200 protein-coding genes, 2 tRNA genes and 1 pseudogene (2 of these 203 only partly in view) are annotated in these 224,930 nt (G+C 68.0%); 93 read left to right on the top strand and 110 right to left on the bottom strand.

Annotated elements, in window-relative coordinates; genetic code table 11:
* Both AC07OZ_RS06630 and AC07OZ_RS06625 read left to right on the top strand, forming a co-directional pair.
* Window positions 1-1,185, top strand: the 3' portion of a protein-coding gene (locus AC07OZ_RS06630; RefSeq protein WP_495466356.1) for a DUF3667 domain-containing protein. 15 nt of this gene lie to the left of the window's left edge; the window shows 1,185 of its 1,200 coding nt (coding positions 16-1,200); its start codon lies beyond the left edge, outside the window; it ends in the stop codon at window positions 1,183-1,185.
* A 74-nt stretch (window positions 1,186-1,259) separates the two neighbouring features.
* The gene (locus tag AC07OZ_RS06625) at window positions 1,260-1,910 is read left to right on the top strand and encodes a lysozyme inhibitor LprI family protein (RefSeq protein ID WP_495466355.1); all 651 of its coding nucleotides are present in this window, start codon (window positions 1,260-1,262) and stop codon (window positions 1,908-1,910) included.
* Between the two features lie 141 nt (window positions 1,911-2,051).
* On the opposite strand, the gene AC07OZ_RS06620 is transcribed toward AC07OZ_RS06625, so the two are convergent.
* Window positions 2,052-4,313, bottom strand: coding sequence for a hypothetical protein (locus AC07OZ_RS06620; protein ID WP_495466354.1), 2,262 nt, complete (start codon window positions 4,311-4,313; stop codon window positions 2,052-2,054).
* A 286-nt stretch (window positions 4,314-4,599) separates the two neighbouring features.
* Here AC07OZ_RS06620 and AC07OZ_RS06615 point away from each other — a divergent pair, with 286 nt between their 5' ends.
* The 7 genes from AC07OZ_RS06615 (at window position 4,600) to AC07OZ_RS06585 (ending at window position 9,064) form a co-directional block, all read left to right on the top strand.
* Entirely contained in the window at window positions 4,600-5,238 is a 639-nt protein-coding gene (locus AC07OZ_RS06615) for a hypothetical protein (RefSeq protein WP_495466353.1), read from the top strand.
* 149 nt (window positions 5,239-5,387) lie between these two features.
* A complete protein-coding gene (locus AC07OZ_RS06610) occupies window positions 5,388-5,897 on the top strand; it encodes a hypothetical protein (RefSeq protein ID WP_495466352.1) in 510 nt (169 codons plus the stop codon).
* 206 nt (window positions 5,898-6,103) lie between these two features.
* Window positions 6,104-6,430: a hypothetical protein gene (locus AC07OZ_RS06605; protein ID WP_495466351.1), complete on the top strand. Its 327-nt coding sequence runs from the start codon at window positions 6,104-6,106 to the stop codon at window positions 6,428-6,430.
* Window positions 6,431-6,748: a hypothetical protein gene (locus AC07OZ_RS06600; protein WP_495466350.1), complete on the top strand. Its 318-nt coding sequence runs from the start codon at window positions 6,431-6,433 to the stop codon at window positions 6,746-6,748.
* Between the two features lie 263 nt (window positions 6,749-7,011).
* Window positions 7,012-7,572: a hypothetical protein gene (locus tag AC07OZ_RS06595; RefSeq protein ID WP_495466349.1), complete on the top strand. Its 561-nt coding sequence runs from the start codon at window positions 7,012-7,014 to the stop codon at window positions 7,570-7,572.
* Window positions 7,569-8,315 carry a hypothetical protein gene (locus AC07OZ_RS06590; protein ID WP_495466348.1) on the top strand — a complete coding sequence of 249 codons (747 nt, stop codon included), beginning with the start codon at window positions 7,569-7,571 and terminating at the stop codon, window positions 8,313-8,315. Before AC07OZ_RS06595 ends, AC07OZ_RS06590 begins: the two co-directional genes overlap by 4 nt.
* Window positions 8,312-9,064: a hypothetical protein gene (locus AC07OZ_RS06585; protein ID WP_495466347.1), complete on the top strand. Its 753-nt coding sequence runs from the start codon at window positions 8,312-8,314 to the stop codon at window positions 9,062-9,064. Before AC07OZ_RS06590 ends, AC07OZ_RS06585 begins: the two co-directional genes overlap by 4 nt.
* Before the next feature lie 90 nt (window positions 9,065-9,154).
* Here AC07OZ_RS06585 and AC07OZ_RS06580 read toward each other — a convergent pair whose 3' ends face one another.
* On the bottom strand, window positions 9,155-10,399 hold the full coding sequence (locus AC07OZ_RS06580; protein WP_495466346.1) for a hypothetical protein: 1,245 nt from the start codon (window positions 10,397-10,399) through the stop codon (window positions 9,155-9,157).
* Window positions 10,400-11,171: 772 nt separating this feature from the next.
* Here AC07OZ_RS06580 and AC07OZ_RS06575 point away from each other — a divergent pair.
* Both AC07OZ_RS06575 and AC07OZ_RS06570 read left to right on the top strand, forming a co-directional pair.
* Entirely contained in the window at window positions 11,172-11,555 is a 384-nt protein-coding gene (locus AC07OZ_RS06575) for a hypothetical protein (protein WP_495466345.1), read from the top strand.
* Between the two features lie 255 nt (window positions 11,556-11,810).
* A complete protein-coding gene (locus AC07OZ_RS06570; protein WP_495466344.1) occupies window positions 11,811-12,557 on the top strand; it encodes an SDR family oxidoreductase in 747 nt (248 codons plus the stop codon).
* A gap of 3 nt (window positions 12,558-12,560) precedes the next feature.
* Here AC07OZ_RS06570 and AC07OZ_RS06565 read toward each other — a convergent pair whose 3' ends face one another.
* On the bottom strand, window positions 12,561-13,640 hold the full coding sequence (locus AC07OZ_RS06565; RefSeq protein WP_495466343.1) for a LysR family transcriptional regulator: 1,080 nt from the start codon (window positions 13,638-13,640) through the stop codon (window positions 12,561-12,563).
* A gap of 63 nt (window positions 13,641-13,703) precedes the next feature.
* Between AC07OZ_RS06565 and AC07OZ_RS06560 the strand changes: the two genes are divergently transcribed.
* Window positions 13,704-14,906, top strand: a complete 1,203-nt coding sequence (locus AC07OZ_RS06560) for a M23 family metallopeptidase (protein WP_495466342.1) — start codon at window positions 13,704-13,706, stop codon at window positions 14,904-14,906.
* 366 nt (window positions 14,907-15,272) lie between these two features.
* Window positions 15,273-20,096, top strand: a complete 4,824-nt coding sequence (locus AC07OZ_RS06555) for an NAD-glutamate dehydrogenase (RefSeq protein ID WP_495466341.1) — start codon at window positions 15,273-15,275, stop codon at window positions 20,094-20,096.
* 95 nt (window positions 20,097-20,191) lie between these two features.
* Here AC07OZ_RS06555 and AC07OZ_RS06550 read toward each other — a convergent pair whose 3' ends face one another.
* The 4 genes from AC07OZ_RS06550 to AC07OZ_RS06535 form a co-directional block, all read right to left on the bottom strand.
* The gene (locus AC07OZ_RS06550; RefSeq protein WP_495466340.1) at window positions 20,192-20,572 is read right to left on the bottom strand and encodes a hypothetical protein; all 381 of its coding nucleotides are present in this window, start codon (window positions 20,570-20,572) and stop codon (window positions 20,192-20,194) included.
* Window positions 20,573-20,747: 175 nt separating this feature from the next.
* Entirely contained in the window at window positions 20,748-21,212 is a 465-nt protein-coding gene (locus AC07OZ_RS06545) for a hypothetical protein (RefSeq protein ID WP_495466339.1), read from the bottom strand.
* Between the two features lie 424 nt (window positions 21,213-21,636).
* Window positions 21,637-22,893 (bottom strand): hypothetical protein, encoded by a 1,257-nt coding sequence (locus tag AC07OZ_RS06540; RefSeq protein WP_495466338.1) that lies wholly within the window; start codon window positions 22,891-22,893, stop codon window positions 21,637-21,639.
* Window positions 22,894-22,898: 5 nt separating this feature from the next.
* Complete coding sequence (locus tag AC07OZ_RS06535; protein WP_495466337.1) at window positions 22,899-23,420, bottom strand: hypothetical protein; 522 nt, start codon at window positions 23,418-23,420, stop codon at window positions 22,899-22,901.
* Between the two features lie 250 nt (window positions 23,421-23,670).
* On the opposite strand from AC07OZ_RS06535, the gene AC07OZ_RS06530 reads away from it, so the two are divergent.
* On the top strand, window positions 23,671-24,111 hold the full coding sequence (locus AC07OZ_RS06530; protein ID WP_495466336.1) for a hypothetical protein: 441 nt from the start codon (window positions 23,671-23,673) through the stop codon (window positions 24,109-24,111).
* A gap of 48 nt (window positions 24,112-24,159) precedes the next feature.
* Here the strand turns inward: AC07OZ_RS06530 and AC07OZ_RS06525 are convergent, their stop codons facing one another.
* Window positions 24,160-24,597: a hypothetical protein gene (locus AC07OZ_RS06525; protein ID WP_495466335.1), complete on the bottom strand. Its 438-nt coding sequence runs from the start codon at window positions 24,595-24,597 to the stop codon at window positions 24,160-24,162.
* A 37-nt stretch (window positions 24,598-24,634) separates the two neighbouring features.
* On the opposite strand from AC07OZ_RS06525, the gene AC07OZ_RS06520 reads away from it, so the two are divergent.
* Complete coding sequence (locus AC07OZ_RS06520; RefSeq protein ID WP_495466334.1) at window positions 24,635-25,159, top strand: SMI1/KNR4 family protein; 525 nt, start codon at window positions 24,635-24,637, stop codon at window positions 25,157-25,159.
* Window positions 25,160-25,500: 341 nt separating this feature from the next.
* Here AC07OZ_RS06520 and AC07OZ_RS06515 read toward each other — a convergent pair whose 3' ends face one another.
* On the bottom strand, window positions 25,501-26,160 hold the full coding sequence (locus tag AC07OZ_RS06515) for a suppressor of fused domain protein (RefSeq protein ID WP_495466333.1): 660 nt from the start codon (window positions 26,158-26,160) through the stop codon (window positions 25,501-25,503).
* Window positions 26,161-26,426: 266 nt separating this feature from the next.
* Here AC07OZ_RS06515 and AC07OZ_RS06510 point away from each other — a divergent pair, with 266 nt between their 5' ends.
* The 3 genes from AC07OZ_RS06510 to AC07OZ_RS06500 all read left to right on the top strand — a co-directional run bounded on the left by AC07OZ_RS06510 (window position 26,427) and on the right by AC07OZ_RS06500 (window position 28,992).
* Entirely contained in the window at window positions 26,427-26,747 is a 321-nt protein-coding gene (locus AC07OZ_RS06510) for a hypothetical protein (RefSeq protein ID WP_495466332.1), read from the top strand.
* A 121-nt stretch (window positions 26,748-26,868) separates the two neighbouring features.
* Window positions 26,869-27,288, top strand: a complete 420-nt coding sequence (locus AC07OZ_RS06505; RefSeq protein ID WP_495466331.1) for a hypothetical protein — start codon at window positions 26,869-26,871, stop codon at window positions 27,286-27,288.
* Window positions 27,289-27,582: 294 nt separating this feature from the next.
* Window positions 27,583-28,992 (top strand): hypothetical protein, encoded by a 1,410-nt coding sequence (locus AC07OZ_RS06500; protein ID WP_495466330.1) that lies wholly within the window; start codon window positions 27,583-27,585, stop codon window positions 28,990-28,992.
* 20 nt (window positions 28,993-29,012) lie between these two features.
* Here AC07OZ_RS06500 and AC07OZ_RS06495 read toward each other — a convergent pair whose 3' ends face one another.
* The 5 genes from AC07OZ_RS06495 to aspT all read right to left on the bottom strand — a co-directional run bounded on the left by AC07OZ_RS06495 (window position 29,013) and on the right by aspT (window position 36,425).
* A complete protein-coding gene (locus AC07OZ_RS06495) occupies window positions 29,013-30,404 on the bottom strand; it encodes a TAXI family TRAP transporter solute-binding subunit (RefSeq protein ID WP_495466329.1) in 1,392 nt (463 codons plus the stop codon).
* 260 nt (window positions 30,405-30,664) lie between these two features.
* Complete coding sequence (locus tag AC07OZ_RS06490) at window positions 30,665-31,543, bottom strand: DUF3616 domain-containing protein (protein ID WP_495466328.1); 879 nt, start codon at window positions 31,541-31,543, stop codon at window positions 30,665-30,667.
* A 247-nt stretch (window positions 31,544-31,790) separates the two neighbouring features.
* The gene (locus tag AC07OZ_RS06485; protein ID WP_495466327.1) at window positions 31,791-32,909 is read right to left on the bottom strand and encodes an ABC transporter substrate-binding protein; all 1,119 of its coding nucleotides are present in this window, start codon (window positions 32,907-32,909) and stop codon (window positions 31,791-31,793) included.
* A 197-nt stretch (window positions 32,910-33,106) separates the two neighbouring features.
* Window positions 33,107-34,717, bottom strand: coding sequence for a bifunctional aspartate transaminase/aspartate 4-decarboxylase (locus AC07OZ_RS06480; RefSeq protein WP_495466326.1), 1,611 nt, complete (start codon window positions 34,715-34,717; stop codon window positions 33,107-33,109).
* A gap of 22 nt (window positions 34,718-34,739) precedes the next feature.
* Window positions 34,740-36,425: an aspartate-alanine antiporter gene (aspT, locus tag AC07OZ_RS06475; RefSeq protein WP_495466325.1), complete on the bottom strand. Its 1,686-nt coding sequence runs from the start codon at window positions 36,423-36,425 to the stop codon at window positions 34,740-34,742.
* Between the two features lie 358 nt (window positions 36,426-36,783).
* Between aspT and kdpF the strand changes: the two genes are divergently transcribed.
* The 15 genes from kdpF to AC07OZ_RS06400 all read left to right on the top strand — a co-directional run bounded on the left by kdpF (window position 36,784) and on the right by AC07OZ_RS06400 (window position 55,752).
* Entirely contained in the window at window positions 36,784-36,873 is a 90-nt protein-coding gene (gene kdpF, locus AC07OZ_RS06470) for a K(+)-transporting ATPase subunit F (protein WP_297525706.1), read from the top strand.
* 1 nt (window position 36,874) lies between these two features.
* A complete protein-coding gene (gene kdpA / locus AC07OZ_RS06465; protein ID WP_495466324.1) occupies window positions 36,875-38,668 on the top strand; it encodes a potassium-transporting ATPase subunit KdpA in 1,794 nt (597 codons plus the stop codon).
* Window positions 38,669-38,855: 187 nt separating this feature from the next.
* Window positions 38,856-40,937 carry a potassium-transporting ATPase subunit KdpB gene (gene kdpB, locus AC07OZ_RS06460; RefSeq protein WP_495466494.1) on the top strand — a complete coding sequence of 694 codons (2,082 nt, stop codon included), beginning with the start codon at window positions 38,856-38,858 and terminating at the stop codon, window positions 40,935-40,937.
* A 79-nt stretch (window positions 40,938-41,016) separates the two neighbouring features.
* A complete protein-coding gene (kdpC, locus tag AC07OZ_RS06455; protein WP_495466493.1) occupies window positions 41,017-41,655 on the top strand; it encodes a potassium-transporting ATPase subunit KdpC in 639 nt (212 codons plus the stop codon).
* Between the two features lie 91 nt (window positions 41,656-41,746).
* A complete protein-coding gene (locus AC07OZ_RS06450; protein WP_495466323.1) occupies window positions 41,747-42,601 on the top strand; it encodes a TorF family putative porin in 855 nt (284 codons plus the stop codon).
* 84 nt (window positions 42,602-42,685) lie between these two features.
* The gene (locus AC07OZ_RS06445) at window positions 42,686-45,544 is read left to right on the top strand and encodes a hypothetical protein (RefSeq protein WP_495466322.1); all 2,859 of its coding nucleotides are present in this window, start codon (window positions 42,686-42,688) and stop codon (window positions 45,542-45,544) included.
* A gap of 17 nt (window positions 45,545-45,561) precedes the next feature.
* Window positions 45,562-48,342 (top strand): DUF4118 domain-containing protein, encoded by a 2,781-nt coding sequence (locus tag AC07OZ_RS06440; RefSeq protein WP_495466321.1) that lies wholly within the window; start codon window positions 45,562-45,564, stop codon window positions 48,340-48,342.
* A complete protein-coding gene (kdpE, locus tag AC07OZ_RS06435; protein WP_495466320.1) occupies window positions 48,339-49,046 on the top strand; it encodes a two-component system response regulator KdpE in 708 nt (235 codons plus the stop codon). Before AC07OZ_RS06440 ends, kdpE begins: the two co-directional genes overlap by 4 nt.
* A gap of 217 nt (window positions 49,047-49,263) precedes the next feature.
* On the top strand, window positions 49,264-50,034 hold the full coding sequence (locus AC07OZ_RS06430) for a hypothetical protein (protein ID WP_495466319.1): 771 nt from the start codon (window positions 49,264-49,266) through the stop codon (window positions 50,032-50,034).
* Entirely contained in the window at window positions 50,031-50,303 is a 273-nt protein-coding gene (locus AC07OZ_RS06425) for a hypothetical protein (RefSeq protein WP_495466318.1), read from the top strand. The genes AC07OZ_RS06430 and AC07OZ_RS06425 overlap by 4 nt, the downstream gene beginning before the upstream one ends.
* Complete coding sequence (locus tag AC07OZ_RS06420; RefSeq protein ID WP_495466317.1) at window positions 50,300-51,217, top strand: TIGR03571 family LLM class oxidoreductase; 918 nt, start codon at window positions 50,300-50,302, stop codon at window positions 51,215-51,217. Before AC07OZ_RS06425 ends, AC07OZ_RS06420 begins: the two co-directional genes overlap by 4 nt.
* 437 nt (window positions 51,218-51,654) lie before the next feature.
* A complete protein-coding gene (locus tag AC07OZ_RS06415) occupies window positions 51,655-52,593 on the top strand; it encodes an RNA ligase family protein (RefSeq protein WP_495466316.1) in 939 nt (312 codons plus the stop codon).
* A gap of 20 nt (window positions 52,594-52,613) precedes the next feature.
* A complete protein-coding gene (locus tag AC07OZ_RS06410) occupies window positions 52,614-53,762 on the top strand; it encodes an AAA family ATPase (RefSeq protein ID WP_495466315.1) in 1,149 nt (382 codons plus the stop codon).
* A 31-nt stretch (window positions 53,763-53,793) separates the two neighbouring features.
* Window positions 53,794-54,768: a hypothetical protein gene (locus AC07OZ_RS06405; protein WP_495466314.1), complete on the top strand. Its 975-nt coding sequence runs from the start codon at window positions 53,794-53,796 to the stop codon at window positions 54,766-54,768.
* Window positions 54,769-54,843: 75 nt separating this feature from the next.
* Window positions 54,844-55,752: a hypothetical protein gene (locus tag AC07OZ_RS06400; protein WP_495466313.1), complete on the top strand. Its 909-nt coding sequence runs from the start codon at window positions 54,844-54,846 to the stop codon at window positions 55,750-55,752.
* A gap of 16 nt (window positions 55,753-55,768) precedes the next feature.
* Here AC07OZ_RS06400 and AC07OZ_RS06395 read toward each other — a convergent pair whose 3' ends face one another.
* From AC07OZ_RS06395 to AC07OZ_RS06385, 3 genes are all read right to left on the bottom strand, one after another.
* Window positions 55,769-56,494, bottom strand: coding sequence for a glutamine amidotransferase (locus AC07OZ_RS06395; RefSeq protein WP_495466312.1), 726 nt, complete (start codon window positions 56,492-56,494; stop codon window positions 55,769-55,771).
* Window positions 56,495-56,710: 216 nt separating this feature from the next.
* Window positions 56,711-57,220: a DUF2306 domain-containing protein gene (locus AC07OZ_RS06390; protein WP_495466311.1), complete on the bottom strand. Its 510-nt coding sequence runs from the start codon at window positions 57,218-57,220 to the stop codon at window positions 56,711-56,713.
* A gap of 242 nt (window positions 57,221-57,462) precedes the next feature.
* Window positions 57,463-58,179: a type 1 glutamine amidotransferase gene (locus AC07OZ_RS06385; protein ID WP_495466310.1), complete on the bottom strand. Its 717-nt coding sequence runs from the start codon at window positions 58,177-58,179 to the stop codon at window positions 57,463-57,465.
* 107 nt (window positions 58,180-58,286) lie between these two features.
* Between AC07OZ_RS06385 and AC07OZ_RS06380 the strand changes: the two genes are divergently transcribed.
* From AC07OZ_RS06380 to clpB, 4 genes are all read left to right on the top strand, one after another.
* Entirely contained in the window at window positions 58,287-58,880 is a 594-nt protein-coding gene (locus tag AC07OZ_RS06380) for a hypothetical protein (protein WP_495466309.1), read from the top strand.
* 23 nt (window positions 58,881-58,903) lie between these two features.
* Window positions 58,904-59,401, top strand: coding sequence for a molybdenum cofactor biosynthesis protein MoaE (locus AC07OZ_RS06375; RefSeq protein WP_495466308.1), 498 nt, complete (start codon window positions 58,904-58,906; stop codon window positions 59,399-59,401).
* Window positions 59,398-59,778 carry a fluoride efflux transporter CrcB gene (crcB, locus tag AC07OZ_RS06370; protein ID WP_495466307.1) on the top strand — a complete coding sequence of 127 codons (381 nt, stop codon included), beginning with the start codon at window positions 59,398-59,400 and terminating at the stop codon, window positions 59,776-59,778. The genes AC07OZ_RS06375 and crcB overlap by 4 nt, the downstream gene beginning before the upstream one ends.
* 115 nt (window positions 59,779-59,893) lie before the next feature.
* Entirely contained in the window at window positions 59,894-62,506 is a 2,613-nt protein-coding gene (clpB, locus tag AC07OZ_RS06365) for an ATP-dependent chaperone ClpB (protein WP_495466306.1), read from the top strand.
* 42 nt (window positions 62,507-62,548) lie between these two features.
* On the opposite strand, the gene AC07OZ_RS06360 is transcribed toward clpB, so the two are convergent.
* From AC07OZ_RS06360 to AC07OZ_RS06350, 3 genes are all read right to left on the bottom strand, one after another.
* Window positions 62,549-63,265 carry a DUF599 domain-containing protein gene (locus tag AC07OZ_RS06360; protein ID WP_495466305.1) on the bottom strand — a complete coding sequence of 239 codons (717 nt, stop codon included), beginning with the start codon at window positions 63,263-63,265 and terminating at the stop codon, window positions 62,549-62,551.
* 37 nt (window positions 63,266-63,302) lie between these two features.
* A complete protein-coding gene (locus AC07OZ_RS06355; protein ID WP_495466304.1) occupies window positions 63,303-63,812 on the bottom strand; it encodes a hypothetical protein in 510 nt (169 codons plus the stop codon).
* Window positions 63,813-63,931: 119 nt separating this feature from the next.
* Window positions 63,932-64,654: a pirin family protein gene (locus tag AC07OZ_RS06350; protein ID WP_495466303.1), complete on the bottom strand. Its 723-nt coding sequence runs from the start codon at window positions 64,652-64,654 to the stop codon at window positions 63,932-63,934.
* Between the two features lie 130 nt (window positions 64,655-64,784).
* Between AC07OZ_RS06350 and AC07OZ_RS06345 the strand changes: the two genes are divergently transcribed.
* The 5 genes and pseudogenes from AC07OZ_RS06345 (at window position 64,785) to AC07OZ_RS06325 (ending at window position 68,223) form a co-directional block, all read left to right on the top strand.
* A complete protein-coding gene (locus AC07OZ_RS06345; RefSeq protein ID WP_495466302.1) occupies window positions 64,785-65,747 on the top strand; it encodes a LysR family transcriptional regulator in 963 nt (320 codons plus the stop codon).
* Window positions 65,744-66,667 carry a tRNA glutamyl-Q(34) synthetase GluQRS gene (gene gluQRS, locus AC07OZ_RS06340; protein WP_495466301.1) on the top strand — a complete coding sequence of 308 codons (924 nt, stop codon included), beginning with the start codon at window positions 65,744-65,746 and terminating at the stop codon, window positions 66,665-66,667. The genes AC07OZ_RS06345 and gluQRS overlap by 4 nt, the downstream gene beginning before the upstream one ends.
* An 83-nt stretch (window positions 66,668-66,750) precedes the next feature.
* Window positions 66,751-67,095 (top strand): annotated as a pseudogene (locus AC07OZ_RS06335) (FKBP-type peptidyl-prolyl cis-trans isomerase); the annotation flags it as partial.
* A 33-nt stretch (window positions 67,096-67,128) separates the two neighbouring features.
* On the top strand, window positions 67,129-67,476 hold the full coding sequence (locus AC07OZ_RS06330) for an FKBP-type peptidyl-prolyl cis-trans isomerase (protein WP_231993353.1): 348 nt from the start codon (window positions 67,129-67,131) through the stop codon (window positions 67,474-67,476).
* A 414-nt stretch (window positions 67,477-67,890) separates the two neighbouring features.
* The gene (locus AC07OZ_RS06325; RefSeq protein ID WP_495466300.1) at window positions 67,891-68,223 is read left to right on the top strand and encodes a 1-deoxy-D-xylulose-5-phosphate synthase; all 333 of its coding nucleotides are present in this window, start codon (window positions 67,891-67,893) and stop codon (window positions 68,221-68,223) included.
* A gap of 270 nt (window positions 68,224-68,493) precedes the next feature.
* Here the strand turns inward: AC07OZ_RS06325 and mnmH are convergent, their stop codons facing one another.
* Genes mnmH through AC07OZ_RS06305 form a run of 4 tightly spaced genes read right to left on the bottom strand, consistent with a single transcriptional unit; the run spans window position 68,494 to window position 74,022 of the window.
* Entirely contained in the window at window positions 68,494-69,585 is a 1,092-nt protein-coding gene (gene mnmH / locus AC07OZ_RS06320; RefSeq protein ID WP_495466299.1) for a tRNA 2-selenouridine(34) synthase MnmH, read from the bottom strand.
* 4 nt (window positions 69,586-69,589) lie between these two features.
* Entirely contained in the window at window positions 69,590-72,304 is a 2,715-nt protein-coding gene (locus AC07OZ_RS06315; protein WP_495466298.1) for a [protein-PII] uridylyltransferase, read from the bottom strand.
* Window positions 72,305-72,320: 16 nt separating this feature from the next.
* Window positions 72,321-73,139, bottom strand: a complete 819-nt coding sequence (map, locus tag AC07OZ_RS06310; protein ID WP_495466297.1) for a type I methionyl aminopeptidase — start codon at window positions 73,137-73,139, stop codon at window positions 72,321-72,323.
* Window positions 73,140-73,194: 55 nt separating this feature from the next.
* A complete protein-coding gene (locus tag AC07OZ_RS06305) occupies window positions 73,195-74,022 on the bottom strand; it encodes an undecaprenyl-diphosphate phosphatase (protein ID WP_495466296.1) in 828 nt (275 codons plus the stop codon).
* Window positions 74,023-74,262: 240 nt separating this feature from the next.
* Between AC07OZ_RS06305 and AC07OZ_RS06300 the strand changes: the two genes are divergently transcribed.
* The 6 genes from AC07OZ_RS06300 (at window position 74,263) to AC07OZ_RS06275 (ending at window position 79,623) form a co-directional block, all read left to right on the top strand.
* The gene (locus AC07OZ_RS06300; protein ID WP_495466295.1) at window positions 74,263-74,967 is read left to right on the top strand and encodes a TetR/AcrR family transcriptional regulator; all 705 of its coding nucleotides are present in this window, start codon (window positions 74,263-74,265) and stop codon (window positions 74,965-74,967) included.
* A gap of 69 nt (window positions 74,968-75,036) precedes the next feature.
* Window positions 75,037-75,690 (top strand): protein-L-isoaspartate O-methyltransferase family protein, encoded by a 654-nt coding sequence (locus AC07OZ_RS06295; protein WP_495466294.1) that lies wholly within the window; start codon window positions 75,037-75,039, stop codon window positions 75,688-75,690.
* 249 nt (window positions 75,691-75,939) lie between these two features.
* Window positions 75,940-77,310, top strand: a complete 1,371-nt coding sequence (locus AC07OZ_RS06290; protein ID WP_495466293.1) for a TolC family outer membrane protein — start codon at window positions 75,940-75,942, stop codon at window positions 77,308-77,310.
* 99 nt (window positions 77,311-77,409) lie between these two features.
* Entirely contained in the window at window positions 77,410-78,195 is a 786-nt protein-coding gene (gene yaaA, locus AC07OZ_RS06285) for a peroxide stress protein YaaA (RefSeq protein ID WP_495466292.1), read from the top strand.
* 94 nt (window positions 78,196-78,289) lie between these two features.
* A complete protein-coding gene (locus AC07OZ_RS06280) occupies window positions 78,290-79,162 on the top strand; it encodes a 2OG-Fe(II) oxygenase (RefSeq protein WP_495466291.1) in 873 nt (290 codons plus the stop codon).
* Window positions 79,163-79,260: 98 nt separating this feature from the next.
* On the top strand, window positions 79,261-79,623 hold the full coding sequence (locus tag AC07OZ_RS06275) for a hypothetical protein (RefSeq protein ID WP_495466290.1): 363 nt from the start codon (window positions 79,261-79,263) through the stop codon (window positions 79,621-79,623).
* A gap of 87 nt (window positions 79,624-79,710) precedes the next feature.
* Here the strand turns inward: AC07OZ_RS06275 and efp are convergent, their stop codons facing one another.
* Both efp and earP read right to left on the bottom strand, forming a co-directional pair.
* On the bottom strand, window positions 79,711-80,265 hold the full coding sequence (efp, locus tag AC07OZ_RS06270; RefSeq protein ID WP_088406857.1) for an elongation factor P: 555 nt from the start codon (window positions 80,263-80,265) through the stop codon (window positions 79,711-79,713).
* Between the two features lie 168 nt (window positions 80,266-80,433).
* Window positions 80,434-81,540, bottom strand: coding sequence for an elongation factor P maturation arginine rhamnosyltransferase EarP (earP, locus tag AC07OZ_RS06265; RefSeq protein WP_495466289.1), 1,107 nt, complete (start codon window positions 81,538-81,540; stop codon window positions 80,434-80,436).
* Between the two features lie 32 nt (window positions 81,541-81,572).
* Here earP and uvrC point away from each other — a divergent pair, with 32 nt between their 5' ends.
* From uvrC to AC07OZ_RS06230, 7 genes are all read left to right on the top strand, one after another.
* Window positions 81,573-83,687 (top strand): excinuclease ABC subunit UvrC, encoded by a 2,115-nt coding sequence (uvrC, locus tag AC07OZ_RS06260; protein ID WP_495466288.1) that lies wholly within the window; start codon window positions 81,573-81,575, stop codon window positions 83,685-83,687.
* A gap of 27 nt (window positions 83,688-83,714) precedes the next feature.
* Window positions 83,715-84,302, top strand: a complete 588-nt coding sequence (locus AC07OZ_RS06255; RefSeq protein ID WP_495466287.1) for a hypothetical protein — start codon at window positions 83,715-83,717, stop codon at window positions 84,300-84,302.
* 62 nt (window positions 84,303-84,364) lie between these two features.
* Entirely contained in the window at window positions 84,365-84,931 is a 567-nt protein-coding gene (gene pgsA / locus AC07OZ_RS06250; protein ID WP_495466286.1) for a CDP-diacylglycerol--glycerol-3-phosphate 3-phosphatidyltransferase, read from the top strand.
* A 238-nt stretch (window positions 84,932-85,169) separates the two neighbouring features.
* Window positions 85,170-85,442 (top strand): HU family DNA-binding protein, encoded by a 273-nt coding sequence (locus tag AC07OZ_RS06245; protein ID WP_067270581.1) that lies wholly within the window; start codon window positions 85,170-85,172, stop codon window positions 85,440-85,442.
* Between the two features lie 9 nt (window positions 85,443-85,451).
* Window positions 85,452-85,527 (top strand) — tRNA-Val (locus AC07OZ_RS06240).
* A gap of 150 nt (window positions 85,528-85,677) precedes the next feature.
* A complete protein-coding gene (locus AC07OZ_RS06235; RefSeq protein ID WP_495466285.1) occupies window positions 85,678-87,591 on the top strand; it encodes a peptidylprolyl isomerase in 1,914 nt (637 codons plus the stop codon).
* Between the two features lie 119 nt (window positions 87,592-87,710).
* Window positions 87,711-87,786: transfer RNA gene (locus tag AC07OZ_RS06230), tRNA-His, on the top strand.
* Between the two features lie 65 nt (window positions 87,787-87,851).
* On the opposite strand, the gene AC07OZ_RS06225 is transcribed toward AC07OZ_RS06230, so the two are convergent.
* Together AC07OZ_RS06225 and AC07OZ_RS06220 are read right to left on the bottom strand one after the other, a co-directional pair.
* Window positions 87,852-88,874, bottom strand: coding sequence for a sensor histidine kinase (locus AC07OZ_RS06225; protein WP_495466284.1), 1,023 nt, complete (start codon window positions 88,872-88,874; stop codon window positions 87,852-87,854).
* A gap of 84 nt (window positions 88,875-88,958) precedes the next feature.
* Window positions 88,959-89,684, bottom strand: coding sequence for a Crp/Fnr family transcriptional regulator (locus tag AC07OZ_RS06220; RefSeq protein ID WP_495466283.1), 726 nt, complete (start codon window positions 89,682-89,684; stop codon window positions 88,959-88,961).
* A gap of 140 nt (window positions 89,685-89,824) precedes the next feature.
* Between AC07OZ_RS06220 and AC07OZ_RS06215 the strand changes: the two genes are divergently transcribed.
* Both AC07OZ_RS06215 and AC07OZ_RS06210 read left to right on the top strand, forming a co-directional pair.
* A complete protein-coding gene (locus tag AC07OZ_RS06215) occupies window positions 89,825-89,953 on the top strand; it encodes a hypothetical protein (RefSeq protein WP_495466282.1) in 129 nt (42 codons plus the stop codon).
* Window positions 89,954-90,652 (top strand): PRC-barrel domain-containing protein, encoded by a 699-nt coding sequence (locus tag AC07OZ_RS06210; protein ID WP_495466281.1) that lies wholly within the window; start codon window positions 89,954-89,956, stop codon window positions 90,650-90,652.
* Window positions 90,653-90,676: 24 nt separating this feature from the next.
* Here the strand turns inward: AC07OZ_RS06210 and AC07OZ_RS06205 are convergent, their stop codons facing one another.
* The 3 genes from AC07OZ_RS06205 to AC07OZ_RS06195 form a co-directional block, all read right to left on the bottom strand.
* Entirely contained in the window at window positions 90,677-91,180 is a 504-nt protein-coding gene (locus AC07OZ_RS06205; RefSeq protein WP_495466280.1) for a YciE/YciF ferroxidase family protein, read from the bottom strand.
* A gap of 57 nt (window positions 91,181-91,237) precedes the next feature.
* A complete protein-coding gene (locus AC07OZ_RS06200) occupies window positions 91,238-92,413 on the bottom strand; it encodes an extracellular catalytic domain type 1 short-chain-length polyhydroxyalkanoate depolymerase (protein ID WP_495466279.1) in 1,176 nt (391 codons plus the stop codon).
* Between the two features lie 64 nt (window positions 92,414-92,477).
* Window positions 92,478-93,008 (bottom strand): hypothetical protein, encoded by a 531-nt coding sequence (locus AC07OZ_RS06195; protein ID WP_495466278.1) that lies wholly within the window; start codon window positions 93,006-93,008, stop codon window positions 92,478-92,480.
* A gap of 405 nt (window positions 93,009-93,413) precedes the next feature.
* Between AC07OZ_RS06195 and AC07OZ_RS06190 the strand changes: the two genes are divergently transcribed.
* Both AC07OZ_RS06190 and AC07OZ_RS06185 read left to right on the top strand, forming a co-directional pair.
* Window positions 93,414-94,022, top strand: a complete 609-nt coding sequence (locus AC07OZ_RS06190) for a hemerythrin domain-containing protein (protein WP_495466277.1) — start codon at window positions 93,414-93,416, stop codon at window positions 94,020-94,022.
* 135 nt (window positions 94,023-94,157) lie between these two features.
* Window positions 94,158-96,605, top strand: a complete 2,448-nt coding sequence (locus AC07OZ_RS06185; RefSeq protein ID WP_495466276.1) for a catalase — start codon at window positions 94,158-94,160, stop codon at window positions 96,603-96,605.
* Between the two features lie 127 nt (window positions 96,606-96,732).
* Here the strand turns inward: AC07OZ_RS06185 and AC07OZ_RS06180 are convergent, their stop codons facing one another.
* From AC07OZ_RS06180 to AC07OZ_RS06170, 3 genes are all read right to left on the bottom strand, one after another.
* A complete protein-coding gene (locus AC07OZ_RS06180; RefSeq protein ID WP_495466275.1) occupies window positions 96,733-97,914 on the bottom strand; it encodes a PAS domain-containing sensor histidine kinase in 1,182 nt (393 codons plus the stop codon).
* A 127-nt stretch (window positions 97,915-98,041) separates the two neighbouring features.
* Entirely contained in the window at window positions 98,042-101,800 is a 3,759-nt protein-coding gene (locus AC07OZ_RS06175; RefSeq protein WP_495466274.1) for a chemotaxis protein CheB, read from the bottom strand.
* A gap of 163 nt (window positions 101,801-101,963) precedes the next feature.
* Window positions 101,964-104,234 (bottom strand): hypothetical protein, encoded by a 2,271-nt coding sequence (locus AC07OZ_RS06170; RefSeq protein WP_495466273.1) that lies wholly within the window; start codon window positions 104,232-104,234, stop codon window positions 101,964-101,966.
* A 232-nt stretch (window positions 104,235-104,466) separates the two neighbouring features.
* Between AC07OZ_RS06170 and AC07OZ_RS06165 the strand changes: the two genes are divergently transcribed.
* Window positions 104,467-105,384: a hypothetical protein gene (locus AC07OZ_RS06165; RefSeq protein ID WP_495466272.1), complete on the top strand. Its 918-nt coding sequence runs from the start codon at window positions 104,467-104,469 to the stop codon at window positions 105,382-105,384.
* Here the strand turns inward: AC07OZ_RS06165 and AC07OZ_RS06160 are convergent.
* The 3 genes from AC07OZ_RS06160 to AC07OZ_RS06150 all read right to left on the bottom strand — a co-directional run bounded on the left by AC07OZ_RS06160 (window position 105,381) and on the right by AC07OZ_RS06150 (window position 110,675).
* Window positions 105,381-106,019, bottom strand: a complete 639-nt coding sequence (locus AC07OZ_RS06160; RefSeq protein ID WP_495466271.1) for a PEP-CTERM sorting domain-containing protein — start codon at window positions 106,017-106,019, stop codon at window positions 105,381-105,383. The genes AC07OZ_RS06165 and AC07OZ_RS06160 overlap by 4 nt on opposite strands.
* An 11-nt stretch (window positions 106,020-106,030) precedes the next feature.
* On the bottom strand, window positions 106,031-109,630 hold the full coding sequence (locus AC07OZ_RS06155; RefSeq protein ID WP_495466270.1) for an alpha-1,6-glucosidase domain-containing protein: 3,600 nt from the start codon (window positions 109,628-109,630) through the stop codon (window positions 106,031-106,033).
* 118 nt (window positions 109,631-109,748) lie between these two features.
* Entirely contained in the window at window positions 109,749-110,675 is a 927-nt protein-coding gene (locus tag AC07OZ_RS06150; RefSeq protein ID WP_495466269.1) for a helix-turn-helix transcriptional regulator, read from the bottom strand.
* 95 nt (window positions 110,676-110,770) lie between these two features.
* On the opposite strand from AC07OZ_RS06150, the gene AC07OZ_RS06145 reads away from it, so the two are divergent.
* Together AC07OZ_RS06145 and AC07OZ_RS06140 are read left to right on the top strand one after the other, a co-directional pair.
* Entirely contained in the window at window positions 110,771-113,158 is a 2,388-nt protein-coding gene (locus tag AC07OZ_RS06145) for a hypothetical protein (RefSeq protein WP_495466268.1), read from the top strand.
* A gap of 77 nt (window positions 113,159-113,235) precedes the next feature.
* The gene (locus AC07OZ_RS06140; RefSeq protein WP_495466267.1) at window positions 113,236-114,960 is read left to right on the top strand and encodes an ATP-binding protein; all 1,725 of its coding nucleotides are present in this window, start codon (window positions 113,236-113,238) and stop codon (window positions 114,958-114,960) included.
* A 3-nt stretch (window positions 114,961-114,963) separates the two neighbouring features.
* Here AC07OZ_RS06140 and AC07OZ_RS06135 read toward each other — a convergent pair whose 3' ends face one another.
* Window positions 114,964-117,189 (bottom strand): TonB-dependent siderophore receptor, encoded by a 2,226-nt coding sequence (locus AC07OZ_RS06135; RefSeq protein ID WP_495466266.1) that lies wholly within the window; start codon window positions 117,187-117,189, stop codon window positions 114,964-114,966.
* Between the two features lie 267 nt (window positions 117,190-117,456).
* Window positions 117,457-118,059, bottom strand: a complete 603-nt coding sequence (locus AC07OZ_RS06130; RefSeq protein WP_495466265.1) for a cysteine dioxygenase family protein — start codon at window positions 118,057-118,059, stop codon at window positions 117,457-117,459.
* Window positions 118,060-118,212: 153 nt separating this feature from the next.
* Here AC07OZ_RS06130 and AC07OZ_RS06125 point away from each other — a divergent pair, with 153 nt between their 5' ends.
* Both AC07OZ_RS06125 and AC07OZ_RS06120 read left to right on the top strand, forming a co-directional pair.
* Window positions 118,213-119,298 carry an LLM class flavin-dependent oxidoreductase gene (locus AC07OZ_RS06125; protein ID WP_495466264.1) on the top strand — a complete coding sequence of 362 codons (1,086 nt, stop codon included), beginning with the start codon at window positions 118,213-118,215 and terminating at the stop codon, window positions 119,296-119,298.
* A gap of 49 nt (window positions 119,299-119,347) precedes the next feature.
* Complete coding sequence (locus tag AC07OZ_RS06120; protein ID WP_495466263.1) at window positions 119,348-120,358, top strand: ABC transporter substrate-binding protein; 1,011 nt, start codon at window positions 119,348-119,350, stop codon at window positions 120,356-120,358.
* Between the two features lie 37 nt (window positions 120,359-120,395).
* Here the strand turns inward: AC07OZ_RS06120 and AC07OZ_RS06115 are convergent, their stop codons facing one another.
* Together AC07OZ_RS06115 and AC07OZ_RS06110 are read right to left on the bottom strand one after the other, a co-directional pair.
* The gene (locus AC07OZ_RS06115; protein WP_495466262.1) at window positions 120,396-121,832 is read right to left on the bottom strand and encodes an MFS transporter; all 1,437 of its coding nucleotides are present in this window, start codon (window positions 121,830-121,832) and stop codon (window positions 120,396-120,398) included.
* Between the two features lie 23 nt (window positions 121,833-121,855).
* Window positions 121,856-122,329 (bottom strand): nuclear transport factor 2 family protein, encoded by a 474-nt coding sequence (locus AC07OZ_RS06110; protein ID WP_495466261.1) that lies wholly within the window; start codon window positions 122,327-122,329, stop codon window positions 121,856-121,858.
* Between the two features lie 282 nt (window positions 122,330-122,611).
* Here AC07OZ_RS06110 and AC07OZ_RS06105 point away from each other — a divergent pair, with 282 nt between their 5' ends.
* Window positions 122,612-123,232, top strand: coding sequence for a TetR/AcrR family transcriptional regulator (locus AC07OZ_RS06105; RefSeq protein WP_495466260.1), 621 nt, complete (start codon window positions 122,612-122,614; stop codon window positions 123,230-123,232).
* 42 nt (window positions 123,233-123,274) lie between these two features.
* Here the strand turns inward: AC07OZ_RS06105 and AC07OZ_RS06100 are convergent, their stop codons facing one another.
* Window positions 123,275-123,967, bottom strand: a complete 693-nt coding sequence (locus AC07OZ_RS06100) for an aspartate/glutamate racemase family protein (protein ID WP_495466259.1) — start codon at window positions 123,965-123,967, stop codon at window positions 123,275-123,277.
* A 128-nt stretch (window positions 123,968-124,095) separates the two neighbouring features.
* Between AC07OZ_RS06100 and AC07OZ_RS06095 the strand changes: the two genes are divergently transcribed.
* A complete protein-coding gene (locus AC07OZ_RS06095; protein WP_495466258.1) occupies window positions 124,096-124,680 on the top strand; it encodes a hypothetical protein in 585 nt (194 codons plus the stop codon).
* Between the two features lie 45 nt (window positions 124,681-124,725).
* The gene (locus tag AC07OZ_RS06090) at window positions 124,726-125,058 is read left to right on the top strand and encodes a hypothetical protein (protein WP_495466257.1); all 333 of its coding nucleotides are present in this window, start codon (window positions 124,726-124,728) and stop codon (window positions 125,056-125,058) included.
* A 185-nt stretch (window positions 125,059-125,243) separates the two neighbouring features.
* Here AC07OZ_RS06090 and AC07OZ_RS06085 read toward each other — a convergent pair whose 3' ends face one another.
* Window positions 125,244-127,379 (bottom strand): TonB-dependent siderophore receptor, encoded by a 2,136-nt coding sequence (locus AC07OZ_RS06085; protein WP_495466256.1) that lies wholly within the window; start codon window positions 127,377-127,379, stop codon window positions 125,244-125,246.
* A 404-nt stretch (window positions 127,380-127,783) separates the two neighbouring features.
* Between AC07OZ_RS06085 and AC07OZ_RS06080 the strand changes: the two genes are divergently transcribed.
* From AC07OZ_RS06080 to AC07OZ_RS06060, 5 genes are read left to right on the top strand one after another with little or no spacing between them, the layout of a single operon-like run.
* A complete protein-coding gene (locus tag AC07OZ_RS06080) occupies window positions 127,784-129,991 on the top strand; it encodes a TonB-dependent receptor (protein ID WP_495466492.1) in 2,208 nt (735 codons plus the stop codon).
* A 48-nt stretch (window positions 129,992-130,039) separates the two neighbouring features.
* A complete protein-coding gene (locus AC07OZ_RS06075) occupies window positions 130,040-131,473 on the top strand; it encodes a tetratricopeptide repeat protein (protein ID WP_495466255.1) in 1,434 nt (477 codons plus the stop codon).
* 14 nt (window positions 131,474-131,487) lie between these two features.
* Complete coding sequence (locus AC07OZ_RS06070; RefSeq protein WP_495466254.1) at window positions 131,488-134,229, top strand: ABC transporter substrate-binding protein; 2,742 nt, start codon at window positions 131,488-131,490, stop codon at window positions 134,227-134,229.
* On the top strand, window positions 134,226-135,086 hold the full coding sequence (locus AC07OZ_RS06065) for an ABC transporter permease (RefSeq protein WP_495466253.1): 861 nt from the start codon (window positions 134,226-134,228) through the stop codon (window positions 135,084-135,086). Before AC07OZ_RS06070 ends, AC07OZ_RS06065 begins: the two co-directional genes overlap by 4 nt.
* A complete protein-coding gene (locus AC07OZ_RS06060; protein WP_495466252.1) occupies window positions 135,083-136,804 on the top strand; it encodes a dipeptide ABC transporter ATP-binding protein in 1,722 nt (573 codons plus the stop codon). Before AC07OZ_RS06065 ends, AC07OZ_RS06060 begins: the two co-directional genes overlap by 4 nt.
* Window positions 136,805-136,853: 49 nt before the next feature.
* Here the strand turns inward: AC07OZ_RS06060 and AC07OZ_RS06055 are convergent, their stop codons facing one another.
* A complete protein-coding gene (locus tag AC07OZ_RS06055) occupies window positions 136,854-137,141 on the bottom strand; it encodes a YMGG-like glycine zipper-containing protein (RefSeq protein ID WP_495466251.1) in 288 nt (95 codons plus the stop codon).
* Window positions 137,142-137,411: 270 nt separating this feature from the next.
* Between AC07OZ_RS06055 and AC07OZ_RS06050 the strand changes: the two genes are divergently transcribed.
* Entirely contained in the window at window positions 137,412-138,731 is a 1,320-nt protein-coding gene (locus AC07OZ_RS06050) for an immunoglobulin domain-containing protein (protein ID WP_495466250.1), read from the top strand.
* 89 nt (window positions 138,732-138,820) lie between these two features.
* Here the strand turns inward: AC07OZ_RS06050 and AC07OZ_RS06045 are convergent, their stop codons facing one another.
* Both AC07OZ_RS06045 and AC07OZ_RS06040 read right to left on the bottom strand, forming a co-directional pair.
* The gene (locus tag AC07OZ_RS06045) at window positions 138,821-139,669 is read right to left on the bottom strand and encodes a hypothetical protein (protein ID WP_495466249.1); all 849 of its coding nucleotides are present in this window, start codon (window positions 139,667-139,669) and stop codon (window positions 138,821-138,823) included.
* 16 nt (window positions 139,670-139,685) lie between these two features.
* Complete coding sequence (locus tag AC07OZ_RS06040; protein ID WP_495466248.1) at window positions 139,686-140,360, bottom strand: DUF6345 domain-containing protein; 675 nt, start codon at window positions 140,358-140,360, stop codon at window positions 139,686-139,688.
* 230 nt (window positions 140,361-140,590) lie between these two features.
* On the opposite strand from AC07OZ_RS06040, the gene AC07OZ_RS06035 reads away from it, so the two are divergent.
* Window positions 140,591-141,460: an NmrA family NAD(P)-binding protein gene (locus AC07OZ_RS06035; protein WP_495466247.1), complete on the top strand. Its 870-nt coding sequence runs from the start codon at window positions 140,591-140,593 to the stop codon at window positions 141,458-141,460.
* A 49-nt stretch (window positions 141,461-141,509) separates the two neighbouring features.
* Here AC07OZ_RS06035 and AC07OZ_RS06030 read toward each other — a convergent pair whose 3' ends face one another.
* The 4 genes from AC07OZ_RS06030 to AC07OZ_RS06015 are packed head-to-tail and all read right to left on the bottom strand — an operon-like array spanning window position 141,510 to window position 143,526.
* Window positions 141,510-141,884 carry a hypothetical protein gene (locus AC07OZ_RS06030; protein WP_495466246.1) on the bottom strand — a complete coding sequence of 125 codons (375 nt, stop codon included), beginning with the start codon at window positions 141,882-141,884 and terminating at the stop codon, window positions 141,510-141,512.
* Entirely contained in the window at window positions 141,884-142,678 is a 795-nt protein-coding gene (locus AC07OZ_RS06025) for a hypothetical protein (RefSeq protein WP_495466245.1), read from the bottom strand. The genes AC07OZ_RS06030 and AC07OZ_RS06025 overlap by 1 nt, the downstream gene beginning before the upstream one ends.
* 33 nt (window positions 142,679-142,711) lie before the next feature.
* Window positions 142,712-143,029 carry a hypothetical protein gene (locus AC07OZ_RS06020; RefSeq protein WP_495466244.1) on the bottom strand — a complete coding sequence of 106 codons (318 nt, stop codon included), beginning with the start codon at window positions 143,027-143,029 and terminating at the stop codon, window positions 142,712-142,714.
* A complete protein-coding gene (locus AC07OZ_RS06015; protein ID WP_495466243.1) occupies window positions 143,026-143,526 on the bottom strand; it encodes a hypothetical protein in 501 nt (166 codons plus the stop codon). Before AC07OZ_RS06015 ends, AC07OZ_RS06020 begins: the two co-directional genes overlap by 4 nt.
* A gap of 112 nt (window positions 143,527-143,638) precedes the next feature.
* Here AC07OZ_RS06015 and AC07OZ_RS06010 point away from each other — a divergent pair, with 112 nt between their 5' ends.
* Window positions 143,639-143,983 (top strand): hypothetical protein, encoded by a 345-nt coding sequence (locus AC07OZ_RS06010; RefSeq protein WP_495466242.1) that lies wholly within the window; start codon window positions 143,639-143,641, stop codon window positions 143,981-143,983.
* Between the two features lie 204 nt (window positions 143,984-144,187).
* Here the strand turns inward: AC07OZ_RS06010 and AC07OZ_RS06005 are convergent, their stop codons facing one another.
* From AC07OZ_RS06005 to AC07OZ_RS05995, 3 genes are all read right to left on the bottom strand, one after another.
* On the bottom strand, window positions 144,188-145,150 hold the full coding sequence (locus tag AC07OZ_RS06005) for an alpha/beta fold hydrolase (protein WP_495466241.1): 963 nt from the start codon (window positions 145,148-145,150) through the stop codon (window positions 144,188-144,190).
* Between the two features lie 122 nt (window positions 145,151-145,272).
* Window positions 145,273-146,757, bottom strand: a complete 1,485-nt coding sequence (locus AC07OZ_RS06000) for a chitosanase (RefSeq protein ID WP_495466240.1) — start codon at window positions 146,755-146,757, stop codon at window positions 145,273-145,275.
* A gap of 201 nt (window positions 146,758-146,958) precedes the next feature.
* Window positions 146,959-149,478 carry a glycosyl hydrolase family 18 protein gene (locus tag AC07OZ_RS05995; RefSeq protein WP_495466239.1) on the bottom strand — a complete coding sequence of 840 codons (2,520 nt, stop codon included), beginning with the start codon at window positions 149,476-149,478 and terminating at the stop codon, window positions 146,959-146,961.
* Between the two features lie 516 nt (window positions 149,479-149,994).
* Between AC07OZ_RS05995 and AC07OZ_RS05990 the strand changes: the two genes are divergently transcribed.
* Entirely contained in the window at window positions 149,995-152,181 is a 2,187-nt protein-coding gene (locus AC07OZ_RS05990) for a pectate lyase-like domain-containing protein (protein ID WP_495466238.1), read from the top strand.
* Window positions 152,182-152,272: 91 nt separating this feature from the next.
* On the opposite strand, the gene AC07OZ_RS05985 is transcribed toward AC07OZ_RS05990, so the two are convergent.
* Together AC07OZ_RS05985 and AC07OZ_RS05980 are read right to left on the bottom strand one after the other, a co-directional pair.
* Window positions 152,273-154,366: a TonB-dependent siderophore receptor gene (locus tag AC07OZ_RS05985; RefSeq protein WP_495466237.1), complete on the bottom strand. Its 2,094-nt coding sequence runs from the start codon at window positions 154,364-154,366 to the stop codon at window positions 152,273-152,275.
* Window positions 154,367-154,537: 171 nt separating this feature from the next.
* Window positions 154,538-155,110, bottom strand: a complete 573-nt coding sequence (locus tag AC07OZ_RS05980; RefSeq protein ID WP_495466236.1) for a TetR/AcrR family transcriptional regulator — start codon at window positions 155,108-155,110, stop codon at window positions 154,538-154,540.
* A 203-nt stretch (window positions 155,111-155,313) separates the two neighbouring features.
* Here AC07OZ_RS05980 and AC07OZ_RS05975 point away from each other — a divergent pair, with 203 nt between their 5' ends.
* Window positions 155,314-156,546, top strand: a complete 1,233-nt coding sequence (locus tag AC07OZ_RS05975; RefSeq protein WP_495466235.1) for an alpha/beta hydrolase family protein — start codon at window positions 155,314-155,316, stop codon at window positions 156,544-156,546.
* A 144-nt stretch (window positions 156,547-156,690) separates the two neighbouring features.
* On the opposite strand, the gene AC07OZ_RS05970 is transcribed toward AC07OZ_RS05975, so the two are convergent.
* On the bottom strand, window positions 156,691-156,975 hold the full coding sequence (locus tag AC07OZ_RS05970) for a hypothetical protein (RefSeq protein ID WP_495466234.1): 285 nt from the start codon (window positions 156,973-156,975) through the stop codon (window positions 156,691-156,693).
* Window positions 156,965-157,759, bottom strand: a complete 795-nt coding sequence (locus tag AC07OZ_RS05965) for a hypothetical protein (RefSeq protein WP_495466233.1) — start codon at window positions 157,757-157,759, stop codon at window positions 156,965-156,967. The genes AC07OZ_RS05970 and AC07OZ_RS05965 overlap by 11 nt, the downstream gene beginning before the upstream one ends.
* Window positions 157,760-157,941: 182 nt before the next feature.
* On the opposite strand from AC07OZ_RS05965, the gene AC07OZ_RS05960 reads away from it, so the two are divergent.
* On the top strand, window positions 157,942-158,640 hold the full coding sequence (locus AC07OZ_RS05960; RefSeq protein WP_495466232.1) for a helix-turn-helix transcriptional regulator: 699 nt from the start codon (window positions 157,942-157,944) through the stop codon (window positions 158,638-158,640).
* Window positions 158,641-158,689: 49 nt separating this feature from the next.
* Entirely contained in the window at window positions 158,690-159,061 is a 372-nt protein-coding gene (locus AC07OZ_RS05955) for a VOC family protein (protein WP_495466231.1), read from the top strand.
* Window positions 159,062-159,094: 33 nt separating this feature from the next.
* Here AC07OZ_RS05955 and AC07OZ_RS05950 read toward each other — a convergent pair whose 3' ends face one another.
* The 17 genes from AC07OZ_RS05950 to AC07OZ_RS05870 all read right to left on the bottom strand — a co-directional run bounded on the left by AC07OZ_RS05950 (window position 159,095) and on the right by AC07OZ_RS05870 (window position 181,210).
* Window positions 159,095-159,718, bottom strand: coding sequence for an eCIS core domain-containing protein (locus AC07OZ_RS05950; protein WP_495466230.1), 624 nt, complete (start codon window positions 159,716-159,718; stop codon window positions 159,095-159,097).
* A 55-nt stretch (window positions 159,719-159,773) separates the two neighbouring features.
* Window positions 159,774-162,602 carry a putative Ig domain-containing protein gene (locus AC07OZ_RS05945; protein ID WP_495466229.1) on the bottom strand — a complete coding sequence of 943 codons (2,829 nt, stop codon included), beginning with the start codon at window positions 162,600-162,602 and terminating at the stop codon, window positions 159,774-159,776.
* 5 nt (window positions 162,603-162,607) lie between these two features.
* Window positions 162,608-164,008, bottom strand: a complete 1,401-nt coding sequence (locus tag AC07OZ_RS05940; RefSeq protein WP_495466228.1) for an ATP-binding protein — start codon at window positions 164,006-164,008, stop codon at window positions 162,608-162,610.
* On the bottom strand, window positions 163,992-165,953 hold the full coding sequence (locus tag AC07OZ_RS05935) for a contractile injection system tape measure protein (RefSeq protein ID WP_495466227.1): 1,962 nt from the start codon (window positions 165,951-165,953) through the stop codon (window positions 163,992-163,994). Before AC07OZ_RS05935 ends, AC07OZ_RS05940 begins: the two co-directional genes overlap by 17 nt.
* Window positions 165,954-165,987: 34 nt before the next feature.
* The gene (locus AC07OZ_RS05930) at window positions 165,988-168,699 is read right to left on the bottom strand and encodes a baseplate wedge protein (RefSeq protein WP_495466226.1); all 2,712 of its coding nucleotides are present in this window, start codon (window positions 168,697-168,699) and stop codon (window positions 165,988-165,990) included.
* Window positions 168,700-168,736: 37 nt separating this feature from the next.
* Window positions 168,737-169,537 carry a hypothetical protein gene (locus AC07OZ_RS05925; RefSeq protein ID WP_495466225.1) on the bottom strand — a complete coding sequence of 267 codons (801 nt, stop codon included), beginning with the start codon at window positions 169,535-169,537 and terminating at the stop codon, window positions 168,737-168,739.
* Entirely contained in the window at window positions 169,534-173,403 is a 3,870-nt protein-coding gene (locus AC07OZ_RS05920; protein ID WP_495466224.1) for a baseplate J/gp47 family protein, read from the bottom strand. Before AC07OZ_RS05920 ends, AC07OZ_RS05925 begins: the two co-directional genes overlap by 4 nt.
* Window positions 173,400-173,855: a GPW/gp25 family protein gene (locus tag AC07OZ_RS05915; protein ID WP_495466223.1), complete on the bottom strand. Its 456-nt coding sequence runs from the start codon at window positions 173,853-173,855 to the stop codon at window positions 173,400-173,402. Before AC07OZ_RS05915 ends, AC07OZ_RS05920 begins: the two co-directional genes overlap by 4 nt.
* Window position 173,856: 1 nt before the next feature.
* Window positions 173,857-174,156, bottom strand: a complete 300-nt coding sequence (locus AC07OZ_RS05910) for a PAAR domain-containing protein (RefSeq protein WP_495466222.1) — start codon at window positions 174,154-174,156, stop codon at window positions 173,857-173,859.
* Window positions 174,157-174,169: 13 nt separating this feature from the next.
* Entirely contained in the window at window positions 174,170-175,963 is a 1,794-nt protein-coding gene (vgrG, locus tag AC07OZ_RS05905) for a type VI secretion system tip protein VgrG (RefSeq protein ID WP_495466221.1), read from the bottom strand.
* A 1-nt stretch (window position 175,964) separates the two neighbouring features.
* Window positions 175,965-176,705 (bottom strand): CIS tube protein, encoded by a 741-nt coding sequence (locus tag AC07OZ_RS05900; protein ID WP_495466220.1) that lies wholly within the window; start codon window positions 176,703-176,705, stop codon window positions 175,965-175,967.
* A 1-nt stretch (window position 176,706) separates the two neighbouring features.
* Window positions 176,707-176,874, bottom strand: a complete 168-nt coding sequence (locus tag AC07OZ_RS05895) for a DUF5908 family protein (RefSeq protein ID WP_495466219.1) — start codon at window positions 176,872-176,874, stop codon at window positions 176,707-176,709.
* A gap of 20 nt (window positions 176,875-176,894) precedes the next feature.
* On the bottom strand, window positions 176,895-177,500 hold the full coding sequence (locus AC07OZ_RS05890) for a phage tail protein (protein WP_495466218.1): 606 nt from the start codon (window positions 177,498-177,500) through the stop codon (window positions 176,895-176,897).
* The gene (locus AC07OZ_RS05885; RefSeq protein WP_495466217.1) at window positions 177,500-177,958 is read right to left on the bottom strand and encodes a phage tail protein; all 459 of its coding nucleotides are present in this window, start codon (window positions 177,956-177,958) and stop codon (window positions 177,500-177,502) included. The genes AC07OZ_RS05890 and AC07OZ_RS05885 overlap by 1 nt, the downstream gene beginning before the upstream one ends.
* A gap of 104 nt (window positions 177,959-178,062) precedes the next feature.
* Window positions 178,063-179,679: a phage tail sheath family protein gene (locus tag AC07OZ_RS05880; RefSeq protein ID WP_495466216.1), complete on the bottom strand. Its 1,617-nt coding sequence runs from the start codon at window positions 179,677-179,679 to the stop codon at window positions 178,063-178,065.
* An 18-nt stretch (window positions 179,680-179,697) separates the two neighbouring features.
* Window positions 179,698-180,621: a hypothetical protein gene (locus tag AC07OZ_RS05875; protein WP_495466215.1), complete on the bottom strand. Its 924-nt coding sequence runs from the start codon at window positions 180,619-180,621 to the stop codon at window positions 179,698-179,700.
* A gap of 16 nt (window positions 180,622-180,637) precedes the next feature.
* Window positions 180,638-181,210 (bottom strand): Pvc16 family protein, encoded by a 573-nt coding sequence (locus AC07OZ_RS05870; RefSeq protein WP_495466214.1) that lies wholly within the window; start codon window positions 181,208-181,210, stop codon window positions 180,638-180,640.
* Window positions 181,211-181,522: 312 nt separating this feature from the next.
* Between AC07OZ_RS05870 and AC07OZ_RS05865 the strand changes: the two genes are divergently transcribed.
* The 3 genes from AC07OZ_RS05865 (at window position 181,523) to AC07OZ_RS05855 (ending at window position 186,015) form a co-directional block, all read left to right on the top strand.
* A complete protein-coding gene (locus AC07OZ_RS05865) occupies window positions 181,523-185,098 on the top strand; it encodes an nSTAND1 domain-containing NTPase (RefSeq protein ID WP_495466213.1) in 3,576 nt (1,191 codons plus the stop codon).
* The gene (locus AC07OZ_RS05860) at window positions 185,095-185,583 is read left to right on the top strand and encodes a hypothetical protein (RefSeq protein WP_495466212.1); all 489 of its coding nucleotides are present in this window, start codon (window positions 185,095-185,097) and stop codon (window positions 185,581-185,583) included. The genes AC07OZ_RS05865 and AC07OZ_RS05860 overlap by 4 nt, the downstream gene beginning before the upstream one ends.
* A 105-nt stretch (window positions 185,584-185,688) precedes the next feature.
* Complete coding sequence (locus AC07OZ_RS05855) at window positions 185,689-186,015, top strand: hypothetical protein (RefSeq protein ID WP_495466211.1); 327 nt, start codon at window positions 185,689-185,691, stop codon at window positions 186,013-186,015.
* 63 nt (window positions 186,016-186,078) lie between these two features.
* Here AC07OZ_RS05855 and AC07OZ_RS05850 read toward each other — a convergent pair whose 3' ends face one another.
* The 5 genes from AC07OZ_RS05850 to AC07OZ_RS05830 all read right to left on the bottom strand — a co-directional run bounded on the left by AC07OZ_RS05850 (window position 186,079) and on the right by AC07OZ_RS05830 (window position 189,057).
* Window positions 186,079-186,624 (bottom strand): hypothetical protein, encoded by a 546-nt coding sequence (locus AC07OZ_RS05850; protein ID WP_495466210.1) that lies wholly within the window; start codon window positions 186,622-186,624, stop codon window positions 186,079-186,081.
* 56 nt (window positions 186,625-186,680) lie between these two features.
* Window positions 186,681-187,079: a hypothetical protein gene (locus AC07OZ_RS05845; protein ID WP_495466209.1), complete on the bottom strand. Its 399-nt coding sequence runs from the start codon at window positions 187,077-187,079 to the stop codon at window positions 186,681-186,683.
* Window positions 187,080-187,101: 22 nt separating this feature from the next.
* Entirely contained in the window at window positions 187,102-187,629 is a 528-nt protein-coding gene (locus AC07OZ_RS05840; RefSeq protein ID WP_495466208.1) for a hypothetical protein, read from the bottom strand.
* Between the two features lie 85 nt (window positions 187,630-187,714).
* On the bottom strand, window positions 187,715-188,185 hold the full coding sequence (locus AC07OZ_RS05835) for a MarR family winged helix-turn-helix transcriptional regulator (RefSeq protein ID WP_495466207.1): 471 nt from the start codon (window positions 188,183-188,185) through the stop codon (window positions 187,715-187,717).
* Window positions 188,182-189,057, bottom strand: coding sequence for a CPBP family intramembrane glutamic endopeptidase (locus AC07OZ_RS05830; RefSeq protein ID WP_495466206.1), 876 nt, complete (start codon window positions 189,055-189,057; stop codon window positions 188,182-188,184). Before AC07OZ_RS05830 ends, AC07OZ_RS05835 begins: the two co-directional genes overlap by 4 nt.
* Before the next feature lie 307 nt (window positions 189,058-189,364).
* Here AC07OZ_RS05830 and AC07OZ_RS05825 point away from each other — a divergent pair, with 307 nt between their 5' ends.
* Together AC07OZ_RS05825 and AC07OZ_RS05820 are read left to right on the top strand one after the other, a co-directional pair.
* Window positions 189,365-189,817 (top strand): hypothetical protein, encoded by a 453-nt coding sequence (locus AC07OZ_RS05825; RefSeq protein WP_495466205.1) that lies wholly within the window; start codon window positions 189,365-189,367, stop codon window positions 189,815-189,817.
* A 156-nt stretch (window positions 189,818-189,973) separates the two neighbouring features.
* On the top strand, window positions 189,974-190,201 hold the full coding sequence (locus AC07OZ_RS05820) for a hypothetical protein (RefSeq protein ID WP_495466204.1): 228 nt from the start codon (window positions 189,974-189,976) through the stop codon (window positions 190,199-190,201).
* A 51-nt stretch (window positions 190,202-190,252) separates the two neighbouring features.
* Here AC07OZ_RS05820 and AC07OZ_RS05815 read toward each other — a convergent pair whose 3' ends face one another.
* A complete protein-coding gene (locus AC07OZ_RS05815; protein WP_495466203.1) occupies window positions 190,253-190,780 on the bottom strand; it encodes an NIF family HAD-type phosphatase in 528 nt (175 codons plus the stop codon).
* Between the two features lie 194 nt (window positions 190,781-190,974).
* On the opposite strand from AC07OZ_RS05815, the gene AC07OZ_RS05810 reads away from it, so the two are divergent.
* Complete coding sequence (locus tag AC07OZ_RS05810; protein WP_495466202.1) at window positions 190,975-191,352, top strand: DUF6697 family protein; 378 nt, start codon at window positions 190,975-190,977, stop codon at window positions 191,350-191,352.
* Window positions 191,353-191,377: 25 nt separating this feature from the next.
* Here the strand turns inward: AC07OZ_RS05810 and AC07OZ_RS05805 are convergent, their stop codons facing one another.
* From AC07OZ_RS05805 to AC07OZ_RS05795, 3 genes are all read right to left on the bottom strand, one after another.
* Complete coding sequence (locus AC07OZ_RS05805) at window positions 191,378-191,785, bottom strand: DUF3224 domain-containing protein (protein ID WP_495466201.1); 408 nt, start codon at window positions 191,783-191,785, stop codon at window positions 191,378-191,380.
* 18 nt (window positions 191,786-191,803) lie between these two features.
* Window positions 191,804-192,103: an immunity protein CdiI family protein gene (locus AC07OZ_RS05800; RefSeq protein ID WP_495466200.1), complete on the bottom strand. Its 300-nt coding sequence runs from the start codon at window positions 192,101-192,103 to the stop codon at window positions 191,804-191,806.
* Window positions 192,104-192,183: 80 nt separating this feature from the next.
* Window positions 192,184-192,510: a DUF8617 domain-containing protein gene (locus AC07OZ_RS05795; RefSeq protein ID WP_495466199.1), complete on the bottom strand. Its 327-nt coding sequence runs from the start codon at window positions 192,508-192,510 to the stop codon at window positions 192,184-192,186.
* Window positions 192,511-192,778: 268 nt separating this feature from the next.
* On the opposite strand from AC07OZ_RS05795, the gene AC07OZ_RS05790 reads away from it, so the two are divergent.
* Complete coding sequence (locus AC07OZ_RS05790) at window positions 192,779-193,861, top strand: zinc ribbon domain-containing protein (protein WP_495466198.1); 1,083 nt, start codon at window positions 192,779-192,781, stop codon at window positions 193,859-193,861.
* Between the two features lie 15 nt (window positions 193,862-193,876).
* Here the strand turns inward: AC07OZ_RS05790 and AC07OZ_RS05785 are convergent, their stop codons facing one another.
* Window positions 193,877-195,052: a zinc-dependent alcohol dehydrogenase gene (locus AC07OZ_RS05785; protein WP_495466491.1), complete on the bottom strand. Its 1,176-nt coding sequence runs from the start codon at window positions 195,050-195,052 to the stop codon at window positions 193,877-193,879.
* A 132-nt stretch (window positions 195,053-195,184) separates the two neighbouring features.
* Here AC07OZ_RS05785 and AC07OZ_RS05780 point away from each other — a divergent pair, with 132 nt between their 5' ends.
* Entirely contained in the window at window positions 195,185-195,646 is a 462-nt protein-coding gene (locus tag AC07OZ_RS05780; RefSeq protein ID WP_495466197.1) for a DUF421 domain-containing protein, read from the top strand.
* Here AC07OZ_RS05780 and AC07OZ_RS05775 read toward each other — a convergent pair.
* The 9 genes from AC07OZ_RS05775 to AC07OZ_RS05735 all read right to left on the bottom strand — a co-directional run bounded on the left by AC07OZ_RS05775 (window position 195,633) and on the right by AC07OZ_RS05735 (window position 200,128).
* Complete coding sequence (locus tag AC07OZ_RS05775; RefSeq protein WP_495466196.1) at window positions 195,633-196,004, bottom strand: cysteine hydrolase family protein; 372 nt, start codon at window positions 196,002-196,004, stop codon at window positions 195,633-195,635. The genes AC07OZ_RS05780 and AC07OZ_RS05775 overlap by 14 nt on opposite strands.
* Window positions 195,902-196,237 (bottom strand): hypothetical protein, encoded by a 336-nt coding sequence (locus tag AC07OZ_RS05770; protein WP_495466195.1) that lies wholly within the window; start codon window positions 196,235-196,237, stop codon window positions 195,902-195,904. The genes AC07OZ_RS05775 and AC07OZ_RS05770 overlap by 103 nt, the downstream gene beginning before the upstream one ends.
* 13 nt (window positions 196,238-196,250) lie before the next feature.
* Complete coding sequence (locus AC07OZ_RS05765) at window positions 196,251-197,210, bottom strand: SDR family oxidoreductase (protein WP_495466490.1); 960 nt, start codon at window positions 197,208-197,210, stop codon at window positions 196,251-196,253.
* Window positions 197,206-197,730: a hemerythrin domain-containing protein gene (locus AC07OZ_RS05760; RefSeq protein ID WP_495466194.1), complete on the bottom strand. Its 525-nt coding sequence runs from the start codon at window positions 197,728-197,730 to the stop codon at window positions 197,206-197,208. The genes AC07OZ_RS05765 and AC07OZ_RS05760 overlap by 5 nt, the downstream gene beginning before the upstream one ends.
* A 95-nt stretch (window positions 197,731-197,825) precedes the next feature.
* Window positions 197,826-198,113 (bottom strand): hypothetical protein, encoded by a 288-nt coding sequence (locus tag AC07OZ_RS05755; protein ID WP_495466193.1) that lies wholly within the window; start codon window positions 198,111-198,113, stop codon window positions 197,826-197,828.
* 150 nt (window positions 198,114-198,263) lie between these two features.
* Complete coding sequence (locus AC07OZ_RS05750; protein ID WP_495466192.1) at window positions 198,264-198,563, bottom strand: hypothetical protein; 300 nt, start codon at window positions 198,561-198,563, stop codon at window positions 198,264-198,266.
* A gap of 98 nt (window positions 198,564-198,661) precedes the next feature.
* Entirely contained in the window at window positions 198,662-199,198 is a 537-nt protein-coding gene (locus AC07OZ_RS05745; RefSeq protein ID WP_495466191.1) for a hypothetical protein, read from the bottom strand.
* Between the two features lie 11 nt (window positions 199,199-199,209).
* Window positions 199,210-199,470: a hypothetical protein gene (locus AC07OZ_RS05740; protein ID WP_495466190.1), complete on the bottom strand. Its 261-nt coding sequence runs from the start codon at window positions 199,468-199,470 to the stop codon at window positions 199,210-199,212.
* 46 nt (window positions 199,471-199,516) lie between these two features.
* On the bottom strand, window positions 199,517-200,128 hold the full coding sequence (locus AC07OZ_RS05735; RefSeq protein ID WP_495466189.1) for an immunity protein Imm33 domain-containing protein: 612 nt from the start codon (window positions 200,126-200,128) through the stop codon (window positions 199,517-199,519).
* Window positions 200,129-200,237: 109 nt separating this feature from the next.
* On the opposite strand from AC07OZ_RS05735, the gene AC07OZ_RS05730 reads away from it, so the two are divergent.
* Window positions 200,238-200,903, top strand: coding sequence for a lysozyme inhibitor LprI family protein (locus AC07OZ_RS05730; protein ID WP_495466188.1), 666 nt, complete (start codon window positions 200,238-200,240; stop codon window positions 200,901-200,903).
* A gap of 42 nt (window positions 200,904-200,945) precedes the next feature.
* Here the strand turns inward: AC07OZ_RS05730 and AC07OZ_RS05725 are convergent, their stop codons facing one another.
* From AC07OZ_RS05725 to AC07OZ_RS05705, 5 genes are all read right to left on the bottom strand, one after another.
* Entirely contained in the window at window positions 200,946-201,518 is a 573-nt protein-coding gene (locus tag AC07OZ_RS05725; RefSeq protein ID WP_495466187.1) for a YceI family protein, read from the bottom strand.
* 81 nt (window positions 201,519-201,599) lie between these two features.
* Entirely contained in the window at window positions 201,600-203,792 is a 2,193-nt protein-coding gene (locus AC07OZ_RS05720) for a DUF4132 domain-containing protein (RefSeq protein WP_495466186.1), read from the bottom strand.
* On the bottom strand, window positions 203,789-204,211 hold the full coding sequence (locus tag AC07OZ_RS05715; RefSeq protein WP_495466185.1) for a hypothetical protein: 423 nt from the start codon (window positions 204,209-204,211) through the stop codon (window positions 203,789-203,791). The genes AC07OZ_RS05720 and AC07OZ_RS05715 overlap by 4 nt, the downstream gene beginning before the upstream one ends.
* 383 nt (window positions 204,212-204,594) lie before the next feature.
* On the bottom strand, window positions 204,595-205,098 hold the full coding sequence (locus tag AC07OZ_RS05710; RefSeq protein WP_495466184.1) for a hypothetical protein: 504 nt from the start codon (window positions 205,096-205,098) through the stop codon (window positions 204,595-204,597).
* 39 nt (window positions 205,099-205,137) lie between these two features.
* Entirely contained in the window at window positions 205,138-205,815 is a 678-nt protein-coding gene (locus tag AC07OZ_RS05705; RefSeq protein WP_495466183.1) for a hypothetical protein, read from the bottom strand.
* Window positions 205,816-206,161: 346 nt separating this feature from the next.
* On the opposite strand from AC07OZ_RS05705, the gene AC07OZ_RS05700 reads away from it, so the two are divergent.
* Window positions 206,162-208,483 carry an NHL repeat-containing protein gene (locus AC07OZ_RS05700; RefSeq protein WP_495466182.1) on the top strand — a complete coding sequence of 774 codons (2,322 nt, stop codon included), beginning with the start codon at window positions 206,162-206,164 and terminating at the stop codon, window positions 208,481-208,483.
* A gap of 38 nt (window positions 208,484-208,521) precedes the next feature.
* Here the strand turns inward: AC07OZ_RS05700 and AC07OZ_RS05695 are convergent, their stop codons facing one another.
* Window positions 208,522-209,493, bottom strand: coding sequence for a zinc-dependent alcohol dehydrogenase family protein (locus tag AC07OZ_RS05695; RefSeq protein WP_495466181.1), 972 nt, complete (start codon window positions 209,491-209,493; stop codon window positions 208,522-208,524).
* Window positions 209,494-209,721: 228 nt separating this feature from the next.
* On the opposite strand from AC07OZ_RS05695, the gene AC07OZ_RS05690 reads away from it, so the two are divergent.
* On the top strand, window positions 209,722-210,033 hold the full coding sequence (locus tag AC07OZ_RS05690) for an ArsR/SmtB family transcription factor (protein WP_377154525.1): 312 nt from the start codon (window positions 209,722-209,724) through the stop codon (window positions 210,031-210,033).
* Between the two features lie 66 nt (window positions 210,034-210,099).
* Here the strand turns inward: AC07OZ_RS05690 and AC07OZ_RS05685 are convergent, their stop codons facing one another.
* From AC07OZ_RS05685 to AC07OZ_RS05660, 6 genes are all read right to left on the bottom strand, one after another.
* Window positions 210,100-210,615 carry a hypothetical protein gene (locus tag AC07OZ_RS05685; protein ID WP_495466180.1) on the bottom strand — a complete coding sequence of 172 codons (516 nt, stop codon included), beginning with the start codon at window positions 210,613-210,615 and terminating at the stop codon, window positions 210,100-210,102.
* Window positions 210,616-210,628: 13 nt separating this feature from the next.
* Window positions 210,629-213,355, bottom strand: a complete 2,727-nt coding sequence (locus AC07OZ_RS05680) for an AAA domain-containing protein (protein WP_495466179.1) — start codon at window positions 213,353-213,355, stop codon at window positions 210,629-210,631.
* Between the two features lie 9 nt (window positions 213,356-213,364).
* Window positions 213,365-214,618: a DUF1444 domain-containing protein gene (locus AC07OZ_RS05675; RefSeq protein ID WP_495466178.1), complete on the bottom strand. Its 1,254-nt coding sequence runs from the start codon at window positions 214,616-214,618 to the stop codon at window positions 213,365-213,367.
* A gap of 68 nt (window positions 214,619-214,686) precedes the next feature.
* Entirely contained in the window at window positions 214,687-215,355 is a 669-nt protein-coding gene (locus AC07OZ_RS05670; RefSeq protein WP_495466177.1) for a DUF2625 family protein, read from the bottom strand.
* Window positions 215,356-215,381: 26 nt separating this feature from the next.
* A complete protein-coding gene (locus AC07OZ_RS05665) occupies window positions 215,382-215,678 on the bottom strand; it encodes a DUF7660 family protein (RefSeq protein ID WP_495466176.1) in 297 nt (98 codons plus the stop codon).
* A complete protein-coding gene (locus tag AC07OZ_RS05660; protein WP_495466175.1) occupies window positions 215,675-216,136 on the bottom strand; it encodes a hypothetical protein in 462 nt (153 codons plus the stop codon). The genes AC07OZ_RS05665 and AC07OZ_RS05660 overlap by 4 nt, the downstream gene beginning before the upstream one ends.
* Before the next feature lie 216 nt (window positions 216,137-216,352).
* Between AC07OZ_RS05660 and AC07OZ_RS05655 the strand changes: the two genes are divergently transcribed.
* Together AC07OZ_RS05655 and AC07OZ_RS05650 are read left to right on the top strand one after the other, a co-directional pair.
* Window positions 216,353-217,390 carry a hypothetical protein gene (locus AC07OZ_RS05655; protein ID WP_495466174.1) on the top strand — a complete coding sequence of 346 codons (1,038 nt, stop codon included), beginning with the start codon at window positions 216,353-216,355 and terminating at the stop codon, window positions 217,388-217,390.
* A complete protein-coding gene (locus AC07OZ_RS05650; protein ID WP_495466173.1) occupies window positions 217,387-219,033 on the top strand; it encodes a hypothetical protein in 1,647 nt (548 codons plus the stop codon). The genes AC07OZ_RS05655 and AC07OZ_RS05650 overlap by 4 nt, the downstream gene beginning before the upstream one ends.
* A 93-nt stretch (window positions 219,034-219,126) precedes the next feature.
* Here the strand turns inward: AC07OZ_RS05650 and AC07OZ_RS05645 are convergent, their stop codons facing one another.
* The 5 genes from AC07OZ_RS05645 to AC07OZ_RS05625 all read right to left on the bottom strand — a co-directional run bounded on the left by AC07OZ_RS05645 (window position 219,127) and on the right by AC07OZ_RS05625 (window position 223,895).
* Window positions 219,127-220,422, bottom strand: a complete 1,296-nt coding sequence (locus tag AC07OZ_RS05645; protein WP_495466172.1) for an aspartate aminotransferase family protein — start codon at window positions 220,420-220,422, stop codon at window positions 219,127-219,129.
* A gap of 107 nt (window positions 220,423-220,529) precedes the next feature.
* Window positions 220,530-221,384 carry a LysR family transcriptional regulator gene (locus AC07OZ_RS05640; RefSeq protein WP_495466171.1) on the bottom strand — a complete coding sequence of 285 codons (855 nt, stop codon included), beginning with the start codon at window positions 221,382-221,384 and terminating at the stop codon, window positions 220,530-220,532.
* 159 nt (window positions 221,385-221,543) lie between these two features.
* Window positions 221,544-222,431 (bottom strand): alkaline phosphatase D family protein, encoded by an 888-nt coding sequence (locus AC07OZ_RS05635; RefSeq protein WP_495466170.1) that lies wholly within the window; start codon window positions 222,429-222,431, stop codon window positions 221,544-221,546.
* Window positions 222,432-222,564: 133 nt separating this feature from the next.
* Window positions 222,565-223,365 carry a hypothetical protein gene (locus tag AC07OZ_RS05630; protein ID WP_495466169.1) on the bottom strand — a complete coding sequence of 267 codons (801 nt, stop codon included), beginning with the start codon at window positions 223,363-223,365 and terminating at the stop codon, window positions 222,565-222,567.
* Window positions 223,366-223,532: 167 nt separating this feature from the next.
* The gene (locus AC07OZ_RS05625; RefSeq protein ID WP_495466168.1) at window positions 223,533-223,895 is read right to left on the bottom strand and encodes a hypothetical protein; all 363 of its coding nucleotides are present in this window, start codon (window positions 223,893-223,895) and stop codon (window positions 223,533-223,535) included.
* Window positions 223,896-224,247: 352 nt separating this feature from the next.
* Between AC07OZ_RS05625 and AC07OZ_RS05620 the strand changes: the two genes are divergently transcribed.
* Window positions 224,248-224,930 carry the 5' portion of a hypothetical protein gene (locus AC07OZ_RS05620; protein ID WP_495466167.1) on the top strand. Its footprint extends 238 nt past the window's final position, so 683 of the gene's 921 nt are visible here — the first part of the coding sequence; it begins with the start codon at window positions 224,248-224,250; the stop codon falls past the right edge of the window.

Genomic DNA, 224,930 nt, shown 5'->3' with positions numbered 1-224,930 from the left:
GAGGCCGCCGGCGAGGTGCTGGTGGGAGCCGCCGTTGCTCAGGAGATGGTCGGCGGTGCCGAGGCCGATGCCGATGCCAATGCCGCCAAGCATGCGCACGGGGCCTGCGCCAACTGTGCCGCGCCGCTGCAAGGCGCGTTCTGCCACCGCTGCGGCCAGGCCGCCCATGTCCACCGCTCGCTGGCGCACCTGGCGGAGGAGCTGCTGCACGGCCTGCTGCATTTCGAGACCAAGGCCTGGCGCACTTTGCCGATGCTGCTCCTGAAGCCGGGCAAGCTGACCCGGGAGTACATCGACGGCCGACGCGTCCGTTATGTCTCGCCGCTGGCGCTGCTGCTGTTCCTGCTCTTCCTGATGTTCCTCGTGTTTTCGCTGACCAGCCCGACCGTGACGGTCGGGGGAGACCTGAACCCGACGCAGCTTGCCAAGCTGAACCAGACGCTGGAGGCCAGCCGCGCCAAGCTGGGCGAGCTGGAGGCGCAGCTGGCGGCACTGCCGGCGGCGGACACGTCGCGCCGTCGCGTCGAGTCGGCCATTGCCGAGCAACGTAAGGAGGTCGCCGGGATCGAGCAGGCGCAGCTGTTCCTGGACCCTCGGCAAGCCGCGAAGGACCCCGAGGCTGCGCGCGCTGCCGCGCAGCAGGTCCGTGCCTCGCTGGCGCGTTATCTGCCGTGGCTGTCCGCGCCCGGCATCGACGGCCGGATCGACCGCGCGCTGAGCAAGGCGCAAGGGCCGATGCTGCAGATCGAAGGCACGTCCGGGCTCCCGAGCTTCGATCGCAAGCTGACGCATGCGCTGGAGAACAAGGAACTCGCGCTCTACAAGATCAAGGGCGCGGCGGCCAAGTTCGCGTTTCTGCTGATGCCGATCTCGCTGCCGTTCCTGTGGCTGCTGCTGGTGACGCGGCGCCGCTTCGGCATGTTCGACCATGCCGTGTTCTCGCTCTACTCGTTGTCGGCGATGGCGCTGCTGATGAGCGCGGTGGCGATCTGCGGCTACTTCGGATTCGTCGGCCTGGCGGCCCTGCTGGCGACGGTGGTGCCGCCGCTGCACATGTTCGCGCAGCTGCGCGGCACGTACGCGCTCGGCGTTGGCGCCGCGGCGTGGCGCACGGTGGCGCTGCTCTTCATCGCAGGGGGCGCGATCCTCGTCTACAGCCTGCTGATCGTGCTGGCGAGCATGTGAGCGGCGTCCGGATCCCGACGGCTTCTTAACGGCACATGTTTTACCCTCCGCCGCCACTCGCCTGGAGGAACAGAATGAAGAAGATCGTCGTCACCCCATTCCACCGATTGACCGGCCTGGTCGTGGCTGGTCTTGCCATGCTGCTGCTCGTCGGACCTCATTCGTCGGCTCACGCCGCCAGCTTCGACTGCAAGAAGGCCGGCACAAAGGTCGAGAAGTTGATCTGCGCCGATAGCAAGCTGTCGGACATGGACGAGGAGATGACCCTTTACTACGCGCCGGACGAGAACACTCCGGGCGCCGATCCGAAGCGCGTGGCCCAGCGCGCATGGATCGCCAAGCGCAATGCCTGCACGACCGCTGCATGCGTCGAGAACCAGTATCACCTTCGCCTCTTCCAGCTCGCCTGCGACCCGCACGCGCCCTTCGCGGGATCGACGCCCACCCAGCTCGGTTGTCTGCGCCACCAGCTCTGGGTTGTTGAAAGGGAACTCGACGCGGCCGAACGAACGCACATCGATGAGATCTCCAAGAATGCGCACGACCCGGAAGGCATGCGCGCACTCGCCGTCAAGGAGGCGACGACCTGGCGTGCGTATCGTGCTGCGAAGTGCGAGCTCTACGGCAATCGCGAAGGTGATGGCGGCAATTGGCAGGTCGGCTGGGCGCTGGGATGCGACGTCAGTGAAACGCAGGACCGGATCAAGGCGGTCAAGGCAGATTGAGGCGCTTTTCGCCACCGCAGGGAAGGCAGAGGCGCCGCCAATCTCAGCGCACTGCTGGTGAGCGGCGGGTCGAAAAGACGATGACCCACTTGCAAGTCCTCCTCGTTGCGGCGATCACCTGTATCGCCTGCGCCTGCGTCTTCAGAGTCCAGCGCCCGCTGGCTCCGACAGGCGCCAGAAGCCGAAGCGGCCTCTCTCCGACATCACGAGCCGCCCTTGCGGATCGATGCCCAGAGCTCGGAACTTCAGGTCGAATTCGAGCTCGGGCATGCCCGTGAAGATCTGCCGGCGCACGGAGCCGAACCAGAGCACCGACCTGCGCTCGGTCAGGGTCGAGCGCTCGAGCCACGACTGTTCACGGGTGTCGGCCACGGTGTTGAGGATCCAGAACGCACCGTCCGGCCCGACCACGGCAGGGGCGTTGCCATAACCGGGCAGCACACGCGGATTCGACGGCCAGTCGGTGCGCGTCATCGTGCCCCCATCGGCGACCTTGAAGACGCCTTGATAGTTCAGCGCGTAGAGCTGATCGTCGGTGCCGATCAGCAGCCGGGCCAGGGGCCAGGTGTTGTCGGCGTGCCGCGCCACGGTCGTGACCACGCCGGCCGGCGTGACCCGGATGATGCGGCTGCCATTGGCGATGGCATACAGGTTCCCCCGGCTGTCCGTCGTCAACGAGAACGGCTTGCGGAATGCGGCCGACGATCCCGCGCCGTCCGCGTCCTCGACCTGTCCGGCGGCCGGCGGCGCGCCAGCGATCGTGGTGGTCTCGCCCGTCTGGGGCTGATAGCGGCGCAGCGACTGCTCGTCCGAAAAATAGACTTGTCCGGCGCGATCGACGACGACCTCCGCGTCCCACCAGGCGGACAGCCGCGCCGCGATCGGAGGACCATCGACAGGCGTCGTTTCCCCCTTGCGCCCCGCCACGCATCCGAGGTCCGCGGACACGGCGGCGACCCGGCAGAGCCGGGCGTTGTCGATGAAGTACAGGTCGCCGTTCGGATGGACGCCGAAGCTCCTGACCTCGCCGAAATCCGACAGGTCCTGGAGCGGCGAGGGGAAGGCCGACGTGCTCTTGGGCGACAGGCCGAAGGTGTAGGACGCCCCCGGCGCATGGCGCGTGACGGTGTGCTCGTCCGTGCGGGCGGTGAAGAGGCGGCCGGCGTTGTCGATGGCGACGGCGTCCACACCGCCGATGCCGAGGACCGATTGCGTCGTGCCGTCCGGCCTCACCAGCGTCACCTCGGTGGAGGTGGCCAGATAGACGCCGCCGCCCGGCGCGGCGGCGACACCCGTGCCGCAACGCGCGGGATAGATGGGCTCCGCGGTCCGCAGGACGGTTTCCACCTTGCCCTCGCGTGTGAGGCGGCGCAGCCGCGAGCAGCCGTCCTGGATCCACAACTCGCCATCGGCGCCGACGGCCAGTGCCCGGATGTCGGTGAAGCGGGCCTCCGCGGCGGGACCGTCGACCACGCCGAAGAGGTCCAGCGCGCCGCTCACCAGCGTCGCCGTGCCGTTCTTGAGCAGGCGCACGGTGTTCGTGCTCGCGATGTAGAGGTCCCCGCCCGGCGTGGCCGCGATGGCCTTTGCCCAGGTCACGCCGGGGGCGGAGTCCGCCACCTTGCCGATGTAGAGGCCGCCGGGCACCGCGCTGGTGGACCCTTCCGGCGACACCTTCAGGATCCGGTAGGTGTCCGCGACGTAGAGATTGCCGGCGGCATCGCGCGTGACGCTGAGGGGCGAGCCGAATCGTCCGACGCCGACCTTGCCGAGCTGGTCTCCGGCCACCGTCGGCACCCCTGCCACCGTGGACAGCACGCTGTCCACGCCGATCTTGCGGATGACACTGTTGCCCTGGTCGAGCACCAGCATGCCGCCGTCGCCTGCCGGCAGCAGGGCGACAGGCCTGTTGAACCGGGCCGCCGGACCGCCGTCGCGCATGCCGGCGCCGCCGAGGCTGATGATCAGCGGATCGACCTGCACCGCCCTGACGGTGAAGGTGTTCCCGTTGGCCGTCCTGGACTGGCCATTGGCGTCAGTGACCTTCAGCTGGATGGGAAGAGTGCCGGGGGTCGTGACGACGCGTTCGAACGAGGGCGTGTCGATGGCCGCGCCGCCCACGGTCCAGCTGTAGCGGAAGTTGTCCGGGACAGGCTGGTCGAAGCGCTCATAGCTGAACCCGGCGGCGAATCTCAACACGGTGCCGGACGGCACGGACACGTTGTAGGGCAGCCTCGATGCCATGTAGGGCAGGGTCAGGGCCGGGTCCGGCGACACGGTGCCCGTGTTGCCGCCCGGAGAGGCGCCTTGCCCGCCGTCGCCACCACCACCGCCGCCGCACCCGACGAGCGTGCAGGCAAGCAACAGCGGCAGCATCCGCGGATGCGTCGAAGGTCGAGACATCAAGAACTCCCTGAAGACCGTCATGACGATCTCCCGGCGCCTGGCGCCGGTGATCGGCCTCGCCGCGGTCCTGAGGACGGCGGGGGCGACTGGCCGTGAATGATCGGACCGCGATGATAGAGGGGATGGATGCAGGGCGTTGACCGCCCACTTCGGGTGGTTGACCGAGCTTGCTGAGACGGGCGCTGGCGGGAGGGCCCACACGCCGTTCTTGCATGTCTTCATCCGACGACATTCTTTGCTGCCTAAGATGCGGCGCTGTCCTCCTCCCACTCTCCGACTCCGCATGCTCAAAGCTGCCAATCGCCGCCGCGCGTTCTCGTTGCTGGGCGCCAGTCTTCTCCTCGCCGTCGCTGGCTGCGCAGGAACGCCTTCCACTCGCGTTCTATCGCACGGCCCTGTCTATTACGGGGATCGACCGGTGGCTCGGGTCTACGTCTACTTCTTCATCGACATGCGGCCTGAATACATGCCTGAGGCCTTCAGGCGCGTCGCTGGCGCCAAGCTCGCGGAGGCGCTCACAAGCAGTGGTATTCCCAATGAGCAGTTGTGGTTCTCCGATACCGGCGAGGGACGTGTTCTTGAGTCTGACTTCAAGAACCACACATTGACCAACACGACGTTCGTTTCGGTCGGTGCAACGATCAACGAGAACGCCGAACGCGACCATGCGCTGGCCCCGACGCATCGACTGATCGTCTTTCCGAGGGAGGCCCTGACGACAGGCGCCGGTGCGCTGTTCAACGTCAAGTGGGATGTCATTGACGCGTCGAATGGGAATTTCGAGTGGTCGGTGTACACGCAGACCCCTGTGCTTTCTCGAAATATGGATCCGGCGCAGGCCGAGGCGGCTGCCGCTGGCTTTGTCGAGGCAATCATTCAGGAGATGCGAGAGCGCAAGGTCATTCCGCGCGCGAAGATCTGAACCAACTACGGCATCGTCGAGAACGCGGGAACGCCAATCCGAGACGAACTGACAAATCCTGACCCTCAGGAGGGAGGCCATCCCCAGGCTGTCTCCCGCACTTCCTCCGAGGAACGAATCGCCCGAAACAACAGCTTAGGTGCCCTTGCATGTTCGGCCTTGCTCGAAAGTCTGTAGCGCCCGCCGCCGCGAGCGCTGTGCATCTCTACTTTTCCGAAGAGGCCGTCATCGTGGCTGCCACCCATCGAAACCTTGACGGCACCTATTTCGAGCAAGCGGATGCGACGGCCCGCATTGCTGGCGTCCCGTCGGCGCAAGAACTTGGTCGTGCCTTTCAGGCTGCCTTCCAAAGCTTCTCGATGAAGGATGCTGACCTCCGCGATGCGAAGAGGACCGATTGGCCGGCCTTCAAGGCCTCGGGCGCGCGCTCGGTCAAGCAATTTGAGGACGAGTTCCGCGCCTTCAGCTGCTACAGCCTCAATTCAAGCAACGCAATCGTTCGTGCAAGCACGCCGCACGCTCGGAATTCTGAGATCGAGTTGTCAACCTCTTTCAATCCGCTGCTGTCTGCGGAGGTCATCGGCGCGCAGTTGCTGCGGCTCCTGGCAGCGGCCAAAGCCACGCAAGCCGAACCTGCGTTGTCGTCTAGCGCGAACTGACAAGTCCTGACCCTCCGGGGGAGGCCATCCCTCAGGCTGTCTCCCGCACTTCCTCCCCCTGGTGATCGACTTCGGATCGACGTACGTCGCGGACTGCTCGGTTGCGCTGCCAAGGAAGGCGGATGAGGGCTGCGGGGTAGAAGGGATACTCGCGAAACCTCGCGCGGAGCGCGGGAGCGTTATGGAGCCACTTCGCCGTCACGACGATGACTCACCTGCAAGTTCTCCTCGTCGCAACGATCACCTGGACCGTCTGGATTCCGGCGATCGTCCTTCAGTATCGAGCGCGCAATGATCCGGGCGGGATCTCGATCTTCCCGGCACCATTCATGCCGTTCCTGTTCTGGGGCCTGGCCTATGTCTTTCACCGGGTCCATTTCCAGCCAGGAGTGACGGCGATCGGCGTTCTCCATCTTGTGTTCCTGGCTGCCATGGGCGTGAGCATGGTCCTTTCCGGATGGACCATCTACCGCGAAGGCAAGGGCACTGTGCAGCGGACGCGGTCCTCCGGGAAGAGTGATCATGGTGATTGAATGAACGTCGACGTCGCGTTGTTGAAGCGGCTCTCCACCCTGCACGCAAACCTGCGATCTGCGGCGGGCTACCTGGACGTGCCAATTCCCCCTCACATTCCCGAGCAGGTGACATTGGCGCAGACGTTGGAGTTGCTGTCGGAGCCGGCACTGATCGCGTGGATGACCGAGCTTGCGGAGGCGGGCGCCGGCGGGAGGCCTAAGGCAGCCTTCTGGCGCGACCTTGAGCGGGGAGCCGAGGCGTTCGGGCTGCCAGAGCGGGCGACCCAGTACCGCGCTCAGTTCCTTGGAGCGGTCGCCGACAAAGACGGCAGGTGAGGGCGTTCGTCTTCAACACGTTTCGCAAGGCGTGCTTCAGGCTGATTCCGGATGTGTGACAGCGGTCTTCCGAGCGGCAGCTCTTGCACGGATTGCAAGCACTGGAAAGTTGCAGCGCGTAACCGTCCCTGCGACACTTTTGTCTTTACAAGGGAGAAGAGATGGCAAGGACGCCCAAGACAACGCCCGAGCAAGACGGGGAGATCTCTTTCACGATGGTGAAATTCACCATGAGGGGATCTGATACGAGCATGCAGAAGGGAATGGACGCGATCAAGTCTGCGTTCGTGCAGGCCGGCTTCATCCCCGCACTACCCGACATGCGCGCACGCCCGAACGGTGTGAGGCAAATTGCTGCGACCGGCTCTGAGCAAGAAGTTGCGGACGAGGTTGTCGACCCTGCCGATCCTGTCGACCAAGAATCCGGAGTCGCCGAGGCGGCGCCAATACTTGCGCCCAAGAGGACGGCTACGGCTAAGAAGCCGCCTAACTTCAAGATCATGAAGGATCTGAAATTCGATGACGTCCAGCCGACGCTGGAGGCATTTGTGGCCGAGAAGAAGCCCAAGACGCATCTCGATCGCTACCTTTGCATCGCCTACTGGTTCAAGCACTACAAGGACCTCGAGGACCTGACGACAGAGCACTTCTTCACCGCGTATATGCACTATCGATGGACGCTGCCCGCCAACGCTGCGACTCCGATCAACGACCTTCGACACGCCAAGCGTCAATTGTTCGTAGCGGGCAAGACGACAGGGACCTCGACGATCGCGAACTCCGGCGAGCGCCAAGTCGGCGAGATGGGGAAAGCTGAAGCTTGAAGGACGTTCATCACTTCATTGCACCGATCAAGGACTTCAATCAGAAATCTGCGCCTTATCAGATTGAGGTCTTTGCGTGGTTCCTCCATGAGGTTAAAGGGCAGGAGTACTTCAGCCCGGCGGACATCCGCGCCTGCTACGACGCCACTCACCTTCCGGTCCCGAACGTCTCGGCGTCGCTGGCGAAGATCCTTGAGAAACGACCGGCCCGCTGCATTCGCAACACCAAGGGATACAAGCTTTCCAGCATTACCCGCGGGGAGATGGAGACGTTGCTACCCGTCCGGGCATCAGCCGTCGCCACGACCGCGTTGCTTCAAGGGCTTGTCGAAAGGGTTTCGAAGCCTGAGCACAAGGTCTTCCTAAACGAAGCCCTCGTTTGCTTTCAGTACGGCGCACACCGAGCCGCGATCGTAATGATCTGGAATCTCGCCTACTCGCACGTTCTCGATCACATCATTGGCAATCACCTCGCTGCATTTAATGCACAGCGGACAAAGGTCGGTCCAAAGTTGCCAGAGGTCACCAAACTGACCGACTTTGAGGACTACGGAGAGCGTCAGGTGATCGAGATTTGCCGCGGTGCTCGCATCTACGATGCGACGGTCTGCAAGACTCTTACGGAGCGCTTGAATCGTCGCAACTCTGCCGCTCATCCGTCATCGGCGAAGTTCACGCCCGTGCAGGCGGAGGATATGGTCACGGACCTCATCAACAACGTTTTGCTCAACCCGAACGTATGAACTGGGGGCTTGCTATATCGTCGTGGGTCGTCGCGATCTACTTCGGCGTTGGCTTCGTCGCAAAGGCAGGCTTTCCGCCCAAAACGGATCTACTCATTGGTGATGCCCTGTACGTCTGCCTTACTCTATTCTTCCTGTTCCTACCGTTCTTCAACAAGATAAAAATCGGCGCTTGGATTGAGCTTGAGCGAGAGGTCAAGGCGGCCAAGAAGGATGCTGCTGCCGCAAGGGACGAGTTGCGGGAGTTCAAGGCCGAGGTTCGGAACACCGTGTCGGTGATTAGCTCGAATAATGTGAACCCACAGTTCAACATCCACCTCGCCGATATGCTTCGCCAGCAAGGTGAAAACGTCGATAAGAATCTCAATCAAGAGGCTCGCGCAAAAGCGGAAGACGTCAAGAATGAGCTGCAGGCGGACGACGACGTGAACTTTGCCTTGGCGAAGGTGCGTATCGAGATTGAGCGGTTGCTCCGAACGATCCTCGGGCGCAGCCTTATGGTTTCCTCTTCCGGGAATCCGAAGTTCTGGTCGATTAACAGCATGTTTGAGCAGTTGGTGAAGCAACAACCAAACCTCGCGTTCCTGCGCGAACCCATGAAGCACGTCCTGTCTGTCTGCAACGCCGCTGTCCACGCGCAGATCATTGCGCCGTCGCAAGCGGGAGAAGCGTTGAAGTTGGGCGCGCTGATCATCGCAGCGCTGAAGCAACATCCTGGCGCACAGGGCGAGCCGGCCGAAGTGGAATGAAGAGTCGCCGACTGTAGTTGAATGATCGCAGTGAGCCTAAGAGCGGGTGGAAGCACGGAACTCGTGATCGACCGGTTGAATCCGCCACCGTCAGCGGCCAATTGGGTATTCGAGCGTCCCGCCAATTCGTTCTTGCGCAGGCTGTTCCCTACCGGAGTCGAACGCCTTCTTCATCAACATGATCTCCGATGTGGAGAGCAGATGTGCTCCTGCCGGGGCGGGAGAGCCCGCCTTGCGCAAGTTCTGGATGCCCATCGCGAGTTGCAGTGAGTAGTCCGTTGGGATGGACCCCGCATCAAACGGCTGACTGCCTAGGTAGTTCTTGAACCATCGCGCCGTGTCGCCCGAGGGCGGGATCATGGGTGAGATGGCCGGCGTCTGTGCCGTCGCGTGGCAAGATATACACGATGATTTTGGATTGTCGACAGGACCGTTCAGGCGCCCTTCGAATCCAAGATGCTGAGGGGTGCCAATAGACGTGTTGATCCACTGCTGCGTTGTGGTTTCGTTGCCCCACATTACGCCCACAGGGAGCATTCGGTCCCATGGCGTCGCACCCGGGACCTCGCCGTTATAGGCCATCGTTGCGAAGACCCAGCCCGTCTCGCTGGCCTGCTTGTCCTTGACCGCGAGATCCATCTGCAATAGACGCACAGTTTGCGGCTTGCGCTGCGTTGCGCTGCTGGGACACGTGCCGTTCGGCAGCACATGGACATTGCCTTGCCATTCGAGCGTGTTCTTCAGGTATGGAACTTCGCTGACTGGTGCAGCCGTGAACAGCAGCTTGGCGATCACTGTGCCTTCTGGGAACTGCGCCAGCGAGGCGTCGGGCGCCTTCGGGTCGGCCCACACTCGGCCAATCTGGTAGCCGCCGCGGGCATTGAAAAATCCGACAGCCCAGTTCTGTGCGCAATGAATCTGATCCGGTCCCAGCTCTCCCTTGCCAGGGCTTGAGGCGGCGGGCGTGCTGCGCTCCCGCGTCAAGCCATGGATGAACTCGCGGCCGCTAGTGCCGTAGTGCATCCAGGGCGCGTGGTACCACTTGCGCACTGGGTTGTCCTGGACGGCCCAGTTCACGCCGACATTGCCCTCCAGGGCATAACGGTACAGCGCGTTGACGTAGTTCTGCGGATCCTTCGTCGGATTAATTCCGGCCCAAGGCAGAGCCTCTTCTGGAGGCAATGTCTTGGGATAGGCTTGGCTCAGCCTGAAAATCGGTCCAGTCCAGCCGCTAGGCACCTTGTCCGTGGTTGCTGGAAACGTCTGTGCTGAGACAGGCACGCCGACGGCTAAAAGCACAAAGGCGGCCTTGGCCTTAAATGTGGACCTGAACATTGTTCTCTCCCCTCTCGTTTGCTTGACCGCATGGCAGGACGAGACAGTCAACTGCGCATGATGCTGGATTGGCTTTTGGTGCCTGTCATCCACTGTTCTGATGAGATTGATGAGGAGCAATATCGGTTTGAGACAGCGTGGGGCCGGCGCTTCGCACCGGCTGCGGAATCAAGGTCAAGGGCGGGGACATCCGCGCTCCGATCTCGCAATTCGCCCGGGGCCTTCGGCTGCATTTCGACCCAGCAGTTCGCAGATGACGAATTCACGCCCCTCGGCGTGAATTCGGATCTCCGCTGAGGATGACGGCACCGCTGCAAGCGGCCAAGCAAAGCCGACTGCTTCGCAAGGCCGCCAACGCCGGAATGGTCGAGAACGCGGGAACGCCAACCCGAGGCGAACTGCGTTTGTCGTCTAGCACGAACTGACAAGTCCTGACCCTCAGGGCGGTGCCATCCCCCCAGGCCAACCCCCGCACTCCCTCCAAGGAACGAATCGCCCGAAGTCTTTGACATAGATCAGAGAACGAAGTCCCGATCGGACGGAGCATGGACTCCGGTGCTTCAACCCACCACAACGAAGCCGGCGCCGGTTCTGAGACTGACGTCGGGCCCTTGATCATTCGGTCATGGGCGAGATGGGCCTATCCGCGAGGACGGCCGCACGTCCCTTCGTCGTGAGTTGAACATCTCGCCCACCACTCCGGTCGATCCGTTGGCATGTCGCCTTCGACATCGGAGCCGGTGGCATCCAACCTTGACCGGGGTAGTACGACATGGGAAGTTTCCAACAAGCACGCATCGACGAGTCCGACAAGCCGCTGCGCTCGCGCCATCCGCTCGCGGGCTGCGATCAGCAGACGCTGATCCACCTGCAGCACGGCTGGGGCATGACCGAGCCGCAGATCTTCGGGCCGCGTCTCGGCTCCGATGCGATCTGCCTGCGCGCGGATCTGACGATGGGCTCGGCGCTCGCCAATCTCCGCGCACTGTTGGTGAGCGGCGCATCGATGCTGGCCATGCTCGCCGACAACAGCGCGGAGGGCGATCCGGCCAAGCACGTGGCGAACGCGGTGAAGGAGTCGCTGCGCGAAGGTCTGGGGATGCTCGGCGTGGTGGAGCGCGCGGTGGATGACGATCGGAGGAAGGTGGCCTCTTGAGCGCGAGAGTCCAAGGCAGCGAGGTGAGGGCACTGGCCGAGCACCTCGCGCCGGACCTCTTGATCATCACGTCACGGCAAGGCCTGGCCCCCAACGGGACTCGTCCGGATTCGGGTCCTTCCACCCCGGCGTCATCTCGCCATTTCCCGACTATCTGTTCCTCGAATTCAAGTCATTCCGCCTTGAATTGGCTAAACGCATGATCCCGTTCGACGGCTCTTTCGTCATTCAACTTAGCCAAAGTGAGGTCCTGAAATGAAGCTCAAGAACAAGGTCGCATTCATCACGGGTGGTACGTCGGGCATCGGCCTGGAGACCGCCAAGCTGTTCGAGGCCGAGGGCGCCCAGGTGGTGCTGGTCGGCTCGAACGCCGAGCGTCTGGCCGCCGCCGGCAACGAACTCGGAGGGACGGCGCTGCTGGTCCGCGCGGACATCCGCAAGGTGGCCGACATCGAGCGCGCCGTGCAGGAGACGCAGGCCAGGATCGGCCGCATCGACGTGCTCTTCGCCAACGCCGGTGCCACGACGGTCGCTCCGCTCGAGGCGGTGACGGAGGCGTATGTCGCCGACAACCTCGCGCTCAACTTCACCGGCACGTTCTTCACGATTCAGAAGGTGGCGCCGCTCATGGCGCAAGGCGGCAGCATCATCGTGACGACGTCCTTCCTCAACACCATCGGATACGCCGGCCTGTCGATCCTGGCGGCGACCAAGGCGGCGGCGCGCTCCCTCGTCCGCACCCTGGGCGCGGAACTGGCGCCGCGCGGCATCCGCGTGAACGCGGTCAGCCCGGGCGCGATCGCGACGCCGTTCTACAGCAAGATCGGACTGCCCGACAACGTGCTGTCGGAGATCGCCGCGGGCATCACGCAGAAGGTCGGATTGAAGCGCTTCGGCGATGCGGCGGAACTCGCGAAGACCGCGCTGTTCCTGGCCAGCGACGACTCGTCGTACACGACGGGCACGGAACTCGTGGTCGACGGCGGCCTGACCCAGTTCTGACGCTCAGCGCGACGGGACGCGTCCGAAGTCCGCCAATGCCTCGCGAAGTTTCGGGACGGCGAAGTCGATGAATCGGCGGAGCTTGACCGGCATCATGTCGCGAGACAGGTGGACGAGGTGCACCGGAATCGGGTCGACCTCGAACTCCTCCAGGAGGTATCGGAGTTTCCCGTCGCGCACGGCCTCCGCCACGTCGTGCTCGAGCAGCATCGTCGCGCCGACGCCATCGATGGCGGCATCGGCCGCCGCGTCGGGCGACGAAACGAGCAATCGTGGCGTGCCCGTGATCGTGTGGATCTCGCCGGCGTCCGGATGACGGAAGCGCCACGGCGACAGGAACGGGCTGTTGAACACGACGCGAGGGAACCCGTGAAGATCCTCGGGGCTGCGTGGCACACCGTGCTGCTTCAGAAGCGCGGGGCTGGCCACCACCACGACCCGCAACAGGCCGACCCGCGTCGCCACCAGGCTGCTGTCGGCCAGGCGTCCGATCCGGACAGCGACATCCGCGGGTGAATCGACGAGGTCGATGTTGCGGTCGGATTGCAGGAGCTGGATCCGGATCTCGGGAAACTGCGTCAGGAACTGATTGACGACGGGAAGCACCCGCAGCCGCGCCACCTGCACCGGCGTCGTCACGACGAGCTCGCCGCGTGGATTCGTGAACTCGCCGGCGGCGCGACGCTCCTGCTCATCGACCTGTTCGAGGATCCGCCTTGCGGCGGCCACGTAATCGGTCCCCGCATCCGTCAGCAGGAGCTTGCGTGTCGTGCGAACGAGAAGCTTGGTGCCGACCAAGGCCTCCAGGTCGTTGACATTGCGCGTGAGCGTGGCGACGGGGATCCGCAGTTTCCTGGCGGCCGCCGAGAGGCTTCCCTCCTCGACGGAGGCCACCAACATCGCCATCGCTTCCAGTCTGTCCAATTGACGCACCTCGACAAGGTCAACGACCAGGAGTGGCCGTGCCGCGGTCACCGAACGGCCGCGAGGCCGCACTCTACATGGCGGTAGATGCGACGCCCCTCGCGCAGTGGCCGCAGGCTTCTTCACGGACGGGAACGAATCGCGCGGCAGTCGCTGCATCGTGTTGAAATCCGCCGCCAACGAGGCACCCGCCCATCAGGAGAGGGAAGCGATGGTGGACCGATGACGATCGCCCGGTACGTGGCCGCCATGACGCTGGCTTTCGCCTGTCTGGGCGCAGTGGCGGCGCAGGCCGACGGCACGTCGCCCGCGCCCGCCTGGCATCAGGCCCAGGTGGAAGCGCGCATCCTGTTCGCGCCCCAGGCCGTTCCTGGCAGCGACGGAACGAGGCACCTCGCCTATGAGCTGCGCCTCACCAGCTTCCAGGACGAGGAGAACCCGCTGACGCTGACCCGGCTGGCCGTCTTCACCGATGTGGGCAAGGTCCCGCTGTTGACCGTCGAAGGCGCCGACCTGCATCGCCTGCTCAACCGGGCCGTGCCGGACAACGCACCGAGCAATGGCTTGGATGTGCCGTCGGGGCGTTCGCTGACGCTCTTCCTGTGGCTGAACCTGCCTGCAGGAACGCCGCCGGGGAGCCTGCGACATCAACTGAATTTCCGGACTTCCAAGGGCGATGTCCAGCGCGCCGACGACGTGCGGACGACCGTCGTCCCGACGCCGCCGATCCGCATTGCCGCCCCGCTGCGCGGCGGTCGATGGCTGGCCGTCGAGGGGCCAGGCAATGCGCTGTCGCACCACTGGGGCAGCCTGGTTGCCATCGATGGAACTTTGTCCATTCCGCAGCGCTTCGCCATCGACTGGTTCGGGTTGGACGAGGCCAACCATTCACTGCGCAGCCGGCATGAAGACCTCGCCTCCAGCGTCGACGAGGATTGGATCGGCTTCGGCCAGGACGTGCTGGCAGTGGCGGACGGGGTCGTCGTCGACGCCCGCGACGGGATCGCCGATGGCCAGCCGCTCCGCCCGTTGGAGGGGCCGGAGGACCTGACGGCGCGCACCCTCTATGGCAACTTCGTCGTGCTGCGCCTCGCGCCCGGGGTCTACGCGCATTACGCGCATCTCCGGGCGGGCAGCGTCCACGTGCGGCCCGGTCAGCGCGTGCGGCGAGGCGCCGTCCTGGCGCAGCTCGGCCAGACCGGCAGCGCGGGCGCGCCGCATCTGCATTTCCACATCAGCGACCGGTCGACGTTCGAGCACTCGCAGGGACTGCCCTTCGTCGTCGATGCCTTCGCGCTCCTGGGGCAGGGCAGGATCGAAGAGACCTTCGATCCGACGGTGCCGGCCGGCGCCTCCGCGGCGAAGGCTGCAGCGCGAAGGAATGAACTGCCGCTGGACGGCAGCATCGTGTCCTTCCCTCGATGAGCGGGCTCAGCGCCTGAACTTGCCGTCCACGGTGGGGACGGATGCTCATCCGCTCCAGGCTGAGTGCAGTCGGTCGCGGTGACTCGTTCGGCCTACGGTTCTCGACCCATTGCCGCCCCAGTCAGTCAAGGGTCAACTTGCCGGCAAGCGGCCGCCCGACGTTTGACATGGGAGGTCATACGATACAGGCCATGCGTCGCTCGCTCGGCGAGCCATTGCCCTCGGCACACGAACGAGTGCAGTCGATACGATGTGGCAGGCGTAACCTTCGGCAGGTCATGGCTCGGCCATGGCACCCGCGAATGCACGACCGTGCCCTGCGCCCTGCAAGGCGCTTTGGATTCGAAGACTGACCAGGAGACAGGCATGCTGACGCAAGCAATCCAAACCGACCTGCAAGCCAAGCTCACGGGCGAAGTCGTCAAGCTGGTGCGCGCCAAGGTCACCCCGGACCAGCGCGAGGCGCTGGCGGACTTCGTGCAGAGGTACTTCGGCCAGGTCGACCCGGAGGAACTGGCCGAGCGGCAGGTGGCCGACCTCTACGGCGCGGCCATGTCGCACTGGAGCTTCGCACGCAAGCGCGACCTCGACCATGCGCGGGTGCGGGTCTTCAACCCGACGATCGCCGAACATGGCTGGCAGTCGACCCACACCGTCATCGAGATCGTCAACGACGACATGCCCTTCCTGGTCGACTCGGTGACCATGGAAGTCAACCGCCACGGGCTCACGCTGCACCTGATCATCCATCCGTTGGTGGCGGCGAATCGCGATGCCGACGGCACGCTGCGGGGACTTGCCGGTGACGGCGGCGGTGTGCGTGAATCGTTCATCCATGTCGAGGTCGACCGCATTTCCGAGCCGGCGCGGCTCGATGCGCTCGCGGCCGACGTCACCCGCGTGCTCGGCGACGTGCGATCGGCGGTGGCCGACTGGCAAGCCATGCGGCAGCGCATGCTCGACATCGTCAATGACCTGCTACGACAGGCGCCACCGCTCGCGGCCGAGGAACTGGCCGAGGGCCAGGACTTCCTGCACTGGCTGGCCGACAACCACTTCACCTTCCTGGGCTACCGCCGCCACGAGCTGGCGAGCGTCGACGGACAGGACGTGCTGACCGTCGTTCCGGATTCGAGCCTCGGCATCTTGCGCGGGATGGCCGCGCTCGATGCGGTCGCCGCCTTTGCCGCACTGCCGCCCGAGGTGCGCGCGCAGGTACGCCGGCCCGAACTGCTGGTGGTGACGAAGTCGACCGCGCGCTCCACCGTGCACCGGCCGGGCTACCTCGACTACGTGGCCGTCAAGCGCTTCGGTGCCGACGGCACGGTCTGCGGCGAGGACCGCTTCCTGGGCCTGTTCACTTCCAACGCCTACAGCGCTAACCCGGCCGAGATCCCGCTGCTGCGGCGCAGGGTGGCCGAGGTGGTCGCGCGCGCCGGCTACACACGGGGCAGTCATGCCGGCAAGGCCTTGATCAACATCCTCGACACCTATCCGCGTGACGAGCTGTTCCAGACCAGCGGCGACGAACTGCTGCAAACCGCTGTGGGCATCCTGCACCTGGGCGAGCGCCAGCGCTTCCGGCTCTTCGTGCGGCGCGATCCGTTCCAGCGCTTCCTGTCCTGCCTGATCTACGCGCCGCGCGAGCACTACACCACCGAGCTGCGCCAGAAGTGGCAGGCGATCCTGCTGCAAGCCTTCAATGGCAGCGGTTCGGAGTTCAACGTGCACCTGTCGGAATCGGTGCTGGCGCGGATCCAGATGACGGTGCGCACCCAGCCGGGGAAGATCCCGGCATTCGACGTGCGCGAACTCGAAGCGCGCCTGGTCTCGGCAGCGCGGCGCTGGGACGACGACTTGAAAATGGCACTGATCGAAGCGTCGGGTGAAGCCCGTGGCGTCCAGCTGCTGCGCCAGTTCGGCAGCGCGTTTCCGGCCTCCTACCGGGAAGAGTTCGACGCCCGCGCCGCGGTGCCCGACGTCGAACTGATGACCCGGCTCACCGATGCCGAACCGGTGGGCATGAACCTGTACCGCCCGCTCGAGGCGCCGCCCGGCAACCTGCGGTTCAAGCTGTTGCGCCGGGGCGAGCCGCTGACCTTGTCGGCCAGCCTGCCGATGCTCGAGCACATGGGCATGAAGGTGCTCGACGAACACCCCTACCGCATCGCGCCGCAAGACGCGTCGCCGATCTGGATCCACGACTTCGGGCTGGTGTCGAGCCTCGCCGGTGCCGAAGTCGAGGTCGACACACTGCACCAGGTGTTCGAGAACGCGTTTGCCGCCGTGCTGCGCGGCGATGTCGAGGACGACGACTTCAACCGCCTCGTCGTCGCGGCGCGCCTGCCTGCCGAGCAGATCGTGGTGCTGCGTGCGTATGCGAAGTACATGCGGCAGATCGGCTTTGCGCTGTCGCAGTCCTTCATCGAGGCGACGCTGGCGGCGCACGCCGGCATCGCCGGCCAACTCGCCCGGCTCTTCGAGCTGCGATTCGACCCGGCCGGAGGCGCGGATGCCGAGGCCCACGCCGCGGAGCAGGTCAAGGCCATCACGGCCGCCCTCGAGCAGGTCGAGAACCTCTCGGAAGACCGCGTCCTGCGCCAATACCTGGCGCTGATGCTCGCGACGACCCGGACGAACTTCTGGCGCCGCGACGCCGCAGGCCGGCGGCGCAGCTTCCTGTCGTTCAAGTTCGATTCGTCCAAGGTGCCGGGCTTGCCTGCGCCGAAGCCGATGTTCGAGATCTTCGTCTACTCGACCCGCTTCGAAGGGGTGCACCTGCGTGGCGGCCGGGTGGCGCGCGGCGGTCTGCGCTGGTCGGATCGACCCGAAGACTTCCGCACCGAAGTGCTGGGCCTGGTGAAGGCGCAGATGGTGAAGAACACCGTCATCGTGCCGGTCGGATCGAAAGGCGGCTTCGTGCTGAAGAAGGCGCCACCGGCGAGCGATCGCGAGGCCTTCATGAAGGAAGGCGTGGCCTGCTACCAGGACTACCTGCGCGGCCTGCTGGATATCACCGACAACCGCGTCGGCGACAAGATCGTCCCGCCGCCGCAGGTCAAGCGCTACGACGAGGACGACCCTTATCTCGTCGTCGCCGCCGACAAGGGCACCGCGACCTTCTCGGACTACGCCAACGGCATCAGCAAGGAATACGGCTTCTGGCTGGGCGACGCGTTCGCGTCCGGCGGCTCGGTGGGCTACGACCACAAGGCCATGGGCATCACCGCGCGCGGCGCGTGGGAGTCCGTCAAGCGCCACTTCCGCGAGATGGGGGTCGATACGCAGACGACCGGCTTCACGGTGGCGGGCATCGGCGACATGTCGGGCGACGTGTTCGGCAACGGCATGCTGTTGTCGCGCCACATCCACCTGCTGGCGGCATTCGACCATCGCCACATCTTCCTCGACCCGCAGCCCGATCCCGAGAAGGCATTCGTCGAACGCGAGCGACTGTTCAAGCTGCCGCGATCGTCATGGGCCGACTACGACGCCCAACTGATCTCGGTCGGTGGAGGCGTGCACGCGCGCAGCGCGAAGTCGATCCAGATCACGCCCGAAGTGCAGCGTGCACTGGGCATCACCGCCAATGCGATGACGCCGACCGAGCTGGTCAACGCCATCCTGAAGGCGCCGCTGGACCTGGTCTACAACGGCGGCATCGGCACCTACGTGAAGGCCTCGGGCGAAAGCCATGCACAGGTCGGGGATCGCGCCAACGACGCGCTGCGCGTCAACGGCAGCGAGCTGCGCTGCAAGGTGTTCGCCGAGGGCGGAAACCTGGGCTGCACCCAGCGAGGCCGCATCGAGTACGCGCTCGCGGGCGGGCGCATCAACACGGATGCGATCGACAACTCGGCCGGGGTCGATACCTCGGACCACGAGGTCAACATCAAGATCCTGCTCGGCCTGGCCGTCAGCGAGGGCGAGCTCACCGACAAGCAGCGCAATGCGCTGCTGCCGGCAATGACCGACGACGTCGCCGCGCAGGTGCTGCGGGACAACGTCTTCCAGACCCAGGTCCTTTCGGTCACCGGCCGCATGGCGCCCCAACTGCTGGACGCGCAGGCGCGCTTCCTTCTGTACCTCGAGAAGGCCGACCGGCTCAACCGCGCGATCGAGTTCCTGCCGTCGAACGAGGAGATCGCCGACCGGCGCGGCAAGGGACAGGGCCTGACCAGTCCCGAGCGCGCGGTGCTGCTCGCCTACAGCAAGATCTGGCTCTATGACGAGTTGCTCGGCTCGACCTTGCCCGACGATCCCTGGGTATCGACCGCGCTGGAGCGCTACTTCCCGCCGCTGCTCCAGGAGCGGTTCAGCAGCTACATGCAGCGCCACCCGCTCAAACGCGAGATCATCGCCACGCATGTCACCAACAGCATGATCAACCGGGTCGGCAGCACCTTCGTGCACCGCCTGCTCGAAACCACCGGCGCACGCGCCTTCGAGATCGTGCGCGCGTACCTCCTGAGCCGGGAGATCTTCGGCATGGTGAGCCTGTGGCAGGGCATCGAGGCGCTCGACAACAAGGTGGCCGACGAGATGCAGTCGCGCATGCTGATCGACACCAGCCGCCAGCTCGAACGCGGCACCAAATGGTTCCTGCGCTCGCACCGGCTCATCGACGACATGGGGGTCACGATCGAGCACTTCACGTCGAACGTCACCAAGCTCGCCGCACGCCTGCCGCAACTGCTCGACGCCGACGAACGTGCGCGCGTCGACGCCGCGGCGGCCCACTATGTCGCGGGCGGCGTACCGCGCGAACTGGCCGAACGGGTGGTGACCTTCGGCACGCTGTACGCCACGCTCGACATCGCCGAGATCGCGGGCAGCGCACGCTGGCCGGCGGAACTGGTGGCTGCGATCTACTTCGATCTCGCCAATCGCCTGGGAATGCCGTGGCTGCGCGACAAGATCACCGCGCTGCCCGGCGACCAGCATTGGCAGATGCTCGCCAAGGGCGCCATGCTCGACGACCTGTGGGGCCTGCAACGTTCGATCACCGGCGCGGTGCTGGCTGGCGGCGGCGACGGTGAATCGCCGGCCGCACAGGTCGAGGCTTGGCAGACCAACAATGGCCGCACCATCGAACGTGCGGCGCAATTGCTCGGCGAGCTGCGCGCGGTGCCGGCGCCGGATGCGGCGATGCTGTCGGTGGCGTTGAGGGAGTTGCGCGGTCTCACCTAGTCGCGAGGTCACTCAGCTGCGCTGCGATGCTGACATCAGCGCCAGGCTGGAGGCGGAAGCCCAAACGTCGACGATGCCGTCGATGAATGACGCGCCTACGGCCGGTCCATGAAATACCGATGGACGGCACGCACGCCATCCAACCAACGCTGCTTGCGAGCGTTCTTGTTCTCTGCGATCTTGCGAGCAATCTCAGCTTCGCTGAGACCACGGAAAGCCTCCGCGCTATAGGTTCCGCCCTCGAACCAATCGAACTCCGCGATGCTGCCAGGCGGGTTGGCAGACTGCTCCCGCATCACACGGACAACTTCGTCCGGGACCCAATGCATGAAGCGCTCAGGCGGAGTCTGCGCTGCTTCATGGAACAGGAACGAGGCGGCCCCGTCAGGTCTCCCGCCGTAGTCGATCAGGTTGCGTATGTGCGTTTCAAGAGACGTCTCTGAGGACATCTGCACATGATAGGTCGAGCGGTGCAAGCTGATTGTCGCGCGGCACCGAGCCAAGGAGTTCTTCCGCCCGTGGAGGCAGCGCTTGTGACGCCCACTCCATACGGGCCACTGCAGTTGCATGGGCCATCGTGAGACAAAGATGTTCGCTTCAGGCTGGAAGCGGTCGTCCGTCTTCAACAGTTGGCGACTCCTCGCCCGAGCATCACTCGTCGTCCATCGTCAGCCAGTAGCCCACAGAAAAATCATCAATGGCCACTAGGAGCGAGTCGCGGGAATGAGGGGTCACGGCATGCCACCCAGTTCCTCCGTCGGAGGTGTTCGACAAGCATTTTGGATTTCGCAGCTTGGAAAAGAATGCGTCGATGACCGGTGTCAGCACGGCTTCATCGACCGAGCGATGGCAGTAGAGGCGAAGCTCTTCCTGCAACATTCGACGAAGTTCGAGGCGCGCCTGGCTCAAATCGACCTCACGCAACGACTGGTTCAACCCGCTTAGACGCTCGCGCCGACCCCATTGCGCCGCTTCGTTGGCGTCCCGGTTCAGAAATGCTTCGACCGCAGTCAGGTCGCGCCCGCCCGCCGTGTTCGGTCCTCCATCGAAAACGAGGTAACCGTCCGACCAGAGCTGGGATTGCTGCTTAAGCAAAGCTAGTACTTCGTTGAACATTCGTGATTCTGAAGAACGAACTGCGTCGAGTCTAAGGGGCGAGTAAAACCGGAGGTCCGCAGCCGCTGCAGAGCGGAATTCCGCTCCCGCTTGAAAGCGACTCTCGAAGGAGTCGTGAAGGCGCCATGAAGCGCTGCCCGCGAGCGCCCTTGGCGCGCGTGACGACGCAGGTGCCGAATCTCGTTCGTCACCTGCGTGCGATTGAGCGCGGCCAATGGCTTGATGCCGCCGACGCACCAATATCGCAAGTCCGCGGGATTCGTGAATGTCGTTCCCCCGCCGCCTTCCGGCGGGGGCTCCTGGATCTGGAACATCACGATGGAGAAGAACGCGCCTCCCGACGTGAGAGCCCGATGATCGCCACAGATCCTGCGGTGCCACCGACACGGCCTTGAATGATCGCGATCTCGTCGGGCGTCCAGGGTCACTTGCCACAGTGGCCGTAGCTCTCCAGCAGCGACGCCCAGGTGCCGTCCGCGTCAAAGCCTGGCACCAGCGCGTTGTCCATGGGATTGGCCGCGGTGAAGGCCTTCAGGCCGTGCAGCACCAGGTAGCGTGGCGCGTAGGTCGGAGGTCCGATCCGCCCGAGGACCTCGCAGAAGGCCTGCGTGGCCTCGGGCTTGGCGATTCGTTTCTGCACCTTCTCGATGAAGAACTCGCGCTGCCGCGGTGTGAAGCCGGCGCTGGTGTTGATGATCAGCACCTGCGGGCCGCCGCGCACGCTGGGGTCGTCGATGCGCCGCGCGTCGAATCTCGAATAGATGCCCGCGACGCTGAACATCAGGGCGGCATCCTCGGCGCGGCGTTCGTCCAGGCATTTCAGGAAGCCGGTGTGCAAGTCGGGCGGTGTGAACGAGGCCTCGATCTGGTCGCCGCGCAGGCAGGGCAGGTCGCGCGTGGGCGCCAGGCTGCCCTGCAGCCTGGCCCGGGTCACGGTACCGTCCTGCTGCGCCATCAGCGGCGGACGTTCGACCGCGGCGGCGGACGCGGCAGCCGCGCGGGCGGCCGCATCCCGTGCGGCCGCGGAGGCGGCCATCGCCTGCAAGCCCGCGTTGAACTGGTCTCGCTCTTCCTTGCGCTTGGCCATGAAGGCGCTGTCCTCGGCCGTGACGAGCAGGACCGGCGCACGCGTGGTGGCGGGCTCGGCCTGGACCTGGTCGTCGCAGGCGCGCGGCATCAGCACGCCGGATCCACCAGCCTCTCGAGAGGCGGACAGCACGCGCTGGCCGCGCAGGGCGACGCGGATCACCTGGCCGCCCCAGAACTCCCTGTCCGGCGGGCAGGCGACGGGCAGGATGGCCAGGAGTTCCTCGGAGGTCGGCACGCGCCAGCCGCCGGGCTGCGCCGCGGCGTAGGCCTGGGCCTCGGCCAGCGTCATGGGCTTGGCCTCGCCCTGGCACGTCGGAACGCGGTCCTCGAGCCGCTGGCCTACGAGACAGCGGGTCCACACCAGCCTGGACTTGCGATCCCGCGCCATGTCGCCGGCAGTCTCGACATGCGAGACGCTGGACATCCATCTCGAGAACGGCGTGTCGGGCCCTCTCGCCGGACGGAACTCCATCATTCCCGGCGGCACCGGAGCGGACGCGGACGACGTGCCGGGTGCCGGGGCTTGAGCCCGGCTCGGCGTGGCCACCGTCAGCGCCACGCCCAGGGCCAGGAGGAGCAACCGGGACGTCACCGCGCTCACTCCTTGCCGTCGGTGCGAATCGTGCGACCGGGCAGCAGCAGCCGCTTCTCGATCGTCCGGCCGGCGAGCGCGGGATTCTTCGCGATGGCCAGCTCGATGTCCCGGGAGAACCGGTCGCGGATGACGAACGCGGTGCTGGACGAGCAGGCCTTGGGCATGAACACCTCGCCGCCGTAGATCAGTTCGCCCGCGCCGATCTCGACGACGTAGTTCGGGGTGACCGTCGGGACGTAGTAGGGATTGGCCAGCCAGGGGCGAAGCTCATACCGGCCCGGCGGCAGGGCCATGGCATTGATGGTGCCGTGATGGTCGGAGAAATCACTCTTGTGGATGTAGACGTCGACGCCGATGAGGTCGGTCGAGTCCGGCGTGGATCCGGTCTTCGCATCGACGATCTTCAGGAAGGTCGACATCGAGATGCAACGTTCGGGCGCACCCGTCGACAGGACCAGCACGCCCTTGTCCTTGCCGTTCAACGCTGCCGCCGGCAGCCGGTCCGGGCCCGTCCGGTTGTCCATGCTGGCGCATCCCGCAAGCAGGCTCACTGCCAACAGGGCTGCCCCGGTCCCTCGATTTCGCTCGATCATCATCGCTTCCCCCCATTTTTGGTGGCGGAAGCGTAGCACCGAGCGCGCATCAAGTAGGACGACCACTGCGACCCAAGCCGTTCACGATGACGCACCGGGCCCCAGGCAGAATCCGGACAAACGGGGCGAGCCCGGCGTCAAGCCGGCCGGGAAGCCCATCTTGAGGAATGGAGCAGCATCAATGGCACTGACGAAGAAGGGCGAGTTCTGGTACGGGACCACGTCCGGCGACACCCAGGCGGAACTGCGCAGCTACAGCGTGGCGAATCGCCATGAGGCTGTCCGGTTTGCCACGTCCAAATGCGAATGCGGATGCCGGACCTTCGCGCTGCAGACGGATGAAGAAGCCGGCGTGGCCATCCGCACCTGCACTGACTGCGGGCAGGAACACCTGATGGGCGACAGTGAGGACCACGTCGCAGAAGCCGCGCCTGAGACGCACGAGTGCGTGTGCGAGAACGAGGTGTTCGAGCTGGTGTCCGGCGTCTCCGTGTACGAAGGTACGCATGACGTGCGCTGGTACTACATTGCGTGCCACTGCGTGGAATGCAACCTGGTCGGGGTCTTCGCAGACTGGAAGTGCGAAGCAGGTGATGCGGCGGCCTTCCTCGCCAAGGTCTGAGCACGACGTCGTCGCGCTTCAAGAGACAAATCAGAGGTCGTCGGGGGACTACCGAGCGGCGCTATAACGGAAGCTTGGACACGCGGCCCGGGTGCCGGCACAGAACCCAAGGGCCTCGCCAAGTAGACGAGCAGCCGATGCGGCGTCTTTGATTCCCATCACCGGCGCTTGGTCGATGTCCGCCTCGCAGCCGATGCCAGATAGAACACCTGCCCGAAGGAGTTCCTCAAGTGCATTGAGCAGCTCATCCAACGCTGGCCATGGGTACTGCCGCGTGGGGTCCAGTGTTGGCGTCAGGCGAATCGTGACGCTACCTTGAAGATCTTCAGAGGCCGTTCGGCCAATCAGGACTGAACGGTAGAAGCAAAGCTCCTCATCGGTTGGGCCGAAGGAGGTCTCAAATGGAGCAAAGGTGACTTCGGGAGCCTTGTTTGGCAGGGTTGCCCAGAACGAGTCGGGAGCGCGCGAGTATTCGAGCGAGTTCATCGCGCGATTCTGCCCGTCGCAAGGTCTGCTTCCGCCGTTGAAAGCAGTCGCTCGTAGCTACCTCGAGGTCGTGCCGCCACAATGGAGTCTCGTCAGCTCCTTCCGCAACATGATGCTCATTTCGCTGGCAAAGAGGTTTCATGCCGAGCACCTCGAGGTCAAACTAGGCGCTCCCCTAGGAGCCAGTGCCGCTGAAGTCGTCGCGCTGGAGCGGACCATTGGCTTCACCTTGCCGCAGGCCTACAAGGAATACCTGCTTTGGATGGGCAAGGACCATCACGGAATTTTTCGGGGTTCCGGCTGGTTCATGGGAAACGTGATCGCTAACAGGACTGTGCTCAGGAACCTCCTCGAAGAGACCGGCAGCGCCTATCAACTCAAGAACACCGACGTCGTCTTCTTCAGCCATCAGGGGTACATGGCAGCCTGGTTCGATGCGGAGTCCGCAGAGGTCGATCCTCTTTGCCTGTACGTTGATGACGGCGATCCGGAACCTCGTGCGCAAGGCTTGTTTTCCGAAGTGCTGCTGAACGACATGAGAGGACTGGCTTCTGCGATCTAGCCAATGGGATCACCCATGGAATCATCGTCCTTTGTCATCGACTTTCACCCGCACCTCACGGAGGTCAATTGGCGGCCGTTCATGCTTGCCGTCGGGACAGCGGGAGCGACCAGTCACTGGCACGATTCCCACCAGGTCGAACTAACCTGCGTGAAACGCAGTCAGCTTCAGCATGTGGGTTACATCGTTTTCAGGGTCTGCCAGCCTCGCCTTGGCAAGGAGATTGGCGTTACCGGCCTGGCAGAGAATCGAGCCGGTGCTTACACGGATGCTGGCTTTCCGCGCTAGACCGAAGTCCGCTTCCGCTGCTTCCGAGACCCATCGGCGATGGGGCGAAACGCTCAGCGCGAGCTTCGGGCCAGGTCCGTGATCAACAGCGGGTTGCTCGCCGCGAGTTCGGCCGCGATCTCGCGCGCGGTGCGGCGCCTGGCCTTCAGGTCCTCCACCTCGGCGGAGGTGATGCCGACCATCTGAAGGAAATCGACGCGGCCATGGGGCGTGTCGATCGAGCCGAGTTCGGGATCGGTGACGAAGAGCAAACCGACGATGTCAGTGTCGGCATCGCTCTCGATCGGTCCGTTGGCCGGGATCCAATGCCCGTCGGCGAAGACGTTGTGTGAACTGAAGACATAGCGGGCCAGGTTCTGCTGCAGGTTGATCGGCCAGATCAGGTTCGCGATGTCCTGACCGGTGTCGCGCAGGCGGAACGTCAGTTCAAAGCCGTATCCGCTGACCTCGTCGCCAACCCTGTCCTCCTCGTAGTACAGCGCGCTGAAACCGTAGGTGCAGATGTGGAAGTGCGGCACGCCGCCGGCCTGGCTTCGATAGACGCTCACGCCATCGATCGGATCCTTGCCGCCCAGGCGGTGCTTGATGACCGTGCCCCAGTGCTGCGGCGCCTGATCGCCATACACGCGAACGAGGCGTTCATCGATGGCCTGCCAACCGGGCGCCGATTCGTCGCTGCCGCCAAAGCGGGCCTTGTACTCGTCCAGGGTCATGCCCTTCCTCCTTGTTGGAGCGAAGATTCTAGAAGCCTGTGGATGCCCGATTTGATGCGCCACAGCGGCCGCATGCAGTGCGCATCGGGCCAGGAGTTTCCGTGGAGAGGCCGGAAGTGACGGCCCGGATGAGGGTGAATGGCGCTTCCGCTTCAGGCTGTGAGCAGACCTTGAGCGCTAGGGCAACTGAACCGGAAAGCTCCACGACAGAGGTGGTCGCAGTTCAATAGCTCGTGTAGCCTTCTTCCCTCATTCGGATTCTCGCCATGCCTTGGGTCAAAAATTTCAGCGGGTTCATGGACTTCTTGTCGCTGGTCATCGTGCATGCTCCCGACAGTTTTCCGAACGAGGACTATCTGAATGACGATGAACAGCTCACGCTGGACAGTGCATTCAAGGAGCTTCGGGAGGGAATGGCATTCGTCGAGCCAAGGCTAGCAAGCGGCGCGACCCTAGTTTGGTTGCAAGACCAACTCGAGCGCGCTTTAGCCTTGTACCGACAAGGTGACGACATAGCGGGCGCTCACCTGCTGCAAGACTTTGAACAAAGAATTTTCAGCGAAACTCGTTCAACGGACCGGCGTTGATTCTCAGCTCTGCCGGCCAACGACACGGTGAGGACCACGCTTGGATAGTGCCGTTGGCCGCGAGCGCTAAATGTCCTCTTCCGCCGGCGTTCCCACCTCCACCTCAAATGCAAGGACATTCATGAGCGCACTCCAAGCGGCAGGTCTGGCGCAGGAACTGGTTGCCCTTCTGAAGAAGCAAGCTCCGAGTGGCACGCTAGGTCTCTTCATGAATTGCGAGTTACATGAAACACCTGGTGGGATGACGAACAGCCACGACGTCTTCGCCGTTGTGAAGCGACTTTTCGGCTCAGCACGACGCGTTGAGATTCGAATGGACGCGACGACTGCGACGACGCTGAACGCGCTGGCGCGCGACCACATGCAAAGGATGGGCAAGTCTTTGTTGGTGATCGACCTGTTGGTTCACCTGGATGGCCACCACCAGCTCTTTGTCGACGCTGGCCCGCCGCGACGGCTGGGGGTATCGGGCGATGACTTCTTCAAGTCTAAGCACATCGAGTACGCGCATCTGGCGCCTTGGTTGGCGGAGATCGAGTAGCAGCCTCCCTCAAGGGCGGTCGAGGCAGCCGCGATCAGTCTATGGGGAAGTCCGCTTCCGCTGCATTGCTGTCGCGGCTTCAGGCTGGAAACGGACATCAGCTCTTGCGGACCGGCGCGCTCCAAGGTGAGCTGTCGCATCTCCGCCTCATCGCCAACGATCCTTCACGGCATTGCTTCACGCGGACACCCGGAAGGTGGACTGCCTCCCTCCGAGGTCGGTTGTCGCCACAGCTCCCAATCTTTAGGGTGCGGTCTGTACCGATTCAAGAAGGCCAGGGAGGCCCGATTTCCGATGTTGTTGAACGTTAGACCGCGCGTGTCCACGCGCCTGCTGGGCGGCGCCATGTTGGCACTGCTGTCGATGTCGGCATTCGCCGCCGAGCCCGAAGACCTCAACGCCGCGATGCTGAGCAAGATGGACTGGCCCGATGGCCGTCCGTTCTTCGGTTGGGGGGCGTTTCAGAAGAAGGCTGTGGAGGTATGGAACGCGTCCGCCGGACGCTCGTACACCGAGCTCCCGTCGCCGCCCAGTCCCGATCGCAGCCGCATCCTGCACCGTTCGATTTCCGAGCCGCGCCCGGTTCCCGCGGCGGCGCTCGCCGTGCTGAAGTCCGCGACGCCGGAAACCGGCTGGTTCGAATATTGGGTGAAGACACGCGTCGAGCCCATCAACGGCGCCAGCGCCAAGCGCATGTACTCGACGGCCGACCGCCGCCTGGTGCGCTGCGAGCCGGCATTGATGGTCGGTGCCGCCAAGCTTCACTTCGCGTCGCTGGATGCGACGGGCGAGTCGTACTACACCACCGCCAACTACGGCAAGGCGGAGCGGATCCCCGCGGCGACGATCGGCATGAACGAGCAACTGCGCCACGAGTACCGCACGATTTGTCGCCCGGTGCTGGCGGCTGCGTACGGCGCCGATCAGGTGGACGCGCGCGTCCAGGCCAATCTGGCGCCGCCCAAGCCCACCGGACTCGTGTCCTCGTTGACGCCCGAGCAGCAGCTGAAGCTCATCGCCGACATGCGCGCGCTGATGAAGCTGCCGCCGGCCGAGCCGGCGACTTCCGGTGCCGTCGCCGCCGACATGCCGGCAAGCGCGGCGTCGTCGGTCGAGGCGGTCGCTGCGCCGCCCGCCGAAGCGCTCACGGCCGCCGGGTCCACATCCGCATCGGCCGGCGCGGGCGAGGCGAGCGCTCCGGCGTCCAGCACCGCACCGGCCGAGCCGTTGCCGCTGGGCAGCGCGAAGGCGCGCCTGCGCCTGTTCGCGCAGAACGGCACGGCGGTCAGCCTGACCAACGAGGCCTCTTGCGTCGCCCCGGGTGGCATGGGTGGCGCGAGCTCGAACTTGCTGAAGAATCTGGCGTCGGCGATGCACGTGGTCTCCAACGAAACGCTGGGCATGCCCGAATCCACTACGACGCGGCGCCTGTCTGAACGCTCCGGCGTGACTTCCAAGGCGTATTTCATGGAGCGGGCAATCACCGCGGAAATGCCGGTTTCCGTGGACTTCACATTCGCCGCCAACAACCAGACGTGCCCGAGCGTCGCGGTGAGTTTCGTGCCTGAAGCTGGCGGGGACTACGAGAGCAAGCTGGACGTCGGTTATGGCTACTGCTTCGTGAGCGTGGGACGCATCACCCCGTCCGGCGCCGTAGTGCCGGTGCGCGTGACGTCGGCGCCGGAATGTCCGCCGGAGAAGTGATTTCCGCAGGGCGAGCTTGATCAGTCGGCGGGTCCGTCTGTTGGTCCTTCTTTCGGATGCGACCGTTGCGCCATCAGGCGCTTGCGGACCGCATAGATGTTGTTGCGCAGCGCGTAAAGCTCTTCGGCATAGGACAGCGGCACCGCAATGCGGTGGGTGACGCGGTCCAGCTCGTCCAGCTCGTCGAGCAACGCCTCGCGTTCGCCCGTGCCGGTTTCCAGCTTGGCCTCCACCTCGCGCAGCCGCGCGTACCAGCGGAACACGCGCGAGCGCACGCGGAAGGTGTAGAGCGGCGGCACCACGCGCGACAGCGGCAGCATCAGCACCAGCAGGCCGCCGACCACCAGCCACATGCGTTCCAGCAGATTGCCGGCCCAGAAGGGCAGGTAACGCGCCCAGGCCGGCGGCGTGCCGTTGATCGCGCGGTCGCCCTCGGCGCTGACCGGCAGCTCGCTGGTGCGGGTGTTGGGGAAGTCGCGCGCGCCGTTGAACCAGCCGGCCCCGCTGTGCTGGCCCAGCGCCGCCTGCGCGAACAGCTGGCGCAGCGCAGGGTGGGTCTGCTCGCGCGCCAGCAGGGCGGTGGTGGTGGCCAGCAGCGGCACGTCGTGCGGTGGCAGATCGGCCGCCAAGTCCACCACGCCGCGCGGCAGCGTCACCGTGGACAGGAAGGGCAGGTGGCGCGAATAGGCCTCGTTCTGCTCGAAGGCCATCAGCGCGATGGCCGGGTCGCGCAGCAGCGCGCGGATCAGGCCGGACTGCGGCGCCGAGATCAGCACCGTGGCGTCCAACTGGCCCTGACGCAGCGCCGCGCCGGCGGCGTCGGGCGCCAGATTGGACAGCCGCAGATCAGTGGGCTTCAGGTGGTTCAGCGCCAGCAGCTTCTCGACGATCTGCGGGACACCGCTGCCGTCCTGGTCCACATTGACCCGCAGGCCGCGCATTTGGTCCAGGCGCTGCAGTTCGCCGCCGGGCTGGCGGCGCGCGATGCCGAGATCGCGCCGATAGAAGATCCAGATCGGCTCGTAGAACAGGCTGCCCAGCGAGACGATGCCGGCCTCGGTATCGGCCACCGGATCGGCCATGCCGCCGCGCACGAAGCCCACATCGGCCGTGCCCGCGCGCAGATGGGCCAGATCGTCCTGCGCGCCTTCGCTGGCGATCAGCGCCACCTGGATGCGCTCGCGCGCCAGCACCTTCGCATAGCCCTCGCCGAAGTTGGCGTAGGCACTGCCGGCCGGGCCGGTGGCCAGGCGCACCTGGCGCGGCGGCTGCGGATCCAGCCACCAGTAGGCCGCGACCAGCAGACCGCCGCCGAGCAGCAGCAGCGGTCCCATCGAGACCAGCATGTCGCGAACGGTCTGCACCAGCAGGCGCAGGCTGCGGGTGGCATGCCATTGCTGGATGGGGGTCATGGCTTGCCGTCCTGGGCGGGCCAGGTCCGGGCCGGCGCGTTGCAGGGGCGCTCGCAGTCCTGGGCACCCGCATGAGGGGAGGCCGCAAGGGTGAGCTTGATCGTGATGCCGAGGCGTCGCATGGGCTGGGTCTTTGCCGATGAAGGACCGGCCCATCGTATTCGAGGCGTGCTGGTGGGACTGTTACGTCCGCTGTCGCTCCAGGACTCCCTTTCTCTCGTCGGAGGGCCGTTAGAAACGGTCGCCGTCGGGCTCTCTCCTCAAGGCAGACGTACTCGAAGCGTGCGGAACGTCTGCCGCGTCTTGGCTGCTGAACCGCATGCCGCGGCAGCTTGCGTCGACCCGTCATCGCTCAGCAGGTCGACGTCCTTCGAGTCGGCGATCGGGACCAGGGCCTCGGCATAGAACCCCGACGGCAGTTCGGCCTGCAGGACTGGCGCCGCCTGCGGACTTCCCGACCAGAGGAACAGCGCAAATGTCCCCGTGTCTCCCACCGGCCCGGCGACGATCAGATAGTGATCCCCCACGCGATCGATGCTGCGAACGCCGCGTCCCGCGAGGTCCAGCAGGATGGGGGTGTCGAACCGGGCGCGGCTGCCCTGGACGACGGCGGCCGGGTTCTTGAGCGGCACGACAGGGGCCTTGCCTGCAATCAACGGATTGCGGAACCCGATCAGCAATCCGCTGTCTCGCCAGGCGGCCAGGCCCTCGATGTTGAGCCCGCCTGGCTGCTCGGGAGGCATCTTGGCCGCATCGGCGAGCTTCAGATCGCGCAACACCTTCGCCTTGATCATGTCCTCGAGGAGCCCGGTGTAGGGGCGGCCGTGAGGGACGAGGGTCGGTGTCGAGGTCGAGGTCGACCGGGACACGGTCGTCGCGAAGAACTGCTTGCGCCACTCCCGCGGCTTGCCTGACTTCGGAAGGCTGTGCGAGGAAATCCAGTAAACCACGTCGCCCACGCGGGCCCCGCCTTCGATGTCCGAAGCCTTGTCCCCGGTCTTCAGGAACTTCGCCAGGTCAGCAGGCTTTCCGACAGGCTTGGCTTGTCCTCTCGCGTAGACGAGCAGGGTGTTGCACTCGTCCTCCGCAACCGCGAAGTGGCGCTCGTCGAGCGCGACGGCCGCGGACGCTTCGGCCATGCCGGTGTAGGAGTCGCCTGGCGCTGGTTGCGCGAGGCATGTCATGACTGGAGCCACCAGCGCCAGTACCGGCCACGATCTCGTCCAGCGAACCCGATGCAGACTCATCGACCCTCCCACAATCTCGAGCCCGTATTCGTCCGCGCGGTGGACTCGGGGTGACCATAGGCCGGGAGAAGACCTCTGTCATCCCATGGGTGTACGACGACCGGCCCCACGTCATGTGGGGCTCACGCACCTCGCCCGCTCAGCGCCGGACCTTCCCATCCTCCGTCAGGATCGTCATGTCCACATACCGCGACCCGGCGTGCTTCTGCCCCGAGAAGCTGAGGAAGAAGCCGCCCAGGTCGAGCTGGCTCTGCGCTTCCAGGCCGCTGATGATGTTGGACGGCGACGGGTCGTTGCCCGCGCGGCGCAGGCCTTCCACCATCGTCTTGGCGGCGATGAAGCCTTCCATCCCGGTGTAGCTCGGCTCCAGCTTCGCCGCCTTCACCCGTTGCAGGTATTCCCCCGCGATCGGCGTCAGGCCCGAGAACGGGAAGGGCACGACCTGCGACACCACCACGCCGCGCGCATCCTTGCCCAGCTCCGCCGCCAGCGCCTGCGCGCCGACGAACGAGAAGTTGTAGAAGTTGCCCAGGAAACCGGCCTTGCGCGCGCCCCGGATGAAGGCCGCACAGGACTTGTACGCTGCCACCTGCACGATGCATTCGGGCTTGCCGGCCATCACCGCGGTCAGCGCCGCCGCCACGTCCACGGAGTTGCGCTCCACCGTGCCCTGCGACACCGGGGCCAGGTTGTGCTGCTTGAGCGCCGCGGTCACCGCCGCCAGGCCGGCCTGGCCATAGGCGTCGTTCTGGAAGAACACCGCCACGCGCGTGATGCCCACCGAGTTCAGCTGCTTGACGATCTCCGCCGCCTCGTCGTTGTAGGACGCGCGGACGTGGAACAGGAAGCGGTTGAACGGCGTGCGCAGCGCCTCCGCGCCGGTGAACGGTGCCACCAGCGGGATCTTGGCCGCCGTCAGCAGCGGCAGCGCCGCCAGCGTCGTGGGCGTGCCCACGTAGCCGAACAACGCGTTGACGCCGTCCTCGATCAGGCGCCGCGTGTTGGCCGCGCAGCGCTCCGGCTCGTAGCCGTCGTCCATGCTGCGCAGTTCGATGCGCTTGCCGTTCACGCCGCCGCGCTGGTTGACCTGGTCGAAGACCAGCATCGCGCCTTCCTTGAACTGCTCGCCGAGCTCCTTCGCCGGGCCGCTGAAGGGCGCGGACTGGCCCAGCAGAATGCGCGAGTTGTCGGCGAAGACAGGCAGGCTGCTGGCGCCCGCGAGGGCTGCGAAGTTCTGGAGCAGGTGACGGCGGTTCATGAGGCTGACTTCCTGGCGCTTTTGGAAAGGCGAGGATCTTCGGTGACGACATTGACCGAATCGCTATGCAATAACCGCAACCCCGGATTTTCCCGGGCGATCGTCGACTACGTCACGACCGCTTCATCTTGAAACATCTGGCCCCCAAGTCGGGGATTGCCGCCCCCAGTCGCTTCCCGGCTCCGGCCACCGGAGTGTCACGACCCGCTGGAAGGATGCTGCTGGAGGTAGGCGGCGTGCAGCTCGTCCGCCCACTTGCGCAAGGACTGCCCGATGGCCGTGTACTCGTATTCGTTCAGGTTGGCCAGCGAGGCGCGCGCCGACGGCCGCGTCGCGCCGAAGCCCCTCCCGGGCAGCAGCACGATGCCGGTGTCCTCGGCGACGCGGAACAGCAGCTCGCCCGTCGACGACTGCTGGACGGCCCATGCGGCGAACGCCGGTCCGTACAGCTTCGTGGCGATGTCCTCGACGTCCAGCAGCGTGTAGTAGTTGACCGAGAGCGGATCGTGCGCCAGCTCCACCCCCAGCGCGCCATGCAGCGCCTTGTCACGCCGGCGGATCAGCTTCTTCAGGGCCGCCTTGTAGGCATCGTGCTCGTCCATCATCGCGAAGAGCGAGAACAGCGTCATCTGCACCTGCTGAGGCAGCGAGAGCCCCGCCGTGTGGTTCAGCGCCACCACGCGGCTGTCGGCCACCATGCGGTCGATGAACTTGAAGCCCCCGACGTCGACGGTGACGGACTCATAGCGTCGGTGCAGGCGCTGCCGCTCGCTCTCCGGCGCCCGTGCCAGCGCGGCGTCGAAGATGTTCTGCTTGTGCATCGCGACCGCACCCAGCCGCCAGCCCGTCGCCCCGAAATACTTCGAGTACGAGTACACCAGGATGGTGTTGGCCGGGCAGGTCTTGAAGACCGACTGGAATTCGTCGGCGAAGGTCCCGTAGACATCGTCCGTGATGATCATCAGGTCCGGGCGCTCGTTCCTGACCAGCGCCTGGATCCGGTCGTGACTGCGGCGGTCCAGGCAGACCGAGGGCGGGTTGCTCGGGTTGATGCAGAAGAACACCTTGACGGCGGGATCCTTCAGCTTGTCGAGCTCGGCGTCGGGGTACTGCCAACCCGCCTTCGGGTCGGCGTTCAGCGGCACGATCTCCAGCGAGAACTGCTCCAGCTGCGGGATCTCGATGTACGGCGTGAAGACCGGCATCCCGATCGCCACCTTGTCGCCGGCCTTCAGCAGCCCGTTGCTCTGCAGGCTGTTGAAGATGTAGGCCATTGCGGCCGTGCCGCCTTCCACCGCGAAGACGTCCATCTCGCCGGGCGAGATGGTCGATTGCGTCATCTCGCGGCTCAGGTAGTGGCCGACGATCTGTTCGGCGACGCGAAGCATCCGGCCCGGCACCGGGTAGTTGCAGCCCAGGATGCCGTCGACCATCTCGTGCAGGTAGGCCGTCGCGTCCAGCCCCAGCTGGTCCCGGACATAACTCAGCGTCTTGCCCAGGAAACGCACGCCCTCCTGGTCCTTGTGCTCGCTGACGAAGCGCTCGAAGCGGCCCTCGATGCCCTCGATGCTGGCCAGGCCGCCGACGCCCTGCGTCATGTAGGAGTAGGACAGTTCGGACTCCGCCGCGGCGAACAGGCCGAGGCGGAAGAACGCCCGGCGCGGCGTCGTGGCGAGGAAGTTCGGATTGCCGCGCCCCGCGTTGAGCATCGCGCGGTTGCTCTTGCCGGAAGAGGCCAGCTTGATCAGCTCGTCCTTGAGTTCGAAGGGGCTCAGCGACGCGAAGTTCTTCTTTCCGTTTGCGGTCATGACAGCTGTCTCCAGTGAGGCCTCAGGCGAAGGCGATGATCAAGGGCCCCAGCAAGGTCAGGAAGACGTTGGCCAGGGCGTAGGTGATGGCGAAGGGCACCGTCGGCACGTTGTTGCCGGCCTTGTCGAGCACCTCGCCGAACGCGGGGTTGGCGCTGCGGGCGCCGGTCAGCGCGCCCGCGAAGACGGCGACGTTGTCGTAGCGCAGCACGTAGCGGCCGATGACCATGGCGATCAGCAGGGGGATCACCGTGACCAGCACGCCCAGCAGGAACAGCTTCAGGCCCTGGTCCATGATGGTGTGCACGGCCTGCTGGCCGGACTGCAATCCCACCATCGCGACGAAACCGGCCAGTCCCAGGTCACGCATCAGCGCGGAGGCCGCCGTGGGCAGGTTGCCGGCGGTATGCCGGCGGCTGCGCCACCACCCGAAGAGCAGACCGCTCAGCAGTGCGCCGCCGCCGCTGCCCAGGGTGATGGGCACGGGCCCCGCGCGCACGACCAGCAGGCCGATCAGCAGGCCCACCGTGATGCCGAAGCCGTGGAACACGAAATCGGTCTTGTCGCTGGGCACGATCACGGGCCCGACCGACTGCGCCGCGCGCTGGATGTCGGCGCTGGCGCCGAAGAGGGTGACGAGGTCGCCGGGCAGCACCACTGTGTCCGGCCGGATCGGCACCGGCGACCCGGCCCGCAGCAGGGCCAGCGCATAGACCCCGTGGCGCAGGCCTTCGGACAGGTTGGCGATGATCTCGCTCACCGGCCGGTTGAGGAACTGCGGGTTGGCGATGGACACGTCGCGCTTGACCATCACCAGTTCCATGTCCCCGGTGTGCGGCTCTTCCTTGCCGATCACGCCGGCCTGCGCGACCACGGCGGACCGCCGTCCCACGAGCAGGATCAGGTCGCCGATCGCCAGCGCCATCTCGCCGGTGACGCCGATCTCGGCGCTGTCGCGCCGCACGCGTTCGACCGTCACCGCGCCCACCGGTCCGCCGTTCTCCACGGCCTTCACGGTCAGGCCCTGCTGTGTGATGCGGATGACCCGGCCGACGATGTCCGGCAGCGCGCTCGATTCGTCGGCCGCGTACAGGCGCATGCCCTTGAGCTGGGCCTGTTCGGCCTGGAGCGCGTCCTCGCCGATGCCGCGCTTCATGAACCATTGCAGCAGGTTCACGCAGACGATGATCGCGCCGAAGGAGCCGAAGATGTAGGTCACCGCATACCCGATGGCCACGTTGGCCTGCATGGTCTGGGCGGCTTCGGGGGTCAGGCCGAGCTTGTCGATCGCGGAGCCCGCGGTCCCGATGATGGCCGACTGCGTCAGCCCGCCCGCGGCCAGGCCCGCCGCCAGCCCCTTGTCCAGATCGAACACGCGGGCGATGACCAGCACTGTCACCAGCCCCGACAGCGCCACGACCACCGCCATCGAGATCTCGCGCAAGGACTGGCGCCCCAGCGAGCGGAAGAACTGCGGGCCGCTCTCGAAGCCGACCGCGTAGATGAACAGCGCGAACAGGATGGCCTTGATGCCGGAGTCGATGTGGACCCCGACCTGGCTGATGGCTACGGCGGCCAGGAGGGAGCCGGCGACGCCGCCCAGCTGGAACGAGCCGAACTTGAACTTGCCGATCCAGTAGCCCAGGGCCAGGGACAGGAACAGCGCGAGCTCGGGGGATTGGTGCAGGACGGATTGGATGAACGCCACGCTGTCTCCCTGGTTGTGAAATACAGCCTAACAACGGGTCGCCACAGGCGCGATACCCCCTCATGGGCGATTCCGGTGACAGACAAGGCGGGGTACTGGGGCCATGGGGTCAGGTGTGGCCCGACGGGGCGGACCGGGTGCCTTGCGCGCCATCTTTATGAGATCTTGATACCCGGGCGTCCAGCTTCTACAGCCCCTTGACGCGCCGGTTCCTAGAGTCCATCCATCCCATCCCGCCCTCAATCGAGAGGGCATGGGACCGTAAAAACATGGATGCACTCTTTCTCGGATTGAGCGTCGTGCTGTTCCTCGTGGCGGTGGGCCTGGCCGTGGCCAGCCATCGCCTGGAGGCCAAGCAATGAGCGCGCTCTACTGGTTGACCGGACTGATCTCCGCCGGTCTGTTCGTCTATCTCCTGGTCGCCTTGTGGCGGGCGGAGGAGTTCTGACATGACGAACCTCGCCTGGGGCAACCTGGCCCTCTACCTCGCCGTCACGCTGCTGCTCGCGTGGCCGCTCGCCCGCTGGATCACCGCGCTCGCCAAAGGGCAGATGCCCGGCTGGATCGCCGCCATCGAGCGCCCGATCTTCCGCCTCGCCGGCATCAAACCCGATGAAGGCATGGGCTGGAAGCAGTACGCCGTCGCGCTGCTGATCTTCAACTTCATCGGCGTGATCGCCGTCTACGCGCTGCAGCGCCTGCAGGGCGTGCTGCCGCTCAACCCGCAAGGGATGGGCGCCATCAGCCCGGACTCGTCCTTCAACACCGCCATCAGCTTCGTCGCCAACACCAACTGGCAAGGCTACGGCGGCGAGTCGACGATGAGCTACCTCACGCAGATGCTCGCGCTGACGGTGCAGAACTTCCTGTCCGCCGCCACCGGCATCGCGGTCGTGTTCGCGCTGATCCGCGGCTTCGCTTCGCGTCTGTCCGGCCACGTCGGCAACTTCTGGGCCGACATGACACGCTGCACGCTGTGGCTGCTGCTGCCGCTGTCCATCGTGTTCGCGGTCGTCTTCGTCCAGCAGGGCGTGATCCAGAACTTCGACGGCTACCGCACCGTGCAGACCATCGAGGCGCAGGACTACCAGACGCCCAAGCTCGGCGCCGACGGCCAGCCGATGAAGGACGCCAAGGACCAGCCCGTGATGGAGAACCAGCACACGCAGGAGCGGTCGCTTGCGATGGGCCCGGTCGCTTCGCAGGAAGCCATCAAGATGCTGGGCACCAACGGCGGCGGTTTCTTCAACGCCAACTCCGCGCACCCGTACGAGAACCCGACCCCGTTCAGCAACCTGCTGCAGATCGTCGCGATCTTCGTGATCCCGGCCGCGCTGTGCCTGAGCTTCGGGCAACTGGTCGGCGACCGCCGGCAGGGCGCCGCGATCCTGGCCGCGATGAGCGCGCTGTTCATCGTCGGCGTGCTCGTCGCGACACCCGCCGAGCAGGCCGGCAATCCGCTGGTCGCCGCGCAGGGCGTCGACATCCAGGCCACCGAGTTCCAGGCCGGCGGCAACATGGAAGGCAAGGAGACGCGCTTCGGCATCAGCGCCAGCTCGCTGTTCGCGGTCGTGACCACCGCCGCCTCCTGCGGCGCGGTCAATGCGATGCACGACAGCTTCACCCCCATCGGCGGCGCCGTGCCGCTGGTGATGATGCAGCTCGGCGAGGTCGTCTTCGGCGGCGTCGGCACCGGCCTGTACGGCATGCTGGTCTTCGCGATCCTGGCCGTCTTCATCGCCGGCCTGATGATCGGCCGCACGCCCGAGTACCTCGGCAAGAAGATCGAGCCCTTCGAGATGAAGATGAGCGCCGTCGCCATCCTCGTCACGCCCATCGTGGTGCTTGCGGGCACCGCCATCGCGGTCCTCGCGGCAGACGGCAAGGCGGGCATCGCCAACCCGGGCGTGCACGGCTTCAGCGAGATCCTCTACGCCTTCACCTCGGCCGCCAACAACAACGGCAGCGCCTTCGCCGGACTGTCCGCCAACACGCCGTTCTACAACACGCTGCTCGGCATCGCGATGTGGCTCGGCCGCTTCCTGGTCATCGTCCCCGTGCTGGCCATCGCCGGCAGCCTGGCCGCCAAGAAGCGCATCCCCGTCGGCGAGGGCACGCTGCCCACCCACGGCCCGCTGTTCGTCGTCCTGCTCATCGGCACCGTCCTCCTGGTCGGCCTGCTGAACTACGTGCCCGCGCTCGCGCTGGGTCCCGTCGTCGAGCACCTGATGCTCTGGAAGTGACCCTTCGGAGCCCATCATGACCAATCAACTCAAGACCCTCCATACCTCCGTGCCGGCCTCCGCCCGCACCGAGGTCCTCGGCGGCGCCAAGGTGTCCGCGGGACCGCAAGGTCCCCATGGATCCTCCGGCCCGCAAGGTCCGCAAGGACAGGACCCGCAGCCGCCGCGCCCCAACGCCAAGACCGGCATGTGGGACCCCGCGCTGGTGAAGCCGGCGATCCGCGATTCCTTCCTCAAGCTCGCGCCGTCGACCCAGCTGCGCAACCCGGTGATGTTCGTCGTCTACGCCGGCAGCATCCTCACCACCGGCCTGTGGCTGGCGAGCTTCGCCAACCCCGAACTGGCCGGCGCCGAAGGCCCCGGCTTCATGCTGGCCATCGCGCTGTGGTTGTGGTTCACGGTGCTGTTCGCCAACTTCGCCGAGGCGCTGGCCGAAGGCCGCTCCAAGGCGCAGGCCGCGTCGCTGCGCGGCCTGAAGGCCAAGACCTGGGCGAAGAAGCTCGAGACCCCGCGCCACGGCTCGTCCTGGCATCCGGTCGCGTCCGAGGAACTGCGCAAGGGCCATGTCGTGCTGGTGGAAGCCGGCGACCTGGTGCCGCTGGACGGCGAGGTCATCGAAGGTGTCGCCTCGGTCGACGAGAGCGCCATCACCGGTGAATCCGCGCCCGTGATCCGCGAGTCCGGCGGCGACTTCTCGGCCGTCACCGGCGGCACGCGCGTGCTGTCCGACTGGGTCGTCGTGCGCATCGCCGTCAACCCGGGCGAGGCCTTCCTCGACCGGATGATCGCGATGGTCGAAAGCGCCAAGCGCCAGAAGACGCCCAACGAGATCGCGCTGACCATCCTGCTGGTCGCGCTGACGCTGGTGTTCCTGGTCGTCACCGTGACGCTGCTGCCGTACTCGCTGTTCAGCGTGGAAGCGGCGGGCGCGGGCACCGTGGTGTCCATCACCGCGCTGGTCTCACTGCTCGTCTGCCTGATCCCGACGACCATCGGCGGGCTGCTGTCCGCGATCGGCGTCGCCGGCATGAGCCGGCTGATGCAGGCCAACGTCATCGCCACCTCCGGCCGCGCGGTCGAGGCCGCCGGCGACGTCGACGTGCTGATGCTGGACAAGACCGGCACGATCACGCTGGGCAACCGCCAGGCCAGCGCCTTCCTGCCGGCCCCGACGCTGCAGGAGCAGCTGCTGGCCGACGCGGCGCAGCTCGCCTCGCTGGCGGACGAGACGCCGGAAGGCCGCTCCATCGTCGTGCTGGCCAAGCAGCGCTTCAACCTGCGCGAGCGGGAACTGGCGACGCTGCAGGCGCACTTCGTGCCTTTCACCGCGCAGACCCGCATGAGCGGCGTCGACTTCGGCGATCCGGCCGCCCCCAAGCGCCAGCTGCGCAAGGGCGCGGTGGACGCGATCCGCCGCTTCGTCGAGCAGCACGGCGGCCAGATGCCGGCGCAGGTCACCGCGGTGGCCGAGGAAGTCGCGCGCCGCGGCAGCACGCCGCTGGTCGTGGCCGACCTGAACGACGGCCAGGCCCGCGTGCTGGGTGTCGTCGAGCTCAAGGACATCGTCAAGGGCGGCATCAAGGAGCGCTTCGCGCAGCTGCGCAAGATGGGCATCCGCACGGTGATGATCACCGGCGACAACCGCCTCACCGCCGCGGCGATCGCGGCCGAGGCGGGCGTCGACGACTTCCTCGCCGAGGCGACGCCGGAGGCCAAGCTCAAGCTGATCCGCGACTACCAGGCCGAAGGCCGGCTGGTCGCGATGACCGGCGACGGCACCAACGACGCCCCCGCGCTGGCCCAGGCCGACGTGGCGGTGGCGATGGCCAGCGGCACGCAGGCGGCGAAGGAGGCCGGCAACATGGTCGACCTCGATTCGAACCCGACCAAGCTGCTGGAGATCGTCGAGACCGGCAAGCAGCTGCTGATGACGCGCGGCTCGCTGACGACCTTCTCGATCGCCAACGACGTGGCCAAGTACTTCGCCATCATCCCGGCGATGTTCCTGGGCGTGTACCCGCAGCTGGCCGCGCTCAACGTGATGGGCCTGCACAGCCCGGCGTCCGCGATCCTGTCGGCGGTCATCTTCAACGCGCTGATCATCGTCGCGCTCATCCCGCTGGCGCTCAAGGGCGTCGCCTACCGGCCCATCGGCGCGGCCGCGCTCCTGCGCCGCAACCTGTGGATCTACGGCCTCGGCGGCCTGATCGTGCCGTTCGTCGGCATCAAGGCGATCGACCTGCTGCTGGTCGCGCTCCACCTCGTGTGACGCGGAGGAACCCATCATGACAACCACGCAATCCGCCGCTTCGTCGGTTTCACATCCGACCTCCCATTCGCCGCTGCGCATGCTGCGCCCCGCGCTCGTCGGCTTCGTGCTGCTGAGCGCCGTCACCGGCCTGCTGTATCCGGCCCTCGTGACCGGCGTCGCCAAGACGATGTTCCCGTTCCAGGCCGAGGGCAGCCTCATCCTGCAGGACGGCAAGATCGTCGGTTCCGAGCTGATCGGCCAGAACTTCTCGTCGCCGCGCTACTTCTGGGGCCGCCCGTCGGCCACCGGTCCGATGGCCAACAACGCCACCGGCTCCAGCGGCTCCAACCAGGGCCCGACCAACCCCGCGCTGGTCGACGCCGTGAAAGGCCGCCTCTCGGCGCTCAAGGCCGCCGATCCGGGCAACACCGCGCCGGTGCCGGTCGACCTGGTGAGCGCGTCGGCCAGCGGACTCGATCCGCACATCAGCATGGCCGCGGCGCGTTACCAGGCCGCCCGCGTGGCCCGCGAACGCGGCCTGCCGGTCGAGGCCGTCCAGCGCCTGATCCAGGCCAACACCGAGGCCCGCGACCTCGCCGTCCTCGGCGAGCCGCGCGTCAACGTGCTCAAGCTCAACCTGGCGCTGGACAAGGCGCCGGGGCAAAAGGCTGTCGTGCCCGCTGTCGTGCCGGCCGTGGCGCCCGCCGTGGTGCCCGCTTCCGAGCCGACGGCGTAAGCCGCGGCTCGTCCTCGTCTTCTCCACCGTTCCTGCGCAGGGGCCTTGGCCACGGCCGGCCGCCTGCGTGCTTTCTGTCGTCTCCACATTCATGAAAACTCGTCTTCTCTCGCTGTTCCTGATCTCCTCCTGCTTCCTGCACGCCGCCGCGCGCGCCGAGGGTGAGGCGCCCGCCGCCGCGCCCGCGCCCGCCGCGACGCCCGAGCACACCTTCACCGGCAACGTGGCCTTCGTCAGCGACTACCGCTTCCGCGGCATCAGCCAGACCTGGAAGCAGCCCGCCGTGCAGGCCGGCTTCGACTACAGCCACAGCAGCGGCCTGTACCTGGGCACCTGGGCGTCCAATGTCTCGGGCAACAGCTACAACAACGGCGCCGGCATGGAATGGGACCTGTACGGCGGCTACAAGCTGCCGGTGACCGATGCCGTCACGCTGGACGTCGGCGCGTTGGCCTATGTCTATCCCGGCGCGCGTCTGAACGCCGCGCCTGGTCAGCCGACCGCCAACAAGTACGACAACGTCGACCTCTACGCCGCCGTCACGGCGGGCGCCTTCTCGGCCAAGCTGTCGGTCGCCGCGACCGACTACTTCGGTCTGGACAGCGAGACCGCCGGCTACGCCTACTTCAACGCGCTGCCCGCCAAGGGCTCGTCCAAGGGCACGTCCTACCTGGACCTGAACTACGGCTTCGAGCTGGGGCAGGGCTTCAACGCCGGCGTGCACCTCGGCCACCTGTGGGTGCGCAAGTACGGCGACCTCTCGTACACCGACTGGAAGCTGTCCGTGACCAAGGAACTCAAGGATGTCGGCGGCATCACCGTCGGACTCGCGGTGGTGGGCACCGACGCGGAGAAGGCGCTGTACCAGGCGGGCGACTCCGCCGCCGCCCGCGCCAAGCGGCTGGGCAACACCGGCGTCGTGCTGAGCGTCTCCAAGACGTTCTGAGACGGCCGCTGACCGCGTACGGATGCTGCGACCCGATCACTGACGCTGCCTCGATCGCCTTGATCGTCCAGCAAGAGATTCCGCATGCATCCGACGCCGAACAGCTCCTTGTCGCCCTGGCGGGTCGACAACGGCTCCCTGATCCCTTCGACCTCTTCGGGCCCGACGCCCGCGAAGGGGGCCCGCCTCGACCCGCGAGCGACCCGGCAGTCGACGCTCGAACTGGAGCGGCCCGCGCTCATCCGGCCTGACAGTCCGGCCGCCGTCGCGGTGCAGGGCATGGCGGACGACACCGAGGTCGCATGGCCGATGTTCGTGGACCGTCGCGATCCCCTTGGCCCGGAGCACGAGGGGGTCTCCCAGGCCGCACAGGCGTGGCAACTGGGCCACCGCGGACATGACGCACTGGCGGGACGTCTGCCCTCGGCCACGGCGGCCTGGATACGGCGGCTGGAGTTCGCCGATTTCCCGGACGCCAAGGACTGGCGTTGGCTGCCGGCCTATCGGCAACGATGTCCGAACCTGACGGAGATCGTGCTTCCCACAGGCAGCGACGTCGTGGTGCCAGCGCTGAAGGCACATGCCCGCCGTGAACCGGATGGCCGGTGGGTGCTGGACATCGCCGGTCGCGAGGACGGCATCGGCGCGTTCCAGCGGCTCTGCGACGCCCTGGGCCGACCTCTTCACGATGTCGTGGAACGGCCCGGCGTGCTGGGGGCGCTCGGGCGTCCGCGGGTGTTCGCGCAACTGACCCGGGATCTCGCCCTGCTGCGCAGGGACGCATGGATCGGGTCGGCGCTCACCGCGCGCGTGCAGCGGCTGTTGATTGACATCGTCGACGACGATCAGATCGCCGTGCGCTGCGCACTCGCCATCAAGACGCCAAGGACGGTCACGGACCGCTTCAAGGCCCTGGAGGCGATCGCCGCCGATCTGCGACGGGCGCCTTTCCACTTCCCGCGAAGCATGCCGTCCTTGTCCGCGCAGGATGAAGCCGCCCGCATGATGGACGGCCTGCCCCGCTGCCGGGACGCGTCGGCGCGGAGCATGTACGCCACCGAAACGCTCTACCTCCCGGATCGGCCCCGGTGGCTGGATCGCGCCGAGGCCGACGCGATGTCGCGATGCGTGGTCGCCGTGCCGGACGCCACGCTGACCCCGGCGCTTCGCGCCTTCCGCGATGCCGCCCTGCAGGTGTTGAAGCCGGCGCCTGCGTTCGGGGACATGGCGTTCCTGTCCCGGGAGGAGGAGGACCGGGTCACGGACGCGCTCCATCTGGCCCGTGTCTTCGGCCTGAGCGTGTCGTGGCCCCGGGCGGGTGGCCAGACCGTGCGGACGATGCCGGACAACGCGAGGCAGGCGTTGGCGAGCCTGAGGCAGTGGGTGGGCGAGGCCCCGCCCAAGGACGCCTTGCGCCGGGAGCGCTGGTACGTGCATCTGGCGGGTCAGGCGCATCGCGGCCCGTATCCGCCGACCCCCACCGCGGGACTGCTGCGCGGCAATGCCTGGGAAACGGATCTCGACGCACCGCCCGCGGCATGGATCGCGGCCATCGCCCGCTCGCGCGGAGAGGCCCTGGGATTGGAACTGGACCACCGGGGCGAAGCGGTGTTCGATCCTGAAGAGGTCAATCGCGTCCTGGCGGAGCGCTTCGCCTTCGGCATCCGGTTCCGCAGCACGCGTCTGGAAGGAGATCGGCTCCCCGCGGCGCTTCGATGGCCGGACGCCGAATGGCTGGACATCGACCTGAAGGACGAGGATCGGTCCCGGGACGCCCTCTGGGCGAGACGTGTGGGCACCGGACTGGTCCACGACTTCCGCTGCCTGACACGGCTGTCCTCCCGCTACGGCGACTCTGGCAGTGGTACTGGGCCGTTCATGAGCGGCGCGCTGGCGGATGCGCTCGCGGAGCACCATCGGGCGCTGGAAGAAGTGTTCGGGCTGCTGCGGGGCCTGGTATGGAACGGGCGGCAGCGCAACCAGCTGAAGGCGCTCCCCGATGTCATGACCTGGCTCCGGAAGTTCATCCGCCAGTATCAGCAGTCGACGCAGAGCCAGGCTGCAGGCGCGCTGCCGCCGCTGCTGGGACCGGTGCTCTGGCGCGCGCTGGACGACCGGGCCTTCGCGGCGCGATGCGAGGCGCTCATCCGCGCGCAGGACGGCGAATGCGCGGACGCGTATCTGCGGGTCCTGCACCAGATGGCCTTGCTCAAGGACGTCGGCGAGGGCAGCGACGCCGCCACGGCGGTCAGGGTCGCGCTGCAGTTCGCCTGCGAGCTGCGGGCCGACCAGTGGGTGATCGAGACACATGGCGGCTTCGACGAGAACCTCGAGGAGGCGATGCTGCTCAGGCAGGCGGTCCGGGCCCGGTTGGGCGAGCGATTGAGTGAGCGATTGAGTGAGCGATTGGACGGGCGATTAGGCGAGCGATTGGGCGAATCTCGGGGCGAACGTCGAGGCGAGCGGCCGGGCCATGCGCCGGCCGATGCGTTTGAGACCCCCATCTACGCCGCGTTCGGCGTGGCCGGAGACCGGTGGCGTGACGACGAGGTGGCACGCCGGCGCGAGCGGCGGGCCGATGCCCTGATCGCCGCGGAGCTCGAGAGCGGCTGCGACACGTCGCATCAATGCCTGGTGCCCAGCGGGCTGGTCGGCGACTTCCTGTCGAAGGTGCTGGACCGCGAGGCGGGACTGGACGAACTCGCGGCCCGCCTGGTGTCGGACGCGCAGGCCCGATGGGGCGCCGCCGTGGAGGCGGCCGGCGACGACGCCGAGGCCGTCCAGGCCGCCAACGACGCCGCGTCGCAGGCGCTGGCCGGCGTGACCGCCACCGTGGCGGCGCGTCGGCGTGACCAGGTCCTGCCTCATCTGGCGGCGCTGGCCGCACGCCTGTCGGAACGCCGCACCGATGACGCGCCGTCCGCCCCGTCCGTGGCACCCTGATACGACAATCCCCTCCCATGCGCAGCCCCACCGACGACCGACCCGACCCCGATGCGCTGCTGGCCCACCTCCAGCGGCAGGAACAATCCGAAGGCCGCGGCCGGCTGCGCATCTACTTCGGCGCGTCCGCGGGCGTGGGCAAGACCTTCGCGATGCTGCAGGCCGCGCGGCACCTGGCGGACCAGGGCCGCGCGCCGCTGATCGGCGTCGTCGAGACGCACGGCCGGGCCGACACCGCCGCGCTGCTCGACGGCGTGCCGCCGCTGCCTCGTCTGCCGATGCGGCAGGTCGACCACCGCGGCCGCGCGCTGCCGGAGTTCGACCTCGACGGCGCGCTGGAACGATTGAAGGATCAACCGGACGCGCTGATCCTGGTCGACGAGCTGGCGCACTCCAACGTCGCCGGATCGCGGCATCCCAAGCGCTGGCAGGACGTCGAGGAGCTGCTCGCCAACGGCATCAGCGTCTACACGACGGTGAACGTCCAGCACCTGGAGAGCCTGAACGACGTCGTCGGCGGCATCACCGGCGTGCGGGTGCAGGAAACGCTGCCCGACACCTTCTTCGACCGCGCGGACGAGGTCGTGCTGGTCGACACGCCGGCCGACGAGCTGCTCGCGCGCCTGAAGGCCGGCAAGGTCTACCAGGGCGCGCAGGCCGAGCGCGCCGGCCAGCACTTCTTCCGCAAGGGCAACCTGATGGCGCTGCGCGAGCTCGCGCTGCGCCGCACGGCCGACCGCGTCGAGGACGACGTGCAGGCCTGGCGCAGCAACGAGCGCATCGCGGCGGTGTGGAAGACCGAGGCCGCGATCCTCTGCGCGATCGGCCCCGGCGACGAGGCCGAGTCGATCGTGCGCAGCGCCGCGCAGCTCGCGCAGCAGCTGGCGGTGAGCTGGCATGCGGTCTACGTCGAGACGCCGGCCTTGCACCGCCTGCCCGACGCGCGCCGCGAGCGCAGCCTGCGCGTGGTGCGGCTGGCGCAGGACCTGGGCGCGACCACGGCGGTGCTGGCCGCGCAAGACCCGGCACAGGCGCTGGCCGATTACGCGCGCGAGCACAACCTGTCCAAGCTGCTGATGGGGCGGGGCGCGCCCCCGTCGCCGTCATCGCTGCGCCGCTGGGGCAGCCGCGACCTGGCGGCGCACCTGGGGCGCGCGGCGCCGGAGCTGGACCTGATCCAGGTCGGCGCGTCGGCGACCCAGCGCAGCAACGAGGACGACCCCGGTCCGACCTTCGGCGCCGCGCCGCGGCGCTACGTCTGGGCGACGCTGGCCTGCGCCGGCGTGGCCGCGGTCTGCTGGCCGCTGTCGCACCGCATCGCCAACGACAACATCGTCATGCTGTTCCTGCTCGGCGTGGTGGGCGTCGCCATGCGCTGGGGGCGCGGGCCGGCGGTGCTGGCGAGTTTCCTCAGCGTCGCGCTGTTCGACTTCCTCTTCGTCGCGCCGCGGCTGAGCCTGGCGGTCAGCGACGTGCAATACCTGATCACCTTCGTCGTGATGCTGGCGGTGGGCCTGATCACCGGGCAGTTGACTGCGGGGCTGCGCTACGAGGCGCGCGTGTCGTCGGAGCGCGAGGCGAGGGCGCGCGGACTCTTCGAGCTCACCCGCGAACTGGCCGGCGCGCTGCAGACTGAGCAGGTCATCGCCACGGCGGAGCAGCAGCTCGCGCTGCAGTTCGGCGGACGGGCGCTGCTGCATGTGCTCGACGACGACGACCGGCTGCAGCCGTCGCCGACGGAGGAGACCCTGTCGATCGGCGACCGCTCCGATGCCGGCACCGCACGTTGGGCGCTGGACCACGAGCAGGCCGCCGGCCTGGGCACCGACACGCTGCCGGGCAGCCAGTGGTTCTACCTGCCGCTGCGCGCGCCGATGCGCACGCGTGGCGTGTTGGCGCTACGGCCCGGCGACGCGCAGACGCTGATGCTGCCGGAGCGCCGCGCGCAGCTGGAGACGGCCGCGCGCATCGCGGGCCAGGCGCTGGAGCGCGTGCACTACGTCGAGGTCGCGCAGCAGGCGCTGCTGCAGATCGAGTCGGAGCGGCTGCGCAACTCGCTGCTGTCGGCGCTGTCGCACGACCTGCGCACGCCGCTGGCCGCGCTGCAGGGCCTGGCCGAGACGCTGGCCAAGCGCGATCTGGATCCCGGCGCCGCCGAGACCGCGCTGGCGATCGAGCAGCAGTCGCTGCGCATCAACGCGATGGTGCACAACCTGCTGGACATGGCGCGGCTGCAGAGCGGCGCGCTCAAGCTCAACCGGCAGTGGCAGCCGGTGGACGAGGTCATCGGCAGCAGCCTGCAGCTGATGGGTTCGGCGCTCGCGCGGCACCGCGTGGTGCTGGACGTCCCGGCGACCCTGCCGCTGGTGGAACTGGACGCGGTGCTCATCGAGCGCGTGCTGGCCAACCTGCTGGAGAACGCCGCGAAGTACACGCCGCCCGGGAGCGAGATCCGCGTGATCGCCCGCACGCACGGTGCGGGCGGATCGGGCGGTGGCGGCGATCTCGTCGAGGGCCCCGGCGAGATGCGCCTGTCCGTCGAGGACAACGGCCCCGGCCTGCCGCCCGGGCGCGAGGAGGCGCTGTTCGAGAAATTCACGCGCGGCCACAGCGAGTCGCACCTGCCCGGCGTGGGCCTGGGCCTGGCGATCTGCCGTGCCATCATGCAGGCGCACGGCGGCCGCATCTGGGCGGAGCGCGCGACGCCGCAGGGTGGGGCGCGATTCAGCCTGGCGTTGCCGCTGGGCGAGCCGCCGGCGCTGCCGGCCTTCGAGGAAGACAGGGAACCCCCACCGTGAGCGAGCCGCAGTCGAATGTTGTCCCCGTGGCGTTGATCGTCGAGGACGAACCCAACATCCGCCGCTTCGTGCGCCTGGCCCTGGAGGGCGAGGGCTGGACCGTGCACGAGACCGGCACGCTGCGCCAGGGCCTGATCGACGCGGGGACGCGGCGGCCCGATCTGGTCATCCTCGACCTGGGCCTGCCCGACGGGGACGGCCAGGACTTCCTGCGCGACCTGCGCGCGTGGTCGGCGGTGCCGGTGATCGTGCTGTCGGCGCGCGGCGCCGAGGACGACAAGATCGCGGCCCTGGACCACGGCGCCGACGACTACCTGAGCAAGCCCTTCGGCGTCGGTGAGCTGATGGCGCGCGTGCGCGTCGCGCTGCGGCGCAGCCAGGCGCGGTCCGGCGAGCAGCAGGACCCGGCCTTCCGCTTCGGCGACGTCGAGATCGACCTGGCCGCGCGCCGTGTGCGCCGCGATGGCGAGGACGTGCACCTCACGCCGATCGAGTACCGCCTGCTCAGCCACCTGATCGGCAACGCCGGCAAGGTGTTGACGCACCGCCAACTGCTGAAGGCGGTGTGGGGGCCGGCACACGTGGAGCAGAACCACTACCTGCGCGTCTACATGGGCAACCTGCGCCAGAAACTCGAGGTGGAGCCGGCGAGTCCCAAGCACCTGTTGACGGAGACCGGGGTGGGGTATCGGCTGATGCCCTGAGTTGTCAGGCGACGAACCGGATCGCCGGAGTGCGTGACTCCATCGGTCCGTCCAACCTGATTCCGGGATCGTCGTGCTTCCGCCTGCTGCCTCCTTCGCCTCTCGTGTCCACGACGATCGGTCGGCCCCTGCGTCCGGTGCCGGACCTCGTCCGACGATCCTGTCCTTTGCGGAGGCCCGGGCGATCCGGGAGGAATTCGAGGATCTGGCGCAATCCATGGGACGCCTGGCGCAGAAGGAGGGCCCTTTGCGGCCCCCGATCGTCTATCCGCCCGCCTGGGACACCTCGTTCGAGGGCATCAACGCCGAGGCGGCGCGGGAGGCGACCCATTGCATCAGGGAAGTCCTCCACACCCGGTCGCTCGGATCGTCCAAGTCCTTCAACAAGTGGCCGCGCGCCCAGGCCTTGCCGCCCGAAGCCCCGGAGCATCGGTGTGTCACCCGGTTCCGATTCGACCCGGCGAACGTGTCGGCGCGGCTCCTGCGGGTGTTCGACTCCTTGGCGGCCTGGCAGCAGTCCCGGGTGAACTGCAGCGGACTGAGCGTCGCAGCCCAGGACTATCTCGGGGAACGTTTCCCGGACATCCAGACCTCCCTGCTGCACCTGGACGGCGACCACATGGTGGTGGTGGTCGGTTCGGTGCACGAGCGGCTGGTGGACGTGCCGCTGGCGCGTTGGCCGCCGCATCTCCAGGTCTGCGATCCCTGGGCCCACCTGTGCTGCCCGGTGCGGGACTATCCCGACCGTTTCCGGGAGCAGATGTCGAAGTGGGAACGGGACGGCAAGCAGCTGCTGCTGGACGAGTGCTGGCAGCCGCCCGTCGATCCCCAGTGGCTGGCCTGCGCGGACGGCGCGTCCCGGATGGTCATCCGCCAGCGGCACATTTGCGGCCAGTCCGACGACAGGGAGGTGGTCAACGGTAGCATTGACCCCGCGCCCACCCCGGGCGAACGCGCGACAACACGCTCACCAGGAGACAACTCATGATCCAGCAGGCCCAGGTTGAACTCGCCAAGACCTTCTTCGAGCAGTCGAAGAAGGCGTTCGAACAGAACTACGCCGCGTGGAGCACGGTGCTCTCATCGCAGAAGGCCATCCTGGAATCGATGCGCGCCGGCGGTGCGCCCTTCGAGGTCGCCGCCGACCAGTTCCAGAAGCTGATCGATTTCCACGAGCAGCAGTTCCGCGTCACCGCCGACTTCATGACCAAGCTGCAGGCGGACTACGTCAAGGTGGTGCAGCAGAAGACCAAGTGAGACAGGTCTTCCAGCCCGGCCGGCTCACGGTCGGGTTGATGACGCCCGTCGACGCGCGGCCCGACCGGCTGGCCGACGTCGGCGAGGCGCTCGAGCTGGCCGCGCTCGCGGACCGGCTCGGCTTCGCGGCGCTGTGGACGCGGGACGTCCCGCTGATGGTGCCGCAGGGCAGCGACAACACGGCGAGCGCGCTCGACGATCCCTTCCTGTGGCTGGCCGCGCTGGCCGGCGCGACGCGCGAGATCGCCGTCGGCGCCGCCGCGATTGTGCTGCCCCTGCGGCATCCGCTGCATGTGGCGAAGGCCGCGCTGTCGCTGGACCGGTTCAGTGGCGGACGCTTCATCCTCGGCATGGGCTCGGGCGACCGGCCCGCGGAGTTCGCGGCCTTCGGCGAGGACCTGGATCAGCGCGCGGAGAGCTTCCGCAGCCGTTGGGCCATCGTGCGCGCGGCGCTGTCGCCCGACGCCGATGAACGCGCGGCGGTGGTCGCCGCGACCGGTGGTTTCGAGGTGCTGCCCGCGCCGGCGCAACGGATCCCGATGATCGTCGTGGGCTCGGCGCGGCAGTCGCTGCAATGGACGGCGACGCACGCGGATGCGTGGGCCACCTATCACCGCGAGGAAGCGCGGCAGGAAGGCCGCATCGAGCTGTGGCAGCGCGCGCTGGAACAGAAGGGCGTCGGCGCCAAGCCGTTCGTGCAGTCGGTGCAGCTGGAGCTGCTCGCCGATCCGGATGCGGCTCCGGAGCCGCTCGAGCTCGGCCTGCGCACCGGACGCCACGCGTTGATCGCCTATCTGCGGCGCCTGCACGCGATGGGCGTGGCCCATGTGCTGTTCAATCTCGGGCGGGGGCGACCGGCGCGCGAGGTCATCGAGGAACTCGGTCGCGAGGTGTTGCCGCAGCTCGAGCGATGAATCTCGACGAGCGCGCGGGACTCGTCCCCGATCCCGGTGTCGGATCGTTGCATCAAGGCCGGTTGACGCGGCAGCCCATGCGTTGAAGAATCGCGCCCACGCCGGACGGCTACGTCCGCGCGCGTTCCAACCTCTTCACTGTCCAGGAGGTGCCCCATGAAGATCCGTACGTCCATCCACTGCTGATTGCCGACGACTGCATCTCTGCAGCATCGTGTCGGCGCCGTCTGCGCCCGCGAAGGCTGCGGCACCGGTTCCTGACGCCCCCGACGCCTGCCATGAGGCCGGCGGGGCACGAAACCTCCCGCGACTTCTCCCAGCGACTCTGCCTGGTCCATCGGACCGGCAGTGACACGACCGCGCACGCGACACGTCCGTCGGTTCCCTGACCCCACCAGGACCCGCCCGCGCCAACAACGCGGCGGGTGACGGACCCCATGTATTTGCAATCCCTGCCGCTGCTGCGCTACCCGCGCACGGCGCACCTCGCGGGCAGCCGCCTGCAGGCGGGCGACTCCGCCCATGACCAGATGCCGCTCGCGGCGCTCGACGGCTGCCATGTCGTCATCGAGGAAAAACTCGACGGCGCCAACGCCGGCATCTCGTTCAGCGACGGCGGCGATCTGCTGCTGCAGTCGCGCGGCCATTACCTCATCGGCGGATTCGGTGAACGCCAGTTCAACCCGATGAAGATCTGGGCGCTCGCGCATGAGCACCGGCTGATCGACCGCCTCGAGGACCGCTACGTGCTGTACGGCGAGTGGGCCTATGCCAAGCACAGCATCTGGTACGACCGGCTGCCGCATTACTTCAACGAGTTCGACGTCTACGACCGCGCCACTTCGCGTTTCCTGTCGACGCCGCGCCGTCATGCGCTGCTGGCGGGTTCGCCGGTGCTGTCCGTGCCCGTGCTGTATGCGGGCCCGATGCCGACGGATCCCAAGCTGCTGTGGAAGCTGGTGGCGCGCTCGCTGGCGAAATCGCCCGACTGGCGCGCGGCCTTCGAGGCCGCGACACGGCGCGAATCGCTGCCGCTCGACCTGTGCTGGAAGCAGACCGACAAGGCCGACCAGTCCGAAGGCCTCTACCTGAAGGTCGAGGACCAGGACCAGGTGCTCGGCCGGTTCAAGCTGGTGAGAGCGTCCTTCACGCAGACGATCCTCGACAGCGAGACCCACCATGCCCGTCGACCGATCCTGCCGAACGCGCTGGCGCCGGGGGCGGATCTCTTCGCAGAACGGCCCCCGGTGACCTGGGGCGATCTCGGCCTGGAAACGATCACGTCGCTGCCGGCGTTGAAGGCCATGGCGGCGACATCGACGATGCCGGCGAGGAAGGCCGCGTCGCGCGACGACGATGAACATCGATGTCCCTAAGCCGGACGGAGGAGAGAACCATGAACAGTCAATGGAAAGACATCCAGGCACTGGTGCCCGAAGCGGGACGATGTCCGGACTTCGCGGCCTGCCTGACGGCGTTCCCTGTGCTGGAACTTGCCAAGACCACGCCGCAGGATCCGCGTTATCACGCGGAGGGCGACGTCTGGACGCACACGAGGATGGTGATCGAGGAACTGCTCGCTTTGCCCGACTATCAGGCCGCGAGTCGCGCCGACCAGGAGGTCCTGTTCCTGGCCGCGCTGCTGCACGACGTGTCCAAGCATGCAACGACCGTGATCGATCCGGTGACGGGCGCCATCGGCCAGCCTGGCCACTCGCGCATGGGCGCGATCGATGCCCGCGCGCTGCTCTGGGATGCGGGCATGCCGTTCGAGCAGCGCGAGGCGGTCTGTCGCCTGATCGCCGTGCACCAGGTGCCATTCTTCGCGCTGGCCGATTCGAGGCGCGGCCTGTCGCCCGAGTTCATCGTGCGCGAGTTGTCATGCCGGCTGAGCCTGCCGCTGCTGGCGGCCCTGGCCGAGGCTGACATGCGCGGGCGCGTCTGCGAGGACCGCGACCGCGTGCTCGATCACATCGAGTTGTTCCGGGAACTGGCGCGGGAAGAGGGTTGCTACGGTCAAGCGCGGGCGTTCGCGGACGCGCACACGCGGGTCAGCTACTTCCGGGGCGCGGACGTGCATCCCGACTACGCGCTGTTCCAGGAGCCCGGCGCTCGCGTGACCGTGATGTGCGGCCTGCCCGCGTCCGGCAAGGACACGTGGGTGGCGGCGCACCGACGCGGCCTGCCGGTGGTGTCCTTCGACGATGCGCGCTCGGACCTCGGCCTGCGGCACGGACAGAATGAAGGCAAGGTCGCGCATGCCGCGGTGGACAAGGCGAAGTCGTTGCTGCGCGCCAGGACGCCGTTCGTGTGGAATGCCACCCACCTGAGCCAGCAGATGCGCGACAAGACGCTGGATCTGCTCTTCGCCTACGGCGCGGAGGTGGAGATCGTCTACCTCGAGCGTCCGCGCGCGGAGCTGCTGCGCCGCAACGACCGGCGGGACACCTCGCTGTCCAACAGCGCGCTGCAAGGCATGCTGAGGAAGTGGGAGCTGCCGGTGCCGACGGAGGCGCACGTGGTGCGTTATTGCCCGGCCGATTGACGGCGACTGGCGACAGACGAACTTCGGAGGGATGTTCGCGACTGAGCGGTTTTCACTTGAAAACTGCCCGATGAAGCTGCCCCTCATCGCCTATGAAATCGTCGGCCACCGCCCCGGAGAAGATCCGCCCAAGATCTGCCATGGCGAGATCGTGCCGCCGACTGTCGACGAGCGATGGCGGGATCTGTTGCCGCTGAAGCTTCGCCGCACGGACGACGCGAGCCTGGCGGAGCGCTTGAGGCGGCAGTTCCTCGGGCGCGCCTACCGCGCGGACGAGCGCTGCGTTGAAGGACTCCCCGCGGTGCCGGTGAAGAAGGACAGGTCCGACGTCGGCGGGCCAGGGCGCCGGAACCGGGAGGCCGCCATCGATTCCCTGCAGAAAGTCCGGTTGGCCCTCTACGACCGCCGGTTCAACGGATCCGAGAAATCGAACAACAAGCGGGGCCCGCGAGACGTGGCGAGGCAACAGGAGGCATGGGACGCGGAGCCCGACATCTCCCGGTTCATCCTGGGCGCGCAGGAGCTGACGCCGGGCAGCGCGGCGAAGGCCGCTTCGAGATCGATCGATGTCTGGAGCTCCCGCACCCTCAATTGCGGCGCCCTCGCGTCGGCGGCCCAGGACTACCTGATGCATCAATGTCCGACGCTGCAGACCTCGACGGTCGTCGTGGGGGGTATCCACGGCCTGGTGGCGATCGGCACGGTCGACGCAGCTATCGCACGCCTGCCTTTGGCGCAATGGCCTCGCCATGTCCATGTGTGCGACCCCTGGGCCAATCTGACGTGTCCGGCGCCGGACTATCCGCAACGTTTCGTGGACAAGCTGGCCCGATGGGAGGCGCGCGGCAAGGAACTCTTCATTGCAGGGCAGTGGACGTCTCCGCTCGACGAGCGATGGACGTCCTGCGTGCAGGGCGTTCCTCGTGTCTATGTCCGTCGGCACTACCGCGACGGGCAGTTCCTCGAATCCCCGCTGGGGCAGGACACCCGCGGCACCGTGCGCTGACGCGATCATGAAGTGCGCGGCGGGAACCTTGCCGGGACGTTCGCCACTGACTGGTTTTCATTTGAAAGCCCCGCGATGCTGCCGCGCTTGACCTCCAACCCTTTCGTCGACCCTCAGCTCGATCACAGGCCTACGACGGCCCCCGATGGCAGGGAGGTGTCAGCGGATGATCAGGCGTGCTGGCTGGAAGCGCTGCCGCTGAAGATTCGCCGCCCCGAGGGTGCCGTCCTGGCCCATCGCATGAGAGAACAGTTCATCGAGCGGGCCACCCTGGCGCTCAGTCGTGCCCCTGAAGGGCTCAACGCACCCCTGGTGGAAGAGGACAGGTCCGACCTCGGGGGAGATGGCGAGCGGAACAGCCAGGCCGCCATCGAGGCCTTGGAGGCGGTTCAACTGGCGCTCTACGACCGCAAGTACAGCTACACCATCAAATCAGGCAACAAGTGGCCCCTGCGGTATGGGGAGCCGAAGGGATCCAGCTTGCAAGGCGGCGTGACGCCGCCCACAGTCATGTTGTTTGAAGACGACCCGGCCCAGGCGGCGGGCAGATCGATCGACATCTGGAAATCCAACTACATCAACTGCGGCGCCCTGGCGGCCGCAGTCCAGGACTATCTGATGCATGAACGGCCGGAGGTGCAGACCTCGTCGTTCCACTTCGGAGGAATGCATGCGTTTGCGCTGGTGGGCACGGTGGATCAGTCGTTCGCTCGTCGGCCGTTCTGGCAATGGCCTCGCCATGTCCATGTGTGCGACCCTTGGGCGAATCTGACCTGCCAGATGCCTGACTATCCCAAGCTCTTCGTGGAGAAGATGGCCAAATGGGAGTCGGATGGCAAGAAGCTTCGTCTCGACGAAAAGGGGTGGACCTCTCCGCTGGACGAGCGCTGGACATCCTGCGTGCAGAGCAGTCGTCGGGCTGTCTTCACTCGACGCCACTACAGTGACGGCCAGTTTCTCGAAACCAGACTGGCGTCGATCTGACGGCGGGCGAGGGGGCTCAGCCGCGCGTCGCCCAACCCGCCATCCAGCGATCGACGACCTGGCCGAGCACCGTCCGCAGCCCCGCGCCCTGCGCGGCGGCATCGCGCCGCATCGCGTCCAGCGGAACTCGCGCCTGTGCCAGCTCGCCCGCGTGCCCGATCAACCACTGCTCCAGGCGTGCGGGATCGCTCTCCAGGTGGAACTGCAGCGCGAGCGCGAAGCCTTCGAGGGCGAAGGCCTGGTTCGGGCACAGCGGCGTCGTCGCGAGGCTGGCCGCGCCGTCGGGGATCTCGAACTGGTCGCCATGCCAGTGCATCACGGGCTGGCCGCCCGCGAGCGGCGCGAGCGCGGAGTCACGGCCGGTGTCGGTGAGCGTCAGCGGCGCGAAGCCGATCTCCTTGCGGCCGTGTGCCATCGGCCGCACATCGGCGCCGAGCGCGCGGGCCATCAGTTGCGCGCCGAGGCAGACGCCGAGCAGCGGACGCTGTGATGCGATGCGGCGGCGGATGAGCGCGATCTCGTCGTTGAGGTACGGATAGAGCGCATCGTCGTACGCGCCGATCGGGCCGCCGAGCACCACCAGCAGATCGACCGCGTCGAGGTCCACCTCGCGCAGGTCGTCGACGCCCGCGTCCAGCGTGACGAAGCGCTCGAAGCCGCGCTCCGTCAGCACCGGCCGCAGCAGGCCGAGGTCTTCGAAAGCCAGGTGGCGGACGGCGAGGACGGTCTTGGACGTGGACATCGAGGCGGTGCGTTGAACGCGGAAGCGGGTGGGGATCCCTCCAGTATCCGTGCCCGCAACACCTGGCACCGCTCAGGAGCGCTTCGGATCGTCCAAACGACGTACCCCTTCGTCCAACCACAACGCCGATGTTGATGCTGATGCCGACGTCGACCGGGAGGATGACGTCGCCGCGCCGCCGCCGGCCCGGACGGCGGCGCGCGGGGTCAGACGAGGTCAGGCCGGATGAGGATGCCGTCCTGCTGCCGGTCCCTTGCGGATGCGCCAGGCCTGCACTGCCATCAGGATCACGAAGAGCAGGAACACGACGCCGATCGCCTTCTGCAGTGCCGGATCGTCGGGGCCGGTGAACAGCGGAGCACCGACGGGCACGCGGGTGAAGGTCTCGTTGAGGCCGGGGATCATGTGGCAGAACAGCGTGAAGCTGTAGCCCAGCGTTTCCGCATACGGGGAGAGCCCGCCGAGGAAGCGCGTGCGATGCGCCGCGACGGCGATGACCAGGGTGACGAGCGTGACGATCGCCAGCACGTGCGCGATGTTGAAACCGCCGTGACGGAAGATGCCGAACGCGGTCAGGCAGGTGATCACCGTGCACCACAGGTAGGTGCGGCCGAGGGTGGACTGGCCGTCGATGCGGCCGTTGCGGAAGATCAGGGCGTAGCCGGCCACCAGGGCCACCAGCGCGAACGCCGTGTGCACGGCGCCAAGGAGGGTCAGACCGAACATGAGTGCTCCCTGCGGAGCCGCGTCGCCGCGGCGGGCCGGAGCGCGGCGCGCTCCTGCGGACACCATAGAGGGTGTGCCGCCGCGCGCGCATCGGTCGGATGGGGGAGGGCGCGGTGCGGGATTTCCCGGATCTCCCAGGCCCTCATGCCCTCATCGCCCGCAAAGAGCAATGCCAACGGTGGCGACGGCCGCCACCGTGGCGGCGACTCAGCGTCGCATGTGCCGCGGCGCGGCGCGGGCGGTCACGCCGCGCGTGCGCCGAAGACCGGCGGCCGGTCGAGCTGACCGATCCAGTGCCGGTACACGCTCGTCGCCGCGCCACGCAGACGCGCCAGGCGTTCGGGCAGCGCGGCCAGGATCTCGGCCTCGCTCTGCACCGTCACGCTGCGTCCGCGGCTCAGCTCTTCGCGTCCCTGCGCGCACCAGTCGCGCAGGCTTTGCTCGGTCACTTCCAGATGGCTCTGGAGCCCGATGTGCGGGCCCAGCGAGAACCCCTTGTTCAGGCAGTTCGAGCCGAACAGCGTCCGCGTCGCGCCGGCCGGGATCTGGAAGCTGTCGTAGTGCCAGTTGAAGCTCAGCAGGCGATCCTCCCCGCCGAACAGCCCGCGGGCCGCCGGGGTGATCCACAGCTCGCGCCAGCCGATGTCGGGCCGGGGGTTGCGGGCCACGCCGGCACCCATCGCGCGCGCCAGCTGCTGCGCGCCGAAGCAGTGGCCGAGGATGGGCCGGCTGTGCCGCAGCGCGTCGATCAGGAGGGCCTGCTCTGCGCGGATCCAGGGCGTGCCGTCGTTGACGCCGTGGTCGCTGCCCAGCAGCACCAGGCCGCTGAACGCGCCCGCCGTCCGCGGCAGGGTGTCGCCCAGGTCGGGCCGCAGCAGATGCACCGGCACGTCATGCGCGCGCAGGCACTGGAGCAGATAACCCGGGCCTTGCGCGGGCTCGTGCTGGAGGATCAACACCGGTCTCATTCGAAGGGGCGCGGATCGCGCGCCGTTGTTTCGGTGAAGGAAGCGTAGGCAAGGCCATGTCAAGGCGGGGGCAAGACCTGACGCGCCGGTATCAAGAAATGATCAAGAATCGACTGGCGATGCTCGAAACCACCTACACCCCCAGCCTCGACCTCGTCCATCGCGTGACCCGCGTGCTGGGCCGTCCGGAGCTCCTCGAGCAGCTCGGATATCCCCCAGAGCCGCACTACCGCCGGCTGTGGCGCCAAGCCGTCTGCGCACTGCTGAGCGGCCTGCTGGTGACCATGCTCATCGTCGCGGTCACCTCGGGCGATCGGATCTGGCCCTGGCAACTGCTGCTGATCAGCGTCGTCGCCTACTTGTCGGGCGCCCTGGCGGTGGCCTACTTCAGCGAGTACAGCAACCAGCGGTTCCTGACGACCTTGCTCGACACGACCCACCGCCTCAAGATCTCCCTGGCGGAGGAAGGCGTCCACATGGAGGTCAACTCGACGCGGTCCTTCACGCCCTGGACCGTCGTGCGCAAGGTGCTGCTGAGCGAGGAGTTCGTGTTGATCATCCGCGAGGACGCCGTGCTCTACGTGCCGGTCTCCGCCTTCCCGGACGACGAGGCCGCGCTGGCCTTCACCGCGTACGCCTCGGCACGGGCGCGCGAGGCCGGACAGCCGGTCGACGGATCGCCCGCCGCCTGAAGGCGCGATGCCACAATCCGGCGATGAACTCGCCGCCCTCGCGCCTGCCGCGCGTCACCGTCCAGACCGCCGATTTCGACCTCAGCGCCGAGACGTTGGCGCTGCGCGCCGGGGACGGCGGCGTCGGCGCGGTGGTGAGCTTCGTCGGCACGGTGCGTGACGGCGCGGACGGCACGCCCGTGTCGCTGATGGAGCTCGAGCACTATCCCGGCATGACCGAGGCCGCCATCGAGGCGATGGTCGACGAGGCATTCCGGCGCTTCGACATCCGCGGCGCGCGGGTCATCCATCGCGTCGGCGCGCTGCAGCCGCGCGACCAGATCGTGCTCGTGCTCGTGAGCTCGCGCCATCGCGGCCAGGCTTTCCAGGCCTGCGAGTTCCTGATGGATTACTTGAAGACGCAGGCGCCGTTCTGGAAGAAGGAACACGGACCGGACGGTGCCCGCTGGGTGGACGCGCGTGTCGCCGACGACGAGGCGCTCGCGCGATGGGGCATCAACGTGGAGGGGAACGGTCGATGAGCTGGATGCAGGTGGTGGCGGTGTCCGTCGGGGCGTCGGGCGGCGCGCTTGCGCGCTGGGGCGCGGGGTTGATGTTGAACACGAAGTGGCAGGGTTTCCCGTTGGGCACGCTGGCCGTCAACATCGTCGGCGGCTTCCTGATCGGCATGGCGCTGGAGTGGTTCGGCCGTTATCCCAACGACATGCTCAAGCTGTTGCTGGTCACCGGCTTCCTCGGCGGCCTCACGACCTTCTCGTCCTTCTCCGGCGAATCGCTGTCGCTGCTCCAGCGCGGCGAATTCCTGATGGCGCTGTCTCACTCGGCCGCGCACGTCGTCGGCTCGCTGGCCGCCGCCGCGGCCGGGCTCAAGGTGATGCAGATGATGACGTCGGCCTGAGACTTACCCGGCCTGGGCACAGCCGTTGCCGCTTCTGTCATTGAAAGGGACTGTTGGCGCCTCTTGAAAATTGGGGTCACAGTCCTACTTGGGTTCGCAACGGAGGTTTTTACCCATGCGAGTCGACAAGCTCACCACGAGATTTCAGGAAGCGCTGGCCGAGGCCCAAAGCCTGGCGGTGACGCGCGACAACCCCTATATCGAACCCGTCCACGTGCTGGCCGCGATGCTGGCGCAGGACGAAGGTCCCAAGGCGCTGCTGGAGCGCGCCGGCGTCAAGGTCCCCGCGCTCAAGAGCGCCCTGGACGGCATCCTCACCGGCCTGCCGCAGGTGCAGGGCGAGGGCCAGCAGGTCCAGCCCAGCCGCGACCTGGTCAGCCTGCTCCAGAACGCGGAGAAGGAAGCCTCCAAGCGCGGCGACCACTTCATCGCCAGCGAGATGTTCCTGCTGTCGCTGGCCGACGCCAAGAGCGACCTGGCCGGCGTCGTGCGCGGCCACGGGCTCACCCGCAAGGCGCTGGAGGCGGCGGTGGAAGCCGTGCGCGGCGGCCAGAAGGTCGACAGCCAGGAATCCGAAGGCCAGCGCGAGGCGCTGAAGAAGTACACCCTGGACCTGACCGAGCGCGCCCGCGCCGGCAAGCTGGATCCGGTCATCGGCCGCGACGACGAGATCCGCCGCGCCATCCAGGTGCTGCAGCGCCGCACGAAGAACAACCCCGTGCTCATCGGCGAACCCGGCGTCGGCAAGACCGCCATCGTCGAAGGCCTGGCGCAGCGCATCGTCAACGAGGAAGTGCCCGAGAGCCTGAAGGGCAAGCGGGTGCTGTCGCTGGACATGGCCGGCCTGCTCGCGGGCGCCAAGTTCCGCGGTGAATTCGAGGAACGCCTGAAGTCCGTGCTCAAGGAAGTCGCCGCCGACGAAGGCCGCATCATCCTGTTCATCGACGAGATCCACACCATGGTCGGCGCCGGCAAGGCCGAGGGCGCCATCGACGCCGGCAACATGCTCAAGCCCGCGCTCGCGCGCGGCGAGCTGCACTGCATCGGCGCGACCACGCTGGACGAATACCGCAAGTACGTCGAGAAGGACGCCGCGCTGGAGCGCCGCTTCCAGAAGGTGCTCGTCGACGAACCGACCGTCGAAGCGACCATCGCCATCCTGCGCGGCCTGCAGGAGAAGTACGAGGTCCACCACGGCGTCGAGATCACCGACCCGGCCATCGTCGCCGCGGCCGAGCTCTCGCACCGCTACATCACCGACCGCTTCCTGCCCGACAAGGCCATCGACCTGATCGACGAGGCCGCGGCCAAGATCAAGATCGAGATCGACTCCAAGCCCGAGGCGATGGACCGGCTCGACCGCCGCATGATCCAGCTCAAGATCGAGCGCGAGGCCGTGCGCAAGGAGACCGACGAGGGCTCGCTGCGCCGCTTCGCCCTGATCGAGGAAGAGCTGCTCAAGCTGCAGCGCGAGTACAACGACCTGGAAGAGATCTGGACCACCGAGAAGGCGCAGGCCCAGGGCTCCGCGCACGTCAAGGAAGAGATCGACCGCATCAAGTTCCAGATCGAGGAACTCAAGCGCAAGGGCGACTTCAACAAGGTCGCCGAGCTGCAGTACGGCAAGCTGCCCGACCTGGAGAAGCGCCTCAACGAGGCGCAGGCCAAGGAGATGGGCAAGGCCAAGGACAAGAGCCAGCCGCAGCTGCTGCGTACCATGGTCGGCGCCGAGGAGATCGCCGAGGTGGTCGCCCGCGCGACCGGCATCCCCGTGGCCAAGCTGATGCAGGGCGAGCGCGACAAGCTGCTGCAGATGGAAGACAAGCTGCATGAGCGCGTGGTCGGCCAGGACGAGGCCATCGTCGCGGTCGCGGATGCGATCCGGCGCTCGCGCGCCGGACTGTCCGATCCGGACAAGCCGCTGGGCAGCTTCCTGTTCCTGGGCCCGACCGGCGTCGGCAAGACCGAGCTGTGCAAGGCGCTGGCGGGCTTCCTGTTCGACAGCGAGGACCACATGATCCGCATCGACATGAGCGAGTTCATGGAGAAGCACTCGGTCAGCCGGCTGATCGGCGCGCCTCCGGGCTACGTCGGCTACGACGAGGGCGGCTACCTGACCGAGGCCGTGCGGCGCAAGCCCTACAGCGTGCTGCTGCTCGACGAGGTCGAGAAGGCGCACCCGGACGTGTTCAACGTGCTGCTGCAGGTGCTGGACGACGGTCGGTTGACCGACGGCCAGGGCCGTACCGTGGACTTCAAGAACTGCGTGGTCGTGATGACGTCCAACCTGGGCTCGCAGCACATCATGGCCTTGCAGGGCGAGCCCGACGAGGTCATCCGCGACGCGGTGTGGGGCGAGGTCAAGGCGCACTTCCGGCCGGAGTTCCTCAACCGCATCGACGAGACGGTGATCTTCCATGCGCTGGGCGCGGACCACATCAAGTCGATCGCGAGGATCCAGCTGCGCCAGCTCGAGCAGCGGCTCGACAAGCTGGAGATGAAGCTCGACGTCAGCGACGAGGCCCTGGCCGAACTGGCCAAGGTCGGCTTCGATCCGGTCTTCGGGGCGCGGCCGCTCAAGCGCGCGATCCAGCAGCGGATCGAGAACCCGCTGTCCAAGCTGATCCTGCAGGGCCGTTTCGGTCCGAAGGATGTGATCCCGGTGAGCGTGGAAACGTCAGCCGGCGGAGAGCCTGGCGAGTTTTCGTTCGGACGAGTGGTGCACTGACGCTTCGGGGCGCCGGTGCCGGGTCTTGCCCGGCGCGGCGCATCAGCGCAGTTTCTCCAGAACCTCGGATCTGAACTCGCGCTGGTACAGCACGTACAGCACACCAGCCGTGGACAGGGCCAGCGCCCAGGGCGAGAAGAACCAGGCCACGACGGGGAACGCGAGGTAGTAGCCGCGCAAGCCGTCGTTGAAGGCCTCGGCCGCCATGCCGACGACGGCACCGGCGCGATCGGCGAACTGCTCGCGCGCTTCAGTCGCTTCAGGTCCCATCTGTGCGAACTGCCCCGCCTCCGGCGCGGACGCCACCAGCAACGCGCCGAAGGTGTACTGCCGCATGCTCCAGGTGAAGCGGAAGAAGGCATACACGAAGATGCCGGTCAGCAGCGCCAGCTTGATGTCGAACGCCAGCGTGCTCGTCTTGACCGCGAAGGGCAGTCCCAGCACCAGCGCGCTGGTCTGCTCGCTCGCCCCCAGCGCGGCCAGCAGGCCGCCGATGATCAGGATGGTCGTGGAGGCGAAGAAAGACGGGCTCGACAGCAGCGCCTGGCTGACCGCGCCGTCCAGCACCCGCATCTCGCGGTAGGTCAGCTGCAGCATCCACTGGCGCCGCACGCGGTTGGTGATGGCCAGCAGCGAGCCGCGGCCGTCCGCATGCCGCTTGGAGAACTGGGCGTAGCCGACCCAGGCCAGGAAGAACAGGCCCAGCGAGGCCCAATCGAGCAGCGGCAGCGCGGCCAGCAGTTGTCGAAGCGATTGCATCGCGCGAGTGTAGAGGCGCTCCTCGTGCCCGCATGGGTCACGCGGCGGGCTTGCGGCGCACCGCGCCGGGCGCGACGGCAGACCCCTCCTGATCCAGCGTGGCGTCGCCGGAATCCGCGGCGTTGTCGTCGGCATCGGCCACTGCCGCCCATTGAGGCCAGGGCGACAGCAACGCGGTGGCGCCCTCCAGCAGCGCCGTCGCCGCTGCCGCGGTCAGCCCGCGGATCACCGCGACGACGAAGCCGCCCTGCGCGTCCTTCGGGATGGCCGGGGGCAGATCGAAGTCGGGCGCCTGGCAGTTGATGCACTCGTAGCGACCGGTCGAGGGGTCGAACAGGATCTCGACCACGCGCCGGGACGTGGCGACCCGGGCGTGCACCAGCGGGGCGCGTCGGCCCGGAGTGCACACCCGGATCCCGTGGTCGTCGGGCCAGCCGCCCAGCCCCATCAACAGGCGGACGAGCGACGGCAAGGCGGCCGGCAGGGGGCCGCCGCCGGAGTCTGCCGCGCTCGATGGCATCGGGAAGGTCGAGGTGCCGGGCTTCATCCGCAGTCTCCGTCCGGCGGCGGCCCGCCGCGGCATGCGGCGGGTCCATCCCGGAGTGAACGGGCGAAGTGCCAGGCCTTGCCGGGCGGGTTCACGCCCGCCCGGGGTCAGGCTGACCGTCAGACCGGCAGATCGAACACCAGCACCTCGGCGTCCTGACCGGCCTCGACCGTCACGCCGGGCTCCTTGGCGAGCTGGAGCGCGTCGCCGGCGCCCAGCGCTTCGCCGTTCACCGTCGCCTGGCCGCGCACGACGTGCACGTAGGCGATGCGGCCCGCGGCCAGCGGCAGCTCGGCGCGTTCATCGCCGTTGAACAGTCCGGCGTACAGCCGCGCATCCTGGTGGATGGACACGGAGTCCTGGGCGCCGTCCGGCGAGGCCACCAGCCGCAGCTTGCCGCGCTTGTCCGCCTCGGCGAAATGCTTCTGCTCGTAGCCCGGTTCCACGCCCTGGCGGTCCGGCATGATCCAGATCTGCAGGAAGTGGGTCTGGCCGTCCTTCGAGTGGTTGAACTCGCTGTGACGGACCCCCGTGCCGGCGCTCATGCGCTGCACGTCGCCCGGACGGATCACGCCCGCGTTGGCGCCGCCCGGCGTGCCGTTGCCCATGCTGTCCTGGTGCGCCAGCTCGCCGCTGAGCACGTAGCTGATGATCTCCATGTCGCGGTGGCCGTGCGCGCCGAAACCGGTGCCGCCGGCGATCCGGTCCTCGTTGATCACGCGCAGCGGGCCGAAGCCCATCCGGCGCGGGTTGTGATAGTCCGCGAACGAGAAGCTGTGGAAGCTCTTCAGCCAGCCGTGGTCGGCGTAGCCGCGATCCGAGGACTTGATGACTTCACGCATGTCGATGCTCCTTGTGTGGTCCCCCGGTGTGGTGGAGGGGCCTGCTTGTTGGCGATGGAGTCACTGTAGGGACGCAGGCCTCTCCCGAGGGGGAGGGGGCTTGAAGCCAGCGTTCAAATAAGATGAAGGAATGGCTCAACAAGACAAACGGCGGGTGCTGACGCCGGAAGCGCTGGCGATGATGGACAGCATCGCGCGCAGTGGCAGCTTCGCCGCGGCGGCCCGGGAGATGGGGAAGGTGCCGTCGGCGCTGACCTACTCGGTGAGGCAGCTCGAGGACGCGCTGGACGTGCTGCTGTTCGACCGCAGTTCGCGCCAGGCGGTGCTGACGGCGGCGGGGCACGAACTGCTGACCGAGGGGCGTCGGCTGCTGCAGGAGATGGACGCGGTGGCGAACCGCGTCAAGCGGGTCGCCACGGGATGGGAGAGCGAACTCACCATCGCGTTCGACGACGCGATCGCGCGGCGGGCGATCTTCGACCTGATGGAGGCCTTCTACCTGCAGGCCGAGGACGGCAAGCCGCCGCCGACGCGGCTGAAGCTCCGCACCGAGGTGCTCGCCGGCACCTGGGAGGCGCTGATCTCGGGCCAGGCTGACCTGGCGATCGGCGTCAGCGCGCAGCCGCCCGGGAGCTCGGTCGTCTGCGAGGTCCTGGGGCCCATGGAGATGGTGTTCTGCGTCGCGCCGCATCACCCGCTGGCGGGATTCGAGGGGGTGCTGACCTCCGCCGACATCGCGCGGCATCGCATAGTCGCGGTGGCGGACACGGCGCGCAGCCTCGCGCCGATGACCGTCGGCGTGGTGCCGGGGCAGGAGGTGCTGACGGTGCCGTCGATGGCGATCAAGCTCGAGGCGATGCTGCGCGGCCTCGGCGTGGGCTCGCTGCCGACGCCGATGGTGCGGCGGCATGTGGACGCGGGGCGGCTCGTCCTGAAGGAGACCTTCCAGGGCAAGCGGATCTCGCCGATGCACTACGCGTGGCGCAACACCGGGCATCGCCCGGCCAAGGCGCTGGCGTGGTGGCTGGACCGGCTCAAGAGCGAGACGACGCGGCGCTCGCTGATCGAGCAGCACGAGGGCCTGCTGCTGTGACTCCAGCTGTGACTGCGGCGGATCGAGGCTACGTCGGCCGGTTCGCGCCGTCGCCGACCGGGCCGCTGCATGAAGGGTCGCTGGTCGCGGCCTTGGCGAGTTGGCTCGATGCGCGGGCGCATGGCGGGCGCTGGTTGATCCGCATCGAGGATGTCGACCGGCCGCGCTGTCCGGCGGGCGCCGACGCGACGGTGCTGTCGCAGCTCGCCCAGGTGCGGCTGCTGCCGGACGAGCCGCCGGTCTGGCAATCGAAGCGCGGGGCGGCCTACCAGGCCGCCTTGGATCGATTGAGAGCGTCGGGGTGGGCCTACCCCTGCGGGTGCTCGCGCAAGGACATCGCCGAGGCGATCGCGGCCCAGGGCGGTCAGCGCGAGCGGCATGGGGAACTGGTCTATCCGGGCACCTGCCGGCACGGGCTTCACGGCAAGCCGGCGCGCGCGTGGCGGCTCCGGAGCACGTCCACCGTCGATGGCGACGCGCCGCTGCGCATCGACTGGCAGGATCGCCGGCTCGGCGCGCAGTCCCAGGACCTGACGGACGAGGTCGGCGACTTCGTCCTCCTGCGCGCGGACGGGCTCTGGGCCTATCAACTGGCCGTCGTCGTCGACGACGGCTGGCAAGGCATCACCGACGTCGTCCGCGGCGAGGACCTCGCCGACAACACGCCCCGGCAGATCCGTCTGCAGGAATTGCTCGGCCTGCCGCGACCGCGGTATCTCCACACGCCGCTGGTGCTCGGCGAGAACGGCGAGAAGCTCTCCAAACAGAACGGCGCCCAGGCCCTGGACCTGGGCGACCCGCTTGCCGCATTGCAGCGCGCCGGCACCCGCCTCGGGCTGCCGGCGCTGGAGGCGCGGACGATCCCGGAGTGGCTCGCCAGCGCCGCGGCGGCGTGGCCTGTACGCCAGCGCGAGGTGTAAGGACCCTCGGCCGCTGGCATGATCACGCTTTTGCTTTTGCTTTCCGGGACGCGAACCAGCATCCCCCTTTCAAGGAACCATCGATGAAGACGACCGACAGCGGCCTGCAATACGACGACACCACCGCCGGTACCGGCGCGACCGCCCGCGCCGGCCAGGACGTGAAAGTGCACTACACCGGCTGGCTGTTCAAGGATGGCGAGAAGGGCACGAAGTTCGACTCCAGCAAGGACCGCGGTGAACCGTTCGAGTTCGAACTCGACGGCGGCATGGTCATCAAGGGCTGGGATGAAGGCGTCCAGGGCATGCAGGTCGGCGGCACGCGCGTGCTCGTCATTCCGCCGCAGCTCGGCTACGGGGCACGGGGCGCGGGCGGCGTCATTCCGCCCAATGCGACGCTCATCTTCGAAGTGGAACTGCTGGGCTTGTCCGGCGGCGCCGAATCCATCGAGCTGAACAAGCTGGCCACTACCGCCAGCGGCCTCCAGTTCGAAGACGTCAAGGAAGGCGAGGGCGCCGTCGCCGAAGCCGGCAAGCGCGTCACCGTCCACTACACCGGCTGGCTCTACAAGGACGGCCAGCGCGGCCGCAAGTTCGACTCGTCCAAGGACCGCCGCGATCCGTTCCGCTTCCACCTCGGCGCAGGCGAAGTCATCAAGGGCTGGGATGAAGGCGTCCAAGGGATGAAGGTCGGCGGCACCCGCTTCCTCGTCATCCCGTCGGAACTGGGCTACGGCGCCTACGGCGCCGGCGGCGTCATTCCGCCTCACGCGACGCTGCTGTTCGAAGTGGAACTGCTGGCCGTTTGAGCAGCCGATCTGCAGAGGGTTCAACCCTCTGCACCCCGCCGGGTCTCGGCCCGGCACCCGAGTCCCTTTGTCAGCCGACAAAGGAACCAAAACGGCTCTGACGACGCTCATATGCGCTCGCTGCCCCGCATTCGTCGCTCGTCACTCCGCTCCGAGACTCCTCGGACGATGCCCTCAAACGGCCACCACCGGAGTCCTCGCACCGCCTCTCTCTACAGGCTTGCTCGCTTCGCTCGTCGCGCCAGCAGCTCAATGAGCGCTTCCGCGGCCTTGCGCGCTCGCCCCTACCGGGGTCTCGCAGCGTGAAAGCTTCGTTGCCATCGCCATCGGTGTTGTCGATGTGATCAATGGCATCTGCCATCGACAGTGCGAGACTGCTTCCGGGCGTCGCGACGGCGTCAGCAGGGAGGCCTCATGAAGCAGCGGATCATGTACATCGAGTCGAAGAGCGGTGGGCTCACAGGGCCCGCCCGCATCGGTCTCGTCACGTTCTCGAAGACGGGCGCGACGCTGTACTACGACGGGAGATCCTTTCAAAGCCAGAAGGGTCGGGGCTTCAAGTCGAACTACTTCGACGTGGAGACCGGAGACATCTACTGGATCTCGGGTCCTCGCAAGGATGGACAGGACAGTCTCTATGCAACCCATCAAAGACCGGCGGTCGATGAGGATGTCTGGGACGAGTACTGGACGACGATACGCGGATGTGAGCAGCCGCCGAAACGTCGAAACCTGAACGACGCCTGATTGCGAGACCCCGGTAGGGGCGAGCGTGCAAGGCGGTCGCATGCCGCGTTGAGTGGCTGGCGCGACGAGCGAAGCGAGCAAGCCTGTAGAGAGAGGCGGTGCGAGGACTCCGGTGGTGGTCGTTTGAGGGCATCGTTGGAGGAGTCTCGGAGCGGAGTGACGAGCGACGAATGCGGGGCAGCGAGCGCATATGAGCGTCGTCAGAGCCGTTTTGGTTCCTTTGTCGGCTGACAAAGGGACTCGGGTGCCGGGCCGAGACCCGGCGGGCTCTCACGCGGTGGGAAAACCTGTCTTCGGCGGCGCCGCCAGCGCGATGAGTTCCTGGGCGGCCCTGCTGGTTTCCCCCGCGCTGCCGTCGCGCAGCGTTATCCGAGGCGCGTTGACCAACCGCGGGAAGTGGTTGGTGAGCGAGCGTTCATACCCGGGGTCGTAGTGATCCCGCATGAGTTCCCCGAAGACTTCCGCCCACTGCCCGCCGAGGGCCAGGGCTTGCCAGCGTCCCACGCGTTCGCGGCCGCGCAGTGCGACCAATCCGCCGATGAGCGAATTGAATGTCTGCGGATGCGCCTTGAAGTGGGCGTAGTCCTCGAGCAGGAGCTCAACGCGCCCGGCATCGGCCATGTCGATCCACACGCATCGCCCGTGCTGCCGCAATCGCAGGTGAAGGGGCTCGGGCAACTGCACGCCGCCGATCTTGCGGCTTTCGCTTTCGACGAACACGGGCCTGGACGGGTCGAGCTTGACGAGCGCCTGCCACAGCGCCGTGTCGAAGGCTTTCTGGCTGGGCTGCGGCTGATCGGGCAGGGCGCCGAGCACGGAGCCTCGATGGCGTGCCAGCGCCTCGAGGTCCAGCACCTGCGCGCCGGCAGTGGCGAGCGCCTGCAGCAGCCGCGTCTTGCCCGAGCCCGTGCGCCCGCACAGCACGACGAAATCGAAGCGTGACGGCTGCTCCGCCAAGGTCTTGATCACCTCGCCGCGAAAGGCCTTGTAGCCGCCCACCAGCTGCAGCGACTTGAACCCGATCTGGTTGAGGAACCAGTTCATCGCCCCGGACCGCTGGCCGCCGCGCCAGCAGTAGACCAGCGGCCGCCAGTGCTTCTGCATCAGCGGCCGGTTGGCATCGAGGTGGTTGGCGATGTTGCGCGCGACGATCGCCGCGCCCAGCTTGCGCGCCTCCAGCGGATCCTGCCGGTAGAGGGTACCGACGATGCGCCGCTCGTCGTTGTCGAGCACGGGCCAGTTCAGCGCGCCGGGCAGGTGGTCTTCCTCGAACTCCCCGGGCGAACGCACGTCGATCACGGTGCTGAACCCCTCGAGCCGGGCGAAGGCCTCGGCCGACGGGATCACGTGGTACTGGCTCATCGCGTCACTGCACCGCGAGCGCGTCCAGCAGTTCCGTTTCGATCTGCAACTGCGTCCGGTTCTGCTGCAGCGCCGCGCCGTCGAGCAGGAACGTGTCTTCCACGCGCTCGCCCAGCGTCGAGACCTTGGCGAGCTGCAGGTTGATCCCATGCCGCGCCAGCACGCGGGCGATCGCGTACAGCAGCCCCGCGCGGTCGGTGGCGCTGACGGACAGCAGCCAGCGTTGCGCGCGTTCATCGGGCCGCAGCGCGATGCGCGGGGTGAAGGGGAAGCTCTTCACGCGCCGCGAGAGCCGGCCCTTGCGAGGCTCGGGCAGCGGCCCCTGCGCGACCAGCGCCTGGCCGAGCTTGGACTCGACCAGCGCGGTCAGGTCGCGATGGTGCAGGTCGAGCTCCGGCGCGATGACCTGGAAGGTGTCCAGCGCATACCCGCTGCGCGTCGTGTGGACCTTGGCGTCCAGGATGTTGAAGCCCGCGCCGTCGAAGTAGCCGCAGATCCGCGCGAACAGGTCCTGCAGGTCCTTCGCATACACCAGCACCTGCAGGCCTTCGCCGACCGGCGACGGCCGCGCGTGCACCACGGGCACGGCGCTTTCGACGTGCCGCCACAGCGCCCGCGCATGCCAGGCGAGGTCGGGCGCGTCATGGCGCGCGAAGTAGCTGAGGTCCAGCGTCTTCCACAGCGCGTCCTCGGTGCCCGGCAACTGCGCCTTCAGCGCCAGCTCCTGCCGCGCTTCCTGCTTGCGCGCCTCGATCTCCGCGGCCATGTTCAGCTTTGCGCCGCCGAGCGCGCGCAGCGTCAGCCGGTACAGGTCCTCCAGCAGCTTGCCCTTCCACGCATTCCAGACCTTGGGCCCGGTCCCGCGGATGTCGGCCACCGTCAGCAGATAGAGCGCCGTCAGCGTGCGCTCGTCCTTGACGAGCTGGGCGAAGTGCTGGATGACCTCGGGATCCGACAGGTCCTCCTTCTGCGCGACACGCGACATGGTCAGGTGGTGCTCGACGAGGAACACGACCAGCGCCGCGTCCGCCTTCGGCAGCCCGTGCGCGCGGCAGAAGCGTTTGGCCTCGGCCGCGCCGAGGTCGGAATGGTCCCCGCCGCGTCCCTTGGCGATGTCGTGGAACAGCGCCGCGACGTACAGCGCCGACGGCCGGTCGAACTGCGCCGCCAGCTGCGAGCAGAACGGGTATTCGTGCGTGTGCTCCGGGATGAAGAAGCGCCGGATGTTGCGCAGCACCATCAGGATGTGCTGGTCCACCGTGTAGACGTGGAACAGGTCGTGCTGCATCTGCCCGACGATGCGCCGGAACACCCACAGGTAACGGCCCAGCACCGAGGTCTGGTTCATCAACCGGAACGCGTGCGTCTGGCCCTGCGGCTCCTCCAGGATGCGCATGAACATCGCGCGGTTGGCCGGATCGCGCCGGAACGCGCTGTTCATCAGCCCGCGCGCGTTGTAGAGCGCGCGCAGCGTCTTCGCCGACAGGCCCTTGATGCCGGGCGTCTGCTGGTAGATGAGGAAGGTCTCGAGGATCGCGTGCGGCTCGCGTTCATAGAGGTCGTCGCTCGCGATCTCCAGCATGCCGCTGCGCTCGAGGAAGCGCTCGTCCACCGGCCGCAACTCGTTGCCGAGGGTGCCGTTGATCTGCTCTTCCAGGTTCAGCAGCGTGATCTGGTTCAGCTGGGTCACCGCCTTGGCCGCCCAGTAGTAGCGGCGCATCAGCTTCTCGGACGCCCGCAGCGAGCGCGTCGACTCGTAGCCGAAACGTTCCGCCACCGAGGTCTGCAGGTCGAAGACCAGCCGGTCCTCGCGCCGCCGCGCCGCCAGGTGCAACTGGCAGCGGATGCTCTTGAGGACGCCTTCGTTGCGCTGGAGCTGGCGCGCCTCGAAGGGCGTGATCAGTCCCTTCGCGGCCAGCTGGGGCCAGGTCTTGCCCAGGCCGGCGCCGCGCGCGATCCAGATCAGCACCTGCAGGTCGCGCAGGCCGCCGGGGCTTTCCTTGATGTTGGGCTCGAGCGCGTAGGGCGTCTCTTCGTACTTCGTGTGGCGCTGGCGCATCTCCAGCGTCTTGGCGCGCATGAACGCGCGCGCATCGACGGCCGCGCAGAAGGCCTTGTCGAAGCGCTTCACCAGCGGCTTGGCGCCCGCCAGCCAGCGCGATTCCAGCAGCGCGGTCTGGATGGTGACGTCGCCGGCGGCCTCGTCCAGGCACTCCTTGACCGAGCGCACAGAGGAGCCGATCTCCAGCCCGATGTCCCAGCAGGCGGTGATGAAGGCCTCGATCACGTGCTTGAGCGGGCCGGGCTGATCGGGCGTGACACCGTCCGGCAGGGCGTCGGGCAGCAGCAGCAGGACGTCGACGTCGGAATGCGGGAACAGCTCGCCGCGCCCGTAACCGCCGACCGCGACGAGGGCGGCCTCGGGCGCCGCCGCGGCGATGCCCGACTGCGTCCACAGGGCCTGCAGGGTGCCGTCGACGTGTTTCGCCAGCAGCCGCATCAGGCGCGCCGCGGCGGACACGCTGGCCTTGGCGGCGGCGAAGTCGTCCAGCAGCGCCTGCTTGCCGGCCTTGAAGTGCTGGCGCAGGTCGGCGACTGTCGGCGCCGCCGGCGGAACGCTCGACGCGCCCTTGGAGGACCCGTCGGACGAACCATCAGGCGGACCATCAGGCGGACCATCAGGCGAAACGCCGGCCTCGCCGGGCGTCCTGGCGTTCATGGGCGGCCCGCGCGGATCAGGCCGAAACGGCCTGGGGCAGCACGAAGGCCGGCGGCGGCGGCGTGCCGGCCGACTGCGTCAGGATCTCGTAGCCGGTCTCGGTGACCAGCACGGTGTGCTCCCACTGCGCCGACAGCGAGCGGTCCTTGGTCACGATGGTCCAGCCGTCGCTCATCTCCTTGATCTCGCGGCGGCCGGCGTTGATCATGGGCTCGATCGTGAAGATCATGCCCGGCACCAGTTCCTCGAGCGTGCCCGGGCGGCCGTAGTGGACGACCTGCGGGGCCTCGTGGAAGACCTGTCCGATGCCGTGGCCGCAGTACTCGCGCACGACGCTGAAGCCCTCGTTCTCGGCGAAGGTCTGGATGGCATGGCCGATGTCGCCCAGGCGCGCGCCCGGCTTGACCTTCTGGATGCCTTTCCACATCGCGTCGTAGGTGAACGAGCACAGCCGCTTCGCCGCGATCGAGCCCTCGCCGACGATGAACATCCGGCTCGTGTCGCCGTGCCAGCCGTCCTTGATGACGGTGACGTCGATGTTGACGATGTCGCCGTTCTTCAGCGGGCGGTCGTTGGGGATGCCGTGGCAGACCTGGTGGTTGATCGAGGTGCAGATCGACTTGGGGTAGGGCGTGTAGCCCGGCGGCTGGTAGTTCAGCGGCGCGGGGATGCCCTGCTGCACGTTCACGATGTAGTCGTGGGCCAGCTTGTCGAGGTGCTCGGTCGTGACGCCCGGCTTGACGTGCGGGGTCAGCATGTCCAGCACCTCGGACGCCAGGCGGCCGGCGATGCGCATGGCGTCGATGTCGGCGCCGGTCTTGATCGTGATGGTCATATGCCCCCCATTTTAGGCGCTTGGCCATCCCCGCGCAGGGGGATGACCGCCATCATCACTCCGCCCAGACGATGACGCCTGTATACGCGGTGATCAGCACGACGATACCGAAGGCGATCCGGTACCAGGCGAAAGGCACGAAGCTGTGGCTGGCGATGTACTTCAGCAGCCAGCGGACGCAGATCCAGGCGCTGACGAAGGAGAAGAACAGCCCGACCGCGAACAGCGGGATGTCGCCCGTCGACAGCACCGAGCGCTCCTTGTACAGGCTGTACAGGCCGGCGCCGATCAGCGTCGGGATCGCCAGGAAGAAGCTGAAGTCGGTCGCCGCCTTGCGCGACAGGCCCAGCAGCATGCCGCCGATGATGGTCGCGCCGGACCGGCTGGTGCCCGGCACCATCGCCAGGCACTGCACGAAACCGACCTTCAGCGCGTCCATCGGCGACATCTGGTCGACGTCCTGGATGCGCACGGCGGTCTGCTGGCGGCGTTCCGCCCACAGGATGATGAAGCCCCCGATGATGAAGGTGCTCGCCACCACGATGGGGGTGAACAGGTGTTCCTTGATCACCTTGCCGAACAGCAGGCCCAGGACGACCGCCGGCAGGAAGCCGATCGCCACGTTCAGCACGAAGCGCCGGGCGCGCGCGTCGCTGCCCAGGCCGGCCGCGGTCTCGCGCAGGCGCTGCCAGTACACGATGATCACCGCCAGGATCGCCCCGGTCTGGATCGCGATGTCGAACACCTTGCCCCGGGCGTCCTCGAAGCCGCCCAGCAGCGAGCCCGCCAGGATCAGGTGACCGGTCGACGAGATCGGCAGGAATTCGGTCAGGCCCTCGACGATCCCCATGATCGCGGCCTTGATCAGCAGCACAGTGTCCAAACTACGACTCCAGAATGCCGCCTCGCTCGGGGTGGAGGCGGGTCGGCGGGGATCATAGCCGTGGCCCGGACCGCGTTTGCGGCGGTGCAGCACCCGGATGGGCGGTGCCGGCGTGAGGAGGGCGTGAAGCCCTTCAGTCCCTCTTAAAGGGCGCTGTGCGAGGGGAGCGGCGCTTGACCGGCTCGAAAGCCCGCCGCTACATTACTGACCGGTTAGTCAGTTAGTTTTCCATCGTCCACCATGCCTCGCGCTTCCGCCAAGACCGCCGCCCCGGCGCCGTCGTCCCCTCGACAGCGGCGGAAAGAGGCGCGGCCGCAGGAACTGCTCGAGGCCGCGCTGTCGCTGTTCGTCGAGAAGGGCTTCGCCGCCACCCGTTCGGAGGAGGTCGCCGCCAAGGCGGGGGTGTCCAAGGGAACGCTCTACCTGTACTACCCCTCGAAGGAGGACCTCTTCAAGGCGGTGGTGCGCGAGGCGATCGGCACCAAGATCGCCGAAGGCGTCTCGGAGCTGGGCAAGCACCAGGGCTCGATGGCGGAGCTGCTGACCTGGATGCTGTGGAGCTGGTGGGAACGCATGGGGCTGACGCCCGCCGGCGGGATCCACAAGATCATGATGAGCGAAGCCGGCAACTTCCCCCAGCTGGCCGCGTTCTACAACGACGAGGTCATCGAACCCAGTTGCGCGCTGCTGGCCGAGGTCGTGCGCCGGGGCATCGCCTCGGGCGAGTTCCGCGACGTGGATCCCGATGCCTGCGTGATGGTCCTGATCGGCCCGGTGCTGCATCTGGTGCTGCATCAGCACTCGATCGGCAAGGCGGGCGCGGTGCACGACCACAAGCCGGAACCCGAGGTGGTGCTGAAGCTGCAGCTCGAACTGATGTTCGAGGGGCTCCTCAACCGCCCGCGCCACCCGTCCGGTCCGGCCATGCCTCAACCGGACGCCTAGAATACCGCCCGCATTGACGACCGCATTTCTGACCGCATCGGCCCGCCGTGCGGCGCCTGAGGACTGAACATGAATTTCGAACAAGCCCGCTTCAACATGATCGAACAGCAGATCCGCCCCTGGGATGTGCTGGACACCTCGGTGCTGGCCCTGCTGGCGGTGGTCAAGCGCGAGGACTTCGTGCCGGCCGCCTACCGCAACGTGGCCTTCACCGATGTCGAATTGCCGCTGGCCCACGGCCGCAAGATGCTGCCGCCGCGGGTCGAGGCCCGCTGGATGCAGGAACTGCAGATCGAGCGCCACGAGAAGGTGCTGGAGATCGGCACCGGCGCCGGCTACATGGCCGCGCTGCTGGGCCACAAGGCACAACAGGTCTTCAGCATCGAGCAGGACGCGGAACTGGTGGTCGGCGCCCGCGACGCGCTGCGCCGCAACGGCGTGCTGAACGTGACCGTGGTCCAGGGCGACGGCGCCAAGGGCCTGGCCGGCGAGGCGCCCTTCGACGTGATCCTGCTGTCGGGCTCGGTGGCGCAGGTGCCGCAGGCGCTGCTGGACCAGCTCAAGGTCGGCGGTCGCATGGGCGTGATCGTCGGCGAGGAACCCGCGATGACCGCGCGCATCATCACCCGCACCGGCGAGCGCGAGTTCGCCACGAAAAACCTGTTCGAGACGGTCGTGCAACGGCTGGACGGTTTCGACACCGGTTCGCACTTCACGTTCTGAGGACGTTGCAGCCGGGCATTGCAGCCCGTCGCGCGTAATTGCCGTCAGGGGGTGCGAAGACTGCAAGTCGTCGCATTTCTTTCGAGACAAGTGGGGGAGGTGATCTATAACCTCGCCCGCGGCACCGGGGTCGGATCGGAGGCGATCGATCCGGCGGTGCCGAGGTACTGAATCCCGGTCGCGGACTGTCCGCGACCGGTCCGCAGTTGGATCGATCCGAAGAACATCACATCGACACGAGGATGCCTCATGGCCGCTGAACGCCGTCCGTCTCCCATCTCCCGCCTGCCGCGGGTCACGCTCCTGGCCGCGGCGCTCGCCTTCGCGGCGGGCGCGGCCCAGGCGCAGAGCCTGCAAGAGCTGTACGACGCGGCCCGTGCCTACGACGCGACCTTCCTCGCCGCGCGCGCGGTGGCGGATTCGGCGCAGTACCGCTACGGCCAGGCGCAGGCGCTGGCGCGCCCGAGCGTGGGCCTGGGCGTCGGCGCGACGCGCAACGAGGTGGACCTGCCGGCGGTCCCCAACGGCCAGGGCGGCTCGGTGAATACCGGCTGGCAGGGCAGCACGGTCAGCAATGCCGGCCTGAGCGCGAAGTACGCGGTCTTCAACCGTCCGAACGCCGGCAGCATCGAGCAGGCCCGCCTGGGCGTCGACGTCGCCCAGTCCGACCTGGAAACGGCGGAGCAGGACCTGATCGTCCGCGTGGCGCAGGCCTACTTCGACGTGCTGGCCGCCAAGGACACGCTGTCGACGTCCAGCGCCAACAAGGCCGCGATCGCGGAGCAGCTGGCCTCGGCCAAGCGCAACTTCGAGGTCGGCACCGCCACCATCACCGACACGCGCGAAGCGCAGGCCCGTTATGACCTGGCGACCGCTCAGGAGTTGGCCGCCGACAACGACCTGCGCGTCAAGCGCGTGACCCTCGACCAACTGGTGGGGCGTGTCGGCGTCGAGCCGCGTCCGCTGGCCGTGCCGGTGGCGCTGCCGCCGGTGGCGCCGTCGACCGTGGAGCCCTGGGTCACCCAGGCCGAGGACGGCCACCCCGCCATCCGCAAGGCCCAGCTGGGCCTGGACATCGCCAAGATCGAGATCGAGCGCGCCCAGGGCGCCCGCTGGCCGACCGTCGACCTGAGCGCCTCGCTGGGCGTGCAGCGCCAGACCGGCGAAGGCGTGAGCTACACCGGCAACGCCAAGCAGGGCTCGCTGGGCGTGTCGGTGAACCTGCCGGTCTACACCGGCGGCCAGATCACCAACCGCATCAAGGAAACGATGTCGCTGGAGGAGAAGTCCCGCAACGACCTCAACTTCGCCCGCCGCAGCGTCGAGGAAGGCACCAAGCGCGCGTTCTTCGGCGTGCAGTCGCTGCAGGCGCAGGTGAAGGCGTACGAGGCGGCGGAATCCTCCACCAAGCTGGCGCTGGAAGCGACGCAGCTGGGCTACAAGGTCGGCGTGCGCGTCAACCTGGACGTGCTCAATGCGCAGACGCAGCTGTACACGACGCAGCGCGACCTGGCGAAGGCCCGCTACGACGTGCTGGTGAACAGCCTCAAGCTGCGTCAGGCCGCCGGGCAGCTCCGCCCCGAGGACGTGACGGCGATCAACACGCTGCTCGCGAAGTAAGTTTCGCGGTCCCCGAACGAAAGCCGCCTCCGGGCGGCTTTCGTCCACCCGGAGCGCTGGTGACAGGTCTTGCGCGTGGGACGCGCGACAATCCGTCCCATGCTTTTCGTGATCTCCCCCGCGAAGTCCCTGGACTACGACACACCCACCCCGGATGCCGTCGCCGCATTGGCCAGCCGTCCCCAGTTCGTGCCGCAGTCGGCCGAATTGATCGAGATCCTGAAGACCCGGTCCCCGTCGGACATCGGCGGACTGATGGACATCTCCGAGGCGCTGGCGACCCTGAACGTCACCCGCTATCACGCGTGGTCCACGCGTTTCACCGACAAGAACAGCAAGCCCGCCGTGCTCGCCTTCAACGGCGATGTCTACGACGGCCTGCAGGCCTCGACGCTGTCGCTGGAGGACCTCCAGTGGGCGCAGCGCCATCTGGCGATCCTGTCCGGGCTCTATGGCGTGCTGCGGCCGCTGGACCGGCTTCAGCCCTACCGCCTGGAAATGGGGACGGCGCTGAAGAACGACCGGGGCGGCAACCTCTACGCCTATTGGGGCGACACGATCGCCGAACACCTGAACACCCAGAGCGCGCAACTCCCGTCGCCGGTGATCGTGAACCTGGCGTCGCAGGAGTACTTCAAGGCCGCCGCGCGCAAGGTGCTGAAGCCGCGCGTCGTCGAATGCCAGTTCGAGGACTGGAAGAATGGCCGCTACAAGGTCATCAGCTTCTTCGCCAAGCGGGCGCGCGGCCTGATGGCGCGGTATGCGATCCAGCATCGCATCGGCACGCCGGCGGGCTTGCAGGACTTCGCCGTCGACGGCTACGCCTATGCGCCCGAGGCGAGCGCGGCGGACCGGCTGGTCTTCCGCCGTCGGCTCGTCGAGTGATCGCCGGCGAATGAGCAGCCAGGCGTAAGCGGCGCCCGCTTTCGGGCACACCGGGATACAGGCAGACACCGATCAGTTTGATACCGTCGCGGATATGAGCAACTCGCAATACCTCACGCCCGAACTGCGCGACTGGGTGGCCACGCAACTGCGCAATGGCATCACCCGCGAAGCGCTGTACCAGGCCATGCTGACCAGCGGCTGGCAGCCCGACATGGCGCAGCAGGCGCTGGCCGAGCATCGGCCGTTCGAAGCGCCGCTCGACACGCCGTTGAGGCTGCCTGAGATCCCTGAGCCCGCCATCGAGCCCGGCTCCCTGCCGGAGCCCGACCTCGGCGAGCAGCGCAGCGTGCTGCTGCCGGACGGCCACCGGGTCGAGATCCTGATGGCGTTGCAGCGGCCGCGGGTGATCGTGTTCGGGAATCTGCTGTCCGAGCAGGAGTGCGACGCGATCGTCACCAACGCCGGGCAGCGTCTGGCGAGATCGGAGACCGTCGCGGCGCAGCGCGAGGGCAGCGAGGTCAACTCCGCCCGCACCAGCGAAGGCATGTTCTTCGAACGCGGCGAGAACGAAGTCGTCGCCCGCATCGAGCGCCGCATCGCGACGCTGCTGAACTGGCCGGTGCGCAACGGCGAAGGCCTGCAGGTGCTGCGCTACCGCGCCGGCGCCGAATACCAGCCGCACTACGACTACTTCGACCCGCGCCACGCCAGCAGCAAGGCGATCCTGGAGCGCGGCGGCCAGCGGGTCGCGACCATCGTGATGTACCTGAACACGCCGCCCCGCGGCGGCGCGACGGTGTTCCCGGACATCAAGCTCGACGTGATGGCGCAGAAGGGCAACGCGGTGTTCTTCAGCTACGACCGGCCCGATCCCGCGACACTGACGCTGCATGGCGGCGCACCGGTCGTCGAGGGCGAGAAGTGGGTCGCCACAAAGTGGTTACGTCAGGGCGAGTTCGTTTGATGCGGTTTGACGCGGCCTTCACCGGCCGCCCGCTAGACTCGTAACATCGCCACGAGCGCCGGCCCCGGTCGGCGCGTCCCGAAGAAGAAGGAATCCACATGAAGTCGTTGATCGCCGCCCTCGGCACCGTGCTGCTGACCACCCTCGCGCAGGCGCAAGGCCAGCCCCAGGCGCAACCGATGCCCCCGGCCACGGCGCCGATCCCGGCCGCGCATGCCGACATGGCGGCACTGGCCTCGCCGACGGCCAAGCCAGCCAAGTCCGGCGGCAAGCACAAGGCGGCCGGCAAGACGGCCAAGCAGGGCGGCAAGACGGCCAAGCAGGGCGGCAAGAACGCTGCCGCCAAGAAGTCCGGCGCGAAGAAGAAGCCCGCGCAGCATGCTTCGTCGGGCAAGTCGGGTGGCAAGAAGGTCGCCAACGCCAAGCCGAAGAAGAGCAAGCAGCGTCACGCTGCGGCCTGATTCCGAATCCCGGAAAGCAAAAAAGCAGCCCTCGGGCTGCTTTTTCGTTGGTGCCGGGCCGGGAGGCTCTGGCACGGTGCAGGCGTCTCAGACGCGCTTGCGGTACTCGTGGGTACGCGTGTCGATTTCGATGTTGTCGCCTTGCGCCACGAAGATGGGCACGGGGATCTCGAAACCGGTGGCGATCTTGGCGGGCTTCAGGACCTTGCCCGAGGTGTCGCCCTTGACGGCCGGCTCGGTCCAGGTCACTTCACGCACGACGCTGGTCGGCAGTTCCACGGAGATGGCCTTGCCGTCATAGAACACCACTTCCACTTCCATGCTGTCCTGCAGGTAGTTGATGGCGTCGCCCATGTTCTCGGCTTCCACCTCGAACTGGTTGTACTCGGAGTCCATGAACACATACATCGGATCGGCGAAGTACGTGTAGGTGCACTCCTTCTTCTCCAGGATGATCTGGTCCATCTTGTCGTCGGCCTTGAAGACGACTTCGGTGCCCGAGTTGTTCAGCAGGCTCTTCAGCTTCATGCGCACGGTGGCTGCGTTGCGGCCGCCGCGGCTGTACTCGGTCTTCAGCACGACCATGGGGTCCTTGCCGTGCATGATCACGTTGCCGGCGCGAATTTCTTGAGCGATCTTCATGATGATTCCGGGAGATTGGGTCCGGGCACAGTCATCTGGATGCTTGGAGATCCGAACTGTTCCGGCGGTGTGAGGCGTTCCGTATCGGCATCCCGCAGGCTGAAGGCCTTCTCGGGAGCCGCGCAGTCAGAACGCGGAAAAGCCGCGCATTCTAGCCCGAAAGGCCCCTCACGCGCCACTCGACAGCCCGGCGAGGGCTTGAAGGCGGGTCGCGAGATCCTGCTGCGCGGCAAGTCCGGCGCGCCACGCGCGGGCGTACGCGGCGGCGGCGCCCAGTTCGCGGAGCGCCTGGGCGGCCTCCGGTGTCCATGGCGCCAGACCGTTCCAGGCACGCGACAACGCACCCCAGTGCGCTCGCAGCGGCGCCGGCGCATCGGCCATCGAACAGGCGAGGAAGGCCTCCAGCTTCGGCCCGTGGGCGCCGTCGTCCTGGAAGTAGATCTGCCAGAGCATCGGCCGGGCGGCCCATTGCGCGCGGACGAAGGAGTCCTCGCCGCGCACGAGGTTGAGATCGCAGGACCACAGCAGCCGGTCGTAGTCGGCCTGGCTCAGGTGGGGCAGGGCGATCGCGCGCTGCCCGGTCCGCAGCAGCGGTGGAAGTTCCGCTTGTGGCGCGCCCGGGCACAGCAGCAACAGCCATCCCGGCCCGAGCGCATCGAGGAACGCCGCCAACGGCGCGTGCGGGTAGGCGAACAGGCTCAGCACGCGCTCGCCCGGCGCGGGCGCCCAGCCGCGCCCGCTCAGCCAGGCGCCGCCGTCGTGCGCGTCGACGGCCTCGATCAGGCCGGGTTCGCGCAGCAGCCCGCCGGTGCGTTCGTTGAAGCCGGGATAGAAGAAGCGCTTCTCCAGGCCCGCGCCGGGACCGGAGAACTGCGGCGAGCTCAAGCCATGGCTGCGCTCGACGTAGTCTTCCGCGCTGAGGTATTCGAGGTTGACCCACGCCGGCTTCATCGGCCGTGCGGCCATCGCCGCGACGAAGCTCGTCGGCAGTTCGCAGCCGAAGGTCTCGACGACGACATCGCCCGGCTCGGCCCGCTCGCTGTCGGCCCACGGCCGGCAGGAGAGACCCTCGACCGGCTCCGGCTGCATCCATGCCAGCGGCGACAGGTCGTCGCTCCACAGCCGCGCCTGCGCGCCGCGTTGGGCGAGGTCGCGCGCCAGGCGCAGGCACACGCCGAGGTCCCCGTAGTTGTCGATGACGCGGCAGAAGATGTCCCACGTCGGCTTGTCAGGAGTCTGTGCGTCGTACGAGGATTCGGCGGGGGTCTCGGGCATCGACCGATTATCCGGCGGCACAATCGCGCCCCATGAGCACGACCCCCGCCGGCGCCAGCGAAGTGCCGGAGCCGATCCCCGATCCTTCTTCCACGCCCGCCGCGACCGCCGCGCCCGCTGTCCCTGCCGCGCCTGCCGCGTCCCATGCCGACGAGTGGAACACCCAGTCCGCCGCCATCGAGGCCGCCGAGTCGCGCCGCGTCGCCGACATGGAACGCGCCGCGCGCGAGGGCCGCGACCGCCTGCTGGCCGAGGTGCTGGCGCTGCCGGCGCTGCCGGGCGTCTACCGCTACTTCGACGCGCAGGACCACGTCCTTTACGTCGGCAAGGCGAAGAACCTGAAGCGGCGCGTCTCGAGCTATTTCCAGAAGGACCACGGCGGCACGCGCATCGGCATGATGATCGCGCGCATCGCGCGGCTGGAGACCACGGTGGTGCGCACCGAGGCCGAGGCGCTGCTGCTTGAGAACAACCTGATCAAGGCGCTCAATCCGCGGTTCAACATCCTGTTCCGCGACGACAAGAGCTATCCCTACATGCGCCTGTCCGGCCATGCCTGGCCGCGCATCAGCTACTACCGCGGCGCGGTCGACCGGCGCCACCGCTACTTCGGCCCGTTCCCGAGCGCCTGGGCGGTGAAGGAGTCCATCCAACTGATCCAGAAGGTCTTCCAGCTGCGGACCTGCGAGGACACCGTCTTCAACAACCGCAGCCGGCCCTGCCTGCTGCACCAGATCCATCGCTGCACCGCGCCCTGCGTGCCCGAGGGGCAGAACGACGACTACCGCCGCAACGTCAGCAACGCGGAGCGCTTCCTGCTCGGCGAGACGCAGGAGGTGATGGACGCGCTGCAGGCGCAGATGATGACCCACGCCGAGCGCTTCGAGTACGAGCAGGCGGCCGGCATCCGCAATCAGATCACCGCCTTGTCGAAGGTGCTGCAGCAGCAGGCCGTGGACGAGAACAGCGCGACGGGCCGCGACCGCGACGTCGACATCCTGGCGGTGAAGCTGCAGGGCGGACGTGCCTGCGTGAACCTGGCGATGGTGCGCGGTGGACGGCACCTGGGCGACCGCGCGTATTTCCCCAAGCACGTCGACGACGCGACCGCCGTCCAGTTGCTGGACGACGACGAACTGACGCCGGTCGAAGGCGAGGACGGCACCGTCCGCGTCGAGCCGCCCAGTCCCGAACGCCTGGTGCTGGAAGCCTTCATCGCGCAGCACTACCTGGAGATGGCCGTGCCGTCTTTGCTGGTGCTGTCGGACGCGGTGGATCCCGCGCTGGCCGAGGCGCTGGGCGTGCAGGCCGGCTACCGCGTGACGACGCAGGCCCAGCCGCGCGGCCAGCGCCGCATCTGGCAGGAGATGTGCGTCAAGGGCGCGGAGATCGCGCTCGCGCGGCTGCTGTCGGAGGAGGGCTCCCAGCAGGCGAGAACGCGCGCGCTGATCGACGCGCTGGACCTCAGCGTCACCGATCTCGACAAGTTCCGCATCGAGTGTTTCGACATCAGCCACACGGCCGGCGAGGCGACGCAGGCCTCGTGCGTCGTGTTCGAAGGGCACCAGATGCAGAGCGCCCAGTACCGGCGCTTCAACATCGAAGGCATCACCGGCGGCGACGACTACGCGGCGATGCGCCAGGTCCTGACACGCCGTTACAGCAAGATGGCCGAGGCCGCCCAGAATGGCACCGGACGCATGCCGGACCTGGTGCTGGTGGACGGCGGCAAGGGTCAGGTGTCGATGGCGCGCGAGGTCTTCGAGGAACTCGGTGTCGACCTGAGCCTCATCGTCGGCGTTGAGAAGGGCGAAGGGCGCAAGGTCGGGCTCGAGGAACTCGTCTTCGCCGACGGGCGCGAGAAGGTCTACCTGGGTCGCGATTCGGCGGCGCTGATGCTGGTCGCGCAGATCCGGGACGAGGCCCACCGCTTCGCCATCACCGGCATGCGGGCCAAGCGCGCGTCGATCCGCACGGGCGGCTCGCGCCTGGAGGACGTGCCCGGCGTCGGGCCGAAGAAGCGCGCGCAGCTGCTGCAGCGCTTCGGCGGCGTGCGCGGGGTGGCCGGCGCGAGCGTCGAGGAGCTCTGCAGCGTCAAGGGCATCTCGCGCGAGCTCGCGGAAGAAATCTATCGCGCGCTGCATTGAACGGCGCGCGGCTTGTTGGGAACAGACATGACGACGATCGATCGAACGACCCGGATGAGCCTGCCGCCGAGCCTGGCGCCGAACCTGGTGTCCATGGCGCGCTGGGCCGGCAAGCTGGCGCTCGCGCTGTCGCTGGCCGCCTGCGGGTCGCCCACGCAGCGTCAGCCGGAGCGCGCACCGGTGCAGGACGCGCCCCGCGCGCCCGTCGCGACGCCTGTCTCGCCGACCGGCCCGGTGCCGACGTCGCCGGCGGTGCGCCGCGGCCTGCCGTTGCCGGCGCCGCACGCGGTCAGCTCGCACGAGGACCTGCGGCGCCAGGCTGCGCAGCGCATGGTCGCGGCCAATCCGGACGGCACCTACATGGGCGAGGTGCCGCCGGAACTGCTGGCGATCCCCGTGCTGGAGGTCGAACTGAACCAGGACGGCTCGATCAAGCACATCCGCGTGCTGCGCAAGCCGACCCAGGCTGAGGACACGATCGAGGTCGCCATCGCGGCGGTGCGCCGCGCCGCGCCGTTTGGCGACGTGAGCCGGCTGCCCAAGCCCTGGAAGTTCGTCGAGGTCTTCCTGTTCGACGACGACCGGCGCTTCAAGCCGCGCACCCTCGACGATTGAGGCTCGACGATTAAGAAAAGACCGACGGTTTCGCGCCGTGAAACGTGGGCACAATGCCGCCCATGTTCTGGACGCTGCCAACCCTGCTGACCTGGGCCCGCATCGTGGCCATCCCGCTGATCGTCGGGGTGTTCCACCTGCAGATGTCGCCCGCCCATCAAAACCTGCTGGCCACCGTCCTGTTCATCACGGTGGCCTTGACCGACTGGGCGGACGGCTACCTGGCGCGCAGGCTCAACCAGACCTCGTCCTTCGGCGCGTTCCTGGATCCAGTGGCCGACAAGTTCCTGGTCTGCGCGGCGCTGCTGGTGCTGCTGGAGCAGCAGCGGGTCGATGCGCTGGTCGCGCTGGTCATCGTCGGGCGCGAGATCGCCATCTCCGCGCTGCGCGAGTGGATGGCGCAGATCGGCGCCTCGCGGTCGGTGGCGGTGCATGTCCTGGGCAAGCTCAAGACGACGGTCCAGATGGTGGCCATCCCCTTCCTGCTGTTCGACGGCAAGCTGTTCGAGGTCATCAACACGCGGATCTGGGGCACCTGGCTGATCTATCTGGCCGCGGTGCTGACCATCTGGTCGATGGTCTACTACCTGCAGAAGGCGCTGCCCGAGATCCGGGCCAAGGCGCGCTGAGCCGCCGGCGCCAGGTCTGTCCTTCCCCCACTCATCCCCCATTCGTGGGGAACGATGAAACAGCGTGTGAAGAGTGCGAGCGGATGCGGGTTTCAAGCGCCGCGCTGTCCCCTGGGCGACTGTCGAGCGACCCCCTTGTATCGGGACTTCCCCCTTGTCTGAGCCCGGCGGCAATGCGTCTAGAATCCGCTTCCCGCGCCGTTCGGGCGGCCTGGCAAACCAATGAGGGGGTACCTTCGTGAACAAGTCCGAATTGATCGAGCACATCGCCAAGCAGGCGGACATTTCCAAGGCGGCCGCGGGGCGCGCACTGGAAGCCGTGATCGGCGGCGTGAAGACCACGCTCAAGAAGAACGGGACCGTGTCGCTGGTGGGCTTCGGCACCTTCAGCGTCACGAAGAGAGCGGCGCGCACCGGCCGCAATCCGCGCACGAACGAGGCGATCAAGATCAAGTCGGCGAAGGTGCCGAAGTTCCGTCCGGGCAAGGCCCTCAAGGACGCCGTGAACTGACAAGTTTCCGGGCGCTTAGCTCAGTTGGTAGAGCACCTCCCTTACACGGAGATTGTCGGCGGTTCGAGCCCGTCAGCGCCCACCAGAAAACCGAGGCCGGTCCACGTCATCCGTGGACTAGAATGCCGCGGCCCAAAGGCGAACCCCGGTTCGCCTTTGTCGTATCTGACATGCCATTGAAACGTGTCCTGAAACGTGTCTTAAAACGTGTCTTAAAAAAGACCAGAGGTTGTTGATGTTCGATTTCGTACGCAAGCACACGCGGCTGTTCCAGTTCCTGCTGCTGATCCTGATCGTGCCGTCCTTCGTGCTGGTCGGCGTGGAGGGCTACAGCCGCTTCATGGAAGGCGGCAACACGGCGGTCGCGTCCGTCGACGGCCACAAGATCACGCAGGCCGAATGGGACGAGGCGCAGAAGCGCCAGGTCGAGCGCATGCGCATGGAAGCGCCGACGATGGACCCCAAGGTCTTCGACTCGCCGGAGATGCGCAAGGACGCGCTCGAGAACCTGCTGCGCGAGCGCGTGCTCGCCGCCGTGGTGGCCGACGAGCATCGCACCATCAGCAACGACCAGCTGCTCGAGCTGATCAAGACGGATCCCCAGCTCGCGCCGCTGCGCGACGTGGAGATGGCCAAGCGCATCGCCGCGCAGCGCGGCCAGACGGTCGACGGCCTGCTGCAGAGCGTGCGCCAGGACCTCCAGACCAGCGGCGTGCTGGCCCCGATCGCGCAGAGCGCGCTGCCCACGCAGGCGAGCGCCACGCTGGCCTTCGACGCGCTGCTGCAGCAGCGTGAACTGCAGTTCCAGGCCTTCGCCGCGAAGGACTTCGCCGCGACGCTGACGCCGAAGGACGCGGACCTCGAGGCCTACTACAAGGACCCGAAGGTCGCCGCGAAGTTCCAGCTGCCGGAAAGCGCGGACATCGAGTACGTCGTGCTGGACGTCGGCGCGCTGCAGGCCGGCGTGACGGTCAATGCGGACGAGGTGCAGAAGTACTACGACGAGAACAAGGCGCGCTTCACCAGCGACGAGGAGCGTCGCGCGAGCCATATCCTGATCAAGGCCGGCGCCGACATGCCGGCGGCCGACAAGGCCAAGGCGAAGGCCAAGGCCGACGAGCTGCTGGCCGAGGCGCGCAAGAACCCGGCCGGCTTCGCCGAACTGGCGAAGAAGAACTCCGAGGACCCGGGTTCGGCCACGAACGGCGGCGACCTGGACTTCTTCGGCAAGGGCGCGATGGTCAAGCCCTTCGAGGACGCGGTCTACGCGCTGAAGAAGGGCGAGATCAGCAACGTGGTCCAGTCCGACTTCGGTTATCACATCATCATGCTGACGGACGTGCGTGGCGGCCAGCTGCGTCCGTTCGAGACGGTCAAGGCCGGCATCGAAGCCGACCTGCGTCGCCAACTGGCGCAGAAGCGCTTCACCGAGCAGGCGGACGCCTTCACCGATGCGGTGTACAGCGACGCGGACTCGCTGAAGCCGGCGGCCGACAAGTTCAAGCTGACGATCCAGAAGGCCAGCGTGCAGCGCAAGGCCGCGCCGGACGCGACCGGTGTCCTGGCGTCGCCCAAGCTGCTGGAAGCGGTGTTCGCGGCGGACTCGCTGAAGGACAAGCACAACACGGCCGCGGTCGAGGCGGGCGGCAACCAGCTGGTGTCGGCGCGCGTCGTCGCCTACAAGCCGGCGCGCGTGCCGCCGCTGGCGGAGGTCAAACCGCTGCTGACGATGGCCTGGGTGCAGGACAACGCCGCGCAGGCCGCGAAGAAGGCGGGCGAGGCGCGTCTGGCCGAGCTGCAGAAGGGCGGCGATGCCAAGGGCCTGGGCGACGCGCTGACCGTGTCGCGCGCCAAGCCGGGCGTGCTGCCGCAGAAGGCGCTGGACCAGGTCCTGCGCGCGGATGCCTCGAAGCTGCCGGCCTACGTCGGCGTGGATGCGGGCAACGGCGACTACCTCGTGGTGAAGATCGACAAGATCCTGCCGCGCGATCCGGCGCTGATCGATGCCAAGCGTGCCGCCGAGCAGTACGCGCGTGCCTGGAGCGCGGTCGAGATGGCCAGCTACTTCAACGTGCTCAAGGCCGAGTACAAGGCCGCGATCAAGCCGGCGGTGCTGAAGGCGACGGCTGCCTCGGCGCCGGCGAACTGAGCGCGGTTCGACAGAGAAAATTGGGCGGCACTCGCGCGATTCGAGCTATTTGAAGAAGAATCGCAGAAAGTGCTTCCCACAGAGGAGAAAAGTGGCCATAATCTAAGGCTTCTCCAGTGGTGGCTATAGCTCAGTTGGTAGAGTCCCAGATTGTGATTCTGGTTGTCGTGGGTTCGAGTCCCATTAGCCACCCCACCGAATGAAGAACGCCCGCAAGACGCAAGTCCTGCGGGCGTTTTGCATTGGTCGCGCGATCGTCGTCAGACGGCGTCCGCCTCCTCCCAGATCGGCAGCTTGAGGCAGAACTCGCTCCCCTGGCCCGGACCTTCGCTGAAGGCCGTGAGGGCGCCGTCATGCAGTTCGACGATGGCCCTGGCCAAAGCCAGTCCCAGCCCGAGTCCTCGATACACCGCGCCGGGCGGTCGGTAGCCCTGCACATAGGGTTCGAAGATGCGCGCGATGTGCTCGGCGCCTATGCCCTGGCCGTTGTCTTTCACGTGCACCACGCAGTGCCCGGCGGACTGTTCCGCCCACAGTTCAATGCATCCCTCCGCGGGCGTGTACCGGGTGGCATTGGCGAGCAGGTTCCCGACCACCTGCGACAACCGGATGCCATCCCCGCGGACCTGGACGGACGCGTCCGGCAGGAGGGCCATCAGCCGCTGCCGCTTCGTCTCGCGTCCGGGCGCCGTGGCTTCCAGCGCGTTCGACAGGAAGGCGCGCACCGCGACCGGCGCTCGATGGACCGTCAGGGTATTGCGGGTGACCAGCGATTGATCCAGCAGATCGTCCACCACGCGCAGGCAGGTGTCCAGCTGTCGCGCGATGATGGCCCGCTCCGCCGTGTCCTGCGGGTTCGCCTTCAGATTGAGCAGGCGCAAGGCGGAATTGATCGCCGCCAGCGGATCCCGCAGTTCGTGCGCGACGAGCGCCAGGATGTCGCTGCGCTTGCGTTCCGCCACATGCACGCCCAAGGCGCCGGGCTTCAGCCCCTGCTCATAACGCGACCAGTGCTGCGACAGCACGGAAGCCGCCTGGTCGAGCAGCCATTGCTGCCGGCCATGCCCCAGGGTCACCATCGGCGCATCGGCCGGGTCCACGGCGAGCAGCTCCGCGACGAAGGGGCGCCAGGCACTGGGACGGGTGAGGAACGCGGACGGCAGCGCTGCCATCAGGCGTCTGGCCATTTCGTCGGGATCGTCGAGGGACGAGCAGGGGGCGCTCCCTGTGCCCGCGGGCGTGCCATGCGCGCGGAGCAGCGGGGATTCCTGGGACAGCGGCATCGAGGATCCAGAAGAGAGGGTGCCTCACCCTGAGCCTGATCCGATGCCGGGTCTGTGCGGCGGCGAACGTTGCAGCGCGGTCGTTCAGATCCCCGGGACGAGAGGCGCCTGCAGCAGCCGGTGGTATTCGTTCTTGACCACCGCATAGCACTCGCAGGTGCGCCGCTCCAACCCCGGACGGTCCAGCACCGTGATGTGGCCGCGGCGATAGCGGATGAGCCCCGCGTCCTGCAGGTTGCCCGCCGCTTCCGTCACGCCTTCGCGGCGCACGCCCAGCATGTTCGCGATCAACTCCTGGGTCATGACGAGGTCGTCGCCGCGCAGCCGGTCCAGGCTCAACAGCAGCCAGCGGCAGAGCTGCTGATCCAGCGAGTGATGGCGGTTGCACACCGCCGTCTGCGACATCTGCGTGAGCAGCGCCTGCGTGTAGCGCAGCAGCAGCTGCATCACCTTGCCGGCCCGGTTGAACTCCGCCAGCATCAGATCGGATCGCAGCCGCAGCAGCTGGCCGGCGCTCTGCACGACCCCGCGGCTCGGCGTGGTCTGGCCGCCCATGAAGAGCGAGACCCCGAGCACGCCCTCGTACCCCACGACGGAGATCTCGGCGGAGCCGCCGTCCTCGAGCACGTAGAGCAGGGACACGATGCAGGTCGTGGGGAAGTAGACGTGGGACAGCTGCCCCCCGGACTCGTAGAGCACCTGCCCGAGCGGCGCATCGACCGCTTCCAGGTCCGGCAACCACCTGGACAGTTCCTCGTCCGACAGCGCGGCGAGGAGCCGGTTCTCGCGCGCCAACTCCATGCTCACCATCAGCGCTCCTTGCGGCCCTGGGCTGTCGATCGAGTATAGGTTGGGGGGTTTTGCCTCGGGGTCGGTACGGTGGCGCACCGACCCGGCGTGCGGTTCGGCGCAGCCTCCGGACTCAACCCCTCATCAGTCCAGGAGTACGCATGTCCAAACGTCAGCACGGCAACAAGGAAGCCAAGAAACCCAAGCAGGCGAAGCCGCCCACGCCGTCGCCCGAGATGCCCGGTCCCGTGACCCCCCCGGTGGCGCCGTCGCGCGTCGGCCGGCGGTAGATGACCGCGTCCCCCCGCGGCCGGTTGAACAGCCTGAGCCTGCTGCAGCGGTGCAAGGTCACCGGCAACGATGGCGACATCGGGCAGGTGCGCCTCGCGCTGTTCGACACGGCGGACTGGCGCATCCAGTTCCTGGTGCTGGAGTCCAGTCCGTGGCTGTTCGGGCGCTGGGTGCTGATCCTGCCGTCCATGCTTCTGCAGCCGATCGAACGCGGCAGCATGCACATGGATGTCAGCCGGCGGATGGTCAGAACCAGTCCGACGCTTCATCCCTTGCAGGGCATCTCCGCCGAGCAGGCGCGCGACGCGCTGCTTCACTACGGGCAGGCGGCGCCTGCCGCGACCGCGGTCCCGCTCCTGACGGAAGCCGCGCTGCTGGCATGCGATCTCTCCTCGGACGGCGTCGACATCGGCAAGGTGGTCGACCTGGTCTATGACGACGTGGACTGGACGCTGCGTTATCTGCTGGTCGACACCGCAGGTTGGTGGCAAGGCGGACCTCGCGTGCTGGTCAGTGTCCGCTGGATCGAGGCGATCGACATCGAGACAAGGCAACTCCAGGTCTCCGTCGATCGTGCGTCGGTGCGGAACAGTCCGCCCTTCCAGGACATCGCCTCGATCGATCGCGATTACGAATCGGAGCTGCATCGCAGTCATGGCCGGGACCGGTACTGGATCGAACCACCGGTCGCGGCATGAACGTTCGCGGACCGGCGGGCCGGATCACTCCTCGGCGGCCTCGCGATTGACGGCCGCTTCGGCGAGTTCGGACATCAGTTCGTCCGCGTCATACAGATCGTCGACGGCGTCCTTCAGCTGCCGGCCATCGTCCTCCATCTGCAACGCGTTCGCGAATGCGGCGACCGTGCCGAAGCCGGTGATGCCGTAGTGCGTCATGCGCTGGTACTGCGCAATGATGAGGGCGTCCAGCACCGGGCCGTTCTGCGGCGGCTGCTCGAGCACATGCTTGAGGGCCTCGCTGACCAGACCCTCCATGCCCTTGCAATGCTCCTTCGACACCTCCTCGCCCTGATTGGCGATCAGCGCCTTCAGGAGGTCGGTGTGGTCAGCGATGCCGGTCTGCGCTTCCTCGAGCAACTGCGAGAGCTTCGCGTTGCTTGCCTGCGGGGCGATCTTCTTGAGGGCACGCGCCATCTGGTCGTTGGCGGACCACAGGTCCTTCAGTTCGCTGATGTAGAGGTCGGAAAGGGTCGAGATGGTGGCCATGGTGGCGCTCCAGGAAGTAGGGAGGGAAAGGCGGAGGGAAAGGGGGAGGGAAGGCGGCTACGCGTCGCCGCTTCGCGGATGCGCGGAGAAGAAACAGATCATCTGGCCGGCCGCATCCGGGCCTTGCCAGTCGGCATGGGACCCGCGCCGGTCGCCACCGGACCACGCATGTCCGGCGCCGTCGATGAGCCAGAGCTCTGCGAGCGAACGGCCGTCCGCGGCGACAGAGGTCTTGCGCGTGTAGGCCCGACCGCCTTCGCGACCATGCTCGATGCGTTCCGCGCCGGCGAGGCCCGCCGTCGCATCGGCATAGACATGCTCGCCGTTGAGCGGGTGGACCGTCATGTCGCGGGTGCCGTGGAAGACGATCGTCGGCATCGCCCGGGGCGGTGAGGCGGCCGTGCGAATCTTGCCCCGCGCGTCCTGGCCGGTACGCATCATCGCGAGCGCTTCAGGCGCACTCGCGACCGCGCCGCTGGGCAGTCCCGAATGCACGCCGACGGAGGCGAACAGATCCGGGTAGGTCTGTCCCAGCACGGCGGCCATCGCGCCGCCTGCGGACAGTCCCGCCACATGCACATGCCGCGCATCGACGCGATGGGTGGCCATGACGTGCTGTGTCAGCGCCGCGAGCAAGGCAGGCTCGCCGCGACCGCGCTGCTGGTGGCTGGTCTTGAACCAGTTCCAGCAGCCTTGCGGGTTCACCTTGGTGGATTGCTCCGGATAGAGCACCAGCCAGCCGTCGCGCCTGGCGATGTCATTCATGCGCGTCCCGATGGCGAAGTCGTCGGGGTTCTGCGTGCAGCCGTGCAGCATCAGGAGCAGGGGCCGAGGCACCGACGGATCGCCGGGCGGCACGTAGAGCTTGTAGTCGATGGACACGCGGCCGCGCGCGTAGGTGGCGGCGAGGAAGCGTTCCTCGTCCGTCACCGGCGCGCGGGCTTCACGAGCTTGTGGCGTCTCACGCGTTTCAGGACTCTCGGGAGTCGCACGGGACTCACGAGCCTCGGGCCGCGACCGGAGCCCGTCCGCCACGCCGATCCCGGGGAGCTGATCCTCGACCACGCGGGCCTCGACATCGATGACGTCGCCTTCCTGCGCATCAGCCTCGATGTCGGTCTCGGTCGCTCCGGCCAGCGCGTTCTGGATGGAACGCGTCGCCCCCAGCAGGTCACCGCCGCGCGTCTGCAGGGCGGCGCGCGACATCATTCGTTGGAAGTCGGGATTCATCATGGTTCTTTCTTGACGCAGGGACAGCGGGCGAACCCGGCGGAGCTCGCGAGGCGGGCGCGGCGCATCACCGGGCCACGTTCTGGCCATTGGCGGCCGTCCAACTGCGCTCGAAGTGCTCGGCGTCCTCGTCGTTCTTCGCGCGCAGGCCCATCAGGATGCCGCCGTTGCGCACGCCTTCCTCGTATTGCTTGACGCGCTCCTCCGGCATGCTCCAGCCAATCAGCGCGCCGATCAGACCGCCGCCGGCCGCGCCGGCGCCCGCACCCGCGGCAGCCGCCGCGAGCGGACCCGCGATCACGAGGCCCAGTCCCGGCAGCACCAGGCTGGTCCCGACCGCGGCGACCGCCGCCGCGATCGCACCCACGGTGCCGCCGATGGCCCCGCCGATGCCCGCGCCTTCAGCGGCCTTGTTGCCGAGTTCGGTCTCGACGCCCTTGTCGCTGAAGTGGCGTTGGCGCGTGTCGTCGGACATGACCAGGTCGATGTCCTTCGGGTCGTAACCGCGTTCGCTCACCGAGCCGTAGGCGGACTCCGCGCTGGCGCGATCCGGGAAGAGGCCGGTGACCAGACGGTCCTGCGTGGTGGTGGTGTTCATCATGATCCTTGAGGGTTGAGAGGGCCGGATGCGGCCCGCATGCCCGGACAAGGCATACCGGAGCCCCGCCCGTCGACGTCGGCGTGCCTGGGCTGCTTTGCCTATGGGCGCGACCCTTCCGGCGCGCGCCGGCCCGGGAAGTTCTCTCTACGGTTCCTCGGTATCGGTGCCGATTACCGATCCCTCGCGGTCCGCGCGACATCGATGCGCAGGCAGGGTTCGACGCCATCACGCATGACGCCAAGCGTGGGCGGCTTTACACGATGGCGACGGGGAACGGCCTCGATCTTGCGTAGGGAAGGGCGCCGGACTCTCCGGACGCGCGGGAGCTTCCGCCTCTGCGCCTTCCTCCCCCTCCACTCACGCCAGGCAAGTCCGAACGGGCTTCCCAGCCAAGGAATTTCCATGCCCGCAAGCACCACCAAGACGCCCGCCAAGACCGCTCAATCCAAGTCTCCGGCGTCTGCATCCAAGACCTCGACCCCGTCGCCCAAGACCGCCGACAAGCCCAAGGCCGCGTCCCGCGCCTCGGACGGTGCGGTCGACGCGATCAAGCTCCTCACCGACGACCACAAGGAAGTGCAGGCGCTGTTCAAGGCTTACCAGAAGCTGGTCGACGACGAGGGCGAGGACGACCTGCGCGAGCAGCTCGCCCAGGACATCTGCGCCAAGCTCACCGTCCACGCGACCATCGAGGAAGAGATCTTCTATCCCGCCGCGCGCGATGCGATGGAAGACGAGGACGGCGACGATCTCCTCGACGAGGCCGAGGTCGAACATGCCGGCGCCAAAGACCTGATCGCGCAGATCGCCGAGGGCGCCGCCTCCGACGCGCTCTACGACGCCAAGGTCAAGGTGCTCGGCGAATACATCGCCCACCACGTCAAGGAGGAGGAGCAGGAGCTGTTCCCCAAGGTCCGCAAGTCCGGTGTCGACCTCGACGCGCTCGGCGATGAACTGAGCGCCCGCAAGGCGGAACTCCTCGTCGAACTCGAGGAAGAAGCCGCTTCGTGAGTCCCTCGCCGACAGGCATGACGGCCGGCCCGGCGACGGGGATGACCACGACCGCCGCCGCCGGTCCCGACGCGCGCGGCAGGAACGGTTTCTGCCGCATGCCGTCGAGCTTTCCGCAGAACCACGAGGACGACCATGCCTAAATCACCCACTCCGCCCGCTTCCCCTTCCCGCAAAGGATCGGCCGCCAGCAACGCCCCGGGCGATGCCGGTCCCAAGGCCGCTGCCCGCAACACGGACAGCGCGTCCAGCCGGGCACCGTCCGGCGATGAAGGCGATCTCGCGTTGAAGCAGGCCGCCGAAACGAATGCCATGGCGACGGCTGTTCCCTTCAACGCCAACAAGCCCGCCGAGCACGGCTTCGAGGAAGGCGTCCATCCGCAAGCCGGCATCACGGTCGAGGCGCCGTCGCGTCTGCCGTCGGCCAGCACGCTGTCCGAGGCCCAGACCAATGACAAGGTCGGCACGCAGGCGCCGCAGGGCCGCAACGCGGCGATCGCGCCGCTCGATCGCGTGCGCGTCGACTCCTCCGGTCAGATGCTCACGACCAACCAGGGCGTGCGCATCGCCGACAACCAGAACTCGCTGAAGGCCGGGCCGCGCGGCCCGGTCCTGCTGGAGGACTTCATCCTCCGCGAGAAGATCACCCACTTCGACCATGAGCGCATCCCCGAGCGCATCGTGCATGCGCGCGGCTCGGCGGCCCACGGCTTCTTCGAGTGCTACGACGCGCTGACCGACCTCACCAGGGCCGCGCCCTTCAAGGCAGCCGGCAAGCAGACGCCGGTCTTCGTGCGCTTCTCCACCGTGCAGGGCGGCGCCGCCAGCAAGGACACCGCGCGCGACGTGCGCGGCTTCGCGGTCAAGTTCTACACCGACGAAGGCAACTGGGACCTGGTCGGCAACAACATCCCGGTGTTCTTCATCCAGGACGCGATGAAGTTCCCCGACCTCGTCCACGCGGTCAAGCCCGAGCCGCATCACCACATGCCCGAGGCCGCCAGCGCCCACGACACCTTCTGGGATTTCGTGTCGCTGATGCCGGAGTCGACGCACATGCTGATGTGGGTGATGAGCGACCGCGGCATCCCGCGCTCCTACGCCACCATGCAGGGCTTCGGCGTGCACACCTTCCGCCTGGTCAACGAGGCCGGCGACAGCGTCTTCGTGAAGTTCCACTGGACGCCCAAGGCCGGCACGCATTCGCTGGTCTGGGACGAGGCGGTGAAGATCTCCGGCGCCGATCCCGACTTCCACCGCCGCGACCTCTGGGAGCGCATCGAGTCCGGCGCGTTCCCCGAATACGAGCTCGGCGTGCAGGTCTTCACCGAGGAGCAGGCGGACCAGTTCAGCTTCGACATCCTCGACGCGACCAAGCTCATCCCCGAGGAACTGGTGCCGGTGCGCCCCATCGGCCGCATGGTGCTGAACCGCAACCCCGACAACTTCTTCGCCGAGACGGAACAGGTCGCGTTCTGCACGGCCCACATCATCCCCGGCATCGACTTCAGCAACGATCCGCTGCTGGCGGGGCGCATCCACTCCTACGTGGACACGCAGATCACGCGGCTGGGCGGGCCCAACTTCCATGAGATCCCCATCAACGCACCGGTCGCGCAGGTCCACAACAACCAGCGCGACGGCGCCCATCGCCAGGCGATCCCGCGGGGCCGCGTGTCCTATGAGCCCAACTCGCTCGCGGGCGGCTGTCCGTTCCAGGCGGGCGCGGCGCAGGGCTTCACGTCCGTGGCCGCGCGCCAGCGCGGATCGGACGAGCAGGCCAAGGTGCGCGCCAAGCCGGAACTCTTCGCGGAGCACTACAACCAGGCCCGGCTGTTCTTCGAGAGCCAGTCCCCGGCGGAGCAGGCCCACATCGCGGCGGCCTTCCGCTTCGAGCTGAGCAAGGTCACGGTGCCCGCGATCCGCGAGCGCATGCTGTCCTCGTTGCGGAACGCGTCGGAGGACCTGGCGGCCAAGGTGGCGGACGGCCTGAACATGCCGCTGCCGCCGGCGATGCCGCTGGCCATCGAGCAGGCGCCCGAACCCGAGGTGCGCGTGTCGCCGGCGCTGTCGCTGATGGCGCGTCCGGGCGACGGCTCGATCGCCGGCCGCAAGGTGGTGATCCTGGTCGCCGACGGCGTCACCGGGCAGGGCGCCAAGGACGTCCATGCCGCATTGCTCACGCAAGGCGCGGTGCCGCGCTTCGCGGCACCGCGGATCGGCCCGGTGAGGACCGCCGACGGGGTGGCGGTGGAAGCCGACGTGTCGCTGGAGAATGAACCCGGCTTCCTGTTCGATGCGCTCGTCGTTCCCGATGGCGAGGAAGCGATGCGTGCGCTCGGACGCGACGCGCATGTCTACGAGTTCATCCGCGACCAGTTCCGGCATTGCAAGCCGATCCTGGCCCTGGGCGCGGGCGTCTCGCTGCTGCGCGCGGCGGGCCTCGGACCGGCGCTGGAACCCGACGTCATGACGCCGGGTCTCATCACCGGCGACTCCGCGGCCGCGGGCGCCAAGGCGCTCATCGAAGGCCTGGCGACCCACCGCCACTTCGAGCGCGAGACCGACCCGCCGAAGGTCTGACGCCCGGCATCTTCATGACCCTGTGAGACGCTCTGGTCGGACACCCTCTCCCGCTTGCGGGAGAGGGCGGGGGTGAGGGCCAGCGGCGGTGGCAATGCAGAGTCTTCCGACTCGCCACCCGCCTCGATCAAGATGGGGGTGCGGCGACCGGGTGTGCCGACACCTCGAAGCCCACCGGCTTCTCCAGCGGCATCCGCACGAGGAACTCGCTGCCCTGGCCGATGCCTTCGCTCTTGGCCTCCACGGTGCCGTGGTGCAGCGAGACGATCTCCTTCACCAGCGCCAGGCCGATGCCCAGGCCGTCCCCGCGGCGGGTTGTCGCGCCGTCGGCCTGCGTGAACATGTCGAAGATGCGGGGCTGCAACGCCGGACCGATGCCGCGTCCCGTGTCCTGCACCTTCAGCACGAAGTGCGACTGGTCCACGTTGAGCAGCACCGACACCTGGCCGCCGCGCGGCGTGAACTTGATGGCGTTGTTCAACAGGTTCATCACGACCTGCAGGAGCCGGCCCGGATCGACCTCCGCGTGCACCGGCGCCGGCGGCAGCACGCCGATCAGAGCGACGCCGCCGGCCGTGGCGGACTCCTGGCAGGCGTCCAGCGCGTCCCGCAGCAGCTGCAGCAGATCCACGCGGTCGTAGGCCAGGGTCATCTTGCCCTGGCCCGCGCGGGTCATGTCGATCAGGTCCTCGACCAGCCGGTCCATCAAGGCCAACTGGCGGCTCAGGATCTTGACGGCCTGCTCCTGCCGCGCTGGCTCGGACGGCGGTGTCAGCAGCCGCGTCGCCAGGCGCATCGGATGCAGCGGATTGCGCAGCTCGTGCGCGATCGTGGCGAGGAAGATGTCGTGCTCCTGCCGCTCCCCGCCGAGGCGCTGGACTTCGTTCTCCAGCCGCAGCGTGCGCAGCTGCAGGTGGGTCGCGTCGCGGAACAGCTTGGCGAAGCCGTGGAGCGTCTCGCCGTCGTACAGCGGCAGGGTCAGTCCGCTGGCCCAGAACCGCGAGCCGTCCTGGCGCATGTGCCAGCGCTCGTCCTCCGCGGCGCCGAGGGTGCGCGAGGCGTTGAGCTCGTGCACATGCTGTCCGCGCGTCACGTCCTCGGGAATGAAGAGGATCGCGAAGTCCTGCCCCACGACCTCGTCGGCGGTGAATCCGGTGACGGCGTGCGCGCCTTCGGTCCAGCCGGTGATGGCGCCGGCCGTGTCGAGGAAGACGATGCCGTACTGGCTGTCCCTGACAGTGAGCAGGTCCAGCACGAGGTCGACGTCGGCCTGCAGCCAGGCGCCGTGAGGAGTGCGGTGCAGGGTCATGGGGGGGCTTTCACGGTGTTCATGAAAGCCGTCTTCGCAAGGACGGTGCCCGGTCCCATCGGTCGCGATGACCGGGAATCCCGATGGAATCGGAAATCCGGGCCGATCGCTGTCCTGAAGGGCCTGTTCAAGCGGGTCCGGCGAGCGCCCCGGGTCCGATCAGATGTGCGATCTCGTCGGGATCCGCCGGCTTGGTGAGGTAGTGCGTGACGCCAGCCTCCCGGCCGCGGTCGACGTCCTCCAACTGCCCGTAGCCGCTGACCGCGATCACCAGCGTGTCCTCGTGGCCGGGCATCTCGCGCAGCTGGCGGCAGACCTCGTAGCCGTTCATCCCCGGCAGGCCGATGTCGAGCACGACGGCGTCCGGATGGAAGTCGCGCGCCCGCGCCAGGGCGGACGGCCCGTCGCCGGCGACCTGCACGTCGTGCCCCGCGAGCGTCAGCAAGGCGGCCGTGCTCTCGCTCGCATCGGCGTTGTCGTCGACCACGAGCACCCGGCGCGGCGACTTCGCGACGGGCTCGGCCGGCGGCTGCGCGCGCGCGCCGGTCAGATGCGCGTGGTCCCGCGCGTACGGCAATCTCACGACGAAGCGGCTGCCCTGGGTCAGGCCCGCGCTGAAGGCGGCCACCTGGCCGCCGTGCAGCTCGACGAGGCGGCGCACCACCGCCAGCCCGATGCCCAGGCCGCCCATGTTCTGTCCCACCGAGCGGTCGGCCTGGACGAACACCGTGAAGAGCTCGGCCTGGAACTGCTCGGTCATGCCGATGCCGTTGTCCGTCACGGTCAGCACGGCCTCCTGATCGCCGCGCTGCAGCGACACGTGGATGACGCCGCCGGACGGGGTGTACTTGATCGCGTTACCGATCAGGTTCGCCACGATCTGCTCCAGCCGCACCACGTCGCCGTCGACGAAGACCGGCCGGGGCGGCAGGGTCACGGTGACCTCATGGCGGCGGGCCTCGATGGGCTGGCGCAGCGTGTCATGCGCCTGCCGCACGATCTGCCCCAGGTCCAGGCGCTCCATGTGCAGCGACACCATGCCGCGGCTGATGCGCGAGACGTCCAGCAGGTCGTCCACCATGCGGACCTGGTTGCGCAGCTGCCGCTCGATGGTCGCGACCGCCTTGTGCTTCGTCGCATCGTCCGCGCCTTCATGCCGCCACAGATGCATCGCGTTGGTCATGGCGGCCATCGGGTTGCGCAGCTCGTGCGCCAGCATCGCGAGGAACTCGTCCTTCTGCCGGTCCGCCTGCGTCAGCCGGTCGAAGGCGCGGTGTTTGGTGGTGACGTCGTCGATCGTCATCAGGATGAGCGTGCGGTCCGGCCAGGCCACGCGGGCCGCGTTGAGCTTGACCGTGCGCGCGCCGATGTGGGGGAAGACCGCGCTGACCTCGTAGTCGCGCACCTTGGTGTGCCGCGGGACGAGGTTCTCCAGCAGCTCGCGCAGCGCGGGGATGTTCCATTGTCCGTCGCCCAGCGCATAGAGGACGTTGTGCAGCGTCTCGCGCGCACTGGTCTCGTAGCAGGTGTAGAACGCCTGGTTGGCGCGCGTGACGCGCAGGTCGGGCGTCAGCACCAGCAGCGGCTGGGACATCGTCTCGATGATCGCGTCGGCGAAGTCGCGCCCTTGCGTCACCTCGTCGTGCAGGACCTTGAGCTCGCGGTTGCGGAAGCGCAGCTCGTCGTTGGTCGTGGACAGCTCCTCGTTCAGTGACTGGAGCTCCTCCTTGGCGGTCTCCAGTTCCTCGTTGGTGCTCTGGAGCTCCTCGTTGCTCGACTGCGTCTCCTCCTCCAGCGCCTTGAGCGATTCCATCGCGCGATCGTGCTCCTCGAGCATCTCGCGGGTCTGCTCGCGGGTGGCGCGCAACTCGTCGGTCAGGCGCCGGATCTCGCTGCGGTCCGCGTCGTTGCGCCGCGCGGATCCGCCGGCCAGCCGCGCGAGCACCGCCGCCTTGACGGCTTGCGTGACCCCCGCCTGCGCGACGGTGTCGGAGATCGGCAGGGGCTCCTCGGACATCAGGAAGAACACCAGGAACCAGCGCGACGCCGTTTCGCCCGGGTACAGCGGCACGACCTCGATCGAGGCGTCACGCAGCTGGTCCGGCCCGGTCTCGATGCGCAGTCCGCTCCGGCGCACGGGCACGGACTCGGCACGCGCCCGGCGCAACGCGTCGCTGACGGCGCTGTAGACGCCCGGCCGGGCCAGGCGCTGGAGCTGCTGCGTCGGTGCGCCCGGGGGGAGTGACAGGAAGGCGCTGGTGTCGCCGCGGAACTCCAGGACGTTGAGGTCGTCGTCGCACAGCACGCTGGGCGGCGTGAAGCGCGCGATCGAGACGCGATCGATCTCGCGCCGCAGCCCGTCCCGGTCCGAGGTCGCGGACACGCCGGCCCGGCGCAGGCCGGTCGGCGGCGCGACCGGCGGCAGCATCGGGCGGCCGATCGCCGAGAGGAGGCGATGCGGCACGGACCGCTTGAGGAACAGCTTGGTGCGCTTGCCGTCCAGTGCACTGAAGAGCTCTGAATGGGCGCCGACGCCTTCCGACAGGCCCAGCATCAGCAGGCCCTCGCGCTGCAGCGCGAAGTGGAAGGCCGGCATGACGCGCTTCTGCAGCGTCGGGTCGAGGTAGATCAGCAGGTTGCGGCAGCTGATCAGGTCGATGCGGGAGAAGGGCGGGTCGTAGGCGACGTTCTGGCGCGCGAAGGTGCAGCAGTCGCGCACGCTCTTGGAGACCCGGTAGTGATCGCCTTCCTGGACGAAGAAGCGGGTCAGACGTTCGGCGGTGACGTTGCGGGCGATGTTCTCGATGTAGCGGCCCTGGCGTGCGACGGCGAGCGACTCCTCGCTGACGTCGGTGCCGAAGATCTGCACCTCCCGATGCGGCGAGTGCTCGGCCAGGTACTCCAGCACGCAGATCGCGATGGAGTAGACCTCCTCGCCGGTCGCGCAGCCGGGCACCCAGATGCGCAGCGGCATCACGGGGTCCAGGTGCTGGAGCAGCCGGGGCAGGGCGGTGTCCGACAGCGCGGCGAAGGCCTCGGGGTCGCGGAAGAATTCGGTGTAGCGGATCAGCAGGTCGCGGCACAGCGCATGCGCCTCGGCCGGGTCCGCCTCGAGGACCGGCAGGTAGGCCGCCAGGTGGTCGAGCCCGTGCAGGGCGAGGCGGCGCCCCAGGCGCCGCTCGACGGTGCCGCGCTTGTAGTGCGCGAAATCGATGTGGCAGACGGTGTGCAGACGGCGGAACACGCGGTCCATGAGGACGCCGTCGTGCGCGCCGCCGCGGTCGTCGACCTCGAGCGTCTGCACGTCGAGGAAGGGGTTGCGCACCAGCCGCAGCAGCGCGGCGGCGATCTGCGCGGGCGGAAGCGTACGGTCGACGCCGCCGAGTTCCACCGCGGCGTGCGGCATGCTGGTGTAGCGCGCCGAGTCGTCGTCCTGCGCGAAGCCGATGCCGCCGCAGCCCTTGATCGCCTGCATGCCGATCGCGCCGTCGGTGCCGCTGCCGGAGAGGATGACGCCGATGGCCTTGCTGCCCTGGTCCTTGGCCAGCGAATCCAGCATGTCGTCGATGGGCATGGGCGGGCCCAGGGTCTCGCCGCGGGGCCGGAGCACCAGGCGGCCGTGCGCCACCGACATGCTGGTGTCGGGCGGGATGACGTAGACGTGGTTCTCCTCGACGGGCTGGCCGTCCGTCGCTTCCTCGACGGCGAGCGGCGTGCGCTGGGCGAGGATGTCCGTCAGAAGGCTGGGATGCGAGGGGTCGAGGTGCTGGACGACGAGCAGCGCCATGCCCGCGTCTGCCGGCAGATGGGCGAGCAGTTCGCTCAGGGCATCCAGACCGCCAGCGGAGGTGCCGATGCCCACGATGGGGTAGGCCTGCTGGGTCACATCGGCGCTTTCGTGAGGGGAGGGGCCGGACCGGGGCGGGTCGCGGGGATCGCCGCTTGTCCCGCTCGGGCACTGCGGCTTGTGTGTCAGCCGGGGGCCATCCTACGCCACTGCGGCCCGCGATTCTCCGGTCAGGCGTTCGGCGCCGGCCGTTCCGGCCGGGTCAGGATCCTCCCGCCGTCGCCTTGCCCGCCGTCGTCTTTCCCGGCGGCGAGGTCACGGCGCCGAGCGCGGACCGGTTGAGCGCGCGGACCACGTACTCCATGAACGCCGGCGTGAAGATCGTCCCGTGATCGGGAAGGATGCGGGCGTCGACCTCGATCACCCGGGACGCGCCGTCCGGGCAGGCGTCGGGCGGCGGGCCGACGCGGGTCAGCGCCATGCGGTACCACGCGTCCGACCGCGTGGGGCGGCCGCTCTCCGGCTGGCGGAAGACCGTGACCGGATCGTCCGAATACAGCTCGTCGGCATCGCCCTCGGGCACGCGCTGGAATCCGCGCAGCACGGTCTGCTCGCCGAGCGGGTTGGGCGCCTTGTCGCGCAGCACCGTCAAGCGAAGCCGGTGCGTCACGAACTCGCCGAAATTGGCGGCCGTGTACACGTGCTCGGGGAAAGGCGCGTGGCGCGCGGCCGTGGCGTCGAAGGTGACCGCCTGTCCGGCGGGATAGACCTGGCGCGTCACGCCGTCCGCCTCGGAGGAGAAGGACAGCAAGGGCACGCCGATCGGATGGCACTGGCGCTCCTGGTCGTGGATGGCGCGATAGAGCTCGGCGGAGAACGCCGGGTTGACGAGCAGGATCAGGTCCGGCTTCGCCGCGGCCCGGGCGAGGGACGGCGAAGGGGCCGAGGCCGACAGGGCGGCCGATACCGACGCCGATGCCGATGCCGGAGCGGCGGCTGCCGCGACCGTCGCAACCGCAGGATTCAGTCCGTCGCGCACCGCGTTGAACACGGCCCGCCCACCCATGCTGTGACCGGTGACGACGAACACGCTGCGCCGGTCGGCGCGCGGGTCGCCGGTCCTCGCGGCGACGCGTTGCGACAGTTCGTTCATCACCTCGCGCAGCAGCGCCCCTTCGGCACCCAGCCGGTCGGCTGCCTGCAGCCGGTTCCAGAACGTGGTGACGTTCGCGATCTCGCCGGGATACATCCGGCCGGGCCAGCCGACATAGACGCCGATCACCTGGCGCGCCGGCCGGGCGGATGCGCGCGCGGCCTGCTGCTCCATCGTGTCGACGGCGCTGATCAGCTTCGCGTAGTCGCAGGCGTAGCTGTCCCCGGCCGCCGCCGAATGCTGCCAGCCATGCACGAAGACGGAGACGATCGCGCCCGATGCGGCGTTCGCGGCCTCCACGTCGCGGAACAGGGCGCGTGCCTGTTCCGGGTTCGTGGCCTCGCCGCGGTCGCCGGCCTCGACGAAGTACAGCGGCGGCGCGGCGGCGGGCAAGCCCTGGCACTCGGCCGCCAGCCGGGTCGGGCCGGCGGGGCGGGGCGTCGCGATGACGCGCTCCACCACCCGGTCGTTGACGAGGACGCGACCGTTGTCGTGATCCAGCGGCCAGCGGATCCGCAGGGGCTGCGTCGGCGTGATGGTGCTCTTCAACGGCTCGGGCAGCAGCTTGAGTACGCTGCCGTCGGCGCCGATCGCCAGCGTGAGTTCGGGCGACCCCTGGGCGGAGACCGCCGACGGCGCGCTCAAGAACTGCAGCGACAGCTGGCCGCCGGACAGTCCGACCCGCAGGTCATGCCGCGTGTCCATCGAGGACAGGGCGCGCCGCACCCCACCGCCCGTGGAGACCTCGCCCGCCTGCGCGGGCTTGAACAGCCGGTCGCGCTGCGCGTACGGGATCCCGTACCGGACGTCGAGGTCCAGGGTCTGCGCGACCAATTGCCGCGCGGCGGTTTCGTCCGGCGACGGCGGCAGCAGCGCGGAACAGGCCGCGACGGCGTCCGGCGGGATCCGGGCGGACAGCTTCGCCACGAACGCGTCGTTCCAGTCCACCGTGGTCGGTTCGACGCGGACCACGCACTGGCCCTGACGCAGGCGCAGGCCCGCCAGGGTGACGCGGACACTGGACCGGAACACGTCGATGCAGGCGCCGTCGCTGTCGCCGCGTGCTCCCAAGGACAGGGGCGCGACCTGGATGCGGGCGCCGAAGGCGGCCGTCCACCGGCCGTCGCATCGCTGGCGGATGAGCGCGGTGCTGGCATCGATGCGCAGCGGGCTGGCGAGGAGCGACGGCGGCACACCGGCCGGCACGCCTTGTGACGCGAAGGCGACGGGCATCGCCGCGGCCTCGCACGTCATCCCGTCCACCGGGCAGAGGGCCGCGCGGACCTCGCGGTGGTTGAGGACCTGCAGCGCCGCCAGCGCGAGCAGGACGAGCGCCAACCCCGCCGCGGCCTTCCAGGCCAGGCTTCTTCGACTCCTCATCGTGCTTGCTCCCGCCCGTCGGCCATTCGACTGCGGGCGACTATGCCGACGCCGCGGCGGGAGGGGCATCCCCAGGGTGAAGGAGAACGGCGGGAGCGCACCATGCCCGCGCGGCGACGAGCAAGGGTTTCAGTAGCCTGCTAGGCGCTCTCGCCCGGAAAAATGCGATGGATGCTGATGGTTGCCGGGGACCGCACTCGGCACATTCCCTCTGAACAGGAGAATGTGGACGATGGCCGAGCATGTTCAACGGGACACGAAGCACGAACGCTCGCAGCCCGTTTCAACCGCAGGCTCGCCATCCCAGGGCGTTTCTGCCCCTGCCGGATCGGCCATCGACTGCCTGCAGCGTCTGGCGGATCACAGCCCTCGTGTGGCGCTGGCGCAGCGGTTCCAGGGTATGGCGGACCGGCGGGCCATGGTGCAGAGGGCGGCCGCTGCGCAGAGCGAAGTCCTGTTGAAGTGGGAGGGCGTGGTGCCCAAATCGGCGAGCAACGCAGTGGCCGTCGATGAATCCATGGAGTCGACGCTGATCGGCAAGTCCATCCATGTCATGGATGGACTTGTGTCCCTCTTCGGTGGCGCGGCATCCGCCATCGATCCGGCGGGAGCGATGTTCACCGACGTCAAGGCCCCATTGGGAGCGCTCCGGCAGACCCTGTCCAATGCGAGTACCCAAAAGGATGACAACCTGATTGCGGATTTCATTGACGCGGAAAAGAACCTTTACGACGGATTCGTGAAGGCGGCGCAGCAGCGGTTGATGGCTGACAAGACGGTCGGAGATAGCACCACCGGGAAGGTCCTTCGCAAGGAGCTGGATCGGCTGCATCTCCTCGCATCGGTCCTCAATGACTTGAGAACAGTCCGGATCGGCAAGACTAAGACGACCGCTGCCATTGCCGTCGGCGGTGTTGTGGCGACTACTCAACTGCAAAGGTGGGCCAGGATCCCCGACGTTCCCAACGGCCCGTCACACATCTACCTGTGGAACGTGGTCAGGTTCGACGACGGCGCGGGGGGGACGCTGAGCGAAGTGGCGTCCCAGGCCGCCTCGACGTTGGGGGTGAGCCAACCCGTGTTCTTCTTTCATGCGCAGCCATGGGCTGCGCCGCTGTACGAGAAGTCGGTGAGGGCGACCCGCGTCTAGATGACTCCTGACGAGTTGCCGATGCGCGGGTGGTACGGCTGGCGTCCATTCACGCTCAAGGAGTGACCGCGCCACCGACGCGTCCTGAGGCCGACGATCACGCCCAGACCCAACAGCGCCAATGCGGCCGTTCCCGGCTCCGGCACCGCCGCCACCGTCACATCGACCGTCAGGTTCCCGCGCAGCCATTCGCCTTCAGCGACACCGAGCGAGAAGTCCTTGTACGCCTCGCTGAACTCCAGCCGCAGCAGGCCATCCGCGCCGACGCTCAACCCGAACGGGCTCAGATCCAGCGAGCCGCTGTAGCTGCCGGCGCCGCTCGCGAAGTCTGCGCCGCCCGGCGCGAACGTGACCAGGTCCAACCCGCTCGATCCGCCGAAGCTGACCTGCATCTCCGACAGCACGCTCGGTGCGAAGGCATTCAGATCCAAGGACCACGACAGCGAGTTCAGCACCGCGTTCGCGCCGACATCGATGAACCAGACCGTGTTGCCGGCTTCGCCCTGCAGGTTGATGCTCTGCGCGCCGCCGACATCGATGACGACGGGTGTCGCCTGCGCGGGTGCGCATGCGAGGCTCAACAGCGTGGAGGCGGCCACGACGGACGCGGCGACGAGGTGATGGACTCTTTTCATGGCGTCGGCTTTCAACGGGAGGCGGAAGCGGAGGAGGGGACCACGAACACGACCGCCGTGCGCGCCGGCACGTTGAAGCGGCCGGTGGTCCGATCGAAGGTGGCTTGTCGGGCGCGCGCGTCGGCCGCGGTCGGCGCCGTGTGGACCTGATGCAGCGTCAGCGCATGGCCCGCCAGCGCCGGCAGCGTCAGTTCCTTGGCCGTCTTGTCGACGTTGATCAGGTAGACCAGCTCGTCGAAGTTGGCGCCGGGATAGCCCGCGCCATCGAGCCTGCCGACCAGCACCGTCGCCTCCTGCGACGAGCCCGTGTTCAGGAAGGTCAGCCGCGCCTTGATGTCCTCGGCCGTGCGCAGCCGCAGCAGCGTCGAGCTCTTGCGGATGCGCAGCAGGTCGCGGAAGGCGTCGCGCGTCCAGGCGATGTCGGCGGCCGCAGGCTTGATCAGGGGGTTCGCGAGCAGGGGCTTCGCATACGACCAGTTGTCCGCGTTGTCGCGCGACGGTGGCAGGCCGACGCCGAAGTTGTTGTCCGCGTAGGTCCAGTCCAGCTGGTTGAACCAGTCCCCGCTGTCGTAGCTGTTCCGGTCCAGCGACTTGCTGCGCAGCGTGTCCGTGCCCGCGTGGAAGTACGCCACCCCTTGGCTGAACGCGTTGATCGCGCTCGCCAGGATCTGCACGCGCGCGCGGTCCTCGCGGCTCGTGCCGACCGGCAACCGGAACGCGTTGTTGTCGAACAGGCTCAGGTTGTCGTGGTTCTCCACGTAGTTGACGACCTCGCCCGGCTCCAGCACCCAGCCCGCCGGGATGCCGCCGACATCGATCTGCTCCAGCCGCAGCGTGGCGTCCCAGCTCGTCTGCATCGGGAAGCTGCGGATCGATCCCGCCAGCGACGCGCGGATGCGGTCGGCCTGCCACATCAGCTCGCCGCGAGTCTGGCCGCCGTTGTGGCCGTTGCCGTCGTAGAAGAAGCCGTTCACGTAGCCCTGGCTGGCGAGCAGCGCCTCGCCCGAATCGCAGCACCCGCCACCGCGCACCGCGTCGCGAATCAGCGGATTGAAGCTGCCGATGCCCGAGCCGTTCAGCGACAGCATCTCCGCCTGCACGAAGCGCGCGCCGTTGGCGACCTCGCCGAAGTTCCAGCCCTCGCCGACGATCTGCACCTCGCGGCCGGCGGCCTGCGTGACGCGGGCCTTCAGCGCCTCGATGACCGCGCGCGGGTGGTGGCCCATGATGTCGAACCGCAGCGAGCTGATGCGGTAGTCCCGCGTCCACGTGACCGCCGAATCGATCATCAGCTTGGCCATCATGAGGTTCTCGGAGGCCGTGTTCTCGCAGCAGGTCGAGCGCTCGATGCCGCCGGCGGCGTTGTAGCGGAAGTAGTAGTTGGGCACGACCTTGTCGAGCACCGAGGTGGCGTTCTGTCCCGACGAGGTGGTGTGGTTGTAGACCAGGTCCATGCCGACCCGCAGCCCGGCGGCGTTGAGCGCCTGCACCATGCGGCGGAACTCGACGACGCGCGCGACCGGGTCGTTCGCGTTGCTCGAGTAGCTGCCCTCCGGCGTCGAGAAGTGCTGCGGGTCGTAGCCCCAGTTGAAGCAGTCGGTGCCGGCCGTGGCGGCCACGGCGGCCTGCTGCGTCTCGCCGTCCGGCGCGCCGGCGGGCGAGGGCGTGACGCAGCCTTTCTCGTTGACGGTGGCGAAGTCGAACACCGGCAGCAGGTGCACGTCGGTCAGGCCCGCGGCGGCGAGGGCGCTCAGGTGGCGCATGCCGTTGGAGCCCGACTCGGCGAAGGCCAGGTACTTGCCGCGCCGCGCCGCGGGCACGGTCGCGTCGTTGATCGAGAAGTCGCGCACGTGCAGCTCGTAGATGCTCAGGTCCGACGGCGCGGAGACCGTGGCGGGTGGCGCGCCGCCGTCCCAGCCCGCGGGCTTGGTCGTGGCGGACTGCAGGTCCATCACCACGCTCTGCTGACCGCCGAGCGTCACGCCCAGCGAGTAAGGATCGGCCACGAGGTTCTTCACCAGGCCCACGCCCTTCACGAAGACCTGGACCTGGTAGCGGTAGGTGGAACCTTGCAGGCTGCCGGCCTTGGTGAGGCGCCAGACGCCGGTCGCGGCGTCGCGCGTCATGGCTTCCGTGGTCGTGCGCGTGAGCGTCGATCCGGCGATCGGCGTCGTCAAGACGAGGGCCACGTCTTGCGCGGTCGGCGCCCAGAGCTTGAAGGTGGTCGAGCCGTTGGCGACGACGGCACCGAGGTCCGGCACGTCGTTGGCCGCGGCATAGAGATCGTCGAGCGCGCCGGCGATCTGCGCGGTCGTCGCGTTCTGGACGCGGCCTTCAGCGTCTTCCTGAACGAGAACGAGCTGCCGCTGATGCAGCGACGGCAACCGTGCGACGTCGGCCGCACGCACGGTGAAGACCGCGCCGCTGGCCACGTACTTGAAGCGCAGCGCATCGGCCGGCGGCACGGTGCCGGTGAACGCGTCCAGCGTGATGAAGCCGTCGGCGCCGCTCACCGGCGCGTTGGCCGCGACGGCGATCTGTCCGGTCGCCGAGTGGTAGAGACGCACGGTGCCCGAGGCGCTGATGCGCGGCCATTTCACGAGTGTCTTGTTGAGCCACACGGCGCGCGCATCGGTGCTGGACACCTGGCGCAGGTCCGGCGTCGCGGTGTAGACGGTGGCGTCGCGCTCGACCAGCCACACGTGCCCGACCTGGTTCTGGATCGTGAGCGCGGAGAACTCGACGCGGATGTTGTTGTCGCGGCCGTCCTTGTCGTTCTCGTTGGGCGGCATGCCGTGGACGATGAACTCGAGTCCCTTGCGGCTCGCGTCGCCTTGCGGGTTGAGCACGGGGATGTCGAAGACGACCTCGTCCGCGCCCGCGGCGTAGCCCGGCATCGCGCTGAAGGCGACGGGCTGGTTCCACGTGTCGATCGTGACGCCGCCGGGCAGCGCCGCGGCGTTCAGGCCGCTGCCGTTCCACAGGTGCAATCCCCAGGCGCTGTAGGCGCCGTCGAAGCGCTTGTAGTGCACGCGCACCGTCGTGATGTCGGGCGTGGCCAGCAGCAGCGGATTGCTGGCGTAGTTGGTGCTGTCCCCCTGCAGGCGCCAGACCTCGTTGGCGCCGGCCTGGAGCACCAGGCTCTGGTCGGCGCCGCCGTTGTCCTTGTTGTCGCCGTTGTGGAAGAGGAAACCCACGGTGCCGCTTGTCGCGGCCAGCGGGACGTCGTAGTAGACGCCGAAGGCGTCGCTGCCCGAGGCGTTCCAGCCCTCGTTCCAGTTGGGACCCTGCGCGGCGTTCCAGGTGTGGATCTGCCAGCCGGCGTGGTTGCCGTCGGCGCGGCGGTAGTGGACGCGCAGCGAGGTCGCGGGAGCGTCAGGTGTTGCCACCGCGGCCACCCGCGCGCGGGTGGTGGTCGAACCGGAGGTCGTGGGCACCTCGGCGATCAGCGCGACGCCGTTCTCGTCGACAGCCGCCGTGTTGGCGCCGGCCTTCTGGGCGAGGCCCGCCTCACCGCCGCCGCACGCCGCGAGCAGCCCGCACAGGCTGAGCGCCAAGGCGCCCGCCACCCGTCGCGCCGCGCGCAACCCACCGTCAGCCCATGCCTGCATGTCCGAGCCCTCCTCAAAGGTGGCCGGATGCTAAGGAAGTAAAACTACATAAAGAGACCGTGAAATCCCGAAGTTGGATTACGTGTCGATGGTTCAAGGGACAGGGGAGGGGCTGGAATCAGCGCGCTGAGGTCACGATTTCGGGCGATCGATGTAGTTTTGCTTCAAGTCGAAGCGCCCGCGGCGAGCAGCCGAACTCCCGCCGGAACGCGCGGTTGAAGTTCGACAAGTCCGCCCAGCCGCTGTCGTAGGCCACGTCGGTCACGGGCTGGCGGGTATCGCGCAGCAGCCGCAGCGCGTGCATCAGGCGCTGACGCATCAGGTACTGGTGCGGCGTCACGCCGATGGATTGGCGGAACACGCGCAGCAGGTGGAAGGGGCTGAGCCCCGCGACCTGCGCGACCTCGTCGAGCGAGATCGCCTCGGCGCTGCGGGTCTCGATGCAATGGGCCGCCGCGCGGGCGCGCTCGTCCTGGCGGGGCAAGGGTGCGGGCGCTTCGCCGTCGCCCAGCGCGCGGCGCACCTGGCCCACGATGGCCAGCATCGCCTCTTCGAGCGCGAAGCCTTCCTCGCCGCCGTCGTCCAACCCACGGAAGAGCCCGGCCACGCGCGGCAGCGGCGGCAGGCAGGCATGCGTGAAGCGCCCGGCGGCGTCGGCCAGACGCGTCGCGCTCCGCGTGCCGCCGCCGAGCGCCGCCAGCGTCCCGTCGAGCATCTCCGCCGACATCGACAGCACCGTGCAGTCGTCGCCGGTGCCGTCGCTGTCCTCGTGCGAGCACGCATAACCGTCGCCGGCGTTGCCCAGCATCAGCCAGCCGGGGCCGAGCACGGCGCCGCCGGTGCGCGTCCGGTAGGTGAAGCGGCCGCGGTCCACCAGCGTGATCGAAAAACGCTGGTGTTCTTCGTCGACCGGTCGCTCGCCCCGGGCCGCGCGGCACTGGCAGTGCATCAGGCGCAGGCCGGATCCCGACTGCAGTGGGCGATAGCGGCGGTCGGCAGCGACGGCCGCGACGGCATCGGCGAGGGCAGGGCGGGACATCGGCATGGGTGAATGCTAAGGACGGTCCGCTCCAGGGACTGTCAGCAGGCATCGCAGTTTTTGCCAAGTTTTCTCGGGGCGCGATCCCTAGGCTGACCGGCATGAAACACCTCACCACGCCCGCCATCGCCGCCATCGCCACCATCGCCACGTCAGGCAGCGCGATGTTCTTCGTCGCCGCACCGGCGCAGGCCGCCGATCACCTCGACACGCCCACCGTCATCGCCGATCCCGCTGCCGACATCGGCGACCTCTACGCCTGGACCTCCGCCGACGGCAAGCGGCTGAACCTCGTCATGGACATCGTCGGCAAGCGCTTCTCCGACCAGGTGCAGTACGTCTTCCACGTCGACAGCGGCCAACGCTTCGGCGCCACGACCGTCGGCACGCGGCTGCTCTGCCAGTTCGATGCCGCCGGCATCGTCCACTGCTGGGCCGGGCGCGAGGACGGCGTGCAGGGCGACGCTGGCTCGCCGACGGGCTTGTCCAGCCGGGAAGGTCGCCTGCGCGTCTTCGCCGGCCAGCGGGACGATCCCTACTTCAACAACGTCCGCGGCACGCGCGCCGCGCTCAACACCGCCGCGGACGCCGTCCGCGCGGGTCAGGCGCCGAAGGACGCCAGCGGCTTCCACCACTTCGACGAGAAGACCCTGAAGCGCATCGGCGAACTGTGGGGCCAGACCGAGGGTGGCCCGGCGCGGAACTTCCTCGCCGGGTGGACGACCTCGGCGCTGGTCGTGTCGGTGGATCTCGGGCTCGTGAATGCGGGTGGACCGATGCTGGCGGTCTGGGGGCGCACGGAGCGCAGGCAGACCGCGCCGGACGCCGGTCCGCCGCCGCCCGGCGCGCCCATCGACCGCATGGGCCGCGCGCTGACCGGCAACGCGCTGCTGGCCACGATCGGCACGGACGAGGCGGCGAACGCGTTGAAGGAGGCCTACAACCGCGCGGGTCCCGCCAACTGGCAGGACTTCGCCGCCGAGATCGGCCGCAACCTCGCGCTGTACGACGGCTTCGACGGCGTGGCCGGCAACCAGTGGCTGGCGGAGGCGAAGGACACGTTCCCGAATCGCTATCGACGTCTGGCCGAATGGCTGGCCGACGACCGGCTCTGGGTGGACAGCCGGCAGACGCGTTGCGAGGTCTACCTGGCGGTGGAACGACGCGCCGCCGGGGCGGCGATCCCGCCGGACTGCGGCGGCCGGACGCCGCTGGTCAACGTCAATGCGGTGTTCCGTTCGATGCTGATCCGAGGCACGCCGGACATCGCCGACGACGGCGTCACCCACGACGATCGCACGCCCTCGACCGTGGCGTTCCCGTTCCTCGCCGCGCCGGTGAATCCTGTCGCACGCGCGGCATCGGCTGAGACGTCGTCGTCGGCATTGACGCCGCCACCGCCACCGTCAGCAACGGCAACGGCAACGGCAACGACAGTGGCAACGACAACGGCAACGGCAACGGCAACGACGCCAACCGCATCCACGACGCAGGGCGCAATTGCGCTGGCCAACCTCGATCATCTGATCGGGCAGCAAGGGGCCGATCCGTCGGCGTTGGAGCTGTCGCTGATGCGCCTGCAGTTCCTGGCCGACTACCGCGTGCTCGACCGCGCGGCCGAGGTCGCGGCAGGCGTTGCCAGCGGGGCCGTTCGCAACATGGCGGGCGGTCTGCAGCAGGCTCGTGCGCTGGTGACCCTGCATCGTTTCCAGCAGGCCGAGGCAGCCCTTGACGCCGTCCGCGCCACGCCGATCCAGCGCGCGCCCTTGCTGGTCGCCACCGGGCGCGCGGGTCAGGTCTTGCCTGTGCTGAGGGCCGAGGCGATGCGCCGACCGGACTTCGCCAACCTCAGCGCGCTGGCCCGCGCCGAGGCCGCCGACGGCCGACTCGAAGAGGCCGATCGCCACTACGCCCAGGCGTTGACGGCGCTGGACACGACCTGGCCCTTTCCCGCTGCGGCCATTGCCTTCGCGCGAGGCCAGATGTGGTCGGAGCAGGGCGGCGACGCCGCGCGCGGCGCGGTCTTCTACGAAGAGGCGCTGCGCCTGCTGCCCGACTACGCGGCGGCCGGCATCCATCTGGCGGAGCTGGATCTGGCCCGTGGCGACGAGGCCTCGGCGCAGGCGCGGCTGACGCGCGTCGTCCAGAACGCCGACGAGCCTGAAGCCCTCGCGCTGCTCGGCGAGATCCACCTCCGCCAGGGCAGGACATCGCTCGGCCGCGAGGAGATCGCCCGCGCGAAGCACCGCTACGAGGCGCTGCTCGCCCGTCATCCGCAGGCGTTCGCCGATCACGCCGCCGAGTTCTACCTCGGCGCCGGCCGCGATCCGCGGCGTGCCTGGACCTTGGCACAGGCCAACCTGCGCGAACGTCCGACGCGGCGCGCCCATCTGCTCGCGATCCGCGCGGCCGAGGTGCTCGGCAGGAAGCGCGAGGCCGAGTCGCTGCGCGCCCGGATGGACTCGCGCCACGCATTGCGGGGGGCCTGAGCGCCGTCGGCGGCGGACCCGGCTGCGATACTTCGCCGACCCCTTCGCTCCGGAAGGGCCCAGCTGCATCGCCCGCCATGACCGACGACCTGCGCCAGCCTTCCGATCGCCCCGCCGTGGGGGCGACCTCCGAGGCAACTTCCAAGGCAACTTCCGAGGCGACCTCCGAGCGAATCCCCGACGCGCCGGCGCAGCGCCAGCCCGACGATCTGGCCCAGTTCCAGACGCTGTTCGAGCGCATGGACGAGGGCTACTGCGTCATCGAGTTCATCGACGGCCCGCACGGTCCGCTGAGCGACTACGTGCACGTGCTCGCCAACCCGGCCTATGCGGCCAACGCGGGCATCCCGGACGTCGTCGGCCAGAAGGTGCGCGAGATGGTGCCGGACGAGGCCGGCGCCTGGGTCGAGATCTACCGCCATGTCCTGCTGACCGGCGTGCCGGTGCGCTTCGAGCGCGAACTCGAACGGACCGGGCGCTACCTGGAGCTCTCCGCCTTCCGCATCGATCCGGTCGAGCGCCGCCAGGTGGCCGTGCTGTTCCAGGACGTCACGCGGCGCCATCGCGCCGACCAGGCCTTGCGCGAGCTCAACGACACGCTCGAGCGCCGCGTGGAGGAAGAGGTCGCCCAGCGCCTGCGCACCGAGGAGGCGCTGCGGCAGGCCCAGAAGATGGAGGCCGTCGGGCAACTGACCGGCGGCATCGCGCACGACTTCAACAACATGCTGGCGGTGGTGGTGAGTTCGCTCGACCTGCTGGCGCGCAAGTTCCTGAAGGACGACCCGCTGGCCATGCGCTACGTCGACGCCGCGCGCAACGGCACGCAGCGGGCGGCGCAGCTGACGCAACGGCTGCTCGCGTTCTCGCGCCAGCAGCCGCTGCGGCCCGAGGCGCTCAACGCCAACCGGCTGGTGGCGGGCATGTCCGACCTGCTGCGCCACTCGATCGGCGGCGCCATCGCGCTGGAGGCGGTGCAGGCCGGCGGCCTGTGGCGCACGCACGCCGACCCCAACCAGCTGGAGAGCGCGATCCTCAACCTCGCGGTCAACGCGCGCGACGCGATGCCCGACGGCGGGCGTCTGACCATCGAGACCGCGAACGCCCACCTCGACGAGCGCTACGCCGCCGAGCAGATGGGCGTGCTGCCCGGCCAGTACGTGATGGTCGCGGTGACCGACACCGGCAACGGGATGACGCCGGACGTGCTGGCCCGCGCCTTCGATCCCTTCTTCACGACGAAGGAGGTCGGCCGCGGCACGGGCCTGGGCCTGAGCCAGGTCTACGGCTTCGTCAAGCAGTCGGGCGGCCACGTGAAGATCTACTCCGAGCCCGGCCAGGGCACGACGGTGAAGATCTATCTGCCGCGCCTGCTGAACGATCAGGAGGAAGAGATCGAATCGCAGCGCGTCCCGCTGGCGTCCGCGACGCAGGGGCAGGAGACGGTGCTGGTGGTCGAGGACGAGCCCGCCGTGCGCGCCTCGTCCGTGGACGCGCTGACGGAGCTGGGCTATCGCGTGCTCGAGGCCGACGGCGGCGAGGCGGGCCTGAAGCTGCTCGACGCGCATCCCGAGATCGCGCTGGTCTTCGCCGACGTCGTGATGCCGGGCATGAACGGCCGCAAGCTCGCCGACGAGGCGCGCCGGCGCCGGCCCGGCTTGAAGGTGCTGTTCACGACCGGCTACTCGCGCAACGCGGTGGTGCACAACGGCGTGCTCGATCCCGGCGTGGACCTGCTGGGCAAGCCGTTCACGCTGGATGAACTGGCTGCGGCGGTCCGCGCGGTGCTGGACCGCGCGGACTGAGGCTCAGAACCGGTAGGTCGCGTTGACCGACACCGCACGCGGCGCGCCCCAGCTGTAGGTCGAGTACCAGCTGAAGATCGTGTAGTACTTCTTGTCGAAGAGGTTGGTCACGTTGATCGAGGCGGACAGGTTCTTGTTGAACTCGTAGCTCGCCATCGCGTCGAAGATCCAGTAGCCATCGACGGTGTGCTTCGTCGTGCCGCCGCTGGGCGTGGCGATGTCGCCCCAGGTCTTGTCCTGCCAGCGCGCGCCGCCGCCCACGCGCAGACCGTTCAAGGCCCCGTCCAGCTTGTGCGTGGTGTACAGGCTGAACTGGTTGGCCGGCGTGAGCGTCGTGACGCGAGTGCCTTCCTGCTTGGACACGCTGTGCGTGTAGCCCGCCTGCAGTTGCCAGCTCGGCGTGATCTGGCCGGAGATCTCGAACTCCACGCCCTTGGTCTTGATGCCGTCGGCCGCGCGGTAGGCGATGCCGCCGGTGGGCGTCTTGCCGCCGGTCTCGATCGCGAAGTTGTCCTGCTGCAGCTGGAAGTAGGCGGCCGAGGCGTTCAGGCGGCCGTTCAGCCACGAGGCCTTGGCGCCGGCCTCGTAGTTCTTGCCGCGCAGCGGGTCGAGCGTGCGGCCCGCTTCGTCCTGCGCGGACTGCGGCGTGAAGATGTCGGTGTAGCTCGCGTAGAGGGCGTATTCCCGGGTCAGGTCCCAGACCGCGCCGACGTAGGGCACGAACACGCCGGACTCGTCCAAGCCCTGCGCCTTGTTGCGATACGCGGACCAGCGGCCGCCGGTGATCAGCTTCAGGTCGGCGGGCAGGTTCCAGCGCGCGGCGGCGTAGAGGCCGCGCTCGCGCGTCGTCTCGTCGTTGGTGAAGTCCGGCGTGCCGTGCCACGCCGGCGCGGGCACCTGGCCGTTCCACTGGTAGTAGTTGGGCACGTTGATGTCGTAGCCGTCGGCGACGTAGTAGCCGTCGTTCTTCCATTGCCGGCGGGCCAGGCTGCCGCCCACCACCAGTTCGTGCTTGCGGCCGGCCAAGGAGAAAGGTCCGCTGACGTAGACGTCGGCGGCGTCGCTGGTCGTCTTGCCGATGTACTGGCCGATCCACATCGACACGCCGGCGCCGGTCGCCGGATCGGGGAAGCCCGACGCGCCCGCACCCAGGTTGGCGTCGTAGCCGTTGATCTGGTGGTTCAGCTGCAGCTTGGCGACCCAGCCGCTGTCGAAGTTGTGCTCCAGCGTCGCGAAGCCGGTGCGGGTGTATTGCTCCCAGCGGCTCCAGGTCGCGCCGTTGTTGAAGGCGCGCGGCCGGTCGTTGAACTCGCCGAGCGAATTCAGCAGCGGGATGCCGCCCCAGCTCGACCCCTTGGGCTTGCTGTCGAGGTAGTCGAAGCCGACGGTGAACAGCGTGTCGGGGGTCAGGTCCGCCTCGACGATGCCGTAGAGCACGGTGGTCTTGCGCTCGTAGTGGTCGACCTGCGTCTGCCGGTCGGTGTAGGCGGCGACGCCGCGCGCGCGCAGGCTGCCGCTCTCGTTGAGCGCGCCGCCGGCGTCGACCTCGCCGCGCCAGGTGCCCCAGCTGCCGATGCTGGCCGAGGCGTGGCCGCGGAAGTCGCGCGTGGGTTTCTTGCGGATCAGGTTGATGGTGGCGCCGGGCGAGCCGCTGCCGGTCAGCAGGCCGGTCGCTCCTTTGAGGACTTCGACGCGGTCGTAGATCGAGGTGTCGCTGAGCGTGTTGCCGGCGGAGTAGGACGAGTCGCGCGTCATCGGCACGCCGTCGTACTGGAAGTTCTGGACCGCGAAGCCGCGCGAGTAGTACTCGGTGCGTTCGCTGTCGTAGGTGACGATGCTGATGCCCGGGGTCTGGGCCATCACGTCGTCGATGGAGGTCAGGTTGAAGTCGTCCATCTTCTGGCGCGTGATCACGCTGATGGACTGCGGTGTCTCCTTGGGCGAGAGCACCAGGCGCGTCGCGGTGGCGATCGTGCCGGAGGCGTAGGAGCCGGACTTCTCGGTGATCTCGCCGAGGCGGTTGGCGTTGACGGTGACGGCGGGCAGCGCGACGTCGGCAGTCGCGCCGGAGGCTGCGGACGCTGCAGGTGCGGCGGCGGCAGGCTTGGCTGGCGCATCCTGCGCCAGGGCGGGCGTCGAGATCAGCAGACCGGCGCCGGACAGGGCGGCAGCGAGCAAGGGCAGAGCGGGGCGGGACAAGCCGCGCGAGGACCGGAGCGAGGTGGACATGGCAGGACGTCTCCTGCCGTGGCCCTCGGCGAAGGGGGCATCACGTCGGCCTGCGCCGCGGAGATCTAGGTGAGGAGGGTGGACATGGTCGAGCGGACCGCGAGTTGTTGATAATAATTCTCAATTGAGAAGATTCTCATTTGAGTTCATCGCGTATTCGCACAAGACCACGTCCAGTCGCACGAATGCGACGGTGAATGGCCCCGGTCGGACTCCCTCTCCCGTTTGCGGGAGAGGGGTGGGGGTGAGGGCCAGCGGCCTCGGCAGTCAGGCCAGCGCCGAGTACCCCGACACGAAGCGATGCGGCGTGCCATCGGCGTCGTAGGTCGACCGCTCGATGCGGCCGATGTCGGCGCCGTAGACGTGGATGCTGATCGAGACCTGACCCTCGGCCGCGTTGTGGACGCGGTGGATGTCCCCGAGTCGCGGCGAGACCGCCTCGACCTGACCCGGCGACAGCCGCACCGGCGGGCCGTCCGGCACCAGTTCGTGCGGGCCGGTGAAGCGGTAGCCTTGCGAGTCCTCCGCGCCGCGCAGCATGCCGATCAGGCCCCAGACGGTGTGATCGTGGATGGGCGTGGCCTGGCCCGGCCCCCAGACGAAGGACACGATGGAAAAGCGTCCCTGCGGGTCGACGTGCAGCGGGTACTGGCGATAGCGATCGGCGCCTGGCCGCGCATGGCTCGATGGCAGCCAGTCGTCGCGCGCAATGAGCTCCGCGAGCAGCGGACGCAACGCCTTCAGCAGCTCGGACTCGCGCAGCCCCTGGTCGAGCAGATCCTCGGCATGGTCGATGAAATGCGCCAGCGGTGCCGGCACGGCGGATGGCGCGGACGCCGCGTCGCGCGCCTCGACCTCGAGCTGTGGCATGTCGAATCCCCTCATCAGGCGGGTCCAGTGTGGACTCGGCGCGGGCGGCCGTGAATCCTGCAATCCGAGCATGGAAAGTCGGATTCGTTCTTTGCGGGCGGCGGCGTGGGTCTCTACGTTTCGGTCCTGTCAGACCAACGCAGGGCCACCAGCATGAGCATCCAATTCATCGGCATGATCCAGTCGCAGAAGACCTCCGAGATCCACCCGGCCAGCGGCCCGGTGGTCGATCCGGACTACGTGACCGCCTTTGCCCAGGCGCACGAGGCGGCGGGCTTCGACCGCATCCTGGTGCCGCACCACTCGACCGGCCCCAGCGCGCAGCTGACGATCGCCCACGCCGCGGCGCACACCTCGCGCATCGGCTTCCTGCTCGCGCACCGGCCGGGCTTCGTCGCGCCGACGCTGGCGGCGCGGGAGTTGGCGACCTTGGACCAATTCACCGGTGGCCGGCTCGCGGTGCATGTGATCTCCGGCGGCTCGGACGCCGAGCAGCGCCGCGATGGCGACTACCTCGACCACGACCAGCGCTACGAGCGGACCGACGAATACGTCGGCCTGCTGCGGCAGCTGTGGACGAGTGATCAGCCTTTCGACCACGAGGGCACGCACTACCGCTTCGACGGCGGCTTCAGCGAGGTCAAGCCGCGCCAGCAGCCGCACATCCCGGTGTTCTTCGGCGGCGCGTCCGACGCGGCGCTGCCGGTGGCGGGCAAGCATGCGGACGTCTACGCGCTTTGGGGCGAGTCGTTGGAGCAGACCGCCGACCTGACGCGGCGCGTGCGCGCGGAGGCGGCGCGCCATGGACGGAGAATCGGGTTCTCCGTGTCCTTCCGGCCGATCCTCGCGGACACCGAAGAGGCCGCCTGGGCTCGCGCAGAACGCATCCTGGAGGACACCCGCCGCCTGCGCGTCGCCGCGGGCTACAGCCGCGGCGGTCCGCAGCAGAGCGAGGGCGCGCGACGCCTGCTCGCGGCGGCAGAGAAGGGCAGCCGCGTCGACAAGCGGCTGTGGACCGAGATCGCGCGCGAGACCGGCGCGCGCCACAACAGCACCGCGCTGGTCGGCACGCCGGCGCAGGTGGCCGAGGCGCTGCTCGACTACTACGACCTGGGCGTCACGACCTTCCTGATCCGCGGTTTCGATCCGCTCGAGGACGCGATCGACTACGGCCGCGAGCTGATTCCGCGCACACGAGCGTTGGTCGAGCAGCGGCTGGCGCAGCGCCAGGCCGCGTGAACCGGATTCGCCACGCCTTCGCTTTCACCTTCTCCGCTTCGAGGACTGCATGAGTGCCCATTCCCGTGATTCCGACGACTCCGGCGACTCCGGTGATTTCAAGGCATCCCTCGATGCCCAGGGCGCTTCGCGCCGCCGCGCGTTGACGCAAGGCGCCGCGCTCGCGGCGCTGGCGGCCGTGCCCTACGTGCGCTCGGTGCGCGCGCAGGGCCGCGTGGTGGTGAAGGCCGGCGACCAGAAGGGCAACTTGCGCGCGCTGCTGGAAGCGGCGGACGAGCTGCGCCAGCTGCCTTACGACATCCAGTGGAGCGAGTTCCCCGCCGCCGCGCCGCTGGCCGAGGCACTCAATGCGGAGGCGGTCGACTTCGGTCCCATCGGCGATGCGCCGCTGCTGTTCGCGATCGCCGCGGGCACGCGCATCAAGGCCTTTGCCGTGAACCGCTCCGATGCCTACGGCACGGCGGTGCTGGTGCGGCCGGACTCGCCGTTCAAGACGGCGGCCGACCTCAAGGGCAAGTCCATCGGCACGAACCGCGGCTCCATCGGGCACTTCATCGCGCTGAAGGCGCTCGCGTCCGCGGGGCTGAAGCCGGACGACGCGCAGGTCCGCTTTCTGCCGCCGGCCGAGGCGAAGCTCGCATTGACGCAGGGATCGCTCGACGCGTGGGCGACGTGGGAGCCGTACACCGCGCTGGCGGAGACGGCGGGCCACGCGCGCGTGCTGGTCAGCGGGCGAGGGCAGTGGTCGGGATTGAGCTTCCTGGCCGCGACCGACAAGGCGCTCGCCACCAAGCGCGACGCGCTGGCGGACTTGGCGCAGCGCGTGAAGCGCGCGCAGGCCTGGTCCTACCAGCACGTGCCGGAGTTCTCCGCGACCTTGGCGCGCATCATCGGCATCCCCGTCGAGGCCGCGCGCCTGCAGTTCGAGCGCCGCGCCACGCGCTGGATCGCGCTCGACGACCAGGTCCTCGCGGACCAGCAGCGCAGCGCGGATTTCTATCTGCAGGTCGGGCTGCTGAAGCAGCGGCTGGACGTGAGGCCGACCGTCACGCTGGTCTGACCGGCGTCGACAGGACGGGCCAGCGCGCGTTGCCCCTTCAGGTCGGAGCGGGCCTCGCGGCGACTCTGATGCTCGATCTTGAAGCGACGATCGAGAGCACCGCCGACACGGTCAGACTGGCCCCGATGCAGAGCATGGCCACCATCAGCGCGTGGGCCATGGCGCTTGCGTCGGGCGCGGTCCCCGCGACGCTGAAGAACACGCCGCCGATGACCGCCACGCCGAGCGCCGCGCTGATCTGCAAAGCCGAGTTCGTGATGCCGGCGATCATTCCGGAACCGGTCGCCGGGGCGCGATTGATGATGGCGCGGACCAGCGTGGGCAGCGCCCACCCCTGACCGAAGCCCAGAAGTCCGACCGCGACGATCAGCGGAACCTGAGGCGGCATCTGTCCCGGCGAAGCAGCCACAAGGGCGGCCAGGAGCACGCAGCCGGCGACCTCGAGCATCATGCCGATGGCCGGAACGCGCTGGCCGAAGAGCCGGATGGCCAGCGGCGTCGTCAGCGGTCCGATGAGCGCGCCGACGCCGAACGGCAGGAACACCAGCCCCGTCGCCAGGGGGCTCAAGCCGATCGCCGATTGCAAGTAGACGGAGAACACCAGGAAGAAGGCAGAGACGACGTAGAAGAAGAGCACGCCCGTCAGGCCGCTCATCAAGCCGGGCATGCGCACGAGGTCGACGCTGACGAGCGGGACGCCGCCTCGGCGTGCGAAGGCCTTCTCGTATTGCCAGAAGCAGTACCCGGCGAGCGGGCATGCGATCAGCATCGCGCAGGCCCACCAGGGCCAGCCCCGCTCGCGCCCTTCAACCAGGGGAACGATCAGCAGGCCGAGCGTCGCGGCACAGAGCAGTACGCCGATCCGATCGATGGGCGCCGGGCTGTCGCCTCGGACGTCGGGCAGCAACGGCAACCCGAAGATCAGCACCGCGACCACCACCGGCAGGTTGATCAGGAAGATGATCCGCCACTCGAGGTGGAACAGGTCCGTGGAGATCAATGCGCCGCCGAGCGCCTGCGCGGCAACTGCCGCCAGACCGACGGCCGCGCCGTAGAGGCCCAGCGCACGCGCGCGTTCCTCCTCCGGGAACAGGGCGTGGATGGAGGCCAATCCCTGCGGCGCCATCGCCGCGGCGCTCAGGCCTTGCAGCACTCGCCCGACGATGAGCATCGCGGGCGAGGTGGCGAGGCCGCACATCACCGACGTCAGCCCGAAGCCGCTGATGCCGATCAGGAAGATCCTGCGCCGGCCGAAGAGATCGCCCAGCCGTCCTCCGGTGATGAGGAAGACCGCATAGGCGGCGGCATATCCGGAGATCACGAGTTGCAGCTCTGCAGCGCTCGTGTGGAGCGTGCTCTGGATGGAAGGCAGGGCGACGTTCACGATGAAGAAGTCCAGCGGAGGCAAGAACGCCCCCACCAGCAACACCGCGAACGCCGACCACCGGCGCGTGGCGGAGGTCGTCGTTTGCATGGGTTCAGTGGCCGAGGTTCGCGTCAGGCCGGGCGGCCGAAACGTTCTGTTCCCATGATGGGGACCCAGTTCTGGAGCGGCACGGCGTAGTGCATGGTGAAGGTGCGTTCCAGGAAGGCCCAGCGTCCGTCGCGTCGTTGATAGACGTCCCGGTACTGGCCGCTCACCTGCAGCGGACCCTGGTCGACGTCGTAGAAGAGGCAGTCCGCCGCGACCAGGCCGTGGCCGCTGTCGCCGTCCACCGAGATCAGCGCATTCGCCATCCAGTGATGCATGTGGGGCATGCGCTTCATGTTGACGCTGGCTTGCGCCAGGATGGCTTCGAGCCCGTGGGCGTTGCCGTTCGCGCCAAGGAGCAGTCGCGACTCGGGATGCCACAGGGTCGCCAGCAGCTCCTCGTTCATGGTGTCGAACGCCTCGGCGTAGTTGGCAATCAGTGCATCGATGGCGAAACGGCTCTCGATGGCATCAAGGCGGGCTTCAAGTGCTTTGGACATGGCGTGTTCCGATTTGAATACCGAGTGGTACATAAATAAGGGAAAAAAAACGAGGTCGTCTGAACACCTCGCGCTACTCTGATTTACATATCGAGTGGTACAAATATACGGGAGTGCTGAAGGCCGTGTCAACGACCTCGGGCGTGGTGCGTGGTGCGTGGTGCGTGGTCGATCGGGCGAAGCCGGAGGAGGGCGGCCCGGGACGCGGGCGCATGAAGGGTCGCGCCTTGTCCGATGTTTTTGTATCGATTAGTATGTATCTTTGGACTGTCGGAGATCTTCATGGCTCAGCGGGGCCGACCACGCACCTTCGACCGCGATGCGGCACTCACCTCGGCGATGCACCTGTTCTGGGAACACGGCTTCGACTCGACGTCCTTGTCGCAGTTGAAGGCGGCGATGGGGGCGGGGATCTCCGCGCCCAGCTTCTATGCCGCCTTCGAGTCCAAGGAGGCGCTGTACAAGGAGGCCCTGGATCGATACATGGTGCTCTACGGCAACCTGACCCGCAGCCTCCACGACACGGCTATCCCGCCGCGGGAGGGCGTGTTCCTCGCGCTGCAGCGGTCGGCCAGGATGCAGACGGAGAGCGGGCACCCCAAGGGCTGCATGGTCGCGTTGGGCGTCATGGGCGCCAGTTCGTCGGGCAACGAGGCCATCGGCCAATGGCTGCGCGACGTGCGCAGTCGCACCCGTGCCGGATTCCGATCCTGTGTGGAGCGGGGCATCAAGAGCGGGGAACTGCGCGAGGCCACGGATCCGACGTCGCTGGCGGTCGCGTTCGACTGCTTCTTCCAGGGGCTGTCGGTGCTCGCCCGCGATCGCGTCCGGGTCGCTTCCATCGAGAAGGCCGTGGTCGAAGCGATGGGGATGTGGGATGCCGCCCTGCGCCCGGCACGCTGAACTGCCCCCTTCGCCGACGACTCCGCTGTCCCGCGACCTCGGCTAGGGCGCCAGCGCCAGCTCGATCGCCGACTCGCAATGGACGAGTGTCGTATCGAAGACCGGCACGGACACGTTGCCGGCGTTGAGCAGCATGCCGACCTCGGTGCAGCCGAGGATCATGCAATCGGCGCCCTGATCAACCAGCGTGCGCGCGACGTCTTCGAACCTGGCGCGGCTGTCGCTCGTCGCGATGTCCTTGCAGAGCTCATCGTAGATGATGCGATGCACGTCCGCGCGATCGTCAATGCCGGGAATCAGGGGCTGGAGCCCGGTCGCCTTCAGGCGATCCACGTAGAACGTCTGTTCCATCGTGAACGCCGTCGCGATCAGTCCGGGTGTCTTGAGCCCTGAGGCCCTGATCCGATCGGCCGTGGCGTCCGCGATGTGCAGCAGGGGAATGCCGATGCCGCCCATCAGCTGGTCGGCCAGCTTGTGCATCGTGTTCGTGGCCAGGACGATGAAGTCGACGCCGCCGCGTTCCAAGGCCTTGGCCTCCGCGTTCAGGATGTCGCCGGCTTCTTCCCAGCGGCCTGCGGCTTGCAGCCGCTCGATCCTCGCGAAATCGAGGGACCGGATGAGCAGCTCCGGGGAATGCAGGCCGCCGAGACGCCGGCGCGTGATCTCGCACAACTGGCGGTAGTAGATCTGCGTCGAGGCCGCTGACATGCCGCCGAGGATTCCAATGAGCTTCATGACGTCCGGATCGATGGTTGCTGAGGTTGGTCGGAGATCAGCGTAGCACCCGGACTCAGTAAGGCTACTTGGCAATGCGTGCAATCTACTAGTTGGTAGATAATGCGGTCAAGCCACGAGGATTCCCCATGACCGGCATCCGAGCACTTCCATCGACGCCCTACGTTCCGTCCACCGCCGTTAGGACCAGCAGCAACGCGCTGGCGAGCGCGACTGCAGCCGCGGCTGACTTCCCGACCGTGATGCGGGATCACCACAAGAAGCTGATGTCGCCGACGGAGCCAGCCAAGGCGCCCCCCAAGCCGGAGCCGGACCTGCTCGCGACGATGTCTCGCCGGCCGGACATCGAAGCGATGATCGAACGGCAGCATGCGGCCAGGAAGGCGTCGTTGTGCGCCAAGGGTTCGGCCGTCGTGCGAGGCGATGAAGACGATGCCGAGCTCTGCGACGAGCACCACGAAGATCCGCCCGCGTGGCGAGTGGATCCCTGTGGGAACGGTCTTGTCCATGGCGCGCCAGTCGACTGCTCTCATAGACCATTGGCGCCACCGGTGGCGCCGGTCACGAACCTTGTCGTGTGGTATCCGTTCGAAGCCGCGCGAACCGTCACGTCAACAGTGCGCGCTCAGCCGCGGCGCAGACGCAGACCGGCTTCAACCGATCAGCATCGTGCTGATCTGCAGCAGGCAGAGGTGGATGGCGACGGGGCGTGACTGCGGCGCCTCGGCGCGTCGTGCGGGTGGATACTGCGAGCCCACATGGCGCCTGTTCCGTTCCCCATCCAGATCTCCCGGTTCGTCGACGATCACCAGCCGGGCTTCGTCGAGTGCGTGCTGATCGACGCATTCGGGAAGGCGCATGTTTTCATCGAGAAGGTGCCCGTCGTCACGACGGAGAACCTTCTGCCGACAAGCACGTATCCGACCGCGGGCACCCTCGACTGCGAAATCGTTGCCGAGTGGACTGACGACAGCGGACGGGCGCTGATGCGGATCGACACCGAACGACCGTGGGGCGTCGAGTCCACCGAAGGACTGACGCAGTTCGTCGTGGCGGGATTTGACCTTCGCCTGGGTGGAGGATCCAGCTGACTGCCGAGTCCGCCGGCCCTCACCCCCGCCCTCTCCCGCAAGCGGGAGAGGGAGTGAGAGTGCACCGAGCTGACCTGATGGCTCTCGTGCTTGCGGGAGAAGGTGGAGGCCCTCGGTCGGACTCCCTCTCCCGCTTGCGGGAGAGGGTTGGGGTGAGGGCCAGCAGCCTCACGCAAGAACTGTCCTCAAAGCTCGATCTTCGCGTTCACCCCCAGCGTCCTCGGCGCTCCGACAAACGTGTAGCCCGACGCCAGGAACCCCCAGTAGTTGCGGTTGAACACGTTGTCCACGCCCGCGCGCAGCGTCACCGGGTGGTGGGCGACGCTGGTCTGGTAGCTCACGCCCAGGTTCACCAGCGAGTAGCTCGGCAGCCGGTACTTGTTGTTGGCGTCCGCGGTGAGGCCGTCGAAGTAGTGCACCTCGGCGTTCGCGCTCAAGCCGTCAACACCTGGCACCTTCTGAGTGACGCCGACTGACGCCTGCCACTTCGGGATGCCTTCCAGGCGGTTGCCTTCCAGACTCGGATCGGTGCGGCGATAGGTGCCCGTCGTGTACGCGGCGCTCGCGGTCACGCGCGTGCCCGTGTCCACGTTGACGTAGCCGTTGAGCTCCGCCCCGCGCAGCCGCACCTGACCGTTGGAGACGTAGTAGTTCTGCGCGTTCGCGTACTCCGCGCCGCGGTCGATCTCGAACAGCGCGGCGGTCGCGCCCCAGCCGCGGCCGTCGTGCTTGGCGCCCACCTCGTACTGTTTGCTCTTCAGCGGCGCCAGCACCTCGTCGGCATTCGCGTAGGTCGTGCCGACCGTGCTGCCTTGCTCCAGCGCCTCGACGTAGCTCGCATACACCAGCGTGTCCGCGCGCGGACGGAACATCACCGCCACCGTCGGCGTGACCGGCGTCTTCTTGTACTGGTTGGTCACCGCGCCCGCGGTGTTGTACGAGGTCTGGTCGTAGTCCGAGTAGCGCAACCCGAGCAGCACCGACCACCGGTCCGAAAACGCCACCGTGTCGCTGGCGAAGACCGCCTTCTGCGCCGAGTGGTAGTTGTGATACTGCAGCGAGTCGTCGTAGCTGCCGTTCCACGGCAGCGGCGTGATCGGCTGGTAGAGGTTCTCGTCGCCGATCGGCGTGTACAGCGACTTCGGCACCGTCTGCTTGTTCAAGCCCTGCCACGCCAGACCCGCCGTGACCTGGTGCTGGAGGCCGACCGTCGTGAAGCTGCCTTCGAGCAGCGCCTGCGCCTGCTCGTAGGTCGCTGCGCCTTGCGCCTTGTTCAGGTAGACCGTGTAGTCGCCGGCCTCGTTGAGCAGGCCCATCCACTGGCCCGAATAGCGGCGGCGGTCCTGGCTGCGGCTGACGTCGAGCTTCGCGGTCCACGTCGGATCGATCTTCCACTGCAGGCCCGTGGACACGAAGAACACGTTGGAGTTGAAGAAGGTCGTGTCGTGCGCATTCAGGTCCTTGCGGCCGCTCGGCGCCTTCGGGATCTGCGTGCCGGTGAAGTCGTCCAGGAAGAAGTCCTGCACGCCGCCCTGGACCCGTCGCGATTGGTAGATCGCGTCCGCCGTCCACGTCAGCGACGAGGTGAGTCGCGTGTCCACCGACACCGAGCCCGAATTGCGCTGCACATGTGCGCCGTTGTAGGTCTCGCCCTGCTCGTGCGTGAGGTTCAAGCGATAGCCGTAGCGATCATCGGCGCCGACACGGCCGCCCGCGTCGACGTGCTCGCTGAACACGCCGTCCGAGCGGTAGCCCACGTCGAAGCTCAGCAGCGGCTTGTCCGTCGGCTTCTTCGTGATGAAGTTGATGATGCCGCCCGGCGCGCCGAAGCCGTACATGAAGCCGGAGGAGCCCTTGAGCAGCTGCACCGATTCGAAGGTCTCGATCGGCAGCTCGACCGTGGTCATGAAGAACGGCAGGCCGTTGATCTTGTAGCCGTTGTAGTCGTCCAGCGGAATGCCGCGCACGTTGATCGAATACGCGTTGAACGAGTAGGTGTCACCCAGCGACATCACCGACGCATCGTTGGCGAAGACCTTGCCCAGCGACTTCACCTGGCGCGCATCGAGGTCCTCCGCATCGACCTGGCGGACGGAGAAGGGCGTCTCCAGTTCAGACCTGGCACCGAGCGCGCCAGCGCCCAGCGAGCGCTCCCGCGTGCGCGAGCCCTGCACTGTCACCGTGGACAGCGCCGTGCTCGTGCTGGCGGCGGCTTCGGGCGAGTTCTGCGTGCTTCCTCCGGCGTCCGCATTGGACTGGGCCGAGGCCGCGCCGGCCGTGCCCGCCAGCAAGGTGGCGACGGCGAGGGAAACTGCTTTCAAATTGGGTTGCATTATTCTCTGGCGTTAGTAAGACGTGAATATGTGCGATTACTGCAAAATGCATTGCGGCTCACGTTTCACTCTATTCAGACGCCTGGAAATCCAGAGAAACCTTTCGGCGTATCGATATTCGATGACAGCGTGTCGGGATGCGCTAGCCCAGAGGGAAACGCACCGCACAGCGCCCGTCGCGCCGCCTTGTGCGCATATCGATGCGCCGATTCCTTCGTCGCACGGAATCCGCACGATTCCTAAAGTCGCCGCTGGCCCGGAAATACAACGGCCACCTTCGGCAACCGCCACGGACGTGCACGGGCCGGCCGAAGTCAGATCAACAAATGAAGAAGATCGGGATCGGTATGCGAGTGGGTAAACAAGTAGGTGCGCGAAGTGAATTGAAAGCGGTGTCCGTGGCCGTGCTGGCCATGCTGGGCGCCTCGGCGATGGCGCAGAGCGCCCCGACGTCGGCCACCGAAAAGCCGGCGGTGAGCGCGGCTTCAACGGCCACGTTGGACCGCGTCGAGGTGACCGCGCAGCGGCGCGTCGAATCGGCGCAGGAGGTCGGCGTGGCGGTGAGCGTGCTGTCGGGCGACGAGCTCCGCGCCAAGGGCATCACCAGCGTCAACAAGCTGCAGAACGAGATCCCCAGCCTGGAGATCGAGCCCGCCTTCGGCAGCGGCCAGCCGCAGTTCCGCATCCGCGGCATCGGCTTCCAGGACTACGGCAGCAACAACTCCTCGCCGGTCGGCGTCTACCTGGACGAGGTGTCCTTCGCCTTCCCGGTGCAGACGCAGGGCCTGCTGTTCGACCTCGAACGCGTCGAGGTCCTGCGCGGTCCGCAGGGAACGCTCTACGGCAAGAACACCACCGGCGGCGCGATCAACTTCGTGTCCAAGGCGCCGACGAAGCAGACCGAGTTCGGCGGATCCATCGGCATCGGCTCGTACGGCGCGAAGACGGCGCAGGGCTTCGTCTCCGGCGCGCTGAGCGACACGGTGCGCGGGCGGCTGTCCGTCGCCACCGAGCAGGACGGCGGCTGGCAACGCAACCGGGCCACCGGCGAGAAGCTCGGCGACAAGAACATCAGTGCGCTGCGCGGTCAATTCGAATGGGACGTGACGCGCGACCTGACCGCGAAGCTGAGCATCAATCACAACATCGACAAGTCCGATGTCCAGGGGCTCTACCTCTTCACGGCGCGGCCCACGTACGGTTTCGCCGCGGACACCAGCCGCCGGTCGACCGGGTGGGGTTTCGCGAGCGACTTCGCCGCCTTGGTCGGCGAGTCGGCCAACGCCAAACCGCACAAGGACAACAGCGCCACCAACGTCGCACTGACGCTGAACTGGGACCTCGGCGCCACGCAGCTGACCAGCATCACCGCGCACCAGCGCTTCGATCGCAAGGAGCTCGCGGACTGGGACGGCACGGAGATCAACCACTCGGACGTGTTCTGGAAGGACAAGGCCACCACGCTGAGCCAGGAAGTGCGGCTCGCGTCCAAGGGCACGAGCAGCTTCAACTGGGTCGGCGGCGTCTTTGCCTCGCGCGAGAAACTCAGCGAGGACTGGACCACCGACTTCCGCCGCGACTACGGCCTGATCACGCGCACCCGCTACGACCAGACCGGTCGCACCTGGGCCGTGTTCGGGCAGGTGGACCAGGCGCTGAGCAAGGACCTGAAGCTGGTCGTCGGCCTGCGCCAGGAGCATGAGAAGCGCGCCATCGACGACTTCAGCACCAACACCACGCCGGTCGTTCCCGGCCTGGGCGTCAACGGCGCGGCGCAGTCGCTGTCGAAGGACAACACGTCGGGCAAGCTGGCGTTGGAGTACACGCCAGCGGCGGGGCAACTGCTGTACGGCTCGATCAGCCGCGGCGTGAAATCCGGCGGCATCACCGCGCACAACACCTTCAACACGCTGGCGCTGGAACCGTTCCAGCCCGAGAAGCTGCTGGCCCTCGAGCTCGGCTACAAGGCGGACCTGAGCCGCAGCCTGCGCGTCAACGCGGCGATCTTCCATTACGACTACCGCGACCAGCAGTTCCAGGACGTGACGACGACGGCCACCGGCGCGCTGGTCGGCAAGATTATCAACATCGACAAGTCCAAGGTCGACGGCGGCGAGGTCGAAGTGCAGTGGCGCCCGCTGGCCGGACTGACGATCGGTCAGGCGCTGGGCTACAAGCGCGCGAAGTTCGACAGCTTCAACTCGCCGCTGCTGGGCGATCTGTCGGGTCGCGACCAGTTCCTGCCCAAGGTGAGCTATGGCGGCAACGTCGCGTATGCGTGGACGGCGGCGAGCTTCGACTGGCGCGTCGCGGCCGACTACTGCTATCACGCGAAGTACCCGTCGTGGCTGAACCTGCTCAACGTCGACGGCGGCAAGACCTACGACATCCCCAGCTACTGGCTCGCCAACGCGCGGGTGGAGGTGGCGCCGGTCAGTTCGCCGTGGTCCGTGCAGCTCGGCGTGCAGAACCTGTTCAACAAGCAGTACGACCTGACGCGCAACTTCTTCGGCAACCGGCCGAGCACGCAGGATGATTTGAACGTCGCGGCCGCGGGAGCGCCAAGAACAGTGACACTGACCTTGAGCTACAACTATTGAACTGCGCCTCGACCCGGGGCTGCGGCTTGAGCTCATGGAAGGACCGTCATGCTCTTGAATGACGAATTGGGCAATCCATTCCGCGCCGCGTCCGCGGACGTGCGCGCGGGGATCGACGATTTCATCGGAGGTCTGCTCGCTTACGAGACGCGCGCGGAGGGCATCCTGGCCGCCGCGCAGGCGCATCCGGATACCGTGCTGGCCCAGGTCTACGCGGGCTGGCTGTGGATGTTCCTGGAATCGCCGCAGGGACCGCCGCAGGCGCGGCCGTTCCTGCTGGCCGCCGAGCGGGCGTTGCGTGATCAACCCTCTGCCAGCGCCTCCGATGGCGCCACCGAGTCGCCGGACGCACGCGCTGCGGCGGAGCGCGAAGCCCGGCACGTGAAGCTGCTGGCGCACTGGGTCGACGGGGACGTGTCCGCCGCGCAGCGAGAGGCCGATGCGCTGGTCGAGCACTTCCCGCGCGATCTGCTCGTGGTGAAGCTGCGCCAGTACTTCGCATTCAACCGGGGCGACTCGCCCGCGATGTTGCGCGCGATCCTGCGCGTGCTGCCGCAGCACGCCGAGAACGCCTACGCCCACGGCATGGCCGCCTTCGCGTATGAGCAGTGCCACCTGCTGGAAGAGGCCGAGGCTGCGGCGCGCCGCGCGCTGGCGCTGAAGACGAACGAGCGCGAGCCGTGGGCGCAGCACGCGCTCGCGCATGTGCTTCTGACGACCGGCCGGATTGAGGAGGGTACTCGCCGGCTCGAAGGCTGGCGCCCGGGCTGGACCGGCTTGAACTCGTTCATGTCGACGCATCTGGCCTGGCATCTGGCCCTGTTCTACCTCGCGCGCGGACGCGACGAGGAAGCGCTCGCGCTGTACGACGGCGCGGTGTGGGGCGTGTCGACGAGCTACTCGCAGGACCAGGCCGGCGCGGTGCAGTTGCTCGCGCGCCTGGAGTGGTGCGGCGTGGACGTCGGCGATCGGTGGTCGGAACTGGCCGGCTTCATCGCCGAGCGCGGCATCGACACCGTTGAGCCGTTCCTGACCTTGCTCTATCTCTACGGCCTCGCGCGCGCTGGTCGGCCGGAGACAGAGGCGCTGCTGGCCGCCGTGCGCGAGGCCGACCACGGTCGTCGCAACGTGTGGGCCGACGTCGTGTGGCCCGCAGCGAACGGGCTGGTCGCGCATGCGCGCGGTGAGCCGGAACGCGCGTGGCATCCGTTGAGCCAGGCGCTGCCCGGTCTCGTGCACATCGGCGGCAGCCATGCGCAGCGCGACCTGTTCGCGCTGCTGCATGTCGATGCCGCCACGCACGCCGGCGAGCTGGTCGATGCGCAGCAGGCGCTGGAGGCCAAGCGACGCGTCGATCCGGACGAGGTGGCGATCAACCGCCGGCTCGCCGACCTCTATCGACAACTCGACCTGCCCACGCTGGCGGACGAGGCGCGGCGGCGCGTGGCCCGAGTGACGGCAGAATCCGGTCCGCGCGCATGACGATGGGAGAGGGGATGACTTCAAGGTTCGGGCACTGGGCCTCGCGAGCGAGTGCGGTGATCGCGATCGCGTTGATCGCGTGCTCCGGCGCGCTCGCGGCGGCGCCGGCCGAACGCGAGCTTCGCATCGCGATGCAGTTGGAGCCCCCGATCCTCGATCCCTCGTCCGGCGCCGCGGCGCCGATCGGCGAACTGGTCTACGGCAATCTCTTCGAGGGCCTGCTCACGCTGGGGGCGGACGGTCAGCCCAAGCCGCGCTTGGCCGCGAGCTGGGAGGTGCTGGACAACGGCCTGCACTACCGCTTCCAGCTGCGCGACGGCGTGCGCTTCCACGACGGCACCGTCTTCGACGCGAGCGTCGCGAAGTTCGCGATCGACCGCGCCCGTGCGCCGGATTCGCCCAATCCGCAGCGCACCTCGCTGGCCGCGATCACGCGGGTGGTGGCGAGCGGTCCGCTGGTGCTCGACATCTGGCTGCGCGAACGCTCGGGCCGTCTGCCGATCGCGCTGTCGAGCGCCGCGCTGGTGATGGTCGCGCCCGCGACTGCGGACAACAACCGCACCACGCCGGTCGGCACCGGACCGTGGCGCTTCGAGCAATGGCGACGCGGTGACTCGGTCACGCTGCGCCGGAATGCCGACTACTGGGGCGCGAATACGGCGCCTGCATCCGCATCCGAGCCGGCATTGGCGCCGGCCTCCGGATCGACATCGACATCGACATCGACATCGACTTCCGTGTCGTCATCGGGCGCGGGTTCAGCCGGCAGCCTGAGGCCGGAGCGCTTGCGCTACCGTTTCATCGCCGATCCGACCGCGGCGTATGCGGCGCTGATGGCCGGCGACGTCGACCTGTTCTCCAATTTCCCATCGCCGGAGAACCTCGCGCAGTTCCGCGCCGACCGCCGCTTCGCCGTGGAGATCGGCAGCAGCGAAGGCGAGACCATCCTCTCCTTCAACCACCGCAACCCGCTGCTGGCGCAACTCGCCGTGCGGCGCGCGATCTCCCATGCGATCGATCGGCAGGCGCTGATCGACGGCGCAATGTTCGGCTACGGCGTGCCGATCGGCAGCCACTTCCCGCCTCACAACGCGGCGTATGTCGACCTGACCGCCGCGTCGAACTTCGACCTGGCGCGCGCGCGGGCGGTGCTCGCGGAGGCGGGCATCTCGCCGGCGGCCATCCCGCCCCTGCGGATGAAGCTGCCGCCGACGTCCTATGCGCGGCGCTGCGGCGAGATCCTCGCCTCGCAGCTCGCGGCGATCGGCCTGCGGGTGCAGATCCAGAACCTCGAGTGGGCGCAGTGGCTGGACCAGGTCTACACGCGCCATGACTTCGACCTCACCGTCATCGTCCACGCGGAGCCGCAGGACTACGACATCTACGGCCGAGAGGGCTACTACTTCGGTTACCGCAGCCCGACCTACCAGGCGCTGCTGCGCGCCCTGGACGCGACCACCGACCCGGCGGAACAACGCGAACGGCTCCAGGCGATCCAGCGCCAGCTCAGCGACGACGCGGTCAACGGCTTCCTGTTCCAGTACCCGCGCTTGCTGGTGCGTCGCGTGGACCTGCAGGGTCTTGCCATCAGCGGCATCGGCAACGTGGAGTTCGGGCGGGCGTTCTTCGACGGCACCGGCGCGAGCGGAGCGGGCGATGCCGAGGTAGGCGGCCCGGGCGCTTCGACCGGATCTGCCGGATCTGCCGGATCGACCGGCGCACGGTGGTCCTTCCTGGCCATCGGCCTCTTCGGCGCGGCGCTGGCGGCGGCATGGCTCGTGTGGGTCGGACGCCGTTGCGATCCCGGATGGTTGGCGGCGCGCGGCGTAAGCCTCGCACTGACCCTGGTCCTGGCGAGCTTCGTCGTCTTCGCGCTCGTGCAGCTGGCGCCGGGCGATCCGGCGCGGCAGATCCTGGGACTGCAGGCCGATGAGGCGACGGTCGCGCAGTTGCGCCGGGAACTCGGCCTCGACGCGCCCTGGCCGAGCCGCTACCTCGACTGGGTTGCCGGACTGCTGCGCGGCGACTTCGGCACCAGCATCACCTACCGCGTGCCGGTGGCCGGCCTGCTGCTGGAGCGCCTGCCCTTGAGCGTGCCGCTGGCGCTGTACGCGCTGCTGCTCGCGGTCGCGATCGCGGCGCCGGCCGGGCTGGGCGCGGCATGGCGTCCCGGGAGCCGGCTGGACCGTGTCATCGATCAACTCAGCCAGCTCGGCCTCGCGGTGCCGAATTTCTGGCTCGGCCTGTTGCTGAGTCTCGTCTTCGCCGTCGGCCTGCGCTGGGTGCCCGCCGGCGGTTTCGAAGGCTGGGGTCAGGGCTTGTCGTCCGGCCTGGCGGCGTTGACGCTGCCGGCGATCGCGCTGGCGTTGCCGCAGGCGGCCATCCTGGCGCGCGTGCTGCGGGGCAGCCTGCTCGACCTTGGCGGCGAGGATTTCCTGCGCACCGCGCGCGCCAAGGGCGCCGGCGACTGGCGCGTGCTGTGGCGCCATGCGCTGCCCAACGCGGCGCTGCCGCTGCTCACGCTGCTGGGTTTGCAGCTGTCCTTCCTGCTGGCGGGGTCCGTGATCATCGAGAACGTCTTCTTCCTGCCCGGCCTGGGCCGGCTGCTGTTCCAGGCGGTCGCGCAGCGCGATCTCGTGCTGGTGCAGAGCGTGGTGCTGCTGCTGGTCGCGACGGTGGTGCTGCTGTCCTTCATCGTCGACCTCAGCGGCCGGGCCGCCGATCCGCGGCTGTCGCGCGCGGGAGGGCAGTCATGAGCGCGCGCCTTCCCGGTCTTCCGGGTCTTCCCGGCCGGCTCATCACCGGCCTCGTGTTGAGCGCCGTCCTGTCCGCGCTGGCGCTGCTGTCGCTGGCGTGGACGCCCTGGGATCCCGCGGCGCTGGACCTGCCCGCGCGCCTGCAGGGACCGTCGTGGACGCACTGGCTGGGCACCGACGCGCTCGGCCGGGACGTGCTGTCGCAGCTGATGCGCGGCGGCGCGACCTCGCTGGGCGTGTCGCTGCTGGCCGTGGCGCTGGGCGCCGGTGTCGGCGTGCCGCTGGGCCTGTGGGCGGCGGCGCGCGGCGGTGTGGCCGACGAGCTGCTGATGCGCGGCAATGACCTTGTCTTCGCCTTCCCGTCATTGCTGCTGGCGGTGCTGCTGAGCACGGCGCTCGGGCCCGGCGCGATCAACGCGATCCTGGCAGTGGGCGTCTTCAACATCCCCGTCTTCGCGCGTCTGACGCGCGGCGCGGCGCTGCCGTTGTGGCAACGCGAGTTCACGCTGGCCGCGCGCGTGGCCGGCAAGGGCGCGTGGCGCATCTCGATCGAGCATGTGCTGCCCAACCTGGCCGGGCTGCTGCTGGTGCAACTGAGCATCCAGCTCGCCCTCGGCCTGCTGGCGGAGACGGGGCTCTCCTACCTCGGCCTCGGCACGCAGCCGCCGCAACCGAGCTGGGGCCGCATGCTGGCCGATGCGCAGACGCTGACGGCGCTCGCGCCGACGCTGGCGGTGTTTCCCGGCCTGGCGGTGGCGCTGTCGGCGCTGGCCTTCCAGTTGCTGGGCGACGGATTGCGCGAGCGCTTGAACCCGCGATTCGCCCGCCTGGGCCGATTGGATCGGACATTCCCATGACGGCGACACTTTCTCCGACCCTCGCTCCGGCCGCCGCCGCGCTGCTGCGCGTGCGCGAGCTCTCGCTACGCGCTGGCGAGCGTCGCTTGTTGTTCGTGCCCGAGCTGGACATCGCCGCGGGCGAGATCGTCGGCCTGGTCGGCGAGTCGGGATCCGGCAAGTCGTTGACGGCGTTGGCCTTGCTGGGCTTGCTGCCGCCGGAGTTGTCGCGACGAGGCTCGCTGCATCTGGAGGGCGTCGACCTCGGCGCGCTCGATGAAGCCGGCTGGCGGCGCGTGCGGGGCGCTCGCGTGGGGCTTGTGTTCCAGGAGCCGATGACGGCGCTGAATCCGCTGATGCCGATCGGCGCGCAGATCGAGGAAGCGCTGCGCTTGCACGGACGCGGCAACGCGGCCGAGCGGCGGGCGGAAGTGGCGCGCCTGCTGGAGCGGGTCGGGCTGACGTCGGCCGGCGTCGATGCGCGTCGTTATCCGCATGAGCTGTCCGGCGGTCAACGCCAACGCGTCGCCATCGCGATCGCGGTGGCCTGCAAGCCGCGGCTGCTGATCGCCGATGAGCCGACCACGGCGCTCGATGTGCGCAGCCAGGCGCAGATCCTCGAGCTGCTGCGGCGACTGGCGCGCGAGGACGGGTGCGGACTGCTGCTGATCACGCACGACCTCGGCGTGGTCGCGGAGATGGCGGATCGGCTGGTCGTGCTGCGGCAGGGGGAGGTGCAGGAGCAGGGGCCGCTGCGGCAGTTGCTCGATCCGCCGCGGCATCCGTACACGCGGGCGCTGGTCGAGCAATCGCGGCTGACCGCGGCATTACCGCGTGAGACATCGTCGGAGGCCGGAACCGGCGAGGGCAACGGGCCCATCGTGCCCTTGCTGTCGCTGCGCGAGATCGTGTGCGACTACCCGGCCGCCGATCGCAGTTTCTTCCGTCCGCGCCGGCGCGTGCGGGCCATCGACCGCGTGAGCTTCGACGTGCTGCCTGGCGAGCGCGTCGGGCTGGTCGGCGAGTCCGGCAGCGGCAAGTCCACGCTGTTGCGCACGGTGCTCGGCGTGCAGCGTCCGGCATCGGGCGAGGTCCGGCTGGCCGGCAAAAAATTCACCGGCGCGGAGACGGCCTTGCGCCGTCGCGTGCAGATCGTGTTCCAGGATCCCTATGGCAGTTTCGATCCGCGCTGGCGCGTGGAGCGCCTGCTCGCGGAACCCTTGCACCTGCTCCGACCGGCGTTGAGCGAGACGCAGGCGCGCGAGCGTGCCGTCGATCTGCTGGCGCAGGTCGGCCTCGGCGCCGACGCGCTGCGGCGTTTCCCGCACGAGTTCTCCGGCGGTCAGCGCCAGCGGCTCGCGATTGCGCGTGCGCTGATGGTCGAGCCCGACCTGCTGGTGCTGGACGAGGCGGTCTCGGCGCTGGACGTGTCGCTGCGGGCGCAAGTCCTGGCCCTGCTGGAGCGCCTGTGCCGCGAGCGCGGCGTTGCCACGCTGTTCGTCACGCACGACCTGGCCGTGGTGCGCGCGGTGACGGATCGCGTCCTCGTGCTGCAGCAAGGCCGCATCGTGGAGGAGGGCGCCACGGCAGACGTCTTCGCGGCGCCGCGCCATGCGTACACGCAGGCGCTGCTCGCGGCGGCGCCGGACCTGGATCGCGCGTTGGCGGCGAGGCGCGCCGCCGCCGATGCGGCGGCGCAGCACCTCACCCCGCCCCGCGAGCACGGCGTCGCCCTTTGATGCCGCGGACATCCGCGGCCCGGAGCGCGGCCCGGAGCGCGGCCTCCGATCAGCGGACCGGGCGGCGGCGTCCGTCTTCGTCGACCCAGTAGCGGCCGCCGTTCCCGTCCGAATAGACCTCGCGTTCACGGCCGTCGATGAGCAGCCGCCCGATGACGGCGCCGGCCACGGCGCCCACCACCGCGCCCGTCACGGCGCTGCCGCCGGTCACGGCGCCGATGACCGCGCCGCCGACGGCGCCCACGCCTGCGTTGCGGGCATCCTGGTGCGCGCAGCCGACCGTCATGGCGGCACAGACGGCGACGAGCGCCGCGTTCCTGATCAGGGATGTAGTCATGGGGAACCTCTACGCTGTTGGTTGAGTCCACGCCATCGGAGGCGTGCGTTCCCAGGCAGGGCAAGCCCCGTGCCTTGCAGCGGCCCGTGAAGGTTGCGCGCGAAGGAGGTAGGCGCGGCGTGAACCCCCTGATGGCGGGGAATCGTTGGCATCCGTGCCACAGAATGGACGTCGGCCGCCTCCTATACTCGCCGCCGCGAAAACGCCGAGCGGTCCCGTCGATGGACCGCCGCGCAACGTCTTGTCAACGGGGGAGGACCCATGGTTTCAATGAAGCGCAAGAACGCCGCCATGCTGGCGGCGATGTCGGTCATGGTCGCGGCCTGCGGCGGTGGCGGCAGCGACGACAGCTCGGGCAAGGCCGGGACGTCCACGAACACGACGGTGGACGCGCCCGCGATCGCCACGCAGCCGGCCAACGCCTCGGTGCTCACCGACGGCACCACCACCTTCACGGTCGTGGCCACGGGCACGGGTCTCGGCTACCAGTGGAAGAAGAACGGCGGGGCCATTTCGGGCGCCACGGCCGCGTCGTACCAGACGCCGGCGGTCACGTTCGCGGACCACGGCGCGCAGTACACGGTCGTGGTGACGAACTCGGCCGGCAGCGTCACGAGCTCGGTCGCGCAGCTCACGCTGAAGCTCAGCGCCAACCAGCAGGCCTTCGAGAACCTGATCCTGGCGCCCAGCGCGGGCAGCTACTTCCTGCACTGGAACCTGAACTACGCCGGCGGGCAGATCAGCGGCACGAACTACGCGTATTCCGACTTCGGCCTGCTGACCGTCTCGCCGCTGACCAGCGGCCCGCAGACCAACGCGCAGAGCGCGGCGCACAACATCTCGGCCACGCTGGCGCTGCCCACCACGTCGTCGCCGACGCGCGTGCTCAAGAACGGCGCCGTGGTCGTCGTCGGGACCTCGAACAAGGTGACCTACGTGGCCAGCGACGTGCGCGTCGACACGCTCGCCGCGGACAACACCACGGTGGCGATCTCGGAGGTCCGCAGCAACTACGAGACCGTGGCGCTGACCGGCACCATCGCCGCGACGCCGGTGGACTTCGCGCACTTCCACAACTCGTTCTTCTCGAACGCGGGCGTCCTCAACCCGGCCGCCACCTATTCGGCGGGCTCGAGCTACGTCAAGTTCGCGCAGACGAACAAGGGTGACCGCTTCAACGCCTTCGACTGCACGACGGCGACCACCGGCGCCAGTGTCACGCCGTGCCGCGTCAACATGACGCTGACGAACGCGATGACCGCAGGCATCGTCTCCAACAGCGACGGGACCACGTACCGGCTGGCGGACGGCGCGGTCCGCACGGTCGACGGCGTGCCGGTCTGGGTGGCGACCAACCCGCGTCCGCTGTCGGCGACGCTGAGCACGACGGTGCAGTACCGCATCTACTTCGAGCTCAACGGCAACGTCTACACCGGCGCGCTGATCAAGGACGGCACGGTGCTGGGCGGCAGCTACTACGTGTCCAACCCGAACGGCGCCACGGCCGTCGACCGGCTGACCTTCCTGCCCTTCGACATCCGCATGAACAAGGCCGCGCATGACAGCATCGCGGCGGCGATGAAGATCTGACGACGCTATCGCCGGGCTGAGAGGCCTCCTCGGTCCCCATCGCCGCCGGTGTTCCGCGTTGACTGCGGAGCACCGGCGGCGATTTCCTTTCATGCCGTCAACAGGCTCGGCCGCACCTGCTGCCAGCGCTTGCGCTTGGCATCCGCCTCGCCGAGGTCGGTGGCCGCGACGTACGCGATGAACTCGTAGCGCGGCAACTGCTCGGTGTTCACCTCGCCGCGCAGCACGTAGGTCGGCACGAGCACGCTCTGGACCTCGGTCGGCGGGATGGACAGCAGGCCCAGCGCCACCGAGCTCACCGTCACCTTGGCGCGCTCGTCCAGTCCCGCCATGGCCTCGCTGGCGGCGAAGCGGCGCATCGCCTCCTCCGGCTCGACGCTGGTCCGCGCGCCGATGCGCTCGACCGCCCGCGCGAAGCGGTAGGCCTGCATCATCTGCCCGTCCGCCGCGACGGTGACCTGGGCCTTCGCGCCCGGTCCCACGAGCGGCAGGCCGTCGAGCGCGTAGCGGTAGTTGACCTGCAGGCCGACCACCTTGCGCTCGCCCTCGCGCTGGTCGCGGGTGGCCTTGAGCACGGTCAGCTCGGTCACCGAGTGGACGTCGGGCCGCGCGTAGTCGTCGCCGATCATCGCCATCACGCGCTTGGCGGTGTCCAGCGCGCGCTCGCGGTCGGGCGGGTCGAGGATCAGGTTGCGGCCCTCGGCATCGATGTCCAGGCGTTCGATGCGCAGGGAGTGGCTGGCCTGGTAGACCTCGAGCGCCGAGGTCTCGTTGCGGCACACGTACCACGCGCCGGCATCGGCGACCTCGCCCTTCATGTCGAAGCGGGCGGCCAGGCGGGCGACCTTGTCCGGCGTCCAGGTGGGCGGCAGGGCCGCATAGACGGGCAGCTCGCGGTTGACGCGCGGCAGGTCGGGAAACTGGATCTTCACACTCATCTCGTACTCCTTGGATTCAGCAGGCGCCGCGGGCGTAGTAGAGGACGTTGGGGCTGTCCGGGTCCGCCGAGACGCTGCCCTTGCCCCACCAGTGGTCGTTGTAGGTGTCGGTGCCTTCGGCGTCGGCCCGCAGGTAGGCCCATTGCGTGTCCGAGCCTTCGGTGTCCTGGCAGGCCTTGATCCAGGCGCGGCGGACGGTCTCGCCGCTGTTCAGGTACTGCGCCAGGATGCGGCCGCGGTCGGCCTCGTCGGAGGTGGTGGTGTGGAAGCCGAGGATGTAGTGCAGGCCCTTGAAGACCGGCCAGCCCCAGCGGCTGAACACGCCGCTTTCCTCCAGCACGTTGCAGGCGTCGAGCGCGATCCACTCGAGGTCCTGGTCGCCCCATCGGATCTCGGTCGGCCGCGCCAGCGCGTCGTCGATCTTCACGCCGAAGTGGAAGCCGCCCGGCGAGCCGTGGCCCGAGAAGAACACCATGTCGACGTTGTCGGCCCAGATCGTGTCGGCGCCCGAGGCGGGCGAGCCCACGCCCTGCTGCTCGAAGTCGCGGTCCCACGCGAGGTCGTCGCCCCACTGGAAGCGGCGCGTGGCGCTGAGCGTGTTGTAGAAGCCCTCGGCCTGGGGCTTGGTGTTGGTGAGGTTGGACGCCAGCCCGTGGTACTGGCGCACCCATTCGATTCCGATACTGCCCATGTGAACTCCCCTTTGAACAGCGCGACGGCTGTGATTGCGAGGGCGCAAAGATGCGCCGGGGAGGGTGGGGCGGGCAACGCTGGAACTAGGGAGGCGGCGGGGGAGCCGGGGATCAAGCTAGGGGGGCGTGCGGGCAGCGGCGATAGGATCGCTGCCACGGCGGGCGACGCGTTTGCCCCGATCGAACCGGGCTGCTCCACGGTGGACGGCCGTCTGAAAGGAACACGACGATGATGATCATCATGGGTGCGTTCGGGCATGTGGGTTCCGAGGTGGTGAAAGCCTTGCTGCGCGATGAGCAGGAGGTCATCGTCGTGACGCACGATCCGGGGCACGCGTGGCGATGGGAAGGGACCGGCGCGCAGGTCGCGCTCGCGGATGTGAATGATCCCGACGCCTTGCGCGCGGTGTTCAGGCAGGGGCGACGGGCGTTCCTCCTGAATCCACCGGCGGCGGTGGATGGGGATACCGACAAGACCGAGCGGCGCACGGTGGCGCGCATGCTCGAAGCCTTGCAGGGCAGCGGGCTGGAGAAGGTGGTGGCCGAGTCGACCAGCGGTGCCCGTCCCGGCGAGCGCCTGGGCGACCTGAACGTGCTGTGGGAGTTGGAGGAGAGGCTGCAGCATCAGCCGATTCCTGCGGCGATCAATCGCGCCGGGTTCTACATGTGCAACTGGGATGCGCAGCTCGATGCGGTACGTGAGACGGGGGAACTCGTCTCGCTGTTCCCCGCCGACTTGCGTCTGCCGATGGCCGCTCCGCGCGATCTCGGCGAGATCGCGGCGCGCCGGCTGATCTCATCGCTCGACGACGTCGGTGTCCAGAATGTGGAAGGCCCTGAGCGCTACAGCGCCAATGACGTCGCGGCCGCCTTCGCCGCGGCGTTGCAGCGGGACGTCCGCGTGGTGGTCACGCCGCGGGAGCAGTGGGAGGCGTCGTTCCGCGGATTGGGGTTCTCGCAGGCAGCGGCAGAGTCCTATGCGCGGATGACCGGCGCCACGCTGGATGGCCTCGATCTGCCCGACGTGTCCATCAAGGGCCGCGTCACGATCGACGAGTACATCCGCGATCTGGTGGAGGCGACGCGTCCGTCGATGTGATCAGCGTGGGGGCCGCGCATTCCGTCGGACATGCGCGATCCCTCCTTGCCTACAAGCAGCGTCCCTGCACCACGCATGCCGCGATCAGGAGAAGCACCGGGGCCATCGCGCCGGCCAAAGCCGAGAGGGTCAATCCTGCGGCGATCTTTCCTGACAAAGACCAGCCTCGTAGCAGCGTCCGCATGAGGACGGACGCGGCCAGCAGGGGAACGGCATACGCCGCGGCAAGCGTCGGGAAGTGGATCAGGCCGTCGTCGGGCGTGACCGCGCGCATCGCGACGTAGAGCAATGTGGTCGACGCCAGCAGCACGGCCATCGACGCGGCGCCGTACGCCAGCAACGTGGACCTGCGCATGCCAAACCAGGCCAGGCCGATCAACGCGATCGCGAGCGGCACGAAAAAGAAGAGCTGCGCTCGAAGCATCAGCAGCCGAACGCCGTCAGATAGGTCGTCGGCGGGTTCTTTCCTGGCCGGGCCCGGCTCGACAGCACCAAGGCCTCATGGGACGAGTTTGAGCCGTTGAGGTGGAACAGGAAGTCCGGCCGCCCATCGCCGTCGAAATCGCCCAACGCTTCGATCGTCACGTCCCAGCCATAGCCGCCGAGGTCGTACTCATACCGTTGGCCTTCGATCTCGAGCGTGAACTGCGTGCCCTCACCAAACGGCCGGCCGTCGGGGGTCCGGAAGCCGTTCTGCAGCGTGAAGGCATACGGCAGTCCGCCGAGCTGGAGCTGGAAGCGATGACCCAGCTCCGGCACCAGGCGTGTCGTTCCGTTCTTGAATCGATGCAGGGGCACGACGGCGGCCTTAAGACGCGGACCGGGAAGTCGAACGTACACATCCCCGTCTTCAGAGGCTCCGCCGCTATCGTCCAGCTCGATCTCCTGCTGCTGCTCGGCGATCTGTCGATGCGCGAGGATGGGCTTGAACACGGTCTTCGCCTCGTTCGTGAAGAGCGGCCTCAGCGTCATCGTGGCGGCCTTGGCGTCGACGTGCATCGCCACCCAACCGTCCATCGGCCACTGTGCGGCGGGAAGCTTGTCGAACGGTGCTGGCACCTCGTAACTGCCCACGGAACCGCGCCACTCGCCTTGTTGCAGCATCACGCCGGGCGGCGCCAGTGCAGGCTCCGCGGCATGGACCAAGCTGGCCGAAACGATCAACGTGGAGGCCAATGCCCAGCGTTGAATCCGATGGCGGTCGATGGAAGAAAACATGATGAGGCAGCGTCAGTGAGCGCGGGTCGCAGCCTACCAGTTGAGATTGGCTGAGCGGCATGCACAAAGTGACTCACCTTTCGGCACCGCACGTCCGCACTTGTGGCAGGCGTCGTCCACCGCGAGATGGAGGGCCAAGGCTTTCGCCGCGCGCGGTTCGAGGCCAAGGAAGGTCTCTGCACACTTCGAGGCCTCAAGGCGACTGCTTTGGGCGAATGCGCCGAGGAGCGCCGCGTCTTCGTCGCTCAGGTCAGCGGGCCATACGACGAAGGTTCGACATTGGAGGCACTTGATGTGCGGGCGGCCGGCGGGGTCGATCAACGTCGCGCGTGTTGACTTGCTGCTGCTCATCGCGGTTCCCAAAGCGTCTGGTCTCGCCATGTGAAGATCACGAACCACGGCAGGCCGCCGATGTCGACGAGGATGGCCAGGAGCGCGAGGAGCGATGTACCCAAGTTGCCCCCACCAACGATGACGGCAATCACGGCGATCACGTTGCCGACAACGGGAATGCCGGAGACGTGTCGATGCTCAATCTGTGGATGCCGCCAGCGCAAGTACAACGGCCGGCCGAAAGCCAGCCAGATGTTGAAGAGCGCGAACACCAATGCCAGAGTCGCCAGGCCGATGGCGGTCCAGGAAAAAGAGGCAGGGAGCGTCGCGGTCGCCATTGAGTGAAAAACCAGCGCGAATGGTGAAACGCCCAGCGCGATCGCGGCGAGTCTACGAGCGATCGTCATGCGTCGAGTGTCGAAGGGGGCATGGCGATCGAGTGTATCGGCGGCGGGAGTCGAACGGGCCTTCGCTGGCAGCTCCGAAATCTCCCGCAGTGGAAGAGGGCCGACCATCCAGCGATCCGGCGATCCAGCGAATCGAATTCAGACATGTGAGATACCCGGTTCAGAAACCTCGGCGGCGGTGTTTCTGAAAGCTGCTCGTTCGCGCGGCGACACTAGGGCCATGTCCAAGTCAATGCGCGTGTTCTGTCTGCTGGCGGTCGTCGGGTTGATCGCCGCATCGACATGGCTCTACCTCCATGACATGAAGGCTCATGCCTATGCTGCGGCCTGGCTGGTCTACCTGGTTGCGGGCTTCAGCCTGATGGGCGAGGCGTTGGTGCCCGTGCGCAGCCCGGCGCGGCCGTACCGAGGAGAGTCCCGGTCAGAGCTGATGCGACGCGATCTTGAGAACCTGAAGAAGACCTATCCGAATTCGAAGTGGGCGGCCAACGCAGAAGCTGTTTATGCCGCATTCTTTCTGGGCTTCCTGGTCTGGACGGTGATCCTCGGCCTTCTGATGTTCTGACCCCTGAGGCGAGATCCATGCGTGAACCCCTCATCGACCCCCGCAGGCCGCCCGCACATCAAGGACCACCGCTTTCAGCTCCAACTCCGCGGACTGTCCTAAGCCTTCACTCTTCAGAACGGATTCCGGACCGCAGTGACAGGGCATGGCATTCGCGCGGAGCACGAAGCTCGACACCGCAGGATGGGCGCCACCATCCTCACTTCACCGCAATGCTGCTAGGAACTCCGCCACATCCTTCGCCGACCGCTCCGGAATCTCCCGCTGCGGCAGATGCCCGACATTCGGATAGACGATCAGCTTCGCGCCCGGGATCGCGGCGGCGAAGCGGCGCGAGTGCTCGACCGGGATCAGCGGGTCGTAGTCGCCGTGCAGCACCAGCGTCGGCACCTTCACGGTGGCGAGCAGCTCTTTCGTCGCCGTCGCGTGACTCGCCGGCGAGGCCGACATCAGGATGTCCCGATGGCCCGGATAGCGCTGGTAACGCGCCCAGCGATCGATCACCGCGTCGGTGATCAGCGCCTTGTCATGCACCTGCGCGGTCAGGCCCTGCTTGATCAGCGGACGGTTGTCGATGCTGGCCAGCAAGTCCCGACCCCACTGGTATTGCAGCAGCCGGAAGGCGAGTGAAGGACTTGCGCCGGTGGCATCGCTGGGCCAACCGGCCGCGGACACCAGCACCAGCGCCCGCACGCGCTCCGGTGCCGCCAGCGCGAGCTTCCACGCCACGCCGCCGCCCATCGAGTTGCCCGCCACGGCGAAGCGCTTCACGCCGATCTTGTCGGCGAAGCCCAGCACGATCGTGGTGAACGCGTTGCCATCGAGGACGAAGCCCGCCGGCGCGGCCGTCAGGCCGTGGCCGGGCAGGTCCAGGCTGATGACGCGCCACTTGTCGCGCAGCACCGGCGACCAGCCTTCCCACGTCGCATAGGAATCGCCGTAGCCATGCAGCAGTAGGAGCACCGGCGCGTCGGCCGGGCCTTCGTCGCGGTAGTGCAGCCGCAGGCCGGGGCTGACCTCGACGTAGCGCTCGTTCGGTGTCTGGAACTCGCGCTCCAGTTGCACGGCGGGCAGGTCGGGCGCGCGTAGCGACCACCAGGCGATGGCCGCGAGCGCGACCAGCGCCAGCAGCACGACGAGAACGGCATACGAAAGGATCTTGAGCAAGGCGGCAACTCCCACGGGTGCCGAGAGCCTAACCACCTTCGCGCCCGTCGTGCCACCGCCCCTTGGACGCATGCCGCATATGCAGATGCGGACTGCGCCCTTGGGGCGGTCTCAGGCGGCGATCACTTGATCGAGTAGCTGTCCCCGTACACCTTCCAGTTCAGCGGTGTCTTCAGGTCCAGGTTCCCCGCCTTGAGCCACACGCGCTGCGCGGTTTCCACGCGGCTCACGTCGCTGTGCGCCTCTTCGGTCTTCATCGCGGCCACGCGGGCATCGAGGAAGGCGTTGAGGTAGGTGACCTCGTTGCCGCCCTGCGCCGGCGTCTTGGCCTTGGCCATCGCCGCCTTCCGGATGCCGCCGAAGCTCACGCCGCTGTTGCCGGGCCCGTGCATCACGATCGCGTCGTAGTAGATGAACTGGCCGAGCGCCTTCAGCCCGTCGTTCTTGGCCTGCTGCACCGAGGGGTTGAAGTACGACCGGTCGCGCTCATGGTCCTGCGCCTGCTGGAAGACCGTGTCGCTCGCGGCCGTCTTCCAGTCGCCCTGGAAGTTGGGATCGAGGCCCGCGTGCGAGTCGCTGCCGTTGACCGAGCGCAGCGCGTTCAGGTACTTCGCCAGCACGTTGTTCGGCTTGACTGAGTTGTAGTACTGGACGAGCTCCAGCATGTCGCCGGTGCCCGAGCAGAAACCGATGATGCCCGCCGTGTAGCCGCGGCCGTCGCGGATGTCCTGGATGTAGCGGTACTGCGCCTTCCAGTCCAGCGACGAGTTCTCCGCGCTGGAGACGATCTGCATCGCGATGTCCTTGACCTTCGGATCGGACAGGCCGGCCGAGGGCGCCGGAGCGGGCGCGGGGGCCGGTGCCGGTGCGGGGGCAGGAGCCGGGGAAGGCGCGGGCGCCGGCGAAGGGGCCGGTGCCGGCGACGGCGCGGGCGCGGGAGCGCCGACCGCCTTCAGCTTCCATCGCTGGTTCGCGCCGCCGGTGCAGTCCCATTGCTGGATCGCGCCGCCGGCCGCCGTCGAATGGTCCTTCACATCGACGCACTTGCCGCTGTGGCGCGCCTTCAACGTGTAGCCGTCGGCGGACGGCGCGATCAGGAAGCGCTGGTTGTCCGTCGGCGCCGTCGCCCACTGCTGGATCAGCGCGCCGTTGGCGGTGGAGACGTCCGTCACGTCCAGCGACTTGCCGCTGGCGACGTTGACCAGGCGATAGCTGCCACCGGTGTCGGCGCGGAGTTCGAAGCGTTGCGAGGTCTGCGAAGACTGGGTGGAGCAGCGGTTCTGCTGCAGCTTCGTGCCGTTGGCGCCGACGTTGCCGGCGATGTCCAGGCACAGGCCGGACTCGCCCGATTCGATGGTGTAAATGCCGGCCGCGACGGTGACCGCGCCGGCGGCGAGCGCGCGCGCGTCCGGCGCGTTCTCGCTGGCGGCGGCGTCGGCGGCCGATGCCGCCGCATCGGCGGAATGGGCGAAGACGCTCTTGCCGGCGTCTTCGCCGCCTCCGCCGCAGGCGGTCAGGCAGGCACTGGCGACCGCCAGCAGCGCCGGCGCGGTCAGGAAACTCGAAGCACGCGGTGGCCGCGGAGCGGCGGGGAAGCGAGGGTTCATGACGGAGGTTCCGGAAAGAGGGGGGAGGGGTGCCGGCAGAGCCCGCCGCGTCGCCGCGAGCGCAGCGCGCGGGTCGGCGGACGGGGCCTGCCGGCGGGGGTGACGCGCGTCGAGTGACGCGCGCCGGGTCGGGCGTACCGGATGGGCGCGCCCGGGCTGCGGATCGGACGACGCCCCGAGGGGCGCGTCATCCCCGCGGACTTACTTCCACTCGGACGACTGCAGCAGCGGATCCGCCGTCAGGCCGAAGGACGAGCCGACCTTCTGGCCGACGGTGCCAGGTGTTGCCAGCGGCGCGGAGCCGCAGGTGCCGCCCCCCGTCTTGATGATGGCCCACAGCATCGCGCCGTCCCGCGCGTTGCGATTGGGCGCGCTGCCGTTCAGCACCGCGTTGGTGTAGCGCTGCACCGAGTACGGCTGGTTGAGGTTGGCGCCGTACTGGCTCTTCAGGTTGCGCGAGCCGGTGCACTGCGCGTCGCCGTCGTTGACCACCAGCAGGCCGCCGGCCCAGCCTTCAGGTGCCGGCTCCAGGCCGATGGACACGATGGTCTTGGCCGGGAACAGCGAGCGGTAGTCGTTGTACGCGGTCACGCCGTCGTAGTTCTCGAAGCGCGCGTCGTAGCTCATCACGTTGACCATGTCGAGCATGTTGGCCACCGCCGGGAACTTGCGCACCACCGCGCGCTCGCGGCCGGCGTTGCCGCCCCAGAACGAGACCTTGCCCGCGCAGGACGCGTCGGCCGAGGTCGCCGCGGTGCAGTCCGCGCCGGTCGACCAGCCGGCCAGCGTCAGCACGCGGCCGTTGCCGGCGATGTCCACCGCGCGGCGCAGCGCCTTGATGACGTTGGCGTAGCGGTCGACGTCGCCGTCGGTCTCGTAGTCGACGTCCAGACCGTCGAAGCCGAGCTCGGTCTGGATCTTCGCCAGCGCGTTGATCGTCGGTCCGTTGCCGGCCGCGCCTTCCGCGGCCAGCGTGCCCCAGTTGTTGTAGGTCGCGCCGCCGACGGCCAGGATGACCTTCTGGTTGCGCTGGTGCAGCACGTCGATCGCGGCCTTGATGTCACGCGGCGTGGCGTTGAAGTTGATGCCGGTGCCCGAGAAGGTGTTGGCCGACAGCCCCGCCCACGAGAAGGCCGGATCCGCGAAGGACACCATCACGTGGGTGTAGGTGGCCGGCGTGCGCGCGAACTTGCTCGCCTTGTAGACGTCGTTGGCGGACTTGCCGGTGGCGTCGAACCAGTTGTCGCTCCAGGTCGGGTAGTAGCCGACGTAGACGCGGCGCGTCTGCACGGCCTTCAGCGCTTCGGGCAGCGTCAGCGCGCCGCCGGGCGAGGGCGCCGGCGCGGGGCTCGGCGACGGAGCAGGCGAGGGCGACGGCGCCGGGGAAGGCGAGGGAGCCGGCGACGGCGAAGGGGCCGGCGTCGGAGCCGGTGCCGGCGCGGGCGAGCCGCTGCAGCTGGCCGAGGTCGGTGTCCACAGCGACGGCGTCGCGGCCGGATTCCAGCCGGTGCCGACCCACGCGGTGTGGGTCACCAGCGCCTTGTAGGTCTTGCCCTGGTAGCTGACCACCTGGCCGGCGGTGAAGGTCTTGCCTTCGGCCCAGGCCACGCAGGTGCCGGGATTGGGCGCCGGAGCGGGCGAGGGGCTCGGCGCGGGACTCGGGCTCGGAGCGGGCGTCGGAGAAGGCGCGGGCGCTGGCGGCTGCGGGGCCGGCGGCGGGGTGGGCGAGCCGCTCTTCGCCGCGGCGAAGGCCTGCCAGTATTCGAAGTCGCGCGTGTTGGCGCGGCTGTATTCGCCCAGGGCGCCGTTGCCGACGCGGTCGCGCTGCGCGGCCCAGTAGGACAGCAGGCCCACGCCCTTCTGCTTGGCGAAGTTGGCGACGGTCACCGCGTCCGACGGGGTGAAGACCTCGGACGCCACGTCGTTCTGGCCGATCATCGGCGTGATGCCGATCATGGCCCACAGCTGGGCGTCGGTCTTGGCCGGATACAGCGACTTCAGCTGCGCCACGGTCTGCGTCGCGGCGGAGATCGCCAGGTCGCCCATGCGCTTGCCGCCGCTGTAGTAGCTGCCGTAGTCCATTGTCATCAGATTGACGATGCTGATCTTCACGCCCGACTGCGACGCGCCGCGCAGCAGCTCGACCGCTTCGCGCTGCAGGCCGCCGGTGTCGTTGGCATTGACGTAGGGCACCACCGGCAGCGTGAACGAGGTGTACAGGTCCGGATAGATCGATTGCAGCTGCAGGATCGCGGCGTTGCGCACGCCGTTCAGGCGCGTGTCGCCGAGCTGGCCGCCTTCGATGTCCCAGTCGATGGAGCGCGTGCCGTTGGCGTCGATCAGGCGGCGCAACTGCGCGACCAGGTCGTTCACCGAGCAGGTCGATTCCAGATACGTGCCGTTGGCGCCGCCGAAGGACAGGATGACCCGGCCGCCGGACTTGATGTAGGCCTTGATGTCGGCCTGGAAGCTGGGGTTGCTGACGGTCGTCTCCAGACCGCCGCCGACCGAGCAGCCGCCGCCCGACACGCCGAAGGCGAGTGTCACCGCGTCGATGCCGGCTTTGGACTTGGCTTCGCTCAGCGTCTTGATGCCGTACGCACCGCTGCCGAAGCCCCAGGTGAAGAAGTAGGGCGCGACGATCGTGCCCGCCTGGGCCTGCGATCCCGCGGCCAGCAGCGCGGCGGCCAGCGCCACCGCCTTGATTTGTCCAGTACGCATGTGAAATCACTCCTGCTGTCCTCGCACCGGTGGGCGTGCGGGGTTGTTGTTCGCGATAAAACCACCATGAAACCAGTGGCGGAATGTAGGAACAGCAGGGAAAAGACGCTGTGACAAGCAGTATGCGGAGGCGGTGTCGGAGTGTGTCGAATACTGCAAAACATCGCACCGCCGTCAGCGCTCATGACTTTCCTGTGGCCGGAATATGGGACGACGGCACCCGAACGGTGCAAGCACGCCGACAAGCGGCGAAAGTCATTGATGTGTAAGGGAGTGAAGACGATCCGACGAACGGCAAACCGGACCGGATATCGTGCCGCGAGGGTGTGGTGAATCTTCCTACCTCTTTAGGGCGGAGAATTGACAGGTTTGAAAACAAATGTGCGGGAGCTTGCCCCCCTTGCGGGGGGAATGGGGTATTTCGACCGCTGATCGGAAACAGCCGGACACGGTAGGAGTATTCGACTGGTATTTCTTCTTCCTAGACTCGCGCCACTTTCAGGAAGGAGATTCGTCATGGCATGGAATCAAGGACGGGCGTGGCCCCTGCACGCGCTGGTGGCGGCGGGCTGGATCGCCGCGCTGACGCTGTCGGTGGACGCCGACGCGGCCACGCTGCGCGCGGTGGCCAACAACAACTTCGTGAGCGCGACGGCGACCGGCACGTCGTACCTCAACGCGACCGCGGGCGCGGCCCAGAGCTGGGAACAGTTCGACGTCGTCAACAACGGCAACGGCACGGTGTCGTTCCGGGCGCGCATCAGCGGGAACTTCGTTTCCGCCGACATCGGCCTGGGCGCGCCCAACACCAGCCGCCTGATCGCCAACCGGCGCACCGCCGACGCGTGGGAGCAGTTCACCGTGGTGCCGCAGTCCAACGGCACGGTGGCCCTGCGCTCGGTGGCCAACGGGCTGTATGTCTCCGCCGACCTGAACCTGGGCGGCGTGCTCGTGGCCAACCGCAATGCGGTCCAGGCCTGGGAGCAGTTCGTCATCGCGGACCAGCCGACGACACCGCCGACCAACCCGCCGCCGACGACCGGCACGCCGCCGGACTTCGGATCCAGCGTGCACATCGTCAGCCCGACCACGCCCAACCTGCAGGGCGTCATCGACGGCATCTACAACGCGCAGCAGCCCAACCATTTCGGGCCGCGCCGCGACGCCATCCTGCTGACGCCGGGCACCTACAACAACCTGCGCATCCCGGTGGGCTTCTACACGCAGGTGCTGGGCCTGGGCAGCCATCCGGACCTGGTCCACGTGAACGGCGACCTGCGCTCCAACGCCTTCCTCGGCGGCGACAACGCGACGCAGAACTTCTGGCGCGGCGCCGAGAACTTCTCGGTCACCCCGAGCCTGGGCATCGGCAACAACACGATGCAATGGGCGGTCTCACAGGCCATCCCGTTCCGGCGCATGCACGTGCGCGGCAACATCAAGCTCAACCAGAACGGCGGCTGGTCCAGCGGCGGCTGGTTCTCCGACGTGCTGATCGACGGGCAGGTGAACTCCGCCAGCCAGCAGCAATGGATCTCGCGCAACAGCCAGTGGGGCAGCTGGACGGGCTCCAACTGGAACATGGTGTTCGTCGGCGTGCCCAACCCGCCGGCAGGCAGCTTCCCGACCGCGGGCCAGCGCTACACCAAGATCGCGCAGACGCCGGTGATCCGAGAGAAGCCTTTCCTCTTCATCGACACCGACGGCAGCTACGCCGTGCGCGTGCCCGCGCTGCGCCAGAACAGCAGCGGCATCTCCTGGGCCAACGGCGGCGCGACGCCGGGACGCACGATCCCGATCGGGCAGTTCTACATCGCCAAGCCGGGCGACACCGCGGCGGCGATCAACACGCAGCTGGCGGCCGGCAAGCACCTGCTGTTCACACCTGGCACCTTCGTGCTGACGCAGCCGCTGCGCGTGAACAACCCCGACACGGTGGTGCTGGGCATTGGCTTCCCGACGCTGCGCTCGGACAACGGCCAGCCGCTGATGCAGACGGCGGACGTGGACGGACTGACGATCTCAGGCCTGTTCTTCGACGCGGGCGCGGCGGAGTCCGGCGTGCTGCTGGAGGTCGGCCCGAACGGCGCCGCCGCCAACCATGCGGCCAATCCGACGGTGCTGCATGACCTGTTCTTCCGCATCGGCGGCGCGGCGGCGGGCAAGGTCCGCATCGCGCTGAGCGTGAACGCGAACAACACCATCGTCGACCACACCTGGCTGTGGCGCGCCGATCACGGCGCGGGCGTGGGCTGGACGCAGAACCCGTCGGAGAACGGCCTCTGGGTCAACGGCAACGACGTGACCATGTACGGCCTGTTCGTCGAGCACTTCCAGAAGCACCAGGTGGTCTGGAACGGCAACGGCGGCCGCGTGTACTTCTATCAATCGGAGATCCCGTACGACCCGCAGAGCCAGGCCGGCTGGAACAGCCCGACGGGCCGCGGCTGGGCCTCGTACAAGGTGGCGGACAGTGTCACCAGCCATGAGGCCTGGGGACTGGGCGTCTACAGCGTGTTCACCAACGGCGGCATCCTGCTGGACCGCGCGATCGAGGCGCCGGTCAACGGCAACGTGCGCTTCCACAACATGATCTCGGTCTGTTTGGGCGGCAACGGCGGCATCGTGCACGTGATCAACAACACCGGCGCGCAGACCGGATGCAATGCGTCGTTCACGCCGACGGTGACGAACTTCCCCTGAGCGAGGCAAAAAAAAGACCCGGGCCTTGGCCCGGGTCGTGAAGTTGCAGGAGCTTCAGGAATCTCTCAGGCGCGCGCTGGGCGCGCGTCGATCAGAGCTTGTAATCCAGCGACACGCCGTAGTTGCGCGGCGCGCCGTAGATGGCGCCGTAGGCCAGGCCGCCGATGTATTTCTTGTCGAACAGGTTGTTGACGTTGGCGCGCAGCGTGGCGGCCTTGGACAGCTCGTACGACGCGAAGGCGTTGGCCACGACGTAGGCGCCTTGCGTGGCGCTGCCGATCTTGCTCACCGCCGACTGCCAGCGGCCGCCCAGGCCGACGCGCAGCGCCGGCAACATCGGCACGCGGGTGTCCGCTCGGAAGTTCAGCGTGTGGCGCGGCACCCATTCGTAGATGTCCTTGCCGTCCGGGCCGGTCAGGATCAGGCGCGTGTAGCCCAGCGTCACCTTCGCGTCCTTGCCGATGCGGCCGGTGGCCTCGACTTCCCAACCCTTGGACTTCACGTCCTTCGGCTCGTACCAGCTCTGACCGTTCTTCGGGCCGTCGGTGAAGGTGCCGACGAAGGTGGCCAGCCCCTCCTGCTTGGCGGTGAACACCGCCGCTGTCGTCAGCAGCGCCTTGTCCAGCCATTCGGCCTTGACGCCGGCCTCGGCGTTGACGCCCTTCATCGGCGCCAACTGGTCGCCGTTGATGTCCGACTGCTCCTGTGCCTGGAAGATGTCCGAATAGGACACATAGGTCATCAGGTCCGGCGTGATGTCGTAGGTGACGCCGACGTAGGGGCTGACCTTCTGCGTCTTCGGGTCCAGCAGCTGTCCGCTGCTGCCGTAACGCGAGCCGCCCTCGCGCACGAGTCGCGCGGCATTCACGCCGAGCACCGTCTTCAGCGAGTCGGTCAGCGACAGGCGCGACGCGCCGTACAAGCGGGTCAGCGTCTGCCCGCCGTTCGTGGCCGCCGTGCGCGCGCCCCAGGCCGGTTCCGGATACACGTCACCGCCGTAAGGGACCGCCGGCAGCGGCAGGAAGCTGTTGTCGAGCGCCGCGTAGGTGTCCGTCTCGTTGGTGGACTTGGAGCGGCTCGCGCCGAACTGCACCGTGTGTGCGCGGCCGAAGGCGTTGAACTGGCCGGTGACGTTCGCGTCGAGGATGCGATCGTCGGTGCGGCCCTGGCTGCGATACGGCCAGCCGATCAGACCGGTGTCGTCCGGGTTCAGCGTGCCGGTACCGGGCACGTAGGCATACAGCAGCCGCGTCGCCTCGTTGCCGTGGCGGTAGTTGTAGGTGACCTTGGCTTCCCAGTCCTTGCTCAACTGGTGGGTGTATTCGGCGAAGGCGTTGTAGGACTTGGTGTTCCAGTAGGTCCACTTCTGCGAAGTCGACGTGCCCACCGGGAAGTCGGCCTGCGTGCCGTCCGAGCGCAGCAGCGTCAGCGAGCCCCACATCGGCGAGTCCTGCTTCGCGTCCACGGCGGTGATGCCCACGGTCAGCACGCCGTTCGTGCCGATCTGGCCGTCCACGACGCCATAGACCGAGGTGCGCTTGTCCTTGAGGTCGCGCAGGTAGGAATCCTTGTCCTCGGTCGCCACGACGAAGCGGCCGGCCCACGAGCCGTCGTCCGTCAGCACCTTGTTGTAGTCCAGCGCCGCGCGCTTCTTGCCGTAGGAGCCGAAGCTGACGTTGAACTCGCCGCTGTCCTCGTTCTTCGGGCGCTTGCGGATGTAGTTGATCGTGCCCGACGAATTGCCCACGCCGGTCAGCAGGCCGTTGGCGCCGCGGATCAGTTCGATGCGCTCGAACAGGAAGGTGTCTTCCTTGCCGACGACCGTGCCCCAGGAGTTCGTCATCCCCAGGCCGTCGACCTGCGTCAGCTGGATCTCGAAGCCGCGGGCGTTGAAGGTCGCGCGGTTGGTCTCGTACTGCTCGACGTTGATGCCGGTGGCCAGCGCCAGGGCCTCGTTGCTGCCGGTCAGGCCGAAGTTGGCCATGTCTTCCTGGTCGATCGAGCTGATCGTCTGCGGCGTGTCCTTCACGTCCATCGGCAGGCCGGTGGCGCCCTTGGAGACGCGGTTCGCGCGCTTGCCGGTGACGACGATCTTGTCGAGCGTGGCGTCCTGGGCGTGGGCCAGGTCGCCGATCGCGAGGGACGCCGCCAGGGCGCACGCGGTCATCAGGAGTTGCTGCTTCATCGAGGAGTCCGGAAGAGGTAGAGGTGACTTTCGGCCGGGACTTTAACGCAGGTGAGATTGATTCGCATTAAGTGAAATGACAAAAACGAGTCATGTCGCGCGGGGCGTGGTAGCGATACCACGGTGAGGGAGGGGAGGAAACGAGGCGCTCGGACGCTGGATGGTGAGTCGTCAGCGCGCGGGGGCGTGATCCGCCACCGGCGCGAGGTAAGCCAGGATGAGTCGCGTCAGCGACTGCTCCAGCGCCTCGCGGCTGCCGTAGTCCGAGGGCTCGGCCATGACGGCCGCGCGCATCACGCCGTTGACGGCGTGGGTCATCACGAAGGCATCGGCCGCCGACATCGCCTGGATGCCGCCCTGTGGCGCATCGATGCCGCGCTGGACAAACGACGCCTGCAGTTGTCGGAGCATCGGTGCCAGGAAGCCCGCCGACCCACGAGCCATCGCGTACTGCACCAACCGGCGATGCGCGATGCCGCGTCCGCCGTAGGAGTCGAGCACCGCGCCGACCACGCCGCTGATCCGGCCGCCTGGCCGCTCGGGCGCGGGGCCGGTCATCACCTCGATGATGCGATCGGAGAGCTCCTGCAGCTCCCGCTCCGCCAGCGCCTGGAAGAGGGAGTCCTTGTCGGGGAAGTACTGGTACAGCGTGCCGATGCTGATCCCGGCCAGCTTCGCGATCGCGTTGGTGCTGACGTCCGCCGGATCGGCCTGCTGGAGCAGCCGGGTGGTGGCCTCCAACATGAGTCCGACCTTCTGCCGGGACCGTTCCTGTCGCGGTGCGCGACGCGTAACTGCTTGATCGGATTGGGGTTTCTTCGCTTCAGTCATGGTGCCGGAACGCGAGTCGAATAATCTGAGTTGTGCTCATATTATTTGTCCTGCCGGCCTACGGCAAGCGTCGCAACACGGAAGGGAGCGACGCCCAGACCCTCCAGGAGCACCCGATGACCCCCCGTCCCCAGACCGCCACCACCAGCGCCACCTTCAACGCCGCTGACGCGCATCCCAGCCAGCGGCTGAGCCGCAAGTACTGTTTCGACGACCCCGACATGGACCTGTTCTTCATGGCCGCGGCGAGCTGGGGCCCGAGCGGCGGACTGGACCTGGGGCAGGTCTACTACGTCGCGTCGCAGATCACCGATGGCGACGGCGACAGCTGGATGAAGGCGTTCAGAGCGTACGGCGACGCAATGAATGCGCAGGCCGATGAATGGTTGGGCAAGACCTGGCACCGCGAGGCCGGCGAGGCGCGCATGACGGCGTTCGCGGCCTACCGCTCGGCGTGGCAGTTCGCAGCGCCGGGCGAGGAATTCGCCCGCATGGTCGCGCGGCACAAGCAGGCCTTCGCGCAGGCCGTTGATGAGCAGCGCCTGCCGGCCACGTTCTTCCAGGTGCCCTATGCGGGCCAGTCACTGCCGGGAGTCTTCTTCCAGAACGAGGACGCGAATGCGCCGGTGGTGCTGGTGATCGGCGGTGCCGACACCTGCTTCGAGGACCTGTACCTCTCGCTGGGGCGCAACCTGCTGATGCGCGGCTACTCGGTCGCGATGGCGGACCTGCCGGGGCAGGGGATCACGATGAAGGATGGCCTGCACTGGGAAGCCGAGGCGGAGAAGCCCATCGCGGCCGTGACCGACCTGCTCCTCGAGCGATTCGGCGCGAAGCCGGGCCGGATGGCGCTGATCGGTCTGAGCCTCGGCGGCTATTTCGTGGCGCGCGCGGCGGGTGCGCCGGGGTTGTGCGAGCAGTTCGCGACGGTGATTGCGAGTACCCCGTTCCCGAGTCCGGCCGAGCTCTTCGCACTGTCCGCACAGGCTGCGAAGAAGGCCAACGCCAAGGCCGCGCCGACGCCGGCCGCGATGCGCTCGCGGATGGTGTCGCTGTGGAAGGCGGGCGCAAAGTCGCCGGAGGAATTCGTCCCGAAGACCGCCGGCATGGTGGCCGATCCGACGCGGGTGACGCTGCCCTTCCTGTCGATCCTCGGGGCAGGGGACTCGCAGGTCTTCGCGCGGCAGGCGCAGGCGTGGCATGAGCAGATCCGCTCGACGAAGAAGTCCTTCGTGCTGCTCGACGCGGCGTCGGGCGCCGACGGTCACGTGCAGGTCAACAATCGGCTGCGCCTGTGCCAGGAATGCGTCGGCTGGATGGATCAGATCTTCGATCGGAGCCAGGCATGAACGCGCGGTGGCAGGTCTTGCTGAAGAGCAAATGGACGAAGTGGGTTGTCGGGGCGGGCGTGCTCGTCAAGGTGGGGCTACTGGTCGTGGCGGCGGTTGGGTTGCTGGGGCCGGGGTGAGTTCAAAAGATGTGCCCCTTGACCATCAGTTGCCCAGTGAATCGTTCTTGTCCGACTTAGGCTCTGAATCAACGCTGGCCGCATCCCCCGAGCGGTGTTGGATCTTTTTGAGCGCACGCATACCCACGATAGGGGCCGTGACGATGATCGCCAACGCCACGAGCAAGAAGCCCATTGGAAAGAATTCATAAACCGGCGGCACGAAAAGATAGGCCAGTGCAGACAGCACCAGAAACCACTGCCAGATCCTCATCCCGTTCATAGCTTCCCCTTTGCTGAGTGCCAGGTCGTGAGGGTGTTCAGTCGACATTCATCGCTTCGACGACCTTGCCGCCGTCGACCTTCCAGAAGTCCCCGCAAGGGTTGTTGTTCTTCCTGCAGTAGCCGGACGCCCGGTCGCCAATGCGCGGAGGTCCGTTGGGTGAGAAACACTTTGGATTCTCGGTGCACATCCGAACGAAATCCATGTAGCACCCGCCTTCGCATTCGGAAGAACTGGTGCAAGGCTTGTCACCGTCCTCATAGTCGACGATGCATCGATCCGTGCCACTGATGCACACGGACGTGATGCGTCCGCCCCTGGCTTCGCAAGCCTCCGCGGGAAACGCCAGCAGGGACTGCGGATCGATGGCGGAGGTGGTCGATGGCTGGCTCAGGAGGAGGCTGCTCAATGCCACTGCCGCAGGGACGATGACGAGAATCAGGATCGCGTACAGGACAACGATCGGCGTCCGCTGGGAGATGGCATAGGCCACATACGCCTCCCTGGGGTTGCGCCGTGCCGCCAGGGCCTGCAATGGCAAGGTCAACAGACCCAGCGCGCTCCCACCGCCAATGCTCAGGGCCAGTCCGCGCCAGTCGTTGTGCGCAAAGATGCCTGTCTGGTGGAGGCCGATGCCGACGAGGAGTCCGGAGAAGATGATCGCATTGCAGACCCAGATGGCGACGCGATTCTCTCGAACCAGCGTGGCCGCATTCTTTCCGTTGCTTACGGTCGGGACCCACCGCGCAACGGCGGCACAGAAAACCATTGCCGCAGCGCCACCCAGGACGCCGCTGATGACAGGTCTCAGCGTCTCGAATTCAAAGCTCATGCTGCGTGTTCCGCTCGCCTCATTGGTCCGAATTTTCGCCGTTGCTGAGGACCGGAGAAACCCTCTCGGCTGCCGGATCCTCCGCCTTGGCGTTTTGCACCTCACCTGATCCGCCTTCGTGAAGCCGGAGCGGAGCCCGGGCGAAACCACCTATCCTCCCGCCAACTCCTGGAGGAATCGGTTTGTCCCGTTCTGCCCGCCTGCTCGACCTGATCCAGACCTTGCGCCGCCACCGCCACCCTGTCACCGGCGAGGCGCTCGCGACCGCGCTGGACATCAGCCTGCGCACGCTCTACCGCGACATCGCGACGCTGCAGTCGCAAGGCGCGCGCATCGATGGCGCGTCTGGCCTGGGGTATGTGCTGCGCGAAGGTTTCGTGCTGCCGCCGCTGATGTTCTCCGTCGACGAGGTAGAGGCACTTGTACTCGGCTCGCGTTGGGTAGCGGGCCGCAACGATGCGCGACTGGGCATCGCTGCGCGCGATGCGCTGGCGAAGATCGCGGCCGTGCTGCCGCCGGCCCTGCGTCATGAACTGGACAACACCTCGCTGCTCCCCGGCCCCTCGGACCCGCCGGACATCGAGCGCGACGTCCTGGCGCTGATGCGCCGCGCGATACGCCACGAGCACAAGCTGCGCATCGGCTATCGCGACCTCAAGGGCAAGGACAGCGAGCGCACGGTCTGGCCCTTCGCGATGGGCTATTTCGATCGCGTCCAGGTCCTCGTGGCCTGGTGCGAGCTGCGCAAGGAGATCCGCAGCTTCCGCACCGATCGCGTGACTGGGCCCGTGCTGATCGAGGAACGCTACCCCCAGCGCAAGGCCGCCTTGCTGAAGGCCTGGCGGGAACGCGAGGGCATCGCTGCTGCTGACGGAAATTGACAGACCCGGTTCCTAGCATCCGCTGCATCAACACAGCCAGGAATCGGTCATGAGCCATCCCAACTTCATCCTTCTGTACGTCGCCAGCCCGGCCGAGAGCAGCGCGTTCTACACGCGCCTGCTCGGCAAGCCACCCGTCGAGAACTCGCCCACCTTCGCGATGTTCGCGCTGGATTCGGGCGCGATGCTGGGCCTGTGGGCCTCGGCGGGCGTCGAGCCCGCGGCGACGCCGGCGGGCGGCAGCGAACTCGCCTTCGCGGTCCAGGACGCGGCCGCCGTCGATGCGCGCTTCGAGGCCTGGAAGACCTCCGGTATGCCCATCCTGCAGACGCCGACCGCGATGGACTTCGGCTACACCTTCACGGCGACCGATCCCGATGGTCATCGCCTGCGGGTGTTCTCGCCGGCAGCGCGCGGATAAATGCCGGGCCACCGCTGAAGCGCGGCGGTCCGTTCACCCCTCCCGCCCGATGCTCATCGCCTTGTCCCCCATCCGATCCGCCTCCGCCTCCAGCCCGGTGTCGTCGTTGATGTCGACGCCCTGCATCTGCATCGTCGGCTGCACGCGGCCTTCCCGCTGCTGCACCACGTGCCAGGCCTCATGCGGGAGGTGCTGTTCCTGACCCGGCCCGAGGTGGATGTCGTTCCCCTGCGCGTAGGCGAGCGCATTCAACTGCGCCGGCTGCGACGAGTTGCGATGCACCCGCACGTCCGACATGTCCGTGCCGGACAGCGACTCGATGCCGGACTTCAAGCTGTCCGGCATCCCCGTGCGGTTCTCCTGACGCTGCACCGGCGCGGTCTTGGCCTGCGCCGTGCCGAGCTCCTCCTCATCGAGTTCGCCGGTCTCCCGCTGCGCGACCTTGGCCTGTGCGGTGCCCAGCTCGTCTTCATCGAGACCAGTCTCGCGCTGCGCCACCGGCCCGAACGCCGCGTCGATGCGCCGTCGCTGCGCCAGCTGCCGCGGCGATCCGTCCAGCACGGCGGACAACTCGCCGCCCTCCTGCTCGCGCCGCTGCATCGGCGAGGCCGCCGGCGCATGTTCGAACGCGCCGCTGTCGTTGGTCGAGTCCTTCATCGGATGCTCCTTTCGTGATCGATCTACGCGTGAGTTGCGCGTGCCTTCCGGGTCGTCAGGGGGCCTCCACCCGGGGCTTGAACGTGACGATCAGGCCGCCCACGATCAGGACCAGGATGATCACCACCAGCAAGGTGTTCCCCGTCCTCAACTGATTCAGCGACGGGTCGCAGGAGAAGATCGCACTGGCCACCGCGAGCGTGATCAAGGCACCCGCCCACAGCACCATCAGGATCACGGGGCCCATGCGCCGCACGCGGCAGTTCCAGCCGTACAGCAGCAGCGTCGTGCCCACGACCACCAGCAGCGCCTCCAGCGCCAGCCGCAGCGGCATGCGCATCGGACAGACGATCTTGCAGAAGCCGGTGTCCTGGTCGAGGAAGGACCAGAAGCGCGCGTCCAGCAGCTTCACCACGGTCTCGCCGGCGCCGACGCCGGTCACCGGCAGCGGCCAGAACGCCACGCCGCCGAAGGACCATCCGATGTAGACCAGGTCGCGGTCCATGCTCTCCGCCCCCGCGAAGTCGACCGGCTTGCCGCCCGGGTACACCAGCACCGGCATCACGCTGACGAGCAGCGCCATGCGGTCCGGCCCGCTGAGCTCGTCGGTGAAATCGGTGCGGTTGCGCAGCTGCATCTTGTTCACGTCCGATCCCATGCCCAGCGGCGTCAGGATGCGCACCGTGATCGGGCTCTTGCCGATGTAGTCGGGCGTCGACTTGTACGAGGCCGTCGCCGCGCCGCGCTCCTTGTATTCGCCGGGAGAGGCCTCCGCCCGGTTGCGCTCCGCCGTCTTCATGATGGCCAGCAGGTTCCTGAACCGGAACGCCGTCCCCTTCTCGCCGAGCAGGTGCTGCGGGATCACCAGGTTCAGTTGGAAGGCCCGCGGCGCCCGCTTCTGCATCTGGGTCACCAGCGACTGCACGTAGTCGATGAAGAAGCGCTCGAAGCGCGGGTCCTCCGCCTCCGCGTCCGTCGGCTCGAAGAACACCGTCAGGCCGTCGTAGACATGCGCTTCCTCGCGCCAGCCCGGCGGCAGCAGGGCCTCGAACCGGCCCTGCAGGTCGCTGTGCCGGATGTCCAGCATCGCGCCGATGGCCGCCGCGCTGTTGGCCAGCACGTCGTCGCGCGCCGGCTTGACCAGCCGCATCAGCACGTGGAAGTCGCGGCGGTACAGCACCAGGTCCAGGCCGACGTCGTGCTGGTTCACACGGCGCGCGAAGCCGCCCCCCGGGCTCTCGACACCGGGCGGCGCCTGATAGCTGCCGTCGTTGCGCAGGACCGCGCCCATGTACTGCATGCGCGTGAACTTGTCGAAGCGCACCGGGATGGCCGCATCGCTCGCGCCTTGCATCCAGAAGGGCAGGAACGCGTACACGTCGGTCTCGATGGCCTGCAGGCTGCAGCCGCAATCCTCCGGGACGAGGTTCAAGGGCTTGACGCCTGTCATCGGATGCTCGACGCCGGCCGCGTCGGTGATCTCCTCGCGCAAGGTCGCCGGCATCAGCATGTCGAGGAAGGTGTCCACCGCCAGCCGTCCCGGCGGCAGCGCCGGGACGTGGCCGGCCTTCGCCGCATTTGCCACCTGCGCCGCCTTCGTCGCGTTCGCCACTTGCGCCGCCTTCTCCTCCCGCTGCTGTTGCTGCCTTTCCTTCTCCAGCTGTTGCCTGCGCTCGCGCTCCGCGACGGCGATGCGCCCGTCGATCGCGTTCTCCTGATCCGGCGCAAGTCCTGACCCCGGCGACGGGCGCGGCGGCGGCGGCTCGCGGTCCCGCTCCGCCAGGTCCTCCTTGCGCGGGCAGCGCTCGATCGGGTCCTTGTCGAGCTCGCGCGTGAGCTCGTTGACGTGGCGCAGGAAATACTCGCACTGCCGCGCCCGCAGCGAGTCCTGGAACACCGCGCGCGTCGGATGTTCCACGTCCTTCAAGGGCATCAGCATCTCGCGCAGCTGGTCGAGCGTGGGACCCATCACCGGCGGCTTCACCGCGAGCGCCTTCGGGCCGCGCTCCTCGCCGTCGGCGGCCGCTTCACCGGCGGCGGCCGCGGTCATCAGCGACTCGCCCGCCGAGGCTTCCGCATTCTTGAAGATCTCGGCCAGCTTCGCCTCGGTGAGCACGTAGGTCATCGGCATCGGCGGATCCGCCGGCACGACGCGGTTGGTCTGGTCCTCGGTGATCGAGGTCAGTGGATTGGGCGGGTGGCCCTTCGCCGTCGCGGGCGCGCGTGCTGCCGGGACCGAAGCCGCCGCCGCGGCGGGGCGCGCGACCGGCGCGGGCTTGGGATCGACGATGCGGATCTCATACAGCGCCTGCTCGAGGTTCCTCGTCCGCGACGCGTCGGTCGCGGTGAGCAGGAAGCGGAAGGTGCCGGTCTTCGTCGGCGTGCCGGCGAGCGCGCCGTCCTCCTCGACGAACATGCCCGGCGGCAGCGCACCGTCGATGGCGATGCGGTACGGCGGCCGGCCGCCGCGCACGAGATCGCGCGCCTTGTATGGCCGGTCGAGCCGGCCGGAGGGCAGCGGGACCGTCTGGTAGACCAGCCACATCGGATCGCGGCCGGCCGAGGAGGCCGCCGATGCGGAGGACGCCGGCGCGGACAGGGCGGCCGATGCGATCGGCTCCTCGGGGCGTGGCGGCAGCGCGCGCGGCGTCGCGACGTAGATCGTCGCATCGGAGGCCGAGGACGCCGGTGCCGCTGTCGGCGCTTGCGCGCCCGCATGCAGCACCAGCAATGCCGCCGCGAGCAGCGTGCCGCCGACGAACCAGCGCACCCGGGCGCAGTGACGGCAGGGCGGCGGCGAACGCCCGGCTTCGGGCGTGTTGTCGGCCCATTCGTCGACGGACCACCGCCGGCGCACCGATTGGAAGAAGGAGCGTGTTCCCATGGCGGCTACACCGTGCGTCCTTCCTTGCGCAGTTCCTTGGCGATGCCCCGGCGCAGGTCGGCGGCCAGGATGCGATCGCGTCCGGCCTGCATCGCATTGATCGCGCCGAAGCGCACCACGTTGGCGATCGCGCCGCCGGCCAGTTCATGCCGCTCGGCGAATTCCGCCAGGTCCACGTCCACGTCCAGCCGTCCCGTGTGCCGCACCATGCCTTCCCACAGCCGCAGGCGCTGCTCCGCGTCCGGCATCGGGAAATACACCGCCGACTGGAAACGCCGCGCGAAGGCGTCGTCGATGTTGCCCTTGAGGTTGCTCGCCAGGATCACCGTGCCGGGGAAGTCTTCGACGCGTTGCAGCAGGTAGGACACCTCCTGGTTGGCGTGTCGGTCGTTGCTGCTGGAGGTCGCCGTGCGCTTGCCGAAGAGCGCGTCCGCCTCGTCGAAGAACAGGATCCAGCGCCGGTGCTGCGCCTGGTCGAAGACCTGCGCGAGGTTCTTCTCCGTCTCGCCGATGTACTTGGACACCACCATCGACAGGTCGATGCGGTAGACGTCCGCGCCGACCTTGTCGCCGATCAGCGTCGCGGTCAGCGTCTTGCCCGTGCCCGGCGGGCCGAAGAACAGGCAGCGGTAGCCCGGCTTGAGCGCCTTGTCGAGCTGCCAGTCCCGCATCAGCGTGTCGCCGTGGCGGGCCCAGGTGATGATCGCCTCGACCTCGTCCATCACGTCGGGATCGAGCACGAGGTCGCTCCAGTCGAGCTTGGTCTCGATCAGCTTGGCGGGGAACTGCGTGCTGTAGTCGGGCTTGCGCGCCTCACCGGTGCACAGCAGGTCCAGCGTGTCCGCGCCCGCCAGCAGGGCCGAGCCGTACCAGGGCTCACCGGGCGCCTCATGCGCGAGCCGCACCAGTCCCAGCCGGCGCAGCGGCGCCGTCTCGTCGAGCATCTGCCGCAACGCGAAGCGGCGCGCCAGGTCCTCGCCCGCGATCAGGAAGGCGGCCGTCTCCACCGTCGGCAGGAAACCACCGTGGTGCCGGCCTTTCCAGCCGCCGAATTCGCAGAAGCCGCGATCCAGGTTGCGGTTGCTGACGAAGAGCAGGTCCATCAGCTGCGGCCGCAGATGCGGCGCGAGCGCCAGCGCCAGGACCAGCCGCTCGGCCGGGCCGAGCCCGCCTTCGTGGATCAGCCGCGTGAGGTCGTCCCCCGGCTCGGCGGACGGCGCGGGCAATGGCGGGGGCGGCGGCAGTCCGCCGCGGTCCGTCGCGCTGCGCGGCGACGCCACCGCGTCGTCCTGCCCGAAGTGCCCGGCCAGGCGCAGCTGCAGCACGCGGTCCAGCCAGTGCAGTTCGGCCTCCAGGGCGCGCGCGTTGGACGTCGCGCGCGGCGACGGGTCAGCGCCAGTCCACATGAATCACCCTTTCCATCCACGGGTGCCGCAAGGTCGCGTAGCCCCATGGCAATTGATCGATCAGCATGTCGAAGGGACCCGGCTCGACCGAGAGCTGCCACGCGTCGTCGCGGCGCTCGAGCAGACCGGTGCGACGCAGGAAGCTGCCGCGCAAGCCGTCGATCGACGTGGTGCCGAGGATCCGCCAGTGCTGGATCACGGCGACTATCAGGCCGTCGATCGCTTCGCGTTCCGCGTCGGACAGATCGATCAGCCGCGGCACCGTCGTGTCCAGCGGAATGCCGCAGAGCAGCTTGTTGAGCGCGAGCTCCGGTTCGGGCGCGGCCGCATGGCCGGTCGCGAGCGCCTGCAGCAGCAGCGCGCCGCGCGCGGCCGCCTCCGGACCCGTGAAGGCGCGCTCATCCGCGAGGCCGAGCATCGAGAACAGCCGCGGCAGGTAGGGCGACACCAGCACGAGCCCGGCGTTGCCGACGGCGATCTGCTCGGCCAGCGCGTCGGCTCCGGCATCGGCGGCCGCCTGGGCGCCGGCGTGCACGTCGTTCGACGCGTCGGCCGTCGAGGCATCGGCGTTCCCGTGTCTGGACGCGGCGCGTCCCGCGGCGGACTTGCGCCACGGCAGCCGCAGCATGGACAACGCGGACGACAGCACGGACGTCGCCGCGCGCACCGCACGGTCGAACCAGCGGGCGGGCGGCTCGGCGCCGGGCGGCGCATGGCGCTCCAGGTCTTCCCGGACCTCGGCTTCATAACGGGCCGGATCGAAGCCCGACGTCGGATGGCGCACGGCGTGGCCGAGCGTCGCCTGCCAGAGACGACGGCGGCGCGCCAGCAGCGTTGCGCCGTCGGTGGTGGACGGCGGCGGGCGCACCGACGACGAGAACGGATTCGCGCCGCGCGATCCCGACGCCCCTGTCGCGAAGCCGCCCGGAATGTCGCCGGGCACGTCCCCTGACACCGTGCCCGCCGCCACCGCGGTGATCCATGCGGCAACGGCCTCGGCCGCGGGCTCGGCCATCCACAGGCTGAGCAGGCGCGGCAGCAGTGGCTCGGGCAAGGCCGACACCAGGCGCTCGCGCACGGTCGCGGTCTCGCCGACGCGTTGCAGCGTGGCGCGCAGCCAGTCGCGGTCTTCGCGCAGCAGCGGCGCCCAGGCATGCGCAACGGTGTTCAGCGGGTCGCTGCCGGTCGAGAAGGACCCGCCCGCATCCAGCGCCGCGAGCAGCTGCGCGCGCAGCAGCATCAGCGCGGCCGGTCGCGGGGCCACCGCGTGATCCATCGCCTGGCCGAGCACCGACTCCCACAGCGCCGCGCGCGTGCGCGGCGACCGGCCGTTGCGGCGGGCCTGCGCGACGATGTCGAGCAGACGCGCCGCCGCCGCGGGCTCGCCGGGCATGAAGGCGTGGACCAGCGTGCCCAGCAGGTCTTCGTCGAACTGCGCGGCCAGCCGTTGCAGCAGGGCCGCGCGGTCGGGTGCGGCACGCAGCGCGGCGACGAGCGCGCCCGCATCCTCGCGCAATGCGTCCCGCGCGAGGCTGATCGGATCGTCTCCGCGGCCTTGCCAGGGCAGCCGGCCATGTCGCAGGAAATGCAGCAGCGCGTCGCGCCGCGCCTGCGGCCGCGTGCTCACGCGCAGGCCGGTCGCACGGCCGGACGCGCTGACCGCGCCGGGACCGCGCAGCTCTTCCAACACGCGGCGCAGGCGCTCGCGCAGCAGACGCGGCGCTTCGGTCTCCCACTCCGCCTCGGGCAACTCGCCGAGGTCGATCTCCAGCTCATCCAGCCGCCAGTGCTCCTCGGGCGGGCAGCAGGCGTCGAAGACCTCGTCGATCACACGCAGCAACGGCCCCTGCACGCAGGCGACGAGGCGCGCCTCCGTCTCGCCCGGCGTCATGCCGATGCCCTGGCCGACGCCGAGGCCGGCGCCGAAGTCCGCGGCGACCGTCATGCGTTCGACCAAGTGCGGGGAAGGGCGCTCGGACTCACGCATGGCCTTGCACGATCGGCCCGTGGCCGTCGTCCTCTCCGCGCCGTCCGCTACTGCTGCCGCCGCTCGTCGACGGACCGTCGTCGACGGGCAGCCGCTCGATCACGCGGCAGGCGGTCTCGTCCGCCAACGTCCGCGCGCGATCGTCGCCCGGCGCATTCATCCAGGCCAGACGCGCCTCCAGCCAGGCCGAATAGGTGTCCTCGAAGCGCTGCATCGGCTCCGCATCGAGCCACACGCAGCGCAGCGTCAGGTGGGCCGGGCAACTGATGCGCAGCGTCTCCTCGGCGAAGTTCCGGAACGCCGGCTGCGAGGTGCGCTGCGTCCAGCCCGGCAGCACCACCGTCACTCGCAGCTGGTGGAAGTCCTTGGACAGCCCCAGCCGCGCGTGCGAGAGCGCGTCCTGCCGCAGCGGGCGCAGCAGCACATGCTCGACGACGTGCAGGCCTTCGCTCTCCTGATCCAGGTGGCGCAGGAACAGGCGCAGGCTGGCGGCGCCGCGGCGCGCGGCGGCCGCATCGGGAAAGTCGCCCAGCAGCCACCACTGCTTGTTCTCGTCGGGCCCGAGGATGAGACGCCGTGCCTCGCCGCCCCCCGCGCCCGGCATCAGCCGGTAGCGCGCGCTGCGCTGGCCGGCGCGCAGCAGCCCCGCCGGGATCGGCAGGCGCAGCCAGGGCATGCGCTGCAGGTCCTCGCGCACCTGCTCCCGGCCGGCCGGTTGCACGGCATGACCGGCGGACGGCGCCAGCCGCACCGCGTCGTCCTGGCCGTCGAGCAGCCAGGGCTGGTGCCCGGCGCCCGGCTTCGCGACGATCGTGAAGCGCTGCTCGCGCAGCGCGCGGGTCAGCGGGCGGTCATGCACCTGCTTGAATCCCAGCAGCAGGCTGGCGCGGCGTTGCAGCCCGCCGCAGTTGTCCGGCGCGTCCCACGACGGCCGGCTCGGATCGAAGCCGCTCGCACGGTCGCGCGTCAGCTGCACGATGTCGCGCAGCCAGGTGGCCTTGTTCTCCAGCAGCAGGGTCTCGGACTCTTCCGGGCTGAGGTGGCCGAGGAACTGCCGCATCGAGTTCTGCGTGTAGGTCTCGCCGTGCAGCGCCAGCAGGTGGTCGAGCGCCCGGTTCTTGCGCCGGGCCGAGCGGTCGAAGGGCCGGTACACCGCCTCGGCCACGGCCTCCGGCGGCTCCTGGTAGAGCTTGTCCAGACCCGGCACGGCCTTGGCGTCGATCATCTGCGTCCACAGGCCCTGGCGCGCGCCGGGCGCGACCGAGAACAGCTCGCGCAGATGCTGCAGCTGGGCCAGGCCTTGCGCGATCGCCTGCTCCTGCATCACCAGGTAGGCCTTGAGCTGTTTGGCGCGCGCCTGCCGCTGCGGCGGCGCGGTGGACGGCACGCCGTAGCGGCCCAGGCCGTAGATCGCGGGCAGGTGGTCCTGCACCGAGACATAGGTGTCCAGCTTGCGGTGCACGCCGCGCGGCAGCAGCTCGGCGGCGCGCGCGGCCTGCTCCGTGCGGCCGCGGGCCCGATGGGAACGGCCGGCCGAGCGGAGATCCTCCAGCCGCCGGCGCAAATCGTTCCAGGCCACCGGCACGACGTTGCCGCGCCGGCGCACGCTGATCGTCGAGGGCACGTCGCGATCGGGCAGGCGCAGCGACAGCGCCCAGTCGGGGCCGCGCCACTCGACCGAACCGGCGGCCGCCTTGCGGCCCTCGGCGTGCAGCGCGACCACGCGCGCGTCGACGACGCCGGGCACCGACAGCACCACCGTCGTCAGGTCCGAGAGGAACAGCCGCTCGGTGGCGTAGCCCGCCTCGGGCGCGGGCGCGTCCTCGATGAAGCCGTTGTGCAGGGCCGGCCCGGTGTAGATGCGTTCCAGGGACTGGCCTTCGCGCAGCAGCTCGTCCAGCGTGCGCGAGACCGCCGCCCGCGCGATGTGCCGCGCGCAGCGGTCGTAGACCTCGGCCAGGATGTCGACGCCGTCGCGCGGGCCGGCGATGTCGATGTCGGCCTCCAGGTCGCAGGGCACCTCGCGCATGCGGACGATGTCGGGATGGAGGTCCTCGCCGAGGTTGCGGCGCTCGAAGTAGGCCGCGCGCGCGGCGGCGATGCGTTCGGCGGCGACCTCGTCCGTCAGGGCGACCTCGCCGCGCGATCCGGACGGACCGCCCGTTGATCCAGCAGCCGGTCCTGCCGTGGATCCGATCGCCGATCGGCCCGAGTCCCGCGTCAACTGCAGCTGCATGCGGTACAGACCGGTACCCGGCTCGGCCACCAGCGTCGCGTCGTCGAGGCCGGGTGCCGCGTCGAGCAGATGACGCCGGTAGTCCGCCGGCGTGGTCGGCCGGCAGGGGAAGACCTCGGCGGGCGGATGCAGCGACAGGGCCTCGTAATCGATGCCGCCGTCCGGACCGGTCAGGTGGTCCGCCACCGGGAAGCCGGCGCGGTACACGACGTCGGTGAGCCCGAAGCAGAGCTGCTCCAGCATCGTGATGCCGGGATCGTGCAGGTTGTGGTCGGTCCACACGCCGCCGCTGAGCTGCTGCAGCAGCGCGATGCCGCGCGCGCGCAGCCCGTCGAAGCCGACGTCGCGCTCCTCGTCGGTCGTCGGCGTCAGCTTGGCCGGCGTCGTCGGCGCGGCCGGAGGCGCGACCTGCCCCGGCAGACCGGACGGGAACGCCGAGGCGCGCGTCGTCGCGCCGCCCGCGCTCATGGCGTGCCTCCGAAGGTCCTGTCGAGTGTCCGCAGACTCATGTCGAGCCTCCCGACATTTCAGGATCGAACCACAGCTGCGACACCGAGGCCTGGATCACCTTGCCCTCGCCGTAATCGCATTGCGTGCGGATCTGCAGCCGGTAGCTCGCGCGCCGGCCGTGTCCGCCCGCCCAGCGCAGCTGGATGCGATCGCAGCGGCGGCCATACCAGGCGTGCTGGCTGCGGATGCGCTTGCGCGGCGACAGGAACTCCAGCCAGCCCGGCAGCGGGTTGTAGGTGTTCATCGCGATCGCGTGCAGCATCGCGAAGCGCCCGCCTTCCTTCTGCCCGACGCCGGCCATCACCTCGAAGGCCTGGCAGCCGCTCAGTGGGCCGGTCAGGTCGTGCCACTCGCCGTCGGCCTTGAGCGGCTGGCCGGTCTCGTCCTCGCGCCGCAGGTCGCCGAGCCGTCCCGACGACGCGACCACGCCCGCCACCTCCAGCGCCTGCCGCGGCCTGGCCGTGCCGATGCCGACGCGGCCCTCGGTGTCCAGCGCCAGCACCGGATCGCGCGTTCCGGCGGCACGCACGTCGCCGTGGTGGAACAGCAGCTGGTCGCGGTCGCCGCCGTAGGCCATCGACCAGATCGCCTCGCGGCCGCTCTGCTCGCGGTAGAAGCTGATCAGCGCGTCGTGGCTGACCGGGGTGGAGACCTCGAAGCCGTTCTCCGGCGTCTTGCGGAAACCCTCGTCGCTCATGTTGAGCATCGAGTCGATCAGGTCGCCGAAGTGGTCGCTGGTGGGCAGCCGACCTTCCTGGAAGAACTGCTTGAGCGTGTCGCGGTTGCGGGTCGTCATGGCGCGCCCCTGCCGATCACGAAGGCGGGTCCGGCGTCCTGCCGGTCCGGACCGCCGATGACAAAGGTGCTGCCGACCGCCAGCCGGTCGACGCCCGTGGCGCGGGCCGACACCGTCTCCGGAAAGCGGTCGACCGCGGTGAGGATGTGCTGCGGCATCGGCAGCGCGATGCTCCACGGCAGCCCCGCGCGCGCATGGGCCGCGCCGGTGGCCGGCTGCGCGCCGTCCTGGCCGGGCGGCTCCGCGCCCTCCCGCGCGCGGGCGGTATCGGACAGCGTGTAGACGTCGCGGTCGTCGCAGGCCACGGTGATCAGCGACAGCTGCGTCACGAAGCTCACGCCCTCCAGCGCGCGCAGCCGGGCTTCGAGGTCCTCGCTGCGCACCAGCCAGTCGAAGCGCGGGCCGTAGCCATCGTCGAACCACGGCGACAGGTAGTGCACGATGGCCTCGTTGACGCGGCGCAGCGTCGCGCCTTCGTGCGCGCCGCGCGTGAGGCCCAGCGTCGCGCGCAGCTGCAGCCGGTCGTAGGCGGGATTGCGGACCTGGAAGCGCGCGAAGGGCGAGCCGATCTCCGCCAGCGCCGCGGTCATGCGGGCCAGCTCGACCGCGTTGAAGCGCGGCGCCGCGCAGGCCAGCGCGGGCAGGTTGCGCGGCAGCGTCGGGATCACCACCGCCGTCACGCCGCCGCTGCCGTCGTTCGCAGGGATGCAGCGCGCCTTCAGCACGTCGGGGAAACGCGAGAGCAGCAGCCGCTCGACGTCCCAGCCCAGCGACGCGCGGCCCTTGTGCTGCAGCCGCTCGCCGGCGCGGGTGATCATGGCGCGTTCGTCCTCCTCGCGCTGCAGGCTGAAGGAGCGCCCGACCTGCGTCACCGAGGCCAGGCCCGGCAGCGTCGCCGACGGCCGCACGATGATGCCGTCGACCAGCGGTACCGGCGGCGCGGGCGGCGCGCTGCCGGTGCGCGGCGGCGGCGCGTCCGCGTCGCCCGGCATCTGCCGCCGCAGGCGCACGCCCTGCGTGCGCACGGACACCAGGCCGGCGAAGCTGTCGAACTCCGCGCCCGCCGACAGCCGCAGCCAGTACAGCCCAGCCGGCATCACGGTGTGGTCGGTGCTCATGTCGCGGGGCAGGTCCAGCGTCACGATGCCGGAGGTCAGGCAGCCGTGCGTCGTGTCGCCCAGCACGCGCGACGGCGCCAGCGTCCGCCATTCGTCGTTGGCCAGCGTCGCCCACGACACGGCGCGGGGCCGCGTGCCGTTGAGCAGGCTGCGCGCCGACGACTCGCGCAGCTGGAACAGCAGCGTCAGCACGCCGCCCGGATCGCAGGAGGAAATGCCGATGTAGAGGTTGCCGTCGGCGCCCAGGCGCGGCAGCAGGTCGTGCCCGCCGCCCGACATCGCCGAGTACAGCGTCTGCAGGCCGAAGGGATGGAGGTGGAACAGCCGCTCGCCGTCGACGCCCTCGGGCGGATCGTCGTCACGGTCGAGCGCGATGACGCTGGCGGCCTCGTAGTTCAGCGAGATGCGCTCGATCATCGGCGTGTACGGCGGATTCGGCAGCGGGCTCGGGCGCTTCGTGCGCGCGTTGGCCGCCACCGTCGAGGCCAGCTCGACCGGATAGGCCGCATGGCCGAAGGCCGCGCGCGGGCCGCTGAGCTGCAGCCGGCACAGGCCGTTGCGGGGCATGGGCATGGTCGACCAGTCCTCGTCCGTGGCGCGGCTGAGCTTGCGCACCGAGCCGGGGTCGATCTCGATGTGCTGCGTCGCGATCAGCTCGCCGGCCGGGTTGGTGCCGGCGAACAGCGGTTGATGGGCCGAGCGGTTCGCGCAGGGCTGCCATTCGCTGTCGCGCAGCCAGGCGATCTCGGCGCTGAAGCGGCCTTGGCGCAGCTCCTTGCCGGAGGTGCCGCCATAACCGGCGTAGTGTGTGTCGAAGCCGCCGGGCTCGAGCGGCAGTCCGCCCCATTCGATGTCCAGCGAGAGCCGGTCCAGGGTCTTGCGCGCCGCCTCGGGCGAGCCGACGACGAGGTAGGAGGACAGGCCCGGCAGCGGTCCGAGCGGCGCGAAGGCCTTCGTCGGATCGAGCGGTCCGAGGTTGTTGGCCAGCCGCACCTCGCGCACGCCGCGCACGCAGACGCGCAGCTCGACTTCGGCCAGCGGCAGCCGCGCCAGCAGCGAGTACGGATAGAGCCGGCCCTGCGTCGCGACCTCCAGCCGCAGAACCGGCAGCCGCGTCGGCCACTCGGTGCCGTGCACGGCGGGGTCGACGCCGGTGATGGCCGGTGCATCCGCGCGCAACCGGATCAGCAACGAGAGGCCGGCGCCCGCGGCGCGGTCGATCCGGCTCTCGACGGTCCACCAGCCGGTCGCCGTGCTCAGGCTCAAGCGGAAGGCGCCCTGCATCAGCCGATCGAAGATCAGTGCGCGGTTGGGCGCCCCCGAGCCGTCGAACATCGAGGGCAGGCCTTCGCCCAGCAGACGGTGCGCGGCGTTGCGCATCGAGACCCAGTCGGTGTCGCGAAGGTCGTCGGGGGAGGGCGTCGCCACATCCCCTCCGGCCAGCAGCCATTGCGGCACCAAATCCCCGAAGGCATCGCGGAATGCGTCCGCGGTCTTCGCGCGCAGCACCGCGTCGCGCAGGCCGCGCAGGTCGGGCGCGGTGCCGGACGAGGTCTGGCGCAGGATGACGCGGATCTCGCGCTCGCCCTCGCGCAGCAGGAGCAGCGGCGACGCGACGGCCAGACCGATGCGCGCATCCTCGGCGCCCGCGCCGCCGGCCGCGCCGAACAGCGGCCAGACGGTGCGGCCGTCCGCCACCGGCTGCGCGACCTTGGCGCGGGTGACGTAGTTGAGGTCGCGCTCGGGCGCGATCAGCCGGTCCCGTTCCAGCCGCAGCGTGCGGAGCGTCTCGACCCGCGCGTCGGTGACCGTCAGGGGGCCGTCGCTGACGAAGCGCACCGGCCGGCCCGCCGCGTCCTTGCCCGCGTCGAAGGCGGTGCCCGGCGGCAGGTGCACGTCGCCGGGCGCGCGCAGGTCGCGCTGGCAGGCGAGGTAGACGCTGTCGGCGCGCGACGGCGCGGGATCGAAGCCCAGGCAGTCCCGGTAGTAGAACGCGGTGTGCCGCGCGGGGAACCGGTTGACCTCGCGCTGCGCCGTCTCGCAGACCTTCAGGAAGGCGACCAGCAGCGCCGCCGCCGGCTCGTGGTTGGCCGTGGCGATGCTGTCGGGCAGCAGCTCGCGCGCCAGCCGGCGCACGTCGTCCACGGCGCTGAGGAAGGCGAAGAAGCGTTCGCGCAGCCGCTCGCGGTCCTCGCGCTCGGCGTCCGGATCGGCGACCGGCTCCTCGCTGATCTGGCGGTGCCACATGCGCGAGAGCTCGCGCTCCACCGGCCCCGGCGGACGCGCCGCGGCGGGGGCGTCCTCGCCCTGCAGGAAACGCCGCTCCACCCAGCGCAGGTCGGCGGCCAGCTGCTGGTCGACCAGCAGGTGGATGCGCTCGCGCAGCACGCGCGGCGCGGTGTCGTGGATGCCCGCCAGCGCGCGCCACCACAGGTCCAGCCAGCCGGCCAGCGTGAGCACCTGGCGCGCCAGGTGCGGCAGCGGCGCGGAGTCCACCTCGCGCGCGAAGCGCTGCTGCAGCGGCCACGGATCGACCGCGGCGATGCGCGCCATCACCAGCGTCGGATCGGTGGCGAAGAGCGTGCTCCAGTCGCCGGCGTCGTGGTCGTCGAGGTCGATGAAGCGCAGGTGGCGCGCCAACTGCGCCGTCATCTCCACGCGCTGCTCGAAGTCCAGGTCGTCCGGGCGGAAGTAGCCCGGCGCCAGGGCCATCGGGAAACGCTCGCGCTGTTCGGTGCCGGTGCTCATGCGGGTTCACTCCTCGGCCCACTGGTCCCCGGTCCGTCAATGCCCAGCACCTCGCCCTCGCGCAAGTAGAGCGGGAACACGAAGTTGTAGCGGCTGTTGCTGCTGCGCAGCGTGTAGTCGAGCTGGATGCGCAGCACGCCGTCGTACAGCCCGGAGGTGTCGATGTCGATCGCGTTGAGCGCGATGCGCGCCTCGAAGAACAGGATGGCCTGCTGGATCAGGCTGCGGATCTCGGTCAGCGTGCTGTCGTTCATGGTCTCGAAGACCATGCGCCGCAGGCCGCAGCCGTAGGTCGGATGCATCACGCGCTCGCCCGGCATGGTGGTCAGCAGGATGCGCAGGCTCTCCTCGACGTCGGTCACGCCGGACACCATCACGCCGCCGCGGGTGCGCCGGTCGAAGGCCGGCGGGAAGGCCCAGCCGGTGCCGAGGAAATCGTGTTCGGCATCCATGTCATCCCCCGATCAGCACGGTCGGCAGGCCGATCGCGATGTTGCCGCCGTGCGCGGTGGGATCGCCGACGCGCGCCGCCGGCTTGTTGCCGATCAGCACCGTGGTGGAGCCCATCACGATCGCGTCCGGCGGACCGACGCAGGTCGCGTTGTCGCCCAGCACGGCGGCGGGCAGCATGCCGATGAGCACCGTGGGCACGCCGGGGCCGATGACCGGGCCGCCCACGTGCGGGATCGGCGGCAGGCCGGGCGTGACCATGGGGCAGACATGCAGGTCGGTGAGTCGGGCGGCGGGCGGCACGAGCGTTCCTTCCTCAATTGATCATGACCATCGCGCCCTTGACCACGGTCTGACCCGAGGCCGAGAGTTCCGCGGAGGCGTTGCCCTTGGCGGCGAAGGCGATCTGCGCCTCGCAGTTGACGTTCAGGCCGGCGGTCTTCACATCGGCCTTGGACGTGATGGACACGGCGCCGACCGCGTCCAGCTTGATCTGGCCCTTGGCGGTGACGGTGATGTCCTTGGGACTGTCGAGCGCGATGCCGGAGGGATTGAGCTCGACCGTGTTGCCGTTCTGGTCCGAGAGCAGGATGGACTTGTCCTTGTCGCTCAGCACGATGCGGTTGTTGCCCGGCGTGGTGACGGTGATGACCTTGTCCTTCTCGTCGAACTCCAGCTTGTGCTTGCAGCGCGTGACGAAGGCCTTGGTGTCGTTGGGCGCGGCCAGTGCGTACGGCGGCGTGCGGCTGCTGCTGTAGAGGCTGCCCAGGATGACCGGGTGCGAGGGGTCGCCGGCGAAGTAACCCAGCACGACCTCGTCGCCGACCTCCGGCAGGAAGAAGGCGCCGAAGCCGCTGCTGGCGTGCGACTGCAGCAGCCGCGCCCAGACGCCTTCGGTCTCGGCCTGCAGCACCGGCACCTTGACCTGGATGCGCTGCTCGCCGGCGGGGTCGGCGTCCAGCTTCATCACCACGCCGACCTGCAGGCCCGGCACCGGCGGCAGCAGGCCCGCGGCCGGTTGCGCCGGCACGTCGGGCCGGGCGCTGAACCAGTCGGGATCGAGGCCGAAGTCGGCCTCGGTCGTCCACGCGCCGTCCTCGATGTGGTGGCGCAGTCCGGTGATGTAGACCGAGCCGCTGAAGCGCTTGCCCACGCCCTGCAGGTCGATGAGCCCGCCGACCTTGGCCTTCGCGCTGCCCTGGAAGCTCAGGCGGCCGCGCAGGCGCGCCAGGCCGGACTTGAGCTGCTGCGCCTTCGCCCATTGCGTCAGCATGTCGCGCGACTGCGGCGCGCCGGCCTGCAAGCGGAAGCTCGCCAGGCCGATGACCTCCGACAGGGTGCTCGTGTCCAGGTCGCCCTGCACCGGCAGCGCGGCCGGATCGGCGGCGGTGCCTTCCAGCGCGGCCTGTGCCTTCGGATCCCACGACACCGCCATCGCGCTGCCGTACTGGTGGCGCGCGTCGACGTCGCCCTCGAACGAGATCAGGTCGCTGCCGTAAGTGACCGACAGTGCCGCCTCGCCGCTGGCCTTGGGCGTGGCGACGGTCAGCGCGCCGTCGGTGGCGAGGACCAGCATGCCGTTCGCATCGGCGCGCGTCAGCAGGAAGTCCCAGTCGCTGCAGAAGTGCTGCACCAGCTCGGGATGCGTGATCGTGGTGGCCTCGACGTCCGCGGACAGGCCGTGCGCGCCGGCCAGCGTGCTCATGACGTCGCTGTCCAGCTGGTCGATGTAGTTCACGTTGCGGCGGCCGACCGTCATCTTCACGGCCTTGTCCCGGCACTCGACGATCAGGCGCGCGTCGTTGTCGCCTTCGACGCGCAGGCCGTGGCGCACGACCAGGCCTTCGAAGATCGTCTCCTCCTGCAGGCCGTAGCCCGCCTGCACCGTCAGCGCGGCGCCGGGCTTGAAGTGGGCCGCGTCGCTGAGCGGGAACTCGCGGCTCGGCATGTCGCCGTCGTTGAACACCAGCCGCGCGCTGGGCACGGTGTTGGCGGCGCGGCGCACGGTCACCGACATGAGGTCGGCGCTTTCGGGCAGGCGCTCGCCGTCGATCAGCACGCTGAGCGACACGACGCCGACGGTGTCCTGGAGCGGGGAGACGCCGGGCATGTCACTTCCCCACCGGTGGGAACTTCAGCACCGTCCCGGGAGGGATGGCGCGGAAGTCGTTCAGGCCGTTGTAGCGGGCCACCTTCATGAAGGCGGAGGAGTCCCCGTAGATCTTCTCGCAGAGCGCGCCCAGCGAGTCGCCTTCCTTCATCTTCACCGTCTGCGTCAGGTCGGAGGTGCTGGCGCGGCTGGTGACGCGGCGCTCCTCTTCCTTGCTCATCGCGCCGACGAAGCTCATGTCCACCTTGGCGCGCAGCGGATCGCCGCCCGGCTTGAACAGCGTGTACTGCGTCTTGAGCGACTCCAGCCGGCCGAAGAAGATCAGCGTGCCCCACAGCACCCGCACGTAGGGCGGCTCGGTGCGCAGGTCGATGTACTCGTACACGACCTTGTTGAGCTGGGCGAGCTGGCCCTTCACGTCGGTGGGCTGGCCCGGCACGGCCGGGACCACGCCGGTGCTGTCCAGCACGATGGAGAAGTTGACGCGCTCGTCGTCGATGGCGCTGAACTTCGGCTCCACGCCGGGCGATCCCTGCGACTTGGTCTTGTCGTAGCGGATGCCGAAGCTGTGGCTGAACTCGGACGGATTGATCTGCGCCTCGAAGGTCACGTCCTTGTCCAGCTCGACCGTGCCGGTCTTGCTGAGGTTGTAGCGCGTCAGCAGCAGCCGGGTCAGCTGCGGCGAGGCCGAGGACGACGAGGACGTCGACGATGACGATGTCGATGAGGAGGGGGCCGGCATCTCAACGCTCCCGCTGCGCGCGCAGCCGGTCGGCCAGCCAGGCGCGGCATTCGGCGAGCAGCTGCTCGCGCAGCCGCTGCAGGTCCCGCTGCGCGATCGCGGGCGCGGGCGGCGCCGGGGTGGGCGTGACCTGCGAGCGGATCAGCAGTTGTCTGACTTCGATGCTCATGCTCTTTCTCGATCGTGGCGTCACACCAGCCGGCTCGATCCGGCGTAGGCCAGTTCGACGCGTTCGATGGCGACCTCGTTGCGGGTGGACTGGAAGGCTTCCACCGACCACTTCACCGGATAGGCGTTCCGCACCGACCACACCCGCAGCGGACCGCCGTCCTGGTCCAGCAGGAAGACGTGCAGCAGCTGCGGCACGATGGGCTGCGCGAAGCCGCCTTCGAGCACCTCCTGGCACCACTGCAGCAGTCCCGACTCCAGGGTCGCGACGCCGCGCGAGAGCACCAGCTTCGGATGCTTGGCCGCCTTGGGCAGCAGGTGGACGAAGGCGTTCTGCCCGCCTTCGACCACCGTCTCCGTTTCCAGCTCCGGCCCCAGGCCCGTGACCTCGCGGAAGGCGTTGTCGCTGTTGCGGCCCGCCGACCCGAAGGTCACCGCGAAGCGGAAGGCCGGCGGCGGGTAGAGCATCTCGTCCCGCAGCGCGGCCGAGGCCGACGCCGACCCCGGTCCCGCGGGGCCTGCCGCCGCCGAGGGGCGTTTCGCCGCCGCGGGCGCCGGCGCCGGACTCACCCGCGCCGACGGACGCGCCGACGGCGGCAGCGGCGGAGCGGGTGGGACCGGCGGCATCAGGCGTTGGCGATGACCAGGCCTTCGTGGGCGATCACGATGGTCTCGATCGCCACCTCGTTGCCGGTGGACTTCAGGTCGGTGCTGGTGATCTTGGTCGGCCAGGCGTTGGCCAGCGTCCAGACCATCGTGGGCTTGCCGGCCTCGTCCAGGAGACTGATGGTCACCGGCTTGCGCTTGATGGTGTTCATCTTGATCTCGTTGAACCAGTCCCAGAACTTGTTGTCGCCCTTGAAGACGCCCTTCTTCATCGTGACGTCGCTGTACTTCTTCATGCCGGGCATCTTGAGCACCGAGAACGCGGGGCTGTCCCCGTGCCGGTACTCGATGGGCTGCGCTTCCACGTCCAGTCCGGAGACTTCCTGGAAGGACATCACCGCCGAGTCCCACTTCACTTCGAAGCGGAACTTGGGGAGTGGCCACACCGTGGCCGATTGCGCTGATCCGTCGTCTGCCATTGCCTGCCTCCGCGAGGGTTATGAGGTCGAAAAATTGAAGGTGCGCGATGCGGCGCCCCGATCCGGGGAGGCCCACGATGCCGATGACACCGGGGCTGTTCCCGTCACGACTTCTGCATCTGTTGCTGGAAGGTGATCTCGATGAACTCGGCCGGGCGGCTGATGGCGACCAGGACGGTCACGCGCAGGATGCCCTCGAGGATGTCCTCGGCGGTCATCGTCTCGCCCAGGCCGACGTGGACGCTGAAGGCGTCGTCGGGGACCGCGCCGGCCAGGCCGCCGCGCTTCCAGATCCCGGTGAGGAAGCTGGAGATCATGCTCTTGATGGTCACCCAGGTATTGGCCACGTTGGGCTCGAACACCATCGCCTTGGACGCCAGCCGGCAGGACTCCTCCAGCATGATCATCGTGCGGCGCACGTTGATGTAGCGCCAGTCCAGGCTGTTGCCGTCCAGGGTCCGGGCGCCCCAGACCAGCACGCCCTCGCCGATGAAGGAGCGGATCGCGTTGATCGACTTGCCCTGCGTCGTGACGTTGAGGTCTTCCTGGTCCTCGTGCGAGATGGTGACCTCGGGCGACACGACGCCGTTGAGGCTGACGTTGGCCGGCGCCTTCCAGACGCCGCGGCTGTTGTCGACCATCGTGTACACGCCGGCCATCGCGGCCGAGGGCGGCAGCAGGTTCAGGCGGTTGCGCGCCTCGGTCATGATCGTGTTGTAGAGCGGGCTCATCGAGACCAGGCTCTTGTGCAGCAGCGACTTGTGCGTCTCCACCGCGACGGCGAGCGCGGCGGGCGTCAGCGCCTTCTGCTTCTCGAGGTCGGACTTGGTGGAGCTGTTCACCAGGCCGGTCACGTAGGTGGTCCAGTCGTCGTCGGTCTTGACGATGTCGGCCACGGCCTGCGTCTGCTGCGCGGTGCGCGGCGGCATGGCGGGGTCGACGGCGTCGGGCAGGGACAGCTCCTTGCGCAGCAGCTGGGCCAGCAGCGCCGGGTTGGCGATGCGGGTGTAGTCCAGGTCCTTGTCCTGCACGACGGTCGTGTTGACCCACGGGTAGTAGGCCGTCGCGAAGTCCAGGAAGTTGACGCCCAGGTCGTTGCGGAAGCCCTCGATCGGATCGCCGCCCGGGTCCTTGCGGTCCAGGTAGCCGTTCCAGACGTCGAGGATGGCGATGCGGTTGCGCATGCGGCCGCCGCAGTGCTGCAGCATGGCCTGCTGGACCGCGACACAGTCGGCGCGCTTGAGCAGCACCGCGTCGGGGATGACCAGCATCGTCGGCTCCTGCTCCTTGATGAGCGTATCGATGCCGTCGGTGAGCTGCTGCGCCTCGACCAGGCCGCCGTAGTTGCCCACGGAGACGACGTAGCAGGGGCCGCCGCCGTTCTGGAAGAAGTGCACCATGCCGTGGTACAGCAGGAAGCGGCCGCCGTCGGCGCCGTCGGCCTGCGTCAGCGCGTAGTCCTTGTCGTCGCCGCGGAAGTCGGAGCGCGTGTTGGGCGGCGCCTCCGCGATGGTCAGGTGGGGATCGGGGCCGTGGCCGAAGTAGGTGTGGTACTCGGCCATCGAGCTGATGCGCCACGGCTTGTTCAGCAGCGACTTGCCGCCGTTCTCGGCGCGCCGGGTGTAGCCGACGAAGGCGGGCACCGCGGTGGCCACCTCGACGACCGAGTTGGGGAATGCATTCTTCTCGACGATATAGACACCGGGTGTCTTCATAGCCATGGCGGCCTCCTCTGCGGGTTAGCGATGCACGTGGATCTCGGAGACGATCGCCGGTTGGCCGGCTATCGTTTCGCGGGCGAGCAGTTGCGCCGCTGCCGTGGGCAGGCGGCGGATCAGCACCTTGTCGTTGCCGCCGGCCGCGCCGGTGGCGGGCCGGCCGCCGTCGGCGTTGCCGTTGCCGGTCTCGGCGCGGCTGCGCAGCTGGAACCGGTGCGGCGAGCGCTGCGCCAGCGGCACGCGCTGGCGGGAGCGGATCGCCAGCATCGGCGTGCCGTCGTCCAGGTGCTCCGGCACGGGCGTGGTGAAGTCGGTCTCGCCGGCCAGGTCGACGACGGCGAGCGCGGGCTCGGTCCAGTCGCCGAGCAGGCAGTACTTCCAGACGGTGGCGCGCGGCGCCAGCGGCCAGCGGTGACGCACGGGCCAGGCCGCGGGGTCGCGCGCGGGGCCTTGCGCCGGCAGGCGCGACAGCGGCAGGTGCAGCAGCGCGAAGGGCACCACGCGGCGGTCGTGCGGCGTGAGCAGCGCCTGCGCCTCGGGCGCATCGAGTGCCCGGGGCCGCGCCTCCAGCGTGACCGTCGGCGTGAGGGCTGTCGATGCAGCTGCGTCGTCGCGCGGCTCGACCCACAGCAGCTCGCGCGGCCGGTCGGCCGCGTCCTCGGTGCCGCAGGCGAAGTCGTCGTCGGTGGCGAAGACGCGCCAGCTGAGTGAGGCGCCGTCGCCGAATGCCCCGGACGCGTCCTCGGCATCGGCGCGCAGACGATCGATCGCCTCGGCGGGCCCGTGGACGCGAAGCGATCCGCCGTCGGCCCGCACCAGCGCGTCGGCGCGGCGCAGCCGCTCGGCGGTGGTGCCGGCGGGGACGAAGCGCAGTCCGCGGCAGCGGCCGTCGGCGTAGTAGCCGTGGGTGACGTCCACCTGCAGCAACGGGAAGTAGGGACCCATGTCGAGTTCCTTCCGTTCAGCCGTGGACACCGACGGCCGGCGTGCGCACCGGCGGCAGTTGCGCGTCGGGCTTGCGGGCGTCGATGGAGAGGAGGCGCACGCGGTAGAGCACCGACGGCACGTAGCGGCCGCCGAGCACGCCCCACAGCGTGGCCAGGTCGTGGATGCTCAGCGGCTCGATGTTCAGCGTGAGCTTGTCGATGCGCGGGTCCAGGCCGGGCGAGTTCTGCGGATCGAGCACCGGCGTGGCCTGGAAGCAGGCGATGGTGCTGCTGATCATCTTGAGCGCTTCCGGATAGGTGCTGCCGCCGTAGTTGGCCGCGAACATCATCAGGAGGTTGAGCTGGACCGGGGGCGCGGCGCGCGCCATCCGGTCGCCGCCGGCCAGCGTGTGCACGGGCATCCCGGGGACGGCGTCGCGTTCCAGGTTGACCAGGAAGGCGCAGAGCCGGTGCGCCGCGCCGGCCGCGGGGGCGCCGTCCGCTTCATGCAGCGCGGTCACGGCGACGAGGTCCTCCGCCGACTGGTGCGAGCGGCGCAGCACGGCGTTCAGGTGGCCGGCGATGTGGAGGAGGGCGGCGTCGATCATGGTGGGCCGGTCGGTGGGTCTGCTCGGGATGCGGGTGGAGGGGCGGAAGGGGCAGGGACAGCGGGGTGTCGATGCGTTGAACGATAGGAGCGCGGCGCCTCGCGTCCCATCCGACGGATGCCGATGTTGGCCGCCGGCTTTGCGGAGATTCGGCTCGGACCTGGGGGATGGCCGGATGGCGGTCGGGCGCAAGCGCGCGTTGTCCCCTGTCAAGCTGTCAACCCTTTCGGGGTGGACATGCACACGTGCGGGGCCGCCGCTCCTAGACTCCGCGCTCACGGTCCGTAGAGGCCGGGCTCAGGAGGTGAATCCATGGATCCGAGGACCGAGGAGGGTCCGCCGCCCGCGACGTCCGCTCGCGGGATGAAGGCGGGCGAGTCGTTGAGCTTCCTGCTCGGCGACTGGATCGTCGACGTGCCCACGCGCCGGCTTCGCCGTGATGACGAGACCGTGACGCTGGAGCCGCGCCCGATGGCGGTGCTGGCTGCGCTGTGCCGTCATCCGGGCGAGGTGGTGTCCGCCGAGGCGCTGCTGCAGGACTGCTGGCCGGAGGCCACCACGCTGGGCGACAACCCGGTGCACAAGGTGGTGGCGGGACTGCGCCGGGCGCTCGGCGACAGCGCCACGACGCCACGTTATCTGGAGACCATCCGCAAGCAGGGCTACCGGCTGGTGGCGCCGATCGGCGTGCTGTCGGCGGAAGGGCCGAGGAGCCATGCCGGCGGCTGGCGCGGGCTGTCGCCGTTCCGCGGGCTGGAGCCCTTCGACGCGGCGCATGCGAGCGTGTTCTTCGGCCGCGACGACGCCGTCGCCGCGCTGCACGCGCGCCTGACGCGCCTGTGGCGGCAGGGCCATCCGCTGTTGCTGCTGCTGGGACCGAGCGGCTCGGGCAAGACCTCGCTGGTGCAGGCCGGGCTGATGCCGGCGTTGATGCGACCATCGTCCGCATCGGCATCGGCATCGGCATCGGCATCGGCATCGGCATCGGCATCGGCATCGACATCGACTTCGACTTCGACTTCGATCCGAGGCTCTGGTTCTGGTTCTGATTTCGGTCCCGGGTCAGGCGCCGGCTCGATGCCGGCAGGCAGCGGTGCGATGGAGGCCGGCACCCGCGGCGAGCTGCTGCGCGTCAGCGCCACCGCGTTGGTCGACCTCGGCGCGCTGGGCGGGCTCGACGCGTGGGCGGGCGTGGCGGGCGCGATGCTGGACTGGGAGTGCCAGGGCGTGCCGCTGCTGTCGGGCTACAGCATCGACACCTTGTCCGCGGACCTGCGCGGCGCTCCTCACGAGGTGCTGCGGCAGCTCGCGATCGGGCTGGATGCCACGCGCGGACTGCGCGGCGGCGCGGAGGCTCCGCCGCTGCTCGTGCTGGACCGGCTCGAGGCGATGTTCCAGGACGACGACGCGCGCACCGGCGCGTGGCTCGAGATGCTCGACCGGCTGGTGCGCGGCGGCCGGATGGTGGTGCTGGCGATCTGCCGCAACGATTTCTACGCAGCGCTGGCGCGCTGGCCGTCGCTGATGCGCGGCAAGGAGGACGGCGCCCACCTGGACCTGGCACCGCCCGACGCGCGCGCGATCGCGCAGATGATCCGGCTGCCCGCGCGCGCCGCGGGGCTGAGCTACGGCGCGGACGAGAGCGGGCTCAACCGCCTCGACGACCGGCTGTGCGTCGACGCGATGCAGGCACAGGATGCCTTGCCGCTGCTGCAGTACACGCTGCAGCAGCTCTACCTGCACCGCGCGCCGGGGGACGTGCTGGCCTGGTCGGCCTACGAGGAGCTCGGCGGACTGGAAGGGGCCGTCGGTCGCCGCGCGGAGTCGCTGCTCGGCGAGCTGCCGGCGGCGCAGCAGGAGGCGCTGCCGCGGCTGCTGCCCCGGCTGGTCACGCTGGGGGACGACGACGCGTCGCCGACCAGCCGCTGGATCCCCGCGTCCGAGCTGGTGGATCCGCAGGAGCAGGCGCTGGTGCGTGCCTTCGTCGATGCGCGCCTGCTGGTCGCGGACCGGGCCGGGGGCGTCAACGGGTACCGCGTCGCGCACGAGGCGCTGCTGCGGCGCTGGCCGCGCGTGACGGCGTGGGTCGCGCAGCACCGCGCCTCGCTGGCGGCGCGCGACGAGCTGCGGCCCTGGGTCGCGCGATGGATCGAGGCGGACCAGGCGGGCCCGCTGCTGATGCCGCGCGGATCGACGCTGTGGACCGCGGCGCGTGCGCTGGCGGAGGCCCCGCAGCTCTTCGGCGATCAGGAGCGGGCGTTCATCGAGCGCTCTCAGCGGCGTCTGCGCCGTCAGCGCTGGGGTCTGGGCGCGGCCAGCGCCGGCGCCTTCCTGCTGGCGGGCATCGCGGGCATCGCCGCCCTCGGTTACGCGCGGCAGGCCGAGGTCGCGGCGGAGCGCCAGCGGCAGAGCCGGCAACTGGCGTCCTTCATGCTGGGCGAGCTGGCGGACAAGCTGCGGCCGATGGGGCAGCTCGACGTGCTCAGCCGCATCGGCGAGCAGGGCGTGAAGCTGCTGGCGCCCGCCGAGGGCGGCCGCGAGACGCCGGGCGACGCGCTGCAACGCGCCAAGGCGCTGGTCGTGATCGGCGAGGTCAACAGCAGCCGCGGACAAGGCCGCACCGACATCGCGATCGACGCGCTGCAGGCGGCGCGGCGGCTGCTGGCGCCGATGGCGCAGGCCGCGCAGCAGGATCCGGCCGCCTACTACAAGACGCTGGGGGCCGCGTCGTTCTGGCTCGGCCAGATCGCCTACGACGCCGGCGACTTCGACACGGCGTCGCAGGAGATGACGAGCTACCGGCAGGCGTCGGAGACCTGGCGCCAGGCCTTGCCCGAGGATGCGGACGCGCCCGTCGAGCTCGCGTTCGCGGTGAACAGCCTGGGCTCCATCGCGGTCCGGCGCGCGGCCTGGGACGAGGCGCAGCGCTGGTTCGAGCAGGCGCTCGCGATGAAGCTGGCGACGCTGGCGCGCAAGCCGGAGAACGCCGAAGCCCAGGAGTCCGTGGCCAGCTCGCGCATCTGGCTCGGGCGGGTGGCCTATGTCCGCGGCCATCCGGTGGAGGCGCTGGCGCTGTTCGACCTGGCGCGGCAGCCCTTGGCGACGCTGGCGGCGCGCTCGCCCGACGCGCTCGTGCGCCAGCGCGATCTGGCGACGGTGGAGGCCCGGCGGGGCGATGCGATGTGGGCGATGGGCCGTGTCCATGAGGGCCTCGCCGTGATGAGCGGGGCCGTGGAGCTGCTGCGCGACGTCGAGCGCCGCGATGCCTCCAACCGCTACTGGTCGTCCGACCGCCTGCATGCGCAGGCCAGTCTCGTGCTGCTGCAGACGGATGCCGGGAAGGTGACGCGCGAGTCGCTGGACGCGCTGCGCGCGCAGGTGCCTGCGCGGCCCGATGCCGAGCCGAGCCGCGAGTTCATGCGCCGCGAGGTGCTGGCGCGGCTGGCGGTCGCCGAGACGATGCTGGCGGCGCGCAGTGGCCCGCGCGAGGACTTCCAGCGGCTGCACGCGGCGGCCAGCGACGAGGTGCATTCGCTGCTCGCGCTGGCGCCGCGGCATTGGCAGACGCTCGAATTGAAAGCGCGGCTCGGGCTGATGGCGCTCGCGATGCCCGAGCCGCACGGCGCGCGCGACGGCAGCAAGGCCGGCCCGCGCGATGCCTGCCTGCAACTGCGCGACGGCTTGGGCTCGGCGGTGATGGCCGGGCAGGGCGGGCTCGTGCTGGAAGCCTGGCTCGCCGCCAGGCGCTGCCTGGGCGAAGCCGCGGCCGACACCGACGCGGCGGCGCGTCTGCGCGCGGGCGGCTACGCGCCGAACCGGATCACTGTTTCCGCAGTTCCTTTGACCCCACCCTCAACCCCAACGACGACAAGGAAACCTGTGTCATGACTGACTTTGCAATGATCGAAGAATCGACCGCCGGCGTGCCCCTCGACACCCCGGGCGTGGCGACGTTCTACGTGGTGCCCTGGACCCTGCAGGAGGTCAATCACAGCAGCGGGAAGACCACCCTGGTGGCGTGCCGCTACTACGACGACCAATGGAACCAGATCGAGAGCGGAACGCCGATGCAGAGCGGCGCGCCCTTCTTCCAACTGGCGCAACGTGCCACGACGCAAGGCGGGAACGAGAAGCCGCCGGCGGAACTGGACCTCACGCTGGTCTCCGCGGTGGCCAAGACGTTGAACTCGGCGTGCAACCTCAACAACAGCTTCATCGCGTCGGGCAAGCCGAAGGCGACGTCGCTGATCATCCCGGTGCTGCCCGACACGGTACGCGGCGTCATCCTGGTGTTCCGCTCGCCAGCGGCCGGCGACAAGGTGGACTTCCTGGTCGCGACGTCGGATCCGGAGATCAAGAACGGGAGCAATTGACGGTGGAGGTGGCGCGCGGGCTTGTCCCGGCGCTGGCACTCACTGGAAGCGTCGCGGGATGTGGTCGGCTAGAGTCGACCACTTTCCCTGACACCTGGTTGGCCCATGGATCGCGCTTCCGCACTCGCTTACGTTCGTTCGTTGTCTGAAGGCGACCTTGCCGAGTTCATTCGCGAGGCGGCGCTTCCGTTGCGCTCAGGCGACTTGAGGGAGGGCCTGTTGATCCATGCGCTCGCCAGTGTGTTCCATGTCGAGCAGGCGGCGGACGATCACTACCCGCCCTTCATCCAGGTGGCGGCAAGGCCAGTCGAAGGACCGACCGCCGGCGACCTCGCTCAATCCGGCACCTGCAAGGCGTGCGACCTGGAGGTGATATGCAATGCGAAGCTCGCCTGGTGCCCGGTCTGTGATTCACGGATCGAGTGCACTTGAGGGGACCTCCCCGGAGATCGCCTCCAGCTCATCCGGAATTGCGTCGACCACGGGGCGACGCGGCTAGTTCATCCGCAGATCGTCGACGGTCTGATCGAAGCCGTCGAGCGCCGGATCGTCACCCGTCTTGCCGCCCACGCTCATGATGATCAGCATGGCCCCGAACGGGTACTTGGGATGCCTGCACATCGCGACCTGGGTCTTGGCCATCATCGGCTTCTCGCTGGTCAGGGAAGGGCGGGTGACCCCTTCCACGCACAGATAGCGCCGCTTCCTGGCGGGCAGGATCTCCAGGCGGCCGCCGTCGACGGAGCCCGGCAACGAGCGCATGCCACTGGACGCCTCCTCGAGTTCCCGGATCAACTGCTCCCTCGTGTCGGAGGGCTTGATGGTGATGGCCGACAGCTGGATGTTCCAGGACCTGAAGTGTTCCTGGTCCTGCCATTGGTAGGACAGGGAGGTCTTGCTCGAGGCCAGCAATTTCCACTCAGGGCCCGCGGGGATCGTGCTGGAGAACAGGTCCCGCGTCACCGGCACACGCTCTGCGGACTGCGCATGGGCCGTCAGGGCTGCCGCCGACAGCAATAGGGACACGACAAGATGATTCATCGCACGAGGCTTGTTGAATGGAAGACTGGGAACGATCAGGCGGGCATGACCGCCCTCTACTTCTTGCGTTTCGAATAGGCGCCGAGCACGGCACAAGTGGAGCTCTTCTCGTCCTCCGGCGACATGCAGGAGTCCGACGCCGACAGGCCTTCCTCATCGAACTCGAAGCGCACGACGCATTGTTTCTTGCGGCCCTTGTAGCGGGCTTCAAGCACATCCCGGCTGTATCGAGCGGAGCCGTCAAAGATCTCCAACCCACCGCAACTTCCGCCGCCGACTTTCCAGTTGATGCGATAGACGTCGGAGGTCTTGCGCTTGACGGTCAGATAGCCGTGGCAGCCATCGCAGAGGTACTCACCTTCGATGGGGCGCACGGGCGCATCGGCGGCAAGCGCCGAGCCGCAGGCGACGATTGAGAACAGCGCGATGAGGAAGTGGCGATGAAAGGCTGACATGGGGACTGGGCTCCTCGGTCGTTCAAGGCGCCGAAGCCGCGCGGCTCGGCGGCGTGGCGCCGGGAATCGGCGCCGGCAGGACCACCACCTGCTTCCCGCGCGACTGGTAGGCCGCGGGGAGGCCGATGACCTTCAGGTACAGGGCCGGGCCGCAGGGCTCGCGATCCCAGGCGGGCTTGCTGAAACACGCCTGCATCTCGGATTCGATCTCCTTCAGCGGTCGCACGGGCACGTCGTGCGCCAGCGCGTGACAGGTCCAGAGCGTATAGAGCTGCGTCCCGTCCCGCGGCATCTTCGGAAAGTCGTAGGCGATCTGCACCGCGCGCGTCGAGATGAGGGTGCCCCCCGCGCGCTCGGCGATGGCCATCGCCCGCTCCCGCGTCATGCCTTCATCCCGGCGATCGAAGAGCGGCGGCAGGTTCACCATTTCCTTCTGGCATCGGGGCAGCGTGGGCGTCTGCTCCAGTTCCTCGGGCGTCATCGCCCATACGGCCACGGGCATGCTCAGCAGCAGCGGCAGGACAACGAGGATCGGTCGGAAGCGGCGCATGGTGACGGTTTCTTGTTCGGGCGTGCGAGGCGCTGGAATATAGCGTCGCCGCATGTCGTGCCGAACCCCGTGTGGCGCTCACGCCTCAATGACCTCCGAGCGACTCCCGCGCCGCCGCGATCCGCTCGTCGTAGGACCGCTTCTCCAGCGCCTGGATGGCGTCTTCGAGGATGGCGCCGAGGGGCACCTGCAGGTCCGCCTCCAGGCTCCTGGCGGCCAGCGCGGTCGCTTCCCAGCAGCGCGTCAGCTTGGGCGCGAGGCGCTTGCCCTTCTTCGTCAACTGCACGATGCGCTGACGCGCGTCCGTCTCGGAAGGGCTGACGGAGACGAGGTCCGCCTCCATCATCCGGCTCACCGTCTGCGTCACCGCGGGCTGGCTGATGCCGGCAGCCACGGCGATGTCGCTGATCGTGGAGGCGCTCTCCCGCATGAGCACGCGCATCACCGGCGTGTAGCGCGGGCGGTAGCTCGCGTCCACGTTCTCGTACGAGCGCTCGACCGCGCTGTCCAGCAGTTCGATCAGGTGGCGCAGTTGGGTGCCCAGGGTTCTTGTCATGCCTGCTTCCATGTCGGGGTCCCCACGACGGACTCGGACTGTCTGCCCTGACGACGCCACACAAGCAGCGCCACCGTGACCACGACCGTCACGATCAGGGTGACGGCCGACGCCTCTACCCCGAACTTCCCGCCGGTGAGCCATTCCGGTCCGTTGAGCGCCGTCTGGAGATATCCCGCCGTCTTGGAGCCCGAGGACGACAGACCGAAGATCGCCGTGGTCGCGAAGTTCCAGCCGAAGTGCAGGCCGATCGGCAGCCACAGCCGGTCGTGGACGAGATATGCGGCGGAGAGCAGGGCGCCCGCGACCATGATGGCGAGGAAGGCCACCGTCGAGAACCCTTCGGTGGGCAGATGCGCGAGGCCGAACAGCAGCGACGAGATCGCGAAGGCGGGCCAACGGCCGAGCCAGCCGACCAGGATGCGCAGCAGCACGCCGCGGAAGAGCAGCTCCTCCAGCACCGCGGCGATGGTCATCTCGGCCAGGGGCGCCAGCGGATTGAGCCAGGTCATGCCCGTGATCCGCAGGGCGCCGGCCGACCACAGGAGGCCGACGATGCCGCTGATCATCGTCAGGCCGATCAGCACGCCGGTCACGGCCTCGCGCGCGGCGGGCGCAGGCGCCAGCTCGTTCACGCGGCGTTTCTCCAGCGTGCGGACGAACCAGCGGTAGGCGAGCACACAAAGCACCGCGGCCAGCAGCTGCGGCCATATCTGGCGATACGGCTTGGGGAGCAGGGCGTGGATGGCCGCCATCCACAACGCCACCGGCGCCACCGTGGCGACGGCGCCGATGACCATGCGCACGATCGGCGAGCGCAGCGATGGGCGATACCAGCGTTCAGGGGCGGACGAAATGCTCTCAACTGACATGCGGACCTCCTGGGGCGAGCGACGCTGGTGCGTCGCCTTATTTGCATAAGTGCTTATGCTATAGAGGCAATGCGGCTTGTGCAACTGCTTCCGTGGAACTCCGCTGACAAGTCCTGACCCTCGGTGGGAAGTCCGGATGGCCGCTGCGCATGCGCATCGACAGCGGGCGTTGTCGTGACCGGACGACACGCCGGTTTCGGGCACGATCCTCGGCAACAATCGCCCACCGATCGGTCAAGCCATCCCGGCTCGGCTGTCAACAACTGGCCCTCGCGACAGCGGGGCCGATTCACTCCATCGTCGATCCATGCCGCATTGGTTCCAACGTCTGGCTCTCCTGCTCACGGCACTGTCGTTGAGCGCCTGCGCAGTGCAGAAGCAGGCCTACGAAGGTGCGAAGCGCCCTTACTCGGAGCTCGCCACCCTCTATGTCGAAGGATTCAGCGGTCTCCCTCGCGGGATGAGCTTCAAGCTGCTGGCCGTGGACGGGCGAACCGTGGATGCCGGGGGCGGCGTCCTGTGGGTCGTGGACGTGCTGCCGGGGAAGCACGAGTTGAAAATCTGGACCAACAAGGTCCTCAGTGCCGACACGGTGCGGCAGGGCGACGGCGTGCTGACCCTGGAGGTGAAAGCCGGTGAGGTCGTGGGGATCTGCTCGGACGGATCCCGGATCTACATCAAGCGGCTTGAAGGCGATCCCACCGGCGAGCTGCGCAAGAACGCCCAGGTGCAGCGTCCGGTGTGTGATGTGTATCGCTAGATCGGCGATCCCGATTCTGAAAATACCTCCGGCTGGGGAAGCCCTGGTGGCAAGTCCTGACCCCTGTGAAAGAAGGCCGGACGGCCATGGCATGCGCGCCTCTACACTGATGCGACTGAATCTGGATCATTCACGCACCATGTGAGGATGCGGACCATGACGAATCATTGGTTCTTGAAGAAGAGGCTGGGCTACGGCTGGAGCTTTCCCGTCACCTGGCAGGGCTGGGCGACGGTGATCGGCTACTTGGCCTTGCTGGCTGTGGACAGGCGCTTCTTCCCGCCGGCGCAGCACCCGATCGCGTTCTACGTCGGTGTTGCGATCTTGACTTCGCTGCTGGTCTTGATCGTCTCGCGCAAGGGCGAGCCGCTCGATCGCCAATAGGGCCGTGCGCTCACGCGCCGCCGCTTGCCCTGAAGCCTTTCAACGCGAATGTCATGGCGGCCCCTCGGCGGCAGTCGGGTTTCGATCCACTTCACTGAGGAAGGTCGCCAGCGTCCTCTCAACGACGAGCAGCTCAGCATCTGACGGGTCGCCGAAGAAGGGCGAGACCCGCAAATGAGATCGCGGTTGGCGGGCAATCTTCTCCGGGCTGTCGTCGACGATGAGCACGTCGTCGACCAGATAGCCGAAGCGCTGCAGTTTCCGGAGATCCTTGATGAAGACGTAGCCGCCCGATGCGAGATCGGGTCGTTGCACGCAGCGCTCGACCGCCCAGGCGAACTTCAATGTGACGTCGGCCGGCAAGAGGGCTGCGACAACTTGCGCGACGTATTCGGCGCTGGAGGACGACCAGATGCCGACGTCGAAATTGCTCGCGGCGAATGACAGCAGACGATGGGCGTGGGGTCGCGGATAGACCCAGTACGGCCCGACGCGCGTCAGCGGCGCGACGGTCAGCGGATCCTCGCGCGCGTGCACGAGCGTCTCGTCCAGGTCGAACACGACCAGCCGTTTCGGCATGGGTTCCTCCAGTCATCCCGCGGCTCAGTCTAGTCCAGCTGACATGACCTGACCCTCAGCGAACTCCGTCTCGGCGCTGATGCCGTCTTGATGCGCGGTGCCCAAGAAGAGATGCCGTCTTGAGGCCATGCCGCCTATCGTGAGACTCCCTCATGCGGCCACGTGCGCCGCGAGATTCTGGAGTTCACCTCATCATGTTCGTCATCGGCAAGGACTACAGCCGCGAAGACATCCACGCCACCTGCGGCGGCAACAAGCAGGCCTTTCTTCCCACGCATCACGGCAAGGTCGTCGCGGCCTGCCTGAAGCCCGAACGAAACCCGCAAGGACCTGACGTCGTGCTGTGCAGCACGCGGGCTGCGTCGCGTGCGGCGGGACGCACCTTCGCGCGACAAACCGGCGCGGTGCCGGTCTTCATGCGCCAGAACAGCGACAGCTGGCGCTACGTCGGACGCTACGAAGTGGCGGATTCGCTGACGACGCCGGCGGACTGCGCGCCGTTCATCGCGGGCAGCGGGCTGACCTTGAATCAGGTCTCCCGCGTGATCCGGCTGCGCAAGACGGGCGACTGACATCGCGTCGGCTGCGGGCCGAGGTTCAGTCCGTCGGGAGACGGTAGCTGAATTCGTAGAAGTGCTTGCCGTCCCGCACGTCGATGCTGAGCGTGCCGCTCAGGCCGACCAGCTCGTCGGTGCCTGAGTCGGGCACGACCTGGACGACAAGCTTCGGCGTGCCGCGATTCATCTCGCCGAAGTGCATCAGCACGAACGAGCCGCTGCGACCCGCCACGCGTCCCTCGACGCGCTCCATCGCGACGTAGCCGGCCGAGCTCGGCTCCGCGCTGCGGAAGGCCATCATGTGGCCGAGGCCGGTCGCGTCAAGCTCGCCGTGGAACTGCTTGCGGAGCAGCAGGTGGCCGAGGTTCGCCTCGGCCTCATCGGACGCCGTGGGCAGGGGTGTCATCTGCACGTCGAAGGTGCCGCGGAGGGTGTGGGTCTGGGTCATGGTGAGCTCAGTGTGCTTCTACCAATCGATGATGACGAGCATCTCCATCCTGGCGTGAGAGAAATACTGGATCTTCGATTCAGGGAGCTCGTGCTTCATGCGTCGCTGCAGTTCGATGCCGATCGAGTCGAGCGCTGCCACTTCGTCTGCATCCTTGAACTGCCGGTAGTGCAGGCTCTCGTAGCGGCCCACCCATGCCGTCAGCTCCGAGGCGAGCGCGGTCGAGATCCCCAGGTCATCAAGACTCAGGAATCCTCCCTCCACAGCATCGCGGACGCCGGTGCCGGAGAGCATGCCGTCAACGATCAAATAGTGCATGTCGACATTGTCGGGTTGCGTCAGCGCAGGGCAATCCAGTGAGACCCCGATCGTCAGCGCTTGGCGAACGTGCCCATCGGTCAATCTGTTAGAGGTGGCCCGAGAACTCCCGAAGGATTTCCATCACTTTGCGGCTGAAAGCATTGAAGCTCTCCGCGCGGATCGTCCACGTACAGACGTGCGCAGTTCCGACATTGCCAGATTGACCGCTGCACGCCGCCGAGCAGAGCCCTGACCTTCATGCAGGTGTCTTCTCGCGCGCTCGCGCTCATGCCGCCGCTCTCGATCACTGCATCGATCTGGTCCAGCAGGGAAAAATAGACCGTGTCGGACACCATGTGGGCCTTGTCGGGATTCGATTCGCGGGAGTCATGGATCGTCTCGCCGCACGAGCACGAAATCTTCATCTACTGATCGCCCTGCTGGAGGAAAAGGCGTCCATTTTGATGCAGCGCTGCACGCTACATTTTCGCGAACGGGTCGTCTGGAGTCTTCAGGACGCCGGAGGATTCCCGGCCCCGATTCCACCAGCGGCGAAAAGCGGGGGGCATGTTGTTCAGTAGTTAGTTCTGATGATGGCGTCGGTTGGCTGTCAACTGATATGCAGATAAAAGGGGCCTACCTTTCGCCGCTGTCATCAGGCAGCCGAGGGCTTTTGGATGCATGGAGGCGGCCATGACCGGCGATACCAGCAGCAAGCTCATGTCGTGCGTCTACTGTCATGCGGAGGTGGCCGAAGACGCCTCAAGCTGTCCGAACTGCGGCAGGTCGTTTCCCTGGGTGAGACAGTTGGACAGGATGCGCGACCTGATCAAGGAGCGCGAGCCAAACCGGATGAGGGCCACCTGGGTCGTCGTCGAGGAGGTGTTTGGCTACTTCAGAACCGGGACGCCACTCTCGGAGTCGGCTGTAAAAGGATTGATCGGCGCATGGCTGTTCCCGCGAGCCTTGATCGTCATCGGTTCGATGGTGACTGGAGTTGTCCTCATCTTTCAGACCTACTTGCTGAAGCAGCAGACGGCGATCCTCGATGTTCAAACCAAGGCGGCGCAGATTGAACAGGAGCCAAAGTTGCGGGAGAGACTGGCCGCAGTGACGCCATATTTCGACGCGTGGTCAGACATCGCCACTCAACTGGAGCAGGCGCCTGAAATCGAAGGCTGCAAGCGATGCGGCTTCGATTCCCCGTTGACCCCTGAGCTGGTTTCCGCGGTTCAAGGACAGGGCTATGCGGTCAACAACAAGTCACTTGCGGTGATCCACAACCTCAGTGAAATCGAAGGCCACAGGAATCAGGAGATGAAATGGCCTCGAACGCTGGATGCGTTTGCCATATCGAGCGCGAAGACCTGTCTGATGAGCCCGTCGGACATTCGGCAACTTCGCACTCACATCGAAAGGTATGCCGGCGGGCTCCAGTGGCTAGGGGATGGCCTCGAACGACCAAGTGCTTCGATTTCTTCCACTGCCGCGTATGCGGCGGGAATTGTTCCCCGCGACTCAGAGAGTTTCGAGGAACGTGCGAAGGGGCTGACGAACGGCGAGTTCTACCAGGCGATGGAAAGACGCCGCATGAACGCAGCGGCGGTCGCCGGCAACGCGGCGAAGGACTGCCGGGATCTCTTGCTGGCGGACATGCACCGCCTGAAGATGATGCTTCCAGCGCCACCATCCCCATCGCTACGAGCCGTCGTGGAGGAGGATGCGCCAGCGGCCCAGGGATCCGCCTCGCCATCGAGCCTCAAGGCAACGCCTTGAACGTCCTCTGATCCATCAGCTGTCGAAAGGCGTCAGCACCACCTTGCGACAGTCCTCTTCCTTCTTGTTGAAGATCTCATAGCCACGCGCCGCTTCGGTCAGGGGAAGCCGGTGGCTGACGATCACTTCGGGACGCAGCGCACCGCTTTCGATGTGCTTGAGCAACTCTGGCATGAAGCGCTGGGCATGGGTCTGACCGCTGGCAAAGCTCAGGCCCTTCTCGAAGGCGTCCCCGAACAGGAATCCGTGGATGAATCCCGCGTACACGCCAGGCACGCTCACGATGCCGCCGCGGCGTGTGGCGGCGATGGCCCATCGCAGCGACGTCCCGCTCGAACCCTCCAGCTTCAGCGTGGTCAGCACCGTTTCCACCGTGCTGCCCTTGGCCTCGAAACCCACCGCGTCGATCGAGGCGTCGACGCCCCGGTGGTCGGTCTGCTCGATGATCAGCTGCGCCGGATCGTCGACCTGATCGAAGTCGATCGGCAGTACGCCATAGGTGTCCTTCGCGAAAGCAAGGCGGTACGGGTGGTGGTCGATCATGAAGATCCGTTCCGCGCCCAGCAGCCGGGCGCTGGCCGCGGCCATCATGCCGACCGGGCCGGCCCCGAAGATGGCCACGCTCGATCCCGGCGTCACCTGCGCGTTGAGCGCCGCCTGATAGCCAGTGGGCAGGATGTCCGACAGGAACAGGACCTGCTCGTCGCTCAGCCGGGTGTCGGGGATGACCAGCGGACCGACATTGGCCTTGGGAACGCGGACGTACTGCGCCTGCCCGCCCGCGTAGCCGCCATACAGGTGGCTGTAGCCGAACAACCCGGCGCCGGCGCGGAGGTCCTTCTTGTTCAGGATGGCTCCCCGGCCGGGGTTGGTGGTTTCGCAGGCCGCAAAGAGCTTGCGGCCGCAGAAGAAGCAGTCCCCGCAGGAAATGGTGAACGGGACCACGACGCGGTCGCCACGCTTGACGTTGACGACACCCGGGCCGACGTCCTCGACGACGCCCATGAACTCGTGGCCCAGGATGTCCCCGGATTTCATGTCGGGGATCTTGCCGCGATAGATGTGGAGATCGGACCCACAGATCGCCGTGGCCGTGACCCGCAGAAGGAGGTCATCGTCCGCCGCGATGACAGGGTCGGGCACTGTCTCGACACGAACATCGTTCGCGCCGTGGTACGTCAGAGCGAGCATCGGAGACCTTCCAGTTGAGGTGCGCTGAGCAGCGCCGGTCCCGCTGCCAAGGCAATCCCGGCGCCCGGTCGGGACTCGCCGTTGCCTGCCCTCCAACGCCGCGCGCTCGGCTATCGCGGAAGGATGTTCCAGATGTTCGACATGCAGATCAGTCCTTGGGAATTGCTAGCGCGCGCCGCGCTCATCTATGTCGCCTTGCTCCTGATGGTGCGCTTGTCGGGCAAGCGCACGGTGGGGCAGTTCACGCCGTTCGATCTGCTGGTCGTGATGCTGCTCAGCGAAGCCGTGAGCAATGGCCTGAGTGGCGGCGACAACTCCGTCGCAGGCGCCTGGATCCTCGCGGCGGCATTGATCGCGATGAATGCGGGGATCGCGTTCATCGGGTCGCGGCACAAGGGCTTCGAGCGCCTGATCGAGGGCTCTCCCGTGCTCATCGGGCGGGACGGTCATTGGTTCAACGACGTGATGCGGCGCCATCGGCTCAGCGATCTCGATGTCGAGAAGGCCCTGCGCGAATCGGACTGCGTGCTGTCCGAAGTGAAGATCGCCGTCCTGGAGAGCGATGGGAGCATCAGCATCGTCAAGAAGGAGTGACCCGCGTCGGCGTGATGCGCGCCTTGAGCACGTCCTTCATCCACGCGAGTGCGTCGCGCTTTCGCGGTTCCGATTCGGCCGCTGTGCAGTCGGCGGGGACTGCCACGCGATAACCGCGGACGTACGCGTCCATGGCGGTGCACTTGACGCAGTAGTCTGTCGCCAGACCGGTGACGATCAGATCCTTGGCGCCCAACTGCTCGAGGAGCAGGTCCAGCGGCGTCGCGTAGAAACCGGAATGCCGCGGCTTGAGGATCAGCAGATCGGCCTTGGCCGGAGGCAGCAGTCGTGCCAGTTCGGCGGCAGCGCCTCCGGCCCGGCGGCTTCGCGCAGCAGCGTCTGCACGTCCGAGCGCCACTGGCCGAAGTTGTCGTTGACGTAGATGACGCAGGTGCCCTCGGCATGGCATTGCCTGCGCAGTCGCGAGGTGGCGCGCGCCGCTTCCACGGCCGCGTCGGCGATGTCTTCGGCGCCCTCGAAGCGCAGTGGGTTGATGAAGTCGACCAGCAGCAGCACCTTGCGCGAACGCGGCATGCCGGTCCCGCTCGCGACCTTCAGGTCGACGGCGCGGTTGCTGGAGTGGGTCGCCATGGCCGCCGGACCCTCATGGATCCCCGCGTCCGCCCGATGCCCCGTAAACTTGACCGGTGGCGTAGCTGGACTCCGACGACGCCAGCAGCACATACACCGCCGCGAGCTCCGCGGGTTGACCCGCGCGACCCATCGGCGTGTCGGTGCCGAACTTCTGCAGCTTCTCCTGTGTCTGGCCGCCGCAGACCTGCAGCGGCGTCCAGAAGGGCCCCGGCGCGACCGCATTGACGCGGATGCCCTGCTTGGCCAGCTGCTTCGCCAGCCCCTTGGTGAAGATCAGGATCGCGCCCTTGGTGGACGCGTAGTCCAGCAGGTTCTCGCCCGGGTCGTAGGAGTTGACGGACGCCGTGTTGATGATCGAGCTGCCGGCCGTCAGATGCGGGATCGCCGCCTTGCACAGCCAGAACGGCGCGTAGATGTTGGTCTTGAAGGTCCAGTCGAACTGCTCGGTGCTGATGTCCAGGATGGATTCGTGGCTCTGCTGCCGCGCCGCGTTGTTCACCAGGATGTCCAGGCCGCCGAGTTCGCGCACGGCGTCCGCGACCAGCTTCTGGCAGAACGCCTCGTCGCGCAGATCGCCCGGCAGCGCGATCCCCTGGCGTCCGGATTCGCGGATGAGCTCGATCACTTCGCGCGCGTCGGGCTCTTCGTCCGGCAGGTAGTTGATCGCGACGTCCGCGCCTTCGCGCGCAAAGGCGATCGCGGCCGCGCGACCGATGCCGCTGTCCCCGCCGGTGATCAGCGCGCGGCGGCCAGCCAGCCGGCCGTGTCCCACGTAGGACTTCTCGCCGTGGTCCGGCGGAGGCGTCATCTCACGCGCGAGACCCGGCCAGGGCTGCGACTGCTTCGGAAAGGCGATCTTGTCGGTCATGGACTTCTCCAGGAATGGCGCGGCATCCGCGTTGACGCTCCTGTGGCAACGCGGATGCCTGTGCCGACGACTTTCCCGGAAAGCTGCGGCCGGACCTTCAATGCCTGGCCTGCTCCTGCGCCATCAATTCCTCCTTGCGCTGCAGGATCCGTTCGCCGAGCTCGGCCATGTCGACGCCGGCCTTCTTCGCCTTGGGGAACATCTCGTTCTGTTCCTCCTTGACGTGGTGCTTCACCCATTCGCTCATGACCTTGACCTTGGCGTCATAGTCCTCGCCGCCGGGCTCGACGCCGTCGACGGCGGCGATCAGGTCCTTGATGCTCTGGTGCTCGACGCGCGCTTCGGGCACGAGTTCCTTGTCCTTCAACGCGGCCTGGACCTCCGGGTAGAAGATCTCTTCCTCGACCTGCGCATGCACCGTCAGCTCCAGGCAGATCTGCGCGACCAGCTGCTTCTTCTTCGCCGTGGAGCGCGACTTCTCGAACTGCTCGAAGAGCCCCGCGACAAGCTTGTGATCGGCGCGCAGCAGGCTCACGGCGTCCGGTGTCTTCGCGCGGGCGGGGGTCGTGCGGCGGGCGGTCGATTTGCGGTTCGAGGCCGCGTTGGTCGTCGTGGATGGCATGGAAGTTCTCCTGGCGGTGATGGCTGGGTCGGCGCGCCATCACGGCCCGCCGCGACAAGGTCAGTGGCAAGGGCGGTGCCCGCCAATGCCAGTGTTCATCGGGCATCGTCCGCGCGCCCCTCGTTCTGGTCGTTCCGGTCGTTCTGGCTGCCCGCCTCGTTCTTGCGCACGCCGCGCAGGTTCATCGCGAACAGGCCGAGCTGCAGGACGATCAACGCGTACGAGTGGGTGAAGGCGCCCCAGATGCACCAGAGCAGATTGCTGAGGACGAAGACCCAGAAGCCCCAGGTCCGTCGCCGCGCGCTGCGGCCACCAACCAGCCACGCCGCCACGAGCGTGACGGCCATCGCGGGCCATTGCAGCGCATTGAGCAGTTCGTCCATGCACGGCCGAGGCAAGCGGCTCGCCAGCGGCGGTCCACGCATTCGGCGGTGGGCCGCGGCCATGAACGAAGAAAAGCCCCGTCAGGGCGGGGCTGGTGATGCGGGCTGCCGGCTGCCGGGGCCGCCGAAGCCGTTCGAAGGGACGCGGGTTCAGCGATCGTCGCGCGACGAGTCGCTGCCCTGGCCTTGATCGTCCTTGGACGCCTGGTTGGACTGGTCGCGCGAGGTCTGCGGGTTCTGCTGCTGCGAGCCCTGGTTCATCTGGCCTTGCCGGCCGCTGCCGGGCTGGCCCTGCTGCGGCGATTGCCGCTGGCCTTGTGATCCCGATCCTTGCTGCTGGCCGCCGGGCTGGTTCTGTCCTTGCTGGCCTTGCTGATGCTGTTGCTGCTTCTGCTGGCCTTGTCCGCCCGGGGACTGCTGCGGGTTCTGCGCGTTGGGTTGCTGAGCCATGGTGGTCTCCACGTTGTGCGCGTCGGCAAAGACACCGATAGCAGGAAGCTGGCAATGCGCATGCCGCCAGGGCGATGCCGGCCGCCCGCTGGCTCGATTCACGACGCGATGTTCTGTGGGCGATCGCCAAGGCGCTCGATGCCCGCGGCGGCTTCAGGCGATACCACCAGCACGCGCACGGGTCGCGCATAGGCCTGGCTGCTGGAACGCAGCGTGGACAGCAGTGCGGCAATCACGGCTGGGTCCGCGTCACGCACCATCAGCAATGTGGGGCGACGCGGCCGGAACGCTTCCGCGACATCCAGCGGACCCTCCCGCCACCAGCCGCAGTCCCAGGCGTCGCGAGGGGATGGGCCTCGCATCGCCACGCATTCGCGCCACAGAATCTGCAGGCGCCACAGCAGACCTCGCCAGCGGCCCAGGCGCGCCAGCTCATGGCTACCGTCCAGCGCGCAGGCTGCGCCGTCCAGACCTATGTGAGGGGCGATGCTGGCCGCGCGCAGCGGCTCCGTCAGCATCGGAAATGCGCCGCCCTCGCACCAGGCGCGCAGCGAGGAGAGCAACGCGTCGTCGACCGCGCCGAGCGCGTCGGGCGGGATCATCAGGGCGTCGTCGAAACGGCGCGGCAGGCGCATGGCGAGGCGGGTCAGCCGCCGCTCGAGGAGCGTCTCGCGGGAGCCGAGCTCGCCTGGGGGGCCACGCCGATGGGGATGACGCGCACGCCGGAGGCCGTTGCCGTGACGTCGGCCGGGCGGGACGTCTGCGCATTCGTCGACGGCGGCTTCTTGCGGGCCGCGAACATGTTCACCACGCCCTGGCGAGCCTCGGAGAAGTAGAACAGTCCGGTCACGGCCAGGATGACAGCCGCGAGAGCAGCGGCGATTTTGATGGGGGAGATCTTCAACATGAGGAGGCCTTCGACGAGGCCGAGAGGGTAACAGCGCGGGGCATCGCTAGTCCGGCACGAACAGCCCCGTTTCCGGATCCCTTCTGAAGTCCGCTCCCTCCGGCGCTTCCAGCAGAGGGATGACGGAGTCGTCCTTCGCCAGCACCGCGCCCAGCGACACGTAGCGGCTGTTGTTCGCATCGTCCATGTACGCGCGCGTCTCGTCACCGGCAGTGAATCGCCAGCCGCTGTCCTGCTCCTCGTCCGGCGCTTCGCGGTAAAGGCGGCCGACAGGCTTCCCGTCCGCGAGGATGCGCTGGGTGACGAATGCGCGTTTGGCGTACCTCGCGACGAGGTTGTCGGGCTCCTCGTGCTCCGTGTTGATGATGTGCCGGGTATCGAAGCGCACGGTGTCGCCCGCCTTCAGGGCCACGATCTTCTGCGGGTCGTTGTCCAGACGCCCGACGAAACGACCTCCGGGCTCGATCGCGTCCACCAGCACCCACATGCGCTCGACGAAGACGCCATCGGGGTCGTGGCCGTCGCCCCGGAATATCAGCTTCACGACTTCGCCGACAGCCACCTTCGAGAGGGTCTCGAGGGACGGCTTGTAGAAGGTGTACTTGTTGGCTTCCGCGATGGCGGAAGCGTCGTCGAGCTGCCAGCTGGGCATGGGCATGAGGTTCTGGAAAGGGCGTTGGGGACGGATGTTAGGTGCTGCGGGTTGAACGCATTCTTAACGTCCCATCCGATACGCTGCGCGCCGCCTGAATCGGGAGGGAATGAACATGGCAACGAATGTGACGCAGCGGCGCGGGCGCCACCGCGCAAGTGGCTGGCTGCTGTTGGGACTGGGGCTGCTCATGCTGACGGGCGTTGCCCGTCCGGCCGAGGCGGCCAGCTTCGACTGCAAGAAGGCCGGGACGCGGGTGGAGCATCTGATCTGCGACGACCGGGACCTGTCCCAGCTGGACGAAGACATGGCCGACATCTACACCGTCGAGGACGACGCGCCGGCCACCGATCCGCGTCGCGTGGCGCAGCGGGGCTGGCTGGCCAGGCGCAATGCCTGCAAGGATGCCGACTGCGTGAACGTGCAGTACCAGCAGCGGCTCGTCGAGCTGTTCTGCGACCCCAAGGGCCCGCGTGCGGGTGCGGGCTATGTGGCGTCCCGGTGTGAGCACCACCAGCTCCAGCTGCTGGATCGAGAGTTGACCACCTGGGAGCGCCGCTTCGTGGACACCGTGCCGGCGAACACGTCGTCGCCGGAGAAAACCCGCGAACTCGCCGAGCGGGAGGTGAAGGCCTGGCGCGAGTATCGCGAGGCCAGCTGCTGGCTCTACGGCGCGCGCGAAGGCGGAAGCGGCGCCTGGCAGGCCTTCTTCGGTGGCACCTGCGAGGTCAGCGAGACCAAGAAGCGGATTGCGAAGCTGAAGGGCGAAGTGACCCCGTGACGAAGCGAGCAGCCCTGCGGGGCCGGGCTCGCTCGGGGAGCCTCACTCCTTCGCGATCGCTTCCACCTGGATGCGCAGGGCCACGTCCATCTTGAATCCGTAGTCCTTGCCGGCGGCCAGTCCGAACTCCTCGCGGTTGAAGCTGCCCGAGGCGTCGGCGCCGCAGAGCTCGCGCTTGAGCATCGGGTGCGGCACGCACTTGATCTGGTGGACGGCCAGCGTCAGGGGACGGGTCTTGCCGTTCAGCGTGAGCTCGCCCACCACCTGGGTCGGCACGCCGGCCTTGATGCCGTCGAAGCGGCCCTTGAAGGTCGCGCCCGGGTTCTTCTCGACGTTGAAGAACTTGTCGCCGGTCGCCCAGGCGTTCATCGCTTCCAGGCCGAAGTCGATGCTGGCCAGGTCCATCTTCACGTCGACGCTGCCCGCGCCGGTGGCCTTGTCGTAGACGATGGTGCCGGCGCTCTTGTTGAGCTTGCCGCGCCAGTGGGACAGGCCCATGTGGTCGGCTTCGAAGCTCGGGTAGGTGTGGGTGGGGTCGATGTCGTAGGTCGCGGGCGCGGCATGCGCGAAGGCGGCCATCGAGAGGAGGGCGGGGGCAAGCAGCAGGGGGTTCATGGGAAGTCCTTGTGGAAGCTTGGCGGGAGCGCCTGTCTGACGACGAATCGGGTGGGCGGATTTCGACATCGTCGCATCACGTCATCCCTTTTCTGCATCGTGCGCGGCCAGCAGGCGAGCCGCCGATTCGGCGATGCGCTGGAGCAGCACTTCGTCGTAGGGCAGCCAGGGCACGGCGGAGAGGCGACGCGACGCCGGCGCGGGCGCGATGCCGAGATCGACCGGTTCGCCGCGCAGCGTGACGCGGGCGGTGGCGAGGTGCACCGCGTGCTCGCCCACGTGCAGGTGCCGGGCGCCCATCGACATGCGCCCGTTGGTGATCGCATCGACGAAGACATGCGCGAGCGCGTCTCGGCGGGCTCGCGCCATCTCACCCAGCGAACGTTCGGACAGAGTCTCCAGACGACGCCAGCGCGCGAGCTGCGGGTGCGCAGCTCCGACGCGCCCGGGAGCCTCGATGTCGCCGACGGTCGGTGGCAGGTCCGCCGGTCCATCTTCCAGCGCGAAGCTGGCGGCGCTCACCAGCAGATCGACCGCGCGGCATATCTCGGAGAAGAGGATCGGCTCGACGGTCGCCGGTGTGCAGGGCCGCCATCGACGCCCGTCCCGGCGTTCGAACAGGAGGGGGCCGCTGTCCGCGTTGCCGGTGACGCCTGGGTACAGCCGACCATTCACCGCGAAGGTCGCCTGGACCGGCCCGAACTCGCGCACGAGACCTTGATCGCGCGCAATGCGCCATCCCTCCTTGCGCGCCAGTCCTAGCAGCGGGCGCATTGACAGCACATGGCCTTCGAACATCGATGTGGCCGCGGCATCGGCCTCCTCGGGCGGCAGCGCGTAGTGCTCGCGGAACACCTGCCGGAAGGGCTGACGCACCTGACGCGCGACCACCGCGGCCTGCCACCGACGACGCTCGTCGTCGGGCGCGGCGAGCGGGTGCCAGAGCGACACGCGCGCGTCGTCGTCCAGCGCGACCCGCTGTCCATCGGCATCGGCCGGCGCGTCGTCGCAGCCGGTCAGCATGAAAGAGGTGGCGGTGCCATCGGTCCCCGTGGCGACCCAGACCAGGGCGCGCGTCAGATCGCGCCCGCCGGGCGCGGCAGCCAGTCGCTCGCGCCACACGGCGACCGGCAGGTCCAGTCCCTGCCAGAGTCCGGCCTCCAGGCTGGTCGCGAGCATGGCGGTCCGCTGCTTGTCCTTAGGCCCCGAGGTCAGCCGCAAGGCCACCTCCGGGCGGTCGGCGAGTCCGCGTTCCGCCGGTTTCAGGTTGCGGGCGAGCTTCTTGGCGATGCCCGCGTGGCGCACTACCCCCAGCGCCGCCTTGAGTGCCTCGACGGTCTCGGGCGTCGGCACGGCCTCGATGGCATGGCCGAGTGCGATGGCGACCGCCTGCGAGGGCAGGGTCTTGGCCGCGGTGGGGGCCACGCACACATCGAGCAGCAACTGCCGGATCAAGGGTCCCAGCCACGGCTCATCCCGCAGGGCTGCCACGCGCATGGCGCGGCCGATGGCCTGGGCGTCATCGGGGGTGAAGGCGCCGTCCGCCTGGTAGGGGACATCGCCGCGATGGATGGCGCCCACCCGGTCCGCCGCAAGTCTCAGCAATTGCTCCGCATGGAGCACGAAGGCGGGTTCGGCGGCAAGCGCTGATGTGGGATCTCCGGGCAGCGGCGACTCGTAGTACTGTCCGGTCCCCCACCCGCCGGCCATCGCCAGCCAGGCGTCCATGCCGAGTTCGGGCAACAGGTCCAGTTCACGGCCCCAGTACCACGAGCGCGATGCCCGTGGCGTCAACGCGTCTCGCAGCCGATCGAACGAAGGGCGGCCCGCGATGAGGGACAGCGCGACGCCGTCATGGATGTCTGAGCGCTCGGCCACGTGCTCTTCGCTGAGGTCGCTGAGCACGCGGTCGGCTTCGGCGGCCAAGGCCGGCGAGGGGGCCTGGGTGAGCAGCGCAAAAAGCTCCAATGCCGGATTCCACTGGAGTGGCTTCACGTCCTTCAACACCGCCAGCGCGGCGCGTTCGCTCAGGGCCGGCACAAGACCGGTGTCGCGCACCTGCACGAGGATGGACCGAGCCGCGTCTTTCGCAGGCTGAGGCACCTCCGGGTCGCTCGCGGCGCGTCGGATGTCGGCCCACAACTCGCCCAGTTCCAGGGGCTGCAGATCGGCGATGTCGACCGGCGCGCCGACGAAACTGGCGTGTGTGGAGGCCAGTGCCGTGAGGCGGTCCCTGAGGGACGAGACGAGCGGTCGTTCGGTGGGGTCAGTCATGCGTCATCCAGGCCGGAAGATCGCCACACGCTCGCCATGAGCGGCGAAACGGCGAACCAGCACTCGGCGTCCTCGCCCTCCAGGACAGGCGTCGCCCAGTAGTGGATCGTCGATGCATGGAGCGCGGGCTCGGTCGACAGCAGGCGCCACAACTCGTCGACGACCGGGAAGCTGGCGGTGTCGGACAAGGCGTCGTCGGCACAGGCGATGGCGAGGGCCATCAGGCTGAAGCGTTCATCCAGGGACAGGTCGCCGCGCCGCAGCAGCGCCAGCACGCGAGGCAACGCCGCGGCGTTGCCGATCTGGATCGCCCAGTCCTGCATATCGGGCGTCCAAGGCAGATCGAGCGCTTCGGAAAGGTGTTGCTCGACGGTCGGCAGGCTGTAACGCTCAAGGTGGCGGAGGTGTCGGGGGAGCATGGGTTCTGTATGCCGCTTTCGACCGGCTCACGGTTGCCATGGCCGGAGCACGATCCCTCGCCAGACGAACCGATTGGAGATTCCGATGGCAAGTCCGAAAGTTCCTCCGATAAGAGCCGCCATTCCCGCACCCGTCACCAATTCAGTCTGTCTCAACCAAAGGGTGAACAGGGTCGCAGCGCCCATCGACAGTGCCGCGGCAGGAATGGCCCAGAGCATCTGAAGCGTCGCGGCAGTCGTCAGCTTTGCGCCGCATGCCGTGCAGTGATGTTACGCCTGCCTCTTGAATCTGATGTCATTGCTGAGCTTCTCGACGGCAACGGCGCCGCAGGTGGGACAGCGCTTCGAATTCAAGGGGGATTGTTGGAGTGGCAACTGGCAGATCATGGTGGCGGTCCGTCGTCCTTGGTGAAGAACTCGGCATGGCCGCTCCTCAGCAAATAGAAGGTCGACTTCGAGACGAAGTGGATGAGCTCCCCGGATTCGGAACGTCCGTTGGTGTACACGATGAACAGCGACAACCAGTTCTGCCAAACCACTCGATAGGGGAGGCAGAAGCCTGAGCCGTCGTAGGTGTGGTGCCAACGCTTCCCGGTGTAGCGGTTGACGGTCCTTCCCAGTCCATCCTCCACGAATTCCCGACGGCCACTGTCCGAGGGGCTGGGCGCTCCCCGGTTCCAGCGACGAATGGTCTTTTCCTTGTCCGATCGCCACGTGCCGATCAGCCAGGTCGAAGGCTGGAAGCGCTTCGGCATGGGCTTGACGACGGAACGGTCGTCGCGCGACGGCGGCTGCGCGTTGCCGCGAGAGCGGGAGGGACGTTGGATCATCGTGCGGGCAAGGATAACAAGCTGACAAGTCCTGACCCTCGACGGGCGGGTGTCCATGGTCCATGAGCCGGCCATGTCCTGCCTGCCCGAAGCACGCTAGACGCAGTAGGAGGGATGAAGGGAATCGAACGGCGCGATGGTCGGGTGCGTCCCATAGAACGTCTGGCATGCCGCCGCGTACGCTTCGTGGCTCTTCCACAGGTTCGCCAGTTCCTCTTCACCCGAACGCACCAGCTGACTGAGGACGCCTCGCCGTTCCCCGTCGTCTCTCCATGCGTAGGTTTGTTCGCGCGGGTCGATGGCCATGAGCGCGTCGTCCAGTTCGAGCGAGCTGACCTTCAAAGAATTCGGCCCCTCAACACGAAAGCCGATTCCGATCTCCGACCCCGTCAGTTTGACGAGCAGCGGGATGTACTTGCTGCTGGCGTCCTTCGACTTTGCAAACTCGCCTTCCGCGTGGAGCTTCGCCGACGAGGTGTCGCACAGCAGGCGTGCCGTGTAACGCACCAGGTTCTGGACGTGGAACGCGAGCCGATGGAAGTCGTCATTGGTGAACTTCGCCCACTTCTGGGACGGTGTGCCCAGGGACGAATTCTGGAGGAAGGGGGCCGTCAGCTCGACCGTCAGATAGTGCTCCAGCGCGTACCTGTACTGATTGATCACATCCCGCTGCATCAGGTAGACCGTCGCCGCGAGTGGCGCCGCCTCGAGATGGTCGCCGCCCTCCACGAGGGAGGTCAAGGCGTCACTGAAGACAGGCTCGATATTCAGCATGGGCAGTTCTCAATGGCCTGGGCGGCGGACCTTGGCGATGAACTCGACGACGAGGTGGATGGAGGTGGGGCGACGCAGTGTGCCATCGGTGCGACAGCAGTGCCGCCTCGACACACCCGCGCAGGTGCGGGCTCGGTCCGACGGCCGCCGACTCGCTTACAGTGCGCAGTCCGCGCGCGGGTGGACGGCATGGCGATGAAATGCGCGATTGCCGCACGCCGCCCGGGTCCGACCTGCCTGGCAATGGCGGGCGCGATGGGACAGCGGCATTGAATGAGGACGCCGACGACGCAATGAGCGTCGCGGTGATCTGCAGAGAGTGAACGACGACGAGGGAGGAGTGTCCGTGAAGGCAATCGGGATTCGCGTGGCGATGATGTGCTGCGCATTGGTGCTGGCGTCCTGCGGTGGCGGCGGCGGCGGCGGTGACGACGCCGAGGTGAAGGTCAGCAGCGACCGGTCCAGCCTCGACTTTGCCGGCTTCGCCGGCGGCACGATGGCGCCGCAGAGCGTGAACTTCACGCTGCTCAACGGCTCGGGGACCTACTACGGCGAGGTCGTTCCCGATCGGCCGTCGGAGTTCTCCGCCTCCTTCACACCCACCGGCAACACGAGCGCGACGGTCACGGTGACGCGGTTGAACACCGCCACGGCGGGGCAGGGCAGCGGCAGCCTGCTCTTCCGCCTGTGCTCGGACGCAGCCTGCGGTCGCGTCGTCTGGTCGCAGTCCATCCCCTACCGCTACGCGATGTTCTCCGTCGACCGCTCGACGCTGGCCTTCAGCGGCTTCGAGGGCGTCGCCGCCGACACGAAGCCGGTCGTCATCACGCCGGCCGACACCGACAGCCGTCTCGCCGTCTCGACCAGCGTGACCACCGGCTCGGGATGGCTCACGGCGACGCGCACGTCGACGGGCGGCATCGCCGTCGCGGCGACGGCCGCCTCCCTCGCGTCGGGCAGCTACCAGGGCACGGTGCGCTTGCAGGTCGCCGGCCTGGGTAATTCGCCCACCATGACCATTCCGGTGACCTTCACGGTGGGGTCAGGTCTTGTCGCCCCCGCGGCCGGTCAGCTCGACCTGACGGCCGAGGCCACCACGCTCGCGGGCGCCGCCGATGTGGCCTTCCAGGGCGGTCAGGGACGCGCATGGACGGCCAGCAGCGACCAGCCCTGGCTGGTCGTGGACACGGCCGCCGGCAGCGGGGCCGGTGCCGGCGCGCTGCGGTACCACGCCGACCTCACGCGCCTGGACGGCATCGCCAACTGGAGTTCCGCCTCCGCCCGCGTGACGATCCGCGCCGCGGGCCTGACCGACACCGTCCTGCCGATCACGCTGAACAAGCGCCTGCCCGAGATCCATGTGACCTCGCCCGCGACGATCGTCGCGGGACGGGCCGCCACCGTGCGTGTGATCGGGCGGGGACTGTCCCAGCTGTCCGGCATCGGCCGCATCAGCGTGACTGGCGCCACGGGCATCACCGGCAGCGTGACCTCGGATCGCGAAGCCGTCCTGAACATCCCGGCGATGACCGCAGGCCGTGCGACGGTATCCGTCACGAACGCCGCGGGCATCCCGGCCTGGAGCGGCACCCTCGGCGCGGCAACCTCGGCGGCACTGCCGGCGGGCACAGCGCTCAACGCCGGCGAGAAGCGCTCGGCGCTGTTCGACCCGACGCGCAACGCGCTGTATGCCGTCAACTTCACCCAGAACACGCTGGTGCGCTACCGCTATGCCAGCGGCCAATGGCTGGTCGACGGCCTGCCGGTGGCGTCCATCGGCGACCTGGCGATGTCCCCGGACAGGCAGGCGCTGTACGTCGGCTCGGGCACTGGCACGCTGCTCGCGGTCGATCCGGACACCCTGCAGGTGAAGAGGACCCACACGGTGCCGTCCAACGTGGGGGTGTCCGTGTCGCCCTCGCTGTTCTTCACGCGTGGCTCGGCGGTCACCAACGACTTGCGCATCTGGTTTGGCGGCAGTCAATGGTCGAGGCTGGGCTACTTCGACATGCGCAGCGGCAGCTTCGGCAGCCAGCAGGTCACCGGCCCCAACTTCGACCTGTACTCGCCGGTGTTCTACGCCTCGGGCGACGGTTCTAAGCTCTTCGTGGAGAACCCGCCGATGCTGTCGCCGAGGTTGCCGAGCTACCTCTACACGACCGCGACCGCGGCGATCAGCTCGCCGGCGAACCTGCCAGGCCCCTATCGCAGCGTCGCTTACGACGAGACCGGCAGCAAGGTGCTCATCGACGACGAATCGCTCTACGACGGCTCGACCTTCAGCCTGCTCGGCACCGCGAAGATCACCTCGGCCGTCGGTACCAACGCCGTGCTTTCGCCCGACGGCACGCGGCTGTACCGGATGGTCACGGTCAGCCTCAACAGCAACGTGGCCGACCACATCGACGTGTACGACACCGCCCGGGTGCAACCGGGCACCTCGGCGCTGGTGAAGGTCGGGCAGATCGCGATCACGACGCAGGCGCTGGACTGCGGCGCACAGGCACCCTACGGCTGCGACGTGCGCGGCGCCTTCGTGATCAGCCCCCTGGGCGACACGCTGTTCTGGGTCGGCAACCAGCGACTGGTGGTGTTCCCGATCCCAACCGGCCTGTCGGGCATCCAGTCCCTGTCGTCGCCGCGCTTGCTGAGGGCCGCGACCCGCTGAATCGCCGGCGCTGCCCCTTCCCGGGGCCGGCAGGGTCGTCAGCTCACGTCGATGACGACCTTGCCGAGCAGCGGTCCACCGCCGTGCCGGCGCTGTTCGAGCGCGGTGTGCGCCGCGCCGATCTCGGCAAGCGGGAAGGTCGCCCCGATGACCGGCCGGATGCGCTCGCGTTCCAGCAGGTCCTTGAGCGCGAGCAGCTTGCCGCGGTTCTGCCGCGTGAAGACGAAGTGGTACTCCGCGTTGACGCCCCAGGCCGCCACGAGGTTCTGAGGCGTCGCGATGTCGACGATCGACACGACGCGCCCTCCGTCCGCCAGCACGTGCGGCGAGCGCTCGAGCGTGTCGCCGCCGATGGTGTCCAGGACGACGTTCACGCCGCGCGCGCCGGTCAGCTCGCGCACGTGGTCGACGTAGTCGCCGGACTCGTAGTCGATCGCTTCGTCGGCGCCGAGGGAACGGACGAACTCGACCTGCCGGGCGCTGCACGTGGTCAGCACCCGGGCGCCCATCACCTTGGCGAGCTGAACGGCGATGGAGCCGACGCCGCCCGCGCCGCCGTGGATCAGGACGGTCTCGGCGGGCTGCAGGCGGGCCCGCGTGACCAGCGCCTCCCAGGCGGTGCCGCCGACCAGCGTCATGGATGCCGCCTCGCCATGCGTCAGGTTGCGCGGCTTGTGCGTCACCAGCTCCTGCGGGACGACGTTGAATTCGGCATAGCTGCCGCCCTTGGGGCCGAAGATCTTCGGCGTGTAGAAGACCTCGTCGCCGGGCTTGAAGTCGTGCACGCCCGCGCCCACGCGTTCGACCACGCCGGACACGTCGTGTCCGATGATCGCCGGCAGCGGCACGTACGCCGGGTAGTCGCCGCGGCGGATCTGATAGTCGAGCGGATTGACGGACGTGGCGACGACGCGCACGAGCAGTTCACCCGCTTCGACCGCGGGCACGGGGACCTCCTGCAGTTGCAGGTTCTCGATGCCGCCGAAGGCGGTCAGGACAATGGCTTTCATGGGGACTCGCAAAAGTTGGGGTCTGTCTCGCTCCGCCGATTTCTGCGGAACGACGCCATTGTCATATCGCAAATCATCGATACGTTGAGGCGATGGACTTCGACCCTCTTGACGGCGATGGTGATGGGTCAGGCCTTGCGCGGACGGGCGCCCGCTGGTATTCGCCGCGCGCGCCACGCGTCAAGCGAGCCGCCCGTACACTGGCCGCTTCAACGCAAGCTTCCGCCCATGTCCGAAGAAGTGCCCTTGCTCCGCGTGCTCGAAGTGCTGGCCAACGCGCAGCGCCTGGAGATCCTGCGCAAGCTCAAGACACCCGGGAGCTTTCCGCCCCAGGACGAAGGCGACCCGCTGGTCGACGGTGTCTGCGTGTCGTCGATCCAGGAAGGGCAGGGGTTGGCGTTCTCGACGACCTCGAAGTACCTCGCCGACCTGGCGAGCGTCGGTCTGGTCACCGTCAAGCGGGCGGGCAGGTGGTCGTACTACCGGCGCGATGAGCGGGCCATTGCGGCGCTGGCGAAGCGGATGGCGCGGGAGCTATAGGCAGTCGCTCGCCTGCGCCCTCTGACGCTTGCCGGTCGTGCAAGCCGAAGGCTTCCCTCCTGCTCCTCAGCGGCGTGGCGCTGCGGGAGGCGACACCAATTCGGTGTCGATGGGCAGTCCCTCGATCTCGGCAGCCGCGTTCCGGGGAAGCGCCGTCAGGGCGCCGGCCAGATCGCTCGAGGCATCCCAGCGGACGACGTCGCGATCAGGCTGGCTGAGGTGGTGATCGCCGATGTAAGTCACGCGTCCTCGCGTCACGTTGAAGCTGTTTGACGACGCCAGCGCGGTGTTCATGCCCCGCGCGAAGCCGCCGACCGAGTACGAGCCCGGGTTCACTTCCAGCAGGCGGACCCCTGCCGGCGGGACGAAGACGAGGATGGGAGCATTCATCTCGAACCCGTTCGACTTGATGGACATCAGCGCATTCGGAAAGCTCGAAGAGGCCTGGAGCAGGACATACCCCTTGGTGGGATCTCTTCTGCCTTCGCCGGCGACGCGGGGTTTCGCGCAGCCGAGCAGGGCCATGCCGACGAGTGCGACGAGCAGGGCGCGGCGACGATGAGCGGTGGTGAAAAGGGACATGGTCAGTGGTTCTTCATGTGCTTGATGCGCTGCGCATCCACTGTGCCAGAAAGGCCGTGACTCTTTCCTTGATGCCGCTCTCGACGGTGCGAAGGCGAAGCAGTGGAATCCCGCTCTTGTGCAGGATGCTGTTTTTCAGCGTATCCCGCTCGGATTGCACGGGCGTGTCATGAGCAGCGCCATCCACTTCGATCACGCCCAGCGGCGTCTTTCCCACCTTGAAATAGACCACGAAGTCGCAGCTGGCGCGGTGCGCCATGAACGCGCGCTCCCGCTCGGTCAACGCGGGGTTGGCGGAGGACGCCACCTGATCCAGCGCGACCTGGGTGTGGAAGGTCAGCGCCCGGCCGGATCCTTCCGACAGCGCCTCCCGCAGCACCTGCGCCAGGATCTGTTCGGACTTGTAGCGTGAGTCGGCAGGTCGCAGCCGGGCTTCGAGCCGGGCCAGGGACTGGTCGAACTCCTGGTACAGCAGGTCGAAGGCCGAGACCACGGGCGCGCGATGGATCTGCGCGTCGTCGGCGTAGTAGGCGACGTAGCGCGCCAGGGCGGCGATCGGTCCGTTGTGGGCGGCAAAGACCTCGTCCCCGGTCACCAGGGTGAAGCGGCGCTTGGCTCTGGACACGGCCACGTTGACCATGCGCGGGTCGTCCACGAAGTCCAGCAGCGCCTGACTGCTGCGCTTCTTGTCCAGCACCGTGGAAAAGACGATCTCCTCGCACTCGCGGCCCTGGAACTTGTGGACGGTGTCCCTGATGAAATCGGCCGGCAGATGTGTCGCGGAGAGCACCACCTGCGCACGGAAAGGCGCGATGAAACCGCGGCCGTCCTCGCCTTCCCAGAGGCCTTCCTCCGCACCGTCGAGCGTCTTGACCAGGGATTCCAGCTCCCGCAGGTTCCCGCGCCCGCGCGCGTGATTGCCCTTGGCCGTGACCACCAGGCGCAAGGCATCGCTGTCGTCCGACCGCGTCATTGGGATCAGCGCGTTGTCGTAGAACTGCTGGTTGCAGAACTGGATGATCCTCGGGTGGCAGCGGTAGTGCTCCTTCAGCAGGGTGCGGGGCAGCGCTTCCTTGAAGACGGCGAGGCACGAATCGAGCAGGCTATGCCGTTCGCAGTCCCAGTCATCGGCGGGCGCCGCCACGCCCGACGCCGAGGGAATGTGCGCCAACTGCCGGCCGTCGCCGACGATGACCAGATTCTTCGCGCAGCCCAGCGCGAGGACGCCCGGCACGATGTCCTGCTGCGAGGCTTCGTCGATGATGACGTAGTCGAGCAGCGCGTTCGCGCCGATCGAGTTGACGATGGAGTGCGTGCTGCTGCCGATGATGGGAAAGCGCTTCACGAATGCGTCGAAGCGACGCTGGTAGCTTTTGACGTCGAAGGTCTCCGTGTCCTGAATCCGAGAATGGAGATGCCATTTCAGATGCCGCATGGAATCGATCGTCAACTCGGCCAGCAGTGCTTCGAAGTCGCCGCGCTCCAGCGTTGCCCGGCAATCGGCGAGGGCCGCCGTCTTCTCTCGCGATGCCTGGTCGTAGTAATGGCGCTGCAGGGCATGGATGAAGGAGCGGCGCCGTTCCGCATCGCCGAAGGGCTTGGTGCGGACGATCCGGAACTTGAGCAGCAGCTCGATCCTGTCCCGCAACCGGATCCGCCGCTCCGCGAGGTGGGAGAGGTAGGCCATCAGGTCCGACGTATCGCTCGCGGACAGCCCGTACTTGTCCAGTGCGGGCAAGTCCTGGCCCCCGTTCTCCTGCTGCCACTGCAGCAGATGACGCCGTTCGATGTCCAGCTCGTCCACGTCGGCCTGCAGTTGCGCTTCCTGATTCTTTGCTTGCAGGAGGTCCTTCAGCTGTGCCAGGACCGCTTGAATGCGCGCCATCTCGGAGGGGACCTCGGGCAGCTCCGACGGCACGGCGGGCAGGCTGGCGAAGAACTTCTCCCGGTGCTCCAGGCTTCCCAGGCGGGCGACCAGATAGTCCAGTCCCGACTTGGTCAGCTTCTCGTAGACGTTCTCGACGGCCGCGTTGTTGTTGGACAGCACCGCGACTGTTTTCCCTTGCAGCAGGGCGTTGGCGACGATGTTCAGGATCGTCTGCGTCTTGCCTGTGCCCGGCGGTCCTTCGATCAGGCTGATTTGCGAGCTGAAGGCGCGCTCGACCGCCGCGAGCTGGCTGGCGTTCACGCCAAAGGGGTAGATCAGCGCGGGTGCCGGCGACCGTGACGTGAGTTGCCTCGTGCAATAGGCCTGCAAGGCAGAGCCCGGGTGGGGCAGCGCACTCCCCAGCTGACGCACAACGTTGGCGGCGATCTTTTTTTGCAGCGCCGAGGGGGCTTGCTCCTCTCGTGCGACTGCCACGTCAGCGAAATACTGGAAGACCGCTCCGTCCTTCATCGCGGTCTGCGGGATGAACTCGATGTCGCCGTCCAGCTTCCGCACATAGGGCTTGGGGTTGTCCGGGTAGTGGACGACGGCGTACTTCTCGCCGTAGATCACGGCGCTGTCGATGGCGGTGACGACGGCACTGCCATTCTTCGTCAGCAATGACTTGCCGAGTTCCCGCGTCGGCGTCACGCGGCAATCGCTGAGCGGGCTGTGAAACGACTTGCCGGAGTGGAAGTGGCAGGTCAGCTTCAAGACTGAATGCTGATCGTCCCACCAGAGGGTCCAGTCGCGGAGTTGCCGGGTTCTGTCCTGGCCGAGGATGTGGATGGAAACCGGGGTCCCTTGCGTCATGCCGGGCACTCAGAGCGCCTGCACCGCTCTCAACTGCGCCTGTTCATCCTCGGTCGGGAAGACGCTCACGCGCACGCGCGGATGCAGGCCGTCGACGCGCTGCATGTGATGCCCGGCGATGCGCACCGCATCCGCCCAGGCGACGATCACCGTCTGGTCCGGCTTCTCCTGCGAGGCGAAGGCCACCAGGTCGGTGTGCGGCAGCAGCGTGTCCACGCCGTCCGACCAGACCGAGTAGCTCACCACCCGATCGCTGTCCTTGAACTGCAGCAACTGGATCGAGCCCACGAAGGGGGCCGCCGGATCCTGCGCATGCTGCTGCTCCAGCAGGTTCTTCTGCGTGGTGTAGTCCTCCGAGTCCTCGACGGCGATCAGTGCCTGGAACTGATCGCGCAGCGGCTCGGGCGGCGTGAAGGGCTGCCACTCGCGGTCGACGAGCTGCAGCGGCCGGCAGGACAGCCAGCGGGTGTGCTCCTGCTGCATCCGCCGGCACGCGGCGGCCATCAGCGCCAGGCCGGCGATGTCGTTCGCATCCGTCGCGAACAGCACGTGCCGCAGCGGCACCATCACGACGGGATGCGCCACGCCGGAGCGGTAGATCACGTCCGGCAGGAAGAGCCGCGACGATTCGTAGGAGTCGTTCCACGCCCCTTGCCAGAGTCCGGGCGCGACCTGCTGCCAGCCGTCGTTCTCCGGAAGTCCGCGCAGGTTCTGGAGCGCGTCGTCGAAGGCGTCGTCGAAGCTCACGCCCCATCTGTCGAGCATGCCCTGCGCGACGCGGGCGGTGCTCTCCGGCGTGTCCAGGCCGAGGATCGCGACGTAGTCGCCGACGAGGGCGCGATACGGCATGTCGCTCGCCTCGCGCGGCGCGTCCTTGGCCCGGCTGAGGCTGTTGGCGGCGTTGAGCGCGTTCTTGCCCATGTCGGCATGCGTGCGCAGCAGGGGGATCAGGCGGGCGCGGACGCTGGCGTAATCCTCCGCCTGTTCAGGGAGGTCCTTGGACATCGGACGGAGCATCACGCCGTCCACGTAGCGACGGACCTCGGCGTCACGCGCGCGGGCGCCCTTGACGCGGAGGAGGTCGCTCATCAGATGCGTCAGATTCGAGTGCATCTGCGTGCCGTTGAGCGAGAAGGTGACTTCGGGCGATTCGTCCTTGAAGCTCACCTGGGTGGCACCGGCATCGTGCAGGCGCCTGACGACGTGCTTCAACACGTCGGCCGTGGTGGGTTTGCTGAAATGCCAGCGGATCCATTCCATCATGAGCGAGTCCCTGAAGTGTTGTCGGGGCGGATTGTGGGGGAAGGCGGCTGCCGTCCTTCGCCCTGCCTTCAGCGATTGCTGATCTGCCAGACGACATCCATGGTGAGCTGGTATTTCTCGCTCACTGAAATCGGGCGGCGCGTGCGCTCGGCCAAGGGAATGCCGTCAAGCCAGAGGAAGGGGAGAACCGAGAGCGCCTGGTCCCCCGAGACGGCCGCGATGTCGCGCTCCCATCCGGGCCAGCGGAGCGACTGATAGAAGCTCGACATGTCGGCGGAGAGCGCCCAGGTCAGGAAGTCGCTGTAGCTCGTGGCGAAGTCCTCCCATTCCAGCGACTGGGGCGCGAAGTACAGGACGTGGCCGAGGTCCGGTCCGAGGCCGCCGCCGTTCAGGGCGAAATAGCCGCCCATCACGTCGTCGGCGATGAGCAGGAAGCCGGGACGGCCGTTCTCGTCGAACGGCGCGTGGTCCTTCGTCCAGCCGGGCAGCGAGCGCTGCATCCGCGGGCCGCCGGCGCCCAGGATGCGCAGCCACCCATGGTCGACGAGCAGGCCGCCGGTGTGATGGACCAGCGCGCCCATGGGCGAGCGCAGGGTGACCTGCAAGGCGAGGAGCGCGGCGTCCGCTGTCGCGGGGTCCGTGGGAAGGACGGAGACGTTCGGGCAGGCTGCGATCCACGCCGACACCATCGGCCAGGCGGGGTCGTCGGTGCGAATGAGTTCGTCGAGGGTCTTCATGCTGGCGGCTCTCTCATGCTGTACCGCTATTCATAGATCTTTCCTGCGGCGAGCATCTGGGCCGCACGCGTCCATGGATTGGCCGGCTTCTGGTACAGCGGCGTGCCATCCTTTGACGCGTCGGCCCAGGCGGCGGCGGCTTCGATGATCGCGCCGAAGCTGCGATTCTCCCAACCCAGCGCGGTGGGGCCGTAAGGACTGTTTGACTGGGCGGCTTCAAGCGCTTCGGACGCACGCCACTCCGCGGCCATCGCTTGCAGGAAGGCGATGAAGGTCGGCTCGTCGACGACGGAGTCGGCGAGTTGGAGAACATCAGTGCTCATGTCGGGTGTGCCAGCGAGGCTGACGCGCGGATGGCAGACAGGAGATCGTCGCGAGCCACTTCCAGCACCGGGCCGTCGACGCGGAAGCCGTCGAGGTGGCGCAGCAGGTCTCCGACATCGGAAGGGGAGAACGACCATCCTTCCACGGTCGACCAGCCCCGGGCCAGGCTGTACCCATTCGGCATGGCGGTGCAACGCAGCCAGGCGGAGTATTGGTCTGAGAAGTCGTAGGGCAGGTACCCGGTCTCGCCCACTTTCAGACCTTGCACGACGTCGAGCCATTGCTCGTGAATTCGCACGAGGACCGCTCGGATCTTGTGTTCGTCCTCGAGGTGAGGGAGGAGGGCGAGGTCGAGTGCCAGATAGTAGGTGTCGCAGATCCACTCCTGCCCGGCGAAATACAGGACGAGATCGTTATGGCCGGTCCGGTTGTCCTGGAATGAAAGGCTGAGGTCCATTGTTCAGAGATGCCATTGAAGCTGGGGCAGAGGATACGTCCTCGCGTCGACCCGCACGCTGGACGCTGGCAAGTCCTGACCCCTGGAGACCAAGCGCCTTCTGCCTTGATCCCGTCTCTCAACAGGATTGTGGACGTGGCAGCTTTTCTTGCCGTGCGAACCCGTCCACCATAGCGCCCATCGGACCCCGCGAAGGGGGCCGGGGAGGAGCGCACCATGACCAGGGACATCGCAGCGGCGATCGAGCCGGCGCATCCGGGATCCCGCCGTGGCGGCATCGCGCATCCCGTGCCGATCGCCATCGCCATTGGCATTGCCGCGCTGCTGGCCTCCGGCTGTGCTATGCCGCCGCAGATGAAGATCGAGACCGCGAACGATCCGCGCTACGAAGACGAGGACGTGCGCTTCCGCACGACCTACTATTTCCGCGTCTATGACCCGTGCCCGCCGACCGCGGCCGCCGGGGCCGCGCGTCCGCCGGCCAGCGACACGCTCTACCGGTTCCGGATGACCGGCAAGGCGAAGTCGCTGACGAATCAGGTCCACTTCGAGGCCGGCACCCTGCCGGCGACGCAGATCGATCCGCTCGGCGCGAGCGTCGCCTACGACGAACGCAACCGGCAGTTCTATTTCAAGAGCCAGTCCGATTCGCAGGAAGACGCACAGCGCGAACGGCGGCTGGCCGAGATCGAACGGCTCGTCGAGGTGTACCGCAGCTATGAGCAGCGAGCGGTGGCGACGGCTGCCTCTGCGGCGTCTGCGCCTGCGTCGGTGGCGTCTTCGGCGTTGTCGGCCGCGGCGGGTTTTGACGAGTTCCGCGACCAGCTGAAGAAGAGCATCGTCGCCCGCATCGCGGCCCTCGACCAGCGGGTCGACCAGGGCAGCAATGGGCAGAAGTCTGCGACGGCCGCCGCCACGGCGGCATCTGCCGCATCGACGGCAGTCGCCTGCACCGGCGCGCGAGGTTTCCAGATCCTCGGTCCTGAAGGCTGGCGCGTCTTCCGGCAGGACGAGCGTCTGCTGATGGCGATGTCATCGAGCGGCAAGCCGTTGATCGGCACGATGCAGGAGATCGCGGGCCGCGTGTTGAACGACCAGCCGATCGAGGCGGAGATCCTGCTGCCGCTGACGCGGGAGGAGCTTCGCCTCACGCGCGCCGAACGGGAACTCGACCGCTACGACCTCTCGAAGCCGGAAACCGGCGCCGGACGGCTCCAGGCCGTCATCGACGCGCTGCGCAAGGAGGCGAAATGAACACGACCCATGACGACGCGCGCCGTCCGCGGACGGCCGCAGGGGCCCTTGCAGGCGTCGTGACGACGCTGCTCGGGCTGTCCGGCTGCCAGTCGACGGGCGCGCTGTCGACGGCAGCTTCGATGCACGTCGAGGTCGATGTGTACAAGGGCGCGCTCGGCAGCGGTAAGACGGTCCAGCTGGGCGAGCTGGCAGCGGTCTTCGACCAGGCGGACCTTCTGCTTGAACGGTTCGCGCGCGACGCGAATGCCATGGGAAATTGCAAGCAGGCCTTCGTCGGCGCCAGCGTCGACGGCATCGACCGCCTGCAGGTCTGCGACATGGCCGCACGCGCCGAGAGCATCCGCAGCAAGGTGCGTCTCTTCCCGACAGATCCGAAGCGTGATGAAGATCCTCTCCGCGCGCGATTGAAGGAACTGAGCGGGGCTGCCGCTGTGATCCTCGAGTACCAGAAGGCGCGGGCTGCCGGCGAACCGCGCGCTGCGGCGGAGGCCGCCGCGATGGCGATGGCGACGGCTGCCGCGGCTGCGGCATCACAGCCTCAGATCAACAATATTGGCGAGGCGGGCCAGACTCTCAAGCTCGCCGTGATGGACGCCAGCCGCCTCTCGACACAGCTGAAGATCGAGGCGTTCTACTGGAGCGAGGCGCAGATCGGCCACATCACCGCGAACCCGGCGGTGCGGACGATGATCGTCAACTACGTGAACCTGACCTCGGAGCTGGCGAACCAGATCTCGGCGCGCACCGTCGCGATCGACAAGCAGCTCGACCGCAACGTGGCCGGCAACGCGTTGTCCTTGAGCGACCATCTGAAGGAAGCCGGTCCGAGCGACTTCCTGCATCTGTACGACTGGTACCAGGCGTCGCAACCCGACACGCTGAGCGAGGGACCGGAGCGCTTGTCCCCGCAGGCTCGCGTGCGCCTCGCCAAACGGCTCTTCTCCGACCATTACTGGACGCGGATCAATGACGTGCACGCCAGCGGCCAGGGGGAAGTGAGGATGGCCGTGATCAAGGACGACATCGGCAACTGGAACCTGAAGTCGTTCGACAACGATGCCGAAAAGCTGCTGGGCGCCTACCGCGACCTGACGATGGCGGGTATCGCGGCCGGTATCCGCGTCGCGAAGGACGTGGGCACCGGCGGTGGCGCTGCGGGTCTCGAGCTGGCCAGCCAGTTCGCGCGGGGCCGCCTCGGATCGACCCAGACGTCGACGCTCAACGCGCAACGGATCGATGCGATGCGGGCCAGCGTCGCGGCGAACCTGGAGGCGATCCGTGCCGACGCCGCTGCAGAGGACGGAAAGCAGAAGGGTGTCGAAGACGCGGCGGTCAAGGCGCTCGAACAGCGCAAGGGCGAGACCCAGGCGGCCGAGACCGCAGTGAAGAATGCCAGCAACGCCGCTCTGCCGGCGGCGCAGAGCCGACTCGCCGAAGCGAGGGCCCAGCAGGCCACCGCCGCGGCTCAGCTCGACACCGTGCAGGCTCAGCGACGCGAGAAGATGGCCGTCGCCTTCGAGAATGCCCGGCGCGAGATCGACGTGCACCGACGCGTCATCGCCAGCCTGAAGGAATTCCAGGTCACGCCGCCATCAACGCCGACGACGTCGCGAACGCTGTCGAACGCGCTGCAGCCGTGACGCCGGCTTGTAGCCGCCTCTCCCCGGCGGCGGAGCAGCTCGCGCGTCGCCGGGCTTGAGGCGCGGGAAGAGGGCGCTGAGCGCCCCGACGCGTCACACCACGTCTTCAATCGCCCGCTTCAGCAACGACAGCCCTAGATCGATTTCCTCATCGCTGACCGTCAACGGCGGCGCGATGCGGAAGACGCCGCCCATCAGCGGCAGCTGCACGATGTTCATGCTCAGGCCGTGCGCCATGCAGGCGCGCGTGATGGCCGCGCCGAGCTCGGGCGCGGCTTCCTTGCCGGCCTGGCTGCGCACGATCTCCACCCCCAGCAGCAGGCCGCGGCCGCGCACGTCGCCGATGCAGTCGAACTCGCGCTGGAGCGCACGCAGGCCCGTTTCCAGCCGCGCGCCGGCGACACGCGCGCGTTCGACCAGGCCATCGCGCTCGACGACCTCCAGCACCTTGAGGCCCACTGCGGCGGGCAGCGGGTCGGAGACATGCGTCGTGTAGAACAGGAAGCCCCGCTCGTGGCAGCGCTCCTCGATCTCCGCGGTGGTCAGCACCGCGGACAGCGGAATGCCCGCGCCCAGCGTCTTGGACAGGGTCAGGATGTCCGGCGACACGCCGTCGCGCTCGCACGCGAACATCATCCCGGTGCGTCCGAGGCCCGTCTGCGCCTCGTCGAGGATCAGCAGCATGCCGCGCTCGCGGCACTTCGTCTGGAGCGCGCGCAGGTAGCCCACGGGCAGGTCGATCAAGCCGCCGGAGCTCAGGATGGGTTCTGCGATGAAGGCCGCGAGATTGCCGCTGGACTGGCGGTCGATCAGGTCGAAGGCGTAGTCCAGCTCGGCCTGCCAGTCCTCGGCACCGCCGAAGCGCGGACGGTAGGGATTGGGCGCCGGGATCGCGAAGGATCCGACCGCCGCGGGGCCGTAGCCCTTGCGGCCGGCGCAGTAAGTGGCCGACGCCGCCGCGCCGGTCATGCCGTGCCACGACTGCGCGAAGCCGACCACCTCGTACTTGCCGGTGTACAGCTTGGCGAGCTTGAGCGCCGCCTCGTTGGCCTCCGCGCCGGTGCTCAGCAGGATGCTGCGCTCCAGGCCCTCCGGCGCGACCTCGGCGAGTTTCGTCGCCAGGTCCACCACCGGCCGGCTGAGCATGCCGCTGAACAGGTGGTCCAGGTGGGCCGCGTGGTCGGCAATCACCGTGGCGACTTCGGGGTGACCGTGCCCCAACAGGGAGCTCATCTGTCCCGAGGTGAAATCCAGGATCGCGCGTCCGTCGGCGTCATAGACGAAGCTGCCCCGTGCGCGCTCGATGATGAGCGGCTCGAAGCTGCCGCCGTAGCGGATCAGATGCTGGCGGGAACGGGCCCAGAACGTGGGGTCGGCATTGCGTGACATGGCGGCTTCCTTCGACTCGTGACGGGCCTGAGCCTACGGAGATCCGGGTCGCCCGGGAAGCGAGTAGTGCTGATGGCTGGCATCAGCCGCGTGCATCGCTGCGGCGCTCAGGCCGCCGGCAGAACCTTGCGCACATGCGCCGCGAAGGCGGCGGTGAGCGGCGACGGCCGCTCCCGGTCGATGGCGAGCGTCACGCCGACATTCGCCAGCGGCGGCAGGCCGCTGTCCTCGCCGAGGATCTCCAGGTCCTCGGGCACCGCCGTGCGCGTGAGCACCGTCACCGCCTGTCCGGAGCGCGCCATGCCGATCAGACCCGCCAGGCTGCTGCTGGCGTAGGCGAGCCGGAACTCGCGGCCGACGGCCTCGAGGGCGCGTCGGGCCAGCACATGGTCCAGCGCGTCCTGCGCGCCCAAGGCCAAGGGCAGTGGCGTCATGCTGGCGACGCCGGAGCCCCGCTTCGCGACCCAGACCAGCGGCTCGCGGCGGATGACGCCGTCCTCGTCGGCGTTCTCCACCGACACGAGCGCGAGGTCCACCGCATGGCGCGCCAGCAGCTCGAGCAGGCGCGGTGTCGGCGCGCAGACGACTTCGAGCTGCACGCGCGGATGCAGGCTCGCGAACCCCTGCAGCAGATGCGGCAGGAAGACGACGGCGTAGTCCTCGGGGCAACTGAAGCGCAGCACGCCGGAGACGTCCACGCCACGCAGTTCCGCGAGCGCCTCGTCGTGATGGCGCGTGAGCTCGCGGGCGTGGGCCAGCAGCCGTTCGCCGGCGGCGGTCAGCGTGACGCCGCGCGCGGTGCGGTGCAGCAGCGGTTGGCCCGCGACGTCCTCCAGGCGCTGCATCTGCATGCTCAGCGCCGACTGCGTGCGGCCGACGCGTTCCGCGGCCTTGCTGAGCGCGCCGGTCTCGGCGACGGCGACGAGGCTGCGGAGCAGGTCGAAGTCGAGGTGGGCGGTCACGGGCGGAAAGGCTTTCGCGGTGGAACGAGAGGGGAGCGAGCATCCTACGCGTCGTTCCGGCGCTCCGCGATCGGACCGCTTTACAACAGGACTTCTGTGGCGGTTCCCACCGCTGGTGGCAAGTCCTGACCCCGGGCCGGGACAAGGGCAGGATCCTGACTACGGCAGCTCCCACTTCTGCAGCGGAATCTTGAAGTCGAAACGCCAGCCCACCTTGAGGCTTTTCATCTCGACCCGAACGGCTTGCGCATCGAAAGTCAGGATGGCGTAGTTCTGGCGCTCGGCGCCGAAGACGATGCCATTGCGCGCGACCGCGGAGGTCACGAGTTCGATCACGCCGCTGTCGTCGTACACGGCATTCCGGTGCACGTCGCCCGTGAGCACGAGGGTGCCCTTGCGGTGCTTGAGCAGATCGACGAGACGCTGGAACGCGCCAGGATATTGCTCCCAGCTTTCATCGCCGAAGGTGTGCACCGTGGAGCTGGACGCCACCACCAGGTAGGTCGCGGTCGAAGCCTGGACCTGCTGCTCGAACCAGGTCCATTGTTCGGCACCCAGGATGGCATTGCGACCGCTGCCGGCGTCCGCCGGTCGCGTTCGGTAGAAGCGCTCGTCGAGGACGATCAGGTCGATCAGGTTGTTCGGATCCAGTGCATGTCGCGCGTATACGTCCGGCCCCGTCTGCACGGGCTTGAACACGCGGATGAACTCCTTGCGCGCCGCCTCCCGCAGGGCGGGGTCGTGGTCGCCACCGTAGCGGTTGTTGCCCAGGAAGTCGTGGTCGTCGTAGATGGCGATGAGCGGCGCGCCGCGGTCCTTGAGGTCCTTGAGCAGGGCCTTGAAACTGGGGACGGAGAACTGCTCCTTGTAGCGCTCGGCCAGTTCGTCCGTGAGGACCTTCGGGTCCTGGTGGTTGTTGTGCTTCAGGTAGACGTTGTCGCCGAGCAGCAGCAGAGCACCGGGGCTCTGCGCGCGGATGGCGTCCCAGGCGGGCTGCTGCGGCTGGTCCTGGAACTTGGAACAAGAGGCGACGGCGAGCTTGAACATGGCGTGCTCCACGGCTGGCGATGCCGCGGACTGCGGCTGGGTGATCGTGCCTTGCGCCTTGGTTCTCAGCGCGGCGCAGGCAGTCTCGGGCCAACGAGGATTGATGCCATCCTCAACATTGCGTAGTAGCAGTTCAGCGCTCGGCAGCCGATCGTTCTTCCGGCCACTCGAAGTGCAGATAGCCCATCTGATTCCGAGTGCTGTCGTAGATCCCCAGCCAGTGCCGGATGCCGGCGTCCGTCAGCACCTTGGAGACGAGGCGGGCGTCTCTCCACAAGACTTCGGGGCTGGCGGCGGTGCCTTCCAGCGTCCACTCGCCCGGAGGCATCCAGTTCTCGAAACTGAAGACCTCGCAGTCGGTGGCGTAGATGCTGTATTGACCCAGCGACACCGCGAGGCCATGGCGAGCAAGTATCTCGGCCATCTCCTCCTGCTCGGGGCAGTTGCTGCATTGGCCGTTGGCGAACATGCGATCGGACGGCGTCTTGTCGACCTGCTTCGGCGTCGGCGTCGGCTGCGGGAGCTTCGCCCACTCTCGCGGTTGAACCATCACAGCGTTCGTACTGCCTGCAAGGAGCAGCGCGGCGACCCACAGGTAGCCGCCTATGCCCAGGCCGGTGGACAGGTTGGGCGTGTCCGTGCCCGTGCAACCCAAGGCGGGAAAGATGGCCGCGGCCACGGCCAACACGCTGGTGATCATCCCGATCGCGGGGCGACGGATCGGCTCGGGTCTCAAGGTCGCGATCAGGACGAGGACCACGCCGATGTTCGCGAGCCACCTCGGGTCGAGGCCCATCCAGCCGACCAGGAGGATCATGTATCCGGGAAAGCTCGCCGTGCGGGCGCACTTGAACGCGGGAAGGCCGAGACTGGCCGCGTACATCGCAGCGGCGGTGAGTCCGAGAAGGAAGGTGGGTGTGGGTCTGGAGGTCATCCGGTTCTTGCGACTGATGGCCACGCGCGGCACTCACGCCAGTCTCTTGCGATCTTGCTTCATTCCACTCCGATCAGCGTCGGCGTACCGGGAGGCAATACCGAGGGGGGAGGAGGGCGCTACCGTTCGGTGACCTGCGGACCCCTTGCCATCGAGCCGCAAGGCACTCAGCGCTTTCCGCGTCCTCGGTGGATGAAGTTGTCATCACACACCGGACATCCGATTCGCCACAAATAGAGATCGTGAACTGCGCAATAGGGCGTCGGCGCCCAGGGAGCAAACGACGTCACAGTGAGCTGGCCGGTGCCCTTCTCGACGAAGGATGGCAACGCCTGGAGTTCACGTTGGGCATCTTCCCACCCCAGGTACTGGAGAAGCTCGATGGGGGTGCCCGAGGCAACACTTGGCCCCAAGACTCGCTCCACGTCGATCTCGCGCCAGCCGGTCTCCCTCGCCATCCACTTCCTGAAGTCCCTCTTCGCCTCCGGAAGGACCTTTCCCCAGATAGAGAAGTCGGCAATCTCGGTCATGTGCTTCGGTTCCGTCGAGTGATGGCGGAGCATCGTAGCTGAGCGGGACCGGCGGGTTCCAACGGCCACAGTTGCGATCGTTGTCCGCTTTGAGCGGAGCGACGATTGGAGGCGCTATCCTTTAGGCCGAAGCGGCAAACCTGACCCTTCAGAATCGAGTGCCTCCTTGGCGGTACTGCGCCAGCGAGGGCTGCGGTAGTTGAAGATCCATCTTTGCGATATTGAGATCAATGCAGGGTCTTTCACGGTTCACTCGATCGGGAATGTGGACTGTCGATCTTCCAAGGTCCAAATGAGAAATCCGACTCTCGAATGGAGTGCGTCGGAGACGTTGAACGCTGAAAGAGAACCTATGACGCCTGCCTCGCTGCTCGAAGAGCTGTTGCGGTTTCGATCCGCCCCTTCAGTTGAGACCAAAGACTTTGAAGGTCTTAGTCACGACGATATATGCCGTTCGGTCAAAGACCAGATCGACAGAATGTTGGATGCATTCGAGAAGTACAGGCACATCGCGTACTTCATTCAGGGGCCACGAGATAATGGAATTGATGTAATTCTCAAGGTCTCCGCGAGTGATGACGGGCCCGAGAAATTCATCGGACTTCAGATCAAGTCTTACTCGGAGATTGAAGACCGCAACAACGATCTTGCAAAGAGCCTTAAGGCCGGAATCCACGATGCTTTCAATGCGCATCTGCTCTCGCTGGAACGCTACTACATCCTGCTTTGTGGCGATATTAAGAGGCATTCCAAAAGGATTGTTGCGCTCACAGGTGAGTTCTCCAGGACGAAGGACGTGCGGGTCATAGGTCCCAGGGAGGTGTTGGCCTTCATTGAACTTCCGCCGTCCACAATTGCGGCTGTCGTTGATCGACACCTCAGCGAAGAGGATTTCGTTCGGCGGGCTGCGCGCGAAGAAGCAGCCAGTTTCGACAATAGATTGTTGTTCTTCTTCCTCGCGTGCTTGTGCTCTGCACTGGAAAATAGTTCGGATCAGCTTCCTGAGGAATTTTTCTCCAATGATTCTCGGATCGC

This window comes from Roseateles sp. GW821-FHT09G03 (assembly GCF_059416045.1).
This window is presented reverse-complemented; position numbering and strand designations above follow the sequence as displayed.

Excerpts from the sequence above, each read along its gene's own strand:
- AC07OZ_RS06625 (WP_495466355.1), top strand. The coding sequence starts at position 1,260 with ATGAAGAAGATCGTCGTCACCCCATTCCACCGATTGACCGGCCTGGTC.
- AC07OZ_RS05680 (WP_495466179.1), bottom strand. The coding sequence starts at position 213,355 with ATGACGCAAGGGACCCCGGTTTCCATCCACATCCTCGGCCAGGACAGA.
- AC07OZ_RS06070 (WP_495466254.1), top strand. The coding sequence starts at position 131,488 with ATGACTTCAAGGTTCGGGCACTGGGCCTCGCGAGCGAGTGCGGTGATC.
- AC07OZ_RS06515 (WP_495466333.1), bottom strand. The coding sequence starts at position 26,160 with ATGACCCTGGACGAGTACAAGGCCCGCTTTGGCGGCAGCGACGAATCG.
- AC07OZ_RS05870 (WP_495466214.1), bottom strand. The coding sequence starts at position 181,210 with ATGATCGACGCCGCCCTCCTCCACATCGCCGGCCACCTGAACGCCGTG.
- AC07OZ_RS05800 (WP_495466200.1), bottom strand. The coding sequence starts at position 192,103 with ATGCACTATTTGATCGTTGACGGCATGCTCTCCGGCACCGGCGTCCGC.
- AC07OZ_RS06185 (WP_495466276.1), top strand. The coding sequence starts at position 94,158 with ATGCCTAAATCACCCACTCCGCCCGCTTCCCCTTCCCGCAAAGGATCG.
- AC07OZ_RS06190 (WP_495466277.1), top strand. The coding sequence starts at position 93,414 with ATGCCCGCAAGCACCACCAAGACGCCCGCCAAGACCGCTCAATCCAAG.
- AC07OZ_RS06545 (WP_495466339.1), bottom strand. The coding sequence starts at position 21,212 with ATGTTCAACGAAGTACTAGCTTTGCTTAAGCAGCAATCCCAGCTCTGG.
- AC07OZ_RS06500 (WP_495466330.1), top strand. The coding sequence starts at position 27,583 with ATGTTGTTGAACGTTAGACCGCGCGTGTCCACGCGCCTGCTGGGCGGC.
- AC07OZ_RS05750 (WP_495466192.1), bottom strand. The coding sequence starts at position 198,563 with ATGGCTCAGCAACCCAACGCGCAGAACCCGCAGCAGTCCCCGGGCGGA.
- AC07OZ_RS06300 (WP_495466295.1), top strand. The coding sequence starts at position 74,263 with ATGCCTCGCGCTTCCGCCAAGACCGCCGCCCCGGCGCCGTCGTCCCCT.
- AC07OZ_RS06210 (WP_495466281.1), top strand. The coding sequence starts at position 89,954 with ATGACCGCGTCCCCCCGCGGCCGGTTGAACAGCCTGAGCCTGCTGCAG.
- AC07OZ_RS06495 (WP_495466329.1), bottom strand. The coding sequence starts at position 30,404 with ATGACCCCCATCCAGCAATGGCATGCCACCCGCAGCCTGCGCCTGCTG.
- AC07OZ_RS06065 (WP_495466253.1), top strand. The coding sequence starts at position 134,226 with ATGAGCGCGCGCCTTCCCGGTCTTCCGGGTCTTCCCGGCCGGCTCATC.
- AC07OZ_RS06075 (WP_495466255.1), top strand. The coding sequence starts at position 130,040 with ATGCTCTTGAATGACGAATTGGGCAATCCATTCCGCGCCGCGTCCGCG.
- AC07OZ_RS06135 (WP_495466266.1), bottom strand. The coding sequence starts at position 117,189 with ATGTCCACCTCGCTCCGGTCCTCGCGCGGCTTGTCCCGCCCCGCTCTG.
- AC07OZ_RS05725 (WP_495466187.1), bottom strand. The coding sequence starts at position 201,518 with ATGAACCCCCTGCTGCTTGCCCCCGCCCTCCTCTCGATGGCCGCCTTC.
- AC07OZ_RS05705 (WP_495466183.1), bottom strand. The coding sequence starts at position 205,815 with ATGCTGAATATCGAGCCTGTCTTCAGTGACGCCTTGACCTCCCTCGTG.
- AC07OZ_RS05760 (WP_495466194.1), bottom strand. The coding sequence starts at position 197,730 with ATGCCATCCACGACGACCAACGCGGCCTCGAACCGCAAATCGACCGCC.
- AC07OZ_RS05935 (WP_495466227.1), bottom strand. The coding sequence starts at position 165,953 with ATGACGGTCGCCGCGGACTTCGGCGCCGGCCTCGGCGTCGGCCAGGGC.
- AC07OZ_RS06290 (WP_495466293.1), top strand. The coding sequence starts at position 75,940 with ATGGCCGCTGAACGCCGTCCGTCTCCCATCTCCCGCCTGCCGCGGGTC.
- AC07OZ_RS06620 (WP_495466354.1), bottom strand. The coding sequence starts at position 4,313 with ATGTCTCGACCTTCGACGCATCCGCGGATGCTGCCGCTGTTGCTTGCC.
- AC07OZ_RS06485 (WP_495466327.1), bottom strand. The coding sequence starts at position 32,909 with ATGAACCGCCGTCACCTGCTCCAGAACTTCGCAGCCCTCGCGGGCGCC.
- AC07OZ_RS06150 (WP_495466269.1), bottom strand. The coding sequence starts at position 110,675 with ATGCCGATGTCCCGCCCTGCCCTCGCCGATGCCGTCGCGGCCGTCGCT.
- AC07OZ_RS05795 (WP_495466199.1), bottom strand. The coding sequence starts at position 192,510 with ATGAAGATTTCGTGCTCGTGCGGCGAGACGATCCATGACTCCCGCGAA.
- AC07OZ_RS05815 (WP_495466203.1), bottom strand. The coding sequence starts at position 190,780 with ATGCCGAAACGGCTGGTCGTGTTCGACCTGGACGAGACGCTCGTGCAC.
- kdpB (WP_495466494.1), top strand. The coding sequence starts at position 38,856 with ATGTGGGACCCCGCGCTGGTGAAGCCGGCGATCCGCGATTCCTTCCTC.
- AC07OZ_RS05840 (WP_495466208.1), bottom strand. The coding sequence starts at position 187,629 with ATGCGCCGCTTCCGACCGATCCTCGTTGTCCTGCCGCTGCTGCTGAGC.
- AC07OZ_RS06450 (WP_495466323.1), top strand. The coding sequence starts at position 41,747 with ATGAAAACTCGTCTTCTCTCGCTGTTCCTGATCTCCTCCTGCTTCCTG.
- AC07OZ_RS06565 (WP_495466343.1), bottom strand. The coding sequence starts at position 13,640 with ATGCAGCGACTGCCGCGCGATTCGTTCCCGTCCGTGAAGAAGCCTGCG.
- AC07OZ_RS06585 (WP_495466347.1), top strand. The coding sequence starts at position 8,312 with ATGAACTGGGGGCTTGCTATATCGTCGTGGGTCGTCGCGATCTACTTC.
- AC07OZ_RS06595 (WP_495466349.1), top strand. The coding sequence starts at position 7,012 with ATGGACGCGATCAAGTCTGCGTTCGTGCAGGCCGGCTTCATCCCCGCA.
- AC07OZ_RS06100 (WP_495466259.1), bottom strand. The coding sequence starts at position 123,967 with ATGAAGCTCATTGGAATCCTCGGCGGCATGTCAGCGGCCTCGACGCAG.
- AC07OZ_RS06115 (WP_495466262.1), bottom strand. The coding sequence starts at position 121,832 with ATGCAAACGACGACCTCCGCCACGCGCCGGTGGTCGGCGTTCGCGGTG.
- AC07OZ_RS06045 (WP_495466249.1), bottom strand. The coding sequence starts at position 139,669 with ATGAGTGTGAAGATCCAGTTTCCCGACCTGCCGCGCGTCAACCGCGAG.
- AC07OZ_RS06405 (WP_495466314.1), top strand. The coding sequence starts at position 53,794 with ATGTTCGCGACTGAGCGGTTTTCACTTGAAAACTGCCCGATGAAGCTG.
- AC07OZ_RS05890 (WP_495466218.1), bottom strand. The coding sequence starts at position 177,500 with ATGCCGCCGGTCCCACCCGCTCCGCCGCTGCCGCCGTCGGCGCGTCCG.
- AC07OZ_RS06295 (WP_495466294.1), top strand. The coding sequence starts at position 75,037 with ATGAATTTCGAACAAGCCCGCTTCAACATGATCGAACAGCAGATCCGC.
- crcB (WP_495466307.1), top strand. The coding sequence starts at position 59,398 with ATGAGCTGGATGCAGGTGGTGGCGGTGTCCGTCGGGGCGTCGGGCGGC.
- AC07OZ_RS06010 (WP_495466242.1), top strand. The coding sequence starts at position 143,639 with ATGTCCAAGTCAATGCGCGTGTTCTGTCTGCTGGCGGTCGTCGGGTTG.
- AC07OZ_RS05810 (WP_495466202.1), top strand. The coding sequence starts at position 190,975 with ATGTTCGTCATCGGCAAGGACTACAGCCGCGAAGACATCCACGCCACC.
- kdpC (WP_495466493.1), top strand. The coding sequence starts at position 41,017 with ATGCTGCGCCCCGCGCTCGTCGGCTTCGTGCTGCTGAGCGCCGTCACC.
- AC07OZ_RS05845 (WP_495466209.1), bottom strand. The coding sequence starts at position 187,079 with ATGTCAGCCTTTCATCGCCACTTCCTCATCGCGCTGTTCTCAATCGTC.
- uvrC (WP_495466288.1), top strand. The coding sequence starts at position 81,573 with ATGAGCACGACCCCCGCCGGCGCCAGCGAAGTGCCGGAGCCGATCCCC.
- AC07OZ_RS06055 (WP_495466251.1), bottom strand. The coding sequence starts at position 137,141 with ATGACTACATCCCTGATCAGGAACGCGGCGCTCGTCGCCGTCTGTGCC.
- AC07OZ_RS06490 (WP_495466328.1), bottom strand. The coding sequence starts at position 31,543 with ATGGCCGAAGCGTCCGCGGCCGTCGCGCTCGACGAGCGCCACTTCGCG.
- AC07OZ_RS06160 (WP_495466271.1), bottom strand. The coding sequence starts at position 106,019 with ATGAAAAGAGTCCATCACCTCGTCGCCGCGTCCGTCGTGGCCGCCTCC.
- AC07OZ_RS05940 (WP_495466228.1), bottom strand. The coding sequence starts at position 164,008 with ATGTGGACTGGCGCTGACCCGTCGCCGCGCGCGACGTCCAACGCGCGC.
- AC07OZ_RS05985 (WP_495466237.1), bottom strand. The coding sequence starts at position 154,366 with ATGAAGCAGCAACTCCTGATGACCGCGTGCGCCCTGGCGGCGTCCCTC.
- AC07OZ_RS05885 (WP_495466217.1), bottom strand. The coding sequence starts at position 177,958 with ATGGCAGACGACGGATCAGCGCAATCGGCCACGGTGTGGCCACTCCCC.
- AC07OZ_RS06235 (WP_495466285.1), top strand. The coding sequence starts at position 85,678 with ATGTTCGATTTCGTACGCAAGCACACGCGGCTGTTCCAGTTCCTGCTG.
- AC07OZ_RS06120 (WP_495466263.1), top strand. The coding sequence starts at position 119,348 with ATGAGTGCCCATTCCCGTGATTCCGACGACTCCGGCGACTCCGGTGAT.
- AC07OZ_RS05780 (WP_495466197.1), top strand. The coding sequence starts at position 195,185 with ATGTTCGACATGCAGATCAGTCCTTGGGAATTGCTAGCGCGCGCCGCG.
- AC07OZ_RS05915 (WP_495466223.1), bottom strand. The coding sequence starts at position 173,855 with ATGGATGCCGAACACGATTTCCTCGGCACCGGCTGGGCCTTCCCGCCG.
- AC07OZ_RS05955 (WP_495466231.1), top strand. The coding sequence starts at position 158,690 with ATGAGCCATCCCAACTTCATCCTTCTGTACGTCGCCAGCCCGGCCGAG.
- AC07OZ_RS05880 (WP_495466216.1), bottom strand. The coding sequence starts at position 179,679 with ATGGCTATGAAGACACCCGGTGTCTATATCGTCGAGAAGAATGCATTC.
- AC07OZ_RS05690 (WP_377154525.1), top strand. The coding sequence starts at position 209,722 with ATGTCCGAAGAAGTGCCCTTGCTCCGCGTGCTCGAAGTGCTGGCCAAC.
- AC07OZ_RS06280 (WP_495466291.1), top strand. The coding sequence starts at position 78,290 with ATGAGCAACTCGCAATACCTCACGCCCGAACTGCGCGACTGGGTGGCC.
- AC07OZ_RS06130 (WP_495466265.1), bottom strand. The coding sequence starts at position 118,059 with ATGCCACAGCTCGAGGTCGAGGCGCGCGACGCGGCGTCCGCGCCATCC.
- AC07OZ_RS06390 (WP_495466311.1), bottom strand. The coding sequence starts at position 57,220 with ATGTTCGGTCTGACCCTCCTTGGCGCCGTGCACACGGCGTTCGCGCTG.
- AC07OZ_RS06050 (WP_495466250.1), top strand. The coding sequence starts at position 137,412 with ATGAAGCGCAAGAACGCCGCCATGCTGGCGGCGATGTCGGTCATGGTC.
- AC07OZ_RS06090 (WP_495466257.1), top strand. The coding sequence starts at position 124,726 with ATGGCGCCTGTTCCGTTCCCCATCCAGATCTCCCGGTTCGTCGACGAT.
- AC07OZ_RS05975 (WP_495466235.1), top strand. The coding sequence starts at position 155,314 with ATGACCCCCCGTCCCCAGACCGCCACCACCAGCGCCACCTTCAACGCC.
- AC07OZ_RS05820 (WP_495466204.1), top strand. The coding sequence starts at position 189,974 with ATGACGAATCATTGGTTCTTGAAGAAGAGGCTGGGCTACGGCTGGAGC.
- AC07OZ_RS06095 (WP_495466258.1), top strand. The coding sequence starts at position 124,096 with ATGACCGGCATCCGAGCACTTCCATCGACGCCCTACGTTCCGTCCACC.
- AC07OZ_RS06345 (WP_495466302.1), top strand. The coding sequence starts at position 64,785 with ATGGCTCAACAAGACAAACGGCGGGTGCTGACGCCGGAAGCGCTGGCG.
- AC07OZ_RS06170 (WP_495466273.1), bottom strand. The coding sequence starts at position 104,234 with ATGAGGAGTCGAAGAAGCCTGGCCTGGAAGGCCGCGGCGGGGTTGGCG.
- AC07OZ_RS05970 (WP_495466234.1), bottom strand. The coding sequence starts at position 156,975 with ATGTCGACTGAACACCCTCACGACCTGGCACTCAGCAAAGGGGAAGCT.
- AC07OZ_RS06605 (WP_495466351.1), top strand. The coding sequence starts at position 6,104 with ATGACTCACCTGCAAGTTCTCCTCGTCGCAACGATCACCTGGACCGTC.
- vgrG (WP_495466221.1), bottom strand. The coding sequence starts at position 175,963 with ATGCCCGGCGTCTCCCCGCTCCAGGACACCGTCGGCGTCGTGTCGCTC.
- AC07OZ_RS06600 (WP_495466350.1), top strand. The coding sequence starts at position 6,431 with ATGAACGTCGACGTCGCGTTGTTGAAGCGGCTCTCCACCCTGCACGCA.
- AC07OZ_RS05665 (WP_495466176.1), bottom strand. The coding sequence starts at position 215,678 with ATGAGCACTGATGTTCTCCAACTCGCCGACTCCGTCGTCGACGAGCCG.
- AC07OZ_RS05645 (WP_495466172.1), bottom strand. The coding sequence starts at position 220,422 with ATGTCACGCAATGCCGACCCCACGTTCTGGGCCCGTTCCCGCCAGCAT.
- AC07OZ_RS05675 (WP_495466178.1), bottom strand. The coding sequence starts at position 214,618 with ATGATGGAATGGATCCGCTGGCATTTCAGCAAACCCACCACGGCCGAC.
- AC07OZ_RS05945 (WP_495466229.1), bottom strand. The coding sequence starts at position 162,602 with ATGGGAACACGCTCCTTCTTCCAATCGGTGCGCCGGCGGTGGTCCGTC.
- AC07OZ_RS05730 (WP_495466188.1), top strand. The coding sequence starts at position 200,238 with ATGGCAACGAATGTGACGCAGCGGCGCGGGCGCCACCGCGCAAGTGGC.
- AC07OZ_RS06615 (WP_495466353.1), top strand. The coding sequence starts at position 4,600 with ATGCTCAAAGCTGCCAATCGCCGCCGCGCGTTCTCGTTGCTGGGCGCC.
- AC07OZ_RS06000 (WP_495466240.1), bottom strand. The coding sequence starts at position 146,757 with ATGAACCCTCGCTTCCCCGCCGCTCCGCGGCCACCGCGTGCTTCGAGT.
- AC07OZ_RS06255 (WP_495466287.1), top strand. The coding sequence starts at position 83,715 with ATGACGACGATCGATCGAACGACCCGGATGAGCCTGCCGCCGAGCCTG.
- AC07OZ_RS05995 (WP_495466239.1), bottom strand. The coding sequence starts at position 149,478 with ATGCGTACTGGACAAATCAAGGCGGTGGCGCTGGCCGCCGCGCTGCTG.
- AC07OZ_RS05980 (WP_495466236.1), bottom strand. The coding sequence starts at position 155,110 with ATGTTGGAGGCCACCACCCGGCTGCTCCAGCAGGCCGATCCGGCGGAC.
- clpB (WP_495466306.1), top strand. The coding sequence starts at position 59,894 with ATGCGAGTCGACAAGCTCACCACGAGATTTCAGGAAGCGCTGGCCGAG.
- AC07OZ_RS05735 (WP_495466189.1), bottom strand. The coding sequence starts at position 200,128 with ATGCCCATGCCCAGCTGGCAGCTCGACGACGCTTCCGCCATCGCGGAA.
- AC07OZ_RS06015 (WP_495466243.1), bottom strand. The coding sequence starts at position 143,526 with ATGGTCGGCCCTCTTCCACTGCGGGAGATTTCGGAGCTGCCAGCGAAG.
- AC07OZ_RS06060 (WP_495466252.1), top strand. The coding sequence starts at position 135,083 with ATGACGGCGACACTTTCTCCGACCCTCGCTCCGGCCGCCGCCGCGCTG.
- AC07OZ_RS05925 (WP_495466225.1), bottom strand. The coding sequence starts at position 169,537 with ATGACGACCCGCAACCGCGACACGCTCAAGCAGTTCTTCCAGGAAGGT.
- AC07OZ_RS06275 (WP_495466290.1), top strand. The coding sequence starts at position 79,261 with ATGAAGTCGTTGATCGCCGCCCTCGGCACCGTGCTGCTGACCACCCTC.
- AC07OZ_RS06510 (WP_495466332.1), top strand. The coding sequence starts at position 26,427 with ATGCCTTGGGTCAAAAATTTCAGCGGGTTCATGGACTTCTTGTCGCTG.
- AC07OZ_RS06025 (WP_495466245.1), bottom strand. The coding sequence starts at position 142,678 with ATGTTTTCTTCCATCGACCGCCATCGGATTCAACGCTGGGCATTGGCC.
- AC07OZ_RS06155 (WP_495466270.1), bottom strand. The coding sequence starts at position 109,630 with ATGCAGGCATGGGCTGACGGTGGGTTGCGCGCGGCGCGACGGGTGGCG.
- AC07OZ_RS06105 (WP_495466260.1), top strand. The coding sequence starts at position 122,612 with ATGGCTCAGCGGGGCCGACCACGCACCTTCGACCGCGATGCGGCACTC.
- AC07OZ_RS05850 (WP_495466210.1), bottom strand. The coding sequence starts at position 186,624 with ATGAATCATCTTGTCGTGTCCCTATTGCTGTCGGCGGCAGCCCTGACG.
- AC07OZ_RS05685 (WP_495466180.1), bottom strand. The coding sequence starts at position 210,615 with ATGTCCCTTTTCACCACCGCTCATCGTCGCCGCGCCCTGCTCGTCGCA.
- AC07OZ_RS05900 (WP_495466220.1), bottom strand. The coding sequence starts at position 176,705 with ATGCCGGCCCCCTCCTCATCGACATCGTCATCGTCGACGTCCTCGTCG.
- AC07OZ_RS06400 (WP_495466313.1), top strand. The coding sequence starts at position 54,844 with ATGCTGCCGCGCTTGACCTCCAACCCTTTCGTCGACCCTCAGCTCGAT.
- AC07OZ_RS06415 (WP_495466316.1), top strand. The coding sequence starts at position 51,655 with ATGTATTTGCAATCCCTGCCGCTGCTGCGCTACCCGCGCACGGCGCAC.
- AC07OZ_RS05695 (WP_495466181.1), bottom strand. The coding sequence starts at position 209,493 with ATGAAAGCCATTGTCCTGACCGCCTTCGGCGGCATCGAGAACCTGCAA.
- AC07OZ_RS06560 (WP_495466342.1), top strand. The coding sequence starts at position 13,704 with ATGACGATCGCCCGGTACGTGGCCGCCATGACGCTGGCTTTCGCCTGT.
- AC07OZ_RS05630 (WP_495466169.1), bottom strand. The coding sequence starts at position 223,365 with ATGACCTCCAGACCCACACCCACCTTCCTTCTCGGACTCACCGCCGCT.
- AC07OZ_RS05855 (WP_495466211.1), top strand. The coding sequence starts at position 185,689 with ATGGATCGCGCTTCCGCACTCGCTTACGTTCGTTCGTTGTCTGAAGGC.
- AC07OZ_RS06380 (WP_495466309.1), top strand. The coding sequence starts at position 58,287 with ATGATCAAGAATCGACTGGCGATGCTCGAAACCACCTACACCCCCAGC.
- AC07OZ_RS06430 (WP_495466319.1), top strand. The coding sequence starts at position 49,264 with ATGGGACGCCTGGCGCAGAAGGAGGGCCCTTTGCGGCCCCCGATCGTC.
- AC07OZ_RS06580 (WP_495466346.1), bottom strand. The coding sequence starts at position 10,399 with ATGTTCAGGTCCACATTTAAGGCCAAGGCCGCCTTTGTGCTTTTAGCC.
- AC07OZ_RS05790 (WP_495466198.1), top strand. The coding sequence starts at position 192,779 with ATGACCGGCGATACCAGCAGCAAGCTCATGTCGTGCGTCTACTGTCAT.
- AC07OZ_RS06325 (WP_495466300.1), top strand. The coding sequence starts at position 67,891 with ATGAAGCAGCGGATCATGTACATCGAGTCGAAGAGCGGTGGGCTCACA.
- map (WP_495466297.1), bottom strand. The coding sequence starts at position 73,139 with ATGACCATCACGATCAAGACCGGCGCCGACATCGACGCCATGCGCATC.
- AC07OZ_RS06555 (WP_495466341.1), top strand. The coding sequence starts at position 15,273 with ATGCTGACGCAAGCAATCCAAACCGACCTGCAAGCCAAGCTCACGGGC.
- AC07OZ_RS06315 (WP_495466298.1), bottom strand. The coding sequence starts at position 72,304 with ATGAACGCCAGGACGCCCGGCGAGGCCGGCGTTTCGCCTGATGGTCCG.
- AC07OZ_RS05710 (WP_495466184.1), bottom strand. The coding sequence starts at position 205,098 with ATGGACACCCGCCCGTCGAGGGTCAGGACTTGTCAGCTTGTTATCCTT.
- AC07OZ_RS05715 (WP_495466185.1), bottom strand. The coding sequence starts at position 204,211 with ATGCTCCCCCGACACCTCCGCCACCTTGAGCGTTACAGCCTGCCGACC.
- AC07OZ_RS05875 (WP_495466215.1), bottom strand. The coding sequence starts at position 180,621 with ATGGGTCCCTACTTCCCGTTGCTGCAGGTGGACGTCACCCACGGCTAC.
- yaaA (WP_495466292.1), top strand. The coding sequence starts at position 77,410 with ATGCTTTTCGTGATCTCCCCCGCGAAGTCCCTGGACTACGACACACCC.
- efp (WP_088406857.1), bottom strand. The coding sequence starts at position 80,265 with ATGAAGATCGCTCAAGAAATTCGCGCCGGCAACGTGATCATGCACGGC.
- AC07OZ_RS05835 (WP_495466207.1), bottom strand. The coding sequence starts at position 188,185 with ATGACAAGAACCCTGGGCACCCAACTGCGCCACCTGATCGAACTGCTG.
- earP (WP_495466289.1), bottom strand. The coding sequence starts at position 81,540 with ATGCCCGAGACCCCCGCCGAATCCTCGTACGACGCACAGACTCCTGAC.
- AC07OZ_RS06440 (WP_495466321.1), top strand. The coding sequence starts at position 45,562 with ATGCGCAGCCCCACCGACGACCGACCCGACCCCGATGCGCTGCTGGCC.
- AC07OZ_RS06225 (WP_495466284.1), bottom strand. The coding sequence starts at position 88,874 with ATGCCGCTGTCCCAGGAATCCCCGCTGCTCCGCGCGCATGGCACGCCC.
- AC07OZ_RS06205 (WP_495466280.1), bottom strand. The coding sequence starts at position 91,180 with ATGGCCACCATCTCGACCCTTTCCGACCTCTACATCAGCGAACTGAAG.
- AC07OZ_RS05755 (WP_495466193.1), bottom strand. The coding sequence starts at position 198,113 with ATGGACGAACTGCTCAATGCGCTGCAATGGCCCGCGATGGCCGTCACG.
- AC07OZ_RS06200 (WP_495466279.1), bottom strand. The coding sequence starts at position 92,413 with ATGATGAATCCCGACTTCCAACGAATGATGTCGCGCGCCGCCCTGCAG.
- AC07OZ_RS05720 (WP_495466186.1), bottom strand. The coding sequence starts at position 203,792 with ATGACTGACCCCACCGAACGACCGCTCGTCTCGTCCCTCAGGGACCGC.
- AC07OZ_RS05965 (WP_495466233.1), bottom strand. The coding sequence starts at position 157,759 with ATGAGCTTTGAATTCGAGACGCTGAGACCTGTCATCAGCGGCGTCCTG.
- AC07OZ_RS05745 (WP_495466191.1), bottom strand. The coding sequence starts at position 199,198 with ATGCGCCTGCCGCGCCGTTTCGACGACGCCCTGATGATCCCGCCCGAC.
- AC07OZ_RS05990 (WP_495466238.1), top strand. The coding sequence starts at position 149,995 with ATGGCATGGAATCAAGGACGGGCGTGGCCCCTGCACGCGCTGGTGGCG.
- AC07OZ_RS06145 (WP_495466268.1), top strand. The coding sequence starts at position 110,771 with ATGAAACACCTCACCACGCCCGCCATCGCCGCCATCGCCACCATCGCC.
- AC07OZ_RS05625 (WP_495466168.1), bottom strand. The coding sequence starts at position 223,895 with ATGACCGAGATTGCCGACTTCTCTATCTGGGGAAAGGTCCTTCCGGAG.
- AC07OZ_RS06610 (WP_495466352.1), top strand. The coding sequence starts at position 5,388 with ATGTTCGGCCTTGCTCGAAAGTCTGTAGCGCCCGCCGCCGCGAGCGCT.
- AC07OZ_RS06535 (WP_495466337.1), bottom strand. The coding sequence starts at position 23,420 with ATGGACAACCGGACGGGCCCGGACCGGCTGCCGGCGGCAGCGTTGAAC.
- AC07OZ_RS06350 (WP_495466303.1), bottom strand. The coding sequence starts at position 64,654 with ATGCGTGAAGTCATCAAGTCCTCGGATCGCGGCTACGCCGACCACGGC.
- AC07OZ_RS05805 (WP_495466201.1), bottom strand. The coding sequence starts at position 191,785 with ATGACCCAGACCCACACCCTCCGCGGCACCTTCGACGTGCAGATGACA.
- AC07OZ_RS05650 (WP_495466173.1), top strand. The coding sequence starts at position 217,387 with ATGAACACGACCCATGACGACGCGCGCCGTCCGCGGACGGCCGCAGGG.
- AC07OZ_RS06425 (WP_495466318.1), top strand. The coding sequence starts at position 50,031 with ATGATCCAGCAGGCCCAGGTTGAACTCGCCAAGACCTTCTTCGAGCAG.
- AC07OZ_RS05655 (WP_495466174.1), top strand. The coding sequence starts at position 216,353 with ATGACCAGGGACATCGCAGCGGCGATCGAGCCGGCGCATCCGGGATCC.
- AC07OZ_RS06570 (WP_495466344.1), top strand. The coding sequence starts at position 11,811 with ATGAAGCTCAAGAACAAGGTCGCATTCATCACGGGTGGTACGTCGGGC.
- AC07OZ_RS06395 (WP_495466312.1), bottom strand. The coding sequence starts at position 56,494 with ATGTCCACGTCCAAGACCGTCCTCGCCGTCCGCCACCTGGCTTTCGAA.
- AC07OZ_RS06530 (WP_495466336.1), top strand. The coding sequence starts at position 23,671 with ATGGCACTGACGAAGAAGGGCGAGTTCTGGTACGGGACCACGTCCGGC.
- AC07OZ_RS05920 (WP_495466224.1), bottom strand. The coding sequence starts at position 173,403 with ATGAGCACCGGCACCGAACAGCGCGAGCGTTTCCCGATGGCCCTGGCG.
- pgsA (WP_495466286.1), top strand. The coding sequence starts at position 84,365 with ATGTTCTGGACGCTGCCAACCCTGCTGACCTGGGCCCGCATCGTGGCC.
- AC07OZ_RS06410 (WP_495466315.1), top strand. The coding sequence starts at position 52,614 with ATGAACAGTCAATGGAAAGACATCCAGGCACTGGTGCCCGAAGCGGGA.
- AC07OZ_RS06140 (WP_495466267.1), top strand. The coding sequence starts at position 113,236 with ATGACCGACGACCTGCGCCAGCCTTCCGATCGCCCCGCCGTGGGGGCG.
- AC07OZ_RS06575 (WP_495466345.1), top strand. The coding sequence starts at position 11,172 with ATGGGAAGTTTCCAACAAGCACGCATCGACGAGTCCGACAAGCCGCTG.
- AC07OZ_RS05635 (WP_495466170.1), bottom strand. The coding sequence starts at position 222,431 with ATGTTCAAGCTCGCCGTCGCCTCTTGTTCCAAGTTCCAGGACCAGCCG.
- AC07OZ_RS06215 (WP_495466282.1), top strand. The coding sequence starts at position 89,825 with ATGTCCAAACGTCAGCACGGCAACAAGGAAGCCAAGAAACCCAAGCAG.
- AC07OZ_RS06360 (WP_495466305.1), bottom strand. The coding sequence starts at position 63,265 with ATGCAATCGCTTCGACAACTGCTGGCCGCGCTGCCGCTGCTCGATTGG.
- AC07OZ_RS05895 (WP_495466219.1), bottom strand. The coding sequence starts at position 176,874 with ATGAGCATCGAAGTCAGACAACTGCTGATCCGCTCGCAGGTCACGCCC.
- AC07OZ_RS06525 (WP_495466335.1), bottom strand. The coding sequence starts at position 24,597 with ATGAACTCGCTCGAATACTCGCGCGCTCCCGACTCGTTCTGGGCAACC.
- AC07OZ_RS06445 (WP_495466322.1), top strand. The coding sequence starts at position 42,686 with ATGCATCCGACGCCGAACAGCTCCTTGTCGCCCTGGCGGGTCGACAAC.
- AC07OZ_RS06195 (WP_495466278.1), bottom strand. The coding sequence starts at position 93,008 with ATGAACACCACCACCACGCAGGACCGTCTGGTCACCGGCCTCTTCCCG.
- AC07OZ_RS05825 (WP_495466205.1), top strand. The coding sequence starts at position 189,365 with ATGCCGCATTGGTTCCAACGTCTGGCTCTCCTGCTCACGGCACTGTCG.
- AC07OZ_RS05785 (WP_495466491.1), bottom strand. The coding sequence starts at position 195,052 with ATGCTCGCTCTGACGTACCACGGCGCGAACGATGTTCGTGTCGAGACA.
- AC07OZ_RS05865 (WP_495466213.1), top strand. The coding sequence starts at position 181,523 with ATGGATCCGAGGACCGAGGAGGGTCCGCCGCCCGCGACGTCCGCTCGC.
- AC07OZ_RS05740 (WP_495466190.1), bottom strand. The coding sequence starts at position 199,470 with ATGTTGAAGATCTCCCCCATCAAAATCGCCGCTGCTCTCGCGGCTGTC.
- AC07OZ_RS06110 (WP_495466261.1), bottom strand. The coding sequence starts at position 122,329 with ATGTCCAAAGCACTTGAAGCCCGCCTTGATGCCATCGAGAGCCGTTTC.
- AC07OZ_RS05830 (WP_495466206.1), bottom strand. The coding sequence starts at position 189,057 with ATGTCAGTTGAGAGCATTTCGTCCGCCCCTGAACGCTGGTATCGCCCA.
- AC07OZ_RS06375 (WP_495466308.1), top strand. The coding sequence starts at position 58,904 with ATGAACTCGCCGCCCTCGCGCCTGCCGCGCGTCACCGTCCAGACCGCC.
- AC07OZ_RS05660 (WP_495466175.1), bottom strand. The coding sequence starts at position 216,136 with ATGGACCTCAGCCTTTCATTCCAGGACAACCGGACCGGCCATAACGAT.
- AC07OZ_RS06040 (WP_495466248.1), bottom strand. The coding sequence starts at position 140,360 with ATGGGCAGTATCGGAATCGAATGGGTGCGCCAGTACCACGGGCTGGCG.
- AC07OZ_RS05950 (WP_495466230.1), bottom strand. The coding sequence starts at position 159,718 with ATGAAGGACTCGACCAACGACAGCGGCGCGTTCGAACATGCGCCGGCG.
- AC07OZ_RS06220 (WP_495466283.1), bottom strand. The coding sequence starts at position 89,684 with ATGGTGAGCATGGAGTTGGCGCGCGAGAACCGGCTCCTCGCCGCGCTG.
- AC07OZ_RS05670 (WP_495466177.1), bottom strand. The coding sequence starts at position 215,355 with ATGAAGACCCTCGACGAACTCATTCGCACCGACGACCCCGCCTGGCCG.
- kdpF (WP_297525706.1), top strand. The coding sequence starts at position 36,784 with ATGAGCGCGCTCTACTGGTTGACCGGACTGATCTCCGCCGGTCTGTTC.
- AC07OZ_RS05930 (WP_495466226.1), bottom strand. The coding sequence starts at position 168,699 with ATGAGCGCGGGCGGCGCGACGACGCGCGCCTCGGCGTTCCCGTCCGGT.
- mnmH (WP_495466299.1), bottom strand. The coding sequence starts at position 69,585 with ATGAGCCAGTACCACGTGATCCCGTCGGCCGAGGCCTTCGCCCGGCTC.
- AC07OZ_RS06030 (WP_495466246.1), bottom strand. The coding sequence starts at position 141,884 with ATGCTTCGAGCGCAGCTCTTCTTTTTCGTGCCGCTCGCGATCGCGTTG.
- AC07OZ_RS05860 (WP_495466212.1), top strand. The coding sequence starts at position 185,095 with ATGACTGACTTTGCAATGATCGAAGAATCGACCGCCGGCGTGCCCCTC.
- AC07OZ_RS06480 (WP_495466326.1), bottom strand. The coding sequence starts at position 34,717 with ATGACCGCAAACGGAAAGAAGAACTTCGCGTCGCTGAGCCCCTTCGAA.
- AC07OZ_RS05770 (WP_495466195.1), bottom strand. The coding sequence starts at position 196,237 with ATGGCGACCCACTCCAGCAACCGCGCCGTCGACCTGAAGGTCGCGAGC.
- AC07OZ_RS06020 (WP_495466244.1), bottom strand. The coding sequence starts at position 143,029 with ATGAGCAGCAGCAAGTCAACACGCGCGACGTTGATCGACCCCGCCGGC.
- AC07OZ_RS06035 (WP_495466247.1), top strand. The coding sequence starts at position 140,591 with ATGATGATCATCATGGGTGCGTTCGGGCATGTGGGTTCCGAGGTGGTG.
- AC07OZ_RS06165 (WP_495466272.1), top strand. The coding sequence starts at position 104,467 with ATGGCCGAGCATGTTCAACGGGACACGAAGCACGAACGCTCGCAGCCC.
- AC07OZ_RS06180 (WP_495466275.1), bottom strand. The coding sequence starts at position 97,914 with ATGACCCTGCACCGCACTCCTCACGGCGCCTGGCTGCAGGCCGACGTC.
- kdpA (WP_495466324.1), top strand. The coding sequence starts at position 36,875 with ATGACGAACCTCGCCTGGGGCAACCTGGCCCTCTACCTCGCCGTCACG.
- AC07OZ_RS06125 (WP_495466264.1), top strand. The coding sequence starts at position 118,213 with ATGAGCATCCAATTCATCGGCATGATCCAGTCGCAGAAGACCTCCGAG.
- AC07OZ_RS06355 (WP_495466304.1), bottom strand. The coding sequence starts at position 63,812 with ATGAAGCCCGGCACCTCGACCTTCCCGATGCCATCGAGCGCGGCAGAC.
- AC07OZ_RS06505 (WP_495466331.1), top strand. The coding sequence starts at position 26,869 with ATGAGCGCACTCCAAGCGGCAGGTCTGGCGCAGGAACTGGTTGCCCTT.